At 54.6% G+C, this 228,951-nt stretch carries 217 protein-coding genes, 12 tRNA genes, 1 pseudogene and 1 riboswitch (2 of these 231 cut by a window edge); of the genes and pseudogenes, 115 read left to right on the forward strand and 115 right to left on the reverse strand.

What is annotated here, in order from left to right:
• A protein-coding gene (locus ACFX4O_RS01875) for an anion transporter (RefSeq protein ID WP_131406378.1) crosses the window boundary here: on the reverse strand, positions 1–239 show its 5' portion. The gene continues 871 nt to the left of window position 1, outside the view; the window shows 239 of its 1,110 coding nt (coding positions 1–239); the start codon lies at positions 237–239; its stop codon lies off the left edge, out of view.
• Entirely contained in the window at positions 236–706 is a 471-nt protein-coding gene (gene mntR, locus ACFX4O_RS01880; protein ID WP_131406377.1) for a manganese-binding transcriptional regulator MntR, read from the reverse strand. The genes ACFX4O_RS01875 and mntR overlap by 4 nt, the downstream gene beginning before the upstream one ends.
• A gap of 188 nt (positions 707–894) precedes the next feature.
• On the opposite strand from mntR, the gene mntS reads away from it, so the two are divergent.
• Entirely contained in the window at positions 895–1,026 is a 132-nt protein-coding gene (gene mntS / locus ACFX4O_RS01885) for a manganase accumulation protein MntS (protein ID WP_380206895.1), read from the forward strand.
• Between the two features lie 281 nt (positions 1,027–1,307).
• Positions 1,308–2,897 (forward strand): phosphoethanolamine transferase, encoded by a 1,590-nt coding sequence (locus ACFX4O_RS01890; protein ID WP_131406375.1) that lies wholly within the window; start codon positions 1,308–1,310, stop codon positions 2,895–2,897.
• A 66-nt stretch (positions 2,898–2,963) separates the two neighbouring features.
• Here the strand turns inward: ACFX4O_RS01890 and ompX are convergent, their stop codons facing one another.
• Positions 2,964–3,476, reverse strand: a complete 513-nt coding sequence (gene ompX / locus ACFX4O_RS01895; protein ID WP_131406374.1) for an outer membrane protein OmpX — start codon at positions 3,474–3,476, stop codon at positions 2,964–2,966.
• 363 nt (positions 3,477–3,839) lie between these two features.
• Here ompX and rhtA point away from each other — a divergent pair, with 363 nt between their 5' ends.
• From rhtA to ybiO, 6 genes are all read left to right on the forward strand, one after another.
• Entirely contained in the window at positions 3,840–4,727 is an 888-nt protein-coding gene (rhtA, locus tag ACFX4O_RS01900; RefSeq protein ID WP_131406373.1) for a threonine/homoserine exporter RhtA, read from the forward strand.
• 298 nt (positions 4,728–5,025) lie between these two features.
• Positions 5,026–5,529, forward strand: a complete 504-nt coding sequence (gene dps / locus ACFX4O_RS01905) for a DNA starvation/stationary phase protection protein Dps (RefSeq protein WP_086871723.1) — start codon at positions 5,026–5,028, stop codon at positions 5,527–5,529.
• A 361-nt stretch (positions 5,530–5,890) separates the two neighbouring features.
• Positions 5,891–6,637, forward strand: coding sequence for a glutamine ABC transporter substrate-binding protein GlnH (gene glnH, locus ACFX4O_RS01910; RefSeq protein ID WP_380206898.1), 747 nt, complete (start codon positions 5,891–5,893; stop codon positions 6,635–6,637).
• An 84-nt stretch (positions 6,638–6,721) separates the two neighbouring features.
• Positions 6,722–7,381 carry a glutamine ABC transporter permease GlnP gene (gene glnP / locus ACFX4O_RS01915; protein ID WP_131406370.1) on the forward strand — a complete coding sequence of 220 codons (660 nt, stop codon included), beginning with the start codon at positions 6,722–6,724 and terminating at the stop codon, positions 7,379–7,381.
• A complete protein-coding gene (gene glnQ / locus ACFX4O_RS01920; RefSeq protein ID WP_131406369.1) occupies positions 7,378–8,100 on the forward strand; it encodes a glutamine ABC transporter ATP-binding protein GlnQ in 723 nt (240 codons plus the stop codon). The genes glnP and glnQ overlap by 4 nt, the downstream gene beginning before the upstream one ends.
• 114 nt (positions 8,101–8,214) lie before the next feature.
• Positions 8,215–10,452 (forward strand): mechanosensitive channel protein, encoded by a 2,238-nt coding sequence (ybiO, locus tag ACFX4O_RS01925; protein WP_380206901.1) that lies wholly within the window; start codon positions 8,215–8,217, stop codon positions 10,450–10,452.
• Here ybiO and rlmF read toward each other — a convergent pair.
• The gene (rlmF, locus tag ACFX4O_RS01930) at positions 10,442–11,377 is read right to left on the reverse strand and encodes a 23S rRNA (adenine(1618)-N(6))-methyltransferase RlmF (RefSeq protein WP_380206903.1); all 936 of its coding nucleotides are present in this window, start codon (positions 11,375–11,377) and stop codon (positions 10,442–10,444) included. The two genes, ybiO and rlmF, sit on opposite strands and share 11 nt — an antisense overlap.
• Before the next feature lie 97 nt (positions 11,378–11,474).
• On the opposite strand from rlmF, the gene ACFX4O_RS01935 reads away from it, so the two are divergent.
• From ACFX4O_RS01935 to ybiJ, 3 genes are all read left to right on the forward strand, one after another.
• The gene (locus ACFX4O_RS01935) at positions 11,475–12,089 is read left to right on the forward strand and encodes a flavin reductase family protein (RefSeq protein WP_380206905.1); all 615 of its coding nucleotides are present in this window, start codon (positions 11,475–11,477) and stop codon (positions 12,087–12,089) included.
• A 97-nt stretch (positions 12,090–12,186) separates the two neighbouring features.
• Complete coding sequence (locus tag ACFX4O_RS01940; protein WP_380206907.1) at positions 12,187–12,453, forward strand: DksA/TraR family C4-type zinc finger protein; 267 nt, start codon at positions 12,187–12,189, stop codon at positions 12,451–12,453.
• 285 nt (positions 12,454–12,738) lie between these two features.
• On the forward strand, positions 12,739–12,999 hold the full coding sequence (ybiJ, locus tag ACFX4O_RS01945) for a DUF1471 family protein YbiJ (protein ID WP_131406364.1): 261 nt from the start codon (positions 12,739–12,741) through the stop codon (positions 12,997–12,999).
• Positions 13,000–13,112: 113 nt separating this feature from the next.
• Here ybiJ and ybiB read toward each other — a convergent pair whose 3' ends face one another.
• Positions 13,113–14,075, reverse strand: coding sequence for a DNA-binding protein YbiB (gene ybiB, locus ACFX4O_RS01950; RefSeq protein WP_380206909.1), 963 nt, complete (start codon positions 14,073–14,075; stop codon positions 13,113–13,115).
• A gap of 25 nt (positions 14,076–14,100) precedes the next feature.
• Complete coding sequence (gene dinG / locus ACFX4O_RS01955) at positions 14,101–16,254, reverse strand: ATP-dependent DNA helicase DinG (protein ID WP_380206911.1); 2,154 nt, start codon at positions 16,252–16,254, stop codon at positions 14,101–14,103.
• A gap of 331 nt (positions 16,255–16,585) precedes the next feature.
• Between dinG and licT the strand changes: the two genes are divergently transcribed.
• The 5 genes from licT to ACFX4O_RS01980 all read left to right on the forward strand — a co-directional run bounded on the left by licT (position 16,586) and on the right by ACFX4O_RS01980 (position 23,471).
• Positions 16,586–17,425, forward strand: coding sequence for a BglG family transcription antiterminator LicT (licT, locus tag ACFX4O_RS01960; RefSeq protein ID WP_380206913.1), 840 nt, complete (start codon positions 16,586–16,588; stop codon positions 17,423–17,425).
• Positions 17,426–17,728: 303 nt separating this feature from the next.
• Positions 17,729–19,567: a beta-glucoside-specific PTS transporter subunit IIABC gene (locus ACFX4O_RS01965; protein ID WP_380206915.1), complete on the forward strand. Its 1,839-nt coding sequence runs from the start codon at positions 17,729–17,731 to the stop codon at positions 19,565–19,567.
• Between the two features lie 11 nt (positions 19,568–19,578).
• Entirely contained in the window at positions 19,579–21,051 is a 1,473-nt protein-coding gene (locus ACFX4O_RS01970; RefSeq protein ID WP_380206917.1) for a glycoside hydrolase family 1 protein, read from the forward strand.
• A gap of 9 nt (positions 21,052–21,060) precedes the next feature.
• Positions 21,061–22,452: a glycoside hydrolase family 1 protein gene (locus tag ACFX4O_RS01975; RefSeq protein ID WP_380206919.1), complete on the forward strand. Its 1,392-nt coding sequence runs from the start codon at positions 21,061–21,063 to the stop codon at positions 22,450–22,452.
• A 65-nt stretch (positions 22,453–22,517) separates the two neighbouring features.
• Positions 22,518–23,471: an alpha/beta hydrolase gene (locus ACFX4O_RS01980; RefSeq protein ID WP_380206921.1), complete on the forward strand. Its 954-nt coding sequence runs from the start codon at positions 22,518–22,520 to the stop codon at positions 23,469–23,471.
• Here ACFX4O_RS01980 and rhlE read toward each other — a convergent pair whose 3' ends face one another.
• Positions 23,472–24,992 (reverse strand): ATP-dependent RNA helicase RhlE, encoded by a 1,521-nt coding sequence (gene rhlE, locus ACFX4O_RS01985; RefSeq protein ID WP_380206923.1) that lies wholly within the window; start codon positions 24,990–24,992, stop codon positions 23,472–23,474.
• A gap of 224 nt (positions 24,993–25,216) precedes the next feature.
• Between rhlE and cecR the strand changes: the two genes are divergently transcribed.
• From cecR to ACFX4O_RS02010, 5 genes are read left to right on the forward strand one after another with little or no spacing between them, the layout of a single operon-like run.
• A complete protein-coding gene (cecR, locus tag ACFX4O_RS01990; protein WP_380206925.1) occupies positions 25,217–25,891 on the forward strand; it encodes a transcriptional regulator CecR in 675 nt (224 codons plus the stop codon).
• The gene (gene hlyD / locus ACFX4O_RS01995; RefSeq protein WP_380207624.1) at positions 25,891–26,886 is read left to right on the forward strand and encodes a secretion protein HlyD; all 996 of its coding nucleotides are present in this window, start codon (positions 25,891–25,893) and stop codon (positions 26,884–26,886) included. Before cecR ends, hlyD begins: the two co-directional genes overlap by 1 nt.
• Positions 26,879–28,618, forward strand: coding sequence for an ATP-binding cassette domain-containing protein (locus ACFX4O_RS02000; RefSeq protein ID WP_380206927.1), 1,740 nt, complete (start codon positions 26,879–26,881; stop codon positions 28,616–28,618). Before hlyD ends, ACFX4O_RS02000 begins: the two co-directional genes overlap by 8 nt.
• Entirely contained in the window at positions 28,608–29,741 is a 1,134-nt protein-coding gene (locus ACFX4O_RS02005; RefSeq protein WP_131406354.1) for an ABC transporter permease, read from the forward strand. The genes ACFX4O_RS02000 and ACFX4O_RS02005 overlap by 11 nt, the downstream gene beginning before the upstream one ends.
• Positions 29,742–29,750: 9 nt before the next feature.
• Entirely contained in the window at positions 29,751–30,857 is a 1,107-nt protein-coding gene (locus ACFX4O_RS02010; protein ID WP_380206930.1) for an ABC transporter permease, read from the forward strand.
• Positions 30,858–30,911: 54 nt separating this feature from the next.
• Here the strand turns inward: ACFX4O_RS02010 and ACFX4O_RS02015 are convergent, their stop codons facing one another.
• The gene (locus ACFX4O_RS02015) at positions 30,912–31,349 is read right to left on the reverse strand and encodes a YbhQ family protein (RefSeq protein ID WP_380206932.1); all 438 of its coding nucleotides are present in this window, start codon (positions 31,347–31,349) and stop codon (positions 30,912–30,914) included.
• 132 nt (positions 31,350–31,481) lie between these two features.
• On the opposite strand from ACFX4O_RS02015, the gene ACFX4O_RS02020 reads away from it, so the two are divergent.
• From ACFX4O_RS02020 to ACFX4O_RS02030, 3 genes are read left to right on the forward strand one after another with little or no spacing between them, the layout of a single operon-like run.
• Positions 31,482–32,243, forward strand: coding sequence for an endonuclease/exonuclease/phosphatase family protein (locus ACFX4O_RS02020; protein ID WP_380206934.1), 762 nt, complete (start codon positions 31,482–31,484; stop codon positions 32,241–32,243).
• On the forward strand, positions 32,240–33,484 hold the full coding sequence (gene clsB / locus ACFX4O_RS02025; RefSeq protein WP_380206936.1) for a cardiolipin synthase ClsB: 1,245 nt from the start codon (positions 32,240–32,242) through the stop codon (positions 33,482–33,484). The genes ACFX4O_RS02020 and clsB overlap by 4 nt, the downstream gene beginning before the upstream one ends.
• On the forward strand, positions 33,481–34,449 hold the full coding sequence (locus tag ACFX4O_RS02030) for a lysylphosphatidylglycerol synthase domain-containing protein (RefSeq protein WP_380206938.1): 969 nt from the start codon (positions 33,481–33,483) through the stop codon (positions 34,447–34,449). Before clsB ends, ACFX4O_RS02030 begins: the two co-directional genes overlap by 4 nt.
• 4 nt (positions 34,450–34,453) lie before the next feature.
• On the opposite strand, the gene ACFX4O_RS02035 is transcribed toward ACFX4O_RS02030, so the two are convergent.
• The 7 genes from ACFX4O_RS02035 to moaA all read right to left on the reverse strand — a co-directional run bounded on the left by ACFX4O_RS02035 (position 34,454) and on the right by moaA (position 38,696).
• The gene (locus ACFX4O_RS02035) at positions 34,454–35,155 is read right to left on the reverse strand and encodes a Bax inhibitor-1 family protein (protein ID WP_380206940.1); all 702 of its coding nucleotides are present in this window, start codon (positions 35,153–35,155) and stop codon (positions 34,454–34,456) included.
• Positions 35,156–35,230: 75 nt separating this feature from the next.
• A complete protein-coding gene (locus ACFX4O_RS02040; protein ID WP_380206942.1) occupies positions 35,231–35,938 on the reverse strand; it encodes a Bax inhibitor-1 family protein in 708 nt (235 codons plus the stop codon).
• 57 nt (positions 35,939–35,995) lie between these two features.
• Entirely contained in the window at positions 35,996–36,448 is a 453-nt protein-coding gene (moaE, locus tag ACFX4O_RS02045; protein WP_131406347.1) for a molybdopterin synthase catalytic subunit MoaE, read from the reverse strand.
• A gap of 1 nt (position 36,449) precedes the next feature.
• Positions 36,450–36,695 (reverse strand): molybdopterin synthase sulfur carrier subunit, encoded by a 246-nt coding sequence (moaD, locus tag ACFX4O_RS02050; RefSeq protein WP_380206944.1) that lies wholly within the window; start codon positions 36,693–36,695, stop codon positions 36,450–36,452.
• The gene (gene moaC, locus ACFX4O_RS02055; RefSeq protein ID WP_380206946.1) at positions 36,688–37,173 is read right to left on the reverse strand and encodes a cyclic pyranopterin monophosphate synthase MoaC; all 486 of its coding nucleotides are present in this window, start codon (positions 37,171–37,173) and stop codon (positions 36,688–36,690) included. Before moaC ends, moaD begins: the two co-directional genes overlap by 8 nt.
• Before the next feature lie 3 nt (positions 37,174–37,176).
• Positions 37,177–37,689, reverse strand: coding sequence for a molybdenum cofactor biosynthesis protein B (moaB, locus tag ACFX4O_RS02060; RefSeq protein WP_131406344.1), 513 nt, complete (start codon positions 37,687–37,689; stop codon positions 37,177–37,179).
• Positions 37,690–37,706: 17 nt separating this feature from the next.
• Entirely contained in the window at positions 37,707–38,696 is a 990-nt protein-coding gene (gene moaA, locus ACFX4O_RS02065) for a GTP 3',8-cyclase MoaA (RefSeq protein WP_380206949.1), read from the reverse strand.
• Positions 38,684–38,829, reverse strand: a riboswitch (molybdenum cofactor riboswitch). (Overlaps the previous gene by 13 nt.)
• A gap of 226 nt (positions 38,830–39,055) precedes the next feature.
• Between moaA and yvcK the strand changes: the two genes are divergently transcribed.
• From yvcK to pmrB, 4 genes are all read left to right on the forward strand, one after another.
• Positions 39,056–39,964 carry a uridine diphosphate-N-acetylglucosamine-binding protein YvcK gene (yvcK, locus tag ACFX4O_RS02070; protein ID WP_131406342.1) on the forward strand — a complete coding sequence of 303 codons (909 nt, stop codon included), beginning with the start codon at positions 39,056–39,058 and terminating at the stop codon, positions 39,962–39,964.
• 108 nt (positions 39,965–40,072) lie between these two features.
• Positions 40,073–41,716, forward strand: coding sequence for a phosphoethanolamine transferase EptA (gene eptA / locus ACFX4O_RS02075; RefSeq protein WP_380206951.1), 1,644 nt, complete (start codon positions 40,073–40,075; stop codon positions 41,714–41,716).
• The gene (gene pmrA, locus ACFX4O_RS02080; RefSeq protein WP_017455988.1) at positions 41,713–42,384 is read left to right on the forward strand and encodes a two-component system response regulator PmrA; all 672 of its coding nucleotides are present in this window, start codon (positions 41,713–41,715) and stop codon (positions 42,382–42,384) included. Before eptA ends, pmrA begins: the two co-directional genes overlap by 4 nt.
• A 3-nt stretch (positions 42,385–42,387) precedes the next feature.
• Complete coding sequence (pmrB, locus tag ACFX4O_RS02085; protein WP_380206953.1) at positions 42,388–43,473, forward strand: two-component system sensor histidine kinase PmrB; 1,086 nt, start codon at positions 42,388–42,390, stop codon at positions 43,471–43,473.
• Between the two features lie 212 nt (positions 43,474–43,685).
• On the opposite strand, the gene uvrB is transcribed toward pmrB, so the two are convergent.
• Positions 43,686–45,707 carry an excinuclease ABC subunit UvrB gene (gene uvrB / locus ACFX4O_RS02090; protein WP_131406339.1) on the reverse strand — a complete coding sequence of 674 codons (2,022 nt, stop codon included), beginning with the start codon at positions 45,705–45,707 and terminating at the stop codon, positions 43,686–43,688.
• A 412-nt stretch (positions 45,708–46,119) separates the two neighbouring features.
• Between uvrB and ACFX4O_RS02095 the strand changes: the two genes are divergently transcribed.
• Both ACFX4O_RS02095 and ACFX4O_RS02100 read left to right on the forward strand, forming a co-directional pair.
• Positions 46,120–46,497 carry a hypothetical protein gene (locus ACFX4O_RS02095; RefSeq protein WP_380206956.1) on the forward strand — a complete coding sequence of 126 codons (378 nt, stop codon included), beginning with the start codon at positions 46,120–46,122 and terminating at the stop codon, positions 46,495–46,497.
• Entirely contained in the window at positions 46,460–47,182 is a 723-nt protein-coding gene (locus ACFX4O_RS02100; protein WP_131406337.1) for an ABC transporter ATP-binding protein, read from the forward strand. The genes ACFX4O_RS02095 and ACFX4O_RS02100 overlap by 38 nt, the downstream gene beginning before the upstream one ends.
• Here ACFX4O_RS02100 and bioD read toward each other — a convergent pair.
• The 4 genes from bioD to bioB are packed head-to-tail and all read right to left on the reverse strand — an operon-like array spanning position 47,124 to position 50,766.
• Complete coding sequence (gene bioD, locus ACFX4O_RS02105; protein ID WP_380206958.1) at positions 47,124–47,846, reverse strand: dethiobiotin synthase; 723 nt, start codon at positions 47,844–47,846, stop codon at positions 47,124–47,126. The genes ACFX4O_RS02100 and bioD overlap by 59 nt on opposite strands.
• A complete protein-coding gene (gene bioC, locus ACFX4O_RS02110) occupies positions 47,839–48,588 on the reverse strand; it encodes a malonyl-ACP O-methyltransferase BioC (RefSeq protein WP_380206960.1) in 750 nt (249 codons plus the stop codon). The genes bioD and bioC overlap by 8 nt, the downstream gene beginning before the upstream one ends.
• A complete protein-coding gene (gene bioF, locus ACFX4O_RS02115; protein ID WP_380206962.1) occupies positions 48,575–49,729 on the reverse strand; it encodes an 8-amino-7-oxononanoate synthase in 1,155 nt (384 codons plus the stop codon). The genes bioC and bioF overlap by 14 nt, the downstream gene beginning before the upstream one ends.
• A complete protein-coding gene (gene bioB, locus ACFX4O_RS02120; RefSeq protein WP_131406333.1) occupies positions 49,726–50,766 on the reverse strand; it encodes a biotin synthase BioB in 1,041 nt (346 codons plus the stop codon). Before bioB ends, bioF begins: the two co-directional genes overlap by 4 nt.
• Before the next feature lie 86 nt (positions 50,767–50,852).
• On the opposite strand from bioB, the gene bioA reads away from it, so the two are divergent.
• The 3 genes from bioA to ACFX4O_RS02135 all read left to right on the forward strand — a co-directional run bounded on the left by bioA (position 50,853) and on the right by ACFX4O_RS02135 (position 54,073).
• Positions 50,853–52,139 (forward strand): adenosylmethionine--8-amino-7-oxononanoate transaminase, encoded by a 1,287-nt coding sequence (gene bioA / locus ACFX4O_RS02125; RefSeq protein WP_380206965.1) that lies wholly within the window; start codon positions 50,853–50,855, stop codon positions 52,137–52,139.
• Between the two features lie 60 nt (positions 52,140–52,199).
• Complete coding sequence (locus ACFX4O_RS02130) at positions 52,200–52,676, forward strand: kinase inhibitor (RefSeq protein ID WP_380206967.1); 477 nt, start codon at positions 52,200–52,202, stop codon at positions 52,674–52,676.
• Between the two features lie 113 nt (positions 52,677–52,789).
• A complete protein-coding gene (locus ACFX4O_RS02135; protein WP_380206969.1) occupies positions 52,790–54,073 on the forward strand; it encodes a putative acyl-CoA thioester hydrolase in 1,284 nt (427 codons plus the stop codon).
• Positions 54,074–54,134: 61 nt separating this feature from the next.
• On the opposite strand, the gene pgl is transcribed toward ACFX4O_RS02135, so the two are convergent.
• The gene (gene pgl / locus ACFX4O_RS02140; protein WP_380206971.1) at positions 54,135–55,130 is read right to left on the reverse strand and encodes a 6-phosphogluconolactonase; all 996 of its coding nucleotides are present in this window, start codon (positions 55,128–55,130) and stop codon (positions 54,135–54,137) included.
• Positions 55,131–55,286: 156 nt separating this feature from the next.
• On the opposite strand from pgl, the gene ACFX4O_RS02145 reads away from it, so the two are divergent.
• Positions 55,287–56,105, forward strand: coding sequence for a pyridoxal phosphatase (locus tag ACFX4O_RS02145; protein ID WP_380206973.1), 819 nt, complete (start codon positions 55,287–55,289; stop codon positions 56,103–56,105).
• Positions 56,106–56,217: 112 nt separating this feature from the next.
• On the opposite strand, the gene modC is transcribed toward ACFX4O_RS02145, so the two are convergent.
• The 4 genes from modC to ACFX4O_RS02165 form a co-directional block, all read right to left on the reverse strand.
• Entirely contained in the window at positions 56,218–57,276 is a 1,059-nt protein-coding gene (modC, locus tag ACFX4O_RS02150) for a molybdenum ABC transporter ATP-binding protein ModC (protein WP_131406327.1), read from the reverse strand.
• A gap of 3 nt (positions 57,277–57,279) precedes the next feature.
• Positions 57,280–57,969 carry a molybdate ABC transporter permease subunit gene (gene modB, locus ACFX4O_RS02155; RefSeq protein ID WP_131406326.1) on the reverse strand — a complete coding sequence of 230 codons (690 nt, stop codon included), beginning with the start codon at positions 57,967–57,969 and terminating at the stop codon, positions 57,280–57,282.
• Entirely contained in the window at positions 57,969–58,742 is a 774-nt protein-coding gene (gene modA, locus ACFX4O_RS02160; RefSeq protein ID WP_380206975.1) for a molybdate ABC transporter substrate-binding protein, read from the reverse strand. Before modA ends, modB begins: the two co-directional genes overlap by 1 nt.
• A 181-nt stretch (positions 58,743–58,923) precedes the next feature.
• Positions 58,924–59,073, reverse strand: a complete 150-nt coding sequence (locus ACFX4O_RS02165; RefSeq protein ID WP_017455971.1) for an AcrZ family multidrug efflux pump-associated protein — start codon at positions 59,071–59,073, stop codon at positions 58,924–58,926.
• A 164-nt stretch (positions 59,074–59,237) separates the two neighbouring features.
• Here ACFX4O_RS02165 and modE point away from each other — a divergent pair, with 164 nt between their 5' ends.
• The 9 genes from modE to gpmA all read left to right on the forward strand — a co-directional run bounded on the left by modE (position 59,238) and on the right by gpmA (position 68,796).
• Positions 59,238–60,026, forward strand: a complete 789-nt coding sequence (modE, locus tag ACFX4O_RS02170; RefSeq protein WP_380206978.1) for a molybdenum-dependent transcriptional regulator — start codon at positions 59,238–59,240, stop codon at positions 60,024–60,026.
• A gap of 67 nt (positions 60,027–60,093) precedes the next feature.
• A complete protein-coding gene (modF, locus tag ACFX4O_RS02175) occupies positions 60,094–61,563 on the forward strand; it encodes a molybdate ABC transporter ATP-binding protein ModF (RefSeq protein ID WP_380206980.1) in 1,470 nt (489 codons plus the stop codon).
• Positions 61,564–61,738: 175 nt separating this feature from the next.
• Complete coding sequence (locus ACFX4O_RS02180) at positions 61,739–62,659, forward strand: DUF2167 domain-containing protein (RefSeq protein ID WP_380207625.1); 921 nt, start codon at positions 61,739–61,741, stop codon at positions 62,657–62,659.
• 3 nt (positions 62,660–62,662) lie between these two features.
• On the forward strand, positions 62,663–63,358 hold the full coding sequence (locus ACFX4O_RS02185; RefSeq protein ID WP_380206981.1) for a site-2 protease family protein: 696 nt from the start codon (positions 62,663–62,665) through the stop codon (positions 63,356–63,358).
• Between the two features lie 216 nt (positions 63,359–63,574).
• Positions 63,575–64,591, forward strand: coding sequence for a UDP-glucose 4-epimerase GalE (gene galE / locus ACFX4O_RS02190; protein WP_131406322.1), 1,017 nt, complete (start codon positions 63,575–63,577; stop codon positions 64,589–64,591).
• A 10-nt stretch (positions 64,592–64,601) separates the two neighbouring features.
• Complete coding sequence (gene galT / locus ACFX4O_RS02195) at positions 64,602–65,648, forward strand: galactose-1-phosphate uridylyltransferase (RefSeq protein WP_380206982.1); 1,047 nt, start codon at positions 64,602–64,604, stop codon at positions 65,646–65,648.
• Between the two features lie 2 nt (positions 65,649–65,650).
• Positions 65,651–66,799: a galactokinase gene (galK, locus tag ACFX4O_RS02200; RefSeq protein WP_380206984.1), complete on the forward strand. Its 1,149-nt coding sequence runs from the start codon at positions 65,651–65,653 to the stop codon at positions 66,797–66,799.
• Positions 66,793–67,833, forward strand: a complete 1,041-nt coding sequence (galM, locus tag ACFX4O_RS02205; RefSeq protein WP_380206986.1) for a galactose-1-epimerase — start codon at positions 66,793–66,795, stop codon at positions 67,831–67,833. Before galK ends, galM begins: the two co-directional genes overlap by 7 nt.
• A 210-nt stretch (positions 67,834–68,043) precedes the next feature.
• The gene (gpmA, locus tag ACFX4O_RS02210) at positions 68,044–68,796 is read left to right on the forward strand and encodes a 2,3-diphosphoglycerate-dependent phosphoglycerate mutase (RefSeq protein WP_131406318.1); all 753 of its coding nucleotides are present in this window, start codon (positions 68,044–68,046) and stop codon (positions 68,794–68,796) included.
• Between the two features lie 56 nt (positions 68,797–68,852).
• On the opposite strand, the gene aroG is transcribed toward gpmA, so the two are convergent.
• Entirely contained in the window at positions 68,853–69,905 is a 1,053-nt protein-coding gene (gene aroG, locus ACFX4O_RS02215; RefSeq protein ID WP_380206988.1) for a 3-deoxy-7-phosphoheptulonate synthase AroG, read from the reverse strand.
• Positions 69,906–70,223: 318 nt separating this feature from the next.
• On the opposite strand from aroG, the gene ACFX4O_RS02220 reads away from it, so the two are divergent.
• Together ACFX4O_RS02220 and zitB are read left to right on the forward strand one after the other, a co-directional pair.
• Positions 70,224–70,601 carry a protein YbgS gene (locus tag ACFX4O_RS02220; RefSeq protein ID WP_380207626.1) on the forward strand — a complete coding sequence of 126 codons (378 nt, stop codon included), beginning with the start codon at positions 70,224–70,226 and terminating at the stop codon, positions 70,599–70,601.
• Between the two features lie 127 nt (positions 70,602–70,728).
• Positions 70,729–71,661, forward strand: a complete 933-nt coding sequence (gene zitB, locus ACFX4O_RS02225) for a CDF family zinc transporter ZitB (RefSeq protein WP_131406316.1) — start codon at positions 70,729–70,731, stop codon at positions 71,659–71,661.
• Here zitB and pnuC read toward each other — a convergent pair.
• From pnuC to ACFX4O_RS02320, 19 genes are all read right to left on the reverse strand, one after another.
• Complete coding sequence (pnuC, locus tag ACFX4O_RS02230) at positions 71,658–72,377, reverse strand: nicotinamide riboside transporter PnuC (protein WP_380206991.1); 720 nt, start codon at positions 72,375–72,377, stop codon at positions 71,658–71,660. The genes zitB and pnuC overlap by 4 nt on opposite strands.
• A 38-nt stretch (positions 72,378–72,415) precedes the next feature.
• Positions 72,416–73,459, reverse strand: coding sequence for a quinolinate synthase NadA (gene nadA, locus ACFX4O_RS02235; protein ID WP_380207627.1), 1,044 nt, complete (start codon positions 73,457–73,459; stop codon positions 72,416–72,418).
• A gap of 316 nt (positions 73,460–73,775) precedes the next feature.
• Positions 73,776–73,851: transfer RNA gene (locus ACFX4O_RS02240), tRNA-Lys, on the reverse strand.
• Between the two features lie 48 nt (positions 73,852–73,899).
• A tRNA-Lys gene (locus ACFX4O_RS02245) sits at positions 73,900–73,975 on the reverse strand.
• A 137-nt stretch (positions 73,976–74,112) separates the two neighbouring features.
• A tRNA-Lys gene (locus ACFX4O_RS02250) sits at positions 74,113–74,188 on the reverse strand.
• A 3-nt stretch (positions 74,189–74,191) separates the two neighbouring features.
• Positions 74,192–74,267: transfer RNA gene (locus ACFX4O_RS02255), tRNA-Val, on the reverse strand.
• A 122-nt stretch (positions 74,268–74,389) separates the two neighbouring features.
• Positions 74,390–74,465 (reverse strand) — tRNA-Lys (locus ACFX4O_RS02260).
• Between the two features lie 164 nt (positions 74,466–74,629).
• On the reverse strand, positions 74,630–75,436 hold the full coding sequence (gene cpoB, locus ACFX4O_RS02265; RefSeq protein ID WP_131406314.1) for a cell division protein CpoB: 807 nt from the start codon (positions 75,434–75,436) through the stop codon (positions 74,630–74,632).
• 9 nt (positions 75,437–75,445) lie between these two features.
• On the reverse strand, positions 75,446–75,958 hold the full coding sequence (gene pal / locus ACFX4O_RS02270; RefSeq protein WP_017455955.1) for a peptidoglycan-associated lipoprotein Pal: 513 nt from the start codon (positions 75,956–75,958) through the stop codon (positions 75,446–75,448).
• Positions 75,959–75,991: 33 nt separating this feature from the next.
• The gene (gene tolB / locus ACFX4O_RS02275; protein ID WP_017455954.1) at positions 75,992–77,284 is read right to left on the reverse strand and encodes a Tol-Pal system beta propeller repeat protein TolB; all 1,293 of its coding nucleotides are present in this window, start codon (positions 77,282–77,284) and stop codon (positions 75,992–75,994) included.
• 132 nt (positions 77,285–77,416) lie between these two features.
• Entirely contained in the window at positions 77,417–78,679 is a 1,263-nt protein-coding gene (tolA, locus tag ACFX4O_RS02280; RefSeq protein WP_380206994.1) for a cell envelope integrity protein TolA, read from the reverse strand.
• A 39-nt stretch (positions 78,680–78,718) separates the two neighbouring features.
• Positions 78,719–79,147: a colicin uptake protein TolR gene (gene tolR, locus ACFX4O_RS02285; protein WP_017455952.1), complete on the reverse strand. Its 429-nt coding sequence runs from the start codon at positions 79,145–79,147 to the stop codon at positions 78,719–78,721.
• 3 nt (positions 79,148–79,150) lie between these two features.
• On the reverse strand, positions 79,151–79,843 hold the full coding sequence (gene tolQ, locus ACFX4O_RS02290; protein ID WP_017455951.1) for a Tol-Pal system protein TolQ: 693 nt from the start codon (positions 79,841–79,843) through the stop codon (positions 79,151–79,153).
• Entirely contained in the window at positions 79,840–80,244 is a 405-nt protein-coding gene (gene ybgC, locus ACFX4O_RS02295; protein ID WP_017455950.1) for a tol-pal system-associated acyl-CoA thioesterase, read from the reverse strand. The genes tolQ and ybgC overlap by 4 nt, the downstream gene beginning before the upstream one ends.
• A gap of 148 nt (positions 80,245–80,392) precedes the next feature.
• Positions 80,393–80,686, reverse strand: a complete 294-nt coding sequence (gene ybgE / locus ACFX4O_RS02300) for a cyd operon protein YbgE (RefSeq protein WP_380206997.1) — start codon at positions 80,684–80,686, stop codon at positions 80,393–80,395.
• The gene (gene cydX / locus ACFX4O_RS02305) at positions 80,686–80,799 is read right to left on the reverse strand and encodes a cytochrome bd-I oxidase subunit CydX (protein ID WP_004100325.1); all 114 of its coding nucleotides are present in this window, start codon (positions 80,797–80,799) and stop codon (positions 80,686–80,688) included. The genes ybgE and cydX overlap by 1 nt, the downstream gene beginning before the upstream one ends.
• Before the next feature lie 14 nt (positions 80,800–80,813).
• The gene (gene cydB / locus ACFX4O_RS02310; protein ID WP_131406311.1) at positions 80,814–81,953 is read right to left on the reverse strand and encodes a cytochrome d ubiquinol oxidase subunit II; all 1,140 of its coding nucleotides are present in this window, start codon (positions 81,951–81,953) and stop codon (positions 80,814–80,816) included.
• A gap of 15 nt (positions 81,954–81,968) precedes the next feature.
• A complete protein-coding gene (gene cydA / locus ACFX4O_RS02315) occupies positions 81,969–83,537 on the reverse strand; it encodes a cytochrome ubiquinol oxidase subunit I (RefSeq protein WP_017455947.1) in 1,569 nt (522 codons plus the stop codon).
• A gap of 650 nt (positions 83,538–84,187) precedes the next feature.
• Positions 84,188–85,384: an MFS transporter gene (locus tag ACFX4O_RS02320; protein WP_380207000.1), complete on the reverse strand. Its 1,197-nt coding sequence runs from the start codon at positions 85,382–85,384 to the stop codon at positions 84,188–84,190.
• An 89-nt stretch (positions 85,385–85,473) separates the two neighbouring features.
• Between ACFX4O_RS02320 and ACFX4O_RS02325 the strand changes: the two genes are divergently transcribed.
• A complete protein-coding gene (locus tag ACFX4O_RS02325; protein WP_131406310.1) occupies positions 85,474–85,905 on the forward strand; it encodes a helix-turn-helix domain-containing protein in 432 nt (143 codons plus the stop codon).
• Between the two features lie 79 nt (positions 85,906–85,984).
• On the opposite strand, the gene sucD is transcribed toward ACFX4O_RS02325, so the two are convergent.
• The 8 genes from sucD to sdhC all read right to left on the reverse strand — a co-directional run bounded on the left by sucD (position 85,985) and on the right by sdhC (position 95,793).
• The gene (gene sucD / locus ACFX4O_RS02330; protein WP_380207002.1) at positions 85,985–86,854 is read right to left on the reverse strand and encodes a succinate--CoA ligase subunit alpha; all 870 of its coding nucleotides are present in this window, start codon (positions 86,852–86,854) and stop codon (positions 85,985–85,987) included.
• On the reverse strand, positions 86,854–88,020 hold the full coding sequence (gene sucC, locus ACFX4O_RS02335; RefSeq protein WP_131406308.1) for an ADP-forming succinate--CoA ligase subunit beta: 1,167 nt from the start codon (positions 88,018–88,020) through the stop codon (positions 86,854–86,856). Before sucC ends, sucD begins: the two co-directional genes overlap by 1 nt.
• A 103-nt stretch (positions 88,021–88,123) precedes the next feature.
• The gene (gene odhB, locus ACFX4O_RS02340; protein ID WP_380207004.1) at positions 88,124–89,350 is read right to left on the reverse strand and encodes a 2-oxoglutarate dehydrogenase complex dihydrolipoyllysine-residue succinyltransferase; all 1,227 of its coding nucleotides are present in this window, start codon (positions 89,348–89,350) and stop codon (positions 88,124–88,126) included.
• Positions 89,351–89,364: 14 nt separating this feature from the next.
• A complete protein-coding gene (gene sucA, locus ACFX4O_RS02345) occupies positions 89,365–92,172 on the reverse strand; it encodes a 2-oxoglutarate dehydrogenase E1 component (protein ID WP_131406306.1) in 2,808 nt (935 codons plus the stop codon).
• A gap of 377 nt (positions 92,173–92,549) precedes the next feature.
• The gene (gene sdhB, locus ACFX4O_RS02350) at positions 92,550–93,266 is read right to left on the reverse strand and encodes a succinate dehydrogenase iron-sulfur subunit SdhB (RefSeq protein ID WP_039054861.1); all 717 of its coding nucleotides are present in this window, start codon (positions 93,264–93,266) and stop codon (positions 92,550–92,552) included.
• A gap of 15 nt (positions 93,267–93,281) precedes the next feature.
• Positions 93,282–95,048 (reverse strand): succinate dehydrogenase flavoprotein subunit, encoded by a 1,767-nt coding sequence (gene sdhA / locus ACFX4O_RS02355; RefSeq protein ID WP_131406305.1) that lies wholly within the window; start codon positions 95,046–95,048, stop codon positions 93,282–93,284.
• Complete coding sequence (sdhD, locus tag ACFX4O_RS02360) at positions 95,048–95,395, reverse strand: succinate dehydrogenase membrane anchor subunit (protein WP_380207007.1); 348 nt, start codon at positions 95,393–95,395, stop codon at positions 95,048–95,050. Before sdhD ends, sdhA begins: the two co-directional genes overlap by 1 nt.
• A complete protein-coding gene (gene sdhC, locus ACFX4O_RS02365) occupies positions 95,389–95,793 on the reverse strand; it encodes a succinate dehydrogenase cytochrome b556 subunit (RefSeq protein ID WP_165501862.1) in 405 nt (134 codons plus the stop codon). The genes sdhD and sdhC overlap by 7 nt, the downstream gene beginning before the upstream one ends.
• Before the next feature lie 636 nt (positions 95,794–96,429).
• Between sdhC and ACFX4O_RS02370 the strand changes: the two genes are divergently transcribed.
• Positions 96,430–97,716 (forward strand): citrate synthase, encoded by a 1,287-nt coding sequence (locus ACFX4O_RS02370; protein WP_131406303.1) that lies wholly within the window; start codon positions 96,430–96,432, stop codon positions 97,714–97,716.
• 46 nt (positions 97,717–97,762) lie between these two features.
• Here ACFX4O_RS02370 and nei read toward each other — a convergent pair whose 3' ends face one another.
• The 8 genes from nei to ACFX4O_RS02410 form a co-directional block, all read right to left on the reverse strand.
• Positions 97,763–98,554, reverse strand: coding sequence for an endonuclease VIII (gene nei, locus ACFX4O_RS02375; protein ID WP_131406302.1), 792 nt, complete (start codon positions 98,552–98,554; stop codon positions 97,763–97,765).
• A gap of 14 nt (positions 98,555–98,568) precedes the next feature.
• On the reverse strand, positions 98,569–99,306 hold the full coding sequence (gene pxpA, locus ACFX4O_RS02380; protein ID WP_131406301.1) for a 5-oxoprolinase subunit PxpA: 738 nt from the start codon (positions 99,304–99,306) through the stop codon (positions 98,569–98,571).
• Positions 99,296–100,228 (reverse strand): 5-oxoprolinase subunit PxpC, encoded by a 933-nt coding sequence (pxpC, locus tag ACFX4O_RS02385; protein WP_131406300.1) that lies wholly within the window; start codon positions 100,226–100,228, stop codon positions 99,296–99,298. The genes pxpA and pxpC overlap by 11 nt, the downstream gene beginning before the upstream one ends.
• Positions 100,222–100,878 (reverse strand): 5-oxoprolinase subunit PxpB, encoded by a 657-nt coding sequence (pxpB, locus tag ACFX4O_RS02390; protein WP_131406299.1) that lies wholly within the window; start codon positions 100,876–100,878, stop codon positions 100,222–100,224. Before pxpB ends, pxpC begins: the two co-directional genes overlap by 7 nt.
• Positions 100,879–100,889: 11 nt before the next feature.
• On the reverse strand, positions 100,890–101,633 hold the full coding sequence (locus ACFX4O_RS02395; protein ID WP_131406405.1) for a type 2 GTP cyclohydrolase I: 744 nt from the start codon (positions 101,631–101,633) through the stop codon (positions 100,890–100,892).
• 10 nt (positions 101,634–101,643) lie between these two features.
• On the reverse strand, positions 101,644–103,056 hold the full coding sequence (phrB, locus tag ACFX4O_RS02400; RefSeq protein ID WP_380207012.1) for a deoxyribodipyrimidine photo-lyase: 1,413 nt from the start codon (positions 103,054–103,056) through the stop codon (positions 101,644–101,646).
• A gap of 196 nt (positions 103,057–103,252) precedes the next feature.
• Complete coding sequence (locus ACFX4O_RS02405) at positions 103,253–103,450, reverse strand: hypothetical protein (RefSeq protein ID WP_380207014.1); 198 nt, start codon at positions 103,448–103,450, stop codon at positions 103,253–103,255.
• 101 nt (positions 103,451–103,551) lie between these two features.
• Entirely contained in the window at positions 103,552–103,758 is a 207-nt protein-coding gene (locus ACFX4O_RS02410) for a YbfA family protein (protein ID WP_131406296.1), read from the reverse strand.
• A gap of 412 nt (positions 103,759–104,170) precedes the next feature.
• On the opposite strand from ACFX4O_RS02410, the gene kdpF reads away from it, so the two are divergent.
• From kdpF to ACFX4O_RS02445, 7 genes are read left to right on the forward strand one after another with little or no spacing between them, the layout of a single operon-like run.
• Entirely contained in the window at positions 104,171–104,260 is a 90-nt protein-coding gene (gene kdpF / locus ACFX4O_RS02415; protein WP_020457044.1) for a K(+)-transporting ATPase subunit F, read from the forward strand.
• Positions 104,260–105,936, forward strand: a complete 1,677-nt coding sequence (gene kdpA, locus ACFX4O_RS02420; RefSeq protein ID WP_380207017.1) for a potassium-transporting ATPase subunit KdpA — start codon at positions 104,260–104,262, stop codon at positions 105,934–105,936. Before kdpF ends, kdpA begins: the two co-directional genes overlap by 1 nt.
• Positions 105,937–105,956: 20 nt before the next feature.
• A complete protein-coding gene (gene kdpB / locus ACFX4O_RS02425; protein WP_131406294.1) occupies positions 105,957–108,005 on the forward strand; it encodes a potassium-transporting ATPase subunit KdpB in 2,049 nt (682 codons plus the stop codon).
• Between the two features lie 12 nt (positions 108,006–108,017).
• Entirely contained in the window at positions 108,018–108,593 is a 576-nt protein-coding gene (gene kdpC / locus ACFX4O_RS02430; protein ID WP_380207019.1) for a potassium-transporting ATPase subunit KdpC, read from the forward strand.
• Between the two features lie 3 nt (positions 108,594–108,596).
• Positions 108,597–111,284, forward strand: coding sequence for a two-component system sensor histidine kinase KdpD (gene kdpD / locus ACFX4O_RS02435; protein ID WP_380207021.1), 2,688 nt, complete (start codon positions 108,597–108,599; stop codon positions 111,282–111,284).
• Complete coding sequence (gene kdpE / locus ACFX4O_RS02440; RefSeq protein WP_131406291.1) at positions 111,281–111,958, forward strand: two-component system response regulator KdpE; 678 nt, start codon at positions 111,281–111,283, stop codon at positions 111,956–111,958. The genes kdpD and kdpE overlap by 4 nt, the downstream gene beginning before the upstream one ends.
• A 33-nt stretch (positions 111,959–111,991) precedes the next feature.
• Positions 111,992–112,420 carry an EamA family transporter gene (locus ACFX4O_RS02445; RefSeq protein ID WP_380207023.1) on the forward strand — a complete coding sequence of 143 codons (429 nt, stop codon included), beginning with the start codon at positions 111,992–111,994 and terminating at the stop codon, positions 112,418–112,420.
• 51 nt (positions 112,421–112,471) lie between these two features.
• Here the strand turns inward: ACFX4O_RS02445 and pgm are convergent, their stop codons facing one another.
• On the reverse strand, positions 112,472–114,112 hold the full coding sequence (pgm, locus tag ACFX4O_RS02450) for a phosphoglucomutase (alpha-D-glucose-1,6-bisphosphate-dependent) (RefSeq protein WP_380207025.1): 1,641 nt from the start codon (positions 114,110–114,112) through the stop codon (positions 112,472–112,474).
• A gap of 24 nt (positions 114,113–114,136) precedes the next feature.
• Entirely contained in the window at positions 114,137–114,691 is a 555-nt protein-coding gene (seqA, locus tag ACFX4O_RS02455; protein WP_380207027.1) for a replication initiation negative regulator SeqA, read from the reverse strand.
• A 182-nt stretch (positions 114,692–114,873) separates the two neighbouring features.
• On the opposite strand from seqA, the gene ybfF reads away from it, so the two are divergent.
• From ybfF to fur, 4 genes are all read left to right on the forward strand, one after another.
• Positions 114,874–115,647, forward strand: coding sequence for an esterase (gene ybfF / locus ACFX4O_RS02460; protein WP_380207029.1), 774 nt, complete (start codon positions 114,874–114,876; stop codon positions 115,645–115,647).
• A gap of 132 nt (positions 115,648–115,779) precedes the next feature.
• Positions 115,780–116,061 (forward strand): LexA regulated protein, encoded by a 282-nt coding sequence (gene ybfE / locus ACFX4O_RS02465; RefSeq protein ID WP_017455918.1) that lies wholly within the window; start codon positions 115,780–115,782, stop codon positions 116,059–116,061.
• Between the two features lie 163 nt (positions 116,062–116,224).
• Entirely contained in the window at positions 116,225–116,755 is a 531-nt protein-coding gene (gene fldA / locus ACFX4O_RS02470) for a flavodoxin FldA (RefSeq protein ID WP_170312041.1), read from the forward strand.
• A 291-nt stretch (positions 116,756–117,046) separates the two neighbouring features.
• Positions 117,047–117,493 (forward strand): ferric iron uptake transcriptional regulator, encoded by a 447-nt coding sequence (gene fur, locus ACFX4O_RS02475; RefSeq protein ID WP_007373881.1) that lies wholly within the window; start codon positions 117,047–117,049, stop codon positions 117,491–117,493.
• Positions 117,494–117,608: 115 nt separating this feature from the next.
• Here the strand turns inward: fur and ACFX4O_RS02480 are convergent, their stop codons facing one another.
• The 5 genes from ACFX4O_RS02480 to nagE form a co-directional block, all read right to left on the reverse strand.
• A complete protein-coding gene (locus tag ACFX4O_RS02480; RefSeq protein WP_380207032.1) occupies positions 117,609–120,263 on the reverse strand; it encodes a beta-N-acetylhexosaminidase in 2,655 nt (884 codons plus the stop codon).
• Between the two features lie 45 nt (positions 120,264–120,308).
• On the reverse strand, positions 120,309–121,706 hold the full coding sequence (chiP, locus tag ACFX4O_RS02485) for a chitoporin (RefSeq protein ID WP_380207034.1): 1,398 nt from the start codon (positions 121,704–121,706) through the stop codon (positions 120,309–120,311).
• A gap of 449 nt (positions 121,707–122,155) precedes the next feature.
• Entirely contained in the window at positions 122,156–123,823 is a 1,668-nt protein-coding gene (glnS, locus tag ACFX4O_RS02490) for a glutamine--tRNA ligase (RefSeq protein WP_131406283.1), read from the reverse strand.
• Positions 123,824–123,906: 83 nt separating this feature from the next.
• A complete protein-coding gene (locus tag ACFX4O_RS02495) occupies positions 123,907–124,338 on the reverse strand; it encodes a membrane lipoprotein lipid attachment site-containing protein (protein WP_380207036.1) in 432 nt (143 codons plus the stop codon).
• A gap of 115 nt (positions 124,339–124,453) precedes the next feature.
• Entirely contained in the window at positions 124,454–126,472 is a 2,019-nt protein-coding gene (gene nagE / locus ACFX4O_RS02500) for an N-acetylglucosamine-specific PTS transporter subunit IIBC (RefSeq protein ID WP_380207038.1), read from the reverse strand.
• Between the two features lie 331 nt (positions 126,473–126,803).
• Between nagE and nagB the strand changes: the two genes are divergently transcribed.
• The 13 genes from nagB to ACFX4O_RS02565 all read left to right on the forward strand — a co-directional run bounded on the left by nagB (position 126,804) and on the right by ACFX4O_RS02565 (position 134,398).
• Complete coding sequence (gene nagB / locus ACFX4O_RS02505; RefSeq protein ID WP_017455911.1) at positions 126,804–127,604, forward strand: glucosamine-6-phosphate deaminase; 801 nt, start codon at positions 126,804–126,806, stop codon at positions 127,602–127,604.
• 63 nt (positions 127,605–127,667) lie between these two features.
• Positions 127,668–128,816: an N-acetylglucosamine-6-phosphate deacetylase gene (gene nagA / locus ACFX4O_RS02510; RefSeq protein WP_131406280.1), complete on the forward strand. Its 1,149-nt coding sequence runs from the start codon at positions 127,668–127,670 to the stop codon at positions 128,814–128,816.
• 9 nt (positions 128,817–128,825) lie between these two features.
• Complete coding sequence (locus ACFX4O_RS02515) at positions 128,826–130,046, forward strand: N-acetylglucosamine repressor (RefSeq protein ID WP_131406279.1); 1,221 nt, start codon at positions 128,826–128,828, stop codon at positions 130,044–130,046.
• Positions 130,047–130,086: 40 nt separating this feature from the next.
• Positions 130,087–130,839 (forward strand): HAD-IIA family hydrolase, encoded by a 753-nt coding sequence (locus ACFX4O_RS02520; protein ID WP_131406278.1) that lies wholly within the window; start codon positions 130,087–130,089, stop codon positions 130,837–130,839.
• Between the two features lie 256 nt (positions 130,840–131,095).
• Complete coding sequence (gene asnB / locus ACFX4O_RS02525) at positions 131,096–132,760, forward strand: asparagine synthase B (RefSeq protein WP_380207042.1); 1,665 nt, start codon at positions 131,096–131,098, stop codon at positions 132,758–132,760.
• Between the two features lie 219 nt (positions 132,761–132,979).
• A tRNA-Met gene (locus ACFX4O_RS02530) sits at positions 132,980–133,056 on the forward strand.
• An 8-nt stretch (positions 133,057–133,064) separates the two neighbouring features.
• Positions 133,065–133,149, forward strand: a tRNA-Leu gene (locus ACFX4O_RS02535).
• Between the two features lie 23 nt (positions 133,150–133,172).
• Positions 133,173–133,247: transfer RNA gene (locus ACFX4O_RS02540), tRNA-Gln, on the forward strand.
• Positions 133,248–133,282: 35 nt separating this feature from the next.
• Positions 133,283–133,357: transfer RNA gene (locus tag ACFX4O_RS02545), tRNA-Gln, on the forward strand.
• Positions 133,358–133,385: 28 nt separating this feature from the next.
• Positions 133,386–133,462: transfer RNA gene (locus tag ACFX4O_RS02550), tRNA-Met, on the forward strand.
• A 46-nt stretch (positions 133,463–133,508) separates the two neighbouring features.
• Positions 133,509–133,583 (forward strand) — tRNA-Gln (locus ACFX4O_RS02555).
• Between the two features lie 33 nt (positions 133,584–133,616).
• A tRNA-Gln gene (locus ACFX4O_RS02560) sits at positions 133,617–133,691 on the forward strand.
• Between the two features lie 119 nt (positions 133,692–133,810).
• Positions 133,811–134,398, forward strand: coding sequence for a hypothetical protein (locus tag ACFX4O_RS02565; protein ID WP_131406275.1), 588 nt, complete (start codon positions 133,811–133,813; stop codon positions 134,396–134,398).
• Between the two features lie 29 nt (positions 134,399–134,427).
• Here the strand turns inward: ACFX4O_RS02565 and ubiF are convergent, their stop codons facing one another.
• Positions 134,428–135,603, reverse strand: coding sequence for a 3-demethoxyubiquinol 3-hydroxylase (ubiF, locus tag ACFX4O_RS02570; RefSeq protein ID WP_380207044.1), 1,176 nt, complete (start codon positions 135,601–135,603; stop codon positions 134,428–134,430).
• A 171-nt stretch (positions 135,604–135,774) separates the two neighbouring features.
• Between ubiF and miaB the strand changes: the two genes are divergently transcribed.
• From miaB to ACFX4O_RS02615, 9 genes are all read left to right on the forward strand, one after another.
• On the forward strand, positions 135,775–137,199 hold the full coding sequence (gene miaB / locus ACFX4O_RS02575; RefSeq protein ID WP_131406273.1) for a tRNA (N6-isopentenyl adenosine(37)-C2)-methylthiotransferase MiaB: 1,425 nt from the start codon (positions 135,775–135,777) through the stop codon (positions 137,197–137,199).
• 142 nt (positions 137,200–137,341) lie between these two features.
• On the forward strand, positions 137,342–138,388 hold the full coding sequence (locus ACFX4O_RS02580; RefSeq protein WP_131406272.1) for a PhoH family protein: 1,047 nt from the start codon (positions 137,342–137,344) through the stop codon (positions 138,386–138,388).
• Positions 138,385–138,852, forward strand: coding sequence for an rRNA maturation RNase YbeY (gene ybeY, locus ACFX4O_RS02585; protein ID WP_090118909.1), 468 nt, complete (start codon positions 138,385–138,387; stop codon positions 138,850–138,852). Before ACFX4O_RS02580 ends, ybeY begins: the two co-directional genes overlap by 4 nt.
• 107 nt (positions 138,853–138,959) lie before the next feature.
• Entirely contained in the window at positions 138,960–139,838 is an 879-nt protein-coding gene (gene corC, locus ACFX4O_RS02590; RefSeq protein WP_040016553.1) for a CNNM family magnesium/cobalt transport protein CorC, read from the forward strand.
• A gap of 5 nt (positions 139,839–139,843) precedes the next feature.
• Positions 139,844–141,382, forward strand: coding sequence for an apolipoprotein N-acyltransferase (gene lnt / locus ACFX4O_RS02595; protein ID WP_380207048.1), 1,539 nt, complete (start codon positions 139,844–139,846; stop codon positions 141,380–141,382).
• A gap of 386 nt (positions 141,383–141,768) precedes the next feature.
• Entirely contained in the window at positions 141,769–142,695 is a 927-nt protein-coding gene (locus ACFX4O_RS02600) for an amino acid ABC transporter substrate-binding protein (RefSeq protein ID WP_131406270.1), read from the forward strand.
• A gap of 158 nt (positions 142,696–142,853) precedes the next feature.
• Complete coding sequence (locus ACFX4O_RS02605) at positions 142,854–143,594, forward strand: amino acid ABC transporter permease (RefSeq protein WP_131406269.1); 741 nt, start codon at positions 142,854–142,856, stop codon at positions 143,592–143,594.
• Positions 143,595–143,596: 2 nt separating this feature from the next.
• Positions 143,597–144,271 (forward strand): glutamate/aspartate ABC transporter permease GltK, encoded by a 675-nt coding sequence (gltK, locus tag ACFX4O_RS02610; RefSeq protein ID WP_131406268.1) that lies wholly within the window; start codon positions 143,597–143,599, stop codon positions 144,269–144,271.
• A complete protein-coding gene (locus tag ACFX4O_RS02615; RefSeq protein WP_380207051.1) occupies positions 144,271–144,996 on the forward strand; it encodes an amino acid ABC transporter ATP-binding protein in 726 nt (241 codons plus the stop codon). Before gltK ends, ACFX4O_RS02615 begins: the two co-directional genes overlap by 1 nt.
• Before the next feature lie 39 nt (positions 144,997–145,035).
• Here ACFX4O_RS02615 and ACFX4O_RS02620 read toward each other — a convergent pair whose 3' ends face one another.
• Positions 145,036–145,518, reverse strand: a complete 483-nt coding sequence (locus ACFX4O_RS02620) for a zinc ribbon-containing protein (RefSeq protein ID WP_380207053.1) — start codon at positions 145,516–145,518, stop codon at positions 145,036–145,038.
• A gap of 235 nt (positions 145,519–145,753) precedes the next feature.
• Between ACFX4O_RS02620 and leuS the strand changes: the two genes are divergently transcribed.
• The 4 genes from leuS to nadD are packed head-to-tail and all read left to right on the forward strand — an operon-like array spanning position 145,754 to position 150,588.
• Positions 145,754–148,336 (forward strand): leucine--tRNA ligase, encoded by a 2,583-nt coding sequence (gene leuS, locus ACFX4O_RS02625; protein WP_380207055.1) that lies wholly within the window; start codon positions 145,754–145,756, stop codon positions 148,334–148,336.
• Positions 148,337–148,350: 14 nt separating this feature from the next.
• Positions 148,351–148,914: an LPS assembly lipoprotein LptE gene (lptE, locus tag ACFX4O_RS02630; RefSeq protein WP_131406264.1), complete on the forward strand. Its 564-nt coding sequence runs from the start codon at positions 148,351–148,353 to the stop codon at positions 148,912–148,914.
• Positions 148,914–149,945: a DNA polymerase III subunit delta gene (gene holA / locus ACFX4O_RS02635; RefSeq protein ID WP_380207057.1), complete on the forward strand. Its 1,032-nt coding sequence runs from the start codon at positions 148,914–148,916 to the stop codon at positions 149,943–149,945. The genes lptE and holA overlap by 1 nt, the downstream gene beginning before the upstream one ends.
• A 1-nt stretch (position 149,946) precedes the next feature.
• Positions 149,947–150,588, forward strand: coding sequence for a nicotinate-nucleotide adenylyltransferase (nadD, locus tag ACFX4O_RS02640; RefSeq protein ID WP_380207628.1), 642 nt, complete (start codon positions 149,947–149,949; stop codon positions 150,586–150,588).
• Here the strand turns inward: nadD and cobD are convergent.
• Positions 150,563–151,657, reverse strand: a complete 1,095-nt coding sequence (cobD, locus tag ACFX4O_RS02645) for a threonine-phosphate decarboxylase CobD (RefSeq protein ID WP_380207059.1) — start codon at positions 151,655–151,657, stop codon at positions 150,563–150,565. The genes nadD and cobD overlap by 26 nt on opposite strands.
• A gap of 99 nt (positions 151,658–151,756) precedes the next feature.
• Here cobD and ACFX4O_RS02650 point away from each other — a divergent pair, with 99 nt between their 5' ends.
• From ACFX4O_RS02650 to lipA, 11 genes are all read left to right on the forward strand, one after another.
• Entirely contained in the window at positions 151,757–152,374 is a 618-nt protein-coding gene (locus ACFX4O_RS02650; RefSeq protein WP_131406260.1) for an adenosylcobalamin/alpha-ribazole phosphatase, read from the forward strand.
• A gap of 242 nt (positions 152,375–152,616) precedes the next feature.
• The gene (rsfS, locus tag ACFX4O_RS02655) at positions 152,617–152,934 is read left to right on the forward strand and encodes a ribosome silencing factor (protein WP_131406259.1); all 318 of its coding nucleotides are present in this window, start codon (positions 152,617–152,619) and stop codon (positions 152,932–152,934) included.
• Positions 152,935–152,937: 3 nt separating this feature from the next.
• Positions 152,938–153,405 carry a 23S rRNA (pseudouridine(1915)-N(3))-methyltransferase RlmH gene (rlmH, locus tag ACFX4O_RS02660; protein ID WP_017455886.1) on the forward strand — a complete coding sequence of 156 codons (468 nt, stop codon included), beginning with the start codon at positions 152,938–152,940 and terminating at the stop codon, positions 153,403–153,405.
• Between the two features lie 29 nt (positions 153,406–153,434).
• Positions 153,435–155,336 (forward strand): peptidoglycan DD-transpeptidase MrdA, encoded by a 1,902-nt coding sequence (gene mrdA / locus ACFX4O_RS02665; protein WP_131406258.1) that lies wholly within the window; start codon positions 153,435–153,437, stop codon positions 155,334–155,336.
• 1 nt (position 155,337) lies between these two features.
• Positions 155,338–156,450, forward strand: coding sequence for a peptidoglycan glycosyltransferase MrdB (gene mrdB, locus ACFX4O_RS02670; protein ID WP_131406257.1), 1,113 nt, complete (start codon positions 155,338–155,340; stop codon positions 156,448–156,450).
• A 10-nt stretch (positions 156,451–156,460) separates the two neighbouring features.
• On the forward strand, positions 156,461–157,654 hold the full coding sequence (gene rlpA / locus ACFX4O_RS02675) for an endolytic peptidoglycan transglycosylase RlpA (protein WP_380207063.1): 1,194 nt from the start codon (positions 156,461–156,463) through the stop codon (positions 157,652–157,654).
• 139 nt (positions 157,655–157,793) lie between these two features.
• A complete protein-coding gene (gene dacA / locus ACFX4O_RS02680; protein WP_380207065.1) occupies positions 157,794–159,005 on the forward strand; it encodes a D-alanyl-D-alanine carboxypeptidase DacA in 1,212 nt (403 codons plus the stop codon).
• 104 nt (positions 159,006–159,109) lie between these two features.
• Positions 159,110–159,373 carry a DUF493 family protein YbeD gene (gene ybeD, locus ACFX4O_RS02685; RefSeq protein ID WP_017455881.1) on the forward strand — a complete coding sequence of 88 codons (264 nt, stop codon included), beginning with the start codon at positions 159,110–159,112 and terminating at the stop codon, positions 159,371–159,373.
• Between the two features lie 88 nt (positions 159,374–159,461).
• Positions 159,462–160,103, forward strand: coding sequence for a lipoyl(octanoyl) transferase LipB (gene lipB, locus ACFX4O_RS02690; protein WP_380207068.1), 642 nt, complete (start codon positions 159,462–159,464; stop codon positions 160,101–160,103).
• Between the two features lie 303 nt (positions 160,104–160,406).
• Positions 160,407–161,360, forward strand: coding sequence for a YbeF family transcriptional regulator (locus ACFX4O_RS02695; protein WP_380207070.1), 954 nt, complete (start codon positions 160,407–160,409; stop codon positions 161,358–161,360).
• Positions 161,361–161,570: 210 nt separating this feature from the next.
• The gene (gene lipA / locus ACFX4O_RS02700) at positions 161,571–162,536 is read left to right on the forward strand and encodes a lipoyl synthase (RefSeq protein WP_380207072.1); all 966 of its coding nucleotides are present in this window, start codon (positions 161,571–161,573) and stop codon (positions 162,534–162,536) included.
• A 69-nt stretch (positions 162,537–162,605) separates the two neighbouring features.
• Here the strand turns inward: lipA and tatE are convergent, their stop codons facing one another.
• Positions 162,606–162,800 carry a twin-arginine translocase subunit TatE gene (gene tatE, locus ACFX4O_RS02705; RefSeq protein WP_017455877.1) on the reverse strand — a complete coding sequence of 65 codons (195 nt, stop codon included), beginning with the start codon at positions 162,798–162,800 and terminating at the stop codon, positions 162,606–162,608.
• Positions 162,801–162,927: 127 nt separating this feature from the next.
• Entirely contained in the window at positions 162,928–163,716 is a 789-nt protein-coding gene (locus ACFX4O_RS02710; RefSeq protein ID WP_380207074.1) for a deaminated glutathione amidase, read from the reverse strand.
• 89 nt (positions 163,717–163,805) lie between these two features.
• Between ACFX4O_RS02710 and crcB the strand changes: the two genes are divergently transcribed.
• Entirely contained in the window at positions 163,806–164,189 is a 384-nt protein-coding gene (crcB, locus tag ACFX4O_RS02715) for a fluoride efflux transporter CrcB (protein WP_380207076.1), read from the forward strand.
• Between the two features lie 62 nt (positions 164,190–164,251).
• Here the strand turns inward: crcB and cspE are convergent, their stop codons facing one another.
• The 7 genes from cspE to ACFX4O_RS02750 form a co-directional block, all read right to left on the reverse strand.
• The gene (gene cspE / locus ACFX4O_RS02720; protein WP_007373839.1) at positions 164,252–164,461 is read right to left on the reverse strand and encodes a transcription antiterminator/RNA stability regulator CspE; all 210 of its coding nucleotides are present in this window, start codon (positions 164,459–164,461) and stop codon (positions 164,252–164,254) included.
• 192 nt (positions 164,462–164,653) lie between these two features.
• Positions 164,654–165,184: a lipid IV(A) palmitoyltransferase PagP gene (gene pagP, locus ACFX4O_RS02725; protein WP_380207629.1), complete on the reverse strand. Its 531-nt coding sequence runs from the start codon at positions 165,182–165,184 to the stop codon at positions 164,654–164,656.
• Between the two features lie 205 nt (positions 165,185–165,389).
• A complete protein-coding gene (locus ACFX4O_RS02730) occupies positions 165,390–168,509 on the reverse strand; it encodes an efflux RND transporter permease subunit (protein ID WP_380207079.1) in 3,120 nt (1,039 codons plus the stop codon).
• The gene (locus ACFX4O_RS02735) at positions 168,506–169,960 is read right to left on the reverse strand and encodes an efflux RND transporter periplasmic adaptor subunit (RefSeq protein WP_380207081.1); all 1,455 of its coding nucleotides are present in this window, start codon (positions 169,958–169,960) and stop codon (positions 168,506–168,508) included. Before ACFX4O_RS02735 ends, ACFX4O_RS02730 begins: the two co-directional genes overlap by 4 nt.
• Positions 169,960–171,213, reverse strand: coding sequence for a TolC family protein (locus tag ACFX4O_RS02740; protein ID WP_131406246.1), 1,254 nt, complete (start codon positions 171,211–171,213; stop codon positions 169,960–169,962). The genes ACFX4O_RS02735 and ACFX4O_RS02740 overlap by 1 nt, the downstream gene beginning before the upstream one ends.
• A 12-nt stretch (positions 171,214–171,225) precedes the next feature.
• A complete protein-coding gene (locus tag ACFX4O_RS02745; RefSeq protein WP_380207083.1) occupies positions 171,226–171,576 on the reverse strand; it encodes a copper-binding protein in 351 nt (116 codons plus the stop codon).
• A 55-nt stretch (positions 171,577–171,631) separates the two neighbouring features.
• Positions 171,632–172,042: a DUF2946 domain-containing protein gene (locus ACFX4O_RS02750; RefSeq protein WP_380207085.1), complete on the reverse strand. Its 411-nt coding sequence runs from the start codon at positions 172,040–172,042 to the stop codon at positions 171,632–171,634.
• 346 nt (positions 172,043–172,388) lie between these two features.
• Here ACFX4O_RS02750 and dcuC point away from each other — a divergent pair, with 346 nt between their 5' ends.
• The 4 genes from dcuC (at position 172,389) to uspG (ending at position 175,793) form a co-directional block, all read left to right on the forward strand.
• On the forward strand, positions 172,389–173,765 hold the full coding sequence (gene dcuC / locus ACFX4O_RS02755; RefSeq protein ID WP_380207087.1) for an anaerobic C4-dicarboxylate transporter DcuC: 1,377 nt from the start codon (positions 172,389–172,391) through the stop codon (positions 173,763–173,765).
• 97 nt (positions 173,766–173,862) lie between these two features.
• On the forward strand, positions 173,863–174,666 hold the full coding sequence (gene rna / locus ACFX4O_RS02760; protein WP_131406243.1) for a ribonuclease I: 804 nt from the start codon (positions 173,863–173,865) through the stop codon (positions 174,664–174,666).
• Between the two features lie 138 nt (positions 174,667–174,804).
• On the forward strand, positions 174,805–175,215 hold the full coding sequence (rnk, locus tag ACFX4O_RS02765) for a nucleoside diphosphate kinase regulator (RefSeq protein WP_017455866.1): 411 nt from the start codon (positions 174,805–174,807) through the stop codon (positions 175,213–175,215).
• A 149-nt stretch (positions 175,216–175,364) separates the two neighbouring features.
• Positions 175,365–175,793 (forward strand): universal stress protein UspG, encoded by a 429-nt coding sequence (uspG, locus tag ACFX4O_RS02770; RefSeq protein WP_131406242.1) that lies wholly within the window; start codon positions 175,365–175,367, stop codon positions 175,791–175,793.
• 79 nt (positions 175,794–175,872) lie between these two features.
• On the opposite strand, the gene ahpF is transcribed toward uspG, so the two are convergent.
• Both ahpF and ahpC read right to left on the reverse strand, forming a co-directional pair.
• Entirely contained in the window at positions 175,873–177,438 is a 1,566-nt protein-coding gene (gene ahpF / locus ACFX4O_RS02775) for an alkyl hydroperoxide reductase subunit F (RefSeq protein ID WP_380207090.1), read from the reverse strand.
• Positions 177,439–177,680: 242 nt separating this feature from the next.
• Positions 177,681–178,244, reverse strand: coding sequence for an alkyl hydroperoxide reductase subunit C (ahpC, locus tag ACFX4O_RS02780; protein WP_131406240.1), 564 nt, complete (start codon positions 178,242–178,244; stop codon positions 177,681–177,683).
• Positions 178,245–178,611: 367 nt separating this feature from the next.
• Here ahpC and dsbG point away from each other — a divergent pair, with 367 nt between their 5' ends.
• Positions 178,612–179,358 carry a thiol:disulfide interchange protein DsbG gene (gene dsbG, locus ACFX4O_RS02785; RefSeq protein ID WP_017455862.1) on the forward strand — a complete coding sequence of 249 codons (747 nt, stop codon included), beginning with the start codon at positions 178,612–178,614 and terminating at the stop codon, positions 179,356–179,358.
• Between the two features lie 40 nt (positions 179,359–179,398).
• On the opposite strand, the gene ACFX4O_RS02790 is transcribed toward dsbG, so the two are convergent.
• Positions 179,399–180,559: a pyridoxal phosphate-dependent aminotransferase gene (locus tag ACFX4O_RS02790; RefSeq protein WP_380207093.1), complete on the reverse strand. Its 1,161-nt coding sequence runs from the start codon at positions 180,557–180,559 to the stop codon at positions 179,399–179,401.
• Between the two features lie 116 nt (positions 180,560–180,675).
• Between ACFX4O_RS02790 and ACFX4O_RS02795 the strand changes: the two genes are divergently transcribed.
• The 5 genes from ACFX4O_RS02795 to ACFX4O_RS02815 all read left to right on the forward strand — a co-directional run bounded on the left by ACFX4O_RS02795 (position 180,676) and on the right by ACFX4O_RS02815 (position 185,399).
• Entirely contained in the window at positions 180,676–181,290 is a 615-nt protein-coding gene (locus tag ACFX4O_RS02795; protein ID WP_380207095.1) for a methylthioribulose 1-phosphate dehydratase, read from the forward strand.
• The gene (gene mtnC / locus ACFX4O_RS02800) at positions 181,287–181,976 is read left to right on the forward strand and encodes an acireductone synthase (RefSeq protein WP_380207097.1); all 690 of its coding nucleotides are present in this window, start codon (positions 181,287–181,289) and stop codon (positions 181,974–181,976) included. The genes ACFX4O_RS02795 and mtnC overlap by 4 nt, the downstream gene beginning before the upstream one ends.
• Positions 181,973–182,515: an acireductone dioxygenase gene (locus tag ACFX4O_RS02805; protein WP_380207099.1), complete on the forward strand. Its 543-nt coding sequence runs from the start codon at positions 181,973–181,975 to the stop codon at positions 182,513–182,515. The genes mtnC and ACFX4O_RS02805 overlap by 4 nt, the downstream gene beginning before the upstream one ends.
• Positions 182,516–182,825: 310 nt before the next feature.
• The gene (locus tag ACFX4O_RS02810) at positions 182,826–183,398 is read left to right on the forward strand and encodes a DUF1349 domain-containing protein (RefSeq protein WP_380207101.1); all 573 of its coding nucleotides are present in this window, start codon (positions 182,826–182,828) and stop codon (positions 183,396–183,398) included.
• A gap of 462 nt (positions 183,399–183,860) precedes the next feature.
• Complete coding sequence (locus tag ACFX4O_RS02815) at positions 183,861–185,399, forward strand: methyl-accepting chemotaxis protein (protein ID WP_380207103.1); 1,539 nt, start codon at positions 183,861–183,863, stop codon at positions 185,397–185,399.
• A 35-nt stretch (positions 185,400–185,434) separates the two neighbouring features.
• Here ACFX4O_RS02815 and ACFX4O_RS02820 read toward each other — a convergent pair whose 3' ends face one another.
• The 7 genes from ACFX4O_RS02820 to ACFX4O_RS02850 all read right to left on the reverse strand — a co-directional run bounded on the left by ACFX4O_RS02820 (position 185,435) and on the right by ACFX4O_RS02850 (position 193,465).
• Positions 185,435–185,695 (reverse strand): hypothetical protein, encoded by a 261-nt coding sequence (locus tag ACFX4O_RS02820; RefSeq protein WP_380207105.1) that lies wholly within the window; start codon positions 185,693–185,695, stop codon positions 185,435–185,437.
• Positions 185,696–185,736: 41 nt separating this feature from the next.
• The gene (locus tag ACFX4O_RS02825) at positions 185,737–186,009 is read right to left on the reverse strand and encodes a MafI family immunity protein (RefSeq protein WP_380207107.1); all 273 of its coding nucleotides are present in this window, start codon (positions 186,007–186,009) and stop codon (positions 185,737–185,739) included.
• On the reverse strand, positions 186,009–186,344 hold the full coding sequence (locus ACFX4O_RS02830; protein ID WP_380207109.1) for an SdpI family protein: 336 nt from the start codon (positions 186,342–186,344) through the stop codon (positions 186,009–186,011). Before ACFX4O_RS02830 ends, ACFX4O_RS02825 begins: the two co-directional genes overlap by 1 nt.
• Positions 186,345–186,511: 167 nt before the next feature.
• Positions 186,512–188,173, reverse strand: coding sequence for a ShlB/FhaC/HecB family hemolysin secretion/activation protein (locus tag ACFX4O_RS02835; protein WP_380207111.1), 1,662 nt, complete (start codon positions 188,171–188,173; stop codon positions 186,512–186,514).
• 100 nt (positions 188,174–188,273) lie between these two features.
• Entirely contained in the window at positions 188,274–192,218 is a 3,945-nt protein-coding gene (locus ACFX4O_RS02840; protein WP_380207113.1) for a beta strand repeat-containing protein, read from the reverse strand.
• 277 nt (positions 192,219–192,495) lie between these two features.
• Positions 192,496–193,266 (reverse strand): hypothetical protein, encoded by a 771-nt coding sequence (locus tag ACFX4O_RS02845; protein WP_380207115.1) that lies wholly within the window; start codon positions 193,264–193,266, stop codon positions 192,496–192,498.
• A 1-nt stretch (position 193,267) separates the two neighbouring features.
• On the reverse strand, positions 193,268–193,465 hold the full coding sequence (locus ACFX4O_RS02850) for a hypothetical protein (protein ID WP_131406227.1): 198 nt from the start codon (positions 193,463–193,465) through the stop codon (positions 193,268–193,270).
• 182 nt (positions 193,466–193,647) lie between these two features.
• Between ACFX4O_RS02850 and leuA the strand changes: the two genes are divergently transcribed.
• Positions 193,648–195,318 (forward strand): 2-isopropylmalate synthase, encoded by a 1,671-nt coding sequence (gene leuA, locus ACFX4O_RS02855; protein WP_380207117.1) that lies wholly within the window; start codon positions 193,648–193,650, stop codon positions 195,316–195,318.
• Here the strand turns inward: leuA and ACFX4O_RS02860 are convergent.
• The 7 genes and pseudogenes from ACFX4O_RS02860 to ACFX4O_RS02890 form a co-directional block, all read right to left on the reverse strand.
• Positions 195,308–196,068, reverse strand: a pseudogene (locus ACFX4O_RS02860) (AraC family transcriptional regulator). The gene leuA and the pseudogene ACFX4O_RS02860 sit on opposite strands and share 11 nt — an antisense overlap.
• 62 nt (positions 196,069–196,130) lie before the next feature.
• On the reverse strand, positions 196,131–196,877 hold the full coding sequence (locus ACFX4O_RS02865; protein ID WP_380207119.1) for an IucA/IucC family C-terminal-domain containing protein: 747 nt from the start codon (positions 196,875–196,877) through the stop codon (positions 196,131–196,133).
• Positions 196,864–197,658 carry an ABC transporter ATP-binding protein gene (locus ACFX4O_RS02870; RefSeq protein WP_380207121.1) on the reverse strand — a complete coding sequence of 265 codons (795 nt, stop codon included), beginning with the start codon at positions 197,656–197,658 and terminating at the stop codon, positions 196,864–196,866. The genes ACFX4O_RS02865 and ACFX4O_RS02870 overlap by 14 nt, the downstream gene beginning before the upstream one ends.
• Before the next feature lie 15 nt (positions 197,659–197,673).
• On the reverse strand, positions 197,674–198,705 hold the full coding sequence (locus ACFX4O_RS02875; RefSeq protein ID WP_380207123.1) for a FecCD family ABC transporter permease: 1,032 nt from the start codon (positions 198,703–198,705) through the stop codon (positions 197,674–197,676).
• Complete coding sequence (locus ACFX4O_RS02880) at positions 198,695–199,681, reverse strand: FecCD family ABC transporter permease (RefSeq protein WP_380207125.1); 987 nt, start codon at positions 199,679–199,681, stop codon at positions 198,695–198,697. The genes ACFX4O_RS02875 and ACFX4O_RS02880 overlap by 11 nt, the downstream gene beginning before the upstream one ends.
• Positions 199,678–200,586: an ABC transporter substrate-binding protein gene (locus ACFX4O_RS02885; protein WP_380207127.1), complete on the reverse strand. Its 909-nt coding sequence runs from the start codon at positions 200,584–200,586 to the stop codon at positions 199,678–199,680. Before ACFX4O_RS02885 ends, ACFX4O_RS02880 begins: the two co-directional genes overlap by 4 nt.
• Before the next feature lie 36 nt (positions 200,587–200,622).
• Complete coding sequence (locus ACFX4O_RS02890; protein ID WP_380207129.1) at positions 200,623–202,719, reverse strand: TonB-dependent receptor; 2,097 nt, start codon at positions 202,717–202,719, stop codon at positions 200,623–200,625.
• A gap of 286 nt (positions 202,720–203,005) precedes the next feature.
• Between ACFX4O_RS02890 and ACFX4O_RS02895 the strand changes: the two genes are divergently transcribed.
• From ACFX4O_RS02895 to ACFX4O_RS02905, 3 genes are read left to right on the forward strand one after another with little or no spacing between them, the layout of a single operon-like run.
• The gene (locus tag ACFX4O_RS02895; protein ID WP_380207131.1) at positions 203,006–203,425 is read left to right on the forward strand and encodes a DUF2231 domain-containing protein; all 420 of its coding nucleotides are present in this window, start codon (positions 203,006–203,008) and stop codon (positions 203,423–203,425) included.
• Between the two features lie 10 nt (positions 203,426–203,435).
• The gene (locus tag ACFX4O_RS02900) at positions 203,436–204,734 is read left to right on the forward strand and encodes a PQQ-dependent sugar dehydrogenase (protein ID WP_380207133.1); all 1,299 of its coding nucleotides are present in this window, start codon (positions 203,436–203,438) and stop codon (positions 204,732–204,734) included.
• Positions 204,735–204,793: 59 nt separating this feature from the next.
• Positions 204,794–205,273, forward strand: coding sequence for a tetratricopeptide repeat protein (locus tag ACFX4O_RS02905; RefSeq protein ID WP_380207135.1), 480 nt, complete (start codon positions 204,794–204,796; stop codon positions 205,271–205,273).
• Between the two features lie 54 nt (positions 205,274–205,327).
• Here the strand turns inward: ACFX4O_RS02905 and ACFX4O_RS02910 are convergent, their stop codons facing one another.
• From ACFX4O_RS02910 to ACFX4O_RS02920, 3 genes are read right to left on the reverse strand one after another with little or no spacing between them, the layout of a single operon-like run.
• The gene (locus tag ACFX4O_RS02910) at positions 205,328–206,116 is read right to left on the reverse strand and encodes an ABC transporter ATP-binding protein (RefSeq protein WP_380207137.1); all 789 of its coding nucleotides are present in this window, start codon (positions 206,114–206,116) and stop codon (positions 205,328–205,330) included.
• Positions 206,113–207,141 (reverse strand): iron ABC transporter permease, encoded by a 1,029-nt coding sequence (locus tag ACFX4O_RS02915; RefSeq protein WP_170312044.1) that lies wholly within the window; start codon positions 207,139–207,141, stop codon positions 206,113–206,115. Before ACFX4O_RS02915 ends, ACFX4O_RS02910 begins: the two co-directional genes overlap by 4 nt.
• 50 nt (positions 207,142–207,191) lie before the next feature.
• The gene (locus ACFX4O_RS02920; RefSeq protein ID WP_380207139.1) at positions 207,192–208,310 is read right to left on the reverse strand and encodes an ABC transporter substrate-binding protein; all 1,119 of its coding nucleotides are present in this window, start codon (positions 208,308–208,310) and stop codon (positions 207,192–207,194) included.
• Between the two features lie 216 nt (positions 208,311–208,526).
• Between ACFX4O_RS02920 and ACFX4O_RS02925 the strand changes: the two genes are divergently transcribed.
• The gene (locus tag ACFX4O_RS02925; protein WP_380207141.1) at positions 208,527–208,952 is read left to right on the forward strand and encodes a hypothetical protein; all 426 of its coding nucleotides are present in this window, start codon (positions 208,527–208,529) and stop codon (positions 208,950–208,952) included.
• A gap of 106 nt (positions 208,953–209,058) precedes the next feature.
• Here the strand turns inward: ACFX4O_RS02925 and mtnA are convergent, their stop codons facing one another.
• Positions 209,059–210,081 (reverse strand): S-methyl-5-thioribose-1-phosphate isomerase, encoded by a 1,023-nt coding sequence (gene mtnA, locus ACFX4O_RS02930; protein ID WP_380207143.1) that lies wholly within the window; start codon positions 210,079–210,081, stop codon positions 209,059–209,061.
• A gap of 101 nt (positions 210,082–210,182) precedes the next feature.
• Between mtnA and mtnK the strand changes: the two genes are divergently transcribed.
• Positions 210,183–211,382, forward strand: a complete 1,200-nt coding sequence (gene mtnK, locus ACFX4O_RS02935; protein WP_380207145.1) for an S-methyl-5-thioribose kinase — start codon at positions 210,183–210,185, stop codon at positions 211,380–211,382.
• 36 nt (positions 211,383–211,418) lie between these two features.
• Here mtnK and ACFX4O_RS02940 read toward each other — a convergent pair whose 3' ends face one another.
• Genes ACFX4O_RS02940 through ACFX4O_RS02955 form a run of 4 tightly spaced genes read right to left on the reverse strand, consistent with a single transcriptional unit; the run spans position 211,419 to position 216,250 of the window.
• Entirely contained in the window at positions 211,419–212,663 is a 1,245-nt protein-coding gene (locus ACFX4O_RS02940; RefSeq protein ID WP_380207147.1) for an LVIVD repeat-containing protein, read from the reverse strand.
• A gap of 9 nt (positions 212,664–212,672) precedes the next feature.
• The gene (locus tag ACFX4O_RS02945) at positions 212,673–213,737 is read right to left on the reverse strand and encodes a sugar ABC transporter substrate-binding protein (protein ID WP_131406208.1); all 1,065 of its coding nucleotides are present in this window, start codon (positions 213,735–213,737) and stop codon (positions 212,673–212,675) included.
• Between the two features lie 18 nt (positions 213,738–213,755).
• Positions 213,756–214,751 (reverse strand): ABC transporter permease, encoded by a 996-nt coding sequence (locus ACFX4O_RS02950; protein WP_131406207.1) that lies wholly within the window; start codon positions 214,749–214,751, stop codon positions 213,756–213,758.
• Positions 214,748–216,250: a sugar ABC transporter ATP-binding protein gene (locus ACFX4O_RS02955; RefSeq protein WP_380207150.1), complete on the reverse strand. Its 1,503-nt coding sequence runs from the start codon at positions 216,248–216,250 to the stop codon at positions 214,748–214,750. The genes ACFX4O_RS02950 and ACFX4O_RS02955 overlap by 4 nt, the downstream gene beginning before the upstream one ends.
• Before the next feature lie 162 nt (positions 216,251–216,412).
• Between ACFX4O_RS02955 and ACFX4O_RS02960 the strand changes: the two genes are divergently transcribed.
• Entirely contained in the window at positions 216,413–217,501 is a 1,089-nt protein-coding gene (locus tag ACFX4O_RS02960; RefSeq protein WP_380207152.1) for an oxidoreductase, read from the forward strand.
• A gap of 57 nt (positions 217,502–217,558) precedes the next feature.
• On the opposite strand, the gene ACFX4O_RS02965 is transcribed toward ACFX4O_RS02960, so the two are convergent.
• Together ACFX4O_RS02965 and ACFX4O_RS02970 are read right to left on the reverse strand one after the other, a co-directional pair.
• The gene (locus ACFX4O_RS02965; protein WP_380207638.1) at positions 217,559–217,735 is read right to left on the reverse strand and encodes a hypothetical protein; all 177 of its coding nucleotides are present in this window, start codon (positions 217,733–217,735) and stop codon (positions 217,559–217,561) included.
• A 55-nt stretch (positions 217,736–217,790) separates the two neighbouring features.
• On the reverse strand, positions 217,791–218,378 hold the full coding sequence (locus tag ACFX4O_RS02970) for a TetR/AcrR family transcriptional regulator (RefSeq protein WP_131406203.1): 588 nt from the start codon (positions 218,376–218,378) through the stop codon (positions 217,791–217,793).
• 110 nt (positions 218,379–218,488) lie between these two features.
• On the opposite strand from ACFX4O_RS02970, the gene ACFX4O_RS02975 reads away from it, so the two are divergent.
• A complete protein-coding gene (locus ACFX4O_RS02975) occupies positions 218,489–219,232 on the forward strand; it encodes an SDR family NAD(P)-dependent oxidoreductase (RefSeq protein WP_380207154.1) in 744 nt (247 codons plus the stop codon).
• 53 nt (positions 219,233–219,285) lie between these two features.
• On the opposite strand, the gene ACFX4O_RS02980 is transcribed toward ACFX4O_RS02975, so the two are convergent.
• The 7 genes from ACFX4O_RS02980 to entC form a co-directional block, all read right to left on the reverse strand.
• Entirely contained in the window at positions 219,286–219,483 is a 198-nt protein-coding gene (locus ACFX4O_RS02980; protein WP_017455812.1) for a YbdD/YjiX family protein, read from the reverse strand.
• A 20-nt stretch (positions 219,484–219,503) separates the two neighbouring features.
• The gene (gene cstA, locus ACFX4O_RS02985) at positions 219,504–221,609 is read right to left on the reverse strand and encodes a pyruvate/proton symporter CstA (protein ID WP_380207157.1); all 2,106 of its coding nucleotides are present in this window, start codon (positions 221,607–221,609) and stop codon (positions 219,504–219,506) included.
• A gap of 168 nt (positions 221,610–221,777) precedes the next feature.
• Positions 221,778–222,191 carry a proofreading thioesterase EntH gene (entH, locus tag ACFX4O_RS02990; protein WP_131406199.1) on the reverse strand — a complete coding sequence of 138 codons (414 nt, stop codon included), beginning with the start codon at positions 222,189–222,191 and terminating at the stop codon, positions 221,778–221,780.
• Complete coding sequence (entA, locus tag ACFX4O_RS02995) at positions 222,192–222,947, reverse strand: 2,3-dihydro-2,3-dihydroxybenzoate dehydrogenase EntA (RefSeq protein ID WP_380207159.1); 756 nt, start codon at positions 222,945–222,947, stop codon at positions 222,192–222,194.
• A complete protein-coding gene (locus tag ACFX4O_RS03000) occupies positions 222,947–223,798 on the reverse strand; it encodes an isochorismatase family protein (RefSeq protein WP_380207161.1) in 852 nt (283 codons plus the stop codon). The genes entA and ACFX4O_RS03000 overlap by 1 nt, the downstream gene beginning before the upstream one ends.
• Before the next feature lie 10 nt (positions 223,799–223,808).
• Positions 223,809–225,419, reverse strand: coding sequence for a (2,3-dihydroxybenzoyl)adenylate synthase EntE (entE, locus tag ACFX4O_RS03005; RefSeq protein WP_380207163.1), 1,611 nt, complete (start codon positions 225,417–225,419; stop codon positions 223,809–223,811).
• A gap of 9 nt (positions 225,420–225,428) precedes the next feature.
• A complete protein-coding gene (entC, locus tag ACFX4O_RS03010; protein ID WP_380207165.1) occupies positions 225,429–226,604 on the reverse strand; it encodes an isochorismate synthase EntC in 1,176 nt (391 codons plus the stop codon).
• A 186-nt stretch (positions 226,605–226,790) separates the two neighbouring features.
• Here entC and fepB point away from each other — a divergent pair, with 186 nt between their 5' ends.
• The gene (gene fepB / locus ACFX4O_RS03015) at positions 226,791–227,750 is read left to right on the forward strand and encodes a Fe2+-enterobactin ABC transporter substrate-binding protein (RefSeq protein WP_380207167.1); all 960 of its coding nucleotides are present in this window, start codon (positions 226,791–226,793) and stop codon (positions 227,748–227,750) included.
• Here fepB and entS read toward each other — a convergent pair whose 3' ends face one another.
• A protein-coding gene (gene entS / locus ACFX4O_RS03020; RefSeq protein ID WP_380207169.1) for an enterobactin transporter EntS crosses the window boundary here: on the reverse strand, positions 227,751–228,951 show its 3' portion. 41 nt of this gene lie beyond the right edge of the window; the window shows 1,201 of its 1,242 coding nt (coding positions 42–1,242); its start codon lies off the right edge, out of view; its stop codon occupies positions 227,751–227,753.

The following is a 228,951-nucleotide window of genomic DNA, read 5'->3' on the forward strand; positions in this document are numbered from 1 at the left end:
CTGCGTTGATGATGAAAACGGCGCACCATACGCCGCCCAATAACATCAAAATAGCCGCTCAGCTCGACGCCTTTGGTCAACAGCATCAGGCCGCTAAGGGTGATAATGGTGTGCCAGTCAATCGCAGCCGGCCAGGTTTTGGGCGCAAACGGGGCAAAAAAGCACAGCGCAACGCCGATAATCAGTAACAGATGCAGGAAGCGATCGCGCGCCAGGGCGCGAATGAGGGGCATAGTCATTCAGGTGATTGCTCGTGTTGCAGAGTGAAGCGGCGGAAACAATCGAGCGTTTCCTGGCTAACGTGGTGTTCCATGCCTTCGGCGTCGCGGCGCGCAATGTCCGGGCTCACGCCAAGCACCAGCAAGAAGCTTTCGACGATTTGATGCCGCTCACGGCTCTCCTGCGCCAGCTTCTCCCCTTCCGGGGTCAGAAAAACGCCGCGCCAGGGAATCTGTTCAATTAAACCCACCGTTGCCAGTCTTTTTAACATTTTGGCAACTGTCGGTTGTGAAACGCCAAGGCGGGCGGCCATATCCACCTGGCGGGCTTCGCCCACTTCGCGGATCAAATCTGAAATCAGTTCAACATAGTCATCAATGAGTTCGCGACGATGCGCTTCACGCACCTGACGAAAGCCTTCAACGTGCTCTTCAACATTTACCAGCGTCACTTTTTTTATTGTTTGCTTACCTGCGCGACGGTTCATTGTGCTTCCTCTGAGGGTGTGACACCTGTGCAGCATCATATAAGAGAAGCGCCATTGTAAACCATCCGTGAATCAGTACAAAAAATTAACGTCTTAGCCATAGCTATAGAACATAGCCTGTGCTATATCTGTATGTAATGTGTTCGCTCTTCATGGAACGAAGGGCATGTAAATGGCAGGAGGTAACGATGAATGAGTTCAAGAGGTGTATGCGCGTGTTTAGTCACTCTCCCTTTAAAGTGCGTTTAATGCTGTTGAGTATGTTGTCCGAAATGATCACCGGCAAACCTCAGCAGGACTCCGACAAATCTTCTCACTAATGCGGCGTCGCGGTACGCCGCTTCATTTTTCTGTCACAATCCCCCGTCATACTGACCTATTCGCCTAAAAATCAGCGTATTTTTGCTGGATTTGCAATCACTCTCTCAAAACAACCGCTTAGCCCCTGTTGACCTTCGTCGCGCCTCGCTCTATCTTTGCGCTGCCCTGCACAAATTGCGGCTCGCAGATGCGGACCCCCTCCCCTCTTCACACGCACTGTCCGGCAGGTTTTGACCCTTAACGCCAGGGTGAGCACATGGCGTTTTCATGACAGTAATCTATGAGCCTAATCCTTAAAGAATCCGTGGCCCTTCGCAGCCAGACGCTCAACCCGTGGACGGGTTTTTATTTTTTACAATCGATGTTGATTAACTTCGCTCTGGGTTATGAATTTAGCGTGATGTATGCGGTTCTTTTAACCTGCGCCCTACTGGTTCTCTGGCGACATGCACCTCGCACACAAAAAACCGTTATCGGGGTTATCTCGTTGGTTGCCGCATGCTATTTCCCCTTTGGCCGCGCATATGGCGCACCGAATTTCAACACGTTGCTGGCGCTGCTGTCGACAAACATGGAAGAGTCGACGGAAATTCTGACTATCTTCCCGTGGTATCACTACGCTGTCGGCGTATTCATTTTTGCGCTGGGCGTTATTTCGCTGCGCCGCCGGGTAATCGTGCGTTCCACGCCATGGCTGAAATGGGACACGCTGGGCACGATTGTGTGCATCGCTTCTTATTTTATTGGCCCGGTGCAAAACCATTTCAAAGGGTACGAATTCAGGATTATTGATACTGGCGTTCCGGTGCTTCGTTTCGTGCGTGATGTAGCGTTTAACTACTATGTGGTCAAAGAAGAACAGAAAAATATGGCCGCGCTTGCCAGCGTGAAAGACACCTGGAATGTGCTGGCGGTCAAACCGAAATACCATACTTACGTGGTGGTGATTGGCGAAAGTGCGCGTCGCGATGCGCTGGGCGCCTTTGGCGGCCACTGGAATAACACACCGTTTGCCAGCCAGGTAAACGGCACGCTATTTACGGATTACATTTCCGCGAGCGGTTCAACACAAAAATCCCTTGGGCTGACTTTAAACCGCGTGGAGAAAGATAAACCGCAGTATCAGGATAACTTTGTCACGCTGGCTAACCGCGCCGGTTTCCAGACATGGTGGTTTTCTAATCAGGGGCAGATAGGCGAATACGACACCGCCATCGCCAGTATCGCTAAGCGTGCCGATGAAGTGCAGTTTTTGAAACGCGGTGACTTCGAGGCGGATAAAAACACCCGTGACGAGGATCTGTTAAAACTCACCAACCAGGTCCTGAGCACTAAACGCACCCAGCCGCAGCTGATTGTGCTGCATTTGATGGGCTCGCACCCGCAGGCCTGCGATCGCACCGGCGGCAAGTACGACGAGTTTGTGCAGTCAAAAGAGACCTCCTGCTACCTCTATTCCATCAAGCAGACCGATGATTTCCTCGGGAAAATGTATTCGCAACTGGTCAATACCGGCGAAAGTTTTTCAATGGTTTATTTCTCGGATCACGGACTGGCGATTAAAGAACGCGGAAAAGAGGTGCAGTACCTGGCGCATGCCGATACTTTTCAACAGGACTTCCAGGTGCCGTTTATGGTGCTTTCCAGCGACGATACCAAACATCGGGTAATTAAAGCTCGCCGTTCAGCGAACGACTTTTTAAGCTTCTTTTCGCAGTGGACCGGGATTAGCGCAGAGCAGATTAAAAATCCTTACCGTTTTATATCAGAGCAAAAAGCCGGGCCAGCGTACATTACCAACTTTAAGTTACAGAAAGTTGACTATAACCATCTCGGTACGGATCTCTTCGATACGCGCAGTAAGCGGTAATTTCTGCTAGATGGCAGACAAAAAAAATCCGCCCACTGGGCGGATTTTTCATTATCGCCGAAGCGATTAGAAGCGGTAACCAACGCCGGCAATCCAGGTGCCAACGTCTACGCTACGGATACGGCTCTGCTCGTAGGAGAAGTCCAGAGCAACGTTTTCCATCGGGTTGAACTGCAGACCAGCACCGTAAGAGAAACCGTAGTCGCTGGTGTCAGACACTTTAGCGGTGTCTACAGTCTGCTGGAATTTACCGTAACCAACACCCACAACACCGTAGATGCTCGCCCAGTCGTTGATGCGGTAAGCCGGGCCGGCGGTGATGCCGTAGTACTGCGCTTTGTTATAAACGCTGTCTTCGGTACGATCTTTTTCAGTGTAAGTAAAGGAACCGATAACACCCAGCGGGTTGTTGTCCTGCTCGTAGCGGTATTTCAGGTTGAAACCGTTAGTTTTGTTGGCGATACCCTGAGCGTCGCTCTGAGCGTAGCCGCCAGTTACGGTTGAAGTTGCTGCTACTGCGGAACCTGCAGAAACCGCCAGAAGTGCGGCCAGTGCTGAAAGACATGCAATTTTTTTCATAATCCACCTCAAATGTGCTTCAAGTAAATCCTACGTCCTACGTATTTAAATATATCAAAATTAATTAAGAAACTCTTTGCGGGAATTGGGGTCTAATGCGCCATTTGATGTAACAGAAAGTTTCCGCCACTGACCAACCCTTTCAAAAAACAGAAATTTTCCCACACAACGCACCATTATGCTGCGCAATTTATGGCACATTCATCCAGATAATTCTTAATTGGATAGGTTAATTAACCATCAGCGTGGCGCTATTCTACGGATTTTTCAGTTACTTTTTTTCAACAAATGCTCAACCAGCCGGGGGGAATTCAAGTAGACTGCCTCTTTTACTTTATTTGACAGAAATTGACGGGAGAAAGGATGCCTGCGCAGTCTCGTAAATTGCCGGTGTGGTTGCCGGTATTAATATTGCTTGTCGCGATGATGTCCATTCAGGGAGGCGCGTCGCTGGCGAAATCACTGTTTCCGATTGTTGGCGCACCCGGCGTCACCGCGTTGCGTCTCGCACTTGGCACCCTTATTTTGGTCGTGGTATTCAAGCCCTGGCGCTTGCGTTTTACCCACGAACAACGCCTGCCGCTGCTGTTTTACGGCCTGTCGCTCGGCGCAATGAACTATATGTTCTATTTATCGATCCAGACGATACCGCTCGGCATCGCCGTGGCGCTGGAGTTTACCGGCCCGCTTGCAGTGGCGCTTTTCGCGTCACGCCGCCCGGTGGATTTCATCTGGGTGATCCTCGCGGTACTTGGCCTGTGGTATCTGCTGCCGCTGGGCGAAAATGTGTCACATGTTGACCTCACGGGCGCAGCATTTGCCCTTGGTGCCGGTGCTTGCTGGGCAATCTATATCCTTTCCGGGCAGCGCGCCGGGGAGGAGCACGGCCCGGCGACAGTGGCGCTGGGTTCACTCATTGCGGCGCTGGTTTTTGTGCCGCTTGGTGCATTCCAGGCGGGTGAAGTGTTGTGGCACTGGTCTGTTCTGCCGCTGGGGATCGCCGTGGCGATTTTGTCTACCGCTCTGCCCTATTCGCTCGAAATGATTGCTCTGACGCGTTTACCTACTCGCACATTCGGCACATTAATGAGTATGGAGCCAGCGATGGCGGCAATTTCCGGCATGATTTTTCTCGGGGAAACACTCACATTCCAGCAAGCGCTGGCGCTGGCGGCGATTATTATCGCATCAATGGGCTCGACTCTCACGCTGCGTCGAGAAGCGACAGTCAAAGAAATTGATATTGGCTAAATAAGTATTATTTGGCATGAGGTCCTCCTTATGCCAAATATCCACATCAAGCAGTAGACATTATTTCTTACTTTTCCCAGCATCCTGCATCAAATAGAACGATTCGCATTTTAGAAATAATAACTCATTAGAATTATCTTACATTTCATTTGATTAGTTGCGTTATCCTGAAATCGTTTCCTATATTTTATATTCGCTATCGAACTGATAGGTACAGCCAAGACTGTCAGGAAAAATCTGGTGCTATACTTAGTTTCGGTAATTTTCTGGGACACAAACATCAAGAGGATATGAGATTATGAGTACCGCTAAACTGGTTAAAACGAAAGCGTCTAATCTGCTTTATACCCGTAACGATGTATCGGATAGCGATAAAAAAGCGACCATTGAGCTGCTGAATCGCCAGGTGATCCAGTTCATTGACCTGTCTCTGATCACTAAACAGGCCCACTGGAATATGCGCGGTGCTAACTTCATTGCCGTACATGAAATGCTGGATGGTTTCCGTACTGCGCTGGTAAACCACCTTGATACCATGGCTGAACGTGCCGTACAGCTGGGCGGTGTCGCACTGGGCACCACGCAGGTGATTAACAGCAAAACCGCGCTGAAAAGCTATCCGCTGGATATTCACAGTGTGCAGGATCACCTCAAAGAACTTGCCGATCGTTACGCGGTGGTCGCCAACGATGTGCGTAAAGCCATTGGCGAAGCGAAAGACGAAGATACCGCTGATATCTTTACCGCTGCTTCCCGCGACCTGGATCAATTCTTGTGGTTCATTGAGTCCAACATTGAGTAATCCATAAGTTTTGCCTATATCCCCTGCGCATCCCGCGCAGGGTTTTGCACTATTACAGTGCGTCATTTTTCCCCTTCCCACACACAAAGTTACCACTTCGTAATTATCCCATCACAAAATTGTTAATAAGTGATTGTTTTTGCCCCGCGATCTGCGCTAAAAAAAAGCAAAACAGGCCACGCCGCCACAGTGCACCAAAACAGTGACTCAAAATGGTGCGTATGGGTATTGTTGCTACACTTATTGTGCAACCGGGTAAAGGTTCGCCTTTACAAAACAATAGGTTGTAAACCTGGCATGATTTTTTCATACTGCGTTCATTCTCGCAGGGGTTCGTTCCCCGGATACAAAAGGAAAAACTATGAAGTCTGTATTGAAATTTTCCCTGGCTGCACTCGCTCTCGCTTTTGCCGTTTCCTCTCAGGCTGCTGATAAAAAACTGGTTGTCGCCACCGACACTGCGTTCGTTCCTTTCGAATTCAAACAAGGCAACAAATATGTGGGTTTCGACGTGGACCTGTGGGCAGCTATCGCCAAAGAACTGAAACTGGACTACGAACTGAAGCCGATGGACTTCAGCGGTATCATTCCTGCGCTGCAAACCAAAAATATCGATCTGGCGCTGGCAGGCATCACCATTACTGAAGAGCGTAAAAAAGCCATCGATTTCTCTGACGGCTACTACAAAAGCGGCCTGCTGGTAATGGTGAAAGCCAACAATAACGACGTGAAAAGCGTGAAAGACCTCGATGGTAAAGTGCTGGCAGTGAAGAGCGGCACCGGTTCTGTTGACTACGCGAAAGCGAACATCAAAACCAAAGACCTGCGTCAGTTCCCTAACATCGACAACGCCTACATGGAGTTGGGCACCGGCCGCGCTGATGCAGTATTGCACGACACACCGAACATCCTGTATTTCATCAAAACTGCGGGCAACGGCCAGTTCAAAGCGGTCGGCGACTCTCTGGAAGCGCAGCAGTACGGTATTGCCTTCCCGAAAGGCAGTGATGAACTGCGCGAGAAAGTGAACGGTGCGCTGAAAACGCTGCGCGACAACGGCACTTACAACGAAATCTACAAAAAATGGTTTGGTTCTGAACCTAAATAATTATTAAAAATAATGCGTTAAACCTCGGAGGCGGCTTTCGCCTCCGATGCTTTTTGTTAAAACCACGGTATACAGGAACACATCATGCAGTTTGACTGGAGCGCCATCTGGCCCGCCATTCCGCTTTTGCTTGACGGGGCCAAAATGACCTTATGGATTTCGATCCTCGGTCTGGCTGGCGGCATCATTATCGGCCTGCTGGCCGGTTTAGCCCGTACGTATGGCGGCTGGATTTCTAACCACATCGCGCTGGTATTCATCGAAATTATTCGCGGCACGCCTATTGTCGTTCAGGTGATGTACATTTACTTCGCCTTACCGATGGCTTTCCCCGATATTCGTATCGATACCTTCAGCGCCGCTGTCATCACCATCATGATTAACTCCGGAGCTTATATCGCCGAAATCACTCGCGGCTCCGTATTGTCGATCCATAAAGGGTTCAGCGAAGCGGGTCAGGCGCTGGGACTTTCCCGCGTTGAAACTATCCGCCACGTGATCATGCCGCTGGCGCTGCGTCGCATGCTGCCGCCGCTGGGTAACCAGCTGATCATCAGCATCAAAGATACGTCGCTGTTTATTGTTATCGGCGCAGCCGAATTAACCCGCCAGGGCCAGGAAATCATTGCCGGTAACTTCCGTGCGCTGGAAATCTGGACCGCCGTGGGGGTGATTTATCTGATCATCACCCAGGCGCTGAACATCGTGCTCCGTCGTCTTGAAAAAAGGATGAAAATCCTGTGATTGAATTTAAAAACGTTTCCAAGCACTTCGGTCAAACCCAGGTGCTGCATAATATCGATCTGAACGTTAGTCAGGGTGAAGTGGTGGTGATTATCGGGCCGTCCGGCTCCGGTAAATCTACGCTACTGCGCTGCATCAACAAACTGGAAGAGATCACCAGCGGCGATCTGATTGTCGATGGCCTGAAAGTTAACGATCCGAAAGTGGACGAACGCCTGATCCGCCAGGAAGCAGGCATGGTGTTCCAGCAGTTCTATCTGTTCCCGCACCTGACCGCGCTGGAGAACGTCATGTTCGGCCCACTTCGTGTGCGTGGCGCCAGGAAAGCAGATGCGGAAAAACTGGCGAAAGAGCTGCTGGCGAAAGTCGGCCTCGCCGAACGCGGGCATCACTATCCGTCTGAGCTTTCCGGTGGGCAGCAGCAGCGTGTGGCGATTGCTCGCGCACTGGCGGTCAAACCGAAAATGATGTTGTTCGATGAGCCAACCTCTGCCCTCGACCCAGAGTTGCGCCACGAAGTGCTGAAAGTGATGCAAGATCTGGCCGAAGAAGGCATGACCATGGTTATCGTGACCCACGAAATCGGCTTCGCTGAGAAAGTGGCCTCACGCCTGATTTTCATCGATAAAGGCCGCATTGCCGAAGATGGCAACCCGCAACAGCTGATCGAAAATCCACCGAGTCAGCGCCTGCAGGAATTCCTGCAACACGTATCCTGATTTACCCTGCCCCTCCTTTTGGAGGGGCGCTCACCAGATTCCTCTCATTTCATCGCGGCTGCGCTACGGCATCTATACTTATCATTTTGCTGAACTTTCTCACCGGAGGAGCAAATGCCGTGGATCCTGCTATTGATTGGCCTGCTGTGTGCGCCGTTACAGGCCGCGACAATACCCGGTATTACTTCCGCAGCCTCTGGCGCTCAACCTTCCACACAAACGAGCGAACCTAATGTCGAACAGAAAAAAGCGGCTTATGCCGCACTCGCCGACGTGCTGGAAAATGATGATTCGCGCAAGGAGCTGATTGATCAGCTACGTAAAGTTGCCACCACGCCGCCGCAAGAACCGGTACCGGAGCTCACTCCGCCCGAGGTGAAAGAGCAAAAAACGGTGCTGGAAAACGTGACCGAGGTTAGCGAACATTATGGCGAAGAGCTGGCAGCACGTTTTGCTCAGCTTTATCGCAATATCACTGGTTCACCCCATAAAACCTTTAACCCGCAAACATTCAGCAATGCCGCCAGCCATTTTTTGTTATTAGCCGCGCTGGTTTTTGCTTTCTGGTTCCTTGTTCGTTTAGCGGTCTCGCCGCTGTATCGCAAAATGGGCGCCTGGGGAAGGCGTAAAAACCGCGACCGCAGTAACTGGTTGCAACTGCCCTCAATGATTATCAGCGCGTTTATTATCGACCTGATGCTGCTGGCATTGACACTTTTTGTCGGTCAGTTGCTTAGCGCGAATCTTAACGCGGGCAACAGTACCATCGCGTTCCAACAAAGCCTGTTTCTGAACGCCTTTGCGCTGATTGAGTTTTTTAAAGCGATCTTGCGGCTGATTTTCTGCCCGCGTATTGCCGATCTGCGCCCATTTCGCATTACCGATGAAACCGCCCGCTACTGGCATATGCGCCTGAGTGCGCTGAGCAGCCTGATTGGCTACGGTTTGCTGGTTGCCGTACCGATTATCTCCAACCAAATCAATGTGCAGTTTGGCGCGCTGGCCAATGTGGTGATCATGCTCTGCATCACCGTATGGGCGTTGTACCTTATCTTTCATAATAAGAAGCAAATTCAGCACAACTTGATTGTACTGGCGGATCACTCGCTGGCCTTTTTTAGCTTGTTTATCCGCGCTTTTGCGTTGGTTTGGCACTGGCTGGCCAGCGCTTACTTTATTGTGTTGTTCTTCTTTTCGCTGTTCGACCCCGGCAACAGCCTGAAATTTATGATGGGTGCGACGGTCAATAGCCTGGCGATTCTGAGCATTGCCGCGTTTCTTTCTGGCGTGTTGTCGCGCTGGTTGAATAAAACTATCACCCTGTCGCCGCCGGTACAGCGCAACTACCCCGAGTTACAAAAGCGGCTCAATGGCTGGCTCTCCGCGTCGTTAAAAACCGCGCGCATTCTGGTGGTCTGCGCAACCATCATGCTGCTGCTGAACGCCTGGGGGCTGTTTGATGTCTGGCACTGGCTGAATTACGGTGCGGGTGAGAAAACCGTCGATATCCTGATCCGCATTGCGTTAATTCTCTTCTTCTCCGCCGTTGGCTGGACACTGCTTGCCAGCATTATTGAAAACCGGCTGGCGTCGGATATTCACGGCCGTCCGCTGCCGAGTGCGCGCACCCGCACACTGCTGACGCTGTTTCGCAACGCGCTGGCGGTGGTGATAAGCACCATAACGGTGATGATTGTGCTGTCGGAAGTTGGCGTGAATATCGCGCCGTTACTGGCAGGGGCTGGGGCGCTCGGGCTGGCTATCTCGTTTGGTTCGCAGACGCTGGTGAAAGATATTATTACCGGCATTTTCATCCAGTTTGAAAACGGCATGAACACCGGAGATTTGGTTACTATCGGCCCGCTCACCGGCACCGTGGAGCGAATGTCGATTCGTTCCGTTGGCGTGCGTCAGGATACCGGCGCGTACCACATTATTCCGTGGTCATCGATAACCACTTTTGCCAACTTTGTTCGCGGCATTGGCTCAGTGGTGGCGAATTATGATGTTGATCGCCAGGAGGACACCGATAAAGCAAATCAGGCGCTAAAAGACGCCGTGGCGGAACTGATGGAGCAGGAAGAGATCCGCGGACTGATTATTGGCGAACCGTCGTTTGCCGGGCTGGTCGGGCTGACCAACACGGCATTCACGCTTCGCGTCACCTGCACTACTCTGCCGCTGAAACAGTGGACGGTGCGTTTTGCCCTCGACACGATGGTGAAAAAACATTTCGACCGCGCGGGCGTGCGCCCGCCGGTGCAGACATACCAAATGTTACCGGCACCGGGAAACGCAGTACAGCCAGCGTCACCCGCCAGCCCGCCACCGCCGACAGAACCTACCCTTTAAAACGTGTCTGCGCCCAGCGCTTACGCTGGGCCTCATCGAAAAATGTCCAGGCGATAAAACGGCTCTGCTTCTGGCCCTGCGCCATCTCTTTTTTTATTACCTTCACTGCGCCAACCTGCGTCAACGCGCGATACAGTTCGGGTAGGTTATCGCCGCGTGACACCAGCGAGGTAAACCACAATACCTGGCGCGCGAACTGTTGGCTTTCAGCAATCATTTTGCTGATGAAGGCCACTTCGCCGCCTTCACACCACAGTTCCTGCTGCTGTCCGCCAAAGTTAGCGGCGTCGCTGGCTGATTGCCCGAGGTTGCGACGCTTACGCTCGCTCCCGGCCTGCACGCTTTGCGCGGAGTCGTGAAACGGCGGGTTGCAGAGAATCGCATCATACTGCTCATTTTTATGAATAATGCCGGTGAGAATCGAGGCCGGATCTTTCTGCCGACGCAACCGCACTGCGCGGCTCAACCCAGGGTTTGCGTTGATGATAGCTTGTGCGCTGGCAAGAGCCTGATCGTTGACTTCACTGCCGGTAAAACGCCAGCCGTACTCATGCGCACCAATCAGCGGGTAAATACAGTTTGCACCAGTGCCGATATCCAACACGCTGGCGTGCGTCGGCACGTTACCGTCGTTGCTTTCCGCCAGCACATCCGCCAGATGGTGAATGTAATCCGCGCGCCCCGGTACCGGCGGGCAGAGAAAGCCGTCAGGGATATCCCACTCGCGAACGCCATAAAATTGCGCCAGCAGCGCTTTGTTCAGGGCTTTGACTGCCTGCGGTTCGGCAAAATTGATGGTCGTCTCACCGTGCGGATTAGTGGTAAGAAACGCACGCAATGACGGGTTCACGACGCACAACGCGTCGAGATCGTAGCGGCTGTGGTGGCGGTTACGCGGGTGCAGACCCGGCTTCTGGGCATTCATGGCATTCTCCTGTTAGCAGCGGCGTAAGATACCCGTTGACGTTGGTCGGGTAAATAAGTGAGGCTGAAGAATCTGTTTTTAACGACCGGAAAGCGCTATGTATTTTTATGAACCTGCAAAAGGACATGGGCTGCCTCATGATCCATTGAATGCCATTATTGGCCCGCGCCCCATTGGTTGGATTGCCTCGCTGGATGGGCAGGGCCGCCGCAACCTCGCCCCTTATAGTTTTTTTAACTGCTTCAATTATCGCCCGCCGATTATCGGCTTTGCCAGTAGCGGCTGGAAAGATAGCGTGCGCAATATTACCGAAACCAAAGAGTTTGTCTGGAACCTGACCACGCGTGCGCTGGCTGTGCCAATGAACGAAACGTCTGCCTCTTTGCCGCACGGCGAAGATGAGTTTGCTCGCGCAGGCCTGACGCCCGTTGCCAGCCGTATCATCAAGACGCCACGCGTGGCGGAAAGCCCGGTCAATTTCGAATGCCGCCTTTCGCAGTGTATTCAGCTTACTGCCGCAGACGGTACACCGGTCGATAGCTGGCTGGTGCTCGGCGAAGTGGTTGCCGTGCATATTGATGAAATGCTGCTGGAAAACGGTATCTACCAGACGGCGAAAGCGCAGCCAGTGTTACGCGCAGGTGGTCCGTCGGCCTATTACGGCATTAGCGAAGCGCAGCGTTTCGATTTAACGCGCCCGGATAACCGCTAGCCTCTTGCCGGGCAACGATTGCACAGTTCGCCCGGTTCGACATCAGCGCCGCCGTCCAGTTTGCTATAATTATGGTTTTGGCTTTGGAGGACACATTATGGCTTCAGGTTGGGCAAATGATGGCGCAGTGCAGCAGCAAATCGACAGCACCATTGATGATGCCGTAGCACGTGCGCGCAGCGGTTTACCTTCTGGCGAAAGTTTAAAAGTTTGCGAAGAGTGCGGAGAGCCAATCCCGGAAGCACGGCGTAAAGCCATTCCCGGCGTACGTTTATGCATTACCTGCCAACAGGAGAAAGATTTACATAATTCTACATTTGCAGGATATAATCGCAGAGGATCGAAAGACAGCCAGCTACGTTGACCTTTCCTGACGTCTGTAACCAGCGCAAGCGGTTGCCTTTACATCCACGAAACCCCGCCCTGAACGTAGCAAATTGTGCCACGAAAAACGGTGCCAGACCGACTGGTGGTAAATTGCGCTTTTTTCATCACTAAATTTCTTTGAATTCAAAACTTTAATCGTTGTTCAATTTTTTAGAATAAGGCCGTCAATTCTCTTCGATTTTATCTCCCGCCAAAAAACGTGATACTCATCACATCGACGGAACATTGTCCCCCATACAGAATAACCTGCGAGAAATTAACGATGAAAACCATCAAATATGCTGTTGCTGCTATCGCGCTGTCCACCCTCTCTTTCGGTGCCTTCGCGGCACAATCAGTCACCGCTGCTCAGGCAGAGAATCTGAATAAAATCGGTGTTGTTTCCGCTGAAGGCGCGACCACGCTGGACGGGCTGGAAGCCAAACTGGCAGAGAAAGCACAAGCCGCTGGCGCAACGGGCTACAGCATGACTTCCGCTACAGGCAATAACAAACTGAGCGGCACTGCGGTTATCTACAAATAACCGAAAACCGCGTTTTACCCCTGGCAAATTAACCCTCTGTCAGGTGCTCCCCCCTCATTAACCCTGTTGTTACCCTTTTTTGCCCGTCCAGAGATGTGACGGGCTTTTTTTTGTCAGAAACTCTGCGCAACCCGCGCCAGACCCTCTTCCAGCGTCGCCACTTCACCCGTCGCCACCAGACAGCAGGCGATCTGAATTTTGAGCGACTCCGGCACCGCTTCACTTCCCGCAAGGCAGCGTTCTGTCCAGCGCGCTGTACTTTCCGCGTCTTTCGCTGCTCCGTCACTTGCCGCGGGTGCAGCATCGTCACGCGCATAAAGTACGCGCTCACCCTGCGCATCAATCAGGTTGATTTGCGGGCATCGTTGCGGGTTAGCATAAACTTCCCCTTCCGTGCCATGCATCAACAGGCCGCGTCCGCCAATATCGGCAAAGAATTTCCCCACCCGAGTGATGTACTCCGGGTGCGAAACGCTGGACAAACGCAGCGCGGCGTCTTTTTCAAAGGGCGTTGCCAACTTTGCCAGCGTGTGCGCGCTGTTGCGCACGCCCATCCGCCAGCGCATCGCCAGCTGTTTTTCCAGCGGTGGACAGAGTGCACTCACAGGAATATAGACCGGGTGATGTCCCTCCAGCTTCGCCTGCGCCTGGCCTGCGTGCAGCGTGGCATCAATTCCCAGTAGTTTGAAAATGCTCTCCGTTACGACGCGTGTCGGATCTTCAGTGACGCCATGCACCACGACCGGAAAACCGAGTTTGTTGAGCAAAATCGCCAGCAGCGGCGTCAGGTTCGCCTGCTTACGCGCGCCGTTATAGCTGGGAATGACAATCGGCATCGGCTTAGCTACCGGCGGCGTCAGTTTCAGGGTGTGTTGCTGCATCGCCTCGTAAAAGCCGAGCATTTCCGCTTCCCCTTCCCCTTTAATACGCAGAGCAATCAAAATGCCGCCCATCTCCAGATCCGGCACTTCCCCCTTCAGCATCTGCGTATACAGACCACGAGCAGTGTCGAAATCGAGGTCGCGGGCGTGGTTTTTCCCACGACCAATTTCTTTAATGATTTTGCGGTAATCCATAGCGACTCCTTGCGGGCTCACATCGTTAACGGCGTTTGCGACGCTTCTGTTCTGGTTTTTTCACGGGTTTCTTCACTATAACGTCCGGCATCACCGGTTGTGAAATAGGAAACACAGGTAGCGCATCAAGCAGGCGTTTACCGTAGCTTTTGGTCAGCAGCCGTTTATCGTAAATAACCACTTCTCCACGGCAACTGTGGCTACGGATAAGCCGCCCCACTTGCTGAATAAGGTTAAACGACGCGCTGGGCAGGCTCTGCACTTCAAAAGGATAACGATTCAGGCTTTTCAGCCACTCGCCTTCAGTGATCACCACCGGGCTGTCGATAGGCGGAAAGGCAATTTTATGGATATGAACCTGCGTCAGGTAATCGCCTTTGAGATCCAACCCTTCAGCGAATGACTGCAAGCCGACCAACACGCTGCGCTCGCCGTTATCGATACGTTTACGGTGCAGTTCCACCAGTCGATAACGCGGTTGATCGCCCTGCACCAGCAGCAATAAACGCAAGTCTGCGACATAGGTTAAAAACAGCTGCATCGCACGCTGGCTGGCGAACAGCACCAGCATCCCAGGGTGTGCTTTACTCTCAACCTGCTCGCGAAACCAGGTCGCCATTTCCGCAATGTGCTGCTCTTCGTTTTCCATCAGCGGCTCATAACGCATCTGCGGAATAACAATTTTTCCCTGCTCAACATGGTTGAACGGCGAACCAAGCGTGACAAAGCGATCCCCGGCTTTCTCTTTTAAACCGCTCATCTCTTGCAGACGATTGAAACTGTTCAGCGAACGTAACGTCGCCGAGGTCACCACGATGTGCGGAACGCTGCGCCAGAGCAGCTTTTCCAGCTGATCGCTCACCCGAATGCCCACACAGTGGAACAGCAGATGCAGCTGTCCGTCACGCGCCTCGCGAGTGGCCCATTTGGTCACCGGCGCACCGGACGCCTGCGCCATTGAGGCCAGCCGCCAGAGTTTGCTCTGGCTTTCGAACATGCCCAGCGCGCGGTTCATCTGCAAAATGATCCGGTGCAAACGCACAATGTCTTGGCTACCGGTCTTCTCGCTTAAATCATTCAGGAACAGTTCTGCCAGCCCACGCAGCATCTCCGTCAGTTTTGCCAGCCGCTGGCAAATCTCCATCACTTCATTTGGCAGCTCGCCCATTGCAAAGCGATATTCCGCCTCCTGGCCCGCCGGAAGGTAAAGATTGAGAATGTTGTTAAGAGAAGCGATAAGTGCGTAAAGCTCCTCACAATGGGCGTTGAGCCGCTCCGGTGTCGCCAGCGGCGGCAGCGTTTTCGGGCGAAACTGCTCAAGGCAGGTCGCCACCAGTTTGGTGAACAGATCGAGCTGGAGCTGATACCAGGGTGCGGTGATTTCCGCCGTCATCTCCAGCGCATCACGCGCCACATCCGGTAGATGGTGGCCTTCATCCAGCACCAGCAGCAGGTTTTTTGGCTCCGGTAGCACCGCTTCGCTCTCCATCGCCGCCATCACCAGCGCGTGGTTGGCGACCACGACTTCAGCTTCCTGAATTTCGCGGCGCGCGACAAAAAAGGGACACTCGCGGTAGTAGTGGCAGTTACGGTTCAGGCAACTGGCTTTATCGGTGCTGAGACGTCGCCACAAATCATCGGTGATCGCCTTATCGGTGTGATCGCGCAGGCCATCCCACTTATAGCTGTCGAGGTCAGCTTTCAGCGCCGCACACCGCTTCTGCTCCTCCTGGTTGCCAGGTGTCAGCTCATCGTCCAGAAATGCCAGCAGGTCCTGCTGGTTCGGCTCGCTGCTTGCCAGCGCCGCCAGGTTGCGCGGGCAGACATAGCGCCCACGGCCAAACGCGGCGGTAAAGCGTAAATCGGGGATAATTTTGCGCAGCAGCGGCAGATCTTTACTGAATATCTGATCCTGCAACGCCACGTTAGCCGTGCTAACTACCAGCGTTTTTTGCTCTTCACGCGCGATGGCGATGCCCGGAATGAGATAGGAGAGCGTTTTCCCCACGCCGGTCGGCGCTTCAATCGCCAGATGACGCCCTTCATCCCCCGCCAGCGTTTTCGCCACGTCAGCAATCATCTGCCGCTGCGGCGCGCGGGGAATAAAGTCCGGGATCTGTTGTTGCAACGCCTTATACCAGGCGGCAATCTGCGCTTTTAGCGCGGCGGTAAGGGCCATGAGGAAACCTGAAATACTGTATAAACAGACACTATTGTGGCATTTTTAGCGCCCGTAGGATAACCCTTTTTGCCTGGCTGGAAGCACGTCCACATATTCCACGCGTCACTGATCGGATACAGGATATTTTTCACAACGCCGATCACAAATTGGCAGATCCATTCGCCATTGCCCTTCAGGTCGCGTTGATCATTTATTCAGGCAATGCTAGTTTTTACCTGCATTACGCTTGTTACCGAATATCGGGCAAAACCTAAATGCAGAGAAAGAGGGCGACATCCGCTCGCTGCTGTATTTACGTTTTGCCCGTTTTTGTTTGCAGGAGTTGGCGATGCTGGTCAAACAAATATTAAATAATAACGTTGTCAGCGCCATTGATGAGCATGGCCTTGAGGTTATTCTGACTGGGCGCGGCTTAGGGTTTAATACTCAAAGCGGCGCACGCGTCGATGCGCAAGCCATCGAGAAAATATTCCATTTGCAGGACTCTCAAGTCTCCGCACGTTTTAAAGATCTGGTTAGCGAAGTGCCGGTGGAAATAGTGCAACTCACCGCCGATATTGTTGCGCTGGCACGCTCCACGCTTTCGCATAAATTAAGCGAAGGTCTGTACGTTACGCTGGCCGATCACTTGCACTTCGCGCTACAACGCGTAGAAAAAAATGAAGTTTTACCCAATCCGTTAGAGTGGGAAGTGCGCCATTTCTACACCGAAGAGTACGCCATTGGCCGCCAGGCGATCGGCATGATTGTTGCGCGTACCGGCACATTATTACCCGACAGTGAAGCCTGTAGTATCGCGTTGCATATAGTGAATGCCGGGCTGAATGATACGATGGGTAAAACCACAAAAATTACACGGCTTATTTATCAGTTACAGAATATCGTTAAATACTTTTTCACCCTGCCGCTCGACGAGCACAGTCTGAATTACCAGCGTTTCATTACCCATTTAAAGTTTTTCGCTCAACGGGTGATTGATGGTGTGGTGTTAAATAATGACGACGAAGAGTTATTTGCCATGGTGCAGCGTCGTTATCAAACCACCCTGAAATGCGTTGACGCGATTAACGAATTTGTCGGCAAGAATTATCACCACACGATGAGCAATTCGGAAAAACTTTATCTGACCGTGCATATCGAAAACGTGGTACAGCGGGCAGAGCCGTAATCACGGTTGTTAGTCAGGTACAGAGAGTGTGAATCACAGGAACGTGGCAGCGCCGTAAATCCCCGGAGTTTACAAAAGTAAGTGACAGGGTGAGTGCCAAATCGGCAAGGCGCCGATTTGAACACGGCGCATGGATGAGCCGGGCAAAAGCCAGCCCTCCTGTGGTTTGAAGTATGAAGTGTATGAATTCTTTCCAGGCTTGTTACTGTTAAATCAGGCAAACCCCAGAAGAACAAAGCGCCGGTGGGTAACCGGTAATTGTTATGACACCTGCACCGCAGGTGTCAGTCTGGAGGAATGACCATGAACTATCAGGATACCGCGCAGCAGATAATCAATAAGATCGGCGGCAAGGGCAATATTCTGTCATTGTTTCACTGCATCACCCGTTTGCGTTTCTTACTGAAAGATAACGATAAAGCCGATCGCGCGGCGCTGGAAGCGCTGGATGGCGTGATTGGCGTAAACATTTCCGGCGATCAGTATCAACTCATCATCGGTAATGACGTCGCACCGCTGTGCGATGCATTGCTGGCGAAATTACCGGGTGTCTCTGCCACCAGCGCAGCGCAGCCCGGAAAACGGCGCAACCCGGTATCGGTGGTGCTGGAGGGGTTATCCAGCATCTTTTCGCCGATCATTCCGGCGATTGCCGGGGCCGGTATCCTGAAAGGTGTACTGGCACTGATGGTGGCAATGCACTGGCTGGAAACCAGCAATCAGACCTACCAAATCCTGCTCGCCATCAGCGATGGCGTGTTCTACTTCATGCCGCTGGCGCTGGCCTTCAGCGCGGCGAGTAAGTTTAGCGCGAACCCCTATGTGGCAGTTGCGCTGGCAGCCGCCCTCTTCCACCCGGCGATTCAAACGCTGTTTAAATCCGGCGCACCAGTCAATTTTATGAGCCTGCCGGTGCCAACGGTGAACTACGCCTCTACGGTGATCCCCATTTTGCTCGCCGTCTGGCTGCTTAGCCGGGTGGAAAAGCTGATAGATCGCGTGATGCCCGGCGTGCTGAAAACCATGTTCGTGCCGTTGTTAAGCTTGGTTATCGTCACGCCCATCACCTTGATTGCCATCGGCCCGCTGGGGATTTTCGCCGGGAACGAGCTCTCCAGCGGCATTATCTGGCTGGTGGAAAACGCTGGGGTCGTGGCAGGCGTGGTGGTCGGCGGTACGCTGTCGATGATCATCATCACCGGGATGCACTATGTACTGGTGCCTATCATGATCAACAACATCAGCACCATGGGTTTTGACCCGTTCAAAATTCTTTTCTATGTCGCCAACCTCGGTCAGGCAGGGGCGGCATTTGGCGTGTTCCTGCGCGCCCGCGATAAGAAGCTGAAATCACTGGCGTTGACCACCAGTTTTAGTGCCGCGATGGGCATTACCGAACCGGCGATGTACGGCATCAACATCCGCTATAAACGCCCGTTTGCCGCCGCGCTGATTGGCGGTGCCTGCGGTGGCGGTTTCGCGATGGCGATGGGCGTCAAAACCTACGCCTTCGCCCTGAGCGGTTTGCCCGGCCTTCCGGCGCTGGTTGGCCCGACATTCATGTGGGCACTGGTCAGCATTGCTATCTCTTTTGTCTGTGCGGCGGTTGTCACCGTGGTGCTTGGTTTTGAAGAGACCGTGGTGGCAGGCGTCAGCCCGATGCCGGTAGAGCGCAGCGAGGAGAAACTCTTCGCGCCGGTCAGCGGCGAGTTGAAACCGCTCAATACCCTTAGCGATCCGGTGTTCGCCGATGAAATTTTTGGTAAAGGGATCGCCATTTATCCCACCAGCGGCGAGTTGCGTTCACCGGTTAATGGCAAGGTGGAGTCCCTGTTTGAAACCCACCATGCGCTGGCGCTGCAAAGTGATACCGGGGCGGAAATCCTGATTCATATCGGCATCGACACGGTGAAACTCGGCGGTAAGCACTTCACCAGCCACATTGCTGCCGGGCAAAACGTGGAGGTCGGTGATTTGCTGGTGAGCTTCGATCTGGCGGCATTGCAGGCGGCAGGCATCGATCCCAGCGTGATTGTGGTGGTCACCAATAGCGAACAATACGGCGATATCAGCCCGGTGAAAGCGAATGGCGATGTCGCCAGCCGGGACGCATTTCTCACACTGACCGCAAGTGCGGCGTAAGGAGCAGAGGCATGGCATTTTCGAAAGCATTTCCGGAAGGGTTTTTATGGGGTGGCGCAACCGCCGCCAACCAACTGGAAGGCGCGTGGAATGTAGGCGGTAAAGGGCTTTCCGTCTCGGATGTTTATACCTTCGATAGCAACCTGCCGCGTGAGCGCTGGCTCGATCAGTGGCTGGGCATGACTCACGCGCAGGTGCAGGAAGCACAGGATCCGAACAGCAAAAAATATTACCCAAAACGCAAAGGCAACGACTTCTATCACCACTTTAAAGACGATATCGCCCTGTTTGCCGGCATGGGTTTTGGCTGCTTCCGTATGTCAATCGCCTGGACGCGTATCTTCCCGCGTGGCGATGAAACCACGCCGAACGAAGCGGGACTGAAATTTTACGATGAGGTGTTCGACACGCTACTGGCACACGGCATTGAGCCGATTGTGTCGCTCTCACACTATGAAATGCCGCTGGCGCTGGTGACCGATTACGGCGGCTGGCCGAACCGCCAGGTGGTGGATTTCTATGTGCGTTTCGCCACTACGGTCTTCACCCGCTATCGCAAGAAAGTGAAGTACTGGATGACCTTTAACGAGATCAACTGCGTGAAACATCACCCGTATGTCAGCGTGGGCGTGATTGAAGAGGAGAACCCGCATCTGGAGCAGGATAAATACCAGGGCGCGCATCATCAGTTTGTTGCCAGTGCGCTCGCCACCAAAGCCTGCCATGACATAATTCCTGGCTCGCAGGTCGGCTGCATGATCAGCTATCAGATGCTTTATCCGCATACCTGCCACCCGGACGATTTGCAAGCCTGCGAAGAGATGCAGCGCGTGTCGCTGTTCTTCAGCGATGTCCAGGCGCACGGTTATTACCCTGCTTACACTGACCGCATGTTGGCAGAAAAAGGCGTGACGCTAAAAAAAGTGGTCGGCGATGATGAGATCCTGCGCCAGCACCCGGTGGATTTCGTCTCCTTTAGTTACTACATGTCGAGCACCGTCAGCGCACACCCGGAAACGCTGGAAGGCACAGAAGGCAACCTGGTCACCGGCGGTATCCGCAACCCCTATCTGCCCACCAGCCAGTGGGGTTGGCAAATCGACCCGAAAGGGCTGCGTCTGGCGCTCAATCAGCTGTATGACCGTTACCAGAAGCCGCTGTTTATTGCCGAAAACGGCCTCGGCGCGGTGGACACCGTTAATCCGGACGGTTCCATCGATGACGATTACCGCATCGAGTACCTGCGCCAGCACGTTGAGCAGATGAAAGAGGCCATCGGTGATGGCGTGGATCTGTTCGGCTACACCTGGTGGGGGCCAATTGACGTGGTCAGCGCGGGTACAGCGCAAATCTCCAAACGCTACGGCTTTATCTATGTCGACCAGGACGACATGGGCAACGGCACGCAGAAGCGTTCGCTGAAGAAAAGCTACCACTGGTATAAAAAACTGATCGCCTCGAACGGCGAAGACTTAGCGGATTAAGGAGCTGATATGTCTGTTTTCCCGAAAGATTTCTTATGGGGTGGCGCAATTGCCGCCAACCAGGCGGAAGGCGCGTGGAATGAAGACGGCAAAGGGCCGTCCATCGCCGACGTGGTACGCGGCGGTATCGCCTCTGGCAAACATGATGCCGTGATTGACCCCAATCTTTACTACGCCAGCCACGAAGCGGTGGACTTTTATCACCGCTACAAAGAGGACGTGGCGCTGTTCGCCGAGATGGGTTTTACGTGCTTTCGCACCTCGATTGCCTGGTCGCGCATCTTCCCGCGCGGTGATGAAACCACGCCCAACGAAGCCGGGTTGGCGTTTTATGACGCGTTGTTTGATGAGTTGCTGAAGTATGGCATTGAGCCGGTTATCACGCTCTCCCACTACGAAACGCCGCTGGCGCTGTATCAGGAGTACGGTGGCTGGAAGAATCGCCAGTTGATTGACTTTTTTAGCCGCTACTGCGAAACGGTATTTCGCCGTTACAAAGGCAAGGTCAAATACTGGATGACCTTTAACGAGCTGAACAACATGAACCGCATGCCATTCGCCACCGGCGCGGTAGATGCCGATGCCGGCGCGCAGGCGATCTGGCAGGCAAATCATCACCAGTTTGTTGCCAACGCGCTGGCCAACAAGCTGTGCCACGAGATTATCCCTGAAGCGAAAATCGGCTGCATGTTGTCGCTGAGCACCGTCTACCCGGCAACCAGTAATCCGGACGACATTTTCTCCACCATGCAGTTGCGCCGTCGTTCGCTGTTTTTCTCGGACGTGATGATGTTCGGGCAATACCCGGCGTTTGCGCCGCGTCTGTTCCGCGAACTGGGCGTAAAACTGGAGATTGCCGGGGGTGATCTGCAACTGCTGGCAGATTACCCTTCTGATTATCTTGGCTTTAGCTACTACCGCAGCGTGCTGCACCAGGCAGGCGGCCAGTTCCGCATTGATACTGGCGGCACAGCCGGGCTGGATAATCCGTATCTGGAGAAAACCGAATGGGGCTGGCCGATTGACCCGCAGGGTTTTCGCATTGTCTGTAACGAGCTGGCAGACCGCTACCGTAAGCCGCTGTTTATTGTTGAAAACGGTTATGGCGGCGTGGATGAACCGGATGCCAGCGGACAAATTAACGATGACGCCCGCATCGATTATGGTCGTCGCCACATCGAAGCCATGGCGCAAGCCATTGAAGATGGCTGCGACATCATGGGCTACACGTGGTGGGGACCCATCGACATTGTCAGCGCCGGGACGGGTGAGATGAAAAAACGCTACGGCTTTATCTATGTCGATAAAGACAACGACGGCCACGGTACGCTCAAGCGCAGTAAGAAGAAAAGTTTTGGCTGGTATCAACAGGTTATCGCCAGCAACGGTGAAGTGCTGTAAGGTTAAAAACGGGAAGCGCTAAGGCGCTTCCCTTACTTTGGCCTGTTGATGATAAAGGTTCACGCATGAGTACATGGCATTTGGTTGACCCCGAGCTTCGCTCCGCCCTGCAATCCTGGACACCTTCCACGCTGAAAGCCGACGCACTCCCTGCAATACGCGCGCAGCGCCAGCAAGCCGCACTACAAGCCATGCACACCGATGATGGATTGGCGCTGGTGATGCATGAACAGCACATTGCGGTTGCCGGTGGTGAGCCTGCCGTGCGTGTGCGTGTTATCACCCCAACGACACGGCGTGCCAACCGGATGGGGATTTTGCATATACACGGCGGCGGCCATCTGTTTGGTAGCCCGGAGCAATCTTTGTCGCTTACCCGCCCGACAGCCGCGCAACATGACTGCGTAGTCGTCTCTGTCGATTATCGCCTGTCGCCAGAAACCCGCTTTCCTGGTTCGCTCTATGACTGCTATGCCGCGCTAGTATGGATGGTGGAAAACGCGGCGCAATTAGGGGTTGATGCAAATAATATTGGCCTGATGGGCGACAGCGCAGGCGCGGGCGTTGCCGCCGCTCTGGCGCTGCTGGCGCGCGATCGCGGTGGGCCGACACTGGCGTTTCAGAACCTGATGTTCCCGATGCTCGATGATCGTACGGTCGTCGAGGCTGAACGAAACCCGGTGACGGGCGAATTTATCTGGACGCGGGAAAACAACGATTTTGGCTGGCGCGCGCTGCTTGGCTGCAAACCCGGTAGCGTTGACGTATCGCCGTATGCTGCACCCGCGCGCGCCGACAACCTGGCTGGACTACCGCCGACCTGGATTGGCGTTGGCACACTGGATCTGTTTCTTGATGAAGATATGGCGTATGCGCAGCGGTTAATGCGTGCGGGAGTCGAGGTGGAGCTGAATGTCTGGCCGGGTGCGTACCACGGCTTTCATTCCGACCCGCAGGCGAGCATCGCACAGCGGGCCAGAGAGACGCGCCAGAACTGGCTGGCGCGTTTTAACCGCTAATTACTCAGCGGAGGAAGGCTTACGCGGGCGACGACGGCGAGACGGGTTGCCTGCCGGAGCTGCGCCACCATCGAGTCGACGCCCACCGGTAGGTTTCGCGGCGCCGCCATCAAGACGGCGTCCACCTGCTGGCTTCGCGGCTCCGCCTTCACTACGGCGTCCATCTGCCGGTTTCGCGGCTCCGCCTTCACTACGACGGCCACCTGCCGGTTTCGCGGCTCCGCCTTCGGCGCGACGCGGCGAGCGTGGTTTTTGCCCTTCGCCCTCACTGCGACGCGGCGCAGATTGACCACGACCACCACCACCGCCCTGCCCGCGACCGCCACCCTGACGACCGCCGCCCTGACCGCGACCATTCTGAATCGGCTCGGCTTTAATGGAGGGATCCGGCTCATAACCTTCAAGGGCAATGCGCGGGATCTCTTTTTTCAGCAAACGTTCGATATCATGCAGCAGTTTATATTCATCAACACACACCAGCGACAGCGCTTCGCCAGTTGCCGCCGCGCGACCGGTACGGCCAATACGATGAACATAGTCTTCTGGCACGTTCGGCAGCTCGTAGTTCACCACATGCGGCAGATCTTCAATGTCGAGACCACGCGCAGCGATGTCGGTCGCCACCAGCACACGAATGTCGCCAGATTTAAAATCCGCGAGTGCGCGAGTACGCGCACCCTGGCTCTTATTCCCGTGGATCGCAGCGCTGGTAATACCGTCTTTGTTGAGCTGCTCCGCCAGGTGGTTAGCACCGTGTTTTGTGCGGGTGAACACCAGCACCTGTTGCCAGTTGCCCTCGCCAATCATCTGCGACAGCAGTTCCCGCTTGCGTTTTTTATCGACGAGATGCACATGCTGTGTCACCTGCTCAGAAGCGGTGTTGCGGCGCGCCACTTCGATCTCCAGCGGATTACGCAGCAGCTTTTCCGCCAGCTGTTTGATCTCATCGGAGAAGGTTGCGGAGAACAGCAGGTTCTGGCGCTTCGCCGGCAGTTTTGCCAGCACGCGGCGAATATCGTGAATAAAGCCCATATCCAGCATGCGGTCGGCTTCGTCCAGCACCAGAATTTCCACGCTATCAAGTTTCAGCGCGTTCTGGTGTTCCAGATCCAGCAGACGCCCCGGTGTCGCCACCAGGATATCAACGCCGCTGCGCAGTTTCATCATCTGCGGGTTAATGCTCACGCCGCCGAATACCACCAGCGAGCGGACATTCAGGTACTTGCTGTATTCCTGAACATTTTCACCCACCTGCGCCGCCAGTTCACGGGTTGGCGTTAAGATCAGCGCACGTATCGGGCGACGGCCCTTGGCGTGCGGATCGTTTTGGATCAGGCGTTGCAACAGCGGCAGCGTAAAACCAGCGGTTTTACCGGTGCCGGTCTGGGCACTCGCCATCAGATCGCGGCCTTGCAGCACTGCCGGGATAGCCTGCTGCTGAATAGGGGTCGGCTGAAGATAACCCTGCTCGGCAACAGCGCGCAGGATTTCCGGATTCAGGCCAAGGGCATCAAAAGACATAACAACTCCACACCGCCCCGACCTGTGAACAGGTGTAGTTTTCGAGGAGATAATAATTTGATTGATGACAAAAACCACAGTGTCATGAAGGGGCGGAGTGTATCAGCTTTTGTGATCGCACGCATAAAATATCCCTCCGGGAGTGGATAACGCACCGCCAACTGGACAAGCCTAAAATTTAGCCATAAAGTTAATCAATCGATTGATTAACTTTTATAATCGCCATGCATACAACACCCACCACCAGCAGAGGTGAACAGGCCCGAAACCAGCTGATTGCCGCCGCGCTGGCGCAGTTTGGTGAATATGGCTTGCATGCCACCACGCGGGACATCGCCGCACAAGCCGGGCAGAATATTGCCGCGATTACTTACTATTTTGGCTCAAAAGAGGATTTATATCTCGCCTGCGCGCAGTGGATTGCCGATTTTATCAGCGACAATTTTCGCCCCCATGTACAAGCCGCCGAAGAGCTGTTCGCGCAGCCCGCGCCGGATAAAACGGCCATTCGTGAGCTGATCCACCGCGCCTGTAAAAATATGATTGTGTTGCTCACCCATGACGAGACGCTCAACCTGAGCAAATTTATCTCCCGCGAGCAGCTCTCACCCACGCGCGCTTACCAGTTAATACATAACCAGGTGATTGCGCCGCTGCACAGCCATTTCACGGCGCTGCTCGCGGCCTACACCGGGCGCGACGCCAAAGATACGCAAACCATTATTCACACCCATGCGCTTATCGGCCAGATCCTCGCCTTTCGCCTCGGGCGGGAAACCATTTTGTTGCGCGCCGGTTGGACGCAGTTTGATGAAGAGAAAACGACACAGATTTATCAAGTCATCACCTGCCATATCGACCTTATCTTGCAGGGATTAACGAACAGGAGTTCAACGTGATGAAAAAACCCATCGTCGTGGTATTGATAGTTGTGGTGGTACTGGCCGCGCTGGGCGGCGGCTGGATGTGGTATCAAAGCAAACAAGACCGCACGCTTACTCTGTACGGGAATGTCGACATCCGCACGGTGAATTTAAGCTTCCGCGTTGGCGGGCGGCTCTCTGCGCTGAATGTGGATGAAGGGGATACGATAAGCGCCGGACAAACGCTTGGTGAAATAGACAAAGCGCCCTACGAAAACGCGCTCATGCAGGCGCAAGCCAATGTCGCGACGGCACAGGCGAAATACTCGCTGGCGACCGCCGGTTACCGCGATGAAGAGATAGCTCAAGCCGTCGCCGCCGTACGCCAGGCGCAAGCAGCGTATGATTACGCGCAGAATTTCTATCAGCGCCAGCAGGGTCTGATGAAAAGCCGGGCGATTTCGGCAAACGATCTGGAAAATGCCCGCTCTTCACGGGATCAGGCCCAGGCAACGCTGAAATCTGCACAAGATAAACTGAGCCAGTACCGCGCCGGTAACCGCCCGCAGGAAATCGCCCAGGCCAAAGCCAGCCTTGAACAGGCCGAAGCCGCGCTGGCGCAAGCGCAACTGGATCTGCATGACACAACACTGGTCGCGCCAAGTAACGGTACCGTGCTGACGCGTGCCGTCGAACCCGGCAGCATGCTCAGCGCCGGAAGCACCGTATTCACTCTTTCCCTGACGCGCCCGGTATGGGTTCGCGCCTATGTAGATGAGCGCAATTTGCACCAGGCGCAGCCGGGGCAAGAGATTCTGCTGTATACCGATGGTCGCCCGGATAAGCCTTATCACGGCAAAATTGGCTTTGTTTCGCCCACCGCCGAATTCACGCCCAAAACCGTCGAAACCCCGGATTTGCGTACCGATCTGGTCTATCGCCTGCGCATTATTGTGACCGATGCCGATGACAGCCTGCGCCAGGGCATGCCCGTTACGCTGCGCTTTAGCGGCGAGGCGCGCCATGAGTGAAGCGGCTATCCACCTGCGCGGGTTAGTAAAGCGCTTTGGTGGCATGGAAAAGCCTGCCGTGGCGCGGCTGGATTGTGACATCCAAGCCGGGTACGTGACTGGCCTTGTTGGTCCGGATGGTGCCGGGAAAACCACGCTGATGCGCATGCTTGCCGGGCTGATGCGCCCGGATGAAGGCAGCGCACAGGTGATGGGTCTCGATCCTATCGCCAATGACAGCGAACTGCATGCCATGCTCGGTTATATGCCGCAGAAGTTTGGCCTGTATGAAGATTTGACGGTAATGGAAAACCTCAATCTGTATGCCGATTTACGCAGCGTTACCGGCGAGCAGCGCCGCCAGACGTTTGTGCGGCTGCTGGAATTCACCGCCCTCGCCCCGTTTACCGAGCGGCTGGCCGGGAAACTCTCCGGCGGCATGAAACAGAAGCTGGGCCTGGCCTGCACACTGGTCGGCGAGCCGAAAGTGTTATTGCTGGATGAGCCGGGCGTCGGTGTTGATCCTATTTCCCGCCGCGAACTGTGGCAGATGGTGCATGAACTGGCAGGCGACGGCATGCTGATCCTCTGGAGCACCTCTTACCTTGATGAAGCCGAGCAGTGCCGCGATGTGTTGTTGATGAACGAAGGGGAATTGCTGTATCAGGGCGAACCGAAAGCGCTGACGCAGACCATGGCCGGACGCAGTTTCCTCGTCACCAGTAACGAGGAGAATAACCGGCGTTTGCTGCGCCGTATTCTTAAGCAGCCGCAGGTCAGCGACGGCATGATTCAGGGACGTTCCGTTCGTGTGATCCTGAAAAAAGGAGCGCAAGCGCAGGCCCTGCAACAAGCAGAAAATATGCCTGCTTTAGAGATAGAGGAAACGGCACCGCGCTTTGAAGATGCCTTTATCGACCTGCTTGGCGGCGCGGGCACGTCCGAATCCCCGCTGGGGGCAATTCTGCATACGGTGGAAGGCAGCGCAGAAGAGACGGTGATTGAAGCCAAATCGCTGACCAAAAAATTTGGCGATTTCGCCGCGACCGACAATGTCAATTTTGCCGTCAAACGCGGGGAGATCTTTGGCCTGCTCGGCCCGAACGGCGCGGGAAAATCCACTACCTTCAAAATGATGTGCGGTTTACTGGTGCCAACCGATGGTCAGGCGCTGGTACTGAACATGGATCTGAAAGTCAGTTCGGGCAAAGCGCGCCAACACCTGGGTTATATGGCCCAGAAATTCTCCCTCTATGGCAACCTGACGGTGGAACAAAACCTGCGCTTCTTTTCCGGCGTTTATGGTCTGCGCGGACGAGCACAGAGCGAGAAAATCGACCGCATGAGTGAGGCTTTTGGGTTGAAAAGTATCGCCAGTCATGCCACCGACGAACTGCCGCTCGGCTTTAAGCAGCGGCTGGCGCTGGCCTGCTCGCTGATGCATGAGCCGGATATTCTGTTTCTGGATGAACCCACCTCCGGCGTCGATCCACTGACACGGCGCGAGTTCTGGCTGCATATCAATAGCATGGTGGAAAAAGGCGTCACCGTGATGGTGACCACCCACTTTATGGATGAAGCGGAGTATTGCGATCGCATTGGGCTGGTCTATCGCGGGAAATTAATCGCCAGCGGCACGCCAGACGCGCTGAAGGCGCAAACCGCCGATGCGGATCACCCGGACCCGACAATGGAGCATGCGTTTATTACGCTTATCCATAACTGGGATAAGGAGCACCACGATGAGCGTTAAAGCCCTCTCCTGGCGGCGCGTGCGCGCGCTGTGTGTGAAAGAGACGCGCCAGATTGTGCGCGACCCGAGTAGCTGGTTGATTGCGGTGGTGATCCCGCTGCTGCTGCTGTTTATTTTCGGTTACGGTATTAACCTCGATTCCAGCAAACTGCGCGTTGGCGTGCTGCTCGAACAGCAAAGCGAAGAGGCGTTGGATTTTACCCATACGCTGACCGGCTCGCCCTATATTGATGCCACCATTAGCGATAACCGCCAACAACTGATTCAGATGATGCAGGCCGGGCGCATTCGTGGGCTGATAGTCATTCCGGTGAATTTCGCCGCACAAATGGCGCGCCCCGGCGACAGTGCGCCGATTCAGGTGATAACCGATGGCAGCGAACCGAACACCGCCAACTTTGTGCAGGGTTATGCCGAAGGTATCTGGCAACTCTGGCAGCAGCAACGCGCGGAAGATAACGGGGAAACGTTTAAGCCACTGATTGATGTACAGACGCGCTACTGGTTTAACCCGGCGGCTATCAGCCAGCATTTTATTATCCCTGGTGCGGTGACCATTATCATGACGGTGATTGGCGCGATCCTCACCTCGCTGGTGGTGGCGCGCGAGTGGGAACGCGGCACCATGGAAGCGCTGCTCTCCACCGAAATCACCCGCGCGGAACTGCTGCTGTGCAAACTCATTCCCTATTATTTTCTCGGCATGCTGGCGATGGGTCTGTGCATGCTGGTGTCGGTGTTTATTCTCGGCGTGCCGTATCGCGGCTCGTTGCTGATCCTCTTTTTTATTACCAGCCTGTTTTTGCTGAGCACTTTAGGCATGGGGCTGTTGATTTCTACCATCACGCGCAATCAGTTTAACGCCGCGCAGGTGGCGCTTAACGCCGCGTTTTTACCGTCGATTATGCTGTCTGGCTTTATTTTCCAGATAGACAGCATGCCTGCCATTATCCGCGTGGTGACGTACATTATTCCGGCACGTTACTTTGTCAGCACCCTGCAAAGCCTGTTTCTGGCGGGCAATATCCCGGTGGTACTGCTGGTGAACGTGCTGTTTTTAGTCGCGTCGGCGGTGATGTTTATTGGCCTGACGTGGCTGAAAACCAAACGCAGACTGGATTAAGGAAAAGCCATGTTTTACCGCTTACTGACGCTTATCCGCAAAGAGTTGCAATCGCTGCTGCGCGAGCCACAAACGCGCGCAATTTTGATCCTGCCGGTGCTGATTCAGGTGTTGCTGTTTCCTTTCGCCGCCACGCTGGAAGTGACCAACGCCACGATCGCTATCTATAACGAAGATAACGGCAAACACGCCGTCGAACTGACCCAGCGTTTTGCCCGTGCGAAAGCGTTTACCCACGTTTTGTTGCTGAACAGCCCGCATGAAATCCGCTCAACAATCGACACGCAAAAGGCACTGTTGCTGGTGCGCTTCCCGGCGGATTTCTCGCGCAATCTCGACAGCGGCATGACCGCGCCGATTCAGTTGATTCTGGATGGGCGTAACTCGAACAGCGCGCAAATCGCCGCCAATTATTTGCAGCAGATCGTCAAGGATTATCAACAGGAGCTGCTCAGCGGGCGGGAAAAACCGAACAACAGCGGGCTGGTGGTGCGCAACTGGTATAACCCGAATCTCGACTACAAATGGTTTGTGGTGCCGTCGCTGATTGCGATGATTACCACCATCGGCGTGATGATTGTCACCTCGCTGTCGGTAGCGCGTGAACGTGAACAAGGCACGCTCGATCAACTGCTGGTTTCACCGCTGGCGACGTGGCAAATCTTTGTCGGTAAGGCGGTGCCCGCGCTGATCGTTGCCACTTTCCAGGCAACGATTGTGCTCGGCGTGGGCATTCTGGCGTACAAAATCCTCTTCGCCGGTTCGCTGCTGCTGTTCTATTTCACCATGCTGGTGTATGGCTTGTCGCTGGTGGGCTTTGGCTTGCTGATTTCGTCGCTCTGCTCGACCCAGCAGCAGGCGTTTATTGGCGTGTTTGTCTTTATGATGCCCGCGATTTTGCTCTCTGGTTATGTGTCGCCGGTGGAGAATATGCCGGTCTGGCTACAGGATCTCACTTGGGCTAACCCGATCCGCCACTTTACCGATATTACTAAGCAGATTTACCTGAAGGACGCCAGCTTTACGATTGTGTGGCAGAGTTTGTGGCCGCTGCTGGTGATTGCGGCGACCACCGGCTCAGCGGCGTATGCGCTGTTCAGACGCAAAATCATGTGACTGGCTTTTGGGCCTGCATCCTGGCAAGTTTGCTTGCCCGTTTGTTTCACCGCATTAGTGGTGATCGTGAGGATTGGCTGCGCTGCCGCGTTGATGCAGGCCGAAGGATTTAGCAGGAAGTTTTCTTTCTTTGGTGAGCAGCGACACCACCGCCGGTCCTGCGAGGATCGCCAGTCCGACAACCGCCAGCAAATAGTTATTTTGCAAGACGCGGGAGAGCAGCCAGATAACAATCAGCGACGCGCCAAAATACCAGGTAGTGGTCAGTTCCTCCAGCACATCGCCGAACTCGCGCCAGTGCGCTTCGTGGTGACGCTGGAGGAACAGCATTAGCAACACGGAGATGCTGTACAGTACGCACAGCCCTAAGCCAACATGCACTAGCGTGCCGCTCATCCAGCCCATCACCAGCAGCGTAACAATCAGTACGTGTAACATAATCTGCCAGCAACTCAGGCCAGTCGCGACACGAACACGTTGTTGCCACTTCATGGCTTCTCTCCTGAAGAATTTTTATCTGTATGAAGAGTACTCACATTTACGGAAAATTCCGTAACCCCGCCCTTTTTTGTGACAGGGACTACAATTTATTTTCATCAGGAGAGTGACGCTGGCAGGAGAGTTATGACCCAACACGCGCGAAATTTTTCATTAAAAGTGCTCACCATTAATACCCATAAAGGCTTTACTGCGTTTAACCGCCGCTTTATTTTGCCCGAGCTGCGCGACGCGGTACGCACCGTTAGCGCCGATATCGTCTGCCTGCAAGAGGTGATGGGCGCGCATGAAGTCCATCCGTTACATGTGGAAAACTGGCCGGACACCACCCATTACGAATTCCTGGCCGATACCATGTGGAGCGATTACGCCTACGGGCGCAATGCGGTGTACCCGGAAGGGCATCATGGCAATGCGGTGCTCTCCCGCTTTCCGATTGAGCATTATGAAAACCGCGATGTCTCCGTTGGCGGCAGCGAAAAACGCGGCCTGCTTTACTGCCGGATTGTGCCGCCGGATCTTGGCCACGCCTTGCATGTGATTTGTGTCCACCTTGGGCTGCGGGAAGTGCACCGCCAGGCACAACTGACGATGCTGGCGGAGTGGGTCAATTCGCTTCCGGAAAACGAGCCGGTGGTAGTCGCAGGCGACTTTAACGACTGGCGGCAAAAAGCTAACCATCCTTTGAAAACGCAGGCCGGTCTGGAAGAGATCTTTACCCGTGCGCATGGCCGCCCAGCCCGCACGTTTCCGGTGAGCCTGCCGCTGCTGCGCCTCGATCGCATTTATGTGAAAAACGCGAACGCCAGCGCACCGACCGCGTTGCCGCTGCGTAACTGGCGTCATTTGTCCGATCATGCCCCACTGAGCGCGGAGATCCATCTATGAAATGTAGCTGGCGGGAAGGCAATCGCATTCAGTTGCTGGAAAATGGGGATAACTATTACCCCGCGCTGTTTGACGCCATCGACCATGCGCAGCAGCGCGTTATTCTGGAAACTTTTATCTGGTTTGAAGACGATGTTGGACGTCAGTTGCAGCAGGTGTTGTTGCGCGCCGCCCAGCGTGGGATCAGCATTGAAGTGTTGCTGGACGGCTACGGGTCGCCGGATCTGAGCGAGCCGTTTGTCAGTGCCTTGACCTCGGCGGGGGTGATTTTCCGTTACTACGATCCCGGCCCACGACTGTTCGGTATGCGCACCAATCTCTTTCGCCGCATGCACCGTAAAATCGTTGTAATCGACAACACGGTGGCGTTTGTTGGCGGCATTAACTACTCGGCAGAGCATGTCACCAGCTACGGCCCGGAAGCGAAGCAAGATTATGCCGTGCGGGTTGAAGGCCCGGTGGTGCTGGATATTTTACAATTTGAGCTGGAGAACCTGCCGGATAACGCGCCGGTTAAACGCTGGTGGCAGCGGCGACGTCATCGCCCGGAAGAAAACCGCAAACCGGGCGAAGCGCAGGCGCTCTTTGTCTGGCGCGACAACGATGACCACCGCGACGACATTGAACGCCACTATCTGAAAATGCTGGCGAACGCACGCCGCGAAGTGATTATCGCGAATGCCTACTTTTTCCCAGGCTACCGTTTGTTGCATGCCATGCGCAGCGCCGCCCGGCGCGGTGTCAGCGTAAAGCTGATTGTGCAGGGGGAACCGGATATGCCGATTGTGAAAGTCGGGGCGGAGCTGCTTTATAACTATCTGCTGAAAGGTGGCGTACAGGTGTATGAATATCGCCGCCGCCCGCTGCATGGCAAAGTGGCGCTAATGGACGATCACTGGGCCACTATCGGCTCCAGTAATCTTGACCCGTTGAGCCTGTCACTCAACCTTGAAGCCAATCTGATTATTCATGACCGCGTATTTAACCAGACACTGCGCGACAATTTGCAGGGGCTGATTGAAAACGACTGCGTGCGGGTGAATGAGTCCATGGCGCCAAAACGAACGTGGTGGAACCTCGGAAAAAGCGTGGTGGTGTTCCACTTTTTACGCCATTTCCCGGCGATGGTCGGCTGGTTACCGGCGCACACGCCAAGGCTGGCGGAGGTGGAGCCGCCCGTTCAGCCCGCAATCGAAACCCAGGATCGGGCTGAAGCGCAGCACTCAGGGGGGAAACCATGACATCACGCGCTCATTCCCGCTGGAAGCTGGCGAAAAGAGTCCTCACGGTGCTGTTCTTTATCGCCGTTGCGGTGCTGCTGGTGCTGTATGCACAAAAAGTGAACTGGGACGATGTGTGGAAAGTCATCCGCGACTACAACCGTACCGCGCTGCTGAGCGCCGTGGCGCTGGTAGTGATCAGTTACCTGCTGTATGGCTGCTACGACTTACTGGGCCGTGCTTACTGTGGGCACAAACTGGCAAAACGCCAGGTGATGCTGGTGTCGTTTATCTGTTATGCCTTTAACCTGACGCTCAGTACATGGGTGGGCGGCATCGGTATGCGCTACCGGCTTTACTCACGCCTTGGCCTGCCGGGCAGCACGATCACACGGATTTTCTCGTTGAGCATTACCACCAACTGGCTGGGCTACATTTTGCTCGGCGGGGTGATTTTTACCTTCGGCGTGGTGCAGATCCCGGCGCACTGGTATATCGACGACACGACGCTGCGCATTGTCGGCGTGGTGCTGTTGCTGGTGATAGCGGTCTACCTGTGGGGCTGCGCATTCGCCAAACGCCGTCATCTGACGATTAAAGGCCATAAGCTGGTGCTGCCATCGTGGAAATTTGCCGTTGCGCAGCTGACCATATCCAGCGCCAACTGGATAGCCATGGGGGCGATTATCTGGCTGCTGATGGGCATGCAGGCCGATTTCTTCTTCGTGCTTGGCGTGTTGCTGGTCAGCAGTATCGCGGGCGTGATTGTGCATATTCCGGCGGGCATCGGCGTGCTCGAAGCGGTGTTCATCGCCCTGCTCGCCAGTGAGCATGTATCACAAGGCATGATTATCGCCGCTCTACTCGCCTACCGCGTGCTTTACTACTTCTTGCCGCTGCTGCTGGCGCTGGTTTGCTACCTGTTGCTGGAGAGCCGGGCGAAAAAACTGCGGGCGAAAAACGAAAAAGCGATGGCACAGCAGTGAGTCTTTAGCGCGAGCTGGTGCCTGGCAAGAGATAGGTCAGCAGTTCCAGCGTTCTGAAAAACGCAGTGATTACCCCAAGCCAGATAGCCAGAGCACCACGGATCGCACCGCTCTGCACAGTGGTAAACTCGCGGGCGTAGAGCTCACGCGTGCTCACGGCGATGGACTTGCTTTTGTATGCGCTTACCGCGCTAAAGAACAGTACCGCCATTATGCTACCGAACCACAGCAGCAGACCGCTGTGACGCAGGCTGTTTACGGCTATCGCCAGTACCAGACCTGCCAGCGCCATCAGCCAGTAGTAACCGCTGCCGCACAGGGATGAACCGGCAAAATGGGCAATCGCAGCGCCAAGCAGATACATCCCGCCGGTAATCGCCAGGTGCACCACAATCCCGGCGAGCGGAAACAGGCTGGCGAGCAGCAAGCCCGAGAGGATACTCATCAGCGCCAGACCGGCTAACGCCGACCAGGCTTTGAAGCGGTCAAAAAGAACATTGAGCACAAATGCAGCAACAAACCAGAGGATCACCAGCAGCACAATAATCGCGCTGTGTTCGATAAACGCGGGGATCGCCATGACATCCAGCACCAGCCAGGCAGTTACGATACTTAGCGCCATCCCTGCCGCCAGCCATAAGCAAATATTGACCATCAGCTCAGTGGGCGCGACCTGTACAGGCTGGATCCAGCCAAAGGGTTTCACCGGGTTCTTCCTTGAAAATGGGCTATCCGTCAGGCAAAAAAATCCCGGCAAACGCCGGGATCGAGGAGTGGGATATTAACGACGGTTGCCGAAAATACGCAACAGCATCAGGAACAAGTTGATGAAGTCAAGGTACAGCGTCAGCGCGCCCAGGATAGTCGATTTACGCAGCTGTGATGCGTCACGAACATCGATTTGCTGACCGATATTTTTCAGCTTCTGCGTGTCGTAGGCGGTCAGGCCAACGAAAATCACCACACCGATATAGGTTACCGCCCACATCAGCGCTTCACTTTTCAGCCAGAAATTGACCAATGAGGCCAGCAGGATACCAATCAGCCCCATAAACAGCATGCTGCCCAGACCACTGAGATCGCGTTTGGTGGTGTAACCATACAGGCTCATCGCGCCAAACATCCCGGCGGTGACAACAAAGGTCGCGGCAATAGATTGCGCGGTGTAGACCAGCAGAATACTGGAAATCGTTAGCCCGGTTAGCGCTGAATAGAGCATAAACAGCGTAGTCGCCAGCCCAGCGCTTAGCTTATGAATCAGCCCGGAGAGCACAAACACCACCGCAAGTTGCGCAATTACCAGGCCAAAAAAGGTTATCTGGCTGGAAAAAACGAACGACATGATGGCTTCGCTGCGCGCGGCGTACCAGGCGACAAACGCCGTCAGCAGCAGGCCGCAGGTCATCCAGCCATAGACCTGCGCCATATACGTTTGTAAGCCGGTACGGCTTTGCTGAACAATTGAATCAGAACGAGGGAAACGGTCCATAATCACTCCAGATTGATGGGTTAGCCTTTTAAGGTTAACACATCCCTGCTCAACGGATTACCAACGTTTCGCCGCCTGCTTGTCACTGTCGCGGGCTTCCACCCAACGATCGCCTTCCGGCGTCGCTTCGCGTTTCCAGAAGGGCGCACGGGTTTTCAGGTAATCCATAATAAATTGCCCGGCTTCGAAAGCGCTGCTGCGGTGCGCGCTGGCTACGCCAACAAAGACAATTTCGTCGCCCGGCCACAATTCGCCCACGCGGTGATACACCGTGACGCGCCCAAGCGGCCAGCGGCTGCGCGCTTCATCAACGATTTCCGCCAGCGATTTTTCCGTCATGCCTGGATAATGTTCCAGCGTCAACGCACTGACGCTGTCACCTAAATTGTGATTGCGCACTTTGCCGGTAAACGTCACCACCGCGCCGTCTTCATCACGAGCGGCCAGCCAGGCGTACTCGTCACCGACGCTGAACGTTGCATGATCGACGCAAATTCGCGTTTCGCTCATTTCAGCCTCCGGTAACCGGCGGGAAGAAAGCGACTTCATCGCCGCTTTGCAACGGATGATCAAAACTGACCAGCGTCTGGTTGACCGCCGCCAGCAGTTTGCCCTCTTCCAGCGCCAGCGCCCAGCGCTCGCCTTGCGCGGCCAGATGCTGACGCAGCGCCTCCACCGAAGGGAAAACGGTATCGATGGTGGTGCTGTCGCAGCCGACCAGCTCGCGCACCTGTGCGAAAAAAAGGACTTTAATCATTGTCATCCGCCCTGAAATCACCTGATTTGCCGCCGCTTTTTGCCAGCAAGCGCACCGGGCCAATCACCATATCTTTCTGCACCGCTTTACACATATCGTAAATGGTTAACGCCGCGACCGAGGCCGCCGTGAGCGCTTCCATCTCCACGCCGGTTTTGCCGCTCAGGCGGCACACGGCTTCGATACGCACGCGGTTTTGTTCCGGCTGCGCCTGTAACAGCACTTCGACTTTGCTCAACAATAGCGGGTGGCACAGAGGGATCAGCTCCCAGGTGCGTTTCGCCGCCTGGATCCCGGCGATACGCGCGGTCGCAAAGACATCGCCTTTGTGATGGCTACCGTCGACGATCATCGCCAGCGTTTGCGCCGACATGGTGACGAACGCTTCAGCACGAGCTTCGCGGACGGTTTCCGTTTTGGCGGAGACATCCACCATGTGCGCTTCGCCGTCGGCATTAATATGGGTCAGTTGTGACATAACTTATTTCTTAAGATGGGGATGGAAATTACACGGGCGCGTGCGCGCATCCAGCTGCGGCGCAATGATATTTTCCCATGCGGTGCGACAGGCTTTGGTCGAACCGGGCATGGCAAAAATCAACGTTTTATTCGCCATACCGGCGACAGCGCGGGATTGCAGTGTCGCCGTGCCAATCTCTTCAAAAGAGAGCATGCGGAACACTTCGCCAAACCCTTCAACTTCGCGATCAAACAGCGGCAATAGCGCTTCCGGTGCCTGATCGCCTTCCGTCAAACCGGTGCCGCCGGTGATCAACACGACCTGCACATCATCGCTTGCGATCCACGCGGAAACCTGGGCACGAATGGCGTAACGGTTCTCTTTGACAATGGCTTTATCGACCAGTTGGTGACCGGCTTCATGCGCGGCGTCGCGCAGCCAGTGACCGGAAGTATCGTCTTCTTCACCGCGACGGCTGGAGACCGTCAAAATAGCTAGCCTGACCGGGATAAACTCAGCGCTGACCTGACTCATGTCATTCTCCTTGCGGTTTAACCGCCGATGTATGAAAGGTTTTGCGTAATGCCTGTATCGCCCTGATGCAGGAAGTGTGTCTGCTTTTTGTGCGTTAACGCCACGGCAATACGCTGTTCCAGCATTGTTTGCTGCGCATCGTCTTGCAGCAGATCGCGCAGATTCACGCCACCATCGCCAAACAGGCACAGATGCAATTTACCGGTCGAGGAGACGCGCAGGCGGTTGCAACTGGCGCAGAAATCTTTTTCATACGGCATGATAAGCCCTATTTCACCCTCATAATCCGGGTGGCAGAAAACCTGCGCCGGGCCGTCGCTGCGCTGACGCAATTGATGGATCCAACCACGTTTTAGCAGCGCATCGCGTAGCACCATGCCGGAAATATGATGGTTACGGAAAAGCTCGCTGCCCTCGCCGGTTTCCATCAGTTCAATAAAGCGTAGCTGGATGGGGCGCGATTTGATCCACGCCAGAAAGGTGTCGAGCTGATGGTGATTCACGTCGCGCATTAGCACGGTGTTGACTTTGACCTTGGTAAACCCGGCGCTGAAAGCAGCATCAATGCCATCCATTACCTGGCGGAATTTATCCTGCCCGGTAATGGCGTGAAACTGGCGCGCATCGAGGCTGTCGACGCTGACGTTGATGGCGGTAAGGCCAGCATCGCGCCACTCGGCAACGTCGCGCGCAAGGCGGTATCCATTGGTGGTGACGGCAATCTGGCGGATGTCGCTGTTTTCACGCACCGCCGCGATGATGTCGGCAAAATCGCGGCGCAGGGAGGGTTCCCCACCGGTCAGGCGCACTTTCTCTGTGCCCATGGCGCTAAACGCGCGCGTAACCCGGCGAATTTCCTCGACGCTCAGGAAGCCATTATTGTTGACGCCGCTCGGCTTGTAGCCGTCGGGCAGACAGTATGTGCAACGAAAATTGCACACATCAGTGATCGACAAACGCAAGTAATAGAACTTACGCGCGAACGCATCGGTAAGTTGTGAGGCCATGTACACCTTTCCAAGTACGGGAGATGCAGTCATTTCTTTCTGCACCCTGGCAGCGAAACCATTCGGTTTTGCTACGGCCAAAGCACCATGTCGTGAGAGTTAGGTTGCTTAGGCTTGAGTGTATGTTTTGTCAGTAACGCTAAAATTGCTTAGGCGATAGTAGCGCGATCGTCGGGCTTTCGCCATCACGATCACCGCTATATAAACACATACATAGCGACATGATCGTGCACTTTCGCAACAGAGTACGCGAAAATCGCCTTTTTGCTTTGATATGCGTCATTTTACTCTCTGCGCGGCATCGTCTTTTAGTGGTATTTAGGCTAACGTAGCGCGGTAAATTTTCTTAAGGAACCATTATGCGTAATCGCACACTTGCAGACCTGGATCGTGTTGTCGCCCTCGGTGGCGGACATGGCCTCGGGCGTGTGATGTCTTCGCTTGCATCGTTGGGATCGCGGCTTACCGGCATTGTCACCACCACCGATAACGGCGGTTCAACCGGGCGTATTCGCCGCTCTGAAGGCGGAATTGCCTGGGGCGATATGCGTAATTGTTTAAACCAGCTCATTACCGAACCGAGTGTGGCGTCTGCCATGTTTGAATACCGTTTTAGCGGTAATGGCGAACTTTCCGGGCATAACCTTGGAAATTTAATGTTAAAGGCGCTCGATCACCTCAGTGTGCGGCCTCTGGAAGCCATCAATTTAATTCGAAATTTATTAAAGGTGGACGCGTTTTTAATCCCGATGTCTGAGCAACCTGTCGATTTGATGGCCACCGACAGTGAAGGACATCCGGTTTATGGCGAAGTCAATATTGACCAGCTTCATGCGCCAATCCAGGAATTAATGCTGTTTCCGAAGGTGCATGCAACTCGCGAAGCGGTACAGGCAATTGCAGAAGCGGATTTGATTATCATTGGCCCTGGCAGCTTTTACACCAGCCTGCTGCCGCTGCTGCTGCTGGACGATCTGGCGCAGGCATTACGCCGGACACCCGCACCGGTAGTTTATATTGGTAACCTCGGTAAAGAACTCAGCCCGGCCGCCGCCAGCCTGACGCTGGCAGACAAACTGGCAATTATGGAGCAGTATGTCGGCAAAAAAATCATCGATGCCGCCATTGTTGGCCCAAAAGTCGACACGCAGGCCGTTAGCGATAGGTTAATCATTCAGGAAGTGCTGGAAGCCAGCGACATTCCCTACCGCCACGACAGACATCTGTTGCGCGTTGCGCTAGAGAAAGCAGTGCAACATCTGGGTTAAGACGCGGGCGAGGGAATTTTCTCTCGCCCCAGCGCTTTGCTTAATTTCTTAAGGTTGTCTTAAAAAACGGCTGTCAGCATAGCGCTACTTTCATTGCAGGATCTGTCTATGCGTATGCTTCATCTTCGTCGGCCAACCTTAAGCCGTCTACATTTTATTCTGATCTTTGCGGCTTATATTGCGCTGGGCCTGAATATTGCGTTTTATCACCAGGCATTCACTTTATTGCCGGTGAACTCATTGCATAGCTGGCTGGTTTTTCTCTCCATGCCGCTGGTCGCTTTCAGCGTTATTAATATTGTGCTGTCTCTGGCGTCGTTTGTGCGTCTTGATCGCCTGGTTATCTCACTCTTTGTGCTGGTGAGTTCGGCGGCACAGTATTTCATTTCGACGTTTGGCATCATTATCGATCGTTCGATGATCACCAATATTCTCGACACCACCCCAGCGGAAAGTTTCGCCCTGCTGTCGACTAAATTGGTGCTGACGCTGCTGCTGACAGGCATTCTGGCAGTGGTTATCGCCTGGTGGATTAATATTAAACCCGCCCGTTCAGCGTTACGCAGCGTGATGTTGCGCGTTGCCAGCATCATTATTTCTGTGCTGATTATCGTGGCAGTCGCGTTGTTGTTTTATAAAGATTACGCCTCGCTGTTTCGCAATAATAAAGAGCTGGTGAAATCACTCAGCCCGTCAAACTCAATTACTGCTTCACTGTCGTGGTATTCCCATAATCGCACCGCCAATCTGCCACTGGTACGCATTGGCGAAGATGCGCGTCAACGCCCTGAAATGCAGCACGGTGCGCGTAAAAACCTCACCATTCTGGTGCTGGGTGAAACCTCGCGCGCGGCAAACTTTTCGCTCGGCGGGTATGAGCGTGAAACCAACCCGTTGTTAAAACAAGATAACGTCATCTACTTCCCGAACACCGCTTCCTGTGGAACCGCGACCGCCGTCTCCGTGCCGTGCATGTTTTCCGGCATGCCGCGCGCTCACTATGACGATCAACTGGCGGCGCATCAGGAAGGGTTGCTGGATATTATTCAACGTGCGGGCGTCAATGTGTTGTGGAATGAAAACGATGGCGGCTGTAAAGGCGCATGCGATCGTGTTCCGCACCAGGATATGACGCAATTAAACTTGCCGGATTACTGTATTAAAGGCGAATGCCAGGATGAGATTTTATTCCACGATCTCGCCAGTTATATCGATAAATTACAGGGTGACGGGCTGATTGTATTACACACCATCGGCAGCCACGGGCCGACGTATTACAACCGCTACCCGGCGCAGTTCCGTAAGTTTACACCGACCTGTGATACCAATGAAATTCAGACCTGCTCACAGCAGCAGCTGATTAATACCTATGACAACACCATTTTGTACGTCGATTATATTGTTGATAAAGCGATAAAATTGCTGCAATCGAAGCAGGATAAATTTACCACCAGCCTGGTTTATCTCTCCGATCACGGTGAGTCGCTTGGCGAAAATGGCGTTTACTTGCACGGCCTGCCGTACTCCATCGCGCCGGAAACACAAAAACATGTTCCGCTGCTGATTTGGCTGTCGCAGGAGTATGAAACGCGCTATGGCGTGAACAGTCAGTGTCTGCAAAAAAATGCGCGGGAGAAGGCGATTTCACAGGACAACCTCTTCCCGACGATGTTGGGTATACTGGGTGTCAGCACAAAAGAGTACCGTGCTGAAGACGATCTGTTAACCGCGTGTCGGGGGCAGTTGAAATGAAAATTCTGGTGGTTGAAGACGATGCTCTGCTGTTGCAGGGGTTGATTCTGGCGATGCAAAGCGAAGGGTACGCCTGCGATGGCGTTTCTACCGCGCATGAAGCTGCGCTGTGTCTGGCGAACGGTCATTACAGCCTGCTGGTGCTCGATTTGGGTCTGCCGGATGAAGACGGTTTACATCTGCTCACCCGTCTGCGCCGCGAAAAATATACGCTGCCGGTATTGATCCTCACCGCCCGCGATACGCTTGAAGATCGCGTTGCGGGGCTGGATACCGGGGCAGACGACTACCTGGTCAAACCCTTTGCGCTGGACGAGCTGAACGCCCGCATTCGCGCGCTGCTGCGCCGCCATAATAACCAGGGCGATAACGAAATCAGCCACGGTAATCTGACGCTGAATGTAACCCGCCGCCAGGCGTGGCTGGATGAACAGTTGCTGGAGCTGACCCCGAAAGAGTACGCCCTGCTGTCGCGCCTGATGCTAAAAGCCGAAAGCCCGGTACACCGGGAGATCCTCTATAACGATATTTACAACTGGGATAACGAACCGTCGACGAATACGCTGGAAGTACATATCCATAATTTGCGCGACAAAATCGGCAAATCGCGCATCCGTACCGTACGTGGGTTTGGCTATATGCTGGTGCAACCGCAGGAACGGAGCTGATTGATGGCGCTCTTCAATTTCAGGCGCTGGAGCATGCGCCGCCGTTTGTTACTCACCATCGGTGGCATTCTGGTGTTTTGCCAGTTAGTTAGCGTGTTCTGGCTGTGGCATGAAAGCGAAGAGCAAATCCAGTTACTGGTACAGGCAGCCATTCATAACCACAACAATCGCAAACATATCGAGCATGAAGTCCGCGAAGCGGTGGCCAGCCTGCTGGTGCCAAGCCTGCTGATCATCGGCCTGGCGTTGCTGCTCTGTATGCAGGCGGTAAAAGCCATTACCCGCCCGCTGCTTGAGTTGCAGGAAGAGCTGAATAAACGTACACCAAACAACCTGCAACCCATCACGTTGAACAATAGCGTCAGCGAAGTGGAAGCTGTTACCTCATCGATTAATGAGCTGGTCTCCCGCCTGACGCTAACCCTCGACAGAGAACGGTTGTTCACCGCCGACGTTGCCCATGAGCTGCGCACACCGCTGGCGGGGTTACGTCTGCATCTGGAATTGATGGCGAAAACCAGCGGTATCAACGTCGACCCGCTGGTACAGCGCCTTGAACAAATGACGGAAAACATTGCCCAGCTGTTGCTGCTGGCGCGCGTCGGGCAGTCTTTCTCCGCTGGCAGCTATCAGCAAGTGATGCTGTTGCAGGATGTTGTTCAACCAATTCGTAGTGAGCTGGAAAACATGCTGACCGCGCGCGAACAGAGGCTGGAAATCGCAGAGCCAGAAAGTGACATTGCGGTCGCCGGGGATGCCACGCTGCTGCGGCTGCTGGTGAGAAACCTGGTGGAAAACGCGCACCGCTATAGCCCAGCAGGATCGGCGATTACCGTGCGTATCGAAAACGCTGCCACACCGGTACTTGCGATAGAAGATGAAGGACCAGGCATTGATGAAAGCCGCAGCGGAGAGCTCAGTAAAGCCTTCGTACGCATGGACAGCCGCTATGGCGGCGCAGGTCTGGGATTAAGCATTGTGTCGCGTATCGCGCAACTGCATGATGCGCAGTTCTTTTTACACAATCGGCTGACACAGTCTGGCGTGCGGGCGTGGGTTAAATTTCTCCCGGCTGCTCGCCAGGTATAAATCAATAAGTCAGCACCCAAAGATGGGCAAACCCAATGACTAACGCCAGCGCGAAAGCGACGGCAAAAAATTCACGAACCTTAAATTGCTGCATCAGATTGCCCTCCAGAATACCGGTGGGCAGTGTGTCAGGCGTAGGTTAAGCCAACATTAAGAGAGCCCTAACCGGCTCTCTTTTTTGTTATTTTGTGCGATCAAATTACCTGAAGAGATTACGATGCGGCAATAAATAGCTCGCGCAGCTGGTGCAGCTGGTCGCGCACTTTCGCCGCCTCTTCAAACTCCAGGTTCTGCGCATGTTGCATCATCTGGCCTTCCAGCTCGTGGATTTTCTGCTGCAGCGCTTTCGGCGTGAGCGCCAGTTCAGCAGCTTCCACCTGAGCAGGGGTGCGCGCTTTGCCACGCCCTTTCGCGCGCGTCTTCGCCAGCCCTTCGCCAAGCGCAAGAATATCCACCACTTTCTTGTTCAGACCTTGCGGCGTAATACCGTGCTCTTCGTTATATTGCTGCTGTTTTTCACGACGGCGCTCGGTTTCGCCAATCGCTTTCGCCATTGACGGCGTGATCCTGTCGCCATAAAGAATGGCTTTACCGTTAATGTTACGTGCGGCGCGGCCAATGGTCTGGATAAGCGAACGCTCGGAACGCAGGAACCCCTCTTTGTCGGCATCCAGAATCGCCACCAGCGACACTTCCGGCATATCCAGCCCCTCACGTAGCAAGTTGATGCCGACCAGCACGTCGAACTCGCCAAGGCGCAAATCGCGGATAATCTCCATACGTTCAACGGTGTCGATATCCGAGTGCAGATAACGTACCCGCTCGCCATGCTCTTCCAGATATTCCGTAAGATCTTCCGCCATGCGTTTGGTCAGCGTCGTGACCAAAACACGTTCATTAATCGCGGCGCGCAGGCGAATTTCAGAAAGCAGATCGTCCACCTGAGTCGCCACCGGGCGCACTTCAATCACCGGATCGAGCAGGCCAGTCGGGCGCACCACTTGATCAATCACTTCGCTGCCTGATTTCTCCAGCTCGTAATTACCTGGCGTCGCCGAAACATAAATCGACTGCGGTGCCAGCGCTTCAAACTCTTCAAATTTTAACGGCCGGTTATCCAGCGCCGACGGCAGGCGGAAACCATATTCCACCAGCGTCTCTTTACGCGCGCGGTCGCCGCGATACATCCCGCCAATCTGCGGAATGGTAACGTGTGATTCGTCGATCACCAGCAGACCATCAGCAGGCAAGTAGTCGAACAGCGTCGGCGGCGGCTCGCCCGGCCCACGACCGGAAAGATAGCGCGAGTAGTTTTCAATCCCCGAGCAGTAGCCCAGCTCGTTCATCATCTCCAGGTCGAACTGAGTACGCTGGCTGAGCCGCTGCTCTTCCAGCAGTTTATTATTGGCCAGCAGCGACTTACGGCGTTCAGCCAGCTCAACTTTGATCTCTTCCATCGCCTGCACGATACGCTCGCGTGGCGTCACGTAGTGCGTTTTCGGGTAGATGGTGAAACGCTGGATGCCCGATTCAATATGACCGGTCAGCGGATCGAATAGCGACAGCCGTTCAACTTCTTCATCGAATAATTCGATACGCAGCGCCAGATCGTCAGATTCCGCCGGGAACACATCGATAACTTCGCCACGCACGCGGAAAGTGCCGCGCTGGAACGCCTGATCGTTGCGGGTATATTGCAGCTCCGTCAGGCGGCGCAGGATCGCGCGCTGATCGATGATCATGCCCTTAGTCAGGTGCAGCATCATTTTCAGGTAGAGGTCCGGATCGCCCAGACCGTAGATGGCAGAGACGGATGCCACCACAATCACATCGCGACGCTCCAGTAACGCCTTCGTTGCTGACAGACGCATCTGCTCGATATGTTCATTCACCGAGGCATCTTTTTCGATAAAGGTGTCGGAACTTGGGACATACGCTTCCGGCTGGTAGTAATCGTAGTAAGAGACGAAATACTCCACCGCGTTATCCGGGAAGAACTCTTTCATTTCACCATACAGCTGCGCAGCCAGCGTTTTATTCGGTGCCAGCACCATTGTTGGGCGCTGGAGATCGGCAATCACATTAGCAACGGTGAATGTCTTCCCTGAACCCGTCACCCCGAGCAGCGTCTGGTGCGCAAGGCCGTCTTCCAGACCTTCCTTGAGGCGGCGGATAGCTTCAGGCTGATCGCCGGAAGGACGAAAAGCGGAATTCAGTTTGAACGGTTTACTCATGAACGGCTACCTGATGAAGGAATGAGCGGGCAGGTAACACATTTTACTCACCCTGTTCACTTTTGCCAATAAATAACACTGGATGAAAAAACAGTAGCGAAATAGGCAATCTGTTCTACTCCCCGTTAGGGCGTCGCTTCTCCCCTCAAATTTCAGCGCGGACAAGATAAAACACCAACCCTTTCAGGTTATCCCCAAAATTTTTCCTCTTTTAACATTTGTCAAGCGAGCCTTTGAAAGTTTTGTGGCAGCGAGTGACACTTTTCTTACAGGCATTGCTTTTATATAACCTTTTGATTATTAGATATAATTTCAAAAAGACGTGTTTAACACCAATTCAGGCGCAACCCGCGTCCTTTCTCGCTTGCCGCATGTTTTCTAACTCTAATACACAAGGTTATCCACAGGAATAGTGGATAACTGCCGCCAGGCCGGACACCTCGCCTTCCCGCCAAATCCCATTTTGTCCCAGGCAGGTGCCGCTAAAAATTTTTTATCATTTCTTTTTGATAATTATCAGCAAACGAAACGCAGGATCCGCATGAGATCGTTCTCACAGATCCGGCCATTACTGCACCACAACTCAACACTGCAAGCACTGGCAAAGTGCAGAATTTTTACCTGGCTTCTTCCCTCCTCGCGTTTTAAAAGCCACTTTTCTCAGCGGCATCCGAAAAAAAAGCCTTTTTTATGTTCTGGCAAGCCTTTTGCAGAATCATCTTGGTCATCAGATCCGAAACAAGGAGCGGACAATGTTGAGCTTACGCGCAGTAAATCAGTATTACGGTAATCAGCATACATTGTGGAATGTCGACCTCGATTTATCCCCCGGGGTCTGCACATCAGTTATTGGGTTGCCAGGCATGGGCAAAACGACACTGGTGAATTGCATCACCGGCTATTTGCCGATTGAAAGCGGTAGCATGATTTGGCAGGACGCGGGCGCTCCGCCGCGCGACCTGCTCTCTTTGCAAGCCGAACATCGCAGCGCCATCGGCATCAGCTATGTGCCGCAGGACAGGCGGATTTTTTCGCAACTCACCATTGAGGAAAATCTGCATGTCGCCATGCGCGCCGGAAGTGAACCGGGCAGCGCAGTGCGCCGGGATATTTACGATTTGTTCCCGGAACTGTATGAGCTGCGCCAGGTACGTGGCGCGGAGCTATCAGAGGATAATCAACAACAGTTGGCGATGGCGCGAGCGCTGGTTACGCACCCACGGCTGTTGATCCTGGATGAGCCGACCCGCGGTCTGGGTCAGGCCTTTATTCACAAACTGGGGAATTTGATCGTGCGGCTCAACCAGGAGTTTGGCATGACCATTCTGCTGGCTGAACAGCACTTGTCATTTATTCGCCGGGTCGCCGACCGTTTCTGTCTGCTGCACCGTGGGCGCAATGTCGCGCAGGGCGATGTTAAACAACTTGATGATCCGTTGCTTTCAAAATGGATGACGTCGGAGTCAGGACGCTGAGATCAAGATAATGACCCGTTTTTTCTTTTTCCGGTGCGTGGGCAAACCAGGGAATTTCGCCAATCAGCGGAGCCTGCATCACGCGCCGAAGCGTTGCCAGATACTCCTGGTGCCGCTTACCCGGCAGCACCACATCGTTGGCAATCCACCCCGCCAGCCGTAACCCCGCCTGGCGCACCGCTTGCGCGGTTAGCATGGCATGGTTAATACAACCGAGTTTCACCCCGACCACCAGAATCACCGGTAGCTGTTCCTGCGCCACCCAATCGGCGAAGGTGAACGTCTCGGAAAGCGGTGTAAACCAGCCTCCCGCACCTTCAACCAGCAGCCACTCCGCCTGCGTTTCCAGCGCGCGCAGCCCGGCAGACATCACCTGCACATCAATCGGTTCACCCACATCGGCACTGACAATATGCGGTGATGTCGGTTCTGCAAAGGTATACGGATTAACGGTTTTATACGCCATCGGCAGGCTGCTGTGGTGCTGCAGCGCCAGTGCATCGCTGTTGCGCAGCCCCTCTGCGGTCATCTCACTCCCGGAAGCCACCGGTTTATACCCCGCGCTGCGTAAACCGCGTAGGTTCGCCGCTTGCAACAGCGCACAACTGGCGACTGTTTTCCCAACTTCCGTATCCGTACCGGTCACAAAATAACGTTCAATCACGGACAACAACTCCCCAAAAAAGATGGTATGTCAGCGGGTATTTGCCCTGCTGCTGCGGCCAGGCCAGCTGCAAGCGTTGCAGTTTGCCGCGAGTCAGCCCCTGCTGCCTGCCCGCATGTAAATGTGTTGCGCCAATACCTTTTAGCGAGCGCAGTGCGGCGGTGGCATCGTCAAAATGCAAGGTTATCGTTTCAACCCCACTGCGCAGACGCCAGCCACGTAACGCCTGCTCGATTGTGGGCAAAGTTAAGAAACGGTTGGCGTGCGGATGGTCATCAATCGCGCGCCACGCTTCGTTCAGCTCCGGCAGCGAGGCCGCGACCAGTGTCGTAAAAGCAACACAACCGCCGGGCTGGGTGACGCGATACATCTCCCCGATAGCCTGGCGCAAATCATCACACCACTGCACCGCCAGGTTGCTCCAGACCAGCGAAAATTGCGCATCCGCCAGCGGCATGGCTTCAATGTCACCACGGACATAGCGCTGGGCACTGTGCTGGCGGCGCGCTTCATCAAGCATATTCACTGAGAGATCCAACGCCGTTACCTCACTGCCCTGCCCGCGCCAGTAGCGGCTCATCGTGCCGGGTCCACAACCGGCGTCCAGCACCTGAGCGGGCGTGACAGCGCCCAACCTGGATAACAGCAGATCGGTGCTTCGGCGCTGCAATTCGTCGTGCTGAGCGTAACTCTTCGCCGCGCGGCCAAAAGCAGCGGCGACCGCCTGTTTATTCACTGTCATGCAAGGCCTCCAGCAAGCGGTCGATATCGTCGAACTGGTGCTCTGCGGTCAGCGTCAGGCGCAAACGTGCCGTGCCCGGCGGTACGGTGGGCGGGCGAATGGCAGTCACCCAACAGCCGCGCTGGCGCAAGCGTTCTGCCAGCCACAGTGCGCGGCTATTCTCGCCGACAATCAGCGGTTGAATTGCGCTGGAGGAATCGGTCATCGTCACGGCCTGATGTGCCACGCCGTGGCGAAAATGGGCAATCAGCGCCGCCAGCTTTTCACGCCGCGCATTACCGTCGTCGCTACGAATAACCTGCAATGCCGCCCCCAGCGCCACGGCCTGCGCCGGGGGCATTGAGGTGCTGTAAATCAGATGGCGGGCAAATTGCAGCAGGTAATCCGCTACCGTGTTGCTGCACAACACCGCCGCACCGCTGACGCCAAAACCTTTGCCGAAGGTCACCACCAGCACCTCCGGCTTGATGCCGTGTAAGTGACAACTGCCGCGCCCTTGCTCGCCGGACACACCAATGCCGTGCGCATCATCCACCATCAACCAGGCCTGTGCTTCCCGCGAGGCATCAGCAATGACCGCCAGCGGTGCGCTGTCGCCATCCATACTGAAAATGCCCTCGGTAACCACCAGTTGCTGCCCGGCAAGCGGTTTTGCCAGCAGCGTGGTCAGTTGCCCGGCATCGTTATGCGCGAAACGTCGCAGTTGTGCCTGACTGTGGCTGGCGGCCTCCAGCAGCGATGCGTGGCTTAATTTGTCAGCGACAATCCGGTCTTCTTTGCCCGTCAGCGCAGCAATCACCGCCTGATTGGCGGCAAAGCCAGAGATAAATAGCAACGCACGCGAGTAACCGAGCCAGTCGGCCAGTTCCTCCTCCAGCGCCTGGTGCGCGGTGGTATAACCACTCACATGCCCGGAACCGCCGCTGCCCACGCCATAACGCTCCGCGCCCTGTTGCCAGGCGCGGATCACGGCGGGATGCTGGCTTAAACCGAGGTAATCATTACTGGAGAAGTTGCAAAAGCGCTGCTCGCCAAGCGTAAGCCAGCGCCCCGCGCCCTGCGTGACGGTTTGCCTTCTGCGCAGCGCATCCGCCGCGCGGCGTTCACTCAGAGCGGTGTCTATGCGCTGCTGCCAGCTCATACGGCTGCCGCGTTGTAATACTGGTCGGTATCGGCGTGCAACAGTTGTTGCTCTATCTGCTGTTGCTGTTCATTGTCGCCGTTTTGCACCGCGGTCTGCTGCGGGTTCAGGCCAAGCTTACGGAACAGTTGCAGATCTTTATCCTCTTCCGGGTTCGGCGTGGTAAGCAGTTTGCAGCCGTAGAATATGGAGTTCGCCCCAGCCATAAAGCACATCGCCTGAGTTTGCTCATTCATCTGCTCGCGTCCGGCAGAAAGACGCACATGCGAGGTCGGCATCATGATGCGCGCAACAGCAATAGTGCGGATAAAATCAAAGGCGTCGACATCCTCGTTATCCGCCAGCGGCGTCCCTTTCACTTTGACCAGCATATTGATCGGCACGCTTTCCGGCGGTGTCGGCAGGTTCGCCAGTTGCAATAACAGACCGGCGCGATCGTTGACCGTTTCGCCAAGACCGACAATCCCGCCGGAGCAGACTTTAATCCCCGCGTCGCGCACTTTATCGAGCGTGTCGAGGCGCTCCTGATAGGTGCGGGTGGTGATGATGTTGCCGTAAAATTCCGGTGAGGTATCGAGGTTGTGGTTGTAGTAATCAAGCCCGGCGGAAGCCAGCCGCTGCGCCTGGTTTTCGTTGAGTGTGCCCAGCGTCATGCAGGCTTCCAGCCCCATCGCTTTCACCCCTTCGACCATTTTTTCGAGGTAGGGCATATCGCGATCGTGCGGGTTTTTCCACGCCGCGCCCATGCAAAAACGCGTCGATCCCGCGCGCTTCGCCTGGCGGGCAGACTCCAGCACTTGTTCAACTTCCATTAACCGTTCGGACTCCAGCCCGGTTTTATAGCGCGCACTCTGCGGGCAGTATTTACAATCTTCCGGGCAGGCACCGGTTTTAATCGACAGCAACGTGCTGACCTGAACCTGGCGCGGATCGAAGTGTTGGCGATGTACCTGCTGCGCTTCAAACAGCAGTTCAAGGAAAGGTTTTTCAAATAGCGCAGTCACTTGCGACATTGTCCAGCGTGCGTGGTGAGCCATCGGGCGTCTCCAAAGGGTGTTGTAAAATCGTTATTCAGTGTAGACTTGTAAACCTAAAACTTTTTAATTTGGTTTACAAGTCGATTATGACCCTGGACGATCTCGCCTTTGACACGCGACATATCTGGCACCCTTACACCTCGATGACCTCCCCGTTGCCCGTTTACCCGGTACAGTCCGCACAGGGTTGCGAACTGATACTCAGCAGCGGCGAACACCTGGTGGACGGCATGTCCTCCTGGTGGGCTGCGATCCACGGCTACGGGCACCCGGACATTAACGCAGCGATGAAAGCGCAAATCGACGCGGTGTCTCATGTGATGTTTGGCGGCATCACCCACCAACCGGCAATCGACCTGTGCCGCAAGCTGGTCGCGATGACACCGGAACCGCTGGAGTGCGTCTTTCTGGCAGACTCCGGTTCAGTTGCGGTCGAAGTGGCGATGAAAATGGCGCTGCAATACTGGCAGGCGAAAGGCGAGTCACGGCAACGTTTTCTCACCTTCCGTAACGGCTATCACGGCGACACGTTTGGCGCGATGTCGGTCTGCGATCCGGATAACTCCATGCACAGCCTGTGGAAAGGCTATTTGCCGGAAAACCTATTTGCACCCGCGCCGCAAAGCCGTTTTGACGGCGAGTGGGACGAGCACGACATGGTGGCTTTCGCGCGGCTGATGGCGGCCCATCGCCATGACATTGCCGCAGTGATTTTAGAGCCTGTCGTGCAGGGCGCGGGCGGCATGCGCATCTACCACCCGGAATGGCTGAAGCGCATCCGTAAGATGTGCGATCGGGAAGGCATCTTGCTGATTGCCGATGAAATTGCCACCGGTTTTGGCCGCACCGGCAAGCTGTTTGCCTGCGAACATGCCGGGATCGCCCCGGACATTCTGTGCCTTGGCAAAGCCTTGACCGGCGGCACGATGACGCTTTCGGCAACGCTCACCACACGCAACGTGGCAGAAACTATCAGCAACGGTGAAGCGGGCTGCTTTATGCACGGGCCAACATTTATGGGCAATCCGCTGGCCTGCGCGGCCGCCAACGCCAGTCTCGGGATTTTGCAAAGCGGCGCGTGGCAAACGCAGGTGGCAGCGATTGAAGCACAGTTAAACGCGGAGTTGGCTCCCGCGCGCGACGCGGTCAATGTTGCCGACGTGCGCGTGCTGGGGGCCATCGGCGTGGTGGAAACCCGCTCGCCAGTCAATATGGCCGCGCTACAACGCTTCTTTGTTGAACAAGGCGTGTGGATTCGCCCATTTGGTCGCCTGATCTACCTGATGCCGCCGTATATCATCACCCCGGAGCAGCTCTCCCGTTTGACCCGCGCCGTCAATGCTGCCGTGCTGCGCGATGACCTTTTTGCCTGAGGTTTTGCCGGGGATCGGCTACACTTCCCGCACGCATAAAAAGCAGAAACAGGAGTGCATATGAAGCTGGTCAGCCATGATTTACGCGACGGCGAAAAACTGCCCCATCGCCATGTGTTCAACGGCATGGGCTACGATGGCGACAATATCTCCCCGCATCTGGCGTGGGATGAGGTTCCTGCCGGAACCAAAAGTTTTGTCGTAACCTGCTACGATCCGGACGCGCCGACCGGCTCCGGCTGGTGGCACTGGGTAGTAGCGAACCTTCCCGCCGATACGCGCGTTCTGCCGCAAGGCGCAGGTTCCGGCCTGGCGGCATTACCGGATGGCACGGTGCAGACGCGCACCGATTTCGGCAAAGCTGGTTATGGCGGCGCAGCACCGCCGAAAGGCGAAACCCACCGCTATATCTTTACCGTGTATGCCCTGGATGTGGAGCAAATTGAGGTCGATGAAAACGCCAGCGGCGCGATGGTCGGTTTTAATGTCCACTTCCATACGCTATCCAGCGCCGCGATCACCGCTCTTTTTAGCTAAAAAGATGGGATTTACAGCCGATTGTACAAATCGGCTTCCCGTTTCGCTCAACTTAGTATAAAAAAGCAGGCTTTGAAGTCCTCTTTCAACTTTTGCATAGTCTGGAGCTCCCCTTGAACACATCATCGGTTTCCCGTCTGGCGCTGGCGCTCGCTTTTGGCGTGACACTGACCGCCTGTAGCTCAACTCCGCCGGCGGAACGTCCGTCTGAACAGAAAGCGCCTGGCACCGCCGCGCGCCCAATCCTCAGCGCAGGTGAAGCGAAAAACTTTGTAGCGGACCGCTATTTTACCGCCATGACGCCAGATAGCGCGGCATGGAAACCGGTCTCCATTCGTCTGCCGGAAAAAGCGAACTTCGTGGTCGGCCCGGCCGGTACGCCGGGTGTGACGCACACCACCATTCAGGCAGCGGTAGACGCGGCGATCAATAAACACGCCAGCGATCGTCAGTACATCGCGGTGATGCCGGGTGAATATGAAGGTACCGTGTACGTGCCTGCTGCGTCGGGCAGTGTGACCATTTACGGTACCGGCGAGAAAGCGCTGGATGTGAAAATCAAACAGGCCATCGACGCCGAAATGGACCCGAACAGCTGGCGTCGTCTGGTCAATCCGTCGGGCAAATACATGCCGGGCAAACCAGCGTGGTATATGTTCGATAACTGCCAGAGCAAACGTACTGCCACCGTTGGTGTGATGTGCTCGGCAGTATTCTGGTCACAGAACAATGGCCTGCAACTGCAAAACCTGACCATCGAAAATACGCTGGGCGACAGCGTTGACGCGGGCAATCACCAGGCAGTGGCGCTGCGCAGCGATGGCGATAAAGTGCAGATCAACAACGTTAATATTCTGGGCCGCCAGAACACCTTCTTTGTGACCAACAGCGGCGTGGATAACACCCTGCGCACCGATCGTCAGACCCGCACGCTGGTGACTAACAGCTACCTTGAAGGCGATGTTGATATCGTGGCTGGTCGCGGCGCGGTGGTGTTTGATAACACTGATTTCCGCGTAGTGAACTCGCGCACCCAGCAGGAAGGTTACGTGTTCGCACCGGCGACCCTGTCTAACCTTTATTACGGTTTCCTCGCCGTGAACAGCCGCTTTAACGCCGCCGGTAACGGTGTGGCACAGCTCGGCCGTTCACTGGACGTTGATGGCAACACCAACGGCCAGGTAGTGATCCGCGATAGCGTGATCAACGAAGGTTTTAACGTGGCGAAACCGTGGGCCGATGCCGCCGTTTCTGGTCGTGCTTACGCCGGTAACACCGGAGCCGTTGACGATAAAGGCAACGTGCAGCGCGAGCTGAACAACCCGCAGTTCAACCGCATGTGGGAGTTCAACAACCGCGGCGTTGGCAGCCAGGTTGTGGCGATCCCGAAGAAATAAGCCGCTCTTGACAATAAAAAACCTCGCCGCGGCGAGGTTTTTTTATGCGCGAAATGCAGCATCAGAAGGCGTTAACCACTACCCACATTGGCCCCTGACCTACCGCATAGCGGAATTTTTCGGTCAGCAAACCTTGCTCGCCGCCAATCTCATACACCGCAATGTGGTGCGATTTCTGCCCGGCGGCAATCAGGTATTGACCGCGATTATCGATATTGAAGCCGCGCGGCTGCGTTTCTGTCGGCTGGAAGCCTTCGATAGACAGTACGCTGCCATCTTCAGAAACGCTGAACACGGTGATAAGGCTGGCGGTGCGATCACAGGTGTACAGGTGACGACCATCCGGCGTAATGTGAATATCCGCCGCCCAGCGCGTGTCGCTGAAATCCGCAGGCATCATATCCAGCGTCTGCACACACTCGATGTTACCGTGCGCGTCGCTGAGCTGCCAGACATCCACTGAACCGTTGAGCTCATTGACGCAGTAGGCGAAACGCTGGTTCGGATGAAACGCCATATGACGCGGGCCAGCGCCCTCAACAGTTGTAACTTCAGCGGGATCCTGCGCCGTCAGGTTGCCGTCATCGGCCAGCGTAAACAGGCAGATGCGATCCTGTTTCAGTGCCGGTGTCCACAGGGTGCGGTTGTCCGGGGAGATATTCGCCGAGTGGCACCCTTCCAGCCCTTCCACCACATCAACAATCCCGACCGGCAGACCGTCGTCCAGACGGACGACACTCACACTGCCCGCGTTGTAGGATGCGCTGAACAGGAAGCGCCCGCTGCGATCGGTCGAAATATGCGTCGGGCTGCCCGGCAACGGAGATTCCGCAGCGAAAGTCAGGGCACCATCATCCGGCGCAATACGATACGCGAGAACGCGAAATTCAGGGCGAACCCCGACATAGAGGTAACGTTTATCCGGGCTAACGACCATCGGCTGTACTTGGCCGGGAACATCCACCACCTGGACAAGCGTCAGGCTACCTTCAGAGTTCAAGCGCCAGACGTGGATCTGCTGACTTTCCGGGCTGGCGGTATAAACGGTTTGTTTCATGAACGCTCCTTTCCTCTAATTCTTTTTTGCATTAAGTAACCAGGATAGCTGCTTTTGTTGGTTGATGCTGAATTTTACCCGGAGATTTTGCGCATCCGTTGACCCGGTGTACCATCCCCGGACATTTGAATTTCAACATCGACCACGGAATACGATATGACTTCGCGCGTGATTGCACTGGATTTAGACGGTACGCTACTGACCCCGAAAAAAACGCTTCTGCCCTCATCCCTTGAAGCGCTGGCTCGCGCAAAAGCCGCCGGACATCAACTCATTATCGTGACCGGTCGACATCATGTTGCCATCCATCCTTTTTATCAGGCACTGGCGCTGGATACACCTGCAATTTGCTGTAATGGCACTTATTTGTATGATTATCATGCAAAAAAAGTGTTAAGCGCCGATCCATTGCCGGTTTCACAAGCCCAGCAGTTAATCACACTGCTTGATGAGCACGCAGTTCACGGCCTGATGTACGTCGACAACGCCATGCTGTATGAAAAACCAACCGGTCATGTTGAACGCACCAACACCTGGGCGCAACAGTTGCCGCCAGAGCAGCGCCCGGTCTTCCAGCAAGTGACGTCTCTGCGCACAGCGGCGCAGGAAGTTGAGTCTATCTGGAAATTCGCGCTCACCGATGAAGACACGCAGAAACTGAAAAATTTTGCCCACCACGTGGAACAAACGCTGGGGCTGGAGTGCGAGTGGTCATGGCATGACCAGGTGGATATCGCCCGTGCGGGCAACAGCAAAGGCAGACGTCTGAGCGAATGGGTGGCGTCACAGGGATTATCGATGAGGGACGTGGTGGCATTTGGGGATAACTATAACGATATCAGCATGCTAGAAGCCGCCGGTATTGGCGTGGCGATGGGTAATGCCGACGACGCGGTAAAAGCCCATGCCAACGTGGTAATTGGCGATAACACCGTCGACAGCATCGCGAAATTTATCTACCAAGAGCTGCTATAAACGCCCGTTCAGATTTGCCCGATGGTTCAGGTTTAGCCCCTTACGCAGGGGCTTAGGGATTGACCGCAGGAAGATGAATTTGCCTGGCTGCGCGCATTTATATCCCGGACAATCACGAAGTTATCGATACGCTCTTGATTTGCGCATAAAGCCATTGACCCGGTTTCACGGCTAGCTCATCTCTGGCCCACGGACTGATACGCGCCCATAACGTGCGGCTGCCCACTTCCAGTTGTACTTCCACCTGACCATCGACATCAAAGCACTGTGCCACTTTCGCACGCAGAATATTACGGATACTGGTATTCATTGGCGGCTGCAGCACCAGTGAAACATCCGTTGCCTGAATACGGATCCGCAGCGCGCTTTGCAGCGGCAGATCGACTTTGTTGACCCAGATATGCTGGTCGCCCAGCGCCAGCGCCGTCATCGCATAGTGCGGATGGTGCTCCAGCACCACCACTTTCAACACGCTACTTTGCTGCTCTGCGGGCAACCACGGATTCATCACACGGCTACCCCAGACATCTTCCAGGCTACCGAAGGCCTTCACTTCTCCCGCCTCCAGCACCATTACTTTATCCGCCAGATGCAGGATTTCATCCAGGGAGTGGCTGACGTACAGCATCGGGATATTGATCTCCTGCGCCAGCCGTTGCAGGTACGGCAGCAGTTCGCGCTTACGAGGGATATCCAGCGACGCCAGCGGTTCATCCAGCAACATCAATTCTGGCGCGGTTAACAACGCACGGCCAATAGCTACACGTTGTTTCTCCCCGCCGGAAAGCCCGCCGGGTAAGCGATCGAGCAACGGTTCAATACCGAGTAACGCCACCAGCTTATCGAACTGGCCAGCCATTGATTTAGCCATGCCGTAACGCAGGTTGCCGCGCACTTTGTAATGGGGAAACAGCCGCGCATCCTGGAAAACATAGCCGACACGCCGCTTCTCCGGCGGCAGGCAAATTTTGCTTTCGGTATCAAACAGCACGCGATTATTCAGCGCAATCCGCCCCTGCTGCGGGTGTGTCAGACCGCCAATCGCATTAATTAACGAGGTTTTACCGGCCCCCGAAACGCCAAAAATCGCGGTGATGCCGCTGGCAGGCAGTGTTTCAGCAATGTGTAAGCGATGCGTACCCAGCGTCTGGGTGAAATTAAGCTCCAGCATAACTTACCTCCCTGTCCTTTCGCGGCTAATACGGGCCAGCCATTCGGAAACCAGCAGCGAAACCAGTGCCAGCACAATTGAGATAATACATAACCGCGCCGCCGCGCCTTCACCGCCGGGCGTCTGAATCAAGGTGTACATCGCAGAGGGAATGGTGCGGGTTTCGCCCGGAATATTGGAAACGAAGGTGATCGTCGCGCCGAATTCGCCCAGTGAACGGGCAAAGGCTAAAACGGTGCCGACGATAATCCCCGGCAAGGTAAGCGGTAACGTGATGGTGAGAAAAACGCGCCAGCGCCCGGCACCTAACGTGCGCGCCGCCTGCTCCAGTTTGGTGTCAACGCCTTCCAGCGCCAGACGAATGGCGCGCACCATCAGCGGGAACGACATCACCGCTGCTGCCAATACCGCGCCGCGCCAGCTAAAGGCGAAGGTGATGCCAAACCAGTCATACAGCCACTGACCAATGAAACCGCGTCGCCCCATCGCCACCAGCAACAAATACCCCACCACCACCGGCGGCAGCACCAGCGGCAGGTGCAACAAACTGTCGAGCAGCGCTTTGCCCGGAAATGTGCAACGCACCAGCAGCCAGGCAAAGAAGATCCCAAATGGCAAACTGAAGACCACTGCCAGGGATGAGACTTTCAGGCTCAGCAATACCGCCTGCCATTCGGGATCCGTCAATATCATTAGTGCGTTGTAAATCCGTAACGTTTAAAGATTTCAGAAGCCTGCGGGCCTTTCAGGTAGTCATAAAACGCCGTTACCGTCGCGTTTTTATGGCCCTCGATAATAGCCAGCGGGTACTCAACTTTTTGGTGTGAATCTTCCGGGAAGGTCCCGACCACTTTCACCCCTTTACTGGCAACCGCGTCAGAGCCGTAGACAATGCCGAGCGGCGCTTCGCTGCGTTCCACTAACGCCAGCGCACCGCGCACATCCTCCGCCGGAGCCAGCTTCGGCGACAGGATTTCCCATGCGCCCAGTTTGGTCAATGCTTCTTTGGCATAAATCCCCGCCGGAACATGTTCCGGGTCGCCAACGGCCAGACGTCCGCCGTTCAGCAGACTGTTCCAGTCGGTTTTAGCATTAATGACGATATCGCCCTGCGCACTGCTTTTGGGTGCCACAACCACCAGGCTGTTACCGAGCAGTGTTGCGCGGGTGGCGGTATCGATAGATTTTTTCTCTACCGCGTAATCCATCCATTTCTGATCGGCAGAAATGAACAGATCCGCAGGCGCCCCCGCTTCAATCTGGCGCGCCAGTGTAGAAGAAGAGGCAAACGAGGAAACCACCTCGACATTTTTCTCTTTTTTATAGGCCGCCGCGATATCCTGCATCGCATTGGTCAGTGACGCTGCTGCAAAAACGGTAATTTTACTTTCATCAGCCAGAGCATGCCCGGCAACGGAAAGCGTTAATGTTGCCCCTGCAAAAAGGCGTAACCATGTACGTGCCATTTGTAACTCCTGTGAGTATCGTTATATATAAAAAAACATAACGATATTACCAGAGATTCTCAGCAGTTAGGTAATACCCATCAAGAATTAGCAACCTATATAAATATATCGGCAGGAAGTGGCGAAATCTTGAATATCTGACAGATAAACGCCCGCGAAAGCGGGCGTTTGCAAGAGAGGATCAGCGTTGCTGACGGCTTTGGTCGCGGCGACCGACGCCGGAAAACACGTTAAACACTTCACCCAGGCCATAAATCAGCCCCAGGATAATCGCCATCACGACAGGCACCATGACGACGGCAAACACCAGGCTTTTCAACAACTCAAACATAGTCGTCTCCAGAAAATGTGAACGGGGCATTCTAGCCTGATTCAGGTGAAAAACACTCGCCTTTTGTGCGATTGACCTCGCAGCTTTACGCGCATTCACCGGCATCAGGCTAGGCTTAGTGACGGTTTTCATTCACAATAGTTCTTTTGCCAGGACATTGCGTAATGCAGGCTGAAATTCTCCTCACACTCAAACTCCAGCAGCGCCTTTTTGCCGATCCGCGCCGGATCGCCCTGCTCAAGCAGATTGTTGAAACCGGCTCTATCAGCCAGGGCGCGAAGAACGCAGGCATCAGTTATAAAAGCGCCTGGGATGCCATTAATGAGATGAACCAACTCAGCGAACAAACGCTGGTTGACCGCGCAACAGGCGGTAAAGGCGGCGGCGGTGCGGTGGTGACGCGCTATGGGCAACGCCTGATTCAGCTTTACGATCTGCTGGCACAAATCCAGCAAAAAGCCTTTGACGTGCTAAGTGACGATGACGCCCTGCCGTTAAACAGCCTGCTGGCGGCGATTTCGCGTTTCTCGTTGCAGACCAGCGCGCGCAATCAGTGGTTTGGCACCATCACAGCGCGCGACCACAACCATGTGCAGCAACATGTCGACGTGCTGCTGGCGGACGGCGAAACCCGCCTCAAAGTCGCTATTACCGCGCAAAGCGGCGAACGCCTGGGCCTTGATGAAGGTAAAGAGGTGCTGGTGCTGCTGAAAGCGCCATGGGTGAATATCACGCAGGATGCCAAAAATGCTGCGCAGGCGGATAACCAGCTTACCGGGCGCATCAGCCATATCGAGCGCGGCGAGCAGCAAAGCGAAGTACTGATGACGCTGCCGGACGGCCAACTCCTATGCGCCACCGTGCCAACCCAGAAGATGGATAATTTGCAGGAACAGAGCGAAGTGACCGCATATTTTAATGCCGATCGCGTGATTATCGCCACGTTATGCTGATGGCATTGACAAGCTAACGCATTGCACGTATCCCTGAGTTTCTACGCTGCAAAAAATGGGATACATAATGTTATCATTGCAAATTTCGCAAGGTACGTTTCGTCTTAGCGACACCCGCACGTTGCACATTGAACACTTGGCGCTACGCGCTGGCGAAAGTTGGGCTTTTGTCGGCGCGAATGGCAGCGGCAAGTCGGCACTGGCTCGCGCACTGGCGGGGGAGTTGACCTTACTGAAAGGTGAACGCCAGTGCCAGTTTACCCGCCTCACCCGCCTCTCTTTCGAACAGTTGCAAAAGCTGGTCATCGACGAGTGGCAACGCAATAACACCGATATGCTCAGCCCCGATGAAGAGGATACCGGGCGTACCACCGCCGAGATTATTCAGGATGAGGTGCAAGACGCGCAGCGCTGTGCGCAACTGGCGGCGCAGTTTGGCATCTCGCATCTGCTGGAGAGGCGCTTTAAATACCTCTCGACCGGCGAAACCCGCAAAACGCTGCTGTGCCAAGCCCTGATGGCCGAACCGGATTTACTGATCCTTGATGAACCTTTCGACGGGCTTGACGTTCACTCACGCCAGCAACTGGCAGAGTTACTCGCGCGCCTCAATGCCGATGGCTATACATTAGTGCTGGTGCTAAATCGCTTTGATGAGATCCCGGATTTCGTGCAGCACGCCGGGGTTCTGGTGGATTGCGTGCTCACGGAAACCGGAGAAAAATCCGCGCTGCTGCAACAGGCGCTGATCGCCCAATTGGCCCACAGCGAAAAATTATCCGGTATCGCATTACCAGAACCCGACGCGCCCCCTGCGCGCGAAACATTGAGCGCAGATGCGCCGCTTATCGTGCTGAACGATGGCGTTGTCTCCTATAACGACCGGCCAATAATCGACCACCTTTCATGGACGGTAAACCCTGGCGAGCACTGGCAAATCGTCGGCCCGAACGGCGCGGGCAAATCCACCCTGCTGAGCCTGATAACCGGCGATCATCCGCAAGGCTACAGCAACGATTTAACATTGTTTGGTCGTCGTCGCGGCAGCGGTGAAACCATCTGGGATATCAAAAAGCATATTGGCTATGTCAGCAGCAGCCTGCATCTGGATTACCGCGTCAGCACCAACGTACGTAACGTCATCCTCTCTGGTTATTTCGACTCGATTGGCATTTACCAGGCGGTATCGGACAAACAACACAAACTGGCACAGCGCTGGCTGGATATTTTAGGTTTCGATGCACGTACCGCCGACGCGCCGTTTAGCAGCCTCTCCTGGGGTCAGCAGCGGCTGGCGCTGATTGTACGTGCGCTGGTCAAGCATCCGACGCTGCTCATTCTTGATGAACCGTTACAAGGTCTTGATCCTTTAAACCGCCAGCTTATTCGCCGCTTTGTTGATGTATTAATTAGCGAAGGCGAAACCCAACTTTTATTTGTTTCGCACCATGCTGGAGACGCGCCCGCTTGTATTACTCATCGCCTGGAATTTGTGCCAGAAGGCGACGGCTATCGCTATGAACTTGCACCACAATAATTAGGGGGATGATTCAATTTAGCCGGATATGATGTAATAGCCCCGTTTTAAATAAGCAACATAATAACGATCTCTGACTGGTCAGTTGGCAACATAAAATTGTCGGCGGCCAGTTTTTGTTATGGCAAGAAAAAAGCCCGTCGATGGACGCCGGGTAAAAAATTACGGGACTATGATGAATCAATTCTTCCGCATGACTCGCGCCGTTTCTCTGGCTGCGGCGCTGTTACTGGGTTTGTGCAGTGTCGCTTTCGCCGATGAGAGTGCGCAAACACCCGCTTCCGGGCAGGAAACACAATTAAAACAAGCCGTTGAAAATATGCAGCGAGCCAGCATTCACGGCCCGCATAAAATTGATCTTGGTAATCAGGCGATCCTGAACCTACCGGAAGGCTTCGCCTATATTCCGCCACAACAGGCAGCGGTATTTATGCGCGCGCTGGGTAACCATGTTGATAACAACTCATTTTATGGTCTGGTATTTAGCAATGATATTTCTGGCTTTGTTTCTATTGAATATGCCGGCGCCGGTTATATCAAAGATGACGATGCCAAAGACTGGGATGCCGACGAACTGCTGAGTAATTTGCAGGAAGGGACTAAAGCGGGCAATAAAGAGCGTAGCGAAAAAGGTATCCCGCCAATTGAAGTATTGGGTTGGGTAGAAAAACCCACCTACGAGGCGGCCTCGCACCGCTTGATTTGGTCTGCGGCTATCCGCGATATTGGCAGCAACGTGCCGGAAAAAGACCAGGGGGTTAACTACAACACTTACCTGCTGGGTCGCGAAGGTTATCTGTCATTAAACCTGGTGACCGATCGCGGCACCGTTGAGCAGGAAAAACCGCTCGCCAAAACGTTACTCGATGCCGTGAGCTTTAACGACGGCAAAAAATACAGCGACTTTAATGCCTCTACCGACAAGATTGCCGAATATGGCCTGGCAGCGCTGATTGGCGGCCTGGCGGCGAAAAAATTGGGCTTGCTGGCACTTATCGGTGTGACGTTGCTGAAATTCTGGAAACTGGGTCTGATAGCCGTAGCAGCATTCGGTATGGGTCTGAAAAAAATGCTGTTTCGCAAAAAAGCCGAGTAAACCATGAGCATGCTCTTAATGCTGCTTAAAGGAGCAAGCCTCGGGAAGTTTTTTCTTTCCGGGGCCACCATGCTGCTGTCGATTGCAACCTATGCGCTTGCCTTCGGCTGGCCTTATGCGACAGGGTTTGTGGTGCTGCTGTTTTGCCATGAGCTGGGGCACTATCTGGCGGCGCGTCAACGCGGGTTAGCAACGGGATTACCGATGTTTATCCCCTTCGTGGGTGCATGGATCGCGTTGAAAGATGAGCTACCAGATGCGGAAACCGAAGCCTGGGTCGGCGTTGCCGGCCCGCTGCTCGGCTCACTGGCCGCCCTGGGGTGCTACTATCTGGCAGAGTATTTCCACAGTTCACTGCTGATGGCGGTGGCCTATTCAGGTTTTGTGCTTAATCTGTTTAACTTGATCCCCGTGCCGCCGCTGGATGGCGGGCGCATTACGGTCGCCATCTCGCGCAAGATCTGGTATTTAGGCATTCCTGTACTGTTAGGTTTCTTTTACCTTCACCCGAGCCCGCTGTTACTGCTGGTGTGCTTTCTTGCGGCATCGCAAATCTGGGCGCGGCGCCATGATCAACCAAATATCGACACGCTGACCCCTGGCAAACGTCTGGAATATACGCTTTTGTACTTTGGGCTGATTGCCTGGCTCTCCCTGATGACTTATAACCTCCACGAGGCGTTATCCGGCTTTCGCTGACGCCGCCTGCGTTGCTGCACCGCAGTGACACCATTTTAAGACTTTTTACTTGCGTCGGACGAACCCCGCTATTGCGGGGTTTTTCTGGCGTTTACCCCACAAACCGGCTAGCAGAAAATTGAGTGTAAACGATTCCACTAATTTATCCCATGTCACAGTTTTCACCTCTCTGTTATGCTAAGGTTTATTCATATCAAATGCTTTATGGAGGGAATTATGCGAGTTCTGGTTACAGGTGGTAGCGGTTACATTGGAAGTCATACCTGCGTCCAACTGCTGCAAAACGGCCACGACGTTATCATCCTCGACAATCTCTGTAACAGTAAGCGCAGCGTGCTCAATGAGATCGAGCGCTTTGGCGGAAAAGCTGCGCTGTTTGTCGAAGGCGACATTCGCGATGAAGCGCTGCTCGCAGAGATCCTGCACGATCACGCCATTGAAGCGGTGATTCACTTCGCCGGGCTGAAAGCCGTCGGCGAATCCGTGGCGAAACCGCTGGAGTATTACGACAACAATGTGAACGGCACACTGCGCCTGATTAACGCCATGCGCGGAGCGAATGTTAAAAACTTCATTTTCAGCTCCTCCGCCACTGTTTACGGCGATCAGCCAAAAATTCCTTATGTGGAAAGCTTCCCGACTGGCACGCCGCAAAGCCCGTACGGCAAAAGCAAACTGATGGTGGAACAGATCCTCACCGACCTGCAAAAAGCGCAGCCGGAGTGGAGCATTGCGCTGCTGCGTTACTTCAACCCGGTTGGCGCACATCCGTCAGGCGATATGGGTGAAGATCCGCAGGGCATCCCGAACAACCTGATGCCGTATATCGCCCAGGTTGCAGTGGGTCGCCGCGATTCGCTGGCTATTTTCGGTAGCGATTACCCAACGCCAGATGGCACCGGCGTGCGTGATTACATCCACGTGATGGATCTGGCAGACGGCCATGTAGCCGCCATGCAACAACTGGCCGGTAAACCGGGCGTGCATATTTACAATCTCGGCGCGGGCGTCGGCAGCAGCGTGCTGGATGTGGTAAACGCCTTCAGTAAAGCTTGCGGCAAACCGGTGGCCTGGCACTACGCACCGCGCCGCGAAGGCGATCTCCCGGCCTACTGGGCCGATTCCAGCAAAGCCGATAAAGAGCTGAACTGGCGCGTAACCCGTACACTTGACGAAATGGCAGAAGATACCTGGCGCTGGCAGTCACGCCACCCGCAGGGCTATCCCGATTAAAGGAATGGTAATGACGCAATTTAATCCGGTCGATCACCCGCATCGCCGTTACAACCCGCTGACCGGCCAGTGGATCCTGGTTTCTCCGCACCGCGCAAAACGCCCCTGGCAAGGGGCGCAAGAAACGCCTGCGAAACAAACCCTGCCGGCACACGATCCGGACTGTTTCCTCTGCCCAGGCAATACCCGCGTAACCGGAGATAAAAACCCGGATTACACCAGCACATATGTGTTCACCAACGATTTTGCCGCGTTGATGACCGACACGCCGGATGCGCCGGTTAGCGATGATCCGCTGATGCGCAGCCAGAGTGCGCGCGGCACCAGCCGGGTGATTTGTTTCTCGCCGGATCACAGCAAAACGCTGCCGGAACTAAGCGTCAATGCGCTGGAATCAGTTGTAAAAACCTGGCAACAGCAAACCGCCGAGCTGGGTCAGCAGTATCCGTGGGTACAGGTATTTGAAAACAAAGGTGCGGCCATGGGGTGTTCCAACCCGCACCCGCATGGACAAGTTTGGGCCAACAGCTTCCTGCCAAATGAAGTCGATCGTGAAGACCGTCTGCAACGCGACTATTTCGCGCAGTATCAGTCCCCGATGCTGCTGGACTATGCAAAGCGCGAGCTGAACGATGGCAGCCGTACCGTAGTAGAAACCGACCACTGGCTGGCAGTGGTTCCCTACTGGGCGGCATGGCCGTTTGAAACCTTACTGCTGCCGAAAGCGCATATGCAACGCATTACTGATTTAAGCGATGAACAGCGCCACGATTTAGCGCTGGCATTGAAAAAACTAACCAGCCGTTATGACAACTTGTTCCAGTGCTCGTTTCCCTACTCGATGGGCTGGCACGGCGCACCGTTTAACGGTGAAGAGAATGACCACTGGCAACTGCACGCGCATTTCTACCCGCCGCTGCTGCGTTCCGCCACGGTGCGTAAATTTATGGTCGGCTATGAAATGCTGGCCGAAACCCAGCGTGACCTGACGGCAGAGCAAGCCGCAGAACGCCTGCGCGCAGTCAGTGATATCCATTTTCGCGAATCCGGAGAATAACAATGAGTCTGAAAGAGAACACACAATCCCTGTTTGCTGAAAAATTCGGCTACCCTGCCACCCATACCATTCAGGCTCCGGGTCGTGTGAACCTAATTGGCGAACATACCGACTATAACGACGGTTTTGTTCTGCCGTGCGCCATTGATTACCAGACGGTCATTAGCTGCGCACCGCGTACTGACCGCATCGTTCGGGTGATCGCTGCCGATTATGACAACCAGAGCGATGAGTTCTCGCTGGATGCGCCGATTGTGACTCACGACAGCCAGCAGTGGTCAAACTACGTGCGCGGCGTGGTGAAACACCTGCAAAAACGCGATGCCAGTTTTGGCGGCGCGGATCTGGTCATCAGCGGCAACGTACCGCAGGGCGCGGGTTTAAGTTCATCGGCCTCGTTGGAAGTGGCAGTCGGTACCGTGTTCCAGCAGCTTTATCATCTGCCGTTGGACGGCGCGCAAATTGCGCTCAATGGTCAGGAAGCGGAAAACCAGTTTGTCGGCTGTAACTGCGGCATCATGGATCAGCTTATCTCGGCGCTGGGCAAAAAAGGCAGCGCCCTGCTGATCGATTGCCGCTCGCTGGGCACCAAAGCGGTGTCGATGCCAGAAGGCGTAGCGATTGTCATCATCAACAGTAACTTTAAACGCACATTGGTTGGCAGTGAGTACAACACGCGCCGCGAGCAGTGTGAAACCGGTGCGCGCTTCTTCCAGCAAAAAGCGCTGCGCGACGTTAGCATCGACCAGTTCAATGCAGTGGCACATGAGCTGGATCCGCTGGTCGCTAAACGCGTGCGCCACGTGCTGACCGAAAACACCCGTACTGTAGAAGCCGCGACAGCGCTGGAGAAAGGCGATCTGCAACGCATGGGCGTGCTGATGGCCGAATCTCATGCTTCAATGCGTGATGATTTTGAAATTACCGTCCCGCAGATCGATACGCTGGTTGAGATTGTCAAAGCGACCATCGGTGACCAGGGCGGCGTACGCATGACGGGCGGCGGCTTCGGCGGCTGTGTTGTCGCACTGGTACCGGAAGCACTGGTACCGGCGGTGAAACAGGCAGTAGAAAGCCAGTACGAAGCTAAAACCGGTATCAAAGAAACCTTCTATGTTTGCAAACCTTCACAGGGAGCAGGACAGTGCTAAACGAAGCTTCTGCAGCAGCCCCGGACGGGCTGCCCTTTCGCCTGATCACCCTGCGCAATAGCGCCGGGATGGTGGTGACATTGATGGACTGGGGCGCGACGCTGTTATCCGCGCGCGTACCGTTAAAAGATGGTTCCGTGCGTGAAGCGCTGCTGGGCTGCGCCACACCGGAACACTATTTACAACAATCGGCGTATCTGGGCGCGTCGGTAGGTCGTTACGCCAACCGTATCGCCAAAAGTCGCTTCACGCTGGATGGTCACACCTTTACGTTGACGCCAAGCCAGGGTGAAAATCAGCTGCATGGCGGCCCGGAAGGGTTCGATAAACGGCGTTGGTTGATAGAGCGGCAGAATGATGACGAAGTGGTCTTTGTTCTAAATTCGCCGGATGGCGATCAGGGATTCCCGGGTAACGTTCATGCACGGGCGCATTTCCGCCTCGGTGACGATAACCGGCTCGCCATTGAATACCGTGCAACCACCGATAAACCGTGCCCGGTCAATCTGACTAACCACGCTTATTTCAACCTTGATGGCGATCAGTCAGATGTTCGCAACCACACGTTGCAACTGCTGGCGGATGCCTACTTGCCTGTTGATGAGATGGGCATTCCGACTGACGGGTTAAAAAACGTTGAGCGGACCAGTTTTGATTTCCGCACACCGAAAACCGTGGCGCAGGATTTTCTGGCCGAGGACGATCAACGCGTTGTGAAAGGTTACGATCACGCGTTTTTATTGCAGGCAAAAGGCGATGTCAGCCAGCCCGCCGCGCATCTGTGGTCAGCGGATAAACAGCTGCAAATGACGGTATATACCAGCGCGCCTGCGCTCCAGTTCTATTCCGGTAATTATCTGGAAGGAACGCCAGCGCGCGGTGGCAAAACCTATAATGCGTGGCAAGGACTGGCACTGGAGAGCGAATTTTTGCCTGACAGCCCGAACCGCCCGGATTTCCCGCAGCCGGACTGCTTCTTACTTCCCGGCGATGTTTATGTCAGCCTGACGGAATACCACTTTATTGCGCAGTAATAATCCCCCCGCCCTCCGTTTGGAGGGCTTTTTCTACCCGCTTTGCTGAAATAAGCGCCACTTGTCGACAAAACCATAACCCCCGATTCACAAGCACCTTACACTCGGCGGCTATTTTCGCTATGGTTATGGGTAACCGTTGCCGGGAGCATCTTCACGGCAATATAATGAGAATTGTTATCATTCAATCAGGCTCACAGGAGTAAGTGTATGGCTGTTACTAAGCTGGTTCTGGTTCGTCATGGCGAAAGCCAGTGGAACAACGAAAACCGCTTCACCGGTTGGTACGATGTTGATCTGTCTGAAAAAGGCGTTGGCGAAGCGAAAGCGGCAGGCAAACTGCTGAAAGAGGAAGGCTACACCTTCGATTTTGCTTATACCTCGGTGCTGAAACGTGCCATCCATACGCTGTGGAACGTGCTGGACGAGCTGGATCAGGCATGGTTACCGGTAGAGAAAAGCTGGAAACTCAACGAGCGTCATTACGGTGCGCTGCAGGGTCTGAACAAAGCTGAAACCGCTGAAAAATACGGTGACGATCAGGTTAAACAGTGGCGTCGCGGCTTTGCTGTGACTCCGCCAGCGCTGACCAAAGATGACGAACGTTTCCCGGGCCACGATCCGCGCTACGCAAAACTGACCGATGCCGAGCTGCCGCAGACCGAAAGCCTGGCGCTGACCATCGATCGCGTCATTCCTTACTGGAACGACACCATTCTGCCGCGCCTGAAAAGCGGTGAGCGCGTGATCATCGCCGCTCACGGTAACTCCCTGCGCGCGCTGGTGAAATACCTCGATAACATGAGCGAAGAAGAGATCCTCGAACTGAATATCCCAACTGGCGTGCCGCTGGTCTATGAGTTCGACGAAAACTTCAAACCGCTGAAACACTACTACCTGGGTAATGCGGATGAGATCGCCGCGAAAGCTGCTGCGGTAGCGAACCAGGGCAAAGCGAAGTAAGTTTTCGCCCATAAAAAAAGCGTGGAGCCCTCCACGCTTTTTTATTTGTGCAACCGTTAACTGCGTCGCGTTTTTACCGCCGCCGCAAGTTGGCGCAAAAGAGTTTCAGTGTCTTCCCAACCGATGCAGGCGTCGGTAACACTTTTACCGTATACCAGCGGTTCACCGCTCTCCAGGCTCTGGTTGCCTTCCACCAGATGACTTTCAATCATCACACCGATAATGGCTTTTTCACCCCCGGCGATCTGCTGGCAAACATCCGCGCCCACTTCCATCTGTTTCTTGAACTGTTTACTGGAGTTGGCATGGCTGAAGTCGATCATTACCTGCGGCTCCAGCCCCGCTTTCTGCAGGCCAACTTTTACTTCCGCAACATGTTTTGCGCTGTAGTTCGGCTCTTTACCACCGCGCAGGATAATATGGCAGTCACCGTTACCGGCGGTGTTCACAATGGCGGAGTGGCCCCATTTGGTGACGGATAAGAAGCAGTGCGGCGCACCTGCGGCGTTAATCGCGTCAATGGCGACTTTAATCGTGCCATCGGTGCCGTTTTTGAACCCCACCGGGCACGAGAGACCGGAAGCCAGCTCACGGTGCACCTGAGATTCCGTCGTTCGCGCGCCAATCGCCCCCCAGCTCATCAGATCGGCCATGTATTGCGGGGTGATCATATCGAGGAATTCCCCCGCCGCCGGTAAACCGCTGTCGTTGATTTCCAGCAGCAGCTTACGCGCAATACGCAAACCGTCGTTAATCTGGAAGCTATTATCCATGTGCGGATCGTTAATCAGCCCTTTCCAGCCCACCGTGGTACGCGGTTTTTCAAAGTAAACGCGCATAACGATTTCCAGATCGCCTTTAAGTTCTTCCCGCAGTGCCAGCAGACGCGAAGCGTACTCTTTCGCCGCCGCAGGATCATGAATGGAACACGGTCCGATAACCACCAGCAGACGATCGTCATTACCGCGCAGGATCTTGTGAATCGCTTTGCGGGCATGTGAGACCGTGTTGGCGGCGGTTTCAGTGGCGGGGAATTTTTCAAGGAGTGCTACAGGAGGTAATAACTCATTGATCTCTTTAATGCGTAAGTCGTCGTTCTGATAATTCATGTTCGTTCCAGTCTGGCCATACTTTTTTTGATGAATGCAATCTTTCCAATCTATCTCGTCAGCCGCGAAGTGTAAACGCGATTTTACACTTCAGCCGGATAATTCCTGGAATACGGGCAAATTGCGTTAAAAAGTAGCGAGTGGAGATATCAGCACTACACTTTTTAACTGTTAACACTTTTATTTTTCGTTTTATCGCTATTCCATGCTGCCATATTGCACAGGAATGGCATCTTAAACCACTGAGCGTGATAATTCGTTCGCGCTGCTTTTACTGGCCTCAAGGGCGGTAAAAACGACCGCAACAGGAGCATCATGATGAAAATGAATAAATTAGCGACACTTTTACTAACGACGACGCTGACGTTCGCAGGTGGCGCAGCTTACGCTGCCGATGCAGCATCTTCCAACGACAGTAACGGCGATGCCAATGCCGCAGCGGCTGCGGGTCAACCGGCACCGGACGCAAAACAGAATGTTGCGCCAAACAACGTGGATAACAGCCAGATTAACAACGGTAGCATGAATACCAATTCGACCACCCATCACAGCGCAAAGCAGCATATGAGCAAAGATGAGGTGCATAAAAACACCATGTGTAAAGACGGTCGCTGCCCGGATGTGAATAAAAAGGTTGAAACCGAAAGCGGTAACAACCATAGCGTCGATAAGAAAACCGATGGCACAACACAGTAAAATCCGGTGCATAAACGACCTGGGAGAGCTTCGGCTCTCCTTACTTTTTTCTCTCCGATCTCCCCCGCAAACTGAAAAATCTGTAATGATGTAAGGCGTTAAAATAATTACAAGGAACGACCCGCCCATGGCGCATTCACACTCGCATACTCCCGCTGATGCCAACGCCCGCCGCCTGTTGCTGGCCTTTGTCGTTACCGCTGTTTTTATGGTTATCGAAGTGGTTGGCGGCCTGGTGTCCGGCTCTCTGGCGTTGCTTGCCGATGCCGGCCATATGCTGACCGACGCCGCTGCGCTGCTTTTTGCGTTATTAGCGGTCTATTTTGCGCGCCAGCCACCCAGTGCGCATCGCACGTTTGGCTGGTTGCGTCTGACCACGCTGGCGGCGTTCATAAATGCACTGGCGCTGGTGCTGATTACCGTATGGATTGTCTGGGAAGCGATTCAGCGTTTCACCCATCCGCAACCCGTTGCAGGTTTGACCATGATGGTTATCGCGATTGCGGGACTTGTGGCCAATGTGCTGGCATTCTGGTTACTGCACCGGGGGAGCGAAGAGAAGAACCTCAATGTCCGCGCCGCCGCGCTGCATGTGCTGGGTGACTTACTGGGTTCTGTTGGTGCCATCGCTGCAGCGCTGGTGATTTTGTTCACTGGCTGGACACCGATTGACCCGATACTCTCGGTGCTGGTTTCTGCGCTGGTGTTACGCAGTGCATGGCGGCTAATGAAAGAGAGCGTTAACGAACTGCTGGAAGGTGCGCCGGGCTCGATGGATATTGGCGCGTTGCAGCGACATCTGAGACGCGCTATCCCTGAGGTTCGCGATGTTCATCACGTACATGTCTGGCTGGTCGGCGAAAAACTGCTCATGACGCTGCATGTACAGGTGATCCCACCGCGCGACCATGACAAGTTGCTGGGTGAGATCCACCACTTTCTGGCGCATCATTATGAGATAGAGCATGCGACGGTGCAGATGGAGTACCAGCCCTGTAGTGGGCCAGATTGCCATCTGGGCGAGACGCAGCCTGACCACCACCATTCACACTCACATTAATGCGAAAGCGCGTGAGAACCCCGCTCACGCGCGCTATTAATCCACATCCTGCTGCCGTTAAGGGCGATAAAGGTCAGGATCAGATATTCCAGTGACATCGCCCAGACGCCCTGCAGCGCGAAGATCACCACGCTTATCACGTTAATCACCACCCAGAGCAGCCAGTTCTCAACGTATTTGCGCGTCATCAGGATCATCGCCACGATGGAGAGCACCATCATGCTGGAGTCCCAGAACGGGAACGCATCGGGCTGCAATTGCGGCATGACCACGTTCAGCCCCAACGCTTGCATGACGGCAACGGCGATTTTCGTCAGGAAAGCAAAGACCGGATCGATAAAAAAGGTCATCAAGCCTATCACTACCACACATACCGCCAGCCAGCTCATCGCTTTGGGTAACGGCAGCCAGCGGATTTGCAATTCAGCTTCATTCTGCGAGGTTTGCCGCGACCAGGCATACCAGCCGTAAATATTGGCGGCAAAGAAAAACAGCTGCAGCAGTAAGCTGGCATACAGTTGGATCTGGAAGAAAATAATCGCAAACAGCGTGACGTTGATCAGACCAAACGCGTAATTGCTGATCTTCTCAAGGCTGGCAAGCCAGATGCACAATAAGCCTGCCAGTGTGCCTGTGGCTTCAATCCATGACAGATCGTACCCGCCAGTGCCAATCGGAATATGCACCAGGATATTCTGTGTACTAAAAAAATCCATTCTTTCCCCACAGCGTATTGCTACGCATTGATTATTCACTAAGAACGTAGTGTAGCCGCAAAATCCAGCATGCGGTTAAGCGGCAACAGCGCGCCTTCACGCAGCGCGGCATCAACGTGGATTTCATGCTCCGCACCACCGTTTTCCAGGCTTTCAGCGATCGCTTTTAGACCGTTCATCGCCATCCACGGACAATGCGCGCAACTGCGGCACGTTGCTCCCTCTCCTGCCGTAGGCGCTTCCAGCAACTCTTTTTCCGGCACGGCTTGCTGCATTTTATAAAAGATACCGCGATCGGTCGCGACGATAAGTTCCTTATTTGGCAGCGTTTTTGCCGCGGCAATAAGCTGACTGGTTGAGCCGACAGCATCTGCCAGGTTCACGACTGACTGCGGCGATTCTGGATGCACGAGGATGGCAGCATCAGGATAAAGCGCTTTCATGCGCGTTAGCGCTTGCGTTTTAAATTCGTCATGTACGATGCACGCGCCCTGCCAGCACAGCACATCCGCGCCGGTCTGTTTTTGTACATAGTTGCCAAGATGACGATCCGGAGCCCAGATAATTTTCTCGCCAAGGCTGTCGAGATGCTCGATCAACTCCACCGCAATACTTGAGGTCACAACCCAATCGGCACGCGCTTTCACAGCCGCAGAGGTGTTGGCGTAAACCACCACGGTACGATCCGGGTGTGCATCGCAAAAAGCGCCGAACTCCTCGATTGGGCAGCCAAGGTCAAGCGAGCATTCCGCATGCAATGTCGGCATCAGGATGGTTTTTTCCGGGCTGAGGATTTTGGCGGTTTCCCCCATAAAACGTACGCCTGCTACCAGCAGCGTTGAGGCGGAATGTCTGGCACCAAAACGCGCCATCTCCAGCGAATCAGAGATGCAGCCGCCGGTTTCTTCCGCCAGTTGCTGAATTTCCGGATCGGTATAGTAGTGCGCAACCATCACCGCATCTCGCTCTTTGAGCAAGCGCTTGATTTTCTCGCGGTAAAACTGCTTCTCGTGCAGGTTTAGCGGTGTGGGTTTTGGCGGAAACGGATAGATTGCAGTTTCAGGATCAAACATTACGCTCATCATGCTTACTCGTTTTGCTTGCTTAACTTAATTACCAGAACAATGCGAATGTGTGACGTCATTAGCGCACTGGTGTTTTATATACTAAACAAGATAGCTGATTGAGCAAAAAATGTCGTGGGAAATTTTGCGAGAGAGTGGAAAGCAGAAAAGGGCCGCTAGCGCCGTTTTTACATTGGTGGATCGTGGAGGATGACTCTCTTTGCTCGCCCTGCGTGCCAACGCTGCGCGTTGTTCAAAATTGTTCCCGACAATTTTGTCGAATCTTTAAGTTGAACAGATAGCAAAAAAGCGCCTTTAGGGCGCTTTTTTACATTGGTGGGTCGTGCAGGATTCGAACCTGCGACCAATTGATTAAAAGTCAACTGCTCTACCAACTGAGCTAACGACCCTTTCGGGATTGTTCTTCGAAGTTAACCAGCACCAACGTGATGTTAAAGTGGTGGGTCGTGCAGGATTCGAACCTGCGACCAATTGATTAAAAGTCAACTGCTCTACCAACTGAGCTAACGACCCATACGGGTAGCGACTTCGAAGATAATTTTATTATGACCACATTAAGTGGTTGATCGTGCAGGATAGTTCGGTTTTAGCCGGACGCTACTGACGCAACGTTATCCTTCACGTTTAACATCATTACAGGGATGTTAAATTGGTGGGTCGTGCAGGATTCGAACCTGCGACCAATTGATTAAAAGTCAACTGCTCTACCAACTGAGCTAACGACCCGAGTGGTGGGTGATGACGGGATCGAACCGCCGACCCCCTCCTTGTAAGGGAGGTGCTCTCCCAGCTGAGCTAATCACCCGATATTACGCTGGATACTACTTTAAGCGGTATTCGTGAGGATGCTTAGGCTTTGCCCGGCCCAAGGGCCGTTGCTACGCAACGCTATCCTTCACGCTTAACATCTTCGCCAGGATGTTAAAGTGGTGGGTCGTGCAGGATTCGAACCTGCGACCAATTGATTAAAAGTCAACTGCTCTACCAACTGAGCTAACGACCCACTTTCGCATTGCTTCAGGTCTGTGTGATATCCCTTGGCAACGGCGGCATATATTACTGATTTAAGAACTCAGCGCAACAACAATTTCGATGTATATCACTTAACTGCTTATGATTCATGCGACAAGACCAGAAAAAGCTCGATTTCTGGTCTTGTGGTATGCATTACATCGAACCAAGACGTTTTTGCGCTTGTTTCGCACCCTCGGTGCCAGGGTATTTACTGACCACCTGCTGGTAGACCGCCTTCGCTTTTGCTGCATCCCCTTTGTCTTGCATAATCACACCGACCTTGTACATAGCGTCTGGCGCTTTAGGCGACTTCGGAAAATTTTTCACCACTGAAGCGAAGTAATAAGCAGCATCGTCTTTTTTACCCTTGTTGTAATTCAACTGGCCGAGCCAGTAGTTGGCATTCGGTATGTAGGTTGAATCAGGATACTTTTTGACGAAATTCTGGAATGCAGCGATAGCATCTTCCTGGTGGGCTTTATCCTGCACCAGCGCAACCGCCGCATTGTAATCGGTATTAGCATCACCGCTTTGTACGGGCGCGCCACTGGTTGTCGCCCCCGTATTTGCACCAGCATCCGCTGCCGGAGCCTGCGTTGCCGCACCGCTCTGATCGCCGGACGTCTGCTGCGTCTGTCCCGCCGCACCGCCACTGCTAAGATTGCCTATCTGCTGCAAAATTTGCTGTTGGCGTTCAACCACCTGGTTCAATTGATACTGATTTTCCTGGATTTGCCCACGAAGCGTATCAATATCGGCCTGATTATCGGAGAGTTGTTGCTGGAGTTGAGTTAAAAGCTGGCTGTGAGCATTGGAAATACGCTCGAGTTGAGTGACGCGGTCTTCGACCGAGCCTGAGCCGACACTACTGATTGGCGCCTGAGCATTAGCGGCCCAGGGGGCCGCTATGCCAACCAGTAACGACAGACTCAACAGATGATGTCTGAAGTTACTGCTCATGCAATTCTCTTAGTAAACCAGTACGGCGCGACGGTTTTTAGCGTAAGCCGCTTCGTCGTGACCCAGTACTGCAGGTTTTTCTTTACCGTAAGAAACGATGGAGATCTGGTCAGCGGAAACGCCTTTACCCTGCAGGTACATTTTAACGGCGTTAGCACGACGTTCGCCCAGGGAAATGTTGTATTCCGGAGTACCACGTTCGTCAGCGTGACCTTCAACGGTAACTTTGTAGGACGGGTTGCTACGCAGGAAGTTAGCGTGAGCATCCAGCATCGCTGCGAAGTCAGAACGGATGTCATACTTGTCCAGATCGAAGTAAACAATGTTGTTCTGCTGCAGCTGTTGCATTTGCAGACGCGCTTGTTCTTCGGAGGACATGTTGCCGCTACCGTTCATGCCAGTGCCAGCACCCATCATGCCTTCGCCGCTCTGGTCACTTGCATTCTTGTGAGAAGAACATGCAGCGATCGCCATTACAGGCAGAGCCAGCATCAGGCCTTTCAGCACTTTGTTCAGTTGCATTTCTTTGATTCCTTTATAATCAATTATTTATTATTACAGATACGGAGACCAGGCAGGGAATTTAACCTGTCCATCAGTCGCCGGAATACGCGCTTTGAAACGCCCATCTGTAGAAACCAGATTCAGCACGGATCCCATCCCCTGAGAAGAGCTGTAGATTACCATTGTGCCGTTTGGTGCCAGACTTGGCGTTTCATCCAGGAACGTTGACGTCAGAACCTGTACGCCACCCGCTTCCAGATCTTGTTTAGCGATGTGCTGCTGACCACCGTCAGAGCTAACCATCACCATAAATTTGCCGTCGCTGCTGATATCCGCGTCCTGGTTCTGCGAACCCTGCCATGAAATACGCTGCGCTGCGCCGCCATTAATACCCACTTTATAAACCTGCGGACGCCCAGCCTGGTCAGAGGTGAAAGCCAGTGTCTGGCTATCAGGGAACCAGGTCGGCTCCGTGTTGTTGCTGCGACCATCGGTCACCTGACGGATCTGGCCAGAGCCGATATCCATGACGTAAATGTTCAGGCTACCGGTTTTCGACAGTGCGAATGCCAGTTTAGAACCGTCCGGAGAGAACGCCGGCGCACCGTTGTGACGCGGGAACGAAGCAACCTGACGCACACTGCCATTAGCGAGTGTCTGGATAACCAGTGCAGAACGGCCGCTCTCAAACGTCACGTATGCCAGTTTGGAGCCATCTGGTGACCATGCCGGAGACATCAGCGGCTGCGGAGATTTATGCACCAGGAACTGGTTGTAACCATCATAGTCGGAAACGCGCAGTTCATACGGGAACTGGCTGTTCGCCGTCTGCACAACGTAAGCGATACGAGTACGGAACGCACCTTTAATGCCGGTCAGTTTCTGGAATACTTCGTCACTGGCAGCGTGAGCGGCGTAACGCAACCACTGTTTGTTCACTTTAAAGGAGTTTTGTGCCAGTACGGTTCCCGGTGCGCCACCGGTATCCACCAGTTGGTAAGCAACATTGTAGCTGCCGTCAGGATTCGGGGTCACCTGGCCGACAACCACTGCATCAATGCCCAGCGCTGACCATGCGGCTGGCTGTACTTCCTGAGCGCTACCCGGCTGCTGCGGCAGACGTGAACGATCGAGTGGATTGAATTTGCCGCTGTTGCGCAGATCCGCAGCAACGATACCGCCAGCATCCTCAGGCGCAGCGCCAGGACCACCCCACTGGAAAGGCACGACGCCGATCGGGCGTGCCGAGTCCACCCCCTGGGTGATCTCGATACGTACTTCTGCGTGCAGCACAGCTGCCCACAGCATCAGAAAACCAAATGCAACACGTAATGCCTGCTTCATCATATCTCCCTTATCCGGGCGGAAAACCCGCGATAATTTAGCAGAATTTTAACAAACTCAATAAGACAAAACTACCCGCGTCAGGACACCTTCTGCACGATCACCCCCGCAGATTGCGAGGGAAAGTGTACCTTAAGGTTTAAAGTCCAGCGGCGCATTTTTGAACACTTCGTATACAGCCTGGCTTGGCGGTTTCGGCATTTTTGCCTGTCGCGCTGCAGCAAGTGCAGCCTGGCAAAGCGCCGGATCGCCACCTTCCGACTGAATATCTAACAGCATACCGTCTGGCGCCAGTTTGACACGTAACGTACAGGTTTTCCCCGCATAGGAGGAGGCGTCATAGAAGCGGCTTTCGATAGCCGATTTAATCTGCCCTGCATAGTTATTGATGTCTGCACCGGACGCGCCATTGTTCTTAGTGTTACCAGAACCGGCGGGCGCTGCATTACTCCCTTTCGCTCCACCACCCGTTTTCGGTGCATTCTTACCGGAGCTTAAATCGCCAAACAGATCGTCAACGCCAGCGGCATCCGCTTTCTGTGCTGCCGCTTTCTTGGCTGCTGCGGCCTTCTCTGCAGCCGCTTTTTTGTCGGCTGCCGCTTTTGCCGCCGCGGCTTTCTTCTCAGTGGCGGCTTTTTCCGCTGCTGCTTTCTCAGCGGCAGCTTTTTCAGCGGCGGCCTTCTCTGCTGCAGCGGCTTTTTCAGCCGCTGCTTTCTCGGCGGCGGCTTGTTTAGCCGCTTCAGCCTGCGCTTTCTTCGCGACTTCCGCTTCGGCTTTTTTCTTCGCATCAGCAGCTGCTTTCGCGGCTTCCGCTTCGGCTTTTTTCTGTGCGTCAGCGGCCGCTTTCGCGGCTTCGGCTTCCGCTTTTTTCTGTGCGTCGGCAGCCGCTTTCTTCGCCGCTTCTTCCGCTGCTTTTGCCTGCGCGTCAGCTTTTACTTTTGCGTCAGCGGCAGCTTTCGCGGCAGCCTCTTCAGCTTGTTTTTGCTGCTGTTGAGCCTGTTTTGCCGCCTCTTCCGCTTTTTTCTGCTGTTCAGCCTGTTCGCGTGCTGCTTCTTGCGCCTGCAAACGTTCCTGCTCCAGCTGTTTTAAATGCTCCTGCTCGGCAGCCTGTTTTTCACGCAGTTCTTCCGCTTGCTGTTGCGCCTGTTTTTCACGCTGCTCTTTAGCGCGCTGCGCACTGGCTTGCTGCTGCTGTTGGCGATTGTAATTTTCCACCACAGCGCCCGGATCGACCATCACCGCATCAATCGCAGAGCCACCGCCGCCGCCTGAAGAAGCATCAATATGCTCATCAAACGAGCTCCAGATCAGCAGCGCCACAAGGATTACGTGCAGCACAGCCGAAATGATTATTGCTCGCTTAAGCTTGTCGTTTTGTACGGTTGCCTTTGACACTCTCGGTTCCCAAAAACTGTCCGCCTGTTAAGCCGGTGATCAGATAGGCTGCGTCATCAAGCCGACTGATTTCACACCCGCGCTATGTAACAGGTTCAGCGCTTTAATGATTTCATCGTACGGCACATCTTTCGCCCCGCCGATTAAGAACACGGTTTTCGGATTGGACTGCAGGCGACGCTGCGCTTCCGCAATCACCTGCTCCGGCGGCAGTTGATCCATACGATCTTTTTCCACCACCACGCTGTACTGTCCAACACCGGAAACCTCAATAATGACCGGAGGGTCGTCATTGGTGCTGACGGTTTGCGACTGTGTCGCATCCGGCAGATCAACCTCAACGCTTTGCGTAATGATCGGTGCCGTCGCCATAAAGATCAGCAGCAGCACCAACAACACGTCCAGTAACGGTACGATGTTGATTTCAGACTTGAGGTCACGACGGCCTCGTCCACGCGATCTGGCCATGGCTTACTCCTTGTTGCTGTCGCTGCTGGCAAATGCCTGGCGATGCAGAATAGCCGTGAACTCTTCCATAAAGTTGTCGTAATTCAGTTCCAGTTTGTTCACGCGCTGGTTCAGTCGGTTGTAAGCCATAACCGCTGGAATAGCAGCAAACAGACCGATGGCTGTTGCGATCAACGCTTCGGCGATACCTGGCGCAACCATTTGCAACGTCGCCTGCTTCACCGCCCCCAGCGCGATAAAGGCGTGCATGATCCCCCATACCGTACCGAACAGACCAATATACGGGCTGATAGAACCCACGGTACCAAGGAAAGGAATGTGGTTTTCCAGCGTTTCCAGTTCGCGGTTCATCGAAATACGCATCGCTCTTGATGCCCCTTCAACAATCGCTTCTGGCGCGTGGCTGTTAGCGCGGTGCAGGCGAGCAAACTCTTTGAAACCGCTATAAAAGATTTGTTCCGAACCGCTTAGATTATCGCGGCGTCCCTGGCTTTCCTGATACAAACGAGACAGTTCAATACCAGACCAAAACTTGTCTTCAAAGGCTTCCGCTTCACGCCCTGCTGCGTTGAGAATGCGCGTTCTCTGGATGATGATTGCCCAGGATGCGATAGAAAAACCAATCAAAATCAACATGATAAGTTTGACCAGAAGGCTAGCCTTCAGGAACAAATCAAGGATGTTCATGTCAGTCACTGCTTAAACTCCGCGACAATAGACTTGGGAAGCGCACGAGGCTTCATTAAGAGTGGATCAACACAGACAATTAGCACTTCAGCTTCGTTCAGCACTTTATTCTCTGCGTTGACAATCCGCTGCGAGAAAACCATCGAGGTCCCGCGCATTGATGTAACTTCCGTTTGGACTTCGAGCATGTCGTCGAGTCTGGCGGGTGCAAAATACTCCAGCGTCATTTTGCGTACCACGAATGCAACGCGCTCAGCCAACAGAACCTGTTGGCTAAAGTGATGGTGGCGCAGCATCTCAGTGCGGGCTCTTTCATAAAAAGCAACGTAGCTGGCGTGGTAAACCATGCCACCGGCATCGGTATCCTCGTAATAGACCCGAACCGGCCATCGAAACAGCGTTGTATTCACTTTACATCCCGGTAATGCAAAAAAAGTTAGAGCTTTTAAACTTCGCTACTATACGCGCGGGCAAGAGGCTTTGGAATGGGTTGAGGTAAACAGAGAGTAAAAATTTATGGGCTTTTGCAAGCCCATGAGGATAACGGATATTTCTTATTCAAACGAAGAAAAAAACAAGTCCCGCAAGCAGGGCCAGAAAAGCGACTGGCGGGCAGAAAAAAACCTGCCAGTGAAGCGCGCGCGGGCGAAAGCCGACACCGTGAACAACACCGGCGCATACCGCCCACATTAATAACAGCCCGTGCCAAATCTCCAGCTCGCTGGTTTTGGCCGCGAAACGGGAGGGATCCCAGAAGATACAGCCCGCCAGCAGTAATGCCATTATTAAGGAAAGGGCCCTTAACGGGCCCTTATCCATTACCGCATACAGGTTTGCGATAATTTTTTCCATCAGTGTTCTTCTTTCCCGGCTTTGGTCGCTTCAACATGTTCCAGCGCCAGCGCGGTAATCACTCCAAAAGCACAGGCAAGAAGCGTTCCTAAAATCCATGCGAAATACCACATATTCTGCTCCTTACTTAGTACATAGAGTGGGTGTTGCTTTCAATGTGCTCTTTGGTGATGCGACCAAACATTTTCCAGTAACACCAGGTGGTGTACAGCAGAATGATCGGCACAAAGACCAACGCCACATAAGTCATCAGGTTCAACGTCAACTGAGTCGATGTCGCATCCCACATGGTCAGGCTTGCTTTCAGCATGGTGCTTGACGGCATGATGAACGGGAACATGGCGATACCAGCAGTCAGGATGATGCACGCCAGCGTCAGTGAAGAGAACACGAACGCCCAGGCGGCTTTATCGAGACGCGCCGTCAGCACGGTCAGCAGTGGCAACACCACACCCAGCGCCGGCACAAGCCACAGCACAGGCATGTTGTTGAAATTGGTCAGCCAGGCTCCAGCCTGTACCGCCACTTCTTTGGTTAACGGGTTAGACGCTGCGTGATGATTCATCACGGAAGTCACCACGTAACCATCGATACCGTAAACCACCCATACACCGGCCAATGCAAAGCAAACCAGTGTAACCAGCGCAGCAATCTGTACCGTTGCACGAGCACGCAGATGCAGTTCGCCGACGGTACGCATTTGCAGATAAGTCGCGCCCTGGGTCAGGATCATCGCCACGCTCACCACGCCTGCCAACAGACCAAACGGGTTCAGCAACTGGAAGAAGTTACCGGTGTAGAACAGGCGCATATCGTTATCGAGGTGGAACGGCACGCCTTGCAGCAGGTTACCGAATGCCACACCGATCACCAACGGCGGTACAAAGCTGCCGATGAAGATGCCCCAGTCCCACATGCCACGCCAGCGCATATCTTCAATCTTCGAGCGGTAGTCAAAACCAACCGGACGGAAGAACAGTGAAGCCAGCACCAGGATCATCGCCACATAAAAACCGGAGAAAGCGGCAGCGTAAACCATCGGCCAGGCAGCAAACAACGCGCCACCGGCGGTGATCAGCCAAACCTGGTTACCGTCCCAGTGCGGCGCGATGGAGTTGATCATCACGCGGCGTTCGGTGTCGCTACGACCGAGCACGCGGGTCAGCATACCCACGCCCATGTCGAAGCCATCGGTGACCGCAAAACCAATCAGCAGAATGCCAACCAGCAGCCACCAGATAAAACGTAATATTTCATAATCAATCATTTGACGACTCCTGTCTTAGCGTGCCGGCTGAGAAGCCACGGTGGACTGCTCGTAGTGATAGCGACCTGTTTTCAAACTGCTCGGCCCAAGGCGAGCAAATTTGAACATCAGGAACACTTCCGCCACCATAAACAGCGTATAAAGGCCGCAAATCAGAATCATGGAGAACAGCAGATCGCCAACGGTCAGCGATGAGTTCGCAACTGCGGTCGGCAGCACTTCACCAATCGCCCACGGCTGACGGCCGTACTCTGCAACAAACCAACCCGCTTCAATAGCAATCCACGGCAGCGGGATACCATACAACGCAGCGCGCAGCAGCCATTTTTTCTCACCGATGCGGTTACGAATCACGGTCCAGAAAGAAGCACCGATAATCAGCAGCATCAGTACGCCAGCGGCCACCATCAAACGGAACGCGAAGTACAGCGGTGCAACGCGTGGGATAGAGTCTTTAGTCGCTTGCTTGATCTGCGCTTCTGTCGCGTCAGCCACATTCGGCGTATAGCGTTTCAGCAGCAGGCCATAACCAAGATCTTTCTTGATGTTATTGAACTGGTCACGAATGGCCTGATCGGTAGAACCTGCGCGCAGTTGCTCCAGCAACTGATACGCTTTCATACCGTTACGGATGCGCTCTTCATGCTGCACCATCAGATCTTTGAGACCAATAACCGGGGTATCAACAGAACGGGTCGCGATGATACCCAGCGCGTATGGGATCTGGATAGCAAATTTGTTTTCTTGCTTATCCTGATCCGGCACGCCAAACAGGGTAAACGCCGCTGGTGCAGGCTGAGTTTCCCATTCTGCTTCAATCGCAGCCAGTTTGGTTTTTTGCACGTCGCCCATTTCGTAACCGGATTCATCACCCAGCACGATAACAGACAGCACCGCAGCCATACCGAAGCTAGCAGCGATAGCAAAAGAGCGTTTAGCAAAAGCGATGTCGCGCCCACGCAGCAGGTAGTAGGAGCTGATGCCAAGAATGAAGATCGCGCCACAGGTATAACCAGATGCCACAGTGTGAACGAATTTCACCTGTGCAACCGGGTTAAGTACCAGTTCAGCGAAGCTCACCATCTCCATGCGCATGGTTTCAAAGTTGAAATCAGAAGCAATCGGGTTTTGCATCCAGCCGTTTGCAACCAGAATCCACAGTGCGGACAAGTTAGAGCCAAGAGCCACCAGCCAGGTCACTGCCATGTGCTGTACTTTGCCCAGACGATCCCAACCGAAGAAAAACAGACCTACAAACGTTGACTCGAGGAAGAAGGCCATCAAACCTTCAATGGCCAGCGGCGCACCGAAGATATCCCCAACATAATGGGAATAGTAAGACCAGTTAGTCCCGAACTGGAACTCCATGGTCAGACCGGTAGCCACGCCCAGTGCGAAGTTGATACCAAACAACTTGCCCCAGAACTTGGTCATATCTTTATAAATCTGTTTGCCGGAGAGGACGTAGACCGTTTCCATAATTGCCAGCAGAAACGCCATACCAAGCGTCAGTGGCACAAACAGAAAGTGGTACATCGCGGTCAAGGCAAACTGTAAGCGCGACAGTTCGACTATATCTAACATTATGACTCCTTGCTCATCGCATGAAGACTCCGAGAGTAAACCCCGTTAGCGAAGGTTCACACGCATGCCCCAATACAAAATTGCTGCACTGTTTTATTCACATCACATAAAGCGTGACAATGAATGAAAAAAGTTACAACCAGGTTAATAAAAAACTCGAATTGATCTCACGCATATATTACTCCGTAAAACCCTTACAATAAAAAGGTTTTTATTGAGTTAGTTTTACGTTTTTCGACAGTGATCAATTTATAGTGAATTTACTACTTTTGCACCAATTTGATCGGCGACAATTTAACGATTTTCAGCTTCTTTTCCAAGCTTTTAAATATTGATTTAAATCAATTTTATTCGGTATTGTTAATTTTGTATCCGATGTATAACCGCAGTAAAAACATTGTTAACAGCATGTTCATTTTAACGCCATCCATGGTTATCAATCGGCGGTTAAAGATAAATAATGGCGACTTTATTTAACGTTTATCATTCATGTAAAAAATGGGACAACCGTGGCATCTGAAGGGTGTCGTAGAATTAAAACGGGTGTTTATCTTGTTTATTTTACAATTATTTCACTTACGCGATTATCAGACTTAACACCGCTCAGTGATTATTCTTACTATTTCCTGGCACACGAATACCCTTTTATTTTACAGGTTATTATTGACAAGCATCCAGCGCCGGGATGCGACCCAGACGATAAGCGCCAGCAAAGTTACTGCTGCGCCAAGCAAACAAACCCCCTGCCAGCCGAAAACAGCATACACCGCCGTCGTTGCCATCGCGCCCAACCCGCTGCCGATGGCGTAAAACAGCATATATAACGCCACCAGTCTGCCGTGCTGAGATGCGTCGGTACGCAAAATCAGGCTTTGATTTGTGACATGTAAGGCCTGCCCGCCGAGATCGAGCAAAACAATGCCCACGATCAGCAACGGTAAAGAGTATTCCAGCCGTGACAGCGGCCACCACGCCAGAAGTAGCAAGAGGAGCGCCAGCATACTTGTGCGCTGCGCATTACCGCGATCTGCTTCGCGCCCGGCTTTTGCTGCCACCAGCGCGCCCGCAACGCCCGCCAGGGCAAACAAGCCAATTACCGTATGGGAGAAACCAAACGGTGCCGCACTTAACGGCAGCACCATTGCGCTCCAGAAAATATTAAAGGCGGCAAACATCAACAACGCCAACACACCACGGATTTGCAGGACGCGATCCGTACGTAGCAGCCCCAGCATCGAGGCCATCAAACGCAACCAGCCGACAGAAATCATCGTGCTGCGCATGACGGGTAACCGGCGCCAGAGCAGTAGCAATAACACCAGCATCAGCGATGCTGAGAGGCCATAAACCGCTCGCCAGCTTGCTAAATCGCTAATAACCCCTGCAAAAATCCGCGCCAGCAGTAGGCCGATAAAAACACCACCTTGCGCTGCGCCCACTACCCTGCCCCGCTCTTGGTCGTTTGCAATACTGGCCGCGCTGGCAATCAACCCTTGTGTCATTGCCGTGCCAAGTAACCCTGTCGCCAACATGCCGAAAAGCAACATCGCAGCCGATTGCGCCAGCGCGACAACGGCAAGCGCAACCACCAGCGCCAGCAACTGCACCAACAATAACCGGCGTCGCTCAACAAGATCGCCCAGTGGCACTAACAGCAGTAATGCCAGCGCCGATCCCACTTGTGTTGCCGTCACTACACCGCCGACAGCCGCCTGGCTGATCCCAAAGCTTTGCGCCAGTGCATCCAGCAATGGCTGCGCGTAATAGACATTCGCTACACATAAACCGCTGGCTATCGCAAACAGAGCGATTAAACCACGTGGCGTTGCCTGCGTATTTTTATTCATAGCCTCAACCTGGTTGCAAAGTGAAACTGGTTGAAGCGTAGGCAATCTAGTTTTAAAATGCAACCAAAATAACAAACAGGAAACTCGCTATGGCACTGAATTCTCAACCTTGCCCGGTCGCGCGTTCTGTCGATTTGATTGGCGATCGCTGGGCATTGCTCATCGTACGTGATGCTTTCGATGGCGCGCGGCGTTTTGGCGACTTTCAGCGAGGTCTTGGCGTGGCGCGCAACATTCTTACCGACAGGCTACGCAAACTGGTTGACGCGGGTATTTTCACCACGCAGCCCGTATCAGATGGCTCTGCATATCAGGAGTATGTGCTGACAAAAAGAGGCGAGTCGTTGTTTCCGGTGGTCGTGGCGTTACGCCAGTGGGGCGAACAGCATCTTTTCGCGCCAAACGAACCGCATTCAGTATTGATCGATAGCCAAAGCGGAGAAGCCATTCCCCCGATGCAACCGCAAGCGGCAGACGGACATCTCCTTACCGCCGCAAACACGCAGGTACGAAAACTGTAGCCATAAAAAAGGCCGCTACGGGAGCGGCCAACCATGTCGAAAGGATACTTGCTCCCCTACATGGAGGAGCAATGAGGTTTTATTTGATAACAGATTTCAGCGCTTCGCCAATGTCGGCCAGGCTGCGCACGGTTTTCACGCCTGCCGCTTCCAGTGCGGCGAATTTCTCATCCGCAGTGCCTTTACCACCGGCAATGATGGCGCCCGCATGGCCCATACGTTTGCCTTTTGGCGCGGTCACGCCCGCGATATAACCCACCACCGGTTTGGTCACGTTTTCTTTGATATACGCCGCCGCTTCTTCTTCCGCGCTGCCGCCGATCTCACCGATCATCACAATCGCTTCAGTCTGCGGATCTTCCTGGAACAGTTTCAGGATATCGATAAAGTTTGAACCCGGGATCGGGTCACCGCCGATGCCTACGCAGGTGGACTGACCGAAACCGTAATCGGTGGTCTGTTTAACTGCTTCATAGGTCAACGTACCGGAACGGGAAACAATACCGACTTTGCCAGGCTGGTGAATATGGCCAGGCATGATACCGATTTTGCACTCGCCTGGGGTGATAACACCCGGGCAGTTCGGGCCAATCATGCGCACGCCAGCTTCGTCCAGCTTCACTTTCACCGTCAGCATATCCAGTGTCGGAATACCTTCAGTGATAGTGATAATCAGCTTAATGCCCGCATCAATGGCTTCGAGAATCGAGTCTTTGCAGAACGGTGCCGGAACATAGATAACGCTTGCTGTCGCACCGGTCGCTTCAACCGCTTCGCGCACGGTGTTAAACACCGGCAGACCGAGGTGCGTGGTGCCGCCTTTGCCCGGCGTAACACCGCCAACCATTTGCGTACCATAGGCAATCGCCTGCTCGGAGTGGAAAGTTCCCTGGCTTCCGGTGAAACCCTGGCAGATAACTTTGGTGTTCTTATCAATCAAAACAGACATTATTTCCCCTCCACTGCGGCAACAACCTGCTGTGCTGCATCCGTCAGACTTTTCGCTGCAATAATATTCAGGCCGCTGTCCGCCAGGCGTTTCGCGCCCAGTTCAGCATTGTTACCTTCCAGGCGTACAACCACCGGTACGTTAACACCCACTTCTTCTACCGCGCCGATGATACCGTCAGCGATCAGGTCGCAACGAACGATACCGCCGAAGATGTTAACCAGCACCGCTTTCACGTTCTCATCGGAAAGGATAATTTTGAACGCTTCGGTCACGCGCTCTTTGGTCGCACCGCCGCCCACATCCAGGAAGTTTGCCGGTTCACCGCCGTGCAGTTTCACGATGTCCATGGTGCCCATCGCCAGACCTGCACCGTTGACCATACAACCGATGTTGCCGTCCAGCGCAACGTAGTTCAGCTCCCAATGTGCCGCCTGCGCTTCGCGCGGATCTTCCTGCGATTGGTCACGCATTTCGCGCAGTTCCGGCTGGCGGAACAGTGCGTTGCCGTCAGCGCCCAGTTTGCCATCGAGGCAGATCAGGTCGCCCTGCCTGGTGATAACCAGCGGGTTGATTTCAATCAGCGCCAGGTCACGTTCAAGGAAAATGGTCGCCAGTCCCATGAAAATCTTGGTGAACTGCTGAACCTGTTTGCCTTCCAGACCCAGTTTGAACGCCAGATCGCGCCCCTGATACGGCATTGGGCCGGTCAGCGGGTCGATAGCGGTTTTGTGGATCAGGTGCGGGGTCTCTTCCGCCACTTTCTCAATTTCCACGCCACCTTCGGTGGAGGCCATGAACACGACACGGCGAGAACTACGATCAACCACCGCGCCCAGATACAGCTCTTTGTCGATATCGGTTGCCGCTTCAACCAGAATCTGGTTTACCGGCTGGCCGTTCGCGTCTGTTTGGTAAGTCACCAGGCGTTTGCCCAGCCAGTTTTCCGCGAAGGCGCGAATATCTTCTTTGCTGTTGACGACCTTAACGCCGCCCGCTTTACCACGGCCGCCTGCATGGACCTGGCATTTTACGACCCACGGGCCTGCACCGATTTTGGATGCCGCTTCTTCTGCTTCACGCGGGGTAGTACAGGCGTAACCAACCGGAGTCGGCAGACCTGACCGGGCAAACAGTTGTTTCGCCTGATACTCGTGTAAGTTCATGTGTTCTATCCATCCTTCATTTAATTTGTCACGCCGGATGACGGCCTACAAAGCAGGTGTTCGTTATAGTGGCCCGGCAACGGACGTCGCCGGGCTAAGGACACTAGACGTCCAGCAGCAAGCGAGTCGGGTCTTCCAGCAGCTCTTTAATGGCCACCAGGAAACCAACAGATTCGCGACCGTCAATCAGACGGTGATCGTAAGAGAGCGCCAGGTACATCATCGGCAGGATCTCGACCTTGCCATCAACCGCCATCGGGCGATCTTTAATGGCGTGCATGCCAAGGATCGCGCTCTGCGGCGGGTTGATGATCGGCGTCGACATCAGCGAACCGAACACACCACCGTTGGTGATGGTGAAGTTACCGCCTGTCAGGTCCTCAACAGTCAGCTTACCGTCACGGCCTTTCACGGCTAACTCTTTGATTTTTTTCTCGATGTCGGCCATTCCGAGCGTATCGACATCGCGCAGCACCGGTGTTACCAGACCACGCGGTGTGGACACCGCCATGCTGACATCAAAATAGTTGTGGTAAACCACGTCATCGCCATCGATGGACGCGTTCACTTCCGGGTAGCGTTTCAGCGCTTCAACTACCGCTTTCACGTAGAAAGACATAAAGCCAAGGCGGATACCGTGACGTTTTTCAAACGCGTCACCGTACTGCTTACGCAGATCCATAATCGGCTTCATGTTGACTTCGTTGAACGTCGTCAGCATGGCGGTGGAGTTTTTCGCTTCCAACAGACGTTCAGCAACGCGTTTGCGCAGACGAGTCATCGGCACACGTTTTTCTGTACGCCCAGCCACCGGCGCCGGCGCCGCCGGGCTGCTCACCGGAGCGGTAGCCGGTTTTTCTTCTTTCGCTGGCGCTTTCGCCAGATGTTTCTCAACATCTTCGCGCGTAATACGGCCACCCACGCCCGTGCCTTTGATAGCGCTGGCTTCGAGGTTGTGCTCAGCCAGCAGGCGACGGATCGCCGGACTCAGTGCGTCATTGTTTTGCTCTTCCAGCGAGGCCTGCTGGCGCTGCGCTGGTGTGGACTCTTTCTCTTCAGATTTGGCGCTGCTCTCTTTACCGGAGCTGTTGCCTTCTTTCAGGCGACCCAGGATCTGACGGGAAGTCACAGTAGTGCCTTCATCTTCCAGCACCGCGTCCAGAATACCGTCTGCCGACGCCGGTACTTCCAGTACCACTTTGTCAGTTTCGATTTCGACCAACACTTCGTCGCGTCGTACGCTATCGCCTGGTTTTTTGTGCCAGGTCGCAACGGTCGCGTCAGCAACGGACTCGGGCAGATCGGGAACAAGAATATCTACACTACTCATTATTTATCCTTTAATTAATCGACGTTCAGCGCGTCATTTACCAGATCTTGTTGCTGTTTCTGGTGAACGGACAGGTATCCCACCGCCGGAGAGGCGGAGGCCGGGCGACCTGCATAACGCAGAGCGGCCCCAAACGGAATCACATCACGGAAGTGATGCTGGCTGCAGTACCAGGCGCCCTGGTTCAGCGGTTCTTCCTGGCACCAGACAAAATCATGTACGTGAGTGTAAGGTTTCAGCGCTTCCTGCACCGACTGGTGCGGGAACGGGTAAAGCTGCTCGATACGCACAATCGCGACATCCTTCTGGTCGTTTTTACGACGCTGTTCCAGCAGATCATAATAGACCTTACCAGAGCAAAGGATCACACGCTTAACGCCTTGCGGATCAAGATCATCCACTTCGCCAATCGCCGGCATAAAGGTGCCGTTCGCCAGCTCATCCAGCGTAGAAACCGCCTGCGGATGACGCAGCAGCGACTTCGGCGACATCACGATCAGCGGGCGACGCATACCGCGCAGCGCCTGGCGACGCAGCATGTGGTAAACCTGCGCTGGAGTGGACGGTACGCACACCTGCATATTTTGTTCTGCGCACAGTTGCAGATAACGCTCCAGACGTGCTGAAGAGTGTTCCGGGCCTTGCCCTTCATAACCGTGCGGCAGCAGCATCACCAGGCCACACATACGGCCCCATTTCTGCTCACCGGAGCTGATGAACTGGTCGATAACCACTTGTGCGCCGTTGGCGAAATCACCGAACTGCGCTTCCCAGATGGTCAGGGTGCGCGGTTCTGCGGTAGCGTAACCATATTCAAACGCCAACACCGCTTCTTCAGAGAGCACCGAATCCCACACGCGGAACGGCCCCTGTGAATTATGCACATGGCTCAGTGGCGTATAAGTGGAACCGTTCGCCTGGTTGTGGATCACCGCGTGGCGATGGAAGAAGGTGCCGCGACCGGAGTCTTCACCGGACAAACGCACCGGGATCCCTTCATCAACCAGCGTGGCATATGCCAGTGTTTCTGCGCCGCCCCAGTCGAACAACTTCTCGCCGTTCGCCATCAACTGGCGGTCGCCGTAAATTTTCGCCACGCGGGACTGCATTTCAATGGCTTCCGGCACCGTACTGATGCGTTTTGCCAGCTCCTGCAAACGCTTCATCTCCACCTTGTTCGGGTAGCTCTCATCCCATTCGTGGTTGAGGTACGGCGACCAGGTAAAGGAGTGCATATTCATTGGACGCCATTCGGCGACCACACATTCCCCCGCATCCAGCGCATCGCGGTACAGGTTAACCATTTCGGTAGCATCTTCCAGCGTAATGGTTTTGTCCTGCTCCAGACGATCGGCGTAGATTTTGCGCGGCGTCGGGTGTTTTTTGATTTTCTGGTACATCAGCGGCTGGGTTGCGCTCGGCTCGTCGGCTTCGTTATGGCCGTGACGGCGATAGCACACCAGGTCGATAAAGACATCGCGTTTGAAGTTATTACGGAAGTCGAGCGCCAGGCGAGTGACGAACGCCACCGCTTCCGGATCGTCCGCATTGACGTGGAAAATCGGTGCCTGCACCATTTTACCGATATCGGTACAGTATGGCGTAGAGCGCGCATCCAGCGGGTTCGACGTGGTAAAGCCCACCTGGTTGTTAATGACAATACGCACCGTGCCACCGACTTCGTAGCCGCGTGCTTTGGACATGTTCAGGGTTTCCTGCACCACGCCCTGGCCAGCAACAGCCGCGTCGCCGTGAATGGTAATTGGCAGCACTTTATTGCTGCTCGGTTCGTCAAGGCGGTCAAGACGCGCACGAACGGAACCGATAACCACCGGGCTGACAATCTCAAGGTGTGACGGGTTGAACGCCAGCGCCAGGTGTACCAGGCCGCCTTCCGTTTCAACGTCGGATGAGAAGCCCATATGGTATTTCACGTCACCGGTGCCCAGATGCTCTTTATGTTTACCGGCAAATTCGTCAAACAGATCCTGCGGCTGTTTACCCAGCACGTTAACCAGCACGTTCAGACGTCCGCGGTGCGCCATACCCAGCACTACTTCACGAGTGCCGCTCTTGCCAGCATGACGGATCATCTCTTTGAGCATCGGCACCAGCGCATCGCCGCCTTCCAGCGAGAAGCGTTTCGCACCGGGGAATTTCGCGCCCAGATAACGTTCAAGACCTTCAGCAGCCGTCAGTTCAGCCAGGAAGCGTTTTTTCTCTTCGCTGCTAAAGCTGGATTTGCCGGTTGCGGACTCAATACGTTGCTGGATCCAGCGTTTCTCTTCAGTGCTGGTGATATGCATATATTCCGCACCGATCGAACCGCAATAGGTCTCTTTCAGTGCGTTAATCAATTCGCCCAGCGGCATGGTGTCTTTGCCAATCGCAAAAGAACCCACGTTATAGCTGTTCTGGAAATCCGCTTCCGTCAGATCGTGATAAGCCGGATCGAGATCGGCAACCCTTTCTTGTTGCCACAATCCCAGCGGATCGAGGTTCGCATGTTGGTGGCCACGAAAACGGTATGCGTTGATAAGTTGCAGGACTTTAACCTGCTTCACATTGGTGTCGGGGTCGGAAATAGAGGAAGAGTAACGTGAAGCATCTTTCGCCAGCTGACGGAAATAATCACGTGTTTTGGAGTGGAACTGATCCGGTTTGACTCCGGTGCCCGGTAACTGCTGGAACATAGAACGCCAGTTTGCATCTACCGAGTCAGGATCGGTTAAGAAGTCTTCATAGAGCTGTTCTATCCAACTCTGGTTAGACCCAGAGAGGTAAGAAGAGTCCAGCCAGGCTTTCATTGCGCCGTTCTGCATCGTGATCCCTTAAGCATTGTTATGCTTACTTCGCCGTGGATAACTACGACGTACACCCGTTAGCGCACGTCCCAGGGTTCACTTGCGGGCTCTTGGTGGCCCGCGAAGGAACCTTTAAAAACTGCCTAATCTTCGCTGTCCGGGCTGCGACTGCGTTGGCTGCCTTTGCTTACCCGAGTCACATAGTTAACTATGCTCCCCGGGATGCGCTCAGTTGCCGCCTTGTCTCGCACCAGACATCTCGATTATGTCTACTGTGGCGGTTTTTAAAGGTTTCCTGCTTCCTTGTTACCCGGCGGCGCTAACGCTACCGGGCAAAAAAAAACATCACTATTAATGTAGGCCGGATACGCGTCAGCGCCATCCGGCACTGACATTTATGCGCTTCGTTGCAACAACATCGACTTAATATGACCGATGGCGCGCGTCGGGTTCAGCCCTTTCGGGCATACACTGACGCAGTTCATAATGCTGTGGCAGCGGAATACGCTGAAAGCATCGCTTAAACCTTCCAGGCGGTTATCGGTTTCCGTATCGCGGCTGTCGATCAGGAAACGGTACGCCGCAAGCAGGCCAGCCGGGCCGATAAATTTGTCCGGGTTCCACCAGAACGACGGGCAAGATGTCGAGCAGCAGGCGCAGAGAATACATTCATACAAACCGTCGAGTTTTTCACGCTGCTCGGGTGCCTGCAAATGTTCTCTTGCTGGAGGATTTTGCCCATTATTCAATAAGTAAGGCTTAATCTTCTCATATTGGGCATAGAATTGTCCCATGTCCACCACCAAATCGCGGATCACCGGCAGGCCAGGCAGAGGACGAATCACAATCTTCTGTTTGCCATTACCCAGTGCAGAAATCGGAGTGATACACGCCAGGCCATTCTTGCCGTTCATGTTCAAACCATCAGAACCGCATACCCCTTCACGGCAGGAGCGGCGGAACGACAGCGTAGGATCCTTTTCTTTCAGTTGCATTAACGCATCCAGCAGCATCATGTCACGCCCTTCTTCACCTTCAAGCGTGTAATCCTGCATGCGCGGCGCGTCATCAACATCCGGGTTATAGCGATAAATCGAAAATTCGAGTTTCATAATCCTGTCTCCGCATTAATAAGTACGAATCTTCGGCGGGAATGCCGGACGCAGTTTCGGTTCCATATTGACGCTACGACGCGTCATGGACTCCGTTTCTGGCAGATACAGGGAATGGCACAGCCAGTTTGCGTCGTCACGATCCGGATAGTCGAAGCGGCTATGCGCGCCACGGCTCTCAGTACGGAAGTTTGCGGAGACCGCCGTTGCATACGCGGTTTCCATCAGGTTATCCAACTCCAGGCACTCAACGCGCTGGGTGTTAAACTCGGTGGACGTATCGTCCAAACGGGCGTTTTTAAGACGCTCGCGAATCACTTTCAGTTGCTCAAGCCCTTTCGCCATCGCATCGCCTTCACGGAAGACCGAGAAGTTATGCTGCATACACTCTTGCAGCGCTTTGCGAATAGTGACCGGATCTTCGCCGTTGCGGTTGTTGTTCCAGCGGTTGAGACGCTCAAGTGACGCGTCAACATCAGACTCGCTGGCATCGCGCAGTGCGCCCTGCTCGGCGATTGATTCTTGTAAATGCAGACCCGCTGCACGGCCAAACACCACCAGATCCAGCAGTGAGTTGCCGCCCAGACGGTTAGCGCCGTGTACCGATACGCAGGCAATTTCACCTACCGCGAACAGCCCCGGAATGACGACATCTTCGCCCTTCTCGTTCACCGTCAGCGCCTGGCCAGTTACTTTGGTCGGAATACCGCCCATCATATAGTGGCAAGTCGGGATGACCGGGATCGGCTCTTTAACCGGATCGACGTGCGCGAAGGTGCGCGACAGTTCAAGGATCCCCGGCAGGCGCGATTCCAGCACCTCTTTGCCCAGATGATCGAGTTTCAGTTTAGCGTGCGGACCCCATGGGCCGTCGCAGCCGCGACCTTCACGGATTTCGATCATGATGGAACGCGCCACCACATCACGACCCGCCAGGTCTTTGGCGTTAGGCGCATAACGCTCCATAAAGCGCTCGCCATGTTTGTTCAGCAGATAACCACCTTCACCACGGCAACCTTCAGTTACCAGCACACCCGCACCCGCAATACCGGTCGGGTGGAACTGCCACATTTCCATATCCTGCACCGGCACGCCTGCGCGCAGCGCCATGCCTACGCCGTCGCCGGTATTGATATGCGCGTTGGTAGTGGATTGGTAAATACGGCCTGCGCCGCCGGTCGCCAGCACGGTTGCACGCGCTTTGAAGTAGACCACTTCACCGGTTTCAATACACAGTGCGGTACAACCAACCACCGCGCCATCCTGGTTTTTCACCAGATCCAGTGCATACCACTCGGAAAAAATCGTCGTGTGGTTTTTCAGGTTTTGCTGATAAAGGGTGTGCAACAGCGCATGACCGGTACGGTCCGCTGCTGCTGCCGTGCGCGCCGCCTGCTCGCCGCCGAAGTTTTTCGACTGACCGCCAAACGGGCGTTGATAGATACGACCATCATCCAGACGGGAGAATGGCAGGCCCATATGTTCCAGCTCAAGAATCGCTTCCGGGCCGGTTTTACACATATATTCAATGGCATCCTGGTCACCGATGTAATCGGAACCTTTTACCGTGTCATACATGTGCCATTCCCAGTTATCTTCATGGGTATTACCCAGCGCAACGGTAATGCCGCCCTGCGCAGATACGGTGTGAGAACGGGTTGGAAAGACTTTAGAGAGCAGCGCACAGGTTTGCCCGCTCTGGGAAATTTGCAGCGCCGCGCGCATACCTGCGCCACCGGCACCAATAACAACAGCATCAAATTCTCTGACTGGCAGTTTCATTACACACCCCACACCACAACGAATCCATAAATTACGTAAACCGCCAGTGCAATGACGATAGCCAATTGCAGAGTCAGGCGCACAGCCAGCGGTTTAACGTAGTCGGTCAACACCTGCCACATGCCAATCCAGGCATGGATCAGAATCGAAAACAGGGCCAGCAGCGTGAAGACTTTCGTGAAAGCAGAGGAGAAAAAGTCAGTCCATACCACCCAGGTCAGGTCGCCATGCGTGGCAAAAAAACCGACCATATAGATGATGTATAACGTCAGGACGATGGCAGTAGCACGGACAAGAATAAAATCATGTACGCCGTTGCGTCCTAATGCGGAGGCGTTGCTTACCATACGAGGACTCCTGCGAGAATTGAAAGCACGACAGTAATTACAAAAGAGAGATTAGCGGAACGCTTTCCTGCTTCGAAGGTTTCTTCCAGCCAGCCAAAATCCATTAACATATGGCGAATGCCGCCCACAGCGTGATAAGCCAACGCCGTCAGGATGCCCCAGAGAATGAATTTAACGAAAAAGCTGTTCATGATGGCAGAGGCGGTCAGGAAGCCCTCTTCAGATGACAGCGACAGGCCCAATAACCACAGCAGAATGCCAACCGCCACGAAAGTAATGACGCCGGAAGCACGGTGGAGAATGGAAGCTATAGCCGTAACAGGAAACCGAATTGTTGTCAGATCCAGATTGACAGGTCTTTGTTTTTTCACATTTTTTATCATGAATAACGCCCACATGCTATTCTTATAGTTTCCTTCCTCCGGTCTGCGTGCGGGTCAGACAGCGTCCTTTTCTATAACTGCTCGTCATGCAAAAAATTAGCTTCCAGATGCTAAACGACAGGTTACAACGCTGGGTGGCTCGGGATTGCAGGGTATTCCGGAGACCTGGCGGCAGTATAGGTCGTTCACAAAATCATTACAATTAACCTACATATAGTTTGTCGGGTTTTATGCAGAACAGTGACCCCCATCACGATAACAACATTCTTTTAAATTTTAATCATCTGATTTGACAAAAGTTAAACATTCTTGTTACAAACAACGCCAGAAAGGGCTTATAATTCGCAAAAGTTATGGGGTCTTGCTTTCACCTGAGAATAAGTTATGTAACAGTGTGATGGTATTGACCGATGTAATCAGGACAGTTATTAGTGATATACAGGTTTGATAAATTCGGACTGCTAAGACGCTGATTTGCTGTTTTTTCACTGTGTTTTCAATGTGTACTTGCACGCGCCCATCGCTCTGTACCCTGGTACCTCCTCTCAACAGAGCTGCGAGCTAAATAACAAACTGGTAACGTTGACGGACAGTTGAATGCAAATCCGGTGACTGGCGGTCTTAAGCAATAAGGCGCTAAGGAGACCGTAAATGGCTGATAAGAAAGCAACCATCACCTACAATGGTGACGCTGCTATTGAACTGGATGTGCTAAAAGGCACGCTCGGTCAGGATGTTATTGATATCCGTAGTCTCGGTTCAAAAGGGGTATTCACTTTTGACCCAGGTTTTACCTCTACCGCATCATGCGAATCGAAAATCACCTTTATCGACGGTGACGAAGGTATTCTGCTGCACCGTGGTTTCCCTATCGACCAACTGGCGACTGAATCCAACTTTCTGGAAGTCTGCTACATTCTGCTGTACGGCGAAAAGCCGACGCAGGCGCAGTTTGACGAGTTCAAACTGACTGTCACACGCCACACCATGATCCATGAGCAGATCACTCGTCTGTTCCACGGTTTCCGTCGCGACTCGCACCCGATGGCGGTGCTGTGCGGCGTAACTGGCGCGCTGGCGGCGTTCTACCATGATTCCCTGGACGTCAACAATCCACGTCACCGTGAGATTGCCGCGTTCCGCCTGCTGTCGAAAATGCCGACCGTCGCGGCGATGTGTTACAAATATTCTATTGGCCAGCCGTTCGTCTACCCGCGCAACGACCTCTCCTACGCCGGTAACTTCCTGCATATGATGTTCTCCACGCCGTGTGAACCGTATGAAGTAAACCCGGTGTTGGAACGCGCGATGGATCGCATTCTGATCCTGCATGCTGACCATGAACAAAACGCCTCAACCTCTACCGTGCGTACTGCGGGCTCTTCTGGCGCGAACCCGTTCGCCTGTATCGCCGCAGGTATCGCTTCACTGTGGGGACCGGCACACGGCGGCGCTAACGAAGCTGCGCTGAAGATGCTGGAAGAGATCAGCACCGTGAAACACATTCCGGAATTCATGCGCCGCGCCAAAGACAAAAATGATTCGTTCCGTCTGATGGGCTTCGGTCACCGTGTCTACAAGAACTATGACCCTCGCGCAACCGTGATGCGTGAAACCTGCCACGAAGTGCTGCGTGAACTGGGCACCAAAGATGACCTGCTGGAAGTGGCGATGGAGCTTGAGCACATTGCGCTCCACGACCCGTACTTTATCGAACGTAAGCTCTACCCGAACGTCGATTTCTACTCCGGTATCATCCTGAAAGCGATGGGCATTCCGTCGTCCATGTTTACCGTTATCTTCGCGATGGCGCGTACCGTGGGCTGGATTGCGCACTGGAACGAAATGCACGACGACGGCATCAAAATTGCCCGTCCGCGCCAGTTGTACACCGGTTACGAAAAACGCGAGTTCAGCTCCGATCTGAAAAAAGATTGATAGCCAACCCGCATAAAAAAACGCGCCTTCTGGCGCGTTTTTTATTTTAACGCTGGCAAGCCGGGCACCAGTAAAACGGACGGGACGACATCGTCGTTTTCTCAATTATTCCACCGCAGCGCTCGCAAGGTTCCCCTGCCCGATGAAACACCTTAAAGCGAAACAGCGCACCGTGGTGTTTCTTCTCATCCACCACACCGCGTGTCTGATATGACAAACGGGGAATATCAAGCAGCGCCTGCGACAATACATCCAGTTGTGCTTCGCTAAGCCCCGAGGCGTTATGCTGTGGCGCCAACGCGCTTTGCCAGAGGATCTCGACACGCAGGTAGTTACCGAGCCCGGCGAGAAAGGCCTGATCGAGCAATAACCCCGAAAACTGGCGACGGCGAAAACGGGGGGATAATAACCGCGCTTTCACCTGCGCCGCCGTCAGCGTCATATCCAGTACATCCGGTCCAACACGCTGCAAAAACGGATGTTGCGCCAGTTGCTCAGGCGTGAGCAGCGCGATATCCGAAGCGCTGTACAACAAAATCGCTTTATCCATCGCTTGCAGCCGCACGCGCAGCACACGATTGGTTTGTGGGATCTCGCCCGCATCAACCACCCGCCAGACACCGTAAAGCTGGTTGTGGCTGTAAAGTGTCAGCCCGCCGGAAAAATGGGTCAGGAGCGCTTTTCCCCGCGTTTCAATGTTCTCAACGCGCTGCCCCACAAGATCTGCGGCAAAACCGCTTAGGGGCGGCATGCCAAACCAGACATCCGTTAATGGCTTACCTTTAATCGCGGCTTCAAGCGTATCTGCTGCCCGGCGGATCTCCGGTCCTTCTGGCATAAAAACTCCTTGTGTTAGTCGGCGGTAATCATCACGCCACGTTGGGCAAAGGCACTGAGTAAGCGGCGGGCAAACAGCAGCGCATGTTCGCCATCGCCATGCAGGCAGACCGTTTGCGCCTGCACATCGACAAACTCACCCGTGATACTTCTCACCCGCCCTTCAAGCACCATATCCAGCGTTTGCGCCAGCGCCAGATTATCATCGTCAATCAGTGCGCCTGGCGCACTACGTGGCACCAGCCGACCATCGCGGAGGTAACCGCGATCGGCAAATACCTCCTGACGCGTGCGCAAACCATAACGCTCTCCAGCACGAATTAACTCGCTGCCCGCCAGGCCAACCAGTATCAATTCAGGATCAACGTCGTAAACCGCTCCGGCAATGGCGTCCGCCAGCGCCACGTCATCCGCCGCCTGGTTATAAAGCATACCGTGCGGTTTAACGTGGTGCAGTTTGCCGCCTTCTGCACACACCAGCGCCGCCAGGGCGCCAATTTGATACAGCGTTTGGGCATAGACGATATCGGGCGGCAGATGCATCGCCGTGCGGCCAAAGTTTTCCCGATCCGGGAAAGAAGGATGTGCCCCCACTGCCACGCCATTGCGTAGCGCTTCGCGCACACAAGTCAGCATGGTTTGCGCATCGCCTGCGTGAAACCCGCAGGCGATATTGGCGGAAGAAACAAGCTGGAGTAACGCAGCATCGTTGCCGCAGCCTTCGCCGAGATCGGCATTTAAATCAATCTTCATTGTGCAAACGCCATGCCAGTTGATCGAGGTAGATACGCTGCTCACGTCGCGCCTTCAGCGCCTCATCCAGCGAGCACTTAACAAAGTGTATCGGTTGCCCCAGCGGGATTTGCGCCAGATGGTACATATCTGCCTCGATAATGCAGGCTATCCGCGGGTAGCCGCCGGTGGTCTGGGCATCATTCATCAGCACAATCGGTTGCCCATTGGAGGGAACTTGTACGACGCCCGGCAACAAGCCGTGAGACAGCAGTTCACGCGAAGTGGTACGCACCAGCGGCTGGCCCTGTAAACGGTAACCCATGCGGTTACTCTGCGGGCTTATCTGCCACGGCAAACGCCAGAACGCCTCCTGCGAGGCGCTATCGAATTCGTGATATTCCGGCCCCGGCAAGGCGCGAATGCGGTTGCCCCACAGCAACTGTTTTACCCCTTGTTGCGTCTGAAAATGGCGGACAGGTTCGCCCAGTGGCAACACATCGCCATCGCGCAATAATCGCCCTTCCAGCCCGCCGATAGTGGTTTTGAGATCGGTGCTGACCGAGCCCATTACCGCTGGCACGGCAAAGCTACCAGCGACCGCAAGATAGCTGCGCACACCGTGCAGCGGCCTTTTCAGCACCAACCGCTGCCCGGCTTTTGCCGCAAACCGCCAGCCCGTCCACACCGCTTTGCCGTCAAGCTTCGCTTCACAACCTGCGCCAGTAAGCGCAAACCAGGCATCGCGACCAAACACCACTTCGCACTGACCAAACGTGATTTCCAGCGCCGCCGCCCCAGGCGCGTTCCCCACCAGCGCATTAGCAATCTGCAACGCGGGTTCATCCAGCGCGCCGCAGTAGCTGACGCCGGACTGGCGCAACCCGATGCGTTTGCCGCCCTGCAAAGTGGTATACATTCCCGCGTGAATAATTTTCAGCATACGCCCTCCTTGCGCGGCACAAACCGCAGCGTGTCGCCCGGACGTAATAACACCGGTTCCGGCGAGCGCGGGTTGAATAACGCCAGATCGGTACGGCCAATCAGGTTCCAGCCACCGGGCGTTTCCAGCGGATAAATGCCAGTTTGCGCACCGCCAATGGCGACAGAACCGGCAGGAACACGCACACGTGGTTCAGCACGGCGCGGTGTAGCGAGCGCTTCCGGCATTCCGCCCAGATAAGGGAAGCCGGGTTGGAAGCCAAGAAACCACACCACGTAATCGATGGAACTATGCAGCTCAACGATCTGCTTTTCCGTCATCCGGCAGTGCTCCGCCACCAATCCCAGATCCGGGCCCACGGCTTTGCCGTACAACACCGGAATCTCGATGGAGCGCGACACCGGTTCCAGCGCCTCGCTCTCTTCCCACCAGCGCTGTAAACGCTCAATCGCGTCGAGCGCCAGCGAGTGAGGATCGCGCAGCACCACCGTAATGTTATTCATGCCAGGAATGGCTTCCACCACGTCTGGCACATCCGCCAGCCGTTGCGTCAGCCCCCATATACGCTTTTGCGTCGCCAGTTGCACCGGCGGCTCCAGTTCCAGCACCACCGCGCTTTCACCTAACAAATAACACCGTGCTCGCTGCACTTGCACTCTCCTTACGCCGGGTTCGGAATATCGATAAACGTGACCTCAAGATCGGTATTTTCATTCAGCCAGTCGCTGAGCGCGCGAATACCGCCACGCTCAGTGGCGTGGTGACCCGCAGAGTAGAAATGCAGCCCCTGTTCACGCGCGGAGTGAATGGTCTGTTCGGAGACTTCACCTGTGATAAACGCGTCAACGCCGAAGCGGGCAGCTTGATCAATAAAGCCCTGCCCACCGCCGGTGCACCAGGCAATGCGGGTGATTTTTTCCGGCCCGGTATCGCCGCACCACAGCGGCTTGCGACCAAGGCGCGCTTCAATCCATGAGGCCAGTTCCAGCCCCGGTACCGGCATCGACAATTCGCCCCACGGCAGCAACTCTTCGATTTCGCCCATCACGGTAATACCGAGCAAAGCCGCCAGTTGGGCGTTATTGCCAAGCTGTGGGTGCGCGTCGAGCGGCAGGTGCCAGCCATACAAATTGATGTCGTTCGCCAGTAACGTTTTTAGGCGGTTGCGCTTCATACCGCGGATAATCGGCGCTTCGTTTTTCCAGAAATAACCGTGATGCACAATTACCGCGTCTGCTTGCTGACGCACTGCTTCGTCCAGCAGCGCCTGGCTTGCTGTCACGCCGGTGATAATTTTCTGTACCGTTTCCCGCCCTTCAACCTGTAGCCCGTTCGGGCCGTAATCACTGAACGCCGCACTGTTAAGTTTGTTGTTAATCAGTTTTTCCAGTTCGGTATTTTTCATCATCACTCCTTTACGCTTTACGGGCAGCTTCATAGGCCGCCAGCGTGGCGGTACGCGCCTGTTTATGGTCAACAATCGGGCGGGGATAATCGAGTTTTACCCCGTGTTTATCCGCCCAGTCCCAGGGTTGATGCACCGATTTTTCCGGCACATTGTTCAGCGCCGGCAGCCAGTGGCGAATAAACGCGCCGTCAGCATCAAAGCGTTCGCCCTGCGTAGTCGGGTTAAAAATACGAAAATAGGGAGCCGCATCGGTGCCCGTCGAGGCCGCCCACTGCCAGCCGCCATTGTTCGCGGCGAGATCGCCATCGATCAACTGCGAAATAAAATAGCGCTCCCCGTGACGCCAGTCGATAAGCAAGTCCTTGACCAGGAAGCTCGCGGTTATCATCCGTAAGCGGTTGTGCATCCAGCCGGTGGCGTTCAACTGGCGCATCGCCGCATCGACAATCGGGTAACCCGTGTTGCCGCTTTGCCAGGCTTGCAGGTGCCCTGCGTTTTCCTGCCACTGCACGTTATCGGTCCAGGCAATAAAAGGACGATGCTTACAGAGCGCCGGATGATAGGTCATCAGATGGCGATAAAATTCGCGCCAAATCAGCTCATTCAGCCACACCGAGCCCGGCCCGCCGTTGAGCGCCTGCGGGTGTTCCGCCAGCAGACGATGCAGACACTGACGCGGTGACAGCGCGCCAATCGCCAGAGACGCCGACAAGCGGCTGGTGCCCTCGATTGCCGGGAAATCGCGCTGCTGATCATACGCCGCCGCCTGCTGCTGGCAAAAATGACGAAGCCGTGCGATAGCGCTTTTCTCATCGGTCGGGAACAGGTTTTCATCAAAATCCTGCTGTGGGTAATCAAGTGTAATCGGTTCTGGTGCAACATCGACGCCTTCACGCGGGCGTGGCGCGGCAACACACTGGGGCAGCTCCTCTTTCAGCCGACGCAGAAAGGCGTTTTTAAAGGGCGTAAAGACTTTGTACATCTCATGATTGCCGGTCAATACGCTGCCTGGCGCCAGCATCACGCTGTCGTCAAATCCCTGGCAGGCGACATTCGGCAGCGCTTTTTCGACTGCGACGTCGCGCTGTCGTTCGTTAAATTCGTATTGATAGTTGTAAAAGAGATGGTTGATTTGCTCGCGCTCGCAGACATCCACCACCGTTTGCACGCTGTCGGTAAAATCTGCCGCTTCCCGATAAATCAACGGAATGCCCTTTTCCGCCAGCGCCTGCTGAAGGGCGTTGAGATGAGCATTGATGAACGCGGCCTGTCGAGGTGCCATGTGATGTTGCTGCCACTGCGCAGGCGTAGCGATAAAGAGCGCTTTTACGCGCGCGTTATCACTGCTACAGGCAGCGGCAAGCGCAAGATTGTCATGCACGCGCAGATCCGCGCGAAACCAGACCAGATGGGTGGTCATACTGCTCCTATTATCCGTAACGTAAGCGCCGCGCCTCTGGCCGTGGAGCAAAATTGCGTTGCCTGGCCAGGGACGCCTCGGGAAATTACGCCATATAGTGTTTGAGTTATGTCACCGGTGCAAGCAGTGGCTGGGCTCTCTGGCGGTCACAATCAATCAGCATGGAAAGTGCATGCTGCTGGCGGGCGTTACACGGTTAACAAAAGCCGCCCTGCACAGGCATCAGCAGATTGATGTGGTGGCACTGCGGGGATATGTCCGGGCAGGTCGATGCAAATATCGCGCGGGGAGAAAGCGCTTCGGTAACGAAGGCAAACCATACATGACCGCCGACAAAGCAGACGGGTTTCCCTGAGAAACCGGCGTTGATGTCAGCAGGAATTTTCTCGCACATCACGGCTCCGTTTTCTCTCCGCAGTAAGTGTCGTCAAAGGCCGCAGATAAAAAAAAGCCACCGCAACTGCGGTGGCTATGAGATTTGCTGTGTGTCGTCGATTAATAAAAGTCGCAACTCACTTTCTCTGCTTGATCCATCCACACCGGTTTTTCGCTGGTTTTTGCCCAGACGCGATGCAGATAGCTATAAAAACGTGCGCGGTCTTTCCAGAACAACATTACCGGCAAGGCCAGCACGCCCGCCAGAACGGCGAAAACACGTCGCATCAACACAATATGAGCCGGAAACGCTTTGTATGTGTCCATATTCTCTCCCCTTTGTCAGGCCGGTAAGTAACACCGGAAAATAAGTCACCACCACGGAAGTCACTAACGTAAAACCAGGGCGGCGCTGAAATCTGGTTAAAATAGTACCGTTTTGTTTGTAATTTTACTACTCATCCGACCACTATTTTTTGTCAATATAAGCTTTATTTACATCGAGCCGGTAAATAAGTTACAAAACGGTTAAATTAATACTAACCATCAGTTAAATTGTGGATTATTCGTTGTTCATTGCCGCCAGGTCGATGGCATTGCATCTATCCGCACTACACCACCTGTTCAGTCCGCCCGATTTTTATATTTTTTTTACATCTCTCCCGCCGATTTTTGCGAAATCTTTGCGCCAAAAATTCTACTTTTTCTGCACATCGTTAAATCACCCCGGAGGTGAATTGTGAGTGCAGGCGTAGTCATCGGCATCGTGCTGGTTTTCCTGTTATTGGGCTATTTGGTTTATGCCCTGATCAACGCGGAGGCTTTCTGATGGCCGCTCAGGCGTTTCTTCTGGTTGCCAGCTTTCTGCTGGTATTGTTTCTCCTCGCGCGCCCGCTGGGTTCGCTGCTGGCGAAAATGATCGCCGGTCAGCCGCTTCCCGGCGTGCGCGGTGTGGAAAACCTCCTCTGGCGCGGGCTCGGTATCGATACCCGTGAAATGAACTGGCGGCACTATTTACTGGCGATTTTATGGCTGAACATCTTCGGTCTCGTACTGCTGTTTGCGATGCTGATGCTACAAGGCATTCTGCCGCTCAACCCGCAAAACCTACCAGGGCTCTCCTGGCACCTGGCGCTGAACACCGCCGTTAGTTTTATCTCTAACACGAACTGGCAGTCGTATTCCGGGGAGAGCACCCTGAGCTATTTCAGCCAGATGGCGGGACTGACGGTACAAAACTTTTTATCTGCCGCGACCGGGATTGCAGTGGTCTTTGCGCTGATCCGCGCTTTTTCGCGGCGCAGCATGGAGACGCTCGGTAACGCCTGGATCGATATCACGCGCATTACCCTGTGGCTGTTGTTGCCCATCTCTCTGCTGCTGGCGCTGTTTTTTATTCAGCAAGGGGCGCTGCAAAATTTCTCCACTTATCAGGCCTACACCTCACTGGAAGGTGTGCAACATCTGATACCGATGGGACCTGTTGCGTCGCAAGAAGCGATAAAAATGCTCGGTACTAACGGCGGCGGCTTCTTTAATGCCAACTCCTCGCATCCGTTTGAAAACCCCACCGCCTTAACCAACTTTGTGCAGATGTTGGCGATCTTCCTGATCCCGGCGGCGCTGTGCTTCGCTTTTGGCGATGCGGTCGGCGATCGCCGCCAGGGACACATGTTGCTGTGGGCAATGTCGATTATTTTCGTCATCTGCGCCGGGATTGTGATGTGGGCGGAATTACAGGGTAACCCGCACTTCCTGACGCTCGGTGGCGACAGCGCCATCAATATGGAAGGGAAAGAGAGCCGCTTTGGCATTCTGGCAAGCAGCTTGTACGCCGTGGTCACCACTGCGGCCTCTTGCGGCGCGGTCAACGCCATGCACGACTCGTTTACTGCGCTGGGCGGCATGATCCCGATGTGGCTGATGCAGATTGGCGAAGTGGTGTTCGGCGGCGTGGGTTCTGGTCTGTACGGCATGCTGCTGTTTGTGTTGCTGGCGGTGTTTATCGCCGGGCTGATGATTGGTCGCACGCCTGAGTTCCTCGGTAAGAAAATTGACATTCGCGAAATGAAAATGACCGCGCTGGCAATCCTTGTTACCCCGGCACTGGTGCTCATTGGTACCGCTCTGGCCATGATGACCGACGCAGGACGCAGCGGCATGTTCAACCCCGGCATTCACGGCTTTAGCGAAGTGCTGTACGCCGTCTCATCTGCCGCTAATAACAACGGCAGCGCCTTTGCGGGTTTAAGCGCCAACACTCCGTTCTGGAACTGTTTGCTGGCATTTTGCATGTTCTTTGGCCGCTTCGGTGTGATTGTGCCGGTCATGGCAATTGCCGGTTCGCTGGTGGCGAAGAAAATTCAACCAACCAGTTCTGGCACCCTGCCGACACACGGCGCGCTGTTTATCGGTCTGCTGATCGGCACCGTGTTACTGGTCGGCGCATTAACCTTTATCCCTGCCCTGGCGCTTGGCCCGGTGGCGGAATACCTGCAATTTTAAGACTGGCGGAGACGCGTTATATGAGTCGTAAACAACTGGCGCTTTTCGAACCAAACCTTGTTCGCCAGGCGCTGATGGATTCCGTGACCAAGTTAAGCCCGCATGTGCAGTGGCATAACCCGGTGATGTTCATTGTCTGGATTGGCAGTGTGTTAACTACCCTGCTGGCAGTGGCGATGGCGACTGGTCATCTCGACGGCAGCGCATGGTTCACCGGCGCGGTCAGCGTGTGGCTGTGGGTGACGGTTCTGTTCGCCAATTTCGCGGAAGCGCTGGCGGAAGGCCGCAGTAAAGCGCAGGCCAACAGCCTGAAAGGGGTGAAAAAGACCGCTTTCGCCCGCAAACTGCGCGCGCCGCAGCACGATGCACAAATCGACCATATCCCGGCGGAAGATCTGCGCAAAGGCGATATCGTGCTGGTCGAAGCAGGCGATATTATTCCCTGCGATGGCGAAGTGATCGAAGGCGGAGCCTCAGTAGATGAGAGCGCGATTACCGGGGAATCCGCACCGGTTATTCGTGAATCCGGCGGCGATTTTGCCTCAGTAACAGGTGGTACGCGCATTCTCTCTGACTGGCTGGTGATCCAGTGCAGCGTTAACCCCGGCGAAACCTTCCTCGATCGCATGATCGCGATGGTGGAAGGCGCGCAGCGGCGTAAAACGCCAAATGAAATCGCGCTGACCATTTTACTGGTGGCGCTGACGATTGTGTTCCTGCTGGCAACGGCAACGCTGTGGCCCTTCTCCGTGTATGGCGGCACGCCAGTGAGTGTTACCGTGCTGGTTGCCCTGCTGGTGTGTCTGATCCCGACGACTATCGGCGGGCTGCTTTCCGCGATTGGTGTTGCGGGGATGAGCCGCATGCTGGGCGCGAACGTCATTGCCACCAGCGGGCGCGCGGTGGAAGCGGCGGGCGATGTCGACGTGTTATTGCTGGATAAAACCGGCACCATCACGCTAGGTAACCGCCAGGCATCCGACTTTCTGCCTGCCCAGGGCGTAGATGAAAAAACGCTGGCCGATGCCGCGCAGCTTTCATCCCTGGCCGACGAAACGCCAGAAGGACGAAGCATTGTTATCCTGGCAAAACAGCGCTTTAACCTGCGCGAGCGCGACGTGCAGAGCCTGCAAGCGACCTTTGTGCCGTTTACCGCGCAAACCCGCATGAGCGGAATTAACGTGCAGGACCGGATGATCCGCAAAGGTTCCGTCGATGCCATTCGCCGCCATATCGAAGCGAATGGTGGTCAGTTCCCGGCAGATGTCGAAGCACTGGTCGAACGCGTGGCGCGCCAGGGGGCAACGCCGCTGGTGGTTGCCGAAGGGGCAAAAGTGCTGGGCGTGATCGCGCTGAAAGATATCGTCAAAGGCGGTATTAAAGAGCGTTTTGCCCAGCTACGCAAAATGGGCATTAAAACGGTGATGATCACCGGCGATAACCGCCTGACCGCCGCGGCGATTGCCGCCGAAGCGGGTGTCGATGATTTTCTGGCCGAAGCAACACCGGAAGCCAAGCTGGCGCTGATCCGCCAGTATCAGGCAGAAGGACGGCTGGTGGCGATGACCGGGGATGGCACAAACGACGCGCCAGCGCTGGCGCAAGCCGATGTGGCGGTCGCAATGAACTCCGGTACGCAGGCCGCGAAAGAAGCGGGCAACATGGTGGATTTGGATTCCAACCCCACCAAGCTGATTGAAGTGGTACATATCGGTAAACAGATGCTGATGACGCGCGGCTCACTGACCACCTTCAGTATCGCTAACGATGTGGCGAAGTACTTCGCCATTATCCCGGCGGCGTTTGCAGCGACCTATCCGCAACTGAATATGCTCAACGTGATGCACCTGCACTCCCCGGCATCGGCGATTTTGAGCGCGGTGATTTTTAATGCACTGGTGATTGTGTTTCTCATCCCGCTGGCATTGAAAGGGGTGAGCTACAAACCGCTGACCGCTTCCGCCATGCTGCGTCGCAACCTGTGGATCTACGGGCTGGGCGGTTTGATCGTGCCATTTATTGGCATCAAAGCGATCGACCTTATTCTCACGCTGTTCGGCCTGGTGTAAGAGGAAGATAAAATGGCTTTATTACGTCCCGCATTTCTGCTTTTGATACTCTTTACCCTGATTACCGGTGGGCTTTACCCGCTGTTGACCACCGCGCTGGGGCAATGGTGGTTTCACGATCAGGCCAACGGCTCACTTATTCGTGAAGGTGACAGCGTGCGCGGCTCACTGTTGTTAGGGCAGAATTTTACCCAACCGGGATATTTTCACGGCCGCCCTTCCGCCACAGCAGACGCGCCGTATAATCCTATGGCGTCCGGCGGCAGTAACCTGGCGGGCAGCAACCCGGAACTGGATAAAGAGGTGGCGCAGCGCGTCGCGCAACTGCGGGCCGAAAACCCGCAAGCAGACGCCCATGTACCGGTGGAACTCATAACCACCTCGGCAAGCGGCCTGGATGGGCAGCTATCTCCACAGGCTGCCACATGGCAGATCCCTCGGGTGGCGCAGGCGCGCAACCTGCCGGTGCAGGCGGTGGCGAAACTGGTGGCAGAACACACCTCAACGCCGCTGGTGAATTTTATCGGCCAGCCGGTGGTGAATGTGGTGGAACTTAATCTGGCGCTGGATGCGCTCAAGGACAAATAAAGCATGACTGATGAGCCTTTGCGCCCCAATCCCGACCGCCTGCTGGAGCATGCTGCCACCGCGCACCGGGGCAAACTGAAAGTCTTTTTTGGCGCCTGCGCCGGGGTGGGGAAAACCTTTGCGATGCTGCAGGAAGCGCAGCGGCTGCGGGCGCAAGGGCTGGATATTCTGATTGGCGTGGTGGAAACCCACGGAAGAAAAGAGACCGCCGCGCTGCTGGAGGGGCTGGCAACGCAACCCACCCGGCGCATTCATCATCGCGGACGCTTAATTCAGGAGTTTGATCTGGACGCCGCCCTTGCGCGGCGTCCAGCGCTTATTTTGATGGACGAGCTGGCGCACAGTAACGCGCCCGGCTCGCGCCACCCGAAACGCTGGCAGGATGTCGAAGAGCTGCTGGAGGCGGGAATTGATGTGTTTACCACCGTCAACGTTCAGCACCTCGAAAGCCTGAACGATGTCGTTAGCGGCGTGACCGGGATTCAGGTGCGAGAAACGGTGCCGGATCCCTTCTTTGACAGCGCCGATGAAGTGGTGCTGGTGGACTTACCGCCGGATGACCTGCGCCAACGCTTGCACGAAGGCAAAGTCTATATCGGTGGCCAGGCAGAACGCGCTATTGAACACTTCTTCCGTAAAGGCAACCTGATTGCCCTGCGTGAACTGGCACTGCGGCGTACAGCCGATCGCGTAGATGACCAAATGCGCGCCTGGCGCGACCGCCAGGGCGAAGAAAAAGTCTGGCATACGCGTGATGCGATTTTACTTTGCGTCGGCCACGGTGCCGGTAATGAGAAGCTGATCCGCACCGCCGCGCGCCTGGCGGCAAAGCTCGGCAGCGCCTGGCATGCGGTGTACGTCGAAACGCCGACGCTGCATAAACTACCGGAACCGCAGCGGCGGGCTATTTTAAGTGCGCTACGCCTGGCACAAGAGTTGGGCGCGGAAACTGCCACCCTTTCCGACCCGGCTGAAGACCGGGCCATTTTGCGTTATGCACGCGAACATAATCTCGGCAAGATCTTGATCGGCAGGCGCCATAAGCGCCAGTGGTGGAGCCGGGAATCCTTTGCCGATAAGCTCGCCAGGCGCGCGCCGGATCTTGATCTGGTGATTATTGCGCTGGAGGACGTGCCAACTCCCCTGCCCGCCCGCGCCGGGGATGTGCGACCCTTTATGGATCGCTTTCGCGTGCAGCTCAAAGGCTGCGTCGTCGCGCTTGCGCTTTGCGCCGCCATTACGTTAATCGCTATGCAGTGGCTGACTGCATTTGATGCCGCCAACCTGGTGATGATCTATCTGCTTGGCGTGGTGCTGGTGGCGCTGTTTTTTGGCCGCTGGCCCTCCGCGTTCGCCACAGTAATTAACGTTGTCAGCTTCGATCTCTTTTTTATTGCCCCACGCGGTACGCTGGCGGTTTCCGATGTGCAATACCTGCTAACGTTTGGCGTGATGCTGACGGTAGGCCTGGTGATTGGTAACCTGACGGCCGGTGTTCGTTATCAGGCGCGCGTGGCGCGCTACCGGGAGCAGCGCACCCGCCATCTGTATGAGATGTCAAAAGCGCTGGCGGTTGGGCGTAGCAATCAGGATATTGCCGCGACCAGCGAAACCTTTATCCACTCCACCTTTAATGCGCGCAGCAAATTGTTGCTGCCGAACAGCCATGGCCAGTTGGCGGCCGTAACGCAGACGCACGGTATGACGCCGTGGGATGATGCCATCGCCCGCTGGAGTTTTGATAAAGGCCAGCCAGCAGGTGCCGGTACCGATACCCTGCCCGGCGTGCCGTACCAAATTCTACCGCTGAAAAGCGATCAAAAAACACACGGTTTATTGATTGTCGAACCGGCGAATTTACGCCAGTTGATGATCCCAGAACAGCAGCGCCTGCTGGAAACCTTCACGCTGCTGGTCGCCAGTGCGCTGGAGCGTCAGGCGTTAGCCACCAGCGAAGAGCAGGCGCGGCTTGCCAGCGAGCGCGAAAGCATCCGCAACTCGCTGCTGGCGGCGCTGTCTCACGATCTGCGCACACCGCTGACCGTGCTGTTTGGTCAGGCGGAAATCCTGACGCTGGATTTGGCCAGCGAAGGTTCAAAACATGCGCCACAAGCTAACGAAATCCGCCAGCATGTGCTGAACACCACGCGGCTGGTGAACAATTTGCTGGATATGGCGCGTATCCAGTCTGGCGGCTTTAACCTGAAAAAAGAGTGGCTGACCCTCGAAGAGGTAATTGGCAGCGCGTTGCGAACGCTGGAGCCAGGGCTTGGCGGCCAGCATATTGCGCTCAACCTGCCCGATCCGCTGATGCTGGTGCATGTTGACGGCCCATTATTTGAGCGCGTGTTGATTAATCTGCTGGAAAATGCGGTGAAATATGCCGGGCATCGCGCCGAAATCGGCATTACCGCGCACAGTACACCGGATCAGTTGACGCTGGATGTATGGGATAACGGGCCGGGGATCCCCACAGGTCAGGAAGCGGCGATTTTTGATAAATTCGCCCGCGGAACGAAAGAGTCAGCCATTCCCGGTGTTGGGCTGGGGCTGGCGATTTGCCAGGCGATTGTCGAGGTACATGGCGGTACTATCGCCGCCCGCAATCGCCCACAAGGAGGGGCGCTGTTTTGTGTTACACTTCCACGGGAAACACCGCCGCAACTGGATGAATTACCTGAGGATCTGTGATCAACGTTCTGATTGTTGAAGATGAACAAGCTATCCGCCGTTTTCTGCGTACCGCGCTGGAAGCCGAGGGGCTGCGCGTCCATGAAGCAGAAACATTACAGCGTGGGTTAATTGAAGCCGCCACCCGCAAACCGGACCTTGTGATCCTCGATTTGGGGCTGCCGGACGGTGACGGGCTCGACTTTATCCGTGACCTGCGCCAATGGAGCAAGATGCCGGTGATTGTGCTCTCTGCACGTACAGAAGAGAGCGACAAAATCGCCGCGCTGGATGCAGGTGCCGATGATTATCTCAGCAAACCGTTTGGCATTGGCGAGTTGCAAGCGCGTTTACGCGTAGCGCTGCGCCGCCATGCTGCATCAACGCCTGACGAACCGGTCGTTACCTTTTCTGATATCCGCGTCGATCTGGCTAACCGCCGTATCCAACGCGGTGATGAAGAACTCCACCTCACACCAATTGAATTTCGCCTGCTGGCGGTACTGCTCAATAACCACGGGAAAGTCCTGACGCAGCGCCAGCTGCTTAGCCAGGTCTGGGGCCCGAATGCCGTGGAACACAGCCATTACTTGCGTATTTATATGGGACATTTGCGGCAAAAGCTGGAAGTCGATCCGGCGCGCCCTCGCCATTTACTTACGGAAACAGGTATCGGCTACCGGTTTATGCTCTGACGGCGTATCCTTCTGATTTTTGGGAGGGAAATCATGAGTGCCTGGTTAATTTATGCCTTGTTGTCAGCGCTGACGGCTGCGCTGGTGACCATCTTCGGCAAAATCGGTTTACAACATCTTGATGCCAATACCGCGACCGCAATCCGCGCGGTGGTGATGGCGCTTTTTCTGGTGGGTGTCGTAGTGATTCAGGGCAAGCTGTCGCTGATTTCGACGGTTTTCGCCGATAAAAAAGCGCTGCTGTTTGTGGTGCTAAGCGGCGTAGCCGGTGCGCTGTCGTGGCTGTTCTACTTTATGGCGATCAAAACCGGGAATGTGTCGCGCGTGGCGCCGATTGATAAGCTCAGCGTGGTGTTTGCGGTGATTCTGGCGGTGGTGCTGTTTGGCGAGAAGATTTCGCTGCTTTCCGCGGCGGGTGTGGCGTTGATAACCGCCGGTGCGCTGATGGTGGCGCTGGGGTAATGGCTAACAGGCAGTAAAAAGGCTCCCGAGGGAGCCTTTTCTTTTCAGCGTTTAGGCGTTTTTCAGCACTTCGCTGACAATCTCTACCGCTTCTTTTTCGATCTGCTGACGATGTTCAGCACCGAGGAAACTTTCACAGTAGATTTTGTAGGCGTCTTCTGTACCTGACGGGCGTGCGGCAAACCAGCCGTTGTCGGTCATCACTTTCAATCCGCCAATTGATGCGCCGTTGCCCGGTGCAGCGGTAAGACGCGCGGTGATCGGGTCACCAGCGAGCGTGCTGGCACTGACCATTTCCGGGGAAAGCTTAGACAGCGCGGCTTTCTGCGCGGAAGAGGCAGAAGCCTGCAAACGGTTGTAGCTCGGTGCGCCGAAACGTTCTGCCAGCTCATCGTAGTGCTGCTGCGGGTTTTTCCCGGTGACAGCGGTGATTTCCGCAGCCAGCAGGCACATGATGATACCGTCTTTATCCGTTGACCACGGTGTGCCGTCGAAACGCAGGAAAGAAGCACCTGCGCTCTCTTCGCCGCCGAAGCCGAAGCTGCCATCATGCAGGCCATCAACAAACCATTTAAAGCCGACCGGAACTTCCACCAGCTTACGACCCAGGTCATTTACCACGCGGTCAATCATTGCCGAGGAAACCAGCGTTTTACCCACGGCAACCTCTTTGCCCCACTGCGGACGATGCTGGAACAAGTAATTGATCGCGACCGCCAGGTAGTGGTTCGGGTTCATCAGACCAGCCGGAGTGACAATGCCGTGACGGTCGTAGTCCGGATCATTGGCGAAGGCCAGATCGAACTTGTCACGCAGCGCCAGCAGACCCGCCATGGCGCACTCGGAGGAGCAGTCCATACGGATAACGCCGTCTTTGTCGAGATGCATAAAGCGGAACGTCTGATCGACCTGATCGTTAACAATGGTCAAATCCAGCTTGTAGTGCTCAGCAATACGTTTCCAGTATTCGATACCGGAACCGCCCAGCGGGTCGACACCCAGTTTCAGACCCGCTTTCTGGATAGCCGCCATATCGACGATATCCGCCAGCCCTTCAATAAACGGCTGTACCAGATCTTTTTCCGTCACATGACCGGACGCCAGCGCGGCATCCAGCGTAATGCGTTTTACGCCTTTCAGGCCGTCTGCCAGCAGTGCGTTGGCACGATCTTCCACCACTTTGGTGACGTTGGTATCTGCAGGGCCACCATTTGGCGGGTTGTATTTGATACCGCCGTCTTCTGGTGGGTTATGCGACGGCGTAATAACAATGCCGTCCGCCTGCGCGCCGCCGTTTTTGTTGTGAACCAGGATAGCGTTTGAGATGGCAGGCGTCGGCGTGAAGCCGTTATTTTCCTGCACGATAACGTCTACACCGTTGGCTGCCAGCACTTCCAGCACAGAGATAAAGGCGGGTTCAGACAGCGCGTGGGTATCTTTACCCACATAGCACGGGCCGGTAATACCGTTTTTCGCACGCTCTTCAGCGATAGCCTGAGCGATGGCGAGGATATGTTGCTCGTTGAAGCTGTGGCGACCTGCGCTGCCACGGTGGCCGGATGTTCCGAACTTCACCGCATGTTCTGAATTTCCGACTTCCGGTTTCAGCACGTAATACTGCGCAGTAAGCTGAGCGACGTTGATCAAATCGCCCTGTTGTGCAGGTTGCCCCGCACGCGGATGGTTAGCCATTGCCTGGTCCTTTCAATGCAAGGATTAAATTGTGCCGCAAACTTTTTCAATCAATTCCGCGGGGAACTGCATTGATTGCATGATGTGCTCGATCATGCTGCATTTACGACCCGTATTGGTGTTGGTGATGACCCAGTAAGGGGTGTTCGGCACCTGTTTCGGCTTGGTTTGATTGCCGTTTTGCAAAAGCGTTTGCTCGTTCGCGGCAAAGTATACGCGCGTGCGCCCATGCAGAGACTCGGTGGATTCCGTAAACCCTTTATCATCCAGTAAGTAGAGTGTAGACAGCACCAGCAGGAAACGATTCACCGCCTTTTTCTGCTCGGCGTATTCATCAGACAGAAGCAGCTCGCGCACGGCGCGGACTTTGTCTTTGGCGGTGTTTGTCGGTTTAACACTTTCAACAGTGCTGACAATACGCGTCTCTTTTACCGGCGCAGGGGAAGCGGCAGGCTGTGATTGTGGTACGGCGGAAAATTTTAACATGCGCCGTAAAATGTCGGATGCGCTCTCGCCAATGTGCTTCGTGTGGCTGGCAATATAACTGTAGAGCTCATCATCAACTTCGATCGTTTTCATCTTAATCCAGTGCGATATCTTATCTGAATACAAGTGTTGGGATTATAAAGTGAAATCTCAACAGCGGATAGCGTCAAACCAGGATGGCGGCAAAACTAAGAGTAATTCTTAACCTTGCGGCCGGGCGGCAGAATGTTCAACATAATAACCTAACCCGAATGAGTGAAAAAAAGAACTTTGCCATGAAATTGAATACGTGCGCGCAAACTGCGCAACATCCGCACAACAATTCTCCGATCGTCCTTGTTCACGGTCTTTTTGGCAGTCTCGATAACCTTGGTGTGCTCGCCCGCGAGCTGGTTCAGGATCATGACGTGTTGCAAGTGGATATGCGTAACCACGGGCTTTCACCGCGCGCCGCAGAAATGAACTACCCGGCAATGGCGCAGGATCTGTTGGATACGCTGGACGCTCATCAGCTCGACAAAGCGACCTTTATTGGCCACTCCATGGGCGGTAAAGCCGTGATGGCATTAACAGCACTTGCCCCGGAGCGGATTGATCAACTGGTAGCGATTGATATCGCGCCAGTGGATTACCAGGTGCGCCGCCATGACGAAATTTTTGCCGCCATCAACGCGGTGAGCGATGCAGGGGCATCCACTCGCCAGCAAGCCGCCACATTAATGCGCGCACATATAAATGAAGAAGGCGTCATTCAATTCCTGCTGAAATCGTTTGTTGATGGCGAGTGGCGTTTCAACGTGCCGGTGTTGTGGGATCAATACCCGCATATTGTCGGCTGGGAAACGGTTCCTGCATGGCATAAACCGGCCCTGTTCGTTCGTGGTGGGAACTCTCCTTATGTCACCGAAGCGTACCGTGACGCGTTGCTGGCGCAGTTCCCGCAGGCACGGGCGCATGTAATTGCCGGTTCCGGCCACTGGGTACATGCCGAGAAACCCGACGCGGTTATGCGTGCCATCCGCCGCTATCTCGCTGAAAAGACGAATTGATTAAAAAGGCGGCGACCGGTCGTTTCAACGCGCCCGGTCGTTGGCGTGTCCGTTGTGCTGATGTATGATGGCGCGCTATTCAGCCCGGGCGTGCCGCCCGATTGCTTGTTTTTCCCGTAGTATGCTTAGACCATGGCTAAAGAACAAACGGACCGTACGACACTAGATCTGTTCGCGAATGAGCGTCGCCCGGGACGGCCGAAGACAAACCCGCTCTCGCGTGATGAACAGTTGCGCATCAACAAACGCAATCAGCTAAAACGCGATAAAGTTCGTGGGCTTAAGCGTGTCGAACTAAAACTCAATGTGGAAGCCGTCGATGCGTTAAACGAGCTGGCAGAAGCGCGTGATATGAGCCGCAGCGAGCTTATCGAAGAGATGCTGTTGGCACAGTTGAAGGCATTGCGCGGCTAGCGAATCCTCCGAAACCTCGTCGAAATAACACTTTCATGTGTCATACAGTGCAGTCCGACGCGATAGCAGTTTCCGCGCGCTTCCCTGTTCTGCTATGATTGCCCTTATCTGTGGGCGTAGCGCCACCACCATACTCATTAAGTTTCAAGAGGTTATTTTACTCATGGCAATTACAGGCATTTTCTTTGGCAGCGACACCGGTAACACCGAAAACATCGCGAAAATGATTCAGAGTCAGCTAGGTAAAGACGTTGCCGACGTCCATGACATTGCCAAGAGCAGCAAAGAAGATATCGAAGGGTATGACATTCTGTTGCTCGGCATTCCTACCTGGTACTATGGTGAAGCGCAGTGCGACTGGGATGACTTTTTCCCGACGCTGGAAGAGATCGACTTTAACGGTAAATTAGTGGCACTGTTCGGCTGTGGCGACCAGGAGGATTACGCGGAGTATTTCTGCGATGCGCTGGGTACCATTCGCGATATCATCGAACCGCGCGGCGCAACCATCGTCGGTCACTGGCCAACTGCGGGCTACCATTTTGAAGCCTCTAAAGGTCTCGCGGACGACGATCATTTTGTTGGCCTTGCGATTGACGAAGACCGTCAACCAGAGCTGACATCAGAGCGCGTACAGAAATGGGTAAAACAGGTGCGCGAAGAGCTGCATCTGGACGATATCATTAACGCCTGATTTTTTATGGCGTAATCTGTGGGTTACGCCGTATTAATAGATAAAAGCAATGGAAATAATTGCTACAAATTTTTAACTTTTTTCTCCATCGCTGTACAATAAGCCCTGCTAAACTGGGTGCCGTCGTAAAGGACTTTGCTGGCGACACCACGTTTTATAAGCTTACTTTACTTGAGGGCTTGCAGTTTTCATCCAGCCATGGCAGTTCTATAATGAGACGCATTACCCCAGGTGCATTCCTTATAACTTCCGCTAAGGAAGTGAATCGTATAGCAACAGGACAGATTCCGCATGACTGACAACAATACCGCATTAAAGAAGGCCGGCCTGAAAGTCACGCTTCCTCGGTTAAAAATCCTTGAAGTGCTTCAGGAACCGGATAACCATCATGTCAGTGCGGAAGATTTATACAAACGACTGATCGACATGGGCGAAGAGATCGGGCTGGCAACAGTTTACCGTGTACTGAACCAGTTTGACGACGCCGGGATTGTGACCCGTCATAACTTCGAAGGCGGCAAGTCCGTTTTTGAACTGACTCAGCAGCATCACCACGATCACCTAATCTGCCTCGATTGCGGCAAAGTGATTGAATTCAGTGATGACTCCATTGAAGCGCGTCAGCGTGAAATCGCCGCGAAACACGGCATTCGTCTGACTAACCACAGTCTTTACCTTTACGGTCACTGCGCCGAAGGCGACTGCCGCGAAGATGAACACGCGCACGACGCGAAATAACTGCTTTGAAACCCAAAAAGCCAGCCTGACGGTTGGCTTTTTTTTGCCTGCAATACCGGCACTGAAAGAAAAAACCCGGCAAGCTCGCGCCCCCGGGTTTAATCACTGCCTCAAATTACGCTTTTACGCTGTCGACACGACTAAAGCGTTTGCCGTCCGGGCTGGCAGTGCGCACCTGCACTTCCCCACTTACTTGCGGACGCGCTTTATCATCATAGCGCTGCCAGTGTTTGCCGCCGTCGGTTGAGAACTCAACCACCATGCCAGGGAAGCTGGTATTGGCTTCCAGTTTTCCACCCACCACACGCGCTCCTGGAACCGGTAAGCGGTAATGAACACCAGCCTTATCCAGTTTCGCCAGTTCGCGATGACCTAACAGGTTCGCAAAGCGTTGCCAGTCTCGCTCCAGCGCTTTCACATCCACCAGATGTGTCTCGCCGCCTTTATACTCACGTCCGGCTTTGTAATCCTGCTCCCAGCCCGCGCGGTGCCATGCGCGTTCAGCCACCGAAACCATTCGCGGATAGATCATGTACTCCATCTGATTATCGGTGCGCACCACTTCGCTCCACAACTGCGCGGAAAGGCCATACGCGCCCGGCCACAATTTGTCAGATTTCGCGCTAAACGGATTGCCATCACGATCAAGTGAGGTTTCCGCGTTCTGCGGCATGTTGTCCGGGGCAAAGCTGAAAATCTTACGTTCATCGCTAAAACGCGTGCCCCAGTAGTAGCCGCTTTCCGCCGGGTTTACTTCATTCGGGAAATCGAGATACACATAATCGGGGTTAGAGACCACAACGCGGAAGCCTTTGTTCGCCCAGTCATTCACCGAGTCAAAACCACCCCAGTAGAGCGTATCCCAGAAGTTAACATTGACATGATCGGTGGCAAACACTGATGCATCTTTGGCATCTTTCAAACCATCCTGCCACGCCTGCATTGTGCCGATACCGTGCGCTTTCACCAGCTTGCTGACTTCCACGCCGAAATAACTGGAGAGATGTTCAACATCGGCAACTTTGCCCTCTTTGATCATCGCCTGGCAGGCTTGCGATTTTGCCCACGGCTTATCCTGATTGCTCTGATCGATAATGCCTTTGCCCGCCTCCGGTTTTTTCTGATCCGTATAACCAGCGCCAAGATAGATGTTTTTCGCTTCGTCACCGCCAAAATGCCAGGTATTCAGCGGCAACCCGGCTTCTTTATGCATCTGTTGGATTTCGCCAATCACTTTGTCCACAAAGTTACGCGACGAATCAAGGCACGGATTGAGATAGCCGGTACGGTTATAGAACTGCACACCAGTGGTGTTCGAGGTATCAGTGGGATCCAGCAGGCGATATTGCTGCGCCTCTTTCTCTTTGCCCGCTTTCATCAGGCGCTCGTAACGCGCTTCCATTGAGATCACGGCGGCACGCGCATGAGCTGGCATATCGATTTCCGGGATCACTTCAATCTGTCGCGCTTTGGCATATTTGAGGATTTCGATGTAATCCGCACGGCTAAAGTGACCGCTGCCGTTGTTGTTGCTGTCCGGCCCGGAGCCCAGTTGTGGCAACAGGCACGTTTTCTCACTCAAATCATGACAACGCTTACTGCCGATATCGGTCAGTTCTGGCAGGCCGGGGATCTCAATGCGCCAGCCTTCATCATCCGTAAGATGGAAATGGAATTTGTTGAGTTTGTACGCCGACATCTGATCCAACAGGCGCAGCACCGCCGCTTTACTGTGGAAGTTGCGACCGACATCCAGCTGAATGCCGCGATAATCAAAACGCGGCGCATCTTTCGCCTCAAGCGCGGCAATCTTCATCTCGCCTGTGGCTGGAATGAGCGACAGCAGCGATTGCAGACCGTAGAACACGCCCGCCGGATCGTAGCCGGTCACCACGGTTTCTTTCGCGCCAATGTGTAGCAGGTAAGCCCCGGAAACCGCTTGTTCACCGGTAAAAACATTGCTGGCGATTTCTGTACGCAGCGGATAACCACCCTCCTTCACACCTAGCAACGCAAAACGCGATTTCACCGCATTTTGTGCATCGGCACTCAGCGCGGAAAGATCCAGCTTCACGCCCTGGCTCAGGTCGACATCCTGCCCGTGGATGTTAACCTGCTGCGGCGTTGGCACAATCTGGCCGCGCAACGACGCGAGATTGAGCGTTTTCACATCGCTATTTTTCTCAAAGCGCGCCTCGGCAGTCATCAGGATATTTTTGTCGTCCGGCGTCCGTTTCCACTGATTATCAAGCGGTGTAACAAAGCGGGATAAATCTTCCGTGTCCGTATTGGCAATCACTTTCGCCGTCGCGCCGTCGGCGGTGACGTACCAGCGTGGCAGCACATCGGTGATAAACAACTGCCAGTATTCATTGATAATCGGGATCTCTATCGCCTGCTTCGCCGGGAAACCAGTGAATTTGTCGGTCGGCTCCAGCTTATGCAAGTCGCCCATAATGTGGGTCACTTTGAACTGATCGTTCGCCACCTCCAGCACCGGACGAATGCTGTGAAAATAGATGGCCCAGGCTTTGTCGGTCACCGCGTCGCCATTATTGGTCAGCGTGATCACCGCGTTGTTGCAGGAGGCCCAATCCGCGCCGAGCTTCGCGCAGTTCACGCCGTGTTGCGCGGCGAAATTATCTTTCACCGCATAATTGAGATGAAACTGGCTGATAGCATCAACGGTACTCTGATTCGCCAGCGCAGCAGTGCTGCCCAGCATCGCCAGTACGGCACTGGCGAGCAAACTTAAACGAACTGTTTTCATTACATATTCCTTGTAGTTTGCCGGGACGAACCCGGCATGCGCTCATCAGAAAATGGTAAACGGTGCGATAACCATAAACTTCACATCGCGCTCATCCTGGAAGATGTTGCCATAACCGCCGCTGTAGCTTGGGATGTCGGAATGGTTGTCGTACTGGGTGAAGTGCAATTTGAACATCGTGCCTTTCGCACGCCCTTCTTGCAGGGTGTAAATCGCATCGAGGCTGTAAGAAGACTCTTTCAGGCGGTAGTTCGAGTCGTAATAGGCATCTGGCGTTGCCATGTCTGCGGGTTTTGCATCCCAGGAGTAAGCGTATGACGCGCCAACTGTCCAGCCCGGCAGGTTCCAGTTTTTCAGGTCATACATCGCGCCGAAGAACACCGCTTTTTCACCGTTGGCATTAAAGTCAGAGCGGTTATCCCACCAGATATCCAGCCGCCCGTTGGATGAGGCGTACGTCGGCGTCATACGTTGCAGGAAGTACCCCTGCTGACCATCAGCTTTAACCCACGTGCCTTCCAGACGCAGATCGACCTGCCCCACTTTGTAGCCAAACGTCAGCGCTTGCAGCCAGGCGGTGCCGTCATAAATATCGTTTACGCCGCCATTACTGACTTTGTCGCGCGTGCCGTAGAACTGGTAACTGGTGCTCAGGGGGCTACCTGCGATATCGAATTTGTAGCTGGCTTTTGCGAAATATTGATCGACATAGCCCTGAGCCTGACCAAACGCCGCTTCCAGGATCAGGTCGTTTTTAAAGTCATACTTCGCACCAACCGAGTGCAAATAATCAACTTTGGTCTTTTTATCGTTTTGATAGAACTTGTCCATCTCGATATGCCACGGCGACTTGTATTCGTTGGTCCACATGTAGGAGAAACTCAACGCCCCGGCATCACCGTAGTCAAAATTCGCCCCGGCTTCCGCACCCTGATAAGTACCGGGCATAAAGCTCCAGTGCGGCGCGAGCAGTGTCTGGCCAGTTGGCTGGATGTAACCCGCGCGCGCCCATACCGGACCATATTTAAATTTCGCCGCGGCTTTATACAGGCTGACCCCGCTCTTATCACCTGACCAGTCTTCTTTGTAGGCTTTATTGCTGGAGGAGAAGGCGATTTCGTTCGGGTGCGCACTGTCACCGTTTTCCGCCATCTCGATGGCGGTGAAGGCCGCAATATCCAGCCCAAACATATCGGCGGCATAACCGGACTGGAAATCCAGGTTCGCGTTCCATGTCGAATGGGAAAGGTTGGTTTTGTATTTATCTTCCAGAACATCTTTGCGGTCACGTTCACGCTGCCAGTAATAGATACCGCCCGTGAGCGTGGAATCATCGATAAAGCCTGCTGCATGAGCCTGTGGAGAGACAACCCAGCCCGACATTGCTGTGACACTGGCGATTGCCAGCGCCAGCGTACTACGTTTGCCACTAAACGTACGCATGAGTGATTCCTTCTAGACGTATTAAAAAAATCGCCGGAGATGACGAAAAAAGGTCAAATAGTTTAGGTAGTTACGAAAACCCCCGAATTCACTACCGGCTTAAGACTATTTTTCGCGACGCGAATTATCAATGTTTTTTAGCGGCAAAATGACAGGATTATGACGAAGAGCACATATTCAGTAGCGTTTTGAAACATGTTACACAAAACAGGAGAAAATAAATTAAAAACCATAAAAATAAAGTCATTAATGCTAATTGATAGCGATTACACGTTCAAATTAACTTTTAAAACCGCAAAAATGCTTTCTACCCATTCGATACAGACATCAATGAGAAGACATATTAATTCGCGACGCGAATATATATAAAGTGTAACAACCTAATCGATAAGCAAAAAAAAGCGCCGCTGAAAGCGGCGCTTTAACACAATTGTTTCTGGTTGACTTACTCAGTCACCGATTTTCGCCCACGTATCGCGCAGGCCCACGGTACGGTTGAAAACCACTTTGGAAGCGGTTGCATAACGACTATCGAGGCAGAAGTAGCCTTCACGCTCGAACTGGTAAGCTTTTCCCGCCTGTGCTTCTTTCAACGACGGTTCGGCGTAACCTTGCTTAATAACCAGCGATTCCGGGTTGATCGTCGCCAGGAAATCTTCTGCCGCACCTGGATTCGGTACGCTAAACAGACGATCGTAAAGGCGGATTTCGACCGGCAGCGCATGCTGTGCGCTCACCCAGTGAATTACCCCTTTCACTTTGCGACCATCGGCCGGATCTTTGCTCAGCGTTTCCGCATCGTAAGAACAGAAAATAGTGGTGATATTGCCGTCTGCATCTTTCTCTACGCGTTCTGCTTTGATGACGTAAGCATTACGCAAGCGAACCTCTTTACCCAGCACCAGACGTTTGTACTGTTTGTTAGCTTCTTCGCGGAAATCTGCACGATCGATCCAGATTTCACCACTAAACGGCACGTCGCGGGTACCCATTTCCGGCTTATTCGGATGGTTCGGCATGCTGACGATTTCGCTGCTGCCCTGCGGGTAATTTTCGATAACCAGTTTTACCGGATCGATAACCGCCATCGCACGCGGCGCGTTTTCGTTCAGGTCTTCACGAATGCAGGACTCCAGAGAAGCCATCTCAATGGTGTTGTCCTGTTTGGTGACGCCGATACGTTTGCAGAATTCGCGGATAGAGCCAGCGGTGTAGCCACGGCGGCGCAGACCGGAGATGGTCGGCATACGCGGATCGTCCCAGCCCTCAACATGCTTATCAGTCACCAGCAGGTTCAGTTTGCGCTTGGACATCACGGTGTATTCCAGATTCAGACGCGAAAACTCATACTGGCGCGGGTGAACCGGAATGGTGATGTTATCCAGCACCCAGTCATACAGACGGCGGTTATCCTGGAACTCCAGCGTACACAGCGAGTGGGTAATGCCTTCCAGCGCATCGCTGATGCAGTGTGTAAAGTCGTACATCGGGTAGATGCACCACTTGTTACCGGTCTGGTGATGTTCAGCAAATTTAATGCGGTACAACACCGGATCGCGCATCACGATAAACGGCGACGCCATGTCGATCTTCGCGCGCAGACACGCTTTACCCTCTTCGAAACCACCCGCTCGCATTTTCTCAAACAGCGCCAGGTTCTCTTCCACGCTGCGATCGCGATACGGGCTGTTTTTACCCGGCGCAGTCAGCGTGCCGCGATATTCACGGATCTCATCAGCGGAAAGCTCGTCAACATAGGCCAGACCTTTGTTGATAAGCTCAATCGCGTACTGGTGCAGTTTGTCGAAGTAATCCGAAGAGTAGCAGATGTCACCAGACCAGTTAAAGCCCAACCATTGCACGTCGTTCTTAATAGATTCAACGTATTCGATGTCTTCTTTTGCAGGGTTAGTGTCATCGAAACGCAGGTTGCACTGACCATGGTAATCTTGCGCGATACCAAAGTTCAGGCAGATCGATTTCGCGTGGCCAATGTGCAAATAACCATTCGGCTCCGGCGGAAAACGGGTATGGACGGTGGTGTGCTTACCACTGGCCAGATCTTCATCAATGATCTGGCGAATAAAGTTAGTCGGGCGGGCTTCAGCCTCACTCATCACAGGTTCCTCAAGGCGTAAACAACGTATAACGGCATATGATCTAATAAGAGGACGCAGGAAACAACCTTTACTTATACAAATCACTGATGCCCGGGCGAAAGGTATTCAGCTACGTCCTGCGCTTGTCGGCAGCGCAAATCTTGCGTGGTCGATTTAAGAATGACCGGGCTTTCTATCTCATCGCCCTCGCCGTTTTGCGGCACATAACCCGGCGCTTCAATACACCAGCCCCACGAGTAGAAATTCGTCCCGTGCAAAAAGAAAATCATATTTTCCCACTGGGATTTTTTCTCAACATCGATATGCCCCTGCCTGTCAGCCCGAAACGCTTCCGCCGCCGGGTAATACCCCGGCGGTGAACGCCCGGTGCTCACCCACATCATTGCCGTTGAGATCGGTTCTCCAGCCGCATTACGCACATCCACTTCGTAGTGTGGACGCAGCGTGGCGTAACGTGGAATACAGCCGCTTAACGCCAGTGCGATACAGAACGCGCAAATTATCCTTTTCATCATCATCCCCATAATAAAAGCGACATCAGTATGGCACTGATTAAATGCAAGGCAAAAAAAAGCGGCGGAGGATATTCCCCCGCCGCTTAAGGCATTCATGCTTACTCAGGAGCTATTAGCCTTTAATTTCGTACAGCGGAGTCTGACCAGCAACCACCGCGCCCTGCGCTTTGATAACCAGACCGCTAAAGTCGTCGATATTGCTGACCACAACCGGGCTAATCATTGAACGGGCATTGGCATTGAGGTACTCCAGATCCATTTCGAGGATCGGCTGCCCCGCCACCACTTCCGCGCCCTCTTCAACCAGGCGAGTAAAGCCCTGGCCACCTAGCGCTACGGTATCAATGCCCATATGGACAACGATTTCCGCGCCTTTCTCGGTTTCCAGGCAGAACGCATGGTTAGTGTTGAAGATTTTCACAATGGTGCCCGCAGCCGGAGAAACCACGATTTTATCCGTCGGTTTCACCGCCACGCCGTCACCGACTGCTTTGCTGGCAAAGGCTTCATCCGGCACCTGATCCAGTGCCACCAGCTCACCAGTGATAGGCGATACCAACTCAGCGATGGTTGTCGCGTTCGGTACCGCCTGCGGCTTTACCGTTGCCGCCGGAGCCGCTACGGGCGCAGCGTTACCTGCCGCCGGAACATCGCCTGCCGTTCTCATTGCATCGGCAATTTTTTCCGCCACGAAACCAACGATAATCTGCACGCCGGTTTTGTTAAGACGAATAACACCGGATGCACCAAGACGTTTCGCCATAGATTCGTTCACCAACGAAGAGTCTTTCACCGTTAAACGCAGGCGGGTGATACAGGCGTCAATACCGGTCAGGTTAGAAGACCCTCCGATCGCGGCAATATACTGACGCGCCAGGCCACTCACATCCTGCTCGGTGTTACCGCTGACATTCATATCCTGACCATCCGCTTCATCGCCGGAAACAGCCAGTTCGCGACCCGGTGTCAGCATGTTGAACTTGGTGATAGCGAAACGGAAAACCACATAATAGATAACGAAGAATACCAGGCCTTGCGGGATCAGCATCCACCAGTGGGTTGCCAGCGGGTTACGCGAGGAGAGCACCATATCCACCAGGCCTGCGCTGAAGCCGAAACCGGCAATCCAGTGCATGCTTGCGGCGATAAATACGGAGATCCCCGTCAGCACTGCGTGGATCACATACAGTACCGGTGCAACGAACATAAAGGAAAATTCCAGCGGCTCGGTGATACCGGTAAAGAACGAGGCAAATGCGCCCGCCATCATGATACCCAGAACTTTGGCTTTATTTTCCGGGCGTGCACAGTGATAAATCGCCAGCGCCGCACCCGGTAAGCCGAACATCATGATCGGGAAGAAGCCCGCCTGGTAACGGCCAGTGACACCAACCACCGCTTTACCGGCTTCGATAGACTGTGCGCCACCGAGGAAGTTAGGAATATCGTTAATGCCCGCAACGTCAAACCAGAACACAGAGTTGAGCGCGTGGTGCAAGCCGACCGGGATTAGCAGACGGTTAAAGAAGGCGTAAACGCCCGCACCAACGGAACCGAGTTTCTGAATGCTCTCACCAAATTCCACCAGACCGCTAAACACGACCGGCCAGATATACATCATGATGAAAGCAACGACGATCATCACAAACGAGGTGAGGATCGGCACCAGACGACGACCGCTAAAGAAAGAGAGCGCTTTCGGCAGTTCAACACTGCTGAAGCGGTTATACAGCTCAGCAGCGATGATCCCCACCAGAATACCGACGAACTGGTTTTTGATTTTGCCAAATGCGGCCGGAACTTGATCCGCAGGGATTTTTTGGATCATTGCCACAGCTGCCGGTGAACAGAGCGTGGTCAGAACCAGGAAGCCGACAAAGCCAGCCAGCGCCGCAGCACCATCTTTGTCTTTTGACATACCATAAGCGACACCCACCGCGAACAGCACGCCCATGTTATCGATAATGGCGGAGCCGGACTGGATGAAAAACGCTGCCACTGCGTTTTGACCACCCCAGCCAACCGGGTCAATCCAGTACCCGACACCCATCAGAATTGCCGCCGCAGGCAGCGTGGCGACAGGCACCATTAGCGCGCGGCCGATCTTTTGCAGATAACCTAGAATACTCACTTTTATTCCCCCTATGAACCCGATGAGAGCTCACTGAAACAGTCGTTTTTTATTGTGTCACTAACCCTGAAATCACGGCTATTTTCTCACTACCTGACAGAGTGTGTGAAAAATTAATTCGCCTCGCAAATTAAAAGCGTATTTTCTGTGATTAAAATCACTAAGTATCGTCAATCACCCTCCCAATCACTGGCAAACAGGTAAAACTTATTTTATGATTAAAAATATCAGGACGGATTGCTCCCTTCTCTCTGTCGCGAACCAGGTTACGCTTAACGCTGAGTTAGCACGCATTCCGCCAACTTTCTTCATTTAACTTTTGAGGTGAACAATGAGACTGATTCCCCTGGCGACAGCTGAACAAGTCGGCAAATGGGCAGCCCGCCATATCGTCAACCGTATCAACGCGTTCAAACCGACCGCAGATCGCCCATTTATTCTTGGCTTGCCAACCGGTGGAACCCCGCTCACCGCGTACAAAGCATTAGTTGAGATGCACAAAGCAGGCCAGGTCAGTTTCCAGCACGTTGTCACTTTCAACATGGATGAGTATGTCGGCTTGCCGAAAGACCACCCGGAAAGCTACCACAGCTTTATGCACCGCAATTTCTTCGATCATGTTGATATTCCGGCTGAAAATATTAACCTGCTTGATGGCAACGCGCCGGATATTGACGCAGAATGTCGCCGCTATGAAGAAAAAATTCGTTCTTACGGCAAAATTCACCTGTTTATGGGGGGCGTGGGGAATGATGGGCATATCGCGTTTAACGAACCGGCCTCTTCGCTGGCATCGCGTACCCGTATTAAAACCCTGACCCATGACACCCGCGTAGCAAACTCTCGCTTCTTTGACGGCGACGTGAATCAGGTGCCGAAATACGCATTGACCGTGGGTGTAGGCACATTGCTGGATGCAGAAGAAGTAATGATTCTGGTGCTCGGCGGCGTGAAAGCGCAGGCGCTGCAAGCGGCGGTAGAGGGCAACGTTAATCACATGTGGACCATCAGTTGCCTGCAGTTACATCCGAAAGCCGTCATCGTCTGCGACGAACCATCCACGATGGAGCTGAAAGTGAAAACGTTGAAATACTTCAACGAGTTAGAAGCGGAAAATATTAAAGGTCTGTAAGTCAGTTCCCGCTCCGCGAGGCGGATCCTGCGGAGCGGTATACCTAGTTAACCGGGGGTCGTTATGTATGCTTTAACCCAGGGCCGAATCTACACCGGCCATGAAATTCTGGATGATCACGCGCTTGTTGTCGCCAATGGTCTGATTGAACGCCTTTGTCCGCTGGCTGAGCTGCCAACAGGAATTGAACAACGCTCGCTGAGTGGCGCCATCCTTGCCCCCGGTTTTATCGACGTACAGCTCAACGGCTGTGGCGGTGTACAGTTTAACGACACCGCAGAAGCCGTTAGCATAAAAACGCTGGAGATCATGCAGCAGGCGAATGAGAAATCCGGCTGCACCAGCTACCTGCCGACGCTGATTACCACCAGCGACGAATTAATGAAACAGGGCGTGCAGGTAATGCGCGATTACCTGGCTAAATACCCGCACCAGGCACTGGGCCTTCATCTGGAAGGACCGTGGCTGAATATTGTTAAAAAAGGGACTCACAACCCGGAATTCGTGCGTAAACCGGACCCGGCGTTAGTCGAGTTCCTGTGCCAAAACGCCGATGTGATCACCAAAGTTACGCTGGCCCCAGAAATGGCCGGCGATGCGGTAATTCGCCAGTTAGCTGATGCAGGCATTGTGGTTTCTGCCGGTCACTCCAATGCAACGCTAAAAGAGGCGAAAGCGGGTTTCCGCGCCGGGATCACTTTCGCCACACATTTATATAATGCCATGCCGTACATTACCGGCCGTGAGCCTGGTCTGGCAGGCGCAGTACTGGATGACACAGACGTTTACTGTGGTGTGATTGCAGACGGTCTGCATGTCGATTACGTTAATATCCGTAATGCTAAGCGATTGAAAGGCGACAAACTTTGCCTGGTAACTGACGCGACAGCGCCAGCGGGGGCGAATATTGAGCAGTTCATTTTTGCTGGCAAAACAATATACTACCGTAATGGACTGTGCGTGGACGAAAACGGAACGCTGAGCGGTTCCTCCCTGACGATGATCGAAGGGGTGCGAAATCTGGTGGAGCATGTCGGCATTGCGCTGGATGAAGCGCTGCGTATGGCAACTCTCTACCCCGCTCGCGCCATTGGCGTTGACGAAAAGCTGGGAAGTCTCGCTGCGGGGAAAGTGGCGAACCTGACGGCGTTCACGCGCGATTATAAAATCATCAAGACCATCGTTAATGGCAACGAGGTCGTCACTGCATAAAGAGACGGTATGACATCAGGCGGACAAGCTCAAATCGGTAACGTTGACCTCGTAAAGCAGCTTAACAGCGCGGCGGTTTACCGCCTGATTGACCAACATGGCCCCATTTCGCGCATACAGATTGCCGAACAAAGCCAGCTCGCTCCCGCCAGCGTGACAAAAATCACGCGCCAGCTCATCGAACGCGGACTGATTAAAGAAGTCGATCAGCAGGCCTCCACCGGGGGCCGCCGCGCTATCTCTATTGTCACCGAAACCCGCAACTTTCAGGCGATCGGCGTTCGTCTCGGGCGTTATGACACCACGCTCACGTTGTACGATTTGAGCAGCAAGGTGCTGGCGGAAGAACATTTCCCGCTCCCCGAACGCACCCAGGAAACGCTGGAACATGCGCTGCTCAATACCATCAGCCACTTTATTGAAACCAGCCAACGCAAGATCCGCGAACTGATCGCGATTTCCGTTATTCTGCCAGGTCTGGTAGATCCGGAAAGCGGTGTGATTCGCTATATGCCGCATATTCAGGTTGAAAACTGGGCGCTGGTGGAAGCCCTGGAAGAACGCTTCAAATTGACCTGTTTTGTCGGGCATGACATTCGCAGCCTGGCGCTGGCCGAGCACTATTTTGGGGCAAGTCAGGATTGTGAAGACTCCATTCTGGTGCGTGTGCACCGTGGTACGGGCGCCGGGATTATCTCCAATGGACGTATTTTCATCGGCCGTAACGGCAACGTCGGCGAAATTGGGCACGTGCAAGTCGAGCCGCTGGGTGAACGCTGCCACTGCGGCAACTTCGGCTGCCTGGAAACTATCGCTGCCAATGCAGCGATAGAGCACCGAGTTCGCCACCTGTTGGAACAGGGTTACCAGAGCCGCCTGACGCTGGAAGATTGTTCGATCAAAACCATCTGTAAAGCCGCCAATAAAGGCGATGCGCTGGCGTGTGAAGTGATTGAACATGTTGGCCGCCACCTAGGTAAAACCATTGCCATTGCGATTAACCTGTTTAACCCACAGAAAGTGGTGATCGCCGGGGAGATTGTTGAAGCGGAAAAAGTGCTGCTCCCTGCCATTAAGGCATGCATTAACACCCAGGCGTTAAAAGCGTTTCGCAAAAACTTGCCGGTAGTGCCCTCCACGCTGGATCACCGCTCGGCGATCGGCGCGTTTGCGCTGGTGAAACGCGCTATGCTCAATGGTCTGCTGCTGCAACGTTTGCTGGAAAACTGACAGCTTTATCGTTAACACTTATTTTTTATCCGGACAGTCCATGACCATTCAGAATGTAATCTGTGATATTGACGGCGTGCTGATGCACGACAACGTTGCCATACCGGGTGCTGCAGAGTTCATCACCCGTATCCTTGAAAAAGGCATGCCGCTGGTATTGTTGACCAACTACCCTTCGCAAACTGGCCAGGATCTGGCGAACCGCTTTGTCTCTGCCGGTATTGATGTGCCTGCCAGCGTCTTTTATACCTCGGCGATGGCGACCGCCGATTTTCTTAAGCGCCAGGAAGGGAAAAAAGCCTATGTGGTAGGCGAAGGCGCGTTGATCCACGAACTGTACAAAGCCGGTTTTACCATTACCGACATCAACCCGGATTTTGTCATCGTTGGCGAGACTCGCTCCTATAACTGGGAAATGATGCATAAAGCGGCATTCTTCGTAGCGAACGGCGCGCGCTTTATCGCCACCAATCCGGACACCCACGGGCGAGGGTATTATCCAGCCTGCGGCGCGCTGTGCGCCGGCATCGAAAAAATTTCCGGTCGTAAACCTTTCTATGTGGGCAAACCCAGCCCGTGGATTATCCGTGCGGCGCTGAATACAATGCAGGCGCACTCAGAACAGACGGTGATTGTGGGCGATAACCTGCGGACCGACATTCTGGCGGGCTTTCAGGCCGGGCTTGAAACCATTCTGGTGCTCTCTGGTGTATCGCGCATCGACGATATCGACAGCATGCCGTTTCGCCCGTCGTGGATATACCCGTCGGTCGCGGAAATCGACGTTATCTAACTGCTACCACGTCTTCGGGCGTGGTTCTTTATTTTTAGCCCTCCCAAAAACAGCCACCATCAATAAAAAGCGCATTATTTTGATGATTCATCAATAACAGCGTCTTATACATACTCTTTTTTCAGCATTCGACAATCGCCATTGCACTTTTTACTTTCAGCGCGGTAAAAGCCTTGCGCCCTGCCCCTTTTTTGCGGCATTTTGACTGCAAGCACACAACATTACAGCTTTGCATTCAAGATTAACGGAGAAGTCTATGTGTTCAATTTTTGGCGTACTGGATATTAAAACCGACGCGGTCGAATTACGTAAAAAAGCGCTGGAATTATCTCGCCTGATGCGCCATCGCGGCCCGGACTGGTCCGGTGTTTATGCAAGTGATAAAGCCATTCTGGCGCACGAACGTCTCTCTATTGTTGACGTTAACGCTGGGGCACAGCCGCTGTACAACGAGAAGAAAACCCATGCACTGGCGGTAAACGGTGAAATTTATAACCACCAGGCGTTGCGCGCAGAATATGGCGACCGTTACGCATTCCAGACCGGCTCCGACTGCGAAGTGATCCTTGCGCTGTACCAGGAAAAAGGACCGGAATTCCTCGATGAACTGCAAGGCATGTTCGCTTTCGCCCTGTATGACAGTGAAAAAGACGCTTACCTGATTGGCCGCGACCATATCGGCATCATTCCGCTGTATATGGGTCACGACGAACACGGCAACTTGTACGTTGCGTCAGAAATGAAAGCACTGGTGCCGGTTTGCCGCACTATCAAAGAGTTCCCGGCTGGCAGCTACCTGTGGAGCAAAGACGGCGAAATCCGCTCTTATTACCAGCGCGACTGGTTTGAATACGATGCAGTAAAAGACAACGTGACCGACAAAGCGCAACTGCGCCAGGCGCTGGAAGACGCGGTGAAAAGCCACCTGATGTCCGATGTACCGTACGGCGTGCTGCTTTCGGGCGGTCTGGATTCTTCGGTCATTTCCGCTATCACCAAAAAATTCGCTGCCCGTCGCGTTGAAGATCAAGAGAAATCAGAAGCCTGGTGGCCGCAACTTCACTCCTTTGCTGTTGGTCTGAAAGGCGCGCCGGATCTGAAAGCGGCGCAGGAAGTCGCCAACCATCTTGGCACCGTGCACCATGAAATTCATTTCACCGTGCAGGAAGGGCTGGATGCGATTCGCGATGTGATTTACCACATTGAAACCTATGACGTAACGACGATTCGCGCCTCCACGCCTATGTACCTGATGTCGCGTAAGATCAAAGCGATGGGCATCAAAATGGTGCTCTCCGGCGAAGGTTCCGATGAGGTGTTTGGCGGCTATCTCTATTTCCATAAAGCGCCGGATGCCAAAGAGTTACACGAAGAAACCGTGCGTAAACTGCAAGCGCTGCATATGTTCGACTGCGCGCGTGCAAACAAAGCGATGTCCGCCTGGGGCGTGGAAGCGCGCGTACCGTTCCTGGATAAAAAATTCCTCGACGTGGCCATGCGCATCAACCCGGAAGACAAAATGTGCGGCAGCAACGGCAAAATGGAAAAACACATTCTGCGCGAATGTTTTGAATCCTACCTGCCAGCAAGTGTGGCATGGCGTCAAAAAGAGCAGTTCTCCGACGGCGTAGGTTACAGTTGGATCGATACGCTGAAAGAAGTCGCTGCGCAGCAGGTTACGGATCAACAACTGGCAACGGCCAGCTACCGTTTCCCATACAACACGCCAGCATCGAAAGAAGCGTATCTGTACCGCGAAATTTTTGAAGAGCTGTTCCCGCTGCCGTGTGCCGCGGAATGCGTCCCTGGCGGTCCGTCCGTTGCCTGTTCTTCCGCAAAAGCGTTTGAATGGGACGAAGCCTTCAAAACCATGAATGATCCGTCAGGTCGCGCGGTAGGTATTCACCAGTCAGCTTATTAATAAATAATGGTTATTCTTACAGGCCCCTGCGGGGCCTGTTGCTTTTTGTGCGCTGATTTAATGAATAAAATCGTTTTTCGCCCAATAAAGCGCCATGCTGTTCGCAACCTAACCAAACAGTCACATTCCGGCAATTTTCGATGAAAAAGGTATTGACGCTGTAAAGCCCAATACGCATAATGCGCCCCGCAACGCCGATAAGGTAACGCGAAAAAAGATGGCTACGTAGCTCAGCTGGTTAGAGCACAGCACTCATAATGCTGGGGTCACAGGTTCGATTCCCGTCGTAGCCACCATCTTTTTTGCGGGAGTGGCGAAATTGGTAGACGCACCAGATTTAGGTTCTGGCGCCGCAAGGTGTGCGAGTTCAAGTCTCGCCTCCCGCACCATTCCCAAGTAGGTGTTGCACGGATGGGGTATCGCCAAGCGGTAAGGCACCGGTTTTTGATACCGGCATTCCCTGGTTCGAATCCAGGTACCCCAGCCATCTCTTCTTCGACTCCTGCAAAACGCACTAGTCGTTGGGGTATCGCCAAGCGGTAAGGCACCGGTTTTTGATACCGGCATTCCCTGGTTCGAATCCAGGTACCCCAGCCAGTCGATGACTGGGAAAGCAGTAAAACTTGGCTACGTAGCTCAGCTGGTTAGAGCACAGCACTCATAATGCTGGGGTCACAGGTTCGATTCCCGTCGTAGCCACCATATTGAAGGTCTAATGTTTCAAACGTTAAACCTGAAAAAGATTTGTTGGGGTATCGCCAAGCGGTAAGGCAGTGGATTCTGATTCCACCATCCCGAGGTTCGAATCCTCGTACCCCAGCCAACTCAAAGACGTTTGCTTTCGCGAACGCACTTTTGGGGTATCGCCAAGCGGTAAGGCAGTGGATTCTGATTCCACCATTCCGAGGTTCGAATCCTCGTACCCCAGCCAACAAAACAAAAAAGCTCGCTTCGGCGGGCTTTTTTGTTTTCTACACATTCCCGGATGTTGGTAGTTAATCACGGCATAAAACGTATGGTAATTTACCCGCCTCTCTCCTCTGAGTCAGCATGATGAACTATCAAAACACTGCCCTGTTAATTTATGCCCCGCTGTATGTACTCTTTGTGGTCACCGGTTTCGGTCTTGCTTTTATGGGCCTCTCCGCGCCGATCTTTTATGGCCTCTGTATGGGGTTGATCTTTCCGGTTGTCATATCCATGCGTCTGCATACGCTGAGCGAAAGCGGCCAGGCCCTGCTGCTGAAGGAGACAACTCACTGGACGGTGTATGTGCAGGGCATTCCGGTGCAGGAAACACGCTCATCGCTGAAAAACCCCTGCTTCTCTACGCCACAGCGCCTTCAGCAATTCTGTATGCGGACACTGCTCGCCAGGCTTGTGCTGCAAGTTGCGTCTGTCGCGCTACTGGTGCAACAGGCCAGCGCAAACCCGCTCTCCACGAGCTATGGGGCGGCAGCCTTCGTGGCGCTGATTATTCTGCTGGTGCCGCTTTACCGCACAGTGCTGTTGCTGCGCAAAATGCACAATGGCGAATGGGCGCTGCAACAGCTTGAAGGGATTGATGGGTATCAGGCCTTTTTTATCGACAAAAAAGGTGCGCACACGGCACTGGATAAGTTATTGGCAATTATGTGAGTACTGCGGGCGCTGCGCCCGCAGACCTTTTACAATCCTAATGCGTACTTCAGCGCCTGCCGTTTCAACACGCCAGCGCGTTCCGCCGCCATCAGACCGATATTGCGCAGCAAGCGCACCGGGCCGAGAGAGTTACTAAACCCAGCGTAAAACAGATCCATACCACTTTGCATAATAAAGTTATCCGCCATACGCCGCGTCTGATAACGTTTCAATACCGCGTGACTAGACCAGGCTTCTGCGTGCGTACGCGCGCTGGTCAATACATCCAGCAACGCGTCCACATCGCGATACCCCAGATTTACGCCCTGCCCGGCCAAGGGATGAATGGTATGCGCCGCATCACCCACCAGCGCAAGCCCCGGCCTGACATACTGCAGTGCATGGCGGCGAGTCAGCGGAAAAGCAGCCGCTGCAACCGGTTTAACCTCACCAAGCCGCGCCGGGAAATGCCGGGCAATCTCCTGCTCCAGTTGTGCCATTGTTAATGTCTGCAACTGGCGGATACGCGCCGGGGTGTCATACCACACCAGCGAGGCCCAGTTATCAAACAGCGGTAAAAAAGCATGCGGGCCATCAGGCGTGAAATGTTGCCAGGTGCTGTCACCTGTTTCGTGTTCGCATTGAATGGTGATCAACATGCAGGATTGTTGATACTGCCAGGCGTGAATACCAATCCCCGCCGCTTGTCGTACCCAGGAATTCGCGCCATCGGCCCCTACCACCAGCTTCGCCGTTAACGTGTCACCATCCGCAAACGTTAATTGCTGACATTCGTTGTCTGCATGCAGCGCGGTTAATTCTTTAGCCGTGAGCAGCGTTACCTGCGGGTGCGCCTGCAAAGCCTCCCACAGCGCGCGCTGGAGCACTGCGTTTTCAACCATATAACCGAGTAGCGGCAATTTAAGCTCACGAGCATTGAACACCACATGCGCATTTTCCCACTCCCAGGTTTCCAGTTGTCGGTAAGGATGGCAGCGCATGGCCTGAATGCTCTCCCAGACGCCCAGCCCGCGCAGCAACGCCACCGATGCGGCACTGATCGCTGAGATCCGCACATCCGGCTGCGCCGCGGCATCAAACACCGCAGGTTCCTGTTTTTCAATCACGGTCACGGCAAAACCATGTTGCGCCAGCCCCAGCGCCAGCGCTCCGCCGACCATTCCGCCACCGACGATGGCAACTTCATTGGATTGATTTGTCATGGCTACTTGTCCTTCAACGAGAATCCGTTAAGTTTACCGGATTTTTTACCCCTTGAGGCTGACAACCGTCATACTGGTCAGCACGCGACCAAAGCATTACAATACGCGGCCTGCAATCCTGGCTGATACCCGTCATACTCAGCGTATACGAACTTAAGCAAGAGCAAGTCGATGACAAAAAAACTCCACATTAAAACCTGGGGCTGTCAGATGAACGAATACGATTCATCAAAGATGGCCGATCTGCTGGATGCCACTCACGGCTATCAACTGACCGAGGTGGCGGAAGAAGCGGATGTGCTGCTGCTTAATACCTGCTCAATCCGTGAAAAGGCCCAGGAAAAAGTCTTCCATCAATTGGGGCGCTGGAAGCTGCTAAAAGAGAAAAACCCGGATCTGATTATCGGTGTTGGCGGCTGCGTGGCGTCTCAGGAAGGTGACCATATTCGCCAGCGTGCGCACTATGTCGACATTATTTTTGGGCCGCAAACGCTGCACCGCTTGCCAGAAATGATCAATTCCGTGCGCGGCACCCGTAGCCCGGTGGTCGATATCAGCTTCCCGGAAATTGAAAAATTTGACCGTTTGCCGGAACCACGCGCCGATGGCCCAACTGCGTTTGTATCGATCATGGAAGGCTGTAACAAATACTGTACTTACTGCGTGGTGCCTTATACCCGTGGTGAAGAAGTCAGCCGTCCTGCCGACGACATCCTGTTTGAAATCGCTCAACTGGCAGCGCAAGGCGTCCGTGAAGTGAACCTGCTCGGCCAGAACGTTAACGCCTGGCGCGGTGAAAACTTTGACGGCAGCACCGGCACCTTTGCCGAGCTTTTGCGCCTGGTGGCGGCCATTGATGGCATTGACCGTATCCGCTTCACCACCAGCCACCCGATCGAATTCACTGATGACATCATTGAGGTCTATCGCGACACACCTGAGCTGGTGAGTTTCCTGCATCTGCCGGTACAAAGTGGGTCCGATCGCATACTGAATCTGATGAGTCGTACGCACACCGCGCTGGAATATAAAGCGATCATCCGTAAGCTGCGCGAAGCGCGCCCGGATATTCAGATTAGCTCCGACTTTATCGTCGGCTTCCCGGGTGAAACCACCGAAGACTTCGAAAAAACCATGAAGCTGATTGCCGATGTTAACTTCGACATGAGCTACAGCTTTATCTTCTCCGCACGACCGGGTACGCCCGCTGCCGATATGGTAGACGATGTGCCGGAAGAGGAGAAAAAACAGCGGCTGTATATTCTGCAAGAGCGCATTAACCAGCAGGCGATGGCCTGGAGCCGTCGTATGCTCGGCACTACCCAGCGCATCCTGGTGGAAGGCACATCGCGTAAAAGCATCATGGAACTATCGGGTCGCACCGAAAACAACCGCGTGGTTAACTTCGAAGGCAAACCGGAGATGATCGGTAAATTTGTCGATGTGGAAATCGTCGACGTCTACCCGAACTCCCTGCGCGGCGTGCTGGTACGTACCGAAGAAGAAATGGGTCTGCGTGTGGTGGAATCCCCGCAATCTGTTATCGCCCGTACGCGTAAAGAGAACGACCTCGGTGTCGGTCTGTACCAACCGTAATACCACCGGCCTGCCATTTCTGGCAGGCCTTGCTTTTCCCTTCGCTGACCCCAACATCTTGCGCGATGCTTGCGACTTCTTTATATGCCGTGAATAATTCCCTAATGGGCATAGCCCTCGACACATCGAAAAGAGGAACAGTTTGAATATAGATACGCGTGAAATTACCCTTGAGCCAGCGGACAACGCACGTCTGCTAAGTCTGTGCGGCCCGTTTGACGACAACATCAAACAACTGGAGCGGCGACTGGGCATCGAAATCAACCGCCGCGATAATCACTTCAAACTCACCGGACGCGAAATTTGCGTTAATGCTGCGGCCGATATTCTGCGCACCCTGTATGTCGATACCGCGCCGATGCGCGGCCAGATTCAGGATATTGAACCGGAACAGATCCATCTGGCTATCAAAGAAGCGCGCGTGCTGGAGCAGAGCGCCGAGAGCGTGCCGGAATACGGCAAAGCTATCCATATCAAAACCAAGCGTGGGGTGATTAAACCGCGCACGCCAAACCAGGCGCAGTACGTCGCCAATATTCTCGACCACGACATCACTTTCGGTGTTGGTCCAGCGGGAACCGGTAAAACCTACCTCGCGGTTGCCGCTGCGGTGGATGCGCTGGAGCGCCAGGAAGTGCGCCGCATTCTGCTGACGCGCCCGGCGGTAGAAGCGGGTGAAAAACTCGGCTTCCTGCCCGGCGATCTCAGCCAAAAAGTCGATCCTTATCTGCGCCCGCTGTATGACGCGCTGTTTGAGATGATTGGCTTTGAACGCGTCGAAAAACTGATTGAGCGCAATGTCATTGAAGTCGCGCCGTTAGCCTATATGCGCGGTCGTACGCTAAACGATGCTTTTATCATTCTTGATGAGAGCCAGAACACCACCATCGAACAGATGAAAATGTTCCTGACGCGTATTGGTTTTAACTCCAAAGCGGTGATCACTGGCGACGTCACGCAGATTGACCTGCCGCGTAATACCAAATCCGGTTTGCGTCACGCCATCGAAGTGCTGGCGAACGTTGACGAAATCAGCTTTAACTTCTTCCACAGCGAAGATGTGGTGCGCCACCCAGTGGTAGCTCGCATCGTTATCGCCTATGAAGCGTGGGAAGAAGCCGAACAGAAACGTAAAGCAGAACTGGCCGCCGAGCGCAAACGTGAAGCCCAGGAGCAGGAGCATAAATGAGTCAGGTGATCCTTGATCTACAGTTGGCGTGTGAAGATAACAGCGGCCTGCCGGAAGAAGCGCAATTCCAGAAATGGCTTGACGCCGTTATCCCGCAGTTTCAGGAAGAAGCAGAAGTCACCATTCGCCTGGTCGACAATGCGGAAAGCCACGAACTGAACCTGACCTACCGCGGGAAAGACAAGCCGACCAATGTGCTTTCTTTCCCGTTTGAAGCGCCGCCTGGCATCGAAATGCCGCTGCTTGGCGACTTAATTATCTGCCGCCAGGTCGTGGAACAGGAAGCACAGGAGCAAGGCAAACCGCTGGATGCTCACTGGGCGCACATGGTGGTGCACGGCAGTTTACACCTGCTCGGTTACGACCATATTGCAGACGATGAAGCCGAAGAGATGGAAGGGATTGAGACAGAGATAATGCTTGCTCTGGGCTATGAGGATCCGTACATTTCCGAGAAAGAGTAAGTTGGCGTGCGGCTTCGGCTGCGCTCCACTCGCTAAAAATGCCGTCCGGCGCTGAGTTTACGCGCGACGAGCGACAGATTAACCAACACGAGAACCCACACGACGCCATGAGCGACGATAACTCACACAGTAGCGACAACACCAACAACAAAAAGGGATTCTTCTCCCTTTTACTGAGCCAGCTATTTCACGGCGAACCGAAAAACCGTGATGAACTGCTGGAACTGATCCGAGACTCCGGGCAAAACGAGCTTATCGACAACGATACGCGCGACATGCTGGAAGGGGTAATGGATATTGCGGACCAGCGCGTTCGCGACATCATGATCCCCCGCTCCCAAATGATTACCCTGAAACGCAACCAGACGCTGGACGAATGTCTCGATGTCATTATCGAGTCTGCCCACTCGCGTTTTCCGGTGATCAGCGAAGACAAAGATCACATCGAAGGGATCCTGATGGCTAAGGATTTGCTGCCCTTTATGCGCAGCGACGCCGAAGCGTTCAGCATGGAAAAAGTGTTACGCCAGGCAGTAGTGGTACCGGAAAGTAAGCGTGTTGATCGCATGCTGAAAGAGTTCCGTTCCCAACGCTACCATATGGCTATCGTTATTGATGAGTTCGGTGGCGTTTCCGGTCTGGTCACTATAGAAGATATTCTTGAGCTTATTGTCGGCGAAATCGAAGATGAGTACGACGAGGAAGAGGATATCGATTTCCGCCAGCTTAGCCGCCATACATGGACAGTCCGCGCACTGGCACCGATTGAAGATTTCAATGAAACCTTCGGCACCCACTTCAGTGATGATGAAGTGGACACTATTGGCGGTCTGGTGATGCAGGCGTTCGGTCACTTGCCTGCGCGCGGTGAATCTATTGACATTGATGGTTACCAATTCAAGGTCGCGATGGCCGATAGCCGACGTATTATTCAGGTCCATGTCAGAATGCCGGATGATTCTCCGCAACCGAAACTGGATGAGTAATGTAAATGGTATTTCCCGCACTGTTTGAACGTCAGCGTGTACGTCTGCTGCTGGCGTTATTATTCGGAGCCAGCGGAACGCTGGCTTTTTCTCCTTATGACGTCTGGCCCGCCGCGCTTATTTCCCTGATTGGTCTACAGGGTTTAACCCTGAATCGCCGCCCATTGCAGGCTGCCTGGATTGGCTATTTCTGGGGGCTTGGTCTGTTTGGCAGCGGTGTGCACTGGGTGTATGTCAGTATCGCTCAGTTCGGCGGCATGCCAGGTCCGGTCAATATTTTCCTCGTGGTGCTGCTGGCGGCCTATTTGTCGCTCTACACTGGGCTGTTCGCCGGTATTTTGTCGCGTTTGTGGCCACACACCAGTTGGTTGCGCCTGGCGGTTGCCGCACCTGTCATTTGGCAAATTACCGAGTTCCTGCGCGGCTGGGTATTGACCGGTTTCCCGTGGCTCCAGTTTGGTTACAGCCAGATAGATGGGCCGCTGAAAGGCCTCGCGCCGGTGCTTGGCGTTGAAGCCATCAATTTCTTACTGATGATTGTCAGTGGTCTGTTGGTGCTGGCGTTGGTTCAGCGTCGCTTACGCCCGCTCGCCGTCGCCGTCGTGCTGTTCGCCCTGCCCTTCCCGCTGCGTTATATTCAGTGGTATCAACTGCTGCCGGAGCGCACCACCCAGGTTTCTATGGTGCAAGGGAACATCCCACAATCGATGAAGTGGGACGAAAACCAACTGCTCAATACGTTGAAAATCTACAGCAACGCCAGCGAACAGGTGATGGGTAAATCGCAACTGATTATCTGGCCGGAGTCCGCCATTCCGGATCTGGAAATTAACCAGCAACGCTTTTTAAGCGCCATGGATAATCTGCTACGGGCAAACAACAGCACTCTGATTACCGGGATTGTCGATGCGCGGCTCAATCGGCAAAACCGTTACGACACCTACAACACGATCATTACGCTGGGCAAAGACAGCGCTTACAGCTACAGCTCAAGCGATCGCTACAACAAGAACCATCTGGTGCCATTTGGCGAGTTTGTGCCGCTGGAGTCGATTCTGCGTCCGCTGGCGCCGTTCTTCGATTTGCCGATGTCCTCGTTCAGTCGTGGCGCTTATGTACAGCCCCCGCTGACGGCGCATGGGCTAACGCTGACGGCAGCAATTTGCTACGAGATAATCCTCGGCGAGCAGGTGCGTGATAACTTCCGCCCGGATACCGATTTCTTGCTGACCATCTCGAACGACGCTTGGTTTGGTAAATCCATTGGCCCGTGGCAGCACTTCCAGATGGCGCGGATGCGTGCGCTGGAATTGGCGCGTCCACTGCTGCGTAGCACCAATAACGGCATAACCGCAGTGATTGGTCCCCAGGGTGAAATCCAGGCGATGATCCCACAATTTACCCGTGAAGTGCTGACCGCGAAGGTCACACCGACCTCTGGCCTCACGCCATATGCCCGCACGGGCAACTGGCCGCTGTGGATTATCACCGCACTGCTGGGCTTTGGTGCGCTGGTGATGAGTCTGCGTCAGCGCCGCCGTTAATCCTCTTTCTCGCTGTTCTGCCCGGTGACAATTTGCTTACCGGGCATCCTCTCTTCGTTGTGCAAAATTTACGATTAAGCCGTTTTTGGCATGCCGTTTGCTTATATCTACCAGGCAGCTATGAAATCCGCTTATGTGCAACTTACGTCGCACCAGCAGGAAACAGTAGCGGCACCAATCTGGTGCAATGGAAGATTTTTGCCTCTAAACGGTGCGGCGCGCCTCGCAAAAATAAACAATACCGCAGCAAAATCTTTACATTAAGCCAGACTGAATGTAACAAACACATACAACACTGCACGAATATGTCGCAGAACAACAAAAACACAATACACACAATGGGTATCAATACGCGTCTCTGGCGCTGACGATAAAGGAGTCTGGATATGCAATTACGTAAACTGGCCGCCGCGATGCTGGTGATGGGACTGTCCGCCGGTCTGGTGCATGCTGAAGATGCAAAACCTGCCGACGCAGCGTCGGCCGATCAACAAGCCACGCTGGCTAAAATTGCTAAAAACGGCGTTATCGTCGTCGGTCACCGCGAATCTTCCGTACCGTTCTCCTATTACGACAATGAACAAAAGGTCGTGGGTTACTCCCAGGACTACTCCAACGCTATCGTTGAAGCGGTGAAGAAAAAACTGAATAAGCCGGATCTGGCGGTGAAACTTATTCCTATCACCTCGCAAAACCGTATCCCGCTGCTACAAAACGGCACCTTCGATTTTGAGTGTGGTTCCACCACCAATAACCTTGAACGCCAGAAGCAAGCGGCGTTCTCTGACACCATTTTCGTGGTTGGCACGCGCCTGCTCACCAAAAAAGGTGGCCCGATTAAAGACTTCGCCGACCTGAAAGGCAAAGCCGTGGTGGTGACTTCCGGTACTACGTCAGAAATTCTGCTGAACAAGCTGAACGACGAGAAGAAAATGGATATGCGCATTATCAGCGCGAAAGACCATGGCGACTCGTTCCGTACCCTGGAAAGCGGCCGCGCAGTGGCCTTTATGATGGATGACGCGCTGCTGGCCGGTGAACGTGCGAAAGCGAAAAAACAGGATAACTGGGAGATCGTGGGCACGCCGCAATCAAAAGAAGCCTACGGCTGTATGCTGCGTAAAAACGATCCAGAATTCAAAAAGTTGATGGATGACACTATCGCCCAGCTCCAGACCTCAGGTGCGGCGGAAAAATCCTTCGACAAATGGTTTAAAAACCCGATTCCGCCGAAAAACATGAACCTCAATTTCGATCTCTCTGACGATATGAAAGCGCTGTTCAAAGAACCGAATGACAAAGCTCTGAACTAATTAAAACCATTAGGGGCGGGTTTACCTGCCCTCTCGATTGTCGAAGTAGCACGGACAGACTATACGTTGAGTGGTCGTTCCCCACTCAGCGCGAAGACTCGCTCTTCATACAATCTTCGAGGGTAGCGCTGCTACCCTTTTTTTTCCGGAGTAGATTTATGTCCATAGACTGGAACTGGGGAATATTTCTTGAACAGGCCCCGTTCGGCAACACCACCTATCTTGGCTGGCTATGGAGTGGTTTTCAGGTCACTATCGCGCTTTCCGTGACGGCCTGGATTATCGCTTTTCTGGTCGGTTCCCTGTTTGGCATCCTGCGTACCGTCCCTAACCGTCTCTTGTCCGGCATTGGCACTCTCTATGTCGAACTGTTCCGCAACGTGCCGCTGATCGTGCAGTTTTTCACCTGGTACCTGGTGGTGCCAGAACTGTTGCCGGAAAATATCGGCATGTGGTTCAAGTCAGAATTGGATCCGAATATCCAGTTCTTCGTCTCCTCAATGGTCTGCCTGGGGCTGTTTACCGCGGCTCGCGTTTGTGAGCAGGTACGCGCCGCGATTCAGTCGCTACCGCGCGGGCAAAAAAACGCGGGCCTGGCGATGGGGCTGACGCTGCCGCAAACCTACCGTTATGTGTTGCTGCCTAATGCTTACCGTGTGATTGTGCCGCCAATGACTTCGGAGATGATGAACCTGGTCAAAAACTCGGCCATCGCGTCCACCATCGGCCTGGTCGATATGGCGGCGCAGGCGGGGAAATTGCTGGATTACTCCGCCCATGCCTGGGAATCCTTTACGGCAATCACCGTTGCGTATGTCTTAATTAACGCTTTCATTATGCTGGTGATGAACCTGGTTGAACGTAAAATTCGCCTGCCGGGCAATATGGGAGGCAAATAATCATGTACGAATTTGACTGGAGTTCAATCGTCCCTTCGTTGCCGTATCTGGTGGCGGGTCTGATAGTCACGCTGAAAATCACAGCGATTGCGATTGTGTTTGGCATTGTCTGGGGAACCTTGCTGGCGGTGATGCGTCTGTCGACATTTGCGCCGTTGCGCTGGTTTGCCAAAAGTTACGTGAATGTGTTCCGCTCTATCCCGCTGGTGATGGTGCTGCTGTGGTTCTATCTGATCGTGCCGGGTTTTCTGCAAAATGTGCTGGGTCTGTCGCCAAAAACCGATATCCGCCTGATTTCTGCAATGGTGGCCTTCTCAATGTTTGAAGCGGCTTACTACTCGGAAATTATCCGTGCGGGCATTCAAAGTATTTCTCGCGGGCAGTCCAGTGCCGCGCTGGCGCTCGGTATGACGCACTGGCAGTCGATGAAGCTTATCATCCTGCCGCAGGCATTTCGCGCGATGGTTCCGCTGCTGCTCACGCAGGGCATTGTGCTATTCCAGGATACCTCTCTGGTCTATGTCCTGAGCCTGGCGGATTTCTTCCGCACGGCATCTACCATTGGCGAGCGCGATGGTACGCAGGTTGAAATGATCCTGTTTGCCGGCGCCGTATATTTTGTTATCAGTTTGAGTGCTTCGCTGTTGGTCAGCTGGCTGAAGAAAAGGACCGTCTAATGATTTCCCTGAAAAATGTTTCTAAATGGTATGGTCACTTTCAGGTGTTGACCGATTGTTCCACCGAAGTGAAAAAAGGCGAAGTAGTGGTGGTTTGCGGGCCGTCCGGCTCCGGTAAATCGACGCTGATAAAAACCGTCAACGGTCTGGAACCGGTGCAGAAAGGCGAGATTGTCGTCAACGGTACCAAAGTGAATGACAAGAAAACCAATCTGGCTAAGCTGCGATCGCATGTCGGGATGGTGTTCCAGCACTTTGAACTGTTCCCCCATCTGTCAATCATTGAGAACCTGACGCTGGCACAAGTAAAAGTACTGAAGCGCGATAAAGCTGCCGCACGAGACAAAGGGCTGAAGCTGCTGGAACGCGTTGGTCTCTCTGCTCATGCGAACAAATTCCCGGCGCAGCTTTCCGGCGGCCAGCAGCAGCGCGTAGCGATTGCCCGCGCGCTCTGTATGGATCCGGTTGCAATGCTGTTTGACGAACCGACCTCCGCGCTCGATCCAGAGATGATCAACGAAGTGCTGGACGTGATGGTCGAACTGGCGAACGAAGGCATGACCATGATGGTGGTAACCCACGAAATGGGCTTTGCCCGCAAAGTGGCGAACCGGGTGATCTTTATGGATGAGGGAAAAATTATCGAAGATTCAGAGAAAGACGCCTTCTTCGATAACCCGAAATCCGAACGCGCTAAAGACTTCCTCGCAAAAATTCTGCATTAACAGACTGCGCCTGCCCGCTCCGGGCAGGCGCTTATGGGATTACGGTTCGAACGGGCGGCGCTGGAATTGGTCATGCCCGCATTTCGGGCATAGCGGCAACACATCCGGCGTGTAGACCGCCAGATGAAAGTGGCACTTCTCGCAGACCAGATTCCCAAGCCCTACCACCTCGCCGCTGTGATAAACGCCGTGGTGATTGAGATCCTGGAACACTTCACGCCACTCAAGCTGCGTTTTATCGGTGATATCCGCCAGTTCCTGCCAGATACTCTCTTTAATCACACGCATGAATACGCTGTCGGTGACTTCCTGCTGGCTTTCGCTGTAACTGAGGGCGAACTCCTCCAGATCGCGGCGAATTGAGCGCATCAGTTCGTCAACTTCCGTGCGCGTTAACTCGCCGGTTTGCGCCACGCGCAGGCGCGCTTGTTCAACCAGGGCATCAATATCACGCTCTCCATTGCGTAAACGCTCGGTCAACGCCGCCACCAGTTCACGGTAAAAATGAGCAACCTTGTTCATCGTTTCGCCTCCCGGTTCAGTAACTCTCTCTAATGGTAGACGTTATTTCTTGCTCGCTGTGCCGACTCGCCCGCACTGTCGACAAAAAATTAGCGGCCAAAGGCCGGGGCAATTTCGTTCCCGCGTCGCGGAAAGGCTGTTTTGAGAGTGGCGTTTGGGCTATGCTATGCCTTTCGAAAAACCACGTAACAACGCTACATTTGTAGCTGTAGCAAAAACAGGACTACTGGCTGCCATGCAAGAGCAATACCGCCCGGAAGAGATAGAATCCAAAGTACAGCGCCACTGGGAAGAGAAGCGCACATTTGAAGTCACTGAAGACGAGAGCAAAGAAAAATACTATTGCTTGTCAATGCTCCCCTATCCTTCTGGCCGACTACACATGGGCCACGTCCGTAACTACACCATCGGCGATGTGATCTCCCGTTACCAGCGCATGCTGGGTAAAAACGTACTGCAGCCGATTGGCTGGGATGCGTTTGGTCTGCCAGCTGAAGGCGCGGCGGTAAAAAACAACACCGCACCGGCACCGTGGACTTACGACAACATCGCGTACATGAAAAACCAGCTTAAGATGCTGGGCTTCGGCTATGACTGGAGCCGCGAGCTGGCGACCTGCACGCCGGAATATTACCGTTGGGAACAGAAGTTCTTCACCGAACTGTACAAAAAAGGGCTGGTTTACAAGAAAACCTCCGCAGTGAACTGGTGCCCGAACGACCAGACCGTGCTGGCGAACGAACAAGTTATCGACGGTTGTTGCTGGCGCTGTGATACCAAAGTGGAACGCAAAGAAATCCCGCAGTGGTTTATTAAAATCACAGCTTACGCCGACGAGCTGCTGAACGATCTGGATAATCTGGATCACTGGCCGGATACCGTGAAAACCATGCAGCGCAACTGGATTGGCCGTTCTGAAGGCGTGGAGATCACCTTTGACGTGCAGAACAGCGACCAGAAACTGACGGTCTACACCACTCGTCCGGACACCTTTATCGGTGCAACTTACCTTGCCGTTGCGGCGGGTCATCCTCTGGCGCAGCAGGCTGCCGCGAGCAAACCAGAGTTGGCGTCCTTTATCGATGAATGCCGTAACACCAAAGTTGCGGAAGCCGATATGGCGACGATGGAGAAAAAAGGCGTTGATACCGGCCTGAAAGCCATTCACCCACTGACCGGCGAAGCCATCCCGGTGTGGGCAGCAAACTTCGTGCTGATGGAGTACGGCACCGGCGCGGTGATGGCCGTTCCGGGTCACGATCAGCGCGACTACGAATTTGCGACTAAATACAATCTGCCGATCAAGGCGGTTATCCTTAACGCAGACGGCAACACGCCGGATCTCAGCGAACAAGCGATGACTGAAAAAGGTGTGCTGTTTAACTCCGGCGAATTTGACGGTCTCGACTTTAGCGCCGCTTTTAACGCCATTGCCGACAAACTGGCGGCCAAAGGCGTGGGCGAGCGCAAAGTGAACTTCCGTCTGCGCGACTGGGGTGTTTCCCGCCAGCGCTACTGGGGCGCACCCATCCCGATGGTGACGCTGGAAGACGGTACCGTTATTCCAACGCCGGAAGATCAACTGCCGGTTATCCTGCCGGAAGATGTGGTTATGGACGGCATCACCAGCCCAATTAAAGCCGATCCTGAGTGGGCGAAAACCACCGTTAACGGTCAACCAGCGCTGCGTGAAACCGATACCTTTGACACCTTTATGGAGTCTTCCTGGTACTATGCGCGTTACACGTGCCCGCAGCACAACGAAGGCATGCTCGACCCGAAAGCGGCAAATTACTGGCTGCCGGTAGATATTTATATTGGCGGCATCGAACACGCCATCATGCACCTGCTCTACTTCCGCTTCTTCCACAAACTGATGCGCGACGCGGGCATGGTGAACTCCGATGAGCCAGCAAAACAGCTGCTGTGCCAAGGCATGGTACTGGCCGACGCCTTCTATTATGTGGGTGCAAACGGCGAGCGTAACTGGGTTTCGCCAAAAGAAGCCATTGTTGAACGTGACGAGAAAGGCCGCATTGTCAAAGCGACCGATCCGGCAGGTCACGAGCTGGTTTATACCGGCATGAGCAAAATGTCCAAGTCGAAAAACAACGGTATCGACCCGCAGGAAATGGTTGAGCGTTACGGCGCGGACACCGTGCGTCTGTTCATGATGTTTGCATCGCCAGCCGATATGACGCTGGAGTGGCAGGAATCCGGAGTGGAAGGGGCGAACCGCTTCCTGAAACGCGTCTGGAAACTGGTTTACGAACACACCGCTCAGGGTGCTGTTGCCGCGCTGGATCTGGCTGCGCTGAGTGAAGATCAGCAAGCCCTGCGCCGCGACGTGCATAAAACCATCGCGAAAGTTTCCGATGACATCGGTCGCCGTCAGACCTTTAACACCGCTATTGCGGCGATTATGGAGCTGATGAACAAACTGGCGAAAGCGCCGCAGGAGAGCGTACAAGATCGTGCACTGCTGCAGGAAGCGCTGCTGGCGGTTGTGCGTATGCTTAACCCGTTCACCCCACACGCAAGCTTCACGCTGTGGCAGGCGTTGGGCGGCGAAGGCGATATCGACAACGCACCGTGGCCGGAGGCTGATGAGAAAGCGATGGTGGAAAACACCACGCTGGTCGTCGTCCAGGTCAACGGTAAAGTGCGTGGTAAAATTACTGTTGCCGTCGACGCGACGGAAGAACAGGTGCGTGAACGTGCAGGCCAGGAACATCTGGTAGCAAAATATCTTGATGGCGTGACCGTGCGTAAAGTGATTTACGTGCCGGGTAAACTGCTTAATCTGGTCGTTGGCTAAGCGCGGGAGGAAACGTGCGATATCTGGCTACATTGTTCGTATCACTGGCGGTGCTCATCACCGCCGGATGTGGCTGGCATCTGCGTAATACCACGCAGGTGCCGACCGAAATGAAAACGATGTTCTTTGACTCCGGGGATCCGAATGGCCCGCTGAGCCGCGCGATCCGCAGCCAGTTGCGCCTGAATGGCGTCGAATTGTTGGAGAAAACGTCCACACGTCAGGATGTGCCTTCTTTGCGTCTTGGGGCCGTAACGTTCTCCCGTGACACCGCTTCTGTTTTCCAGGATGGTCGTACTGCGGAATATCAAATGGTGCTGACCGTAAACGCCAGCGTACTGATCCCGGGTCATGATATTTACCCGATCAATACCAAAGTTTATCGTTCCTTCTTTGATAACCCGCAAACGGCGCTGGCGAAAGCCGCAGAGCAAGATATGATCGTTCAGGAGATGTACGACAAAGCAGCCGAACAGCTGATTCGTAAACTGCCTAGTGTACATACTGCAGACGCGAAAAGCGCGCAGGGCACCGCCACCTCGACGACTGGCTCCTCTTCGACGCAACCGGGTAGCTAATGCTCAGGTTGTATCCGGAACAACTCCGCGCGCAGCTTAATGAAGGGCTGCGCGCGGCGTATTTACTCCTCGGTAATGATCCGCTGCTGTTGCAAGAGAGCCAGGACGCAGTGCGTCAGGTCGCCTCTGAACAGGGCTTTATCGAACACCATACCTTCACACTGGATGCCAGCACGGATTGGGATGCGATTTTCTCCATCTGCCAGGCATTGAGTCTGTTCGCCAGTCGTCAGACGTTACTGCTACAGTTGCCTGAAAATGGCCCAAACGCTGCTATCAATGAACAGCTGGCAAAGCTGGTTAGCCTGCTGCATGACGACCTCATTTTGACGGTCCGCGGGAACAAACTGACCAAAGCGCAGGAAAACGCGGCATGGATAACGCAGTTAAATAACCGCGCCGTGCAAGTAAGCTGCCAGACGCCGGAACAAGCCAACCTGCCGCGCTGGGTTGCCGCCAGAGCAAAGCAAAACAAGCTGGAACTGGACGACGCCGCCAATCAGTTACTTTGTTATTGCTACGAAGGAAACTTACTGGCACTGGCGCAAGCGCTCGAACGCCTGGCGCTACTGTGGCCAGATGGAAAACTCACCCTGCCCCGCGTGGAACATGCGGTAAATGACGCGGCGCACTTCACCCCCTTCCACTGGGTTGATGCGCTACTTGCCGGGAAAAGCAAACGCGCGTTGCACATTCTTACCCAGCTGCGACTGGAAGCGTGTGAGCCCGTGATCCTGCTGCGTACCGTGCAACGCGAATTGCTATTGCTGGTGACGTTGAAACGCCAGTCAGCACACTCGCCATTGCGTGCACTGTTTGATAAGCATCGGGTGTGGCAAAACCGCCGGGGCGTGACGGGCGATGCGCTTAATCGCCTGAGCCTTGATCAGCTACGCCAGGCGGTCCATTTGCTGAGCCGCATTGAGCTGATTGTGAAGCAGGATTTTGGCCAGTCGGTCTGGGCCGAGCTTGAAGGGCTTTCTCTGCTACTCTGTCATAAGGCACTGGCAGACGTTTTTATTGATGGTTGATATGAATCAGTTGCAGGCACTGTTTGGCGGTACATTTGATCCGATCCATTATGGGCATCTGAAACCTGTGGAAGCGCTGGCGAACCTGATTAGCCTTTCCAGGGTGATTATCATGCCCAATAACGTGCCGCCGCACCGCGCGCAACCTGAAGCCAGCAGTCAGCAACGCAAAAAAATGGTCGAGCTGGCGATTGCCGACAAACCCTTATTCACCCTTGATGAACGTGAACTGCGCCGCGACACGCCTTCATACACGGCGCAAACCTTAAAGGAGTGGCGGGAAGAGCAAGGCGCTACGTGCCCACTGGCGTTTATCATCGGTCAGGATTCCCTGCTGACATTCCCCTCCTGGCATCACTACGAGACAATTCTGGATAACTGCCATCTGATTGTCTGCCGCCGCCCTGGTTACCCGCTGACCATGGAGCGGGAGGAACACCAGCTGTGGCTGGAAGCCCATCTCACCACGAATGCTGAAGATCTGCATGTCTTACCTGCCGGGCGGATTTACCTTGCCGAAACGCCGTGGTTCAACATCTCGGCAACGCTTATCCGTGAACGCCTGGAGCACGGTGAAAAGTGTGATGATCTGCTCCCCGAGCCTGTCATGGCGTATATCAACGAACAGGGTTTATACCGCTGATCACCGCCGTCATGGCAGCAATAAGCCGGTCATTTTCCCCTTCGCGTCGCACCGCCACGCGGTAATAACGCGCATCCAACCCTGGGTAATTGGCGCAGCTACGAATTAAAATGTGGCGGGAAAGCAATGCACGTTGCAACTCCATATCTGGCGCGTCACAGCGCATAAAAAGATAGTTCGCGCAGCCAGGCCAGACCGTTAATCCCGGTAATGTGTTCAAGGCGGCGAACAGGCGCGGACGCTCATTCTTGAGCCAGTTCCAGCTTGCCTGCTGATAATCGCTGTCCTGCAAAATCACCTCACCGGCTAACGCGGCAAAAGCATTGATGGACCACGGCATCTGCGCATCGCGCATATACCGGACTTGCTGTTCGTCGCTGCCCAGCACATACCCCAATCGCAAGCCAGGAATGGCGTAAAACTTGGTGAGTGAACGCAGCACCCAAACGTGTGGATTCTGCGCCAGATAAGGAATGAAACCCTCGCGTTCGGGAATAAAATCCATAAAGGCTTCGTCGAGGATTAACGTGATCCCCAGCGCTTTGCAACGTGCAGCAATCGCATGCAGCAAGGCGTCATCCGGCAACAAACCGGTGGGATTATTCGGTGTACAGAGAAATAAGCAGTCAAGATCGGCGGTAAGCGCGCTCAGCAGCGCATCAGTAAGCTGCCAGCCATCAACTTCGTGCAAGTGATAGTCGCTAATCATGCACCCCACCAATGCCAGCGCCCGGCGATATTCGGCAAACCCAGGCGTTATCAGCATCGCTTTACGTGGCTTAAGCATGTTGACCAGCACAAAGATGGCTTCCGTTTCACCGTTTCCGGCGAGGATCCATGAAGCCGGAACCTGATGATGAGCCGCCAGTACCTTATGCAGACGCTGATACTCAACATCCGGGTATCGCTCGGCAAGCGACAGATTATTTTGCAACGCATGTTTAAGCGATGCCGGCATGCCAGCCGGGTTAATGTTGGCGCTGAAATCAAGCAACTGTTCCGCCGATATCCCCAACAGTTCTGCCGCCTCACGCGTGTTGCCACCGTGCGCACTGTGAAACAAAGCCATCTTCCGCTCCGGTTAAAAACCGTTATCTTAAACGAAAAAGAGGCCGTGATTCAGGACGCAATGGTAAACTTTGCGCACACATCCAGACGGGAGACAACAATGCGACTCTGGCTGATACGTCACGGAGAAACCGAAGCGAACGTCGCCGGGCTTTATAGCGGCCACTCGCCGACTCCGCTGACGTCCAAAGGGTTGGCGCAGGCGGAAACTCTGTGCGACTTACTCGCTAAGGTGCCCTTCGATTATGTGCTGTGTAGTGAACTGGAGCGCGCGCAGCAGACGGCGGCGCGCGTGCTGAAACCGCACGCGCTTGCCGTTCATACCACCCACTTGCTCAACGAGATGTTTTTCGGCGACTGGGAAATGCGCCATCACCGCGATTTAACACGAGAAGATCCGGAAAGTTATGCCGCCTGGTGTACCGACTGGCAGCATGCCGTACCAACCAATGGTGAGGGATTTCAGGCATTTTCTGCACGAATTGAGCAAGTTATTGCGCTGCTTGCCGATATAAAAAGTCAGCACAAGAATGTGTTGATCGCCAGCCATCAGGGGGTGTTGAGTTTGTTGATCGCCCGCTTGCTCAACATGCCTGCCGCATCGCTGTGGCATTTTCGTGTTGATCAAGGGTGCTGGAGCGCTATTGATATCCATGATGATTTCGCCACGTTGCGGGTATTAAATAGCCGGGCAGCCTGGCACGCTGACGATGTATAGCGTGTTTTTCATGCATCCTATTCACACCGCTGATTCGGCCATTGACACGCCCTCACAGGCTGCTATCCTCCGCGCGCAGAGATTGTTTTACAAAAATGGCAATGCATTCATACGGCCGTGATGGGATGATAGCCAACTTTAAAATTTGCCGGGGCTGTCTTACCCCGACAATCGATGCAGTTCAGGTATAATGTCAGGCCGTTCATTAACAGTACATTTTTCACTCACCCCAGGGGGAACACTTGCAGGGTAAAGCACTCCAGGATTTTGTTATCGACAAAATTGATGACCTGAAAGGTCAAGATATCGTTGCCATTGACGTTCAGGGTAAATCCAGTATTACCGATTGCATGATTATCTGCACCGGCACCTCTACTCGCCACGTTATCTCTATTGCGGACCATGTGGTACAGGAATCGCGTGCCGCAGGCATGATGCCGCTGGGTGTCGAAGGCGAAAGCGCCGCAGACTGGGTCGTTGTCGATTTGGGTGATGTGATTGTCCATGTCATGCAGGAAGAGAGCCGTCGCCTGTATGAGCTGGAAAAGCTCTGGAGTTAATGCGTGAAACTGCAACTGGTCGCCGTCGGCACGAAAATGCCGGACTGGGTACAGACAGGTTTTAGTGAATACCTGCGCCGCTTTCCAAAAGATATGCCGTTCGAGTTAATCGAAATTCCGGCGGGAAAGCGCGGCAAGAACGCAGATATCAAACGTATTCTCGATAAAGAGGGTGAACTGATGCTGGCTGCGGCTGGCAAAAACCGTATCGTTACCCTCGATATTCCGGGCAAACCCTGGGATACACCGCAGCTGGCAAACGAGCTGGAACGCTGGAAGCAAGACGGGCGCGATGTCAGCTTGTTGATTGGTGGGCCGGAAGGGCTATCTCCGGCCTGCAAAGCGGCGGCAGAACAAAGTTGGTCACTCTCTGCGCTAACGTTACCTCACCCGCTGGTGCGCGTGCTGGTTGCCGAAAGCCTGTATCGCGCATGGAGTATTACAACCAACCATCCTTATCACCGTGAGTAATGACGAGTCTTGGGTAGATTAAGCAGCGGATGAAATTACAGAATTCTTTTCGCGACTATACGGCTGAGTCCGCGCTGTTTGTGCGCCGGGCGGTGGTCGCTTTTACGGGGATTTTGCTGCTTACCGGCGTGCTGGTAGCCAACCTTTATAACCTGCAAATCGTCCGTTTTGCAGACTACCAGACCCGCTCCAACGAAAACCGCATCAAGCTGGTGCCTATCGCGCCAAGCCGCGGCATTATCTACGATCGCAACGGCACGCCACTGGCGCTGAACCGCACCATCTACCAGGTCGAGATGATGCCGGAGAAAGTCGATGATGTGCAGCAAACGCTGGATGCCTTGCGCGATGTGGTCGATCTTAACGACGATGACATCGCCAACTTCAAAAAAGAGCGCTCGCGCTCGCACCGCTTCACCTCAATCCCGGTAAAAACTAACCTGACTGAAGTCCAGGTGGCGCGCTTTGCGGTTAACCAGTACCGTTTCCCCGGCGTTGAGGTCAAGGGCTACAAGCGCCGTTTTTATCCGTATGGTTCCGCGCTGACTCACGTCATTGGTTACGTGTCGAAAATTAACGATAAAGACGTCGAACGGCTGGATAAAGAGGGCAAGCTGGCAAACTACGCCGCCACCCACGATATCGGAAAACTGGGTATTGAGCGCTATTACGAAGATGTGCTGCACGGTCAGACCGGTTATGAAGAGGTGGAAGTCAATAACCGCGGCCGCGTGATCCGTCAGCTCAAAGAGGTGCCGCCGCAGGCTGGTCACGATATCTACCTGACGCTGGATTTAAAACTCCAGCAATATATTGAAACGCTGCTCGCTGGCAGCCGTGCCGCCGTGGTAGTAACCGATCCACGCAATGGCAGCATTCTCGCGCTGGTGTCGATGCCAAGCTACGATCCGAACCTGTTTGTTGATGGCATTTCCAGCAAAGACTACGCCTCACTGTTAAACGATCCGAATACGCCGCTGATCAACCGCGCAACGCAAGGGGTTTACCCGCCTGCGTCCACGGTGAAACCGTATGTGGCCGTTTCCGCACTCAGCGCCGGGGTGATCACGCGTAACACCAGCTTGTTCGATCCCGGCTGGTGGCAATTACCCGGCTCAGAAAAACGCTACCGCGACTGGAAAAAATGGGGGCACGGCCACCTGAATGTTACCAAATCGCTGGAAGAGTCCGCCGATACTTTCTTCTATCAAGTCGCCTATGATATGGGCATTGATCGCCTGGCAGAATGGATGGGCAAATTTGGCTACGGACACTATACCGGCGTTGACCTCTCGGAAGAGCGCGCCGGGAACATGCCAACCCGCGAATGGAAACTGAAGCGCTTTAAAAAACCGTGGTACCAAGGCGATACCATTCCGGTGGGGATCGGCCAGGGTTACTGGACAGCGACGCCATTGCAGATGAACAAAGCGATGATGACGCTGATTAATGACGGTGTTGTTAAGGTGCCGCATCTGCTGATGAGCACGGTGGAAGATGGTAAGCAGGTTCCGTGGAAGCAGCCTGCACAGCCGCCAGTGGGTGATATTCACTCTGGCTACTGGGAGATTGCCAAAGACGGGATGTATGGCGTAGCCAACCGCCCTAACGGTACGGGTCATAAGTATTTCGCCAACGCACCGTACAAAGTCGCGGCGAAATCAGGTACTGCCCAGGTCTTTGGTTTGAAAGCGAACGAAACCTATAACGCCCACCGAATTGCAGAACGTCTGCGCGACCATAAATTGATGACAGCATTTGCTCCTTACGATAATCCGCAGGTCGCCGTCGCGGTTATTCTGGAAAACGGTGGCGCAGGTCCAGCGGTGGGTACAATTATGCGACAGATCCTCGACCACATTATGCTTGGCGATAACAACACCGAACTGCCAACGGAAAACCCGTCCACGGCAGCCGTGGAGGACCAATAACATGACGGATAATCCGAACAAGAAATCGTTCTGGGATAAAATCCACATCGATCCGGTGATGATGTTGATTATCCTCGCGCTGCTATTTTACAGCGCGATCGTTATCTGGAGCGCCAGCGGCCAGGATATCGGTATGACCGAGCGTAAAGTCGGCCAGATCGCCATGGGGCTGATTATCATGGTTATCCTGGCGCAGGTACCGCCACGCGTCTATGAAGGTTGGGCACCCTATCTCTATATTTTCTGTGTAATTTTGCTTGTCGCGGTGGATGCTTTCGGCGCTATTTCAAAAGGGGCGCAGCGCTGGCTAGATTTGGGCGTTGTGCGTTTTCAACCTTCGGAAATAGCCAAAATTGCCGTACCGTTGATGGTGGCGCGTTTTATTAACCGCGATGTCTGCCCGCCTTCGCTGAAGAATACCGCTATCGCGCTGGCGCTGATTTTCGTGCCGACGCTGCTGGTGGCGGCGCAGCCAGATTTGGGAACCTCCATCCTCGTGGTGCTCTCCGGGCTGTTTGTGCTGTTTCTTTCCGGATTAAGCTGGCGGTTGATTGGTATTGCCGCCGTGCTGGTGGCGGCGTTTATCCCGGTACTGTGGTTCTTCCTGATGCATGATTATCAGCGCCAGCGCGTGATGATGCTCCTTGATCCCGAAACCGATCCGCTCGGCGCGGGCTATCATATTATTCAGTCAAAAATTGCCATCGGTTCCGGCGGTCTGAGCGGTAAGGGATGGCTGCATGGAACTCAGTCGCAACTGGAGTTTCTGCCCGAACGCCATACTGACTTTATCTTTGCCGTGCTGGCGGAAGAGCTGGGTCTCGTCGGCATTCTGATTTTGCTGGCGCTGTATGTGTTGCTGATTATGCGTGGGCTTTGGATTGCCGCCCGGGCGCAAACCACATTCGGACGCGTAATGGCTGGTGGTTTGATGTTGATTTTGTTCGTTTATGTGTTCGTAAATATTGGTATGGTGAGCGGTATCCTGCCGGTGGTCGGCGTACCGCTGCCACTGATCAGTTACGGGGGTTCTGCCCTGATCGTACTCATGGCCGGGTTTGGCATCGTTATGTCGATTCATACCCACAGGAAAATGTTGTCAAAGAGCGTATAAGAGGTGGGCAATGCGTAAGCAATGGCTTGGGATCTGCATAGCAGCAGGATTACTGGCGGCATGTTCAAACGATGATGGTCAGCAGCAAACGACCGTAGCGCCGCAACCTGCGGTGTGTAACGGCCCTGTCGTTGAAATTAGCGGTGCGGAGCCTCATTACGAAGCGCCTAACGCCACGGCGAATCAGGATTATGAACGCGACGGTAAGCGCTACAAAATTGTGCAGAATCCGGCGAACTTTAGCCAGGCGGGATTGGCCGCCATTTATGATGCCGAACCCGGCAGCAATTTGACGGCTTCCGGCGAAGCGTTCGATCCGATGCAGCTTACCGCAGCACACCCGACGCTGCCCATTCCGAGCTATGCGCGTATCACCAACCTGGCGAATGGGCGCATGATCGTGGTGCGTATTAACGATCGCGGGCCGTACGGCAACGATCGCGTGATTTCCCTGTCGCGCGCGGCGGCGGATCGACTGAACACCTCCAATAACACCAAAGTGCGTATCGATCCGATTATTGTTGCGCAGGATGGTTCCCTTTCCGGCCCGGGTATGGCGTGTACGAAAGTTGCACAGCAAACGTACGCATTGCCAGCGCGTCCCGATCTTGGCGACGGCCCTGGCAGCGTATCTTCTGCTCCGCAGCCCGTAGAGTCGCAGGGCAATGTACACGCTATCAGCAACGATACGCTGAAAAACGACGACACAACCGCTGCGCCAGTGCGTAGCGGCGGCTTCCTGGGTGCGCCGACACCACTCGCCTCTGGCGTACTGGAAGGAAGCGCCGATACTGCCGCCGCGACAGCAGCGCAACCTGCAACAACCTCTGTGACGCCAACGGCTACGCCGGTGACGCAGACCGCTCCGGCTGCGCAAACTTACACACCAACGCGCACTTCGCCAGTGACTGCACCAGGTTCGGTCCAGGGCAACGTACATACTGCCGCGCCTGCCAGCGGCGCTGCGGCGGCAAGCAGTAGCGGTTATATGGTGCAGGTGGGTGCCGTTAGCGATCAGACGCGTGCGCAGCAATACCAGCAGCGTCTGGCGCAGCAATTTGCGGTTCCTGGCCGCGTCACGCAAAATGGTGCTGTCTGGCGTGTACAGCTAGGGCCATTTAGCAACAAAGCGGACGCCAGCGCCTTGCAGCAGCGCCTGCAAAACGAGGCGCAGTTGCAGTCATTCGTTACGAACGCCCAGTAAACTTGCTAAGGTGTCTGACTTTGTCAACTTATGTCAGCAACATTAACAAAGTCATGCTGAAAGTCAGATGCCTGCAAGTATAGCTTTTGCTATAGTAAGGCACTTTTTTTAACTCCATCACGGATGTCGTTGTTCGACCATGAAGACCACTTTTTCCGTTCGTTTTATGCAGCGCCTGGCGCTCACCACGGCGCTGGCTGCAGCCTCTCTTTCCGCTGCGCATGCCGATGACCTGAATATTAAGACCATGATCCCTGGCGTTCCGCAGATTGACGCGGAATCCTATATCCTGATCGACTATAACTCCGGCAAAGTGCTGGCTGAGCAAAACGCCGATGCGCGCCGCGATCCGGCAAGCCTGACTAAGATGATGACCAGTTATGTCATTGGCCAGGCCATGAAAGCGGGCAAATTCAAAGACAGCGATCTGGTAACGATTGGTAACGACGCCTGGGCCACCGGCAACCCGGTGTTTCGTGGTTCTTCGTTGATGTTCCTGAAACCCGGTATGCAAGTACCGGTATCCCAACTGATCCGTGGTATCAACCTGCAATCCGGTAACGATGCCTGCGTTGCGATGGCCGATTATGTGGCGGGCAGCCAGGATGCGTTTGTCGGTCTGATGAATAACTATGTAAAAGCGCTGGGCCTGCAAAACAGCCACTTCCAGACTGTACACGGCCTGGATGCTGATGGTCAGTACAGTTCTGCGCGCGATATGGCACTGATTGGTCAGGCGCTTATCCGCGATGTGCCGAATGAATACTCCATCTATAAAGAGAAAGAGTTCACCTTTAATGGCATTCGTCAGACCAACCGTAATGGCCTGCTGTGGGATAACAGCCTGAATGTCGACGGGATTAAAACCGGTCACACCGATAAAGCGGGTTATAACCTGGTGGCGTCGGCAACCGAAGGCCAGATGCGCCTGATATCTGCTGTGATGGGTGGTCGCACGTTTAAAGGCCGTGAAACTGAAAGCAAGAAACTGCTGACCTGGGGCTTCCGTTTCTTTGAAACCGTAAGTCCGCTCAAAGCCGGTAAAGAGTTTGCTTCAGAGCCAGCATGGTTTGGCGACAGCGATCGCGCTTCGCTGGGCGTTGATAAAGACGTGTACCTGACCATTCCGCGCGGCCGTATGAAAGATTTGAAAGCCAGCTATGTGCTGAACACCAGCGAACTGCACGCGCCGCTGCAGAAAAATCAGGTGGTTGGTTCAATTAACTTCCAGTTGGATGGTAAAACCATCGAACAGCGCCCGCTAGTCGTGCTGCAGGAGATTCCGGAAGGCAATTTCTTCGGCAAAATCATTGATTACATTAAATTGATGTTCCATCATTGGTTTGGCTAAAAATTGAACACTTGAAAGTGTGATTTCCGCCCCCATATACTTAGCATCTCAGAAAAACTCCTGCCCTTGTGGCAGGAGTTCTTATTTTTTACGCCGGAGCTGACATGAAAACCAATCTTAAAGAACTGCTTGAATTCCCGACTCCTTTTACTTACAAAGTGATGGGTCTGGCGAAACCAGAGCTGGTTGATCTGGTGGTTGAAGTGGTACAGCGCCATGCGCCAGGTGATTACTCTCCGCAGGTAAAACCGAGCAGCAAAGGCAATTACCACTCGGTATCCATCACCATTAACGCCACGCATATTGAGCAAGTAGAGACGCTCTACGAAGAACTCGGCAATATCGAAATTGTTCGTATGGTGCTGTAATTGTTCATCACGTTACCCGGAGCCATTCGGGTAACGTCTTCGCTGTGATATACTCCCACCACTCTTTTTCTCCCCCGGGGATGCCGTTTTGTCTCAGGACACCATTCTTATCCGCAATCTTGGCTTGCAACCTTATGAGCCCATTTCTCGGGCAATGCATGAATTCACCGATGCTCGCGACGAAACGACGCCGGATGAAATTTGGCTGGTAGAACACCATCCCGTCTTTACGCAAGGCCAGGCAGGAAAAGCCGAACATGTACTGGCACCGGGTGACATTCCCGTCATCCAGAGCGATCGCGGCGGCCAGGTAACCTATCACGGGCCTGGCCAGCAGGTGATGTATGTATTAATTAACCTGAAGCGGCGCAAAGTTGGCGTTCGCGAGCTTGTCACGTTGCTGGAAAATACGGTTATCAATACGCTGGCAACATTGGGGATTAACGCACAGGCACGTGCTGACGCACCGGGTGTATATGTGCAAGGCAAGAAAATCTGTTCCCTGGGGCTGCGGATCCGTAAAGGGTGCTCATTTCATGGCCTGGCGCTGAATATCGATATGGATTTGACGCCGTTTATGCGCATCAATCCTTGCGGGTACGCCGGTATGGAAATGACCCAGGTCAGCCAACTGGTGGAAAATAGCGATATGGATAAATTAAGGACAATTCTTATCCAGCAATTTTTAGCGCTACTAAACAATCCACCTCATCAATATATGAGCGCTTAATATATCATGTATAAAAGCCCGCATTTTGTGCGGGTCGTTATTTACATGGCCTGTTAGCGCTTTACAATAGAAGCCATATTCTCTATTTTCAACCTGCCTGCTTTGTCGGGATAATTAGCATTACAGCACTTTGCCAGGCTTTGTATACGCGCCCAAGGCCAATTTTTTTGAGTGTATTGTCTGGCCTCGCGATGAAAAACTACGTCATGATGACGAGAGACAGGATGTTTACTCAAGTTAATAATCAACAAAAAAAATAAATTCAACTATCATTCAGATTTTGAATGAATACGGAGCACAAGCGTGGATAATAATAACCTGCAGGAAAAGCGAATAACCGTGCGCCCCGACGATGATAAGCCGCAAGTCTTCAGAACGCTGCGCAATATTGATCTCAATTTACTGACTATTTTCGAGGCAGTATATGTTCACAAAGGGATAGTCAACGCGGCAAAAGTGCTCAATTTAACGCCTTCCGCTATTAGCCAGTCCATTCAAAAATTACGTGCAATATTTCCCGATCCGCTTTTCATTCGTAAAGGCCAGGGCGTGACGCCTACGGCTTATGCTTCCCATCTGCACGAATATATCAGCCAGGGACTGGAGTCTATTCTTGGCGCATTAGATCTGACCGGCAGCTATGACAAACAGCGTACGATTACCATCGGCACGCCACCATCGATTGGTGCATTAGTTATACCTGTTATCTTCCAGGCAATAAAAGAGAGTGCCCCGCATCTGATGATGCGTAATATTCCTGTTAACGATGCGGAAAGTCAGCTCAGTCAGTTTCAAACCGATTTAATTATTGATACACATATTGCTGCTTCACGAACCATTAACCATCACGTCCTTTATAGTGACCGCCTCATGCTGGTTTGCCGCAAAGGGCATCCTTGTTTAAATGGGCCGATCAATGAAGAGGTTTTGCAACAGTACGAACACACCTTACTGATGCTAGAAGGGCAAAATCTTAGCGGGCTTCGTCAACGCGTCCAGGATCTTTTCCCCGAGCGCCAGGTAAGCTTCAGCAGTTACAATATGTTTACGATTGCAGCACTGATCGGCAACAGTGATATGCTGGGGTTAATGCCGGCGCGGCTGTTTGAGTTATTCAGTGGTTGTTGGCCGCTGGTTGAAATTGATTACCCGCCAATCAGTAACGAGCATCTCGAAATCTCACTCTTTTACAATAAGTTGAGCCTGCGCGACCCGGTACTGGAAAGCGTCATTAACGTTATCCGACGGGCTTTTTAACGCCCGTCCGTGTCAGGCGAAAGCGCTAACCCTTATTGGGCATATGGCACAAAACAACAACTATTTTACAAATTGCCCCGTTGTCAGGCTGCTTTCTATCCCCCATCAATGGTATACTGCACGCAAGTTAATTCAAAAATAGTTGATAAATACAACATTCATTTGAATTGAAATGCTTACTTCGTTATCCGCAACTGGAACACGCACGCTATGAGTAAACCCATTGTGATGGAACGCGGTGTTAAGTACCGCGATGCCGATAAAATGGCGCTTATCCCGGTTAAAAATGTGGCGACAGAGCGCGAAGCCCTGTTAAGAAAACCGGAATGGATGAAAATCAAACTCCCGGCCGACTCTTCCCGTATCCAGGGTATTAAAGCAGCCATGCGCAAAAACGGGCTGCACTCTGTGTGCGAAGAGGCTTCCTGCCCGAACCTCGCTGAGTGTTTCAACCACGGTACGGCAACCTTTATGATCCTTGGCGCGATCTGCACGCGCCGTTGCCCGTTCTGCGATGTGGCACACGGTCGTCCTGTTGCACCGGACGCCAACGAACCGCAAAAGCTGGCACAGACTATTGCTGATATGGCGCTGCGTTATGTGGTCATCACCTCTGTTGACCGTGACGATCTGCGTGATGGCGGCGCTCAGCATTTTGCGGATTGCATTACCGCAATCCGCGAAAAAAGCCCATCCATCAAAATCGAAACGCTGGTGCCGGATTTCCGTGGTCGTATGGATCGCGCGCTGGATATCCTCACCGCCACGCCGCCGGATGTATTTAACCACAACCTGGAGAACGTACCGCGTGTTTACCGCCAGGTTCGCCCAGGTGCAGATTACAACTGGTCGCTGAAACTTCTGGAGCGTTTTAAAGAAGCGCATCCAGAAATTCCAACGAAATCCGGTCTGATGGTTGGGTTGGGTGAAACCAATGCAGAGATCATCGAGGTCATGCGCGATCTGCGCCGTCATGGCGTAACAATGCTGACGCTGGGCCAATATCTACAGCCAAGCCGCCACCATCTGCCGGTACAGCGCTATGTCAGCCCGGATGAGTTTGACGAAATGAAAGAGGAAGCGCTGGCAATGGGCTTTACCCATGCAGCATGTGGTCCATTCGTTCGCTCCTCTTACCATGCGGATCTGCAGGCAAAAGGTATGGAAGTGAAGTAATACTTGCTTACACTGCAAACAAAAAAACCGGCTTCTGCGCCGGTTTTTTTTCGCCTGTCAAAGCCGCTATTACTCTTTGTGAGAGAGTTTTTCTGCTGTGACTTCGTCAGCTTTTTTCGCTGCATCATCATCATTCATGGCTTTTTTAAAGCCTTTGATGGCTGCGCCCAGGTCACCGCCGAGCGTACGCAATTTTTTGGTTCCAAACAGCAGAACAACCAGTGCGGCCACAACCAGCAGTTTGGTAATACTAATCTCACCCATAGATACCTTCTTTCGTAAAACAGGCTGCATAAAACGCCATTATAACCGGACTTCATTAACGGTCATTCGACGCGCGCACACAATAGCAATGTGTAACGAGATGAATCAAGTGTTGTTTAAAAAAACATCACAATAAATACGGCGCAGCGAAACGGCGATTACGTAACACCGGCAGTTTATCCCGCGTTTGCGCCACACGTTCAGGCGTCACCTCAGCGAAAATCAATTGTGGCACTTCCGCCGCTGCCGCAACAGTCGCGCCCTGCGGATCAACGACCCGGCTCTGCCCGATATTCTTATTGCCGCATTCGCCAGCCGCGACGATATAACATGTTGTATCCAGCGCCCTTGCCGATAACAGCGTAGCCCAGTGCTGCTCCTTGAGCGGACCGCGCACCCAGGCAGCAGGCAACACCAGCAATTCAGCACCCTGCAACGCCAGCGACAAAGCCAGCTCCGGGAAACGCAGATCGTAGCACGTCATCAGCCCGACCTTCATGCCCTCCACTTCAATCAACGGAGGAATATTGTGCCCGGCGTCCACTCGCAGCGACTCCTGCATATTAAACGCGTCATACAGATGCAGCTTGGCATACTGCGCGATCACCTCTCCACCGCGCAATACCACCAGTGTATTAACTGCCCTGCCCTCGGTTGAGGGAACATGCACCGTCAACACCGTAGTCAACATGTTACGCTGGCTTTCCGTACGCAACAGGTTCAGAAAGCCGCCATCCAGCCTCTGCGCTGATTTGACAGAAAGGTGTGGGTCAGCATCATCTCTTGCCAGCAATGCCTCTGGCAGCACCAACAGCGACGCCTGACGCCCTGCCGCTTGTGCCATCAACGCAACACAAGTCTGCGCATTGGTCCGCCAGTCTGGCGTGACCGCAAATTGCCCGGCTGCAACAATCATCGTTACTCCTCCCGCTTCGTCACCATAGCCAGAAAATAGCCGCGACGCTAAACTCGACACTCTAACAAACCAGATAGCAGGATCTCACAGTGTTACAACTTCTTTTAGCGGTATTTATTGGCGGTGGAACCGGCAGTGTTGCGCGCTGGATGTTAAGTATGAAACTTAATCCGGCACATCAAGCAATTCCTGTTGGTACGCTCACCGCCAACCTGCTTGGCGCATTTATTATCGGTATGGGTTTAGCATGGTTCAATCGCATGACGCATATTGATCCCATCTGGAAAGTGCTGTTAACCACCGGTTTTTGTGGCGGGCTGACCACCTTTTCCACCTTTTCAGCAGAAGTGGTGTTTTTGTTGCAGGAGGGGCGAATTAACTGGGCGCTGTTGAACGTGACGGTAAACTTGCTGGGTTCGTTTGCCATGACGGCACTGGCGTTTTGGCTGTTTTCGTCGGTTAATGCAAACTGACAGGATAAAAAAACCCGCCTTACGGCGGGTTTTGGAATTCTTACTGTACGTACGTAGCTGAATTAAACAGGCATTACGTTCGCAGCAGATGGGCCTTTGGCACCGTTAGTGATTTCAAATTCAACGCGCTGGCCTTCAGCCAGGGTTTTGAAACCATTGCTCTGGATTGCAGAGAAGTGTACGAACACGTCTTTGCTGCCATCTTCCGGAGTAATGAAACCGAATCCTTTGGATTCATTAAACCACTTAACGTTACCTTTAATCTTAGACATCAAAATTACCTTTACATGAAAAATCGACACAAATGCTGTGTCGGGTATCAGTACAACAATTGTGACGGCTTTTGTCCAGTCGTTATTCGCGAAAAAGTGATAAATGTCGCTAACTTTTTTGCGATAGCGAGTTTATTCCGCGTTTTGAACAATGGTTAAAATTTGCACATTGCATTAACGCAGCGTTTGCAGTTAAAACTGAAAGCGCATCCAGGCAAAGTAAACATTACCGTTGTTATAGGTGCCCGGAATGTAGGTCATCTGGAACGTCGCAGGGCCATAGCCCACAGATGCCAGCGGCAACAACACCGGTATGGGAATGTACTTCCAGTTATCACGAGCGGTAAAGCCCGCCGTATAACCCAATCCCAAACGGAAGTTATCATCTGCCAGCGGGCGCCACGTTTTTTCCCAACCGTAACCGCCAATAGGTTCCCATTTGTTAAAGGAATCTTTAAACGCCATCAAATAAAGACCGTGCCAGTTCCCTTTTTCGTCCCAGCGTGACTGACCAAAACCTGCGCCCCACGGACGTTCGTTATAGCGGTCCGTTTTGACCTTGTCATAGGCAAAACGAGCATGCCAGGTGATGGCAGGCACATACAGATCATAATGCTCAGGCTGCTGCCAGGTTTGCTTCACATTGTCAGTAAAACTCGAGAACCAGGAGTTCTCTGTAGCATGTGCTGTGGTAACCACCGAAAACGCACAAAACAAAGACAAAAAAATAGCTAAAATCTTCTTATTTACAGACACCGTATTTATTCCATGTTACGCAATGACGCTTATTCTCGAGCATGTTATCTGAATAGTCCCTTAACGAGATCGGATTAATTCTGAAAAAACACATGGAATAATCGCAGCATTTACGTCACTTCACGCAGAATAGCGTTCGACGCGCCCCAAAATAGGGGCGCAAAAAAAACGGCTAACGTTTACGATGAAGTAAGAAATAAACCGCTGGAATAACCAACATCGACAGCAATGGTGCCGTTATCATGCCGCCAATCATAGGTGCAGCGATACGGCTCATCACCTCCGAACCGCTGCCACCGCCCCACATAATGGGAAGCAGCCCGGCCATAATCGTCGCAACCGTCATCACCTTTGGCCGAACGCGGAGTACCGCGCCTTCGTGGATAGCCTGTAGCAACACCTTATTCCCTCCATCCGGTTCACGCGTGCGATATTTCTTAAGCGCGTGATTAAGATAGAGCACCATAATAACGCCGAACTCCGCCGCCACCCCGGCCAAAGCAATAAAACCGACCGCGCCCGCAACGGATAAATTATATCCCAGCAACCACAATAACCAGACACCACCAATCAACGAGAAGGGTAATGTCCCCATTATTAATAGGGCATCAGATATTCGTTTAAAGGTAATAAATAGCAGGACAAAGATAATCATTAGCGTTACCGGCAGAACAATTTTTAATTTTGCCGTGGCGCGTTCCAGATATTCAAACTGTCCGGACCATGAGAGTGTTACCCCCTGCGGCAGTTTCACCTGCTGCGCCACCCGCTGCTGCATCTCTTCGACTGCTGATTTCAAATCGCGCCCGCGCAGGTCAACATAGATCCAGTTCGACAGACGCGCATTCTCGCTTTTCAGCATTGGCGGCCCTTCTTTCACTACAATATCAGCCAGTTCACCTAACGCAATTTGGCTGCCATTTTCAGTGATCACCGGCAATTTACGCAAATCATCGACGTTATCGCGTATGTCCCGTGGGTAACGTATGTTGATGGGATACCGCTCCCGGCCCTGCAGCACTTCACCAATATTTTCCCCACCCACCAGCGTAGAGACCAACGATTGCAACTCTTTTACCGACACACCATAACGCGCGGCTTGCTGCCGGTTAATGTTGATATCGACGTAGCGCCCGCCCGCCAGGCGTTCCGCCAGTGCCGATGTTACGCCCGGCACTGTTTTCACCACCTGCTCGATTTGCTGCGCCACGCGTTCAATATCAGCAATATTATTGCCGTTCACCTTAATCCCCACCGGGCTCTTAATACCGGTTGCCAGCATATCCAGACGGTTGCGAATAGGTGGCACCCAGACGTTGGCGATGCCCGGCACGCTAACGGTTTTATCCAGTTCTTCCACCAGTTTTTCCGGTGTCATCCCTGCTCGCCACTGGTCGCGCGGCTTAAAGCGAATGGTGGTTTCCACCATGGTTAACGGCGCGGGATCGGTTGCACTCTCCGCTCTGCCGGCCTTACCAAATACGCTCGCCACTTCCGGCACACTTTTAATCAGCCGGTCAGTTTGCTGCAATAAACGCCCGGCTTCGCGTGCAGAGATCCCTGGCAGCGTCGACGGCATATACAGTAAGTCGCCTTCGTTAAGCGGCGGCATAAACTCACTGCCCAGCCGGCTCAGCGGCCATAATGTTGCCAGCAGCAACAGCAGTGCCACTGCCAGTGTCGTTTTCGGCCACGCCAGCACTTTATCCAGCAGTGGCTCATACATGCGGATCAAAAAACGGTTGATCGGGTTGGCTTTCTCGTCGGGGATTTTGCCGCGAATGAATAAGCCCATCAGCACCGGCACCAGCGTGATACCAAGCCCGGCCGCCACTGCCATCGCCCAACTCTTGGTGAACGCCAGCGGCGAGAACATGCGCCCTTCCTGCGCTTCCAGCGAAAACACCGGAATAAACGACAAGGTGATAATCAGCAGGCTGCAAAATAGCGCAGGTCCCACTTCGACCGCCGCCTGTTCTGAAAAGCGCCAGTAATCCGCTCCGTTCGGCTGGCGGTCAGGATTATCGTGCCGCCACTGCTCCATCACCTTGTGCATGTTTTCAATCATCACAATAGCCGCATCCACCATCGCGCCAATCGCAATCGCAATCCCGCCGAGCGACATGATATTGGCGTTGATACCCTGGTAATGCATGACGATAAACGCACCGAGGATCCCAAGCGGCAATGAAACAATCGCTACCAATGCCGAGCGGAAATGGAACAGGAACAGTGTACAAACCAGCGCAACGACGATAAATTCCTCGATTAATTTATGCGTCAGCGTTTCAACCGCGCTTTCAATCAGCGTCGAGCGATCGTAAACCGGTACAATCGCCACGCCGTCGGGCAGCGTTTTTTGCACCTCGCTAAGTTTCGCTTTCACCGCATGAATAGTATCGAGCGCGTTTTTGCCATAGCGCATCACGATAATGCCGCCCGCAACTTCGCCTTCGCCATTATATTCCGCCACGCCGCGGCGCAACTCCGGCCCAAGGCGTACCGTCGCCACATCTGAAAGCATCACCGGCACACCGTCCCGGCTAGCGATGACTATCTGGCGAAAATCCGCCAGTTGCCGCAAATAGCCGGTGGTACGCACCATAAATTCGGCTTCGCCCATCTCCAACAGCGCGCCGCCGCTCTCCTGGTTCGCCGCCTGCACAGCGCTGACAATCTGTTCATGGGTAATATTCAGCGCCCGCATTTTTGCGGGATCCGGCACAACTTGATACTGCCGAACCATACCGCCGACGCTCGCAACTTCCGCGACGTTCGGTACCGTTTTGAGTTCAAATTTCAGCGTCCAGTCCTGCAACGCGCGTAAATCCGCCAGATTATGTTTGCCGCTGCGATCCACCAGCGCGTACTCATAAATCCAGCCCACGCCGGTGGCATCAGGCCCTAATCCGACGTTCACGCCAGCAGGCAGTGAAGATTGAATTTGGCTTAAGTTCTCCAGCACGCGAGAACGCGCCCAGTAGAGGTCGGTATCATCATCGAACAGCACATAGACATAGGCATCGCCAAACATCGAATAACCACGCACCGTTTTCGCTCCCGGCACGGAAAGCATGGCGGTGGTAAGCGGGTAAGTCACTTGATCCTCAATGAGTTGCGGCGCTTTTCCCGGATAGCTGGCGCGGATGATCACCTGTACATCCGAGAGATCAGGCAGAGCATCCAGCGGTGCGCGCTGTACTGACCAAATCCCCCAACCGGTGAGCACCAGCGCGGCCAGCAGGATTAACAAGCGGTTACGCAATGATGCGCGAATCACGGCAGCAATCATTTCATCGTCTCCTGCGTCGGCATCAGATGGGTAATGACCGCACCCTGTTCATCATCCAGCGTGAAGCTGAACATCACCTTGTCACCCACTTTGATGGCAGGTTCAGGCTGCTTAAGCACGAAGTCCATCGTCATCGCCCCCCAATTCAGCGCCGGAATTGGCTGGTGCGACAGCGTGACGCTACCGGCATCAATCGCTTTCACCACACCGGTAGCGTCGTAGATTTGCGCTTTTTTCGCGGTAGTTTGCGGTGCCTGTTGGTGCGGGAGCGCACTACGCAGGCTGGCTTCCGAATCGATCAGGAACTGACCGGATGTCACAACATTATCGCCCTCTTGCAACCCGGACAGCACTTCGGTCCAGCCCAGGGCCGTACGTCCGGTGGTGACGTTAACCGCCTGGAAATGACCGTCCCCCGTCGCCAGTAACACGCGGCTTGCAGTACCGGTTTCAATCAGCGCCTCTTCCGGAATCGCCAGCACGTCAGGTTGCTGCGCCGAAGCAGGTTGCGTGACGGTCAGGAACATGCCGGGTTTGAGTCTTTGCTGCGGGTTATCCAGCACGATGCGCGCTTTAAGCGTCCGGGTGGTGGTTTCAAGCTGCGGTAGCAACTCACTGACGCGGCCGTGAAATTGCTCGCCCGGCCAACTACCTGATGTAGCAATAATATCGCTACCCGCAGTGAGTGCCTGCGCCTGGCTTTGCGGGTAATCGACCACCAGCCAGACAGGATCAAGGTTCGCCAGCTCAAACAGAACTTGCGTAGCGGCAACCTGCGCGCCTTCACGGGAATCAAGTTTGACCACATAACCGTCGCGATCGGCGCGCAGCGTCAGCCGGGTTTGCGGTTTTCCACTGCGCTCAACTGCGCGAATAATGGCATCCGGCATAAACTGCAGCGCCAGCCGCTCGCGGGCAGCACGCGTCAATTCACCATCACCTAACTGGCGCACCGCCAGATACTCCTGCTGCGCCGTCGTCCACTGCGGGATCCACAGTTGCGCCAGCGCTTCGCCTTTTTTCACCCACTGCTGCGGCGCGCGGACAAACAGTTTTTCCACTACACCCGCCGCCGGAGACGGCACACTCTGGATGCTGCGCTCATCGGTAGTTACCGTGGCGAAGGCAGAAAACGCGTCGGTAAGCGCTCGTTTTTCCACCTTCGCCGTGGTCATCCCCAGATTTTGCTGCTGCTGTGCGCTAACGCTGACGCCGCCGCTGGCGGGCGCTTCATCGGCGTAACGCGCCACCAGTGGCATATCCATAAACGGGGATTTACCCGGTTTGTCAAAACGCTGATCTGGCACCATCGGATCGTACCAGTAGAGCACTTTTCGTTGCGGTACCTGCTCGCCGGAAGCCAAAGGCGCACTGTGCTGGCGACCGGCGAAATACCCTACGCCCGCCGCCAGACAAGCCGCAACCACGGCGGCTAAAATCGTTTTATTCATTACCTTAACTCCTGCGGGATCAGCCAGCGGATTGCGGCCCATTTCTGCGCCATCTCTTTCTCGGCCTGGTTAACGGCCAGTTCGCTATCGAGCACATTGCGCCGTGCTTCCAGCAGCGCAGAGAGATCCGATTGCCCCGAACGGTATTGCGCTGCCAGTAACGTGGCACGCTGGCGAACCAGCGGCAGCACATCGTCACGCTGGCGCATCCACAGGGTTTGCGCGGCGTTATATTCGGCAATGAGCGAATGCAACTGCGCGGCGTGATCACGCTCAGCCAGCGCCAGTTGGTCGTTAGCCTGCATAGTGCGGGAAACATCGGCGGCGTGATCTTTGTCCTGCCGGTGAGACTGGAACAGCGGCAAATCGACGGTAAACATCACCCCGGCCATGTCTTCGTACCCCTCGGCGCGGCGTCCGTACCACACTTCCACTTCCACATCCGGAATGGCAGCGATGGCGGATTCAGCGGAACGCGCTTTCGCGCTGTTTGCCATGCTGGCAGCGGCGACAATGTCCGGATGTTGCACAATGCCCTGCTCCAGCGTTTTTTCATCCGCAGGTAGACGTTGATATCGCGGAAGTTCGCCGGAAACAGCGCTCACATCCTGGCCGGTCAGCTGCGTCAGGCGGGTTTGTGCCAGTTGTACATCGCGTTCGGCAAGCGTGACTTTATCGCGCATGGTGCTCAGCCCCACCCGGAAAGCCAACACGCTGTCTGGTGCAGCATTCCCGGTCCCGACGCTGGCACGCTGCGCGCCTTGCTGGCGTTCGGTTTCCGCCAGCAGTTTGCGGGCGGTCTGCAATGCTTGTTGTGAAAGTGCTAAATCGAGCCACGCCTGGGCGGTATCGCGCTGTAAATTGGCGCGCACAACGGCGGATTTGGCGCTGACACTTTGCGCTTCGGCTAACAAGGTATCGGCTTTACGATCGCGTTTTTCGGCACTGACATACTGCTGCATGATGCCGATCCGCTGCATCGTCATCCCTTCACGGGTTAAACGGCGATCGTTGTTGCCCTGTACCGGGACGTTTTCAATACCGAATTTCAGCTTCGGGTCGGGTAACTGGCGTGCAGAATCTGCCATCGCATCCAGCGCCTGCGCCTCATTGCGGTTAGCGGAAAGTTCTGCGGAATAGCGCTCAGCGGCGGCAAGGGTTTGCGTCAGCGTCAGTGACTCCGCCTGCGCGGCGGAGCACATCAGTCCGAGCAACACCCCGCCGAGCCGCAGGCTCAGCGAGTAACGTTTCATTGTTGCCCCCGGTTAGCGTTGCGGCGTTAATGAAACGAGCTGATAGCCGTTTTCGCTTTGCACAAAAGTGAAATCGACCTTGTCGCCCACTTTCACCGGTGCAAACGTGCTGCCTTTCGCCAGTGCAAACTGCATGGTCATTGGCGGCCAGTTCAGCGCGGGAATGGCTTTATGGGCGATAGAAATCGCATCGGGAGTGATTTTTTTGATAACGCCCTGGCTTTGGTATGTCTGCATTTGGGTATGCATCGCCGAGTGCTGCGACATATCGTGCATGCCATGCATTGCGGGCATATCTTCCGCGTGAGCGGCCAGGGAGAAAAACAGCACGCCAGAGAGCATGCAAAGAAGAGAAGAACGCATAATAAAACTCCTGTTAAACAATGAAATTAATAAAATTCAATGCATTAACAGGTTTTTATTCACGGAACCGGCAAAAACGGATCGTTGCCGGCGGGCCTATTGCAGGAGGGGTTAACGACCATCCGTCATGCGCGACGGAGGCACAAACAGGTTCTGCGACCGCAAGCGTCAGCGAAACGGGCAGCGCCACCAGTGAAGCGTGATCGGTGTCTTTTTGCGCCAGATCCGGGACACAATGTTTTTCGCACAGCGGCGTTTTCATGATGTCAATTTGCGGCGCACTGTCAGACATCGCCATTCGATGGTCCATATGCTGAACCATCACATTTTCACCCTGCACGCTTAAATCACAGTTATGCGAAGCAATCGCCACCTGGCTTTGAATAAGCAGCCAACCAAACGCCATCAGCAGCACCAACAGATGCCGCTTAATAAAGCGCAATCGGTATAGCCAGCCTGCGTGCATAACGTCGCCATGGGTGAAAGGAAAGTAACGGCGAGTATAAGCAGCATCATTTTTATTTTTAAAGCGTTTTTTAACTAATTTACGTCCGGAAATAAAGTGCAACCGAAACCATTAAATTAATTAACTTATTAGTACCTTTAAAATAACAAGTTAATCATTTCAAATTAATACCGATTATTGTTTAAGCGGTATTTATTAAGTGCAGTGATAACAATTTGCCGCGATTATTCACTCAACACATCGCTTTGTTGATTTTAATCATCTACCCGCTGGCTATTATTCGGCACATTGCGTTGCCAGTTTTTTTACTTACTTTTCATTCAGGTCAACCTCCGGGGCCAACAACATGTTATTAACACTCATTGAACTGCTGATAGGCGTGGTGGTGATTGTCGGCGTAGCGCGCTACATCATCAAAGGCTACTCCGCCACCGGCGTGCTGTTTGTCGGCGGTCTGGCGCTATTAATTGTCAGCGCGCTGATGGGCCACAAAATATTACCAGGCAGCGCCACCAGCACCGGTTATAGCGCTACCGATATTGTCGAATACATTAAAATCCTGCTGATGAGCCGCGGTGGCGATCTCGGCATGATGATCATGATGCTGTGTGGTTTTGCCGCTTATATGACGCATATCGGCGCGAACGACATGGTGGTGAAGCTGGCTTCGCGGCCACTGCGCTTTATCAACTCGCCTTACCTGCTGATGATTGCCGCCTATTTTGTCGCTTGCCTGATGTCACTGGCGGTCTCGTCGGCAACGGGCCTTGGCGTGCTGTTGATGGCAACCCTGTTCCCGGTGATGGTAAACGTCGGTATCAGCCGCGGTGCTGCGGCAGCGATTTGCGCTTCTCCGGCAGCAATCATTCTTTCGCCAACTTCCGGTGACGTAGTGCTGGCCGCGAAAGCTGCAGAAATGCCGCTTATCGACTTCGCCTTTAAAACCACCCTGCCCATCTCCATCGCGGCGATTATTGCCATGGCGATTGCGCATTTTTTCTGGCAGCGCTACCTGGATAAAAAAGAGCACATCGTCAGCGAAATGCTGGATGTGAAAGACATCACCACCAATGCGCCCACGTTCTACGCCATCCTGCCGTTTACGCCGATTATTGGCGTGCTGATTTTCGACGGCAAATGGGGCCCGGAACTGCATATCATCACCATTTTGGTGATTTGCATGGTGCTGGCGGCAGTGCTGGAATTTTTGCGCGGTTTCAATACGCAAAACGTCTTTTCCGGGCTGGAAGTCGCCTATCGCGGCATGGCTGACGCGTTTGCCGGTGTGGTGATGTTGCTAGTCGCCGCAGGGGTTTTCGCCCAGGGTTTAAGCACCATTGGCTTTATCCAGAGTCTTATTTCGATTGCCACATCGTTCGGTTCGGCGAGCATCATTTTGATGCTGGTGCTGGTCACGCTGACCATGCTGGCGGCAATGACCACCGGCTCCGGTAACGCGCCGTTTTACGCCTTTGTCGAGATGATCCCGAAACTGGCACATGAATCAGGTATCAACCCGGCTTACTTGTCGATTCCGATGTTGCAGGCTTCCAATCTCGGACGCACCATCTCCCCGGTTTCCGGCGTGGTGGTTGCCGTAGCGGGGATGGCGAACATTTCCCCCTTTGAGGTCGTAAAACGGACATCTGTGCCGGTGATCGTCGGTCTGATTGTGGTGATCATCGCTACCGAAGTATTGGTTCCAGGTGTTGCAATACATTAATTTATAAACACCACTTATGAAAAAGCGCCTGCCCGGCGCTTTTTTTATGGTTTAATAACGCATGGCAATTACCCGGATACATCCATCAGGAACTGATATGTTTAAAAAGGGACTCTTCATCTGCGCAAGCCTTGCCGCAACGCTGTTCTCCGTCGCTTATGCCGCACCGCTCCAGCCCACACAATATGGTGACTTTGACCGCTATGTTCTGGCGCTCTCCTGGCAAACCGGTTTTTGTCAGAGCCTGCATGCGCAAGGTCGCAATGAGCCCGATGAGTGTCGGCCGCAAAAAGAACCGGCTAACAAAGCCGATTATCTGACCGTGCATGGTCTGTGGCCTGGCCTGCCGAAATCCATCGCCGCGCGAGGCGTCGACGATCGCCGCTGGATGCGCTTCGGCTGCGCCACGCGTCCGATTCCGAATATGCCAGAAGCGAAAGCCAGCCAGAAATGCGCCGCTGCAGAAACCGGCCTGTCACTGGAAGTGGCCAATAAACTTAACGCCGTCATGCCGGGCGCGGGCAGCACCACTTGCCTTGAGCGTTATGAATATGCCAAACACGGCGTCTGTTTTGGCTTCGATCCGGACGACTATTTCGGCGCGATGGTACGCCTGGACACCGAAATCAAACAGAGCGCACTCGGTCAGTTCCTGGCGGAAAACTACGGGAAAACCGTCACTCGCGACGCGTTCAACGCGGCTGTCGCCAAAGCTTACGGTGATCAGAGCGTGAAAGCGGTGAAACTGACCTGTAGCGGCAACCCGGCATGGCTGACGGAAATGCAGATAGCCATCAAAGCCGACGCGATAAACGCCCCGCTCGCAGCAACGTCTTTACTACCGCAGCCGCATCCCGGCAACTGTGGAAACAGCTTCGTGATTGATAAAGCGGGATACTGAAAAACCATAATTCCGGCAAATGTGCGCAACATCACTTCACAGCGCGCTGTCGTGTCAGTATCATCCCTTGTAGACAAACCCTCGCTGCCAGTCGGCGAGGGTTTTTCTTTGGATCAATCACCTGACATGGAGTACCAGATGTCCAGACCTGCCATTATCATTAATGAGCGAGACGCCGAGCGCCTCGACCGTCTGCTTGAGCAGCCCGCTCACGCTAACCTGCCGGTCGCGGATGCGCTAAATGAAGAGTTGGATCGCGCCCAGATGTGCGCGCCAGAAGCGATGCCACATGATGTGGTGACGATGAACAGCACGGTAAAATTCCGTGAGCTGAAAAGCGGCGAAGAGCGCGTGCGCACGCTGGTTTATCCGGCGAATGTGACCGACAGCGCCAGCCAGCTTTCGGTGCTTGCTCCGGTGGGCGCAGCGCTGCTGGGATTGCGCGTTGGCGATACCATCCACTGGGAACTGCCGGGCGGCACCACCACCGACCTTGAAGTGCTCGAACTGCTGTACCAACCCGAAGCCGCAGGCGATTTCATGCGCTAAGCCCCGCCCTGCGTTGTTGTGCAGAGGATGCACCCGCATCCTCTTTCCGCTCCCGCCCGTTTATTCTTCAGATTTGCCATACAGGCAGCAAAATATTCTTCCCGTTTATGATTCAATCAGAAGGACATAACCTACAGGGAGAAGCGTTTATGTATCAGACAATCATCATGCCGGTCGATGTTTTCGAAATGGAGTTAAGCGACAAAGCCGTGCGTCACGCTGAATTTCTCGCTCAGAGTGAAGGCGTTATTCATCTTTTGCATGTATTACCCGCCTCCGCCAGTTTGAGCCTGCACCGTTTCGCTGCTGATTTGCGCCGTTTCGAAGAGCATCTGCAACAGGAAGCGCAAACGCGCCTCAGCACCATGATCACACATTTCCACATCGACTCTTCACGCATTCATATTCATGTCCGTTTTGGCAACGTGCGCGATGTGGTCAATGAGTTAGCCGAAGAGTTGAGCGCTGATATGGTGGTAATTGCTTCGCGCAATCCTTCCATTTCCACCCACCTGCTCGGCTCGAACGCCGCAAATATTGTGCGACACGCACACATTCCGGTGCTGGTGGTCAGATAAAGACGCTCAGGCGCAAAAAAAGAGGCTACCCAAAGGTAGCCTCTTTACATTGCAGGTATGGCTTACTTTCTTATTTTACTTACGCGGTTTTCGTGCGGATAAGGTAGTCAAACGAACTCAGAGACGCTTTGGCACCTTCACCCGTGGCAATAATGATCTGTTTGTACGGCACCGTGGTGCAGTCGCCCGCGGCAAACACACCTTTGACGCTGGTTTCGCATTTCGCGTCGATGATGATTTCGCCCATGCGGTTGCGCTCAATCGCACCTTCCAGCCAGGTGGTGTTCGGCAGCAGACCAATCTGGACGAAAATCCCCGCCAGCGCCACGCTGTGAACATCGCCACTCACACGGTCGCGGTACTCAAGGCCGGTCACTTTGCTACCGTCGCCTTTCACTTCGGTGGTCTGCGCGTTCAGAATAATGTCGACGTTTTTCAGGCTGCGCACTTTATCCTGCAACACCTGATCGGCTTTCATTTCCGGAGCGAATTCAAGCAGGGTTACGTGCTCAACAATGCCTGCCAGATCAATAGCCGCTTCCACACCGGAGTTACCGCCGCCGATCACCGCTACGCGCTTGCCTTTAAACAGCGGGCCGTCGCAGTGCGGGCAGTAAGTCACACCTTTGGTGCGATACTGATCTTCACCCGGAACATTCATGTTGCGCCATTTCGCGCCAGTAGCAATGATAATGCTGCGTGCTTTCAGCACCGCGCCGGAGGCAGTTTGGATCTGATGCAAGCCACCTTCAACCGCAGCCGGAACCAGCTTGCTGGCGCTCTGGCTGTCAATCACATCGACGTCGTAATCCGAGACGTGCGCTTTCAGCGCGCCCGCCAGTTTCTGGCCTTCGGTTTTCGGCACAGAAATATAGTTTTCAATATCAACGGTATCCAGCACCTGGCCGCCGAAACGCTCGCCCATCAGGCCGGTACGGATGCCTTTACGCGCCGAGTAAACTGCCGCTGCCGCACCCGCCGGGCCGGAGCCGACAATCAGCACATCGTAAGCATCACGTTTGTTCAGCTCTTCTGCCGCACGTTTTTCCGCGCCGGTGTCAATTTTGGCAACGATTTCGCTCAGCGTCATACGCCCTTGGCCAAACTCCTGACCATTAACAAACACCGCCGGAACACCCATCACGTTGCGATCGGTGATTTCGTTCTGGAACGTACCGCCATCAATCGCCGTGTGCTTGATACGCGGGTTCAGCACCGCCATCAGGTTCAGCGCCTGCACCACGTCAGGGCAGTTATGGCACGAGAGTGAATAGTAGGTTTCAAACTCAAAATCGCCGTCCAGATCGCGGATCTGTTCAAGCAGCGCCTGCGCCTCTTTTGACGGATGACCACCGGCCCACAGCAGCGCCAGTACCAGTGACGTAAATTCGTGGCCCAGCGGCGAACCGGCAAAACGCGGGCCGTTATGCGAGCCTGGGTTAGTAATCAGGAACGACGGTTTACGCACCGCCAGGCTATTGTCTTCTTTAAAGGAGACCTTGTCTGACAGTTCAGCGATTTCGCCCAGCAGTTCTTTGATCTCTGCCGATTTCGCGCTGTCGTCCAGCGTAGCAATCAGCTCAACAGGTTTGGTCAGTTTCTCAAGGTAGGCCTTGAGCTGGGTTTTCATAGTAGTGTCGAGCATAACGTTCTCCCTTAAAACATCATCATGCAAGCCGAATCATTTAAGGCTGCATCAATGCAACTTGCATCATGGTGCTGAATAAAACGGGCACCCAAAAGTACCCGTTAACGATAGTAATTTCCGAAGTATTTCGCGCCAGAGCAAGGCGGCTAGCCTGAGAGTCCCCGGGAGCTTACATCAGTAAGTGACCGGGGCGAGCAGGCGACGCCAACGCCGCTATGGCGTGAAAGACGACAGGAAATTTAGATTTTGCCAACCAGATCCAGGGACGGAGCCAACGTCGCTTCACCCTCTTTCCATTTCGCCGGGCACACTTCACCTGGGTGAGAAGCCACATACTGTGCTGCTTTGATTTTACGCAGCAGGTCAGATGCGTCGCGGCCGATGCCTTCAGCGGTGACTTCGATAGCCTGGATAATACCCTGCGGGTCAACAACGAAGGTTGCACGATCGGCCAGACCTTCATTTTCACGCATGTTGTCGAAGTTACGGGTCAGGGCGCCAGTCGGGTCGCCGATCATCGCATATTTGATTTTCGCGATGGTGTCGGAGCTGCTGTGCCACGCTTTGTGGGTAAAGTGGGTGTCGGTGGAAACAGAGTAAACGTCCACGCCCAGTTTCTGCAGCTCGTCGTAGTGGTCAGCCACGTCGCCCAGTTCAGTCGGGCATACGAAGGTGAAGTCAGCCGGGTAGAAGAAGAAGACGCTCCAGCGGCCTTCGGTATCTTTCTCGGTTACTTCGATGAATTCACCGTTTTTGAACGCCTGGTTTTTAAAAGGTTTAATCTTGGTATTAATTAAGGACATCTATACTTCCTCCGTGTTTTCGTTGGGGTGTAAGTTAACGAACTTCGATTGATTGAGCCAATGCGTTTGCTTTATCAAATCAATAAGTGTTAGCTAACAACCCACAACGAGCAACCTTGTGAACGGCTGATTTGCCAAAAGTAAAAAGGCCACCGCGACGGGTGGCCTCGATACCTGAAATACCCGTGGGTAGCTTCAGCACCAGCAAGCTGGCTTTGCGTTGCGCTCATAACCTGAAGGTCATCAAGCAACATCGATTAGACCACTGCAAGCGTTGAGCGACAATGCTCCGGCAGGCGTTCTTACCGATGGTTGTGATAGGTTTCCTCTAAGTTCACTCTTTCCCACTGATTTTATAAGGATTTTTATGCTCAAGCGCCTGTTAATGCTGACATTGCTCCCGCTGACTCTGCACGCCGAAGAACTGCCCGCACCGGTAAAAGCCATTGAAAAGCAAGGCATCACCATCATCAAATCCTTCGACGCACCGGGCGGCATGAAAGGCTATCTTGGCAAATATCAGGAAATGGGCGTCACCATTTATGTCACCCCGGACGGCAAACACGCTATCTCCGGCTATATGTACGACGACGCAGGCACTAACCTGAGCGAAAAGCTGATTGCCAAAGAGATTTACGCTCCGGCGGGCCGCGCGCTGTGGCAGCAGATGGAAAAAGCCGACTGGCTGCTGGATGGCAAAAAAGAGGCACCGCGCGTGGTGTATGTCTTTGCCGACCCGTATTGCCCGTACTGCAAACAGTTCTGGCAGCAGGCGCGCCCGTGGGTGGAGTCCGGCAAAGTGCAGATCCGCACGCTGCTGGTTGGGGTGATTAAACCGGAAAGCCCGGCGGCCGCGGCAGCGATTATGAGCGCAAAAGATCCGGCGAAAAGCTGGCACGACTTTGAGCAGTCGAACGGCAAAATGGCGCTGACGTTACCGAAAAGCGTACCGCCGGAAATGATGAAAAAGCTCAACATCAACCAGAAAATCATGGACGATCTCGGCGCGAACGCCACGCCTGCTATTTACTACATGAATGAAGATAATGTGCTGCAACAGGAAGTGGGATTGCCGGATGCGGAAAAACTGAAAACGATTATGGGCGAGAAGTAAAAGCAGTCACGGCGGCGCAGGTAGCACCGCCGTTAAAGCCTTACAGCTTACACAGGCGCTCTGCCGCCGCCAGCAGCGTCGATTCCTGTTTCGCGAAGCACAGACGAATCAATTTGTGCGGGAAGGGATCGGCGCAGAACACCGACAGCGGGATCGCCGCCACGCCCACCGCTTTGGTCAGCCACTGACAGAAACTCACATCATCCAGATCGGAGATCGCGCTGTAATCCGCCAGCAGGAAATAGGTACCTTCGCACGGCAAAATCTCCAGCTTGCTGTGGCTAAGCGCATTGACCAGCACATCGCGCCGCGCGCGGTAAAATTCCGGTAGATCACGATAATGTTCCGGCTCGGCGCGCAGCATATCCGCCAGCGCCAGCTGCGCCGGGGTATTCACCGAGAACGTCAGATACTGGTGTACCTTGCGCAGCTCCGCGCTAATAGCGGCAGGCGCCACGCAGTAACCCACTTTCCAGCCGGTCATATGGTAGGTTTTGCCAAATGATGACACCGCAACTGCCCGCTCGCGCAGTTGCGGATGCGCCAGCACGCTGGCATGGCCCTCTTCGGCAAAACAGATGTGCTCGTAAACTTCATCGCTCAGCACATAGATTTCCCGTTCGGCAATCGCCTGCCACAACGCAGCGAAATCCGCCTTTTGCCACACCGTCGCCGACGGGTTGTGCGGCGTGTTCAAAATCACCAGCCGCGTGCGATCGCTAAGCAGCCCCGCAAATTGTTGCCAGTCGACGCGAAAATGCGGCGGTTGCAGCGCAATGCGTTTCAGCACGCCGCCGGAAAGCTCGACCGCGGGCGCATAACTGTCGTAGCTCGGATCAAAACAGATAACTTCATCGCCCTGACGCACCAACGCGGTGATCGCCGCGTACAGCGCTTCTGTCGCCCCGGCGGTGACGGTGATATCGGTATTCACATCCGGTTTATGCCCATACAGCTCGGCCGTTTTATCGGCAATCGCTTCGCGCAGCGCCTGCACACCGGTCATCGGCGCGTACTGATTCGCCCCCTGCGCCACATGAAACGCCAACCGCTCCTGCAAATAGCGCGGGCCGTCGAAATCCGGGAAGCCTTGCGACAGATTAATCGCCTGGTGCTGCTGCGCCAGGGCGCTCATTTGCGTGAAAATGGTAGTGCCAAGCGCGGGAAGTTTACTTTGTGGAATCAGTGCGTTATTGCTCATTATTATCTGCCTGCCTGTGATACGCGTGTTGCCGCCACTATAACACGATGCTAGTATTTGGCAATCAAGACGCTTAGACGTCTATACGATAACAATATTCCTTATAAGGAAGGGTGATGACAGACAACCTGCAACTCCAACAACTCGTCGCCGCCTGCCACTGGATAGGCGCGAAAGGCTGGGCACCCGCCACCGGCGGGAATATGTCCGTGCGCCAGGACGCCGACTGGTGCTGGCTGAGCGAATCCGGCAAAGACAAAGGCAGCCTGACCACGGCGGATTTTTTGCAGGTATCGATTGCCGATAACCACGCCCCTTCCGGCCGTAAACCCTCGGCAGAAACCGGCCTGCACACGCTGATTTATCGCCTCTACCCGGACGCTAACGCCGTGCTACACGTCCATACCGTGAACGCGACGGTGCTTTCGCGCGTAGAGAAATCCCCTGCCCTGCTGCTGAACGGTTTTGAGATGCAAAAATCGCTGAGCGGGCAGACCACGCACCTGGACACGGTGCCAGTGGCGATTTTCGACAACGACCAGGATATCGACGCGCTGGCCACACGCATTGCCGACTATGCGCAGACGCACCCATTGCGCTATGGTTTTCTGCTGCGCGGCCACGGGCTGACCTGCTGGGGACGCGATGTCGCCGAAGCCCGCCGCCATCTGGAAGGGCTGGAATTTTTATTTGAATGCGAAATGCAGCGTCGCCTGCTGGAGAAACCATGATCCGCGCTATTGTTACCGATATTGAAGGCACCACCAGTGATATCCGCTTCGTACATAACGTCCTGTTCCCTTATGCCCGCGAACGTCTGGCGGCGTTTATCACGGCGGAGCAGTACAACGAGCCGGTGAGCACCATCCTGGATAACCTGCGAGAAGAGATCGCCCAGCCACAAGCCAGCGCCGCCGAACTGATTGACGTGCTGTTTGCTTTTATGGATGAAGATCGCAAATCAACGGCGCTAAAAGCGTTGCAGGGCATCATCTGGCGCGACGGTTATGTGAATGGCGATTTCAAAGGCCACCTTTACCCGGACGTGTTGCCCCAGCTTGAGAAATGGAAATCGCAGGGTATTGATCTGTATGTATATTCCTCTGGCTCGGTTGCTGCGCAAAAACTGTTATTTGGCTACAGCGACGAAGGTGATATTACTCCTCTGTTCAGCGGGTATTTCGACACGCTGGTTGGCGCGAAACGCGATGTGCAGTCGTACCGCAACATTGCGACGCAAATCGGGCTACCGCCCACGTCCATTTTGTTCCTATCCGATATTCACCAGGAGCTGGACGCCGCCGAAGCGGCAGGTTTTCGCACCACACAACTGATTCGCGGCGATGATGACGCAGCCAGCCATCATTACCAGGTTCCCTCTTTCAGCAACATTAAGCCGGAGCAGATCCCTTCATGAGCGCACTGACGATTTACACCGATACCGATGCCAGCACGCCAGTGTGGCATAGCACCGACGCCGCAGAGATCCAGCAAAAACTCAACGCCAAAGACGTGCGTTTTGAGCGCTGGCAGGCCGACCGCGATCTGGGCGCAAACCCGACGCCGGAAACAGTGATCACTGCTTACCAACACGCCATCGACAAACTGGTGGCCGAAAAAGGCTATCAGAGCTGGGATGTGATCAGCCTGCGCGCCGACAACCCGCAGAAAGAGGCGATGCGCGCCAAGTTTCTCAACGAACATACGCATGGCGAAGACGAAGTGCGCTTCTTTGTGGAAGGCGCGGGCTTGTTTTGCCTGCACATCGGCAGCGACGTTTACCAGGTGCTGTGCGAGAAAAACGACCTGATTTCCGTACCGGCCGGAACCCCGCACTGGTTTGATATGGGCTCAGAGCCGAACTTCACGGCGATCAGGATTTTTGATAACCCAGAGGGGTGGATCGCGCAGTTTACCGGAAGTGAAATTGCGGGCGGGTATCCGAAGTTAGCTTGAAACTAAAGGCTCCAGATGGAGCCTTTAGTTTTCAATTTTGTTGTAGCTAGCCACTTACTCAACTCCTTTTGGCTAAGACGAAAACCCATCTTCCTGAGTGCCTTTATTCCTGAACAAGATAACCGAACAGGTCGTCTTTTTGTTATCGCAGCGCTTTGTGGGTATTAACGATACTTCCTTCTTTTTCACAAAGCCTTTGTTACTGCGAAACATTTGTGATCCCTGCGTAATACCCCGCGCCGCAAACTGGCAATCTCCCCCGCTACAGGCAACACTCTGTAAGCCGCCAGCACACATAAAGGAGTAAAACATGACGGGTGATTTTTACTGGATTAACGAACCGCAGCAGTGGCGTGAAACGCAGGGCAAAGTGGAAGTGGTCACGGATGGCGGCACCGATTTCTGGCGCAAAACCTGGTACGGGTTTGAGCGCTTCAGCGGCCACGGTTTTGTGCGCGATGTGGCGGGGGATTTCACCTTTCAGGTGCGGATACAGGCGCGTTTTTCCGAGCTGTATGACCAGGCGGGTGTGTTGTTGGTCGCGGACGAGAAAAACTGGCTAAAAGCCGGCATCGAATTTAACGATGGCGCGCCCGCCATCGGCAGCGTGCTGACACAGGGTTATTCAGACTGGGCAACCGGTATTTTCACGGGTGACGCGGGCGATTTCTGGCTGCGCCTGAGCCGCAAAGACGACGCGCTACGGCTGCAATACTCCACTGATGGTCGCGTCTGGCCGCTGTTGCGGTTGTGCCACTTTCCCCACCCGCGTTGCGCGGTTGGGGTGATGTGCTGCACGCCGGAACGAGCCGGGCTGGAAGTCGCGTTTTCAGATATGGCGCTCACGCCGCTGCTGGAGAAAGATCTGCACGATCTGAGCTAGTTTCATCGCTGCATCCACCGACAATCACCGCTTCGTTTTTAGCCGGTGACAACAAGCAACACAGGCAACCGCAAGAGACATCTATTCACTTCGGTTGCCTGAAAACCGGAAACCGCTAAGCAGAGAGAAACGCAGCGATCCTAATTATTTTCATAATAAGTAATTTGTTTAACCACATATTATTCAGCGCAGCTAAACTCTATATTTACATGTCAGAAAGAATACAGGATATATCATTCCGCGACACATGTACTGCCGAAAATATATTATATAAAAACTGGCGGCATCATTTTTATAAAAAATCTTACCGATTGTATTTTATGGTCATTTTTAACGCCTCTTAACTGGCTAATCAAAAAAACAAACGCACCTCTCTTTTTATTAAATTCACCATGAAGGTTTCGCTTTAGTCGCCGATAAAAATAGAGTTCACCCTGGATATGGAAAGCACCTGAGGCCGTTATGACTATTTTAAAGAAATTGTTATTTGTTTTTGCCATTACGTTTATTGCCATGATCGTGCTCGGTGGTTTCAGCATCCGGGCATTAGACAATGCTCAATCACGTTTCGACTACGTTGTTGATAATAGCCTGCCAAGTATTAGTAAGCTCAGCGAAGCGGTACAGCACCGTGAAGAAGCACGCCGACAAATCCTGATGTCGCTACTCATCAGTGACGAAGCGGTTTTCAGCAAACATATGGCGCAAGCGAAAGATGAACTTAATAAAACCCGTGAGATTTTAAACTACTACCACGACGATCTGGTCAGTGATGATTTGGATGCGCAGTTGTTGAAAAAAACCCAGGACTCTTTTGACGATTACGCACAAAAAGCAGAATCCATGGTCGGCGTCTATCACAGTGAAGGTATTGAGGCCGCGCGTAAAATGGTGTCGGATGGCGGGATTACCGCCAATGCTTCTGTCGCCCTAAGCGCCAATTTAAAAGAGATGCTGGAGCATAATTACAATATCGCCAAAAAGTATGCCGAGAATAACCATACGCAATATATCAATACCTTCTGGTTATTGGTGGGAACTATTATCTTTTTACTGGCATTAATTGGCGTATTTGCTTCAGCGATCCTCACTTATTTAAATAAAGGATTAAAAAATCTGCAAAATAGTATGAAAATTATCAGCAGCACGCTGGATTTAACCGTCAAAGTGGATCTCAATAAAAAAGATGAACTGGGCGCAACCGCTACCAGTTTTAATAATCTGGTAGAAAAAATCCGCGAAGTATTAAGCAGTGTGAAAGATGCCAGCAACGAAGTGGATGTCGCGGCAAGCGAAATCGCCAAAAGCAATGATGATCTGTCGTCACGTACCGAATCACAGGCTTCGTCGCTGGAGCAGACCGCCGCCAGCATGAACCAATTGTCGGCCACGGTGCGGCACAATATGGACAACGCGAAAGAGGCAAATGCCTTTATTGGCCGCGTGCAAACCATGGTGAATGAAAGCCATCGCGAGCTGAGTTCCCTGCAAAAATCCATCGATGATATTTCTGCTTCTTCGGTGAAAATCTCCGAGATCACCGACATTATCGACGGCATCGCGTTCCAGACCAACATTCTCGCACTTAACGCAGCGGTGGAAGCCGCACGCGCCGGCGAGCAGGGTAAAGGCTTTGCGGTGGTCGCTGGCGAAGTGCGTTCGCTGTCGCAGCGCTCCTCAGTGGCAGCGCGTGATATTCGCGGCTTGATCGACGAAGCGATTAAGAATGTCGGCCAGGGCGTCAACTACGCCGCTAACGTCACATCACGAATGAATGACGCCCTGGGTGCAGTCGATGAAACCACGGTGCTGATAAATCAGGTGAATAACTCTTCAACCGAGCAGAGCCACGGTATTGATCAGGTTAACGTGGCGGTCAGCCAGATGGAGGGCAACTTGCAGCAGAACGCCGCCATGGTCGAAGAGATGGCCACCGCAGCGAACTCGCTCAGCCACCAGGCCGGGAAACTGCTTAACGACGTGAATACTTTTAAACTTTAACATTCAGGCCGGGAGGCGCTAGTGCTTCCCGGCTTTTACAGTAATCCTAACGCTTCAGGTAAATGGCTAACAAACGCGGTTTTATCGGCTGGATAGCGTTGTGATAACTCGTTAAATATCGCCGCCAGGCGATATTTGTCCTCCGCATTTAGCGTTTTCAGTTCAGCGGCAATCTGCTCCAGCACGTTGATGGCGGCGTCCTGATCCAGTTGGTTTTCACCGGTGAACTCAAGGAAAATAGCCAAATCGGCGACCACTTTCGCCAGCGCGATTTCACAACGTGTTGGCAATTTCACCTCCCCTTATGGATGCATTTTCAGTTTTTTCGGCGCAAATATCACAAAGCGGAACCGTCTTCTTTAACAATCAGCGCTTTCATATGTTCGATACTGAAAACACCCCATTTACCACCGTAGTCGTTAAAAATCTCTACGGCGAGGCGGTACTCTTCCTCAGTGATGGGCGCGTCTTCTTCGACGATATAATCGCAGATCGTTTCAAATGCTAAGCCGCTTTCACCGTAATCGACGTATTCAATGGCAAAACGCAGTTTCTCGGCGTCAACACGCCCGGCGAAACGTGCGCCAAAGACTTTGATGCCTTCGCGCATTACGATCCTCTCTTTTCCCGCGATTCGTTGACCAGCGCGCAGACCACTGGCACAGATACAGCCAGCAAAAACAGCACGATGCTGGTCATTGCGTTATCGGCGTTTTCACGCCAGTTGCCGAGCAGCGCTGAAAAGAGAAAAAATCCCGCACCGCAGAGCAGCATCACCTTGCCAAAAAGGCGGTTCGCCCGATACCAGGCCGTGTTATCCCGCAAGGTTAACGCGGTACGCACACCGTAAAAACGATTGGGTTTAATACGCTGCCGCGCCAGCGGAATGGCAACCGCCATTAACACCAGCATCCCAATGCTGAGGGAGAAAAAGATGTCGTTCATTGCGGGATCCTTATGCTGAGCTGACACACATTGCGGACGTTTGCTGTAGCAAAACATCATTATCCCGACAACGTGATAAAGCAACGGCTATCCCTGAGTGAGATAGCGCATGTTTTAGCGGAAGGAAGAAACCCGCGCACCAGACGATGCGCGGGAAAGTGCGTGGTTTAGAAGAAGGTCAGCAGGCTGAGGTTAAAGCGGTTGTCTTGCGATTCGCCGCTTTGATTGCCGCGCGCGTATTCCAGCGTCAGCAAGGCGCTGTTCGGGCTGGCGACCTGGCTAGCGCTCAGGCGCAAACCGGCACCGTACGCGCTACCGTGCACCTCTTTTTTCTCCAGCGCCGTCGGTTTTGCCTGGCTTACGGAACCCAGCGAACCAAAGACGTACGGCATTACCGCGCTACCAAGATCGGGTGCCCAGGAGAACGCGCCCAGCGGCTGCGGCAAGCCAACTTCAGCACGCGCGGCCAGGGCGCTATCGCCGCTGACCGTGCCGGAATCAAACGCCGAAAGCCAGCTGCTACCGCCAAGTGAAGCCTGCTCAGAGGACGGCAGTGCCTGGTCAAACGAGGTCTGCGCCAGGCCAGAAAGTGAGAGCTGCACCTTGCCATCCACCAGCGGCTGACTGTAATTCATGGTCAGCTCCAGCTTCTGGAAATCCGGATCGGCACCGTTTCTGCTCATCGGCAGGTCGGTGGTGCCGTGGCGTGCGCCCAGGCCATCGACGCCAAAAGAGGCCGTCAGACTGGAGGCGAAACGCGCGTCAAAATCAGTGGTGTAATCCATCGACTGCGCGAGGCGCACAATGCGCAGACGATCATCGGTGAACGGCACGTCGTTGTTATTGAACTGCAAATGTTGCGTTTCGTTTTGCACATCCAGCGACAGCAAGGTCGAGGTATTGAAATCACGCGAACGCACCCAGTGATAACCCAGACGTGTCGACAAACGCTGGAAATGATCGCGCGAGGTCAACCCGCTGTCAGTTTTCGGTTTGGTACGGCTGTCCACCCCTTCAACGTTCATCCACAAGCCATCAGTGCCGAGCGGCACGACCACGCCGAGCGCCCACTGGCGGTTACGCGGCTGCGTATCCGTAAACGGGTTATCGCCGCGCGGGTAGCTGTTCAGGCGCACGTACACCTGCTCGCCAAAGCCGGCCAGGTTGTTAAGCTGCCCGCCGAGCCCGAGTGAGTACTTACCCAGTTCGTCAGAAAGGCCGTTATCAAAAGTCACCAGCCCGGCAACCGGATCGTAGCGACCATCAACAATCAGCACCGTTGAGCCCGGTTTGCTGCCCGGTTTGAGGGTCGATTTCAGCATCACGCCCGGCGTGTCGCCTGCCAGCAGCAAACGCCGCTCCAGCGCTTTGCGGGTTAAATGCTTTTCGCCCACCAGCGGTTGCAACAGGCTTTCTACCCGGCTGCGCGCAGTATCTGGCAGCGCAGAGGCATCCACTTTTTCCACATAGCCGTCGGTAATCACCACGCGCAGCGGCGCACCATCTTTGATCTGTTGCGGCGGCAGGCTGACGCGCGCCAGCAAGTAGCCCGCTTTGATGTAGGCGGTTTCCAGTTCCTGCGCGGCGGCAAACAAATTCGCGGCAGAGACGCGGCGGCCTTTAACGCGCGATTCAATACGCGCCGTTTCGCTCGCTAACTGCGGGAAACCGCCTTCAACCCGCAGGCCGGCTGGCGTGACAAACAGTTTTTCCGCGCCGTTCGGCGCGGTAAGCCCGGTGGTGGCAGGCAGCGTAATGCCGCCGCCGGTATGCTGCTGGACCGGCGCATAAGAGGGTTGCACCAATTGACCCGCGCTGGGAGCCGCCATCGCGGCTCCTGCGTGTAAGCTCGCGGCGATACTCAGGCTCAGCAATGTCGGTGCTAAAAATGAAGATTGTGAAAATAAACGCATGAGTTATCTCTTATTTTTACTTGCCGGAGCAGGAAAGGGCTAAATCCGCGCCCATGGAACAAACCGCACCCGCCAGACGAGGATCCGCCGTGGCGATAACCGTGTTATCCGCACTACCAGCGCTGCTGGCATCATGGGTCACCAGCATCGTGTTACCGGTTAACTGACGCGTCACATCCTGCGCAGAAACACGGTTGCCAATAGTGGCGGCTAACGGCGTTGATACCGGCGTCTGTGTCGGAGTAGGTGTCGGGGTGGGTGTACTCGGCTGGCTATTCACCACAAGCGTACCGTCGATATAGCTGATGATGTAGTTACCCAGCCCGTTACCGGTGGCACCGCTACCGTTGATGCCATAGCTGCCAACATTGGCGGTCGCTGCTGAACCTGCGCTGTTCAGCGCCACGCCAGTCACCGTGTCGCCATTGAGCAGGCCGAGCACGCTGTAATCGCTCAGGCTGGCAATGTCGCCGTAGGTTTTGCTGGCGTTGCCCGCGTTAATCACCAGTTGCGCTGGCGTCACGTTCAGCGAGCCCGCGCCGTAGCTGATGGTGTAGTTCGACAAGCCGCTGCCGTTCGCATTGCTGGCGTTGATGGCATAACTGCCCACACCCGCGGTGATGGCGGCGCCAGCGCTGCTGAGCGCGACATCCGTTACCGTATCACCGTTTAACAAGCCCACAATGCTGTAGCCACTTACGTTCGCCGCATCGCCGTAAACCTTGCTGGCGTTTGCAGCGGTGATGGTCAGCGTCGCGGGTGTGACGGTCAGATTGCCGTTGTGATAAACAACGTTGTAGTTGGTAAGCCCGGTACCCGTCGCGTTGCTGCCCACGATGTTATAGCTGCCCACACTGGCGGTTGTGACAAACCCTGTGCTGGTATAGGTCATACCATTCACGGTATCGCCATTGACCAGACCTTGCGCGGTGTAATTTATCGCCCCCGGCAACTGGCCATACACTTTGCTGGCATTGGCGATATCAACGATAAGTGTCGCGGGTGTGACCGTTGCGCCAGCGCTCACAATGCTGGCCGCCTGCCCATTGGCTTTGACCGCACTTAAACCTGTGGTATCCAGCACGTAGCTGCCAACGTTATCGGTGCTTCTCAGGCCGTTAGTCAGGCTGCCGCTGACGGCGTTCCAGAATCCGGCGCCGTAGTAAGTCGTAATCGGGTTCGTACCATAGATAGCAGTCTGCGCCACGCCAACAATGCCGGAAACGCCAAACAACGCAGGCGCGGCGGAACCGGTGGCCGGCGCCCAGACTTTATTATCCAGCCCGATAAAGCTCGCACTGTTGTTCATTTGCGCAGCGGTTAAACCGGTAATCGCTTCCGTACCGTTCGCGCCGCGCCCGATACCTGCCGCAACGTTATCGCTATTCCAGTAGAGGTTCGTTAGCGTTCCGCTCCCGCTTTTGGAACCCACCAGCCCGCCAATCGCGCTGGGGGTTGAGGTCACGTTGATGGTGTTGGTTGCAATACCACCGCTGATCGTTCCGGTGTTACTGCCCGCCAGCCCGCCTGCCTGCGCGTTCAAACCCGCGTTAATCACGCCGGAGGAATAGACGTTAGTGATACTCCCGGCGTTATTACCTGTCAGCCCGCCGACATAGCCAATCGCGCCGCCCATCCCGCTGCCGGTAACGCTACCGGAAGCGTAACTGGCGCTAATGGTGCCGCCTGCCATGTTGTAGCCAGTTAAACCGCCGACATACTGCAAGCCGTTACCGCTGGTGCCGGAGAGGTTCAAAGAGCCATCGAAATAACTTTGCGTAATGTTTTTGCTGTTCTGCCCGACCAGGCCGCCCCAGTAAGACCAGTTAGCGGTGTTCGTCGCAGTAATTGACGCCCCCGAACGGCTGTAGGAGATCTGCCCGGCGTTGTTACCCACCAGCCCGCCCATATAGGCCGTGGCGTCGGACGAACGGGTCAATGAACCAAGTACCGTTGAATAGGCGATAGTGCCGGTGTTGTAGGCTGCCAGCAGCCCGGCGTAGAACGGTGACGTCGAAGACGCGGTTAGCTGCGCCGAGTTCAGCCCCATGTTACGGATGGTGCCGGTGTTATAACCGAACAAACCAACATAGGTATCCGCACTGTTAATTGTCAGGCTGGAGATAGTGTGTCCCAGCCCCGTGAAGATGCCGCTAAACGGCGCACTGGAAGAAATGCCGACCAGAGAAGAGGTGTATGTGTTGCCAATGGCAAGAATGTTTTGCGCCAGCGCGTATTTGCCCGCAAGCCCGGTGCTGTCAATGGCATCGAGATCCGCCATCGTGCGGATCAACGTGTAATTCTGCCCGCCAATGGTCAATGAGGCATTCGCACCAGGGATGGTTATCTGTTTGCCAGAGAGCAGCGTGTAATCTTTGCCGATACCATAATTCAGCGCCAGGCCCGCATTCGTGCCCGTCGCTGAGATATTACCGTTAAGAATGATATTGCCCGCCGCCGCCAGCGTTAAGGCGGTGTCGGTCGTCCAGCTAAGGTTAGTGGCAAGCGTAATGTCGCCGCTCTGGCTGCCAGTCGAGCCGGTGGAGACCGTGACGTTGGCGGTAGAAAGCGCGTTTTGTAACGTGGTCACGTTAATAACGCTATCGTCCGCGCTGGCGCTAAAACCAGTACCGCTGTCTGCCGCCGTGGAGATCACCACGTTATGCGGATCGAGCAGCAGGTTGCCGAACTTGCCGCTGTCGGCAGAAAGATCGGTGCTGCCGGTGTAGGCCAGTTTGGCTTTGCCAGAGACTTCCGCTTCGCCGCCTTTGCCGCTGCCCGCGCCGCGCGCGCTGATTTTACCGCTGAAGGTGGTTTGATTATCCGACCACACCACCACATCGCCGCCGTTGCCCTGGGCTGTGGCATCTGCCGTGATGCGGCTGGCGCTGTCAATTTGTGTGTTGGTGGCGCGTTGTGTGCTGCCTTTGCCCTGGCGCTCGCCGCCGATGCTAATTTTGCCACCACCGGTTTTGCCGGACGCATCCACCTTCGCGCCCGCCAGCGCAATGTTGTCGCCAGTGACGGTGATTTTTCCGCCCACACCGTCGCTTGATTTCGCGCTCAACGTGCCGGAAAGAGACACGTTGCCGCCTTCGCCGCCGCCAATCACGATAGAGCCGTTCTGACCGCTGACGCTGTCGGCTTCAACCACGCCGCTCAGGTTGATAGCGTTACGCGCCGCACTGCGTGCGGTAGCGGCAGTCATGATAACCGAACCGCCCTGCGCCGACACGGTGCCGCTGTTGTCGATCAGCGCCTCTTTCACGCCGGAATTGCTCGGTACAGCAACCTGCAAGAAGCCATCGCCGGAGAGATCCAGCGTGGCCGATTCCCCTGCCCCCAGCCCCACTTTGCCGACCGGGACATTGATTAAGCCGTCGTTTTTGACGTTGCCACCAATCAATGCCGCATAGCCGCCGCGCCCAACGCTTATCACGCCCGCGTTGCTTACTTCGGCAGACGAACCGTTGCCGTTGAAGACGCGTTTACCTTTCAGGAAGTCTTCATCTTTAATATCCAGCGTCGAGGCAACAAAGCCGCCGCCGGTTTTTACCGTGCCGCTCGGCGTAATAGCAATGCCGTTCGGGTTCACCAGGTAGACCTGACCATTGGCCGTTATCGAACCGGCGATAGTAGATTTTGTTGCGCCAGTGACGCGGTTAAGGATCGCGGAAGAGCTGCTCGGTTGAACGAAATCGACCGAATTGCCCTTGCCGACGGAGAAACTGTTCCAGTTAACAATCGCCGTACTGGAGTGCTGGTTCACCGTGACGGCGGAACCATTTTGTCCAATGGAAACCTGCCCCGCTGCGACATTCGCACCGGTGGGCAACTCGCCCGCCAGCGCCGGTGCGGCGCAAAGGGCGCTGACAAACAGCGCGATAAAACGTTTCGTGAAAACCGGTGGCGTGTGACTGCTCTGGTGCTGAGCTGAAGATCGGCAAAACGATGATGTCATGGGCATCATTCCTGTGATGGCAAGAAGAGTAATGGGTGTTTACTCGCAAGTTGCTATTTGCAAAGCAACGTTACATCCCTTGCAGCTCAACAGGTCTGAACTGTCGCTATTGCAGAATTATGTAAATGCGCTGTAACAATATGGTTATCGTCACCTTAAGATAAATCTTTATCATTTCGGACACATCTCGTGGCTTATTTTCACAAATAAAAATAAGCGATTGATAAGAGGGATGTTCTGCCGGGTAGCAGTGTGCTGACCCGGCCAGTCTACGTGGTCAATTCTGCGTGGTTACACGGTTGATCCCCATCGCCATTACTTGCGCCGGGTCGAACAGCGACAAACTTTCAACCTGCGAAAGCAGCAGCACTTTGCGAAAATCGAGCGCCGAGCGGGGCTGTGAGGCGAGATCAATATTATGCGCGTCATACCAGGCGCTGTAGTTGTGCTCGACGTGCAGATCAAGGGTACTTTCATCGCGATAGCCGCTGAGCATCGGGATCAGCACAATATTATTGGCATCGCCGCTATCAAAAGTCGCGGTGTGGATCATGCCAATGTAGATGCGCTGTGATTTGAGTGTGATCCACGCCAGATCGCCCATCTCCATACACTGATAAATCAGCCCTTCAACGCCATTGGCACGCGAAAGGTGTTTATACAGCTCGCGGCGGCCATTGCTGTCCAGCCTGGCGCTGCCGGACCAGTTCGAGCGCCACAGGCAAAAGAACACCGCAAAGGCGAGCATAATCACCACCGGTGCCTGGATACCCAAAAAGCTCCAGTTCATAAAACTCATGTGCAAATGGTGCTGTTCCGGGCCAAAGACCGCAGGCCATGCGTTCATCACCACCGATGCCATCAACAGACACAACCACAACAGCGCCGTCGCCAGGATCCCTTGCAACACAAAAACGCAGCCATACAGCGCCACCAGAAAGTACACATCCCAGCCGAAGCTGCGTTTGAATTTAAAGCGGGTGGAAAGATCGTGCGAGGTATACCAGTAGCCGCAGACCATTAACACCATAAAGATTGCCGTTCCCATGCTACGCCCTCTTTAACGTGTCGACGTGGCGTTTGAAATCTTCCTGCACGCGCTGGCAATGGATATTCACCGACGTATTGCCATCGGCATCGACAACGATACGTTCGCCATCTTCAATCGCGTCCTGAATTTCATTGTGGCTCATCACCTGCAACAATCTGTCCGGGCTTGCGAATAATGAATACAACATTTTTTTCATCTCTTACCTCCGCAGCCAAGTATAGAAACCCTGTAGCGCGTGTGGCGGTTTTCATCCGGTTCCTACTGCCGCACGGCTTTTCGATCAGATTGTCACTTTTACGCAATACGTTGTCCGCTGTGCGGGCGCAGCGGAGGGTCACGGCGTGGAAACTGAAACCACACCCTGCGGAGACCCGAAAAATGTTAACGACCCCTGCTGAGAAATATCAACGTCACACGCCCGTAGCGCTGCGCGATCGCCGCTGGCCGGATAACGCGCTGAACTGCGCGCCGCGCTGGCTCTCTACCGATTTGCGCGACGGCAACCAGGCCCTCGCTGAGCCAATGGACGCCGCGCGTAAGCTGAAATTCTGGCAATTGCTGCTCGACTGCGGTTTTAAAGAGATTGAAGTGGCGTTCCCGTCCGCCTCGCAAACGGATTTCAATTTCGTGCGCCAGTTGATTGAGGAACAACGCATTCCGGACGATGTAACCATTCAGGTATTAACTCAGGCGCGGGAAGATCTGATTACCCGCACTTTTGCTGCGCTGCAAGGCGCGAAACGCGCCACGGTGCATCTGTATAACGCCACCGCGCCGGTGTTTCGCGAGCAGGTCTTTCGCCAGAGCCGCGAGGAGATCGTCGCGCTGGCGGTGAACGCGGCGCAGCATATTCGTCGGCTGTGCGAAAACGCACCGGAAACCGAGTGGATTTTCCAGTACTCGCCGGAAACCTTCTGTTTTACCGAAGCGGAGTTTGCGCTGGCGATTTGCGAAGCCGTCGCCGATGTCTGGGAACCGGGCGCGACACGGCCGATGATCATCAACCTGCCAGCCACGGTGGAAGTGAGCATGCCGAATGTGTATGCCGACCAGATTGAGCACTTTTGCCGCCACTTCTCGCGCCGCGAGCAGGTGTGCATCAGCGTGCATACTCATAACGATCGCGGAACCGGGATTGCCAGTGCCGAACTGGCGCTGCTCGCCGGTGCGGAGCGCGTGGAAGGCTGTCTGTTTGGCAACGGCGAGCGCACCGGCAATGCCGACCTGGTGACGCTGGCGCTGAATCTCTATACCCAGGGCATCGCGCCGGGGCTGGATTTCAGCCAGATGAAAAAGGTGGTTGAGATCGTTGAAGAGTGCAACCAGTTACCGGTTGCGCCGCGCCATCCCTATGCTGGAGAACTGGTGTTCACGGCCTTTTCCGGTTCGCATCAGGACGCGATTAAAAAAGGCTTTGCCGCGCGGCAAAACAACCCGGCTGCATTCTGGGAAGTGCCTTATTTGCCGCTCGATCCGGCGGATATCGGTTGTAGTTACGAAGCGGTTATCCGCGTGAATAGCCAGTCGGGCAAGAGCGGCGCGGCATGGCTTCTGGAGCAGAACCACGGTCTGAATTTGCCACGCAAACTTCAGCAGGAATTCAGCCAGCATGTGCAGGAGGCGGCGGATGCGGAAGGCAAAGAGATGTCGCAAATGGCTATCTGGAACCTGTTTCGCCAGCGCTACGGACTGGTAGAGCAACCGTCACTGCAACTGATTGAATATGTCTGCACCAACCAGCCGGGGCAGCGCACCACATTACAGGCGGAGATACTTTGCCACGACAAAAAACTGAAGCTTGACGCCAGCGGCAACGGTTTTCTTTCCACCGCCATCACTGCGCTATGCCGCAGCTTGCAGGTGGAAATCAACATTGAGAGCTACCATGAGCATACGCTCGGTAAGCACAGCGACAGCCGCTCGGTCGCCTATGTCTGCTGCGAGGATAAGCACGGCACGCACGCCTGGGGTGTCAGTATCGATAGCGACATTACCCGCGCCTCGTTGCAGGCAGTGTTAAATGCCGCACAGCCCTTTATTACGACGTAAAGTAATCGCCGGGCGGTACGCCCATCACCCGGCGAAACATGGCGCTGAAAGCGCTGGGGTTGGCATAACCGCACTCCAGCGCCACTTGCGTGACCGGCTCGCCATGCGCCAGCGGGTTAACGCCGCCAGCAAACGCGCCCGTCGTAACCATTCGCTAAACTGCAACCCGGTTTGCTGGTAAAAGTGGCGCGACAAGGTTCGCCCGCTCATGTTGACCTAGCGAGCGGCGTTTTCCAGCGTCCATTCACCCGCCGGCTCACATCGCACCGCATCACAAAGCTGTTTTAACCGCGCGGAAGTGGGTTCCGGCAGGCAAAACGGTAGCGTATTCATCAGGCGGATTTCATCAAGGATCAGTTCATAAATACGCTCCGCACGGCTGCCAGCCTGATACGCCTCTGGCAATTCCAGCGCATTCAGAATCAACGCGCGCAGCAAATCGCTGACGCGCACCACCTGGCACACCATCGGTAAATCAGCTCGCGCCAGCGGTTCGACAAACACGCCGCGCGCCTGCACTTCACCATCAATTCGCAGCGCGTGGGAAACCTGCGCCGGTATCCATACGCCACGGCCAGGCGGCACAATCCACATGCCCTGCTGCGTTTCCACGCGGATCACCCCGCTCAGGGTGTGAATCAGTTGATCGCACGGATGCGTATGCCAGTGTTCATGTTCACCATGCCGATAATCATGGGCGTAAGGGATCACCGTGCGGTGGGAAAAATCGAGGGCGAATGTCTGTTTCACGGCGTGACCGTTGTTATTTTGCAGGGTGACATTACCTTAATCACCGCCGCGCCTGCTGTCATTTATTTCTCCCGGCACAGCGGGCAGTTATGGCAATACTCCACCGGCGTTGAGGCTTTGTAATAAAAACAGCAGGTGCGGCGAAAACGCACCATCTTGCCCGCCGCGTCTTTTTGCGCCGGTCGGCGAAAGCGCTTCAGCGGATTCCAGGCGGCACCAAACAGTTCTGGTGCCGCCGCGTCCAGCAGCCAGGCGAAATCCGCCTGCTGGCGCTGCGCCTGCTGGGCGTTTAGCCCCTCCATTCGCCCCTGGTAGAGCGAGTAAACGCGCACGGCGGTGTTTTCCCATAAAATGGCTTCCGGCAGGCCGCTTACCCGCGCCAGGCTCTGCCACAACGGCGCTAAATAGTCGCGAAACAGCGCGCCAACCACCGTTTCGCGCCACGCGTCGCGCTGATCAGGAAGGTAATGCGTTACCGTGACATCCACCGGCAGCGACGAGTTCCACAGCCCGTTGTCGTGCGCGTACTCCAGTCGGCTGGCGTAAAGGCTTAACGGCAAGCCTTTATCAAACACGCTCATCGCGTACAGCACATTACCCGTGGCCAGAAATGCCAGCCGTTTGGCGAGCAGCGACGCGGCAATCGCCAGATCCGGCGCGCCAATCAACGGCATCACCCGTTGTAATACTGCGCGGCAGGTGTTTGCATCCAACATCGCCTGCGCCGGTACGCTGCGCGCGTCGGTTTGCGCCAGCGAACGCAGACGGAAAGTGCGTTGCAGATACGAACGTTCGTCAACCGTCAGCATCTGACGCTCCCGGAAAAGGAATGCACAACGGCGTATGGAAAAAAGGATCGTCGATGATGCGACAGCGCAGGTTAAACACGTCATTGACCAGCGTTTCGGTCATTATCTGCTGCGGCGTACCCTCGGCATAAACACGCCCGTCATGCACAGCGACGAGATGATCGGCATAACGGCAGGCGAGGTTGAGATCGTGCAAAACCATCACAATGGTTTTGCCCTGCTGTCGGTTGAGCTGGCGCAACAGTTCGAGGATCTCAATTTGGTGCGCCAGATCGAGATAGGTGGTCGGTTCGTCCAGCAGGAGTGTATCCGTGGCCTGCGCCAGCGTCATAGCAATCCACACGCGCTGGCGCTGCCCGCCGGATAACGCATCTACCGGGCGATGCTGCAACGCGTCGGTTCCTGTCAGGCGCAGCGCGGCATTCACCTGCTGCTCATCCTCTTGCGACCACTGGCGCAGCCAGTTCTGATAAGGAAAACGCCCCAGACTCACCAACTGACGCACCGTGATACCTTCTGGCGCGACAGGCGTTTGCGGCAAAATGGCCAGCTTGCGGGCAATCTCCGCCGTATTGCTGGCGTGAATATCCAGACCATCAAGAATAACGGTGCCAGATTGCAGCGTCAGCAAGCGCGCCATGGCTTTGAGCAGCGTGCTTTTGCCACAGCCGTTGCTGCCAATCAGCACCGAGACTTTCGCACCAGGCAGAGTTAAATCCAGCGCGTTAATCACCTGCCGCTGTTGATAGCTGACACTCAGCTTTTGCGTTGAGAGAGACACATTTTCCCCATCAGATTACGTCCGCTGCCGAATCAGCAGCCACAAAAAGAACGGCGCCCCGGCCAGCGCCACAAAAATCCCTGCCGGTAAATCAGCAGGCCGGAATAGCGTTCTGGCGAACAGGTCGGCGATAACCACCATACTGCCAGCGCTACAAATGGTGACAAACGCCTGACCGAAAAAGCCCTGACGCACCACAAGCCTTGCCAGGTGCGGCGCAATCAGCCCGACAAACGCCATCGCGCCTACTTGCGCAATCGCCCCGCCGGAGAGCACCACACAACTTAGCAGTAACAGCACCCGCAGCGGCTGCACCCGTACGCCAAGGCCGATGGCAAGCGCGTCGTCCAGTTGCAGGGTTTTCAGATAGCGCGTCAGAAACAGCAGCACCGGCAACGCCCATGCATACACCGCCAGCAGGCGCAGCACTTTGTCCCAGGTGGCGGCATACACGCTGCCGCTCAACCATACCCAGGCAGAAAAAGTGGTGGTCAGCGGGCTGAACACCAGCACCAGCGTCACTACCGCACCCGCCAGGGCTGAAACGCCAACACCGGTGAGGATCAGCCGCAACGGCGTCAGACCTCTGCGCCACGAGAGCAGAAAGATCAGCCCGACGGCACAGGCCGCGCCGCCCATCGCCGCATACGGCAAGAGCGCGCTGCCATATTGCAGGCTGAAAAAGGAGAGCCACAGCAACGCACCGGCACTCGCCCCGGCGGTTACGCCGAGCGTATCCGGCGATGCCAGCGGGTTGCGCACTAGCGTTTGCATGATCAACCCGGCAAGCCCCAGCCCGCCGCCTGCCAGCATCGCCAGCGCCACGCGCGGCAAACGCAACTGATGCAGAATAAAACTGTGCGTGCTTGCGTCCGGCTGCACCAGCAATCGAAGCGTTTGCGGCAGCGAGAACGCCACATCGCCAATACTCAATGCCACCAGCGCGACCAGCAAAGTCATCGCCGAGCAAGCGAGTAATAGCGGGAGTAAACGCCGGGAGTAGTCGCGGGAAAACGGCCCGCAGCGGAAAAGCTGGCTATCCGGCATGGTTCCCCCTGCGTTGTGCCAGCAGGATAAAAAACGGCGCGCCCATCAGTGCGGTCATCACGCCAACCGGCAACTCCTGCGGCAGAATAACCACGCGCGCCGCGATGTCTGCGGCCAGTAACAGTAACGCGCCGAGCAAGGCGCAGGCCGGAAGTGTCTGGCGCAGGTCGCTGCCAAATAACTGGCGCGCCATATGCGGCACCATCAGCCCGACAAAGCCGACATTTCCCGCCAGCGCCACGGCGCATCCCGCCAGCCCCACCACCAGCATGCTCGCCAGCAGTCGCACCAGCGCGATGTTTAGCCCCAGGCCACGGGCAATCTCTTCTCCGGCGTTGAGCACGTTCATCTGCCCGGCGAAAAAACAGGCGGCAACCACCAGCAGCGCCCCGGGGAGCAACATCGGGTATACGTGCTGCGCATCGTTGCCCGCCAGGCTACCGGCCAGCCAGAACAACATGGTGTCGAGACTTTCCTGATCGATAACGAGAATGGCCTGGGTAAACGCATTGCACAGCGCGGTGATCGCCACACCCGCCAGCACCAGCCGCAGCGGATTAAGCTGCCCGTTACTGACTTTACTGGCAAACCACACCAGCGTGCCGGTGGCGCACGCACCACTAAAAGCCAACAGCAGTGTGACCCACGGATCGCCGATGGCAAAAAAACTACCCGCCAGCACAATCAACAGCGCCGCGCCCGCATTGACACCAAACAGCCCCGGCGAGGCCAGCGGATTGCGGGTCAATGTCTGCATCAACGCACCCGCCACGGCGAGAAACGCGCCCACGCCAACGGCCAGCAGTGTGCGCGGCAAACGCGAGGTGCGAATAATGATATCCACCGCGCTGGTGGGATCGGCATGCAGCAGCGCCTGCGTCAGTTGGGTGAATGAATAAAACCGCGCGCCAGTCATTATGCTGAGCAACATCAGCGCCACCAGCAGCAGGCCACAGAGCAGAAAACGCCCGCTCATACGCGCCCCCGGTTGAGCGCCTGTTCGACATCACTGAGAATCTGGTTAGCGCCAAGAATGCCGCCGGATAAGCTCCACGGCACGCTATCCACCTCCCACAGTTGCCGCGTTTTCACCGCGCGAAGTTGCTGCCACAGTGGGTGTGCCGTTAGCGTGTGGTACTGGCGCATGATGGCCGGGCTGTTGGCCCGCAGCAAAATAAAAAACAGATCGGCATCCAGCAGCGGAATATTCTCCATGCTGGAAAAGCGCAACGACGCGCTTTGCGCCTGCAGGGCCTGATCGTTCCAGGCAAATCCCACTTCGGACATCACCGAGCCGGGAAAGCTGTTCGCCACATAGCTGCGAATGTGGTCAGGGCGCACTTCAATCACCGACACCTGCGGCGCTGGCTGCCCGGCAAAACGTTGTTGCATCAGGCTGCGCAGCGCAGCGATACGCGCATCCCAGCGCTGGAGCAGTTGCGCGGCGGTGTTTGTCAGGGCGAGTTTTTGCGCCACTACCGTCAGCGTTTTTTTGAATTCAAAAACATCGTCCAGCAGCGTAACAGGGGCGATTTTCGCCATTAAAGGCGCGACATCCTGGTGGCGAAAACGGGAAGCAAAAATGATATCGGGTTGCAGCAGCGCGATCTTTTCCAGCGCGGGCTGCGTCTCCAGCCCCAGCTGTGGTACGCCGGAAAGCTGCGAGCGCAAATAGCGGTAGACTGGTTTTTCCGCCCAGGATTCAACAATGCCGCAGGGCGTAACACCCAGCGCGGCCAGGCTGTCGGTTGCCCCCTGAAACAGAGAAACCGCGCGCGGCACGCCGGGTTTGGCAAACAGCGTGGGTGAAACACTGCACAACAGTAGCGCCTGCAAGCCGCGTCGGCGCGAAAGAGAGAAAGCGAGTTCGTTTTTCATCATCCACTCAAACCGCCCCGCTCAACGGGGCGGTTATACTCAGAAATCGAGACTGTAGCCCAGCGTCGCGGTGCGACCCCGCCCGGCGAAATAGCGATCCGGATCAACAGACGCGCTTTGCGAATAGTAGGTGATGTACTGTTTATTCAGCAGGTTAGAAATTCCAAGGCTCACCTGCCCGTACGGCAGCTTGTAGCCGACCGCCGCATCCACCAGCGCATAGCCGGAAAAGTCTTTTTCCGCATCGTCGAATTTCTTGCTGAGCGCCCAGTTGGCTTGCAGGAAGGTGCTCAACTGCGCATTCCAGTTTGCCGACCAGCTGGCGATGATGCGATCCGGGGCGATGTTTAAGCCATCGAGTTTCGCATCCAGGCTGCCGTTGTCGTCGCTGTCATACCGGCCGCGCATGTGTGACCACGACAAGGTTAATTTGTGATCGGCATTCGGGCTGTAACCGGCGCTCACTTCCACACCGTCAATCTCGGTCTTTTCGCGACGAGCGACAAACGCGTCGTTGACCAGCTCAACGCGACTGCCGAGCTTCGAGGTCGACTGGTAGTAACTGGCTTCGAAATCAAACGGCGCGTGTTGTACGCGAAAACCGATTTCGCTGTTTTTGGTGACGATCGGTTTCAGACCGTTGTAGTCATCCAGTTTAATGCCCGGCGTGTCGATGCCGCGCAACACGCGCCCGACATCCGGCACGGTAAACCCTTCGCTGTAGCTGGCGAACAGGCTTAACGGTTCAACCGGCGTCCAGACCACACCGGCGTTATACAGCGTCTGGTCGAACGATGGCGTGCCGCCTTCCACGGTTACCCGGTCGTTGGCCCACACGGTTTGGTAACTGTCGATATTCAGCCGGGCGTATTCATAACGCACGCCGCCGCTTAATTTCACCGATTCAACTGGCGTGTATTCCAGTTGCAGGAACGGTGACAGATCGGTGTAGTTAATTTCCGGCACGTAGGTGCGCCCGGTGGCCCATAAATCCTGTTTCGAGTTATCAAACAGGGTATCGAAACCCACCGTCGCTTTTATGCGGTCATCCCAGAGATCATCTTTGGTGAGCGCGATTTTGCTGCCGTACTTATCGGTATACGCACGGCTCTGATCGTACAGCGTGCCAATGGGAGCAATGGCTGGGTCCTGGAACGACGAGGAATTGGTGGCGCCGAACAGCGCTTCATAACGCTGATAGTAGGCCAGCGCCGTCAGTTTCATGCCTGCCAGATTGTAGTTATCGTAGGTGGCGCCCACCGTCCACACATCATTGTGCGGCGCGCTGCCTGGCGGGTTACCTTTCTTCGAAGTTGTTAATACACCGTCATCGCGATCGCCTCGCACGCTGACATAGTTATCTTTATTTTTCAGTCGATAGCGGTTAAGGCTCAGTTGTACGCGCTGATCGTTATCCAGCCAGTAACCCACTTTCGCCAGCAGATCCCAGGCGCGGGAATCCATCAAATCGCCCTGCGTGTTATCCACGCCAATGGCATGGTTATCGGCGTCTTTGAACAGCCCCTGATCTTCGTAGCTCAGTGCGAACAGGTAATCGATGTACTCTTCGCTGCCATTGATGCTGTAGTTGGTTTTATAGGAAAGTGTATCGCGGTCAAATTCCGCCGTGGGCGTGGTGGTTTCCACGCTGACGTGCTGGTTGACGGTGCCCGGTTTCGCGCGTTTGGTGATGATGTTGATCACCCCGCCCGTCGCACCGACGCCGTTGCTGGCGTTCGCCCCTTTGATCACCTCAATGCGCTCGATCATCGAGGCATCAATGGTATGCATTTCGCGCCCGGTCGGACGCAGCGGGTTTGATTGCGGTATGCCGTCAATCATCACCAGCGGCGTGCGCCCGCGCAGCGTTTCGCCACTGCCGGACATTTTCTGTCGTGATGGTGAAAATGACGGCAGCAGATTGCTGAGGATCTGCGAGGTATCGGAGGTGATTTGCCGCTGCTGGGCAATCTCTTTTTCACTGATGACTTTGATGACCTGCGGGGAATCATTACGCGAACCGTCGGTTCGGGTGGCGGTCACAATCAGTTCATCATCACTATTTTTCGCATCCTGCGCATAAAGTGGCGAGGCGAAAAGCAGAGCCATCGCGCCGTACAAAGGGGAAATTCTCATCTAAACAACCCTCAATTTTTATTATTCCCCACTTTTTGCGGGGATCATTCCGTAACAAAATCAAATGACAACAATAAGAAACATTTTGATACTGATTATCATTACCGACAAAAGAATGTAAAGTGAATATTTTCCAGGCGAAATTGAGACACGCAGGAATAGCGCGACGTGAATGGAACAAACGCAACACATAAGCAAAATTAATTAAATTTTGTGTAAGCGGTCTACCCTTTAACAAGCAGATCCTGTGGCTTATCCCGCTTGTTTCCACCAAAAGGAAAGACCAATGCAAACACTCTCCGGGCCATCGCGCGCGACGCTTGCGCTTTACGAACTCTTTAACCCGCTACCCACCGGCTTTTTTGTGGCGGCGTGGATCTTCGATATTCTGTACCTCAACACCTTTCAAATTATGTGGACCGACGCGGCAAGCTGGCTTATCGCTATCGGTCTGTTGATTGCCATCCTTCCCCGGCTCATCAACCTTGTGCAGGTTTGGGTGACGCAACGGCATAGCGTTACGAACGTGGAAAAAATCCATTTCTGGCTCTGGCTGGTAGCTATTGTGCTGGCGATTTTTAACGCCTTTGTGCACAGCCGGGATGCTTACGCGGTGGTGCCGCTTGGCGTGTTCCTCTCAACGGCGGTGGTGATTTTGCTGCTGATTGCCCATATTCAACTCGCCCTGCGCACTCGTGTCCAGTAAGGAAAAAACCATGAATATGTGTAATCGCTTACTGACAGTTACCGCACTCGCCGCCCTGCTCACCGCTTGCGATCAGGGTGCAAACGTAGACCCGATGAAGCAAGTTGGCCCCGAGCCGGAGCTACCTAAGGCGCAGAATTTCCTGTTACCGCCGATGCAGGTGCCAAAAGGCGTGGCGTGGAAAGCGGGAGAAACACCCAAAGTGCCAGCGGGGTTAAAAATTGAAAAAGTGGCGGATGGTTTGCTGCATCCGCGCCAGCTGTACGTTTTGCCGAATAACGACATTCTGGTCGCCGAGGCCAATGCCCCGGAAAACCCGACCACGCGCCCGAAACAGCTGATTATGGGCCTGGTGCAAAAAGCCTCCGGCAAAGGCGGCCCTGGCGGCAACCGCATCACCCTGCTGCGTAACGTGGCGGGTACATGGCAGAAACACACATTTATTGAAAACTTGCACTCACCGTTTGGTATGCAGTTGATTGGTAATACCTTGTGGGTCGCCAACGCCGACAGCCTGGTGAAATTCCCCTATAAACAAGGGGAAACCACCCTCAGCGCGCCGGGAGAAACCGTCACCGAACTGCCCGGCGGGCCAATTAACCATCACTGGACGAAATCCCTGCTCGCCAGCCCTGACGGCAGCAAACTTTATGTGGGCGTGGGTTCCAACAGCAACATCACCGAAAACGGCATCGGCGCGGAATATCACCGGGCGGCAGTGCTGGAAGTGGATGCCGCCACCGGCGCAAGCCGCATTTATGCCAGCGGGCTGCGTAACCCAACCGGACTGCAATGGGAGCCTGAAAGCGGTGCGTTATGGGCGATCGTCAACGAGCGCGACGAGATTGGCTCCGATCTGGTGCCGGACTACATGACCTCGGTAAAAGAGAAGGGTTTCTACGGCTGGCCATATAGCTACTTTGGCCAACATGTGGACGAACGCGTTAAACCGCCGCGCCCCGACTTAGTGGCGCAGGCCATCAAGCCGGATTACGCACTCAGCTCGCACGTCGCACCACTTGGCTTCTTGTTCTATACCGGCGACAACATGCCGCAGTATCGCGGCGGCGCGTTTATCAGCGAGCACGGTAGCTGGAACCGCACACCGCTCAATGGCTACCAGGTGGTGTGGGTGAAATTTGAGAACGGCAAACCGGTTGGACAACCGCAGCCAGTAGTGAGCGGTTTTCTGACCGATGACCAGAAACAAGTGCGCGGCCTGCCGGTCGGGCTGGCGATGGATAAACAAGGCGGCGTGCTGATTGCCGACGACGCCGGTAACGCCATCTGGCGAATCAGCGCTCGCTAAACTTGTCGCTGCCTGTTGCCTGCTTTATAACGTTCAGACACGCTGAATGGATGAAAACGATGGACAGCAGATTGCAGGCAGCGATTGCGCTGCGTAAACAGGGTCAACACGATAAAAGCCGTCGGGCGCTGCAAGCCCTGACAGAAGAGCCCGCGCTACGCGCGCAGGCGTTGCTGAATATTGCCTGGTCGTATGATAACGAAGGCAAAGAACGTGACGCCGAGCCTCACTACCTGGCGGCGCTCGAAGCCGGATTAAGCGGCGAAGACAAGTTCGAAGCGCAGTTCGGTCTGGCGTCAACGTGGCGCTGTCTGGGGAAATATGCGCAGGCGAAAAGTCTGTTTGAAGAGATTATGGCAAGCTGGCCGCAGGCGAGTGAAGTGCGGCCTTTTTATGCCCTGTGCCTGCATAATCTTGGTGAACACGACAACGCCATTGCCGTGCTGCTGGCGTCGATTATCCAACATCCCGACGCTCGCACCGAACCCTATAAAGCGGTGCTGCACCACTACGCGCAGCACCCGCATCAACGCTGGTGACGGTTTACCGATGCCATTTTCCGCAGCGCACCAGCAGTGGATGCCGCGTTTAGGCTAGCTTGTCTGATGGGTTAAACCGTCAATGATCACCTGCTTCATTCCTTGCGAGCAGGATTCCACGCGCCCGCGCACACCGTACACCTGCGCCAGACTTTCTGGCGTGATCACCGCGCCCGGCACACCGTTTGCCACCAGCTCGCCTTGTTTCAGGATCAACACATGGTCGCCGTGGCGCAGCGCGATATTGATATCGTGTACCACCACCACGGTGACGATATTGCGGCTGCGCGTTTCCCGCTTCACCAGATCCATCACGTGAAATTGGTAGTTAAGATCCAGCGCGCTGAGCGGCTCATCAAGCAGCAGCAACGACGGCTGGCGGATCAGTGATTGCGCCAGCCCAACTAACTGTTTCTGCCCGCCGGAGAGCTGGTCGAGGTAATGCAGCGCCAGATGTTCAATACCGAGCTGACGCAAAAGCGACATCACTTCGACCTGCTTTGCCGCACTGTGTAAACCGCCGGAGGCACGCTGCGCCACGATAATCGACTCCAGCACATGCAGGTGAACACCCGCCGGCAGCGATTGCGGCAGGTAAACCACTTGCTCCGCGCGCCGGGCAAACGGCTGGCTGAGCAGGTCTTCGTCATCCAGCAGCAACTCGCCGTCGGCTTTGTTCAGCCCGGCCATCGCCCGCAGCAGCGTTGATTTACCGCTGCCGTTTGGCCCAAGCAGAATTGTCACTTTGCCGCGCGGCAAATTAGCGATATTGAGATCGCGAATAATCTGCCGCTTGTGATACCCCGCGCCAAACCCGCGCAGGCTCAGGCCGCTCTGGCTCATACACTCCCCCGATGGCGCACAATGATGGTGATAAAGAACGGTACGCCAACCAGCGAAGTGACAATGCCGACCGGAATAATCACGCCATCGATCAGGTTCTTGGAAACAATAGAGGCCAGCGACAACACCAGCGCGCCAATCAACGCGCTACCGGGCAGATAAAAACGGTGATCCTCGCCAAACACCATGCGGGCAATATGCGGAGCGACCAAGCCGATAAAACCGATCGGGCCGACAAACGCCACCGACAGCGCCGACAAAATACTGATGCGCAGCAGCGTCGCCAGCCGCAGGCGACGCACGTTAATGCCAAAACTTATCGCCCGGTCTTCGCCGAGGCGCAGCGACGTCAGCTTCCACGAGCTGAGCATCGACAGCGGCATGATCACCGCCAGCGCCAGCAGCAAAATGCCAAGTTTCTCCCACGAAGCACGAGCAATGCTGCCCATGGTCCAGAACACCAGCCCCTGCAGCGTGTCTTCGTTGGCGATAAATTGCAGCATCGACACCAGCGCGTTGAAGGTAAACACCAGCGCAATACCAAACAGCACCACGCCGGAGGTCGCCACCTGCGTCCAGCGGGTGATGCCGTCCAGCAATAGCGCCGCCAGCAGCGCAAAGAGAAACGCATTCGCCGAGATAAACCACTGCGCCGGAACGCCGGGAATGCCGATGCCAAGCACAATCGCTAATGCCGCGCCAAACGCCGCCGCCGACGACACGCCCAGCGTAAACGGGCTCGCCAGCGGGTTGTTAAGGATGGTTTGCATCTCCGCGCCCGCCAGCCCCAGCGTCAGCCCAACAATGATCGCCATCAGCGCGTACGGCATGCGGATATCCCAGACGATTACCCGCGTTCCGGCATCGGCGCTCGACGGGTCAACCAGCGTTTGCCACAGCATATCCAGCGGCAAACCGGATGGACCAAGGGTGAAATCCAGCAGCATCGCCGCAGCGATAAACACCACCAGCAGCGCCAGCAAACTGACGCGGCGGCGAAGGATCACACGGTAGTTGAGCATCAGGCTGTCCGCAGCCGTGTCCTGCCTCTGCTCGCTTGTTTCCAGCGTGGTACTCATTTGCCCTGCTGCCAGCTATAGACGAAGTTGTTATCCGGCAGTTTGGTGAAGTTTTTGATGATGTGATGGTAGGTCGCATCCGGGTTCAAATCCGCAAACGCCTGCGGATAGATATCTTTCGCCAGATATTCCATGCCGACAATATTGTACGGATGGTTATAGAAGTGATGGTAAACACCATAAACACGTTTGGCGCTGACTGCCGGGATCTGACCGACGCCGGTGCGTTGCAGCAGAATCTGCGCCTGGTTGTTCACCTCAATCTGCGACACATTCAAACCGAGCGGTAACACCTGGCTGTTGCCCCGTTTGGAACCGGTCATAATATAGACATCCGGGTTGACGCTGATGATTTTCTCCAGCGAGATAAACCCGGTTGCGCCCGGCAACAATTCCGAACCGAGGTTCTTCGCGCCGACCGCTTCAACCAGCCCGCCCCAACCGCTGTGGCCGTGAGTAAAACAGCAGCTATCCGCGTTACCAGCTAGCGCTTCGACAAACACTTTCGGTTTCGGGTTGATGGCCGCCGTTTTCTGCTCAATCGCCGCCAGTTGCTGACGATAATAGGCGGTGTACGCCGCCGCGTTGCTTTCGCGGTTAATCACTTTGCCCAGCAGATCGATGCTCGGCGCAGTGTCTTTCGCCGGGTTCACTTCATAATCAACAAACACCACCGGAATGTGCAGCGCGGTCAGTTTAGCCAGCACGCCGCTATCGGTTAGCGCCGGTTTCGCGCGCAGTTGCGCAATCATCAGATCCGGCTGTTTTGCCAGCACACTTTCCAGATCAACATTGCCTTTATCGCTAAAACCCATGTCCATGATGCGGGTCGCTTCCGGCCACTGGGTTTTCAACATTTCCCAGGTGGCGATGTCCTGTTTTTTCGCCAGGTTGTTCCATGCCACCAGCCGTTTAAACGGATTGTCGCGATCCAGCAGCGCCATCGTCATGATGTCGCGCCCGTCCTGCAAAATAATGCGTTGCGGTTCGTGTTCAATGGTCACGTTGCGGCCATCAAAATCGGTAACGGTGAGCGGATATTGCGTGGCATGCGCCAGCATGGGAACAGCGAGAAAAGCGGAGAGCGCGAGCGTAAAGAGTGATTTCCCTTGCATAAAAAACAACCCTGCTGATAGTCAGATATTAATGATTTTGATAATTATTATCATGTCAAATTAAACGAAACATATACAACATCAAAAAATATGCTGACCGCAACCCCGCGTTAACATCCTGATTCGTTTTCTCTTTTGCTGACATCGTTTCTTACGGATTTTCACCGGCGCGATGGATTACCTTCGTGCTTTGCTCAAAACCTGCGGAAACCGCCGATGAAATACTCCCTGCTTTTATTGCTGATAACCTTTATCTCCAGCGTGCGGGCCGACGATGCTGTCAAACTTCACTGCCCGACACGCGGCAACCTGACGGTCTCCTTTTTTAACTACAACCTGATAACCATGAAGTGGAGCGACCATTTCCAGGTCGCGTCAGGTAAAGAGCGCAGCAAAACCCAGGCAGGCGTGCCGTTCTGGAGTACCACGTTTGGCAACGGCGACAACTTAGCCTTTTTCCCGGATTCCGGTCAGTACTATCTGTTTTATGCCGGGGCGAAAGCGCCTGAGCAGTGCAGCGAGCAGGGCAGTTTCGTCTACCCGGTTATCACCCCGCCGCGCTATGACAAAAACGCCACTACGCCACAAAGCCAGGCCAGCACCATTGATAAGGACGTTATTTTGCTGCACCCGGCAACATAAATTCTGCCAGCCCAATTCTGTCGCCTCCCTTAGGGCACGCCGCCATCCGGCAAGCAGACAGCGGTGGTGACGCCGGATAACGCTTATCCGGCCTGTCGATTGGCAATTAGTGGAGCTGGAAAATCCCGTTCGCCACATCAGAGGGTGTTACCACGCCGCTGTCCAGCACCCAGCCACTAATAAGCGCCGCTGGCGTGACATCAAACGCCGGGTTGTAAACCGCCGCGTTTTCCGGCGCCCAATTAACTGCGCCAAAACTCCCAGCCACGCCGGTGACTTCCGCAGCAGCGCGCTGCTCAATAGGAATGGCATCACCGTTCGGGCAGTGCGGGTCGAGCGTCGTTTGCGGCGCGGCCACGTAAAACGGCACGTGGTGAAATTTCGCCAGCACCGCCAGCGAATAGGTGCCGATTTTGTTCGCCACATCGCCATTGGCAGCAATGCGATCTGCACCCACCCACACCGCATCCACCAGCCCTTTCGCCATCAGGCTGGCAGCCATCGAATCAGTAATTAACTGATACGGCACACCCAACTCGCCCAGTTCCCAGGCGGTCAACCGCCCGCCCTGCAACAGTGGACGGGTTTCATCCACCCACACATTCGCCACGTTGCCCTGCTGATGGGCGAGCGCAATAACACCCAGTGCGGTGCCAACGCCCGCTGTCGCCAGCCCACCGGTGTTGCAGTGGGTCAGCAAGCGGCTGCCCGGCGTCACCAGCGCGCTACCGGCCACTGCAATGTTGTCACATAGCTGTTTGTCTTCATCAATAAGCCGCAGTGCTTCGGCGGTTAATGCCGCCACAAAGTGCTCCTGTGTGAGCGCCCGTTTCATGCGATCAAGGTTATTCATCAGGTTTACTGCTGTGGGTCGCGCCGCGCGCAGCGTTTCCAGCGCCTGCGCCAGTTGGTCGCGGTTTGCGCCCTGCTCTGCCAGCAGCGCCAGCAATAAGCTCGCAGAAAGGCCAATCAGGGGCGCTCCGCGCACGCGCAGTGCATGAATATGGCCGACAAGTTCTTCTACCGTACTGGCTGGTAGCCACTGTTTCTGCTGCGGTAAGGCCTGTTGGTCGAGAATAAATAAGTGATTGTCGACGACGCGCAGACTGGTGGTCTGTAATGGCTGCATAGCGTTAAATCCCTGTTGCGTTGTTGTAGCGTATTGTGTCAGGATGAATTCCGGATGTATAGACGTCTAAATGGCTTTATTAGAAAAAGAGGATCGAGGCAATGTCGCAATACCGTACCTTCTCCGCCCACGATGCCGTGGCGTATGCACAACAATTTGGCGGCCTGGACAACCCGTCCGAACTGGTGGACGCGCAAGAGGTGGGCGACGGTAACCTCAATCTGGTGTTCAAAATTTTCGACACCCAGGGTGTGAGCCGCATTATCGTCAAACAGGCGCTGCCCTATGTGCGCTGCGTCGGTGAATCCTGGCCGTTAACGTTAGATCGCGCCCGGCTGGAAGCACAAACGCTGGTTGAACACTACCAGCACAGCCCGCAGCACACGGTGAAAATCCTCCACTTCGACCCGGCGCTGGCGGTGATGGTGATGGAAGATCTCTCCGATCATAAAATCTGGCGCGGCGAATTGATAAACAACGTCTATTATCCGCAAGCCGCTGCGCAACTGGGTGAATACCTGGCGCAGGTACTGTTTCACACCAGCGATTTTTATCTGCATCCGCATGCCAAAAAAGCGCAGGTCGCGCGGTTCATCAACCCGGAAATGTGCGAAATCACTGAAGATCTGTTCTTCAACGATCCCTACCAGGTTCATGAGCGCAATAACTACCCGGCCGCGCTGGAAACGGAGGTCGCCGCCCTGCGTGATGACGCGCAGTTAAAACTGGCGGTCGCAGCGCTTAAACACCGCTTCTTCTCCCACGCCGAAGCGCTGTTGCACGGCGATATTCACAGCGGCTCGATTTTTGTCGCCGACGGTCGCCTGAAAGCGATTGACGCCGAGTTTGGTTACTTTGGCCCGATCGGTTTTGATATCGGCACCGCCATCGGCAACCTGCTGCTGAACTACTGCGGTTTGCCTGGGCATCTGGGCATTCGCGATGCGGCTAGCGCGCGTGAACAGCGTCTGGCCGATATTCAAACCGTGTGGACCACCTTCGCCGAGCGCTTTCAGGCGCTGGCGAGTGAGAAAACCCGCGACGCAGCGCTAGCACAACCGGGCTACGCCTGTGCTTTCCTGAAAAAAGTATGGACCGATGCGATCGGTTTCTGCGGCACTGAGCTCATTCGCCGCAGCGTCGGACTTTCGCACGTCGCCGATATCGACACCATTAAAGACGAAGAGATGCGTCATGCCTGCCTGCGTCATGCCATTACGCTCGGCAAAGCGCTGATTGTCATCGCCGAGCGGATTGATAGCGTGGAAGAGCTGATCGCGCGGGTGCGCCAGTATAGCTAATACGCTTCTCTCCCCCTTACGGGGGAGAGGAAATTGCTACCCCAGATACTCAATCACCGACAGCCCGCCGTTGTAATCGGTGCTGTAGATAATGCCGTTCGCATCCACAAACACATCGCAAGACTGGATAACGCGCGGGCGTGCAGGCCGCGTATCCATCATCTTCGCTGGCGCGGCAGGCACCAGCGCGCCAGTTTCCACCGGACGATACGGGTTGGAGATATCGTAAGCCCGCACACCCGCGTTCTGGTAAGTGGCAAAAATCAGCGTCGAGCTGATAAAGCTGCCGGGGCGGTTTTCGTGCAGGTTGTGCGGCCCGAAATGCGCCCCTTTCGCCACATAATCGGTTTCGTCCGGCTGCGGGAACGTGGAAATGCTTACCGGGTTTGACGGGTCACGAATATCAAACAGCCAGATCAGCTTCTCGCCATCTTCCTGATTGTCGAGCACCGCTTCATCCAGCACCACCAGCAAATCCCGGTCCGGTAGCGGTAGCGCGGTGTGCGTACCGCCGCCAAACGGCGGGCTCCAGTTGCGGTGGCTGATCAGCTTCGGTTGCGTTCTGTCTTTCACATCCAGCAGCGTTAAACCGCCATCGCGCCAGCTACCGTAAGCCGTATCCCCGGCGATAATCGCGTGGTGTAACGCATAACGTTTACCTTCCGGCCACGTTGGCGTTTCCCCTGCGTCCTGGTTCATCCCTGGTAGCCACCAGCGCCCGGCAACCTGCGGTTTACGCGGATCGGCCAGATCGATAGTCAGGAAAATGTAGTCGGTAAAACCGTCGATCAGCGCCGACACATACGCCCAGCGCCCGCCCACATACCAGATACGGTGAATGCCGATACCGTTAAGCGACAGGAAGCTGATTTCACGCGGTTTGTCCGGCGTGGAGATATCAAAAATGCGCAGCCCGGCGCTCCAGCCTTTGTCCTGCACATCGCTAACTGTCTCGCCAACCGAACGGGTGTAATAGACCTTTTCATCGGCAAAGCGCGCATCGGCGAACAGATCGCGGGCGTTGATCACCAGCAACAAGTCGTCGTGGGCTTGCAGATGCACATTCCAGGTGCCCGGCGGTGCCGGTACATAACCGGCGGGTTTCGGGTTTTTCGGGTCGCGCACATCCACAATCGAAAAACCCTGCGACACCATATGCCCGATATAGGCAAAGCCGCGATGCACCATCAATTGCACACCGTCCGGGCGACCGCCCTGATCGCTGTGGCCAATCAGCCGCATATTGCGGCTGTATTCGGGACGCGGTAACTCACTCGCCATGTCCGTTCCTTACTTGTTTTTCGCTTCCAGCGTGGCGAACCACGGCGCGATAAAATCTTCCGTCTGACCCCAGCCCGGAATAATTTTCCCCAGCGACGCCACATTCACCGCCCCCGGCTGGCTTGCCAGCAGCGCTTGCGGAATAGCAGCGGCTTTAAAGTCGTACGTCGCTGGCGTCTGTTCACCGGCAATTTTGTTGGCGATCAGGCGCACGTTGGTCGCGCCAATCAGCTTCGGATCCACCGCCACGCTCACTTTCCACGGGCTGCCCGACTCGCGCATCAGTTGCAGATCCTGGTTAGAAACATCGATGCTGTAGAGTTTGATTTCGGTGCGACCGTTCTCTTTCAGCGCTTTATAGGCACCCTGGCTGAATGCATCCCAGGTGCCCCAAATCGCATCAATCTGCCCTTTCGGGTATTTCGCCAGCACCGCGCCCACTTTGTTAGCCGTGTCGCCCTGCACATCGGAAGAGACTGCGCCAATCGACTCCAGCTCTTTAATGCCAGGGTTGGCTTTCAGCAGCTCGGCGTAGGCGGCCTGGCGGCGCTCCATTGGCGGGAAACCGGCGACCCACAATTTGATAATGTTGGCTTTGCCGTTGAAATCTTTCACCAGCTCGCCAAAGGAGAGTTTGGTCAGCGAGGCGTCATCCTGCTGCGTGACCGTCACCCCCGGAATTTCACCGTTGACGGCGGTATCAAACACCGCCACTTTGATGCCCGCAGCAACGGCTTTTTTAATCAGATCGGTGGAGTACGGATCGCGCCCCTGCGACAGAATAATGCCGTCATATTTCTGGCTGATCGCCTGGTTAACGAAGTCCTGGAATTTGGCGTCATCGCCGTTGCTTAAAAAGGTGCTGATTTTAAAGCCAAGTTTTTTACCTTCCTGCAACGCGCCGGAGACAAACTGCGTAGTGTTGTCGTCCGAACCGAGGTTGCGGATAAGCGCAATGCGTACCGGGCCGTTGTGGTTAGCAATGGCGTCCGGCACCGGCGCAGGTGTTGCGGCATGGCCTGGCAGGGCGCTCAGTAAGCCCAGCGCCAGCAGTGAGAGTGCAATTTTTTTCATCTGTTTTCCCCTGGATAATTAACGACGCTGGAAGTAAGTCAACGCAAGAGCACCGGCCAGCACCAGCCCCTTAATAATGTCCATCGCGTAATAGGGCACCGACAGCATCACCAGCCCGTTTTGCAGCACGCCGAGAATAACCGCCCCTACCAGCGTGCCGAGCGCATTCGGTTTGCCGGAACCGGCAAGCGAAAAACCGATCCACGCCGCCGCTACCGCATCCATCAAATAACCGCCACCGGCGTTGACCTGCGAAGAGCCAATGCGTGACGCCAGCAGAATGCCGCCAAGCCCAGCCAGCAGCGAAGCAATGACATACGCCGCCACTTTGTAGCGCGTGGTGCGAATGCCGGAAAGACGCGCGGCTTCCGGGTTGCCGCCAATGGCATACATGCGGCGACCGTGGGTGGTCAGCGACAAGCCCAACTGCGCGACGACCGTCACCACCAGCATAATGACCACAATGGTTGGCACCTGGCCGAGCAGGCCAAACGCCGCCGGAATGGTGCCTTCCGCCATATCCCCGCTCGGCAACACCATATTTTCGGTAATCGAGCCGCCATAGCTGTAGGTCATTGCCACGCCCTGAATCACAAACAGGCTGCCGAGCGTTGCCAGCATGTCCGGGATGCGCAGCACCACAATCAAAAAGGCGTTGAACAACCCCACCAGCGTACACAGTGCCAGCGTGATAACGATCGCTTCGGTGGTGCCAACGCCGTGCCAGACAAACAGCGAAATCACCAGCGCATTAGCCAGTGAAGCGGTCGAGCCGACCGACAGATCAAACCCGCCGATGGTCAACGAAATAGAGACGCCTACCGCAATCACCGTGACGATAGCGATCGAGCGCAAAATGTTGATGATGTTGAATGGATCGAGGAAGTTGTCCGACGCCACGCCGAAAATGGCAACAAGCGCGACCACGGTAAGCAACATGCCCCATTTATAGAGAAAATCAAAAAACTGCTGGCGGGGCGTTACCGCCGCATTGACTGAAAGGGCCTTACTCACGGCGCCGTTCCTCCGGTGGAATAATAAAGAAGCGTCTCTTCGCGGGCATCCTCGCCCTGCACTTCTGCCACAATGCGCCCATCCCACAGCACACAAATCCGATCACACAAACCCACCAGTTCGGCGAATTCGCCCGACGCGTAAATCACGCCTTTGCCTTCGCGTGCCAGCCCGTCAATCAGTTGGAACAGGTCGGTTTTCGCTTTCACATCCACGCCTTTGGTCGGCTCATCAAAAATCACCACATTAGCGTTACCGCGCAGCCATTTGCCAATCGCCACTTTCTGCTGATTGCCGCCGGAAAGACGGCGCAGCGTCTGCCCCGGCCCGCTGGTACGCACGCCGACGCGGGCAATCACTTCCTGCGCCCAGCGCCAGGCCTGGCGGTGACCAAAAAATCCCCAGCGCGAGAAGCTGTTATCCGCGCTGATGGACAAATTCATGCTCACCGGCTCTTCAATAAAAATGCCCTCTTTGCGCCGCTCTTCCGGCACCAGCGCCAGCCCGCGCATCACCGAATCTGCCGGATCGCGCGGCCGCCACGGCTGGTTATTCAACTCGCCGCGGGTGATACGGCTTTTGTTCGCGCCGAACAACGCCTTGCACAGCTCGGTTTTTCCGGCACCCGCCAGCCCGGCAATGCCAAGGATCTCCCCTTTGCGCAGGCGCAACGAGATATCTTTCAACAACCCTTCGTCATGCAAGCCGTCAATGCTTAACAGCACTTCTTCGCTGTACGGCGGGCGCGCAGGCGGGTAGATGTCACTCAGTTCGTGCCCGAGCATCTTCTCGACGATCTCTTCGCCGCTCAGCTCACGCATCGGGCCGGATTCAATCAATTTGCCGTCGCGCAGCACCGTTAAAGTGTCGCAAATCGCTTTCAGTTCGTGGATGCGATGCGAGATAAACACCACACCGATACCTTGCTGTTGCAGGCGTTTGACCACGGTGAACAAGCGCTCACTTTCATGCTGGTCGAGCGGCGCGGTGGGTTCATCAAGAATTAAAAAACGGCAGTGGTGCGAGAGCGCACGCGCCAGCAGGATCTGCTGCTTCTCTGCCAGCGTGCAGCTATCAATTGAGCGTTTCACATCAAGCTCAACGTCCAGTTGCGCCAGCGCCTCGCGCGCCTGTTTTCGAATATTGCCCCAGTGGAAGCGATGCCCGGCGTCTGCCAGTTTATCGAGCATGATGTTCTCAGCGATGCTTAAGCCGGGGATCAGCGCCACATCGACTTCCTGTTGCACCAGATGAATACCGAACTGTTTGGCATCGCGCGGGGTGCGAATCGACACCGCCTGGTTGTTGATGGCGATTTCCCCTTCGTAATGGTCATATGTGCCGCACAGCACCGCCATCAGCGTCGATTTCCCCGCGCCGTTCGCGCCGGTTAAGGCATGCACCGAACCGCCGCGCAGGGTGAAATCCACCTGCGACAGCGCCTTAAAGCCGCCAAAGGCCAGACTAATGCCGCGCATTTCGAGGTGGTTGCTGCTCATACCCACGGTGTTCCTGCAATTAATAGGTTGATTTAACGAATTTTTCACAGCCTCGCTTGACTGGCAACGACAGAAAATGCATAAGATAAAGCTAAATATTATTAGCCATCCGGATGTCCAGACATAACATCGGGTTAGCGATCACGTACAAGGACACACCCTATGAGCAGCACTGATATCCGCGTCGTACCCGGCCCGGCCAACTACTTTTCCCACGCCGGTAGCCTCGCACGGCTGCACGATTTCTTCAGCGAAGAACAACTGGCGCGCGCGGTATGGATCTATGGCGAGCGCGCCATTGCCGGGGCAAAAGCGTTTCTGCCGCAAGGGTTTAACGCGCCCGGCGCGAAACACATTTTGTTTAAAGGCCACTGTAGCGAACACGACGTCAATGAACTGGCGCAGCAAGCGGGCGATGACCGCGCAGTGGTGATTGGCGTTGGCGGCGGTGCGCTACTGGATACCGCTAAAGCGGTGGCGCGCCGTCTCGGTTTGCCAGTGGTTGCCATTCCGACCATCGCCGCCACCTGCGCGGCGTGGACGCCGCTATCGGTCTGGTATAACGATGCCGGTCAGGCGCTGCACTTTGAAATTTTCGACGACGCCAATTTTCTGGTGCTGGTGGAACCGCAAATCATCCTCAATGCACCTGCGGAATACTTGCTGGCAGGAATCGGCGATACGCTGGCGAAATGGTATGAGGCGGTGGTATTAGCGCCGCAGCCGGAAACGCTGCCGCTCACGGTGCGGCTGGGCATTAACGGCGCGCTGGCAATCCGCAATGTGTTGCTGGACAGCAGTGAACAAGCACTAGCCGACCAGCAGCGCGGCGAAGATACGCAGGTATTTCGTGATGTGGTGGATGCGATTATCGCTGGGGGCGGGATGGTTGGCGGTCTGGGCGAGCGCTACACCCGCGTCGCCGCCGCACATGCGGTACACAACGGTTTAACGGTGTTACCGCAAACGGAGAAGTTTCTGCACGGTACCAAAGTGGCGTATGGCATTCTGGTGCAAAGCGCCCTGCTCGGCCAGGACGATGTGCTGGCACAGTTGATTAACGCCTATCAGCGCTTCAACCTGCCCACTACGCTTGCGGAGCTGGAGGTGGATATCAACAACCGCGCGGAGCTGGACAAAGTGATTGCTCACACTTTGCGCCCGGTGGAGTCGATCCACTACCTGCCGGTGGAACTCTCCGCCGATACGCTGCGCGCGGCGTTTGAAAAAGTGGAAGCGCTGTCGCGCTAATCGTTCTTGCTGGCGTAATGCCGCCGGTAAGCTGAACCTTACCGGCGGCATTTTCTTTTACGCCCGCAGCGGTGTGCCGCGAACCGGGCGCTCGCCCGCCACGAAATACTTCGCAGTGCTGCGCGGCAGCGGTGTGCGGCCACGGATGTTATCGGCAATCTTCTTGCCAATCATAATGGTGGTAGCGTTGAGATGATTTACGCGCTGACCGACACCCGTATCATTATTCTGCATGTCTGGCACACCACAGAAGATCGATAAACCCATCTCCGAAAGCCCTGTTTCGGGATTATGCAGGCCACAATCCCATTGCCATACGCGCGATGCCGAGCAGCGTTTCCCGGCTTGCGCCGTCGCGTGCCTGAATCGACATCCCCTGCTGAATGCTGACATACAACCGGGTCAGTGCATCGATATCAGTGGTTTCAGGCAACTCGCCGCGTTGCTGCGCCTCGCTAAGACGGGCTTTTAGCTGCGCAACGCCGCCATTACGCAACTGGCGAACCCGTTCGCCCAGCCGTTCATGGCCTTCGCTGGCCACCGCTGACAGTGTCACCATGCAGCCGTGCGGCAAATCACAGCGGGTTAAAACTTCTGCCGAACGCTCCAGCCACTGCGCAATAGCTTTCTTCGGTGATGGCTCGCTTGCCATATCACCCCAGATTGACGGCGCAACGCACTGTTCGTAATGCTGCAACACCTCATCGTAGAGATCTTCTTTGCTGCCGAACGCCGCGTATAAGCTCGGCGATTTAATGCCCATCGCCTCATACAGATCGTTCATGGATGTCGCGGTGTATCCCTTCTGCCAGAAGAGTTTCATCGCTTTATTCAACGCATCGGTACGGTCAAATTCCCGTGGTCTTCCCCGGCTCACTTTCGCCTCCTCGCATTTTGTGCTGATCGGTATATTAATAATATTGACGAATGTATGGAAGCCTGTTTATTTTAATTATGTATCAATCGACACATAATTCAGGAGCCACCATGTCACATTCACTTGCAGGAAAACGCGCGCTGGTCACCGGTGCGAGCCGGGGTCTGGGAAAAGCCATCGCCTTAACGCTGGCGCGGGAAGGGGCGGATGTCGCCATCACCTGGGAAAAATCCGCCGATAAAGCACAAGCTGTTGTGGACGCGATCCGCGCGCTGGGGCGTAACGCCGTGGCGATCCAGGCCAACAGCGCCGAGCCACAAGCTGCCCGCGCCGCCGTTGAACAGACCGTGCAGCAACTCGGCGGGCTGGATATTCTGGTTAACAACGCCGGGATCGCGCGCGGCGGCCAGTTAGAAGCGATGTCGCAGGAGGATATCGATGCGATGATCGACGTGAATATTCGCGGCGTGGTCTATTCAACGCAGGCAGCGATCGCGCATCTGCCCAACGGCGGGCGCATTATCAATATCGGCAGTTGCCTCTCCGATCGCGTACCGTTTAAAGATATCGCCATTTACTCAATGACCAAATCCGCACTGAACTCGTTAACACGCGGGCTGGCGCGAGATTTGGGTCCACGCGGCATTACCGTGAATATGGTCAAACCCGGTTCAACGGACAGCGATATGAACCCGGCGGATGGCGAAGGCGCGGACGAGCAGCGTCGTATGATTGCGCTCGGGCATTACGGTGAAGCGCAGGATATTGCCGAAGCGGTCGCTTTCCTCGCAAGCCCGGCGGCGAAACAGATTACCGGCGCGGATATTGTTGTTGATGGTGGCACCAACGCCTGATGCTGGCGTAAAAAAAGCGGCGCGTGTGCGCCGCTTTTTGAGCAAGACGAGTGTTAACAGCAGCGTGCACCGCCTTTCCCGCCGTAGCGCGCATCCTGGCGCTCGCGGAAAAACTCTTCATAGGTCATCGGCGTCTGCTCCGGGTGCGTCACGCGCATATGCTCGACATAGTTGTCGTAATCCGGGACGCCAATCATCATTTTCGCCGCCTGGCCTAAATACTTCCCGGCTTTTGAAAGCGTATCGAACATAAACCCTCCGCGTTACGCGATTAATGCACACCTTTTGCCTGGCCGACAATCTGCTCAACGTCACCCGGCATTTCCTGATACGGCGTCTCGTTTGCCGTCGGTTGATCGTCTTTCAGCGCCGCCAGCGCGGTTTTCAGCGAGTAGAACGCCAGTACCACCACCACGACCATAAAGAAGATGGTTAAACCGGCATCGAGGCGGTTGTTAAACACCAGTTGCGCCAGTTGAGACTGGGTATACTGCGCCGGAATATTGCCGCTGTCGATCATCGCCTGGAACTTATTGGCGATGGCCAGGAAGCCGACTTTCGCATCCGGGCTAAAGGCTTTTTGCCAGCCTGCGGTGAGCGTACAAACCAGCAGCCAGGCGGTCGGCAGCAGCGCCACCCACGCGTAACGCTGGCGTTTCATCTTGAACAGCACCACCGCACACAGCATCAGCGCCATACCCGCCAGCATCTGGTTGGCAATGCCAAACAGTGGCCACAGGGTGTTAATGCCGCCGAGCGGATCGACCACGCCCTGGTGCAGAAAGTAGCCCCACGCCAGCACACACAAGCCGGTTGCCAGCAGGTTAGCAGGCAGCGATTCCGTGCGTTTGAGGTTCGGTGAAATGACACCGAGTAAATCCTGCAACATAAAGCGCGCCGCGCGTGTCCCGGCATCGACCGCCGTCAGAATAAACAGCGCCTCAAACAGAATGGCAAAGTGATACCAGAACGAGACATCCATCAGGCCACCGAGCGCGCCGTGCAGGATATAAGCCATGCCCACTGCCAGTGTCGGCGCACCGCCCGCGCGTGAAATGATCGACTGCTCGCCCACTTCGCTGGCGATCTGCCTGAGCGCATCCGGGGTGATACTAAAGCCCCAGCTGCTCACCACCTGCGCCGCCGACGCCACCACATCGGTAGTGCCCGCCGGCGCTAATACCGCCATCGGGCTGTTCATCGCGAAGTAGACGCCCGGATCGATAATGCACGCGGACACCAGCGCCATGATCGCCACAAATGACTCCATCAGCATGCCGCCGTAACCGATAAAGCAAGCCTGCCCTTCACTGGCGAGCATCTTCGGCGTGGTGCCGGAGGAGATCAGCGCATGGAAGCCGGAAACCGCGCCACAGGCGATAGTAATAAACAGGAACGGGAACAAGTTACCGGTCCACACCGGGCCTGTCCCATCGACAAACTTGGTCAGCGCAGGCATGGTCAGCGTCGGGCGCATGATCAGAATGCCAATCGCCAGGCCGATAATGGTGCCGATTTTCAGGAAAGTAGAGAGATAATCACGCGGCGCCAGCAGCAGCCATACCGGCAGCACCGAGGCGACAAAACCGTAGCCCACCAGCATCCACGTCAACTGCACGCCGGTGAAATCAAAGTACGGTGCAATCGCCGGGTTTGCTGCCACCCAGCCGCCAGAAATAATGGCGAACACCAGCAGTACCAGGCCAATCACCGACACTTCGCCAATTCGTCCAGGACGTAGATAACGAATGTAGATACCCATAAAAATCGCCAGCGGAATGGTAAAGGCGACGGTGTAAGTTCCCCACGGGCTGTGGGTCAGCGCTTTGACGACAATCATCGCCAGCACCGCGAGGATAATCACCATGATCATAAAGGTCGCCACCAGCGCAATCACGCCAACGGTCGGCCCCATCTCCGCTTTCACCATTTCACCGAGCGAACGCCCGTCGCGGCGGGTGGAGATAAACAACACCATGAAATCCTGCACCGCACCGGCCAGTACCACGCCCGCGAGGATCCAGATCATGCCCGGCAAATACCCCATCTGCGCCGCCAGCACCGGCCCCACCAGCGGGCCTGCCCCGGCAATCGCCGCAAAATGGTGACCGAACAGCACTTTTTTGTCTGTCGGTACGTAGTCGAGGCCATCGTTGTAGCGCACCGCCGGAGTCATGCGCGTCGGATCAACCTGCAGCACATTTTTGGCGATATAGAGGCCGTAAAAACGGTAAGCGATAAGGTAGATACAGACCGCAGCAACCACTATCCACAGTGCGTTGATCTGTTCACCACGATTGAGCGCGATATAGCCGAGGGCAAATGCGCCAACCAACGACAGCACGCCCCAAATAAGGTATTTCCCTGAGTTGTTCATAGCGGGTATCCGTTGAGAGCCAGAGAGATGTTACATTTTGTATCTATATCAACTCACGGATTTTAACAACTTTGAAACATGGAAAATTTGCTCGGCAACCAGGCATTTACCTGATTGTGTTAACGGGATCGCAAGAATGCGCCCTCCCCTGTCACGGAGAGGGCGAAATTACCCCAGCACCGCCGTGCTGAGACGACAGGTACAGCAGCGTCGCCCCTGTTCATCAAACACTACCACTTCCCAGCTTTGGTTCTGCCGACCAAGGTGCAGCGGCTGGCAAACGCCACGCACTTTACCCTGTGAAACCGGGCGGTGATGGGTGGCGTTTAATTCCGTGCCCACCACGCATTGCCCCTCGCGGGTCATCATGTAACCCGCCATTGATCCCAGCGTTTCCGCCAGCGCCGCCGACGCACCGCCGTGCAGCAGACCAAAAGGTTGATGTGTGCGGCCATCAACCGGCATTTCCGCTTCAAGGAAATCATCGCCGATGCGGGTATAAACCATGGATAGATGCGCCACCAGCGTGTTTTCACTGGTGGCGTTCAGTTCATCAAGCGTTAAATGACGTTTCCAGATCATCTACGCCCCCAGCGTCGAGCCGCCATCCACCACGATATCCTGCAAAGTGATATGGCTTGCCAGATCGGAAGCGAGGAACAAAATGGTGTTCGCCACTTCCTGCGGCCGGGCGATTTTCCCCAGCGGAATGCCGAGCTTGAACTGCTCGCCGAACCCGCGAATGCGCTGCTGTTCGGCGTCATCACTCAGCCACAGCAAACGCTGCATGTCGGTGTCGGTCGATCCCGGTGAGACGATATTGCAGCGCACACGGCTTGCCGCCAGCTCAAGACCTACGCTGAGCGCCAGGCTTTTCAGCGCCGCTTTCGATGCGCCATATGCGCTCATGCCGATGCGCGGCGTGTGCGCCGCGTCAGACGCCACGGTCACAATCGCCCCACTTTGCTGACGGCGAAATTGCGCCATCGTCTGCTGAAACAGGTTAAACGCGCCGCCAACGTTAATGGCGAAGGTGTTTTGCCAGGCTTGCGCTGTCAGTTCGTCGGTGGCAGCCATATGCAAAACCCCGGCGGCGTTCACCAGCACGTCCAGCCGCTCGCTTTGCATCAGCAAGCGCTGGCACACCGCCTGCACTTGCCCGGCGTCGGCAACGTCCAGCACTTCACAAGAGAAGGGGTAGTCCGTGCCGCCAAAGGCCAGATCGAAACCAGTCACGTGTGCGCCCGCCTCGACAAAGGCTTTGGCGGTGGCATAACCGATGCCTTTACCGGCCCCGGTCACCCAGACAATGTTGCCGGTAAAATCCAGGCTGGCCATTATTTCACCTCGCGGGAAAGCAGCGCCCACCAGCCATCAATGGTCGGGTTTTTCGCCAGCATCACAAAGTCGATATCGCCATGTACTTTGCGCCAGCGCGCGGCGAGCGCCATCATGCGCACGGAATCGAGGCCGTAGTCGATGAGATTCTCGTCATCCAGCGGCTCGTCGGATTCATCCAGCAACGGCAGGATAAGCGCGCGTAATGCCGCTTTGCTGCCCGGCACAGGCAGCAATTCTTGCGTCATCACCACGCGACCAGAACGCCCGGCAACATATTTCAGCGACATCAAATGCTCTTCACGGCTGAAATCCGCCAGCGCGTCGGCGACCATAAACGGTTTGATATCGCGCATAAACGCATCAGTGGCGGTGGTCATACAACCAATGTGCGAATAGACGCCGGTGATCAGCAGTTGATTACGACCGGTCTCTTTGAGCATCTGCTCCAGTGGCGAGCGGTGAAACGCGCTGTAGCGCCACTTCACCAACACCGTGTCGGCGTCATCCGGTGCGAGTTGGGCAACAATTTGTTGCTGTTCCGGCGAGCGGGTTAAGCCCGGCCCCCACATGTCATTGAGCAGCGCACGGTCTTCATCGTTCTGTTCTTTCGGCTGCGCAGTGTAGTAAACCGGGATGTTGTATTGTTTGCAGAAATCGCGCAGTGCGGCGATGTTCGCCACCACTTGCTGCATCATCGGGCAGTTTTCGCCCCAGAAGTTGACAAAGTAATCCTGCATATCATGAATCAGTAGCGCCGCACGTTCCGGCTCAAACGGCCAGCTCACTTTGTTTTGCGGGATATCGGCCGCGCCTGGCAGCGTGTAGCCCTGTAATGTTGGAATCGCCATCTTCTCTCCTTTACGCTGTAGCGCGTTGCGCTAACCACTGGCGTAACTGTTTTTTATCAACCTTACCCACCGGCGTCAGCGGCAGTGCGTCCACGCACTCCACGCGATCCGGCAGTTTGAACTCGGCGACGCCCTGCTCGCGCAAGAAGCGGCGAACTGCCACCGCGCGCAGCGGCGCTTTCACCACCAGGTAAGCGCAGCTTTTTTCGCCCAGCAGGCTGTCTTCCATGCTGACCAGCGCGGCGTGGATCACCGACTCATGGCGCAGCAGCAGGTTTTCGATCTCCTCGGCGGCAATCTTCTCGCCGCCGCGGTTGATCTGATCTTTTTCGCGCCCCTGCACGGTGATATAGCCCTGCTCGTCGATAGAAATCAGATCGCCGGAGCGGTAAAAACCGTTTTCGTCAAAGGCGCTGGCATTATGTTCCGGGCTGTTAAAGTAGCCGCGAAAGGTGTACGGACCGCGCGTCATCAGGCGGCCAACGTGGCCTGGCGGCAGCAGATTGCCGTTTTCATCCGCCACCCACACTTCATCATCCGGGCACATCGGGCGGCCTTGCGTGTTGATAATGCGTTCAAAGGGATCGTCCAGCCGGGTGTAATTCACCAGCCCTTCCGCCATGCCGAACACCTGCTGCAACTGGCAGCCGATCTCGGTTGGAATACGCGCCGCAAGCGTTGCCGATAAACGCGCACCGCCCACCTGCAAAAGTCGCAGCGAGGCGAGTTGCGCATTGCTGCCCCACTCGGCAATTGCCTGTAACCACAGGCTCACCGCCGGTGGCACCAGCGCGGTGACGTTAATCAGGTGTTTTTCTATCAGCGGGAAGCAGAGTGTGGCACTCGGATCGGCAGCCAGCACCACGCAGCCTTCAGCGTGGAATACGCCAAGCGCACCGGGTGAACTCAATGGGTAGTTGTGCGCCGCAGGCAGCGCGCAGAGATACCGGGTTTGCGCGCTAAATTCGCAGATCTCGTTACTGCGCACAATGCTGTAGTAGTAATCATTGTGCGTGCGCGGAATGAGCTTTGGCGTGCCGGTACTGCCGCCGGAAAGCTGGAAAAACGCCACTTCGTCGGCAGGCGTTGGCGAGGCAATAAAATTATCCGCCGGGCGCGCAATGGCATTTTCCAGTGCCAGCTCGCCGCTGTCGCCGCGCAACAGCGCCACGCGCACCGATGGGTGCTCCGCGAAAAACGTGGTGAGAAACGTGTCATTCGCGAACAGGTCGTGCGCACGATCGGCAATCAGTAGCGCGGGTGCGATTTGAGAGGCATAAGCGTTCAGTTCACTGCGCTGATGGCTGAACAGCGCATTTACCGGCGCAACGCCAATTTTCAGCAACGCAAAGAAGGTGATATAGAACTCGCTCACGTTGCCCAGTTGCACCAGCGCCGTTTCTCCGCGCGTGATGCCCTGCGCCTGTAACGCCGAGGCCAGGTTATCAGCAGCGTCGTTGAGCTGGCGGTAACTGTAGCGCCGTTCACCGTCGATCACCGCCGTGGCGTCACTGCGCGCGTGGCGGGTGAGAATGTCGGTCAGCGGCAAATCCTGCCAGTAGCCCTTTTCACGGTAACGCCCTGCAAACTCGTGCGGCCAGCGGGTAAAAGGAATGGTCATGCTTGATCCTCAGTGCAAACCAAATGCGTTCAGCATGGTGCTTAGCTTGACGCCGGTTTCGCGCCACTCCGAAAGCGGCGAAGAGGCCGGAACAATCCCGGCACCGGCAAACAGACGAACGTGGTTATCGTGAAGCCGTGCGCAGCGAATAGTGACCACCCACTCGCCGTTTCCTTCCGCGTCGCACCAGCCAACGATGCCGCCAAACAGCTCGCGGTTGAACGGCTCCAGCTCGGCAATCACCTGTTTCGCCACCCGGTGTGGGAAGCCGCTCAACGCAGGGGTCGGGTGCAGCAGACAGGCCAGCGTCAGCGCGTTTTCACCGGCTAATGCGGTGCCTTCAATCGGCGTGGCCAGGTGCCACAAGGTGGGCGTAGTAACCAGTTGCGGCGAATCCGGCAGTGTCAGAGTTTGGCTGCGCGGTTGCAGTACGTTTTTCATCGCCTGCGTCACCAGTTCGTGTTCGTGCCGGTCTTTTTCCGACGCCAGCAGCTTGTTGCCGGCTTCGCGGTCAAGAATATCGTCCGGCTGGCGACGTGCGGAACCGGCCAACGGCAGCGAACTGAAGCGCTCCTGCTCTTTGCGCAGCAGCAGTTCCGGGCTTGCGCCCAGCAGTACAGCGCCATCCGGTAGCGGAACGTGGAAATTAAAACTGGCCGGGTTCTGGGCAATCAGACGCTCCAGCAACACCCCGCTGTCGATGCGGCTGTCGGTAGTGATCTCAATCAGCCGTGAGAGCACCACTTTGTCGACTTCCGGCGTAGCAGTGCGGGCGGCAGCGTTCGCCACCATCTGCATAAACGTGTCTTGCGGCGGGATAGCCTGCTGCGCCGTGACATTCGGCATCGCGCCGCTGTTGAAATAGCAGGCGGACCGCTGTTTATCCGGACGGGAGAAAGTTTGCCAGGTGTGCGGGATAAACAGCGCAGACGGCTGCGTGGTATCGAAGGGGATCGCCCCCACCATCACCGGGCGGGCAATGCCCTGCGCTTTTGCATCGGCAAAGGCTTGCACCAGCTTTTGCTGGAAAGCGCTATCGGGCGCATCGCCGCCAGCGGCAGGTTCGCAGAAACGCGCCACACACCCGGAGGTGGTGAAACTGCGGTACGGCGACATAAAGAAAAACTGATCCGCGGCCAGTGTCTTCGCAGACTGCCGGGTTTCCTCAGCCAGGGACGTATCCATATCATCCTCCAACAACGATAAATGAACTAATAATGATTATCATTTGTGTTTTGTGTCGGTAAGATAAAAAGTTATACCCTACTCTGTCAACAGCAGATTCTTCGCCCGCAGCGCTAATGCTTGCATCTGCTTCATTCACCGATGAAAATGAGAAGCATTAACCTCAACAAAAACAGGATACGTGTAGTGAAATTCTCTTTCTGGAGCCGTAAGCCCTTAGCGTTTTTGAGTATTTTTGTTTTAGGACTAACCTCAGCCACCGCCGCCGACTGGCCTCGCCAGATAACCGACAGCCACGGAACACACTCGCTTGCCAGCAAACCGCTGCGCATTGTTTCCACCAGCGTAACGCTCACCGGTTCGCTGCTGGCGATTGACGCGCCGGTTATCGCCAGCGGCGCGACCACGCCGAATAACCGTTTCGCCGACGAACAGGGCTTTTTGCGCCAGTGGGGAGGCATTGCCAAACAGCGCAATGTCGCACGTCTTTATATCGGTGAACCCAACGCAGAGGCCGTTGCCGCACAGATGCCGGATTTAATCCTGATCAGCGCCACCGGCGGCGACTCGGCCCTGGCGCTGTACGATCAGCTCTCCACCATCGCCCCGACGTTTGTCATCAACTACGACGACAAAAGCTGGCAGGCGCTGTTAACGCAGCTTGGCGAAATCACCGGTCACGAGAAAGAGGCGACAGCGCGTATTAGCCAGTTCAATCAACAGCTTGCTGACGTGAAAGTGCGTATGAAATTGCCGCCGCAGCCGATCTCCGCGCTGGTTTATACCCCGGCGGCGCACGGTGCCAATCTGTGGACCGAAGAGTCCGCGCAGGGAAAATTGATGCAGCAACTGGGCTTCTCCCTCGCCCCGTTACCGGCGAATCTGCACACCAGCCAGAGCCAGGGTAAACGTCATGACATCGTCCAGTTGGGCGGAGAGAACCTGGCCGCCGGGCTGAATGGCGAAGCGCTGTTCCTGTTTGCCAGTGACCAGCAAGATGCGGATGCGCTCAGCCAGAACCCGTTGCTAGCGCACCTGCCTGCGGTACAAAACCACCGCGTGTACGCGCTGGGCGCGGAAACGTTCCGCCTTGATTACTACAGCGCTACCCGCGTGTTACAACGTTTGTCGGCGCTGTTTGGTTAATCAGGCGTCGGCGGCGGGCTGCACCTGACGAAAACGCCGCAGCTCGCCGAGTAACACCACCAGCACCACGCCCACTATCGCCAGTACAAAACCGCTGATACTCGCCGACGAAACCGGTGTCATCATTGATGCCATCGCGCCAAGCAGCGCGGCACCAATGGCATCACCGGTAACGTTTTGCGCCGTCCATAAACCATTCATTCGCCCGAGCATCGCTTCCGGGGTTTGCGTTTGCAGCAGCGTGTATTGCAGCAGTGAACTCACTGCCGTTAGCCAGCCACACAGCGCCAGAAACAGCACGCCCAGCGCCCAAACGGGCATCAGGCTGAATAAACCGATGGCGATAAACGCGCCAACGGACGCGACCAGCATAATCACGCCAGGGCGCTCACTGTGCGCCAGCTTGCCGCTGGTTAACGCGCCAATGGCCGCGCCGAGCGGCAGTGCGGCATACAGCAAGCCAATTTCTGCCGCCGACATATTCCAGCTTATCGCCAGTGCCGGGTAGAGCACACGTACCGCGCTTGCCATCGTTAACAGCCCGCCAAGCAGCGCGCTACCGCCAATCAACGGGTTATGCAGTAAAAATTGCAGGGCGGTAAGGAGCGATTTCAGCGGGTGTTCGCGCGGTTGTGGCGGTGGTGGTAATGCAGGCAGGCTAAGTAGCGGCAGCAAGGTGATGAATGTGCCCGCCGCCGCCAGCCCGTAGTTCCAGGCCACGCCGCCGGTCGCCAGCAGCAAACCGCCGCACATTGGCGAAATAACGGAACCCAGCCGCACCGTCAGCATGGTGATCGCGCCGGCATGCATCAGGTTTTCACGCCCGACCAACGCCGGTGTCGCGGCCAACAGCGCCGTCACGCCCAGCGCGCCGAAAAAGCCATCCCACAAACCGAGCAGATAAATCGCCAGCAGCGAAGGCTCCGGCAATAACGCATTCAGATACAGGCCGATAAAACCGACGCCGCAGGTGGAACGCGCCAGCAGAATCAGTTTCTTGCGTTCAAAACGATCCGCCAAAACCCCGCCAAACATCAGACCGACAAACATGGCGCTGCCGGTCAGCGTGACAGCCAGACCAACTTGCCAACTGGAGTGGGTCATCGCCTGGATTTGCACCGGCACCGCCACGCCCAATAAACCCAGCGAGAGAATCGAGATAAAACGCGCCAGAAATACCGCGCGAAAAGCCGGATGCGTA

It is taken from the genome of Kosakonia sp. YIM B13571 (assembly GCF_042788095.1).
In the GTDB taxonomy this organism is placed as follows: domain Bacteria; phylum Pseudomonadota; class Gammaproteobacteria; order Enterobacterales; family Enterobacteriaceae; genus Kosakonia; species Kosakonia quasisacchari.

What these genes read in the sequence shown, in the direction of transcription:
- mntR (WP_131406377.1), bottom strand. Translation starts at nt 706, where the DNA reads ATGAACCGTCGCGCAGGTAAGCAAACAATAAAAAAAGTGACGCTGGTA.
- mntS (WP_380206895.1), top strand. Translation starts at nt 895, where the DNA reads ATGAATGAGTTCAAGAGGTGTATGCGCGTGTTTAGTCACTCTCCCTTT.
- ACFX4O_RS01890 (WP_131406375.1), top strand. Translation starts at nt 1,308, where the DNA reads ATGAGCCTAATCCTTAAAGAATCCGTGGCCCTTCGCAGCCAGACGCTC.
- ompX (WP_131406374.1), bottom strand. Translation starts at nt 3,476, where the DNA reads ATGAAAAAAATTGCATGTCTTTCAGCACTGGCCGCACTTCTGGCGGTT.
- rhtA (WP_131406373.1), top strand. Translation starts at nt 3,840, where the DNA reads ATGCCTGCGCAGTCTCGTAAATTGCCGGTGTGGTTGCCGGTATTAATA.
- dps (WP_086871723.1), top strand. Translation starts at nt 5,026, where the DNA reads ATGAGTACCGCTAAACTGGTTAAAACGAAAGCGTCTAATCTGCTTTAT.
- glnH (WP_380206898.1), top strand. Translation starts at nt 5,891, where the DNA reads ATGAAGTCTGTATTGAAATTTTCCCTGGCTGCACTCGCTCTCGCTTTT.
- glnP (WP_131406370.1), top strand. Translation starts at nt 6,722, where the DNA reads ATGCAGTTTGACTGGAGCGCCATCTGGCCCGCCATTCCGCTTTTGCTT.
- ybiO (WP_380206901.1), top strand. Translation starts at nt 8,215, where the DNA reads ATGCCGTGGATCCTGCTATTGATTGGCCTGCTGTGTGCGCCGTTACAG.
- rlmF (WP_380206903.1), bottom strand. Translation starts at nt 11,377, where the DNA reads ATGAATGCCCAGAAGCCGGGTCTGCACCCGCGTAACCGCCACCACAGC.
- ACFX4O_RS01935 (WP_380206905.1), top strand. Translation starts at nt 11,475, where the DNA reads ATGTATTTTTATGAACCTGCAAAAGGACATGGGCTGCCTCATGATCCA.
- ACFX4O_RS01940 (WP_380206907.1), top strand. Translation starts at nt 12,187, where the DNA reads ATGGCTTCAGGTTGGGCAAATGATGGCGCAGTGCAGCAGCAAATCGAC.
- ybiJ (WP_131406364.1), top strand. Translation starts at nt 12,739, where the DNA reads ATGAAAACCATCAAATATGCTGTTGCTGCTATCGCGCTGTCCACCCTC.
- ybiB (WP_380206909.1), bottom strand. Translation starts at nt 14,075, where the DNA reads ATGGATTACCGCAAAATCATTAAAGAAATTGGTCGTGGGAAAAACCAC.
- dinG (WP_380206911.1), bottom strand. Translation starts at nt 16,254, where the DNA reads ATGGCCCTTACCGCCGCGCTAAAAGCGCAGATTGCCGCCTGGTATAAG.
- licT (WP_380206913.1), top strand. Translation starts at nt 16,586, where the DNA reads ATGCTGGTCAAACAAATATTAAATAATAACGTTGTCAGCGCCATTGAT.
- ACFX4O_RS01965 (WP_380206915.1), top strand. Translation starts at nt 17,729, where the DNA reads ATGAACTATCAGGATACCGCGCAGCAGATAATCAATAAGATCGGCGGC.
- ACFX4O_RS01970 (WP_380206917.1), top strand. Translation starts at nt 19,579, where the DNA reads ATGGCATTTTCGAAAGCATTTCCGGAAGGGTTTTTATGGGGTGGCGCA.
- ACFX4O_RS01975 (WP_380206919.1), top strand. Translation starts at nt 21,061, where the DNA reads ATGTCTGTTTTCCCGAAAGATTTCTTATGGGGTGGCGCAATTGCCGCC.
- ACFX4O_RS01980 (WP_380206921.1), top strand. Translation starts at nt 22,518, where the DNA reads ATGAGTACATGGCATTTGGTTGACCCCGAGCTTCGCTCCGCCCTGCAA.
- rhlE (WP_380206923.1), bottom strand. Translation starts at nt 24,992, where the DNA reads ATGTCTTTTGATGCCCTTGGCCTGAATCCGGAAATCCTGCGCGCTGTT.
- cecR (WP_380206925.1), top strand. Translation starts at nt 25,217, where the DNA reads ATGCATACAACACCCACCACCAGCAGAGGTGAACAGGCCCGAAACCAG.
- hlyD (WP_380207624.1), top strand. Translation starts at nt 25,891, where the DNA reads ATGAAAAAACCCATCGTCGTGGTATTGATAGTTGTGGTGGTACTGGCC.
- ACFX4O_RS02000 (WP_380206927.1), top strand. Translation starts at nt 26,879, where the DNA reads ATGAGTGAAGCGGCTATCCACCTGCGCGGGTTAGTAAAGCGCTTTGGT.
- ACFX4O_RS02005 (WP_131406354.1), top strand. Translation starts at nt 28,608, where the DNA reads ATGAGCGTTAAAGCCCTCTCCTGGCGGCGCGTGCGCGCGCTGTGTGTG.
- ACFX4O_RS02010 (WP_380206930.1), top strand. Translation starts at nt 29,751, where the DNA reads ATGTTTTACCGCTTACTGACGCTTATCCGCAAAGAGTTGCAATCGCTG.
- ACFX4O_RS02015 (WP_380206932.1), bottom strand. Translation starts at nt 31,349, where the DNA reads ATGAAGTGGCAACAACGTGTTCGTGTCGCGACTGGCCTGAGTTGCTGG.
- ACFX4O_RS02020 (WP_380206934.1), top strand. Translation starts at nt 31,482, where the DNA reads ATGACCCAACACGCGCGAAATTTTTCATTAAAAGTGCTCACCATTAAT.
- clsB (WP_380206936.1), top strand. Translation starts at nt 32,240, where the DNA reads ATGAAATGTAGCTGGCGGGAAGGCAATCGCATTCAGTTGCTGGAAAAT.
- ACFX4O_RS02030 (WP_380206938.1), top strand. Translation starts at nt 33,481, where the DNA reads ATGACATCACGCGCTCATTCCCGCTGGAAGCTGGCGAAAAGAGTCCTC.
- ACFX4O_RS02040 (WP_380206942.1), bottom strand. Translation starts at nt 35,938, where the DNA reads ATGGACCGTTTCCCTCGTTCTGATTCAATTGTTCAGCAAAGCCGTACC.
- moaE (WP_131406347.1), bottom strand. Translation starts at nt 36,448, where the DNA reads ATGAGCGAAACGCGAATTTGCGTCGATCATGCAACGTTCAGCGTCGGT.
- moaD (WP_380206944.1), bottom strand. Translation starts at nt 36,695, where the DNA reads ATGATTAAAGTCCTTTTTTTCGCACAGGTGCGCGAGCTGGTCGGCTGC.
- moaC (WP_380206946.1), bottom strand. Translation starts at nt 37,173, where the DNA reads ATGTCACAACTGACCCATATTAATGCCGACGGCGAAGCGCACATGGTG.
- moaB (WP_131406344.1), bottom strand. Translation starts at nt 37,689, where the DNA reads ATGAGTCAGGTCAGCGCTGAGTTTATCCCGGTCAGGCTAGCTATTTTG.
- moaA (WP_380206949.1), bottom strand. Translation starts at nt 38,696, where the DNA reads ATGGCCTCACAACTTACCGATGCGTTCGCGCGTAAGTTCTATTACTTG.
- yvcK (WP_131406342.1), top strand. Translation starts at nt 39,056, where the DNA reads ATGCGTAATCGCACACTTGCAGACCTGGATCGTGTTGTCGCCCTCGGT.
- eptA (WP_380206951.1), top strand. Translation starts at nt 40,073, where the DNA reads ATGCGTATGCTTCATCTTCGTCGGCCAACCTTAAGCCGTCTACATTTT.
- pmrA (WP_017455988.1), top strand. Translation starts at nt 41,713, where the DNA reads ATGAAAATTCTGGTGGTTGAAGACGATGCTCTGCTGTTGCAGGGGTTG.
- pmrB (WP_380206953.1), top strand. Translation starts at nt 42,388, where the DNA reads ATGGCGCTCTTCAATTTCAGGCGCTGGAGCATGCGCCGCCGTTTGTTA.
- uvrB (WP_131406339.1), bottom strand. Translation starts at nt 45,707, where the DNA reads ATGAGTAAACCGTTCAAACTGAATTCCGCTTTTCGTCCTTCCGGCGAT.
- ACFX4O_RS02100 (WP_131406337.1), top strand. Translation starts at nt 46,460, where the DNA reads ATGTTGAGCTTACGCGCAGTAAATCAGTATTACGGTAATCAGCATACA.
- bioC (WP_380206960.1), bottom strand. Translation starts at nt 48,588, where the DNA reads ATGACAGTGAATAAACAGGCGGTCGCCGCTGCTTTTGGCCGCGCGGCG.
- bioF (WP_380206962.1), bottom strand. Translation starts at nt 49,729, where the DNA reads ATGAGCTGGCAGCAGCGCATAGACACCGCTCTGAGTGAACGCCGCGCG.
- bioB (WP_131406333.1), bottom strand. Translation starts at nt 50,766, where the DNA reads ATGGCTCACCACGCACGCTGGACAATGTCGCAAGTGACTGCGCTATTT.
- bioA (WP_380206965.1), top strand. Translation starts at nt 50,853, where the DNA reads ATGACCCTGGACGATCTCGCCTTTGACACGCGACATATCTGGCACCCT.
- ACFX4O_RS02130 (WP_380206967.1), top strand. Translation starts at nt 52,200, where the DNA reads ATGAAGCTGGTCAGCCATGATTTACGCGACGGCGAAAAACTGCCCCAT.
- pgl (WP_380206971.1), bottom strand. Translation starts at nt 55,130, where the DNA reads ATGAAACAAACCGTTTATACCGCCAGCCCGGAAAGTCAGCAGATCCAC.
- ACFX4O_RS02145 (WP_380206973.1), top strand. Translation starts at nt 55,287, where the DNA reads ATGACTTCGCGCGTGATTGCACTGGATTTAGACGGTACGCTACTGACC.
- modC (WP_131406327.1), bottom strand. Translation starts at nt 57,276, where the DNA reads ATGCTGGAGCTTAATTTCACCCAGACGCTGGGTACGCATCGCTTACAC.
- modB (WP_131406326.1), bottom strand. Translation starts at nt 57,969, where the DNA reads ATGATATTGACGGATCCCGAATGGCAGGCGGTATTGCTGAGCCTGAAA.
- modA (WP_380206975.1), bottom strand. Translation starts at nt 58,742, where the DNA reads ATGGCACGTACATGGTTACGCCTTTTTGCAGGGGCAACATTAACGCTT.
- ACFX4O_RS02165 (WP_017455971.1), bottom strand. Translation starts at nt 59,073, where the DNA reads ATGTTTGAGTTGTTGAAAAGCCTGGTGTTTGCCGTCGTCATGGTGCCT.
- modE (WP_380206978.1), top strand. Translation starts at nt 59,238, where the DNA reads ATGCAGGCTGAAATTCTCCTCACACTCAAACTCCAGCAGCGCCTTTTT.
- modF (WP_380206980.1), top strand. Translation starts at nt 60,094, where the DNA reads ATGTTATCATTGCAAATTTCGCAAGGTACGTTTCGTCTTAGCGACACC.
- ACFX4O_RS02180 (WP_380207625.1), top strand. Translation starts at nt 61,739, where the DNA reads ATGAATCAATTCTTCCGCATGACTCGCGCCGTTTCTCTGGCTGCGGCG.
- ACFX4O_RS02185 (WP_380206981.1), top strand. Translation starts at nt 62,663, where the DNA reads ATGAGCATGCTCTTAATGCTGCTTAAAGGAGCAAGCCTCGGGAAGTTT.
- galE (WP_131406322.1), top strand. Translation starts at nt 63,575, where the DNA reads ATGCGAGTTCTGGTTACAGGTGGTAGCGGTTACATTGGAAGTCATACC.
- galT (WP_380206982.1), top strand. Translation starts at nt 64,602, where the DNA reads ATGACGCAATTTAATCCGGTCGATCACCCGCATCGCCGTTACAACCCG.
- galK (WP_380206984.1), top strand. Translation starts at nt 65,651, where the DNA reads ATGAGTCTGAAAGAGAACACACAATCCCTGTTTGCTGAAAAATTCGGC.
- gpmA (WP_131406318.1), top strand. Translation starts at nt 68,044, where the DNA reads ATGGCTGTTACTAAGCTGGTTCTGGTTCGTCATGGCGAAAGCCAGTGG.
- aroG (WP_380206988.1), bottom strand. Translation starts at nt 69,905, where the DNA reads ATGAATTATCAGAACGACGACTTACGCATTAAAGAGATCAATGAGTTA.
- ACFX4O_RS02220 (WP_380207626.1), top strand. Translation starts at nt 70,224, where the DNA reads ATGAAAATGAATAAATTAGCGACACTTTTACTAACGACGACGCTGACG.
- zitB (WP_131406316.1), top strand. Translation starts at nt 70,729, where the DNA reads ATGGCGCATTCACACTCGCATACTCCCGCTGATGCCAACGCCCGCCGC.
- pnuC (WP_380206991.1), bottom strand. Translation starts at nt 72,377, where the DNA reads ATGGATTTTTTTAGTACACAGAATATCCTGGTGCATATTCCGATTGGC.
- nadA (WP_380207627.1), bottom strand. Translation starts at nt 73,459, where the DNA reads ATGAGCGTAATGTTTGATCCTGAAACTGCAATCTATCCGTTTCCGCCA.
- cpoB (WP_131406314.1), bottom strand. Translation starts at nt 75,436, where the DNA reads ATGAGCAGTAACTTCAGACATCATCTGTTGAGTCTGTCGTTACTGGTT.
- pal (WP_017455955.1), bottom strand. Translation starts at nt 75,958, where the DNA reads ATGCAACTGAACAAAGTGCTGAAAGGCCTGATGCTGGCTCTGCCTGTA.
- tolB (WP_017455954.1), bottom strand. Translation starts at nt 77,284, where the DNA reads ATGAAGCAGGCATTACGTGTTGCATTTGGTTTTCTGATGCTGTGGGCA.
- tolR (WP_017455952.1), bottom strand. Translation starts at nt 79,147, where the DNA reads ATGGCCAGATCGCGTGGACGAGGCCGTCGTGACCTCAAGTCTGAAATC.
- ybgE (WP_380206997.1), bottom strand. Translation starts at nt 80,686, where the DNA reads ATGGAAAAAATTATCGCAAACCTGTATGCGGTAATGGATAAGGGCCCG.
- cydX (WP_004100325.1), bottom strand. Translation starts at nt 80,799, where the DNA reads ATGTGGTATTTCGCATGGATTTTAGGAACGCTTCTTGCCTGTGCTTTT.
- cydB (WP_131406311.1), bottom strand. Translation starts at nt 81,953, where the DNA reads ATGATTGATTATGAAATATTACGTTTTATCTGGTGGCTGCTGGTTGGC.
- cydA (WP_017455947.1), bottom strand. Translation starts at nt 83,537, where the DNA reads ATGTTAGATATAGTCGAACTGTCGCGCTTACAGTTTGCCTTGACCGCG.
- ACFX4O_RS02320 (WP_380207000.1), bottom strand. Translation starts at nt 85,384, where the DNA reads ATGAATAAAAATACGCAGGCAACGCCACGTGGTTTAATCGCTCTGTTT.
- ACFX4O_RS02325 (WP_131406310.1), top strand. Translation starts at nt 85,474, where the DNA reads ATGGCACTGAATTCTCAACCTTGCCCGGTCGCGCGTTCTGTCGATTTG.
- sucD (WP_380207002.1), bottom strand. Translation starts at nt 86,854, where the DNA reads ATGTCTGTTTTGATTGATAAGAACACCAAAGTTATCTGCCAGGGTTTC.
- sucC (WP_131406308.1), bottom strand. Translation starts at nt 88,020, where the DNA reads ATGAACTTACACGAGTATCAGGCGAAACAACTGTTTGCCCGGTCAGGT.
- odhB (WP_380207004.1), bottom strand. Translation starts at nt 89,350, where the DNA reads ATGAGTAGTGTAGATATTCTTGTTCCCGATCTGCCCGAGTCCGTTGCT.
- sucA (WP_131406306.1), bottom strand. Translation starts at nt 92,172, where the DNA reads ATGCAGAACGGCGCAATGAAAGCCTGGCTGGACTCTTCTTACCTCTCT.
- sdhB (WP_039054861.1), bottom strand. Translation starts at nt 93,266, where the DNA reads ATGAAACTCGAATTTTCGATTTATCGCTATAACCCGGATGTTGATGAC.
- sdhA (WP_131406305.1), bottom strand. Translation starts at nt 95,048, where the DNA reads ATGAAACTGCCAGTCAGAGAATTTGATGCTGTTGTTATTGGTGCCGGT.
- sdhD (WP_380207007.1), bottom strand. Translation starts at nt 95,395, where the DNA reads ATGGTAAGCAACGCCTCCGCATTAGGACGCAACGGCGTACATGATTTT.
- sdhC (WP_165501862.1), bottom strand. Translation starts at nt 95,793, where the DNA reads ATGTGGGCGTTATTCATGATAAAAAATGTGAAAAAACAAAGACCTGTC.
- ACFX4O_RS02370 (WP_131406303.1), top strand. Translation starts at nt 96,430, where the DNA reads ATGGCTGATAAGAAAGCAACCATCACCTACAATGGTGACGCTGCTATT.
- nei (WP_131406302.1), bottom strand. Translation starts at nt 98,554, where the DNA reads ATGCCAGAAGGACCGGAGATCCGCCGGGCAGCAGATACGCTTGAAGCC.
- pxpA (WP_131406301.1), bottom strand. Translation starts at nt 99,306, where the DNA reads ATGAAGATTGATTTAAATGCCGATCTCGGCGAAGGCTGCGGCAACGAT.
- pxpC (WP_131406300.1), bottom strand. Translation starts at nt 100,228, where the DNA reads ATGCTGAAAATTATTCACGCGGGAATGTATACCACTTTGCAGGGCGGC.
- ACFX4O_RS02395 (WP_131406405.1), bottom strand. Translation starts at nt 101,633, where the DNA reads ATGAAAAATACCGAACTGGAAAAACTGATTAACAACAAACTTAACAGT.
- phrB (WP_380207012.1), bottom strand. Translation starts at nt 103,056, where the DNA reads ATGACCACCCATCTGGTCTGGTTTCGCGCGGATCTGCGCGTGCATGAC.
- ACFX4O_RS02405 (WP_380207014.1), bottom strand. Translation starts at nt 103,450, where the DNA reads ATGTGCGAGAAAATTCCTGCTGACATCAACGCCGGTTTCTCAGGGAAA.
- ACFX4O_RS02410 (WP_131406296.1), bottom strand. Translation starts at nt 103,758, where the DNA reads ATGGACACATACAAAGCGTTTCCGGCTCATATTGTGTTGATGCGACGT.
- kdpA (WP_380207017.1), top strand. Translation starts at nt 104,260, where the DNA reads ATGGCCGCTCAGGCGTTTCTTCTGGTTGCCAGCTTTCTGCTGGTATTG.
- kdpB (WP_131406294.1), top strand. Translation starts at nt 105,957, where the DNA reads ATGAGTCGTAAACAACTGGCGCTTTTCGAACCAAACCTTGTTCGCCAG.
- kdpC (WP_380207019.1), top strand. Translation starts at nt 108,018, where the DNA reads ATGGCTTTATTACGTCCCGCATTTCTGCTTTTGATACTCTTTACCCTG.
- kdpD (WP_380207021.1), top strand. Translation starts at nt 108,597, where the DNA reads ATGACTGATGAGCCTTTGCGCCCCAATCCCGACCGCCTGCTGGAGCAT.
- ACFX4O_RS02445 (WP_380207023.1), top strand. Translation starts at nt 111,992, where the DNA reads ATGAGTGCCTGGTTAATTTATGCCTTGTTGTCAGCGCTGACGGCTGCG.
- pgm (WP_380207025.1), bottom strand. Translation starts at nt 114,112, where the DNA reads ATGGCTAACCATCCGCGTGCGGGGCAACCTGCACAACAGGGCGATTTG.
- seqA (WP_380207027.1), bottom strand. Translation starts at nt 114,691, where the DNA reads ATGAAAACGATCGAAGTTGATGATGAGCTCTACAGTTATATTGCCAGC.
- ybfF (WP_380207029.1), top strand. Translation starts at nt 114,874, where the DNA reads ATGAAATTGAATACGTGCGCGCAAACTGCGCAACATCCGCACAACAAT.
- ybfE (WP_017455918.1), top strand. Translation starts at nt 115,780, where the DNA reads ATGGCTAAAGAACAAACGGACCGTACGACACTAGATCTGTTCGCGAAT.
- fldA (WP_170312041.1), top strand. Translation starts at nt 116,225, where the DNA reads ATGGCAATTACAGGCATTTTCTTTGGCAGCGACACCGGTAACACCGAA.
- fur (WP_007373881.1), top strand. Translation starts at nt 117,047, where the DNA reads ATGACTGACAACAATACCGCATTAAAGAAGGCCGGCCTGAAAGTCACG.
- ACFX4O_RS02480 (WP_380207032.1), bottom strand. Translation starts at nt 120,263, where the DNA reads ATGAAAACAGTTCGTTTAAGTTTGCTCGCCAGTGCCGTACTGGCGATG.
- chiP (WP_380207034.1), bottom strand. Translation starts at nt 121,706, where the DNA reads ATGCGTACGTTTAGTGGCAAACGTAGTACGCTGGCGCTGGCAATCGCC.
- glnS (WP_131406283.1), bottom strand. Translation starts at nt 123,823, where the DNA reads ATGAGTGAGGCTGAAGCCCGCCCGACTAACTTTATTCGCCAGATCATT.
- ACFX4O_RS02495 (WP_380207036.1), bottom strand. Translation starts at nt 124,338, where the DNA reads ATGAAAAGGATAATTTGCGCGTTCTGTATCGCACTGGCGTTAAGCGGC.
- nagB (WP_017455911.1), top strand. Translation starts at nt 126,804, where the DNA reads ATGAGACTGATTCCCCTGGCGACAGCTGAACAAGTCGGCAAATGGGCA.
- nagA (WP_131406280.1), top strand. Translation starts at nt 127,668, where the DNA reads ATGTATGCTTTAACCCAGGGCCGAATCTACACCGGCCATGAAATTCTG.
- ACFX4O_RS02515 (WP_131406279.1), top strand. Translation starts at nt 128,826, where the DNA reads ATGACATCAGGCGGACAAGCTCAAATCGGTAACGTTGACCTCGTAAAG.
- ACFX4O_RS02520 (WP_131406278.1), top strand. Translation starts at nt 130,087, where the DNA reads ATGACCATTCAGAATGTAATCTGTGATATTGACGGCGTGCTGATGCAC.
- asnB (WP_380207042.1), top strand. Translation starts at nt 131,096, where the DNA reads ATGTGTTCAATTTTTGGCGTACTGGATATTAAAACCGACGCGGTCGAA.
- ACFX4O_RS02565 (WP_131406275.1), top strand. Translation starts at nt 133,811, where the DNA reads ATGATGAACTATCAAAACACTGCCCTGTTAATTTATGCCCCGCTGTAT.
- ubiF (WP_380207044.1), bottom strand. Translation starts at nt 135,603, where the DNA reads ATGACAAATCAATCCAATGAAGTTGCCATCGTCGGTGGCGGAATGGTC.
- miaB (WP_131406273.1), top strand. Translation starts at nt 135,775, where the DNA reads ATGACAAAAAAACTCCACATTAAAACCTGGGGCTGTCAGATGAACGAA.
- ybeY (WP_090118909.1), top strand. Translation starts at nt 138,385, where the DNA reads ATGAGTCAGGTGATCCTTGATCTACAGTTGGCGTGTGAAGATAACAGC.
- corC (WP_040016553.1), top strand. Translation starts at nt 138,960, where the DNA reads ATGAGCGACGATAACTCACACAGTAGCGACAACACCAACAACAAAAAG.
- lnt (WP_380207048.1), top strand. Translation starts at nt 139,844, where the DNA reads ATGGTATTTCCCGCACTGTTTGAACGTCAGCGTGTACGTCTGCTGCTG.
- ACFX4O_RS02600 (WP_131406270.1), top strand. Translation starts at nt 141,769, where the DNA reads ATGCAATTACGTAAACTGGCCGCCGCGATGCTGGTGATGGGACTGTCC.
- ACFX4O_RS02605 (WP_131406269.1), top strand. Translation starts at nt 142,854, where the DNA reads ATGTCCATAGACTGGAACTGGGGAATATTTCTTGAACAGGCCCCGTTC.
- gltK (WP_131406268.1), top strand. Translation starts at nt 143,597, where the DNA reads ATGTACGAATTTGACTGGAGTTCAATCGTCCCTTCGTTGCCGTATCTG.
- ACFX4O_RS02615 (WP_380207051.1), top strand. Translation starts at nt 144,271, where the DNA reads ATGATTTCCCTGAAAAATGTTTCTAAATGGTATGGTCACTTTCAGGTG.
- ACFX4O_RS02620 (WP_380207053.1), bottom strand. Translation starts at nt 145,518, where the DNA reads ATGAACAAGGTTGCTCATTTTTACCGTGAACTGGTGGCGGCGTTGACC.
- leuS (WP_380207055.1), top strand. Translation starts at nt 145,754, where the DNA reads ATGCAAGAGCAATACCGCCCGGAAGAGATAGAATCCAAAGTACAGCGC.
- holA (WP_380207057.1), top strand. Translation starts at nt 148,914, where the DNA reads ATGCTCAGGTTGTATCCGGAACAACTCCGCGCGCAGCTTAATGAAGGG.
- nadD (WP_380207628.1), top strand. Translation starts at nt 149,947, where the DNA reads ATGAATCAGTTGCAGGCACTGTTTGGCGGTACATTTGATCCGATCCAT.
- cobD (WP_380207059.1), bottom strand. Translation starts at nt 151,657, where the DNA reads ATGGCTTTGTTTCACAGTGCGCACGGTGGCAACACGCGTGAGGCGGCA.
- ACFX4O_RS02650 (WP_131406260.1), top strand. Translation starts at nt 151,757, where the DNA reads ATGCGACTCTGGCTGATACGTCACGGAGAAACCGAAGCGAACGTCGCC.
- mrdA (WP_131406258.1), top strand. Translation starts at nt 153,435, where the DNA reads ATGAAATTACAGAATTCTTTTCGCGACTATACGGCTGAGTCCGCGCTG.
- mrdB (WP_131406257.1), top strand. Translation starts at nt 155,338, where the DNA reads ATGACGGATAATCCGAACAAGAAATCGTTCTGGGATAAAATCCACATC.
- rlpA (WP_380207063.1), top strand. Translation starts at nt 156,461, where the DNA reads ATGCGTAAGCAATGGCTTGGGATCTGCATAGCAGCAGGATTACTGGCG.
- dacA (WP_380207065.1), top strand. Translation starts at nt 157,794, where the DNA reads ATGAAGACCACTTTTTCCGTTCGTTTTATGCAGCGCCTGGCGCTCACC.
- ybeD (WP_017455881.1), top strand. Translation starts at nt 159,110, where the DNA reads ATGAAAACCAATCTTAAAGAACTGCTTGAATTCCCGACTCCTTTTACT.
- lipA (WP_380207072.1), top strand. Translation starts at nt 161,571, where the DNA reads ATGAGTAAACCCATTGTGATGGAACGCGGTGTTAAGTACCGCGATGCC.
- tatE (WP_017455877.1), bottom strand. Translation starts at nt 162,800, where the DNA reads ATGGGTGAGATTAGTATTACCAAACTGCTGGTTGTGGCCGCACTGGTT.
- ACFX4O_RS02710 (WP_380207074.1), bottom strand. Translation starts at nt 163,716, where the DNA reads ATGATTGTTGCAGCCGGGCAATTTGCGGTCACGCCAGACTGGCGGACC.
- cspE (WP_007373839.1), bottom strand. Translation starts at nt 164,461, where the DNA reads ATGTCTAAGATTAAAGGTAACGTTAAGTGGTTTAATGAATCCAAAGGA.
- ACFX4O_RS02730 (WP_380207079.1), bottom strand. Translation starts at nt 168,509, where the DNA reads ATGATTGCTGCCGTGATTCGCGCATCATTGCGTAACCGCTTGTTAATC.
- ACFX4O_RS02735 (WP_380207081.1), bottom strand. Translation starts at nt 169,960, where the DNA reads ATGAATAAAACGATTTTAGCCGCCGTGGTTGCGGCTTGTCTGGCGGCG.
- ACFX4O_RS02740 (WP_131406246.1), bottom strand. Translation starts at nt 171,213, where the DNA reads ATGAAACGTTACTCGCTGAGCCTGCGGCTCGGCGGGGTGTTGCTCGGA.
- ACFX4O_RS02745 (WP_380207083.1), bottom strand. Translation starts at nt 171,576, where the DNA reads ATGCGTTCTTCTCTTCTTTGCATGCTCTCTGGCGTGCTGTTTTTCTCC.
- ACFX4O_RS02750 (WP_380207085.1), bottom strand. Translation starts at nt 172,042, where the DNA reads ATGCACGCAGGCTGGCTATACCGATTGCGCTTTATTAAGCGGCATCTG.
- dcuC (WP_380207087.1), top strand. Translation starts at nt 172,389, where the DNA reads ATGTTATTAACACTCATTGAACTGCTGATAGGCGTGGTGGTGATTGTC.
- rna (WP_131406243.1), top strand. Translation starts at nt 173,863, where the DNA reads ATGTTTAAAAAGGGACTCTTCATCTGCGCAAGCCTTGCCGCAACGCTG.
- rnk (WP_017455866.1), top strand. Translation starts at nt 174,805, where the DNA reads ATGTCCAGACCTGCCATTATCATTAATGAGCGAGACGCCGAGCGCCTC.
- uspG (WP_131406242.1), top strand. Translation starts at nt 175,365, where the DNA reads ATGTATCAGACAATCATCATGCCGGTCGATGTTTTCGAAATGGAGTTA.
- ahpF (WP_380207090.1), bottom strand. Translation starts at nt 177,438, where the DNA reads ATGCTCGACACTACTATGAAAACCCAGCTCAAGGCCTACCTTGAGAAA.
- ahpC (WP_131406240.1), bottom strand. Translation starts at nt 178,244, where the DNA reads ATGTCCTTAATTAATACCAAGATTAAACCTTTTAAAAACCAGGCGTTC.
- dsbG (WP_017455862.1), top strand. Translation starts at nt 178,612, where the DNA reads ATGCTCAAGCGCCTGTTAATGCTGACATTGCTCCCGCTGACTCTGCAC.
- ACFX4O_RS02790 (WP_380207093.1), bottom strand. Translation starts at nt 180,559, where the DNA reads ATGAGCAATAACGCACTGATTCCACAAAGTAAACTTCCCGCGCTTGGC.
- ACFX4O_RS02795 (WP_380207095.1), top strand. Translation starts at nt 180,676, where the DNA reads ATGACAGACAACCTGCAACTCCAACAACTCGTCGCCGCCTGCCACTGG.
- mtnC (WP_380207097.1), top strand. Translation starts at nt 181,287, where the DNA reads ATGATCCGCGCTATTGTTACCGATATTGAAGGCACCACCAGTGATATC.
- ACFX4O_RS02805 (WP_380207099.1), top strand. Translation starts at nt 181,973, where the DNA reads ATGAGCGCACTGACGATTTACACCGATACCGATGCCAGCACGCCAGTG.
- ACFX4O_RS02810 (WP_380207101.1), top strand. Translation starts at nt 182,826, where the DNA reads ATGACGGGTGATTTTTACTGGATTAACGAACCGCAGCAGTGGCGTGAA.
- ACFX4O_RS02815 (WP_380207103.1), top strand. Translation starts at nt 183,861, where the DNA reads ATGACTATTTTAAAGAAATTGTTATTTGTTTTTGCCATTACGTTTATT.
- ACFX4O_RS02825 (WP_380207107.1), bottom strand. Translation starts at nt 186,009, where the DNA reads ATGCGCGAAGGCATCAAAGTCTTTGGCGCACGTTTCGCCGGGCGTGTT.
- ACFX4O_RS02830 (WP_380207109.1), bottom strand. Translation starts at nt 186,344, where the DNA reads ATGAACGACATCTTTTTCTCCCTCAGCATTGGGATGCTGGTGTTAATG.
- ACFX4O_RS02835 (WP_380207111.1), bottom strand. Translation starts at nt 188,173, where the DNA reads ATGGCGGCTCCCAGCGCGGGTCAATTGGTGCAACCCTCTTATGCGCCG.
- ACFX4O_RS02840 (WP_380207113.1), bottom strand. Translation starts at nt 192,218, where the DNA reads ATGACATCATCGTTTTGCCGATCTTCAGCTCAGCACCAGAGCAGTCAC.
- ACFX4O_RS02845 (WP_380207115.1), bottom strand. Translation starts at nt 193,266, where the DNA reads ATGGGAACGGCAATCTTTATGGTGTTAATGGTCTGCGGCTACTGGTAT.
- ACFX4O_RS02850 (WP_131406227.1), bottom strand. Translation starts at nt 193,465, where the DNA reads ATGAAAAAAATGTTGTATTCATTATTCGCAAGCCCGGACAGATTGTTG.
- leuA (WP_380207117.1), top strand. Translation starts at nt 193,648, where the DNA reads ATGTTAACGACCCCTGCTGAGAAATATCAACGTCACACGCCCGTAGCG.
- ACFX4O_RS02865 (WP_380207119.1), bottom strand. Translation starts at nt 196,877, where the DNA reads ATGCTGACGGTTGACGAACGTTCGTATCTGCAACGCACTTTCCGTCTG.
- ACFX4O_RS02875 (WP_380207123.1), bottom strand. Translation starts at nt 198,705, where the DNA reads ATGCCGGATAGCCAGCTTTTCCGCTGCGGGCCGTTTTCCCGCGACTAC.
- ACFX4O_RS02880 (WP_380207125.1), bottom strand. Translation starts at nt 199,681, where the DNA reads ATGAGCGGGCGTTTTCTGCTCTGTGGCCTGCTGCTGGTGGCGCTGATG.
- ACFX4O_RS02885 (WP_380207127.1), bottom strand. Translation starts at nt 200,586, where the DNA reads ATGATGAAAAACGAACTCGCTTTCTCTCTTTCGCGCCGACGCGGCTTG.
- ACFX4O_RS02890 (WP_380207129.1), bottom strand. Translation starts at nt 202,719, where the DNA reads ATGAGAATTTCCCCTTTGTACGGCGCGATGGCTCTGCTTTTCGCCTCG.
- ACFX4O_RS02895 (WP_380207131.1), top strand. Translation starts at nt 203,006, where the DNA reads ATGCAAACACTCTCCGGGCCATCGCGCGCGACGCTTGCGCTTTACGAA.
- ACFX4O_RS02900 (WP_380207133.1), top strand. Translation starts at nt 203,436, where the DNA reads ATGAATATGTGTAATCGCTTACTGACAGTTACCGCACTCGCCGCCCTG.
- ACFX4O_RS02905 (WP_380207135.1), top strand. Translation starts at nt 204,794, where the DNA reads ATGGACAGCAGATTGCAGGCAGCGATTGCGCTGCGTAAACAGGGTCAA.
- ACFX4O_RS02910 (WP_380207137.1), bottom strand. Translation starts at nt 206,116, where the DNA reads ATGAGCCAGAGCGGCCTGAGCCTGCGCGGGTTTGGCGCGGGGTATCAC.
- ACFX4O_RS02920 (WP_380207139.1), bottom strand. Translation starts at nt 208,310, where the DNA reads ATGCAAGGGAAATCACTCTTTACGCTCGCGCTCTCCGCTTTTCTCGCT.
- ACFX4O_RS02925 (WP_380207141.1), top strand. Translation starts at nt 208,527, where the DNA reads ATGAAATACTCCCTGCTTTTATTGCTGATAACCTTTATCTCCAGCGTG.
- mtnA (WP_380207143.1), bottom strand. Translation starts at nt 210,081, where the DNA reads ATGCAGCCATTACAGACCACCAGTCTGCGCGTCGTCGACAATCACTTA.
- mtnK (WP_380207145.1), top strand. Translation starts at nt 210,183, where the DNA reads ATGTCGCAATACCGTACCTTCTCCGCCCACGATGCCGTGGCGTATGCA.
- ACFX4O_RS02940 (WP_380207147.1), bottom strand. Translation starts at nt 212,663, where the DNA reads ATGGCGAGTGAGTTACCGCGTCCCGAATACAGCCGCAATATGCGGCTG.
- ACFX4O_RS02945 (WP_131406208.1), bottom strand. Translation starts at nt 213,737, where the DNA reads ATGAAAAAAATTGCACTCTCACTGCTGGCGCTGGGCTTACTGAGCGCC.
- ACFX4O_RS02955 (WP_380207150.1), bottom strand. Translation starts at nt 216,250, where the DNA reads ATGAGCAGCAACCACCTCGAAATGCGCGGCATTAGTCTGGCCTTTGGC.
- ACFX4O_RS02960 (WP_380207152.1), top strand. Translation starts at nt 216,413, where the DNA reads ATGAGCAGCACTGATATCCGCGTCGTACCCGGCCCGGCCAACTACTTT.
- ACFX4O_RS02965 (WP_380207638.1), bottom strand. Translation starts at nt 217,735, where the DNA reads ATGCAGAATAATGATACGGGTGTCGGTCAGCGCGTAAATCATCTCAAC.
- ACFX4O_RS02975 (WP_380207154.1), top strand. Translation starts at nt 218,489, where the DNA reads ATGTCACATTCACTTGCAGGAAAACGCGCGCTGGTCACCGGTGCGAGC.
- ACFX4O_RS02980 (WP_017455812.1), bottom strand. Translation starts at nt 219,483, where the DNA reads ATGTTCGATACGCTTTCAAAAGCCGGGAAGTATTTAGGCCAGGCGGCG.
- cstA (WP_380207157.1), bottom strand. Translation starts at nt 221,609, where the DNA reads ATGAACAACTCAGGGAAATACCTTATTTGGGGCGTGCTGTCGTTGGTT.
- entH (WP_131406199.1), bottom strand. Translation starts at nt 222,191, where the DNA reads ATGATCTGGAAACGTCATTTAACGCTTGATGAACTGAACGCCACCAGT.
- entA (WP_380207159.1), bottom strand. Translation starts at nt 222,947, where the DNA reads ATGGCCAGCCTGGATTTTACCGGCAACATTGTCTGGGTGACCGGGGCC.
- ACFX4O_RS03000 (WP_380207161.1), bottom strand. Translation starts at nt 223,798, where the DNA reads ATGGCGATTCCAACATTACAGGGCTACACGCTGCCAGGCGCGGCCGAT.
- entE (WP_380207163.1), bottom strand. Translation starts at nt 225,419, where the DNA reads ATGACCATTCCTTTTACCCGCTGGCCGCACGAGTTTGCAGGGCGTTAC.
- entC (WP_380207165.1), bottom strand. Translation starts at nt 226,604, where the DNA reads ATGGATACGTCCCTGGCTGAGGAAACCCGGCAGTCTGCGAAGACACTG.